This is a genomic window from Heliomarina sp. (genome assembly GCF_052826185.1).
Map to the genome: position 1 here is coordinate 164645 of NZ_JBRBUI010000054.1, position 227078 is coordinate 391722.

A 227078-nucleotide genomic window follows, 5' to 3' on the forward strand; every position below is an offset into this window, starting at 1 on the left:
CCGGGGGGCAGGTCGATGACCTGGTCCTGGTGCCAGGCATTTACGAAACGCTTTTCGCCGCCCATGTCGTATTCGACACGCCCTACCGCCCAGCCGCCGTCATACTTGACGACTTTCCCGCCAAGCGCCTGCGCGACGATCTGGTGGCCAAAGCAGATGCCGACCAGCGGCAGCTTGCGCGCATGGATGTCGCGGATCAGGTCTTCGAGCGGCGGAATCCAGGGGTGATCCTCGTAGGCGCCGTGGCGCGAGCCGGTGATCAGCCAGCCATCGCAGGCATCCGCGCCCGATGGGAAAACGCCGTCCACGACGCTGTAGGTTTCGAATTCAAAGCCGTTCCCGCCAAGGAGGTTCTGGAACATCACGTCATAGTCCTTGAAGCTCTCAAGGAGTTCGTCAGGCGCGTGGCCAGTTTGCAAGATGCCGATTTTCATGAGTCACATGTCATTTATGATCAAAACGAGGGTATCGAAGGCCCGGTGGACGGGCAAGGGGTCACACCGCTTCGAGGTAGCTGATCCAGTGTCGCTCGGGCGGGGTTTCCGCAAAACGCGCCAATTCCTGCCGCTTGGTCATCACGAGGTTCTGGATCATCGCAGTGGGCAGGATACGCGCCATGAGCGGGTCACTCTCGATCCGGTCGATGGCCTCTGCCCATGTCGCGGCAACGCGCGGGACGCCGGTTTTCTCATAGGCGTTGCCGGTGATGGGGGCGGGCGGTTGGATGCCGTCCTCGATCCCGGTCAGCGCCGCGCCCAGCACGGTTGCGAGCATGAGATAGGGGTTGATGTCGCCCCCGGCGACGCGATGTTCGATCCGGCGGGCAGAGGGCGAACCGCCGGGAATGCGGATGGCCGCCGTGCGGTTTTCATAGGCCCATACCGCGCTGACCGGCGCATGGGCGCCGGGCACCAGCCGGTCATAAGAGTTTCCGTTCGGCGCGAAGATCAGCGTGCTCGACGGCATCGCGGCAAGGCAGCCCGCCACCGCGTGACGTAGGGTATCGGTGCCACGCGGTCCGCCATCGTCGAATATGTTCTGACCGTCCTTGTCCACCACCGAGAAATGGACGTGCATTCCGTTGCCCGCATCGTCGGCATAGGGTTTCGCCATGAAGGTCGCGGCAAACCCGTGCTTGCGGGCAAGGCCCTTGACCAAGGCCTTGAAGAGCCACGCATCGTCAGCGGCCCGCATTGCATCCTGATGGACAAGGTTGACTTCGAACTGGCCAAGGCCGGTTTCAGAGATCACCGTATCCGCCGGAATGCCCATCTGGTTGCAGGCCTCGTAGAGCGCGGTGAAATAGTCATCAAAGGCGTCAAGCTGGCGAACCGACAGAATGGCACTGGAATAGACAGGGCGGCCGGTAACGGGGTTTGTCGGTGCTTCGGGAAGGGAGCCCTTGTCGTCGATCAGGGTAAATTCCATCTCGGTCGCGGCAATGGCGTTCCAGCCGCGCGCCGCGTAGCAGTCGACCACCTGTTGCAGCGCGTGGCGGGGATCTCCGAAGAACGGGTCGCCCTTATCGGTGTACATTGCCATCGGAACCAGCGCCGAAGCCGTCGCCAGCCATGGCATCGGAACCGCACCGCGATCGGTTGGCAGCAAGACCCCGTCGGCGTCGCCGCTGTCGAACACCAGCGGGCTGTCTTTGATGTCAGACCCCCAGAGATCCACGTTCAGCACCGAAAGCGGCATGCGGACGACGCCCTCGGCAAGTTTGTCGGCATAAGAGCCGGGTACGCGTTTGCCCCGCATCTGCCCGTTAAGATCGCTGGCGGCTACTCGGAAAGTCGGGAATGTCCTGAGGTCCACGGGAAGACTCTTTTTGTTCGAATTATGCTTTCCCCTTGTTTAGCGGAGGATCTTACGAGTGTCACCGAAATTTGATCAAATTATTTGCGCAGATGATTTCGGCCGCCGGAAAGGCTGAAAAACAATCACAAATGCCGCGCGTCTGACATATTCTTGTCGGCCGTCAGCCCCAGTTTGCGGCGAGGTTCCTCCGCGTAATCCGACCCGGGATGTCCTGCCGCTGTTTAGGTGACGCGGCTGCGTGCGGCCTTTGTGTCGGTGGTAAGCGTTAAACGGGATCTGGCATGGCTTATCAATTCAATGGTTTTGGCAACAAGGGGGAGGCGCCGCCACGACAGCCTGACGCCGCCGCAGCTGCCGCAAGTGAGAAACCAGAACCGGATGTGCAGCGCACCTCCAGCTCCGCTCAAGCGAAACCGCGAGTGAACCGGTCGCACAGGAGCCGGAGCAATCCGCAGCAAGACAAGGTGGAACAGGACGAACCCCGGGTCGAGCGGATGGAACCGGTAAAAGTCACCCGTCGACCTGAAGCTGCCGCTGTCTCTGCCGAGCCAAACCCGCGCATGACATTGATCATCGAGACTGAAGGCGAGGTCAGGCGACCCCGTTATGAAAGCGTCTCTCAATCCGCGCGGAATTGGGTTTTTCCGGTGACCGCCGGCGTGGCCGTTTTTCTGATCGTGCCTTTGTGGGTTTACCCTGCGGTGCTCATGCTGATCGGTACAGTGCTGGGGTGTGCCTATCTTTACTTTGGCACGGACAGGATGAAGGAAATCGCCAGCGATCGTTTCGCCCGGTTGGAACGCAGGCATCCCGCCAAGGCCGAAAGGCTGCGCCAGATTGCGCGACAGGGGCGCGAGCGCTTTTCGGAATTTGCACAGCATCTGCCAAAGTCCTGGGCGGAACGGCTGGCCGATCTTGGGTTTGACGATGAAAAACCGGCATTCGGCGACGATGAATTTATCGATCCGATGCTCGACCGACGGGTGTGAGCTTTTTCGACAGTTCTAGCGCAGCAGGTTTGGCCGGAACTTGAACTTGGCCCGGGCCTCGCCCGGAAGATGTTGGTTCAGGCGCCGGTTGATAAGGCCGAAAACGCTGACGATCACCAGTGTGAACAGGATGAAATAGCCCGCCAGAATGGGGTAGGGGACAAAAGGGTTAAAGGTCTTGTCCGCAAAGTAGCTGGCGTAATAGAGCGCATCTCCTCGTTGCTGCCATGCCGGGAAGCCGGAGAAAAAGACAAGCGTGGTGGCGTGAAAGAGAAAGATCGCCTCGTTCGTATAGGCGGGCCAAGCCAGTCGGAGCATCGTCGGCCAGATGATCCGCTTGAAGCGCGTCCACCCGGTCAGACCATAGGCATCCGCCGCCTCGACATCGCCTTTGGGCACGGAGCGCAGCGCGCCGTAGAAGATCTCTCCGGAATAGGCGGCGGTATTCAGGAACAGGACAATCAGCGCGCCAAGCCAGGCAGCGGTGAAGGGATCAAAAAATTCGATGTTACTCTTCAGATTCAAAAATAAAAAATAGGCGAAGAAGAACTGGATGAAGAGCGGCGAGCCTCGGAACAGAAAGATGAACCATTCCGCAGGTTTGCGCAGCCACGGGTTCTGCGCACCCTTGGCCACGGCAAGCCCGGTGGCAAGGAAGAACCCGATGACCAGGGCAAAAATGCCGAAATAGATGTTCCAGATCATGCCCGAGCCGATAAGGACGACCTGTTCGCACAGGGTAAAATCACTTCTGGGCAAAAGGCGCTCGCCGATGCCGATGCTGCGCAGCGCGTAGTCCTGTATGGTTTGCAGGCAGGCGCTCATGAGGCGGCCCTCCGCTGGGCTTCGCCGCCGGTAGTGGCCTGCCCGTGCGTCAGCCGGAGCATCAGTTTTTCAAGCGCGATTTCAGAGACTTTCGTGAAGGCGAGATAGAACACCAGCAGGGCAAGAAAGTACCACATACGCCAGTCGCCATGCGGATAATCGGTAAAGCGCGAGGTCTTGGTGCCGCCGAGTTCCCGTGCCCAGTAGACGATATCCTCGATCCCCAGCAGGAAGAGCAAGGGCGTGGCCTTGATCAGCACCATCCAAAGGTTTGAAAGACCCGGCAGAGCGTAAACCCACATCTGCGGGACCAGTACGCGCCAAAAGGTCTGGCGCTGTGACATGCCATAGGCTGCCGCGGTCTCGAGCTGGGCATGCGGTACGGCCCGCATGCCGCCGAACAGGACGTTCGCGGCGAAGGCGCCAAAAACGATCGCAAAGGTGATGACGGCCAGTGCAAACCCGTAGGTCTCATGAATCCACTCGGGCGCGCTGCCAGCGGGCAGCTTGGCAGCCTGACAGACGATGAAATCATTGCCTTGTCTGATCGGCATGTCCCAGTCGGGGCACAGTGTCTTGTGGCGCAGCCACTCGAGTGCCTGATCAAGGGCGATGACGAAGAACAGGAAAAACGCGATGTCGGGCACGCCCCGCACGATGGCGATATAGGTCTTGCCGAACCAGCGCAGCGGTCCGAAACCCGACCGTGCCGCCATTGCGCCAAGAAACCCGAAGCCAAGCGCAACCGGCGCTGTCACGGCCAAAAGGCCCAGCACTTTGAGAAACGCCATGTAGAATGACATGTGGACGCCGGTGGTCAGATAACAAGACAGCCATGCCAGCGTTTCAAGCGAGTCGGGATCGACGCAATAGGAAAACATGCGGGTCCGTTCAGTGGCGCGGGCGGCATATTAAAACCTGCGCCCCGCGTTGAGAGAAACGGCCCGCCGAAAGGGCGGGCCGCATTGAGGTCGGGATCAGTAGGTGCCGACGCCTTCGCCGAACCATTTGTCCAGCAATGCGTTCAGGCTGCCATCTTCCTTCATTGACGTGATCGCCGCGTCGAACTTGTCACGCAACTCGGAATCGCTTTCGCGCAGGCCCATGCCGACGCCACCACCAAGCGGTACGCCTTCACCCACGAAGGTCAGCTCGCCGCCCGATTCCTCGACCAGCGGGAGGAGGTAGTCGTAATCGGCAAAAACCGCATCCGCTTCGCCGTTGCGCACGGCTGCGATGGTTTCTTCGGGGGTTGCGAATTCAACCAGCGTTGCGCCGCTTTCCGCGACATAGCCCGCCTGAATCGTTGCGGTCTGGGCCGACACGATGCCACCTTCGACATCAACGTCATCGGACAGCGCGACATAGGCAGATTCGGTGGGCGGATAGTAATCCTGCGTAAAGTCGATCACCTCGTCACGCTCGTCCGTGATGCTCATGCCGGCCATGATGGTGTCGTAGTTGCTCGACACGAGGTTCGGAATGATCGAATCCCAGTCGTTCTTGACCCATTCGCAGGTCAGCTCGGCGCGGGTGCACAGTTCGTCGCCCAGTTCGCGCTCGAACCCGTCGACTTCGCCCGAGTCATTGATGAAGTTGTACGGAGGGTAAGCGCCCTCGGTGCCCATGCGGATCGTTTTGTCTTGGGCAAAGGCCGATCCCGCAACGATGGCGAGTGCCGCCGTGGTTAAAATCAGAGATTTCATGATAGTTACTCCCTTGGTTTTATTTTGATTAGGCCGCTTGCGTCGCCGAGAGGAACCCCTGGAGACGTTCGGATTTCGGAGCGCCGAAGAGTTCGCTTGGTGCGCCTTCCTCTTCGATCAGGCCCTTGTGCAGAAAGACCACGTGATCACTTACATCTGCCGCGAGCTTCATGTCATGTGTCACGATCAGCATGGTGCGCCCTTCGGCGGCGAGTTGCTTGATGACCTTGACGACTTCCTGCTCAAGTTCCGGGTCCAGCGCGCTGGTAGGTTCGTCAAAAAGCAGCGCCTCGGGTTCCATGCAAAGCGCGCGGGCAATCGCGGCACGCTGCTGTTGCCCGCCGGAAAGCTGTGCCGGGTAGGCATCGCATTTGTCGCCGATCCCGACCTTTTCCAGGTAGGCCCGGGCGGATTTTTCCACCTCGCCACGGTTGCGGCCAAGCACGGTCAGTGGCGCTTCCATGACATTCTGAAGAATGCTCATGTGGGACCAGAGATTGAACTGCTGGAATACCATCGACAGGTTGGTGCGGATGCGTAGCACCTGCTTGGCGTCCGAAGGCCGCCGCACCGCGCCTGCACCTTTCCAGAGAACCGGTTCGCCTTTGAACAGGATCTCGCCCTGTTGGCTGTCTTCCAGCAGGTTGGCACAGCGCAGAAGTGTGGATTTGCCCGATCCCGAAGATCCGATTAGCGAAACGACATCACCGCGCTTGGCCGAGATGCTGACGCCTTTCAACACTTCGAGCTGGCCGTAGGCTTTGTGGAGGTTGTTGATCTGGATGACGGGCGGTGTGTCTGTCACGGGGCGTCCGGTTTTGCTGAATTTCGCCGTAGTAGGAGTTAATTCCGCACGTATTGCAATCGTGAATTCAGATAGGCAAGGGGCAAGAGGGGGCAATTGACGGTAGGGAATGCCCGAAAATTAATCTCATTCCCGTATTTTGGTCGGGTCGTTCCGCCGGGCCACGTCCTAGCTGGCGATCACGCCCAGACAGCTTGCGGCGTCGGGACGGAAAGATAGTCGGCGGTTTCTATACGGACCAAACCGCGCAGATGCAGGGCCTTGCGGTCCTGTTCGTTCAGATTGGCGATGGCGGATGCGGCAGCCTCGGCGATCGGGGCAGGGTCTCTGTCTTGGGCGGTGATGTAGGGCAGGCCGGGGGTTGGCTTTGTTTTCGCGATGACCTTGAGCTTTGCCGCCAGCGGATCATGTTCGCAGAGCAAAAGCCATGTGACGGCATCGATCCCGGCAATATCGGCGCGCCCCTCGGCCACCGCATGCAGAGAAAGGCGATGTCCTCCGGTCGGAACCATTTCTGAAAACCGCAGGCCTTTCAGGAAATGGAGTGGCCCGGCCCAGCCGGATTGAGACATGTCCTCGTTATAGGCAAAACGGGCGCCGTCGAAATCCTGCGGCGTGTCGCGACGATCGTCCGCCCGCGCAACGATCACCGATTGGTAATATCCCGGCGGACAATCGGGCAAACCGAAATCAGGCGTCCCGATCAGGTTTACCTTGTCGTACAGTCGTGTCCGGTAAGGCATCCCGCAGGTCTGGCCCAGCAACAGGTCGGGCGATTGCCACATATCCCAGTAGTCCAGATCGCGGGACAGGTTCTCTGGGCCATAGCCAAGCCGGGCGCGGATTTCCTGCCAATAGCGGTCGTTGGCTTGTTGGATTTCCGGCATGTCATACATGCCGAGCATCGCTATCATCTGGTCTCGGCTTTTTGGCGGGCCAGCGCGCTGTCGCGGTCGGTGACACCCAGAAGGTTGGCCGTCAGCCGCATAAGTGCGTTTTCAGCATCGGCCCTGTCGCCATCGGCGAGAACCAACTGCCACATGGCCTCGACCACGCCGCGTCGGCTGTCATAGGGCACCGCATCCTTGATGGCGCGGGTAAAGCGCACCGTGTCCGGTGCGCCGGCTTCCACTTCTTCCGCTTCCTTGCGGAGGTTTTCCGCTTCGGACTTACTCAGCCCGTAACGAGCCTCGGTGATGCGGTCAATCTGGGCGATTTCCGCCGGCGCGTACTCATTGTCCGACCGGGCGATACGAACCAGAAGGGCGGTCAATGCCAGCCGGGCATCGCCATCGTTCATCGGTTCTGGGTCATTCGCCGTAAGGCGATTTATCAAATCTGCAAACATATCCTGCATATAGGCCGCTAAACCGGGCTGGCCAAGGCAAATTGCGCAGCCTTAACGAAGGCGCTTAATCCTCTTCTGGGGAGGATTTCCTGGCGATCACCTTGTCGCGTGCCGCATCGCTGTCGGCGCGCGACAATCCCATCGCCTTGCGCGCATCTTCGACGATTTTCAACTCGCCCGGGTTTTGCGCGCCGTCTGCCATGACGACTTCCCAGAGCGCGTCCAGTGCGGCGAGCCTTTCGGACAGTTCCGTCGTCTCGCGGATCAACTGACCAAAGGTGTCGGTCTCAGGCGCCGCCGCGTGCAGCTTTTCGCAGGTTGCCCTGACCTTGGCGGCCTCGATCGCGTCGTGCTTGTAAAGCCGTTGAAGAATGCGGTCGATCAGCCGGATCTCTTCCATCTTGTAGTCGCGATCCGACTGCGCGACCCGGACCAGTAGCGCGCCAAGGGCAAGCTCGGCATCGGGGTCAGGGAGTTTCGGCGGCGATTTGGGGCGAAAGGCCTGAAACAGGTTGCTAAGCATGTTACATCCGAGCTCCGCAAAGATGGTTCAACGTCGAGTCCTACCCGTCATAGCCGGGCAAAATGCTGAGATCGCCGGTGGAGACCGGATCCCGCAGGGCCTTGGCCGCCTGATAGCCGGGGCTGTTATAACAGGCCAGAGCCGTTTCGTAGCTGTCAAATTCGATGACGACGGTCCTTGCGCGGGATTTGCCCTCTGGCTGTTCGCCTTCGCCGCCCCGAACGAGGAAGCGCGCGCCATATTCGGCGAAGGGTGCCGCATTCGCTTCGATGTATTTCTTGTAGGTTTCCATGTCATCGACGTCGACATGGGCGATCCAGTACCCCTTGGGCATGTGCAGTCTCCTGATTTTGAGGCAGGGTCGCAAAGCGCCTCGCAAAACTCAACGGTTGCCATTGCGGCTGCGGAAAAATCTGTGCAACGTCCCGCCATGGCAACACATATTTTCGATGGTCACAACGATACGCTGACATTGCTGGCCGGGCTCAAGGTATCCGATCCTGTGGCGCAATTCGTCAAGGGAACGCACGGACATATCGATGTTCCCAAGGCGCAGGAGGGCGGGTTCGCAGGTGGGTTTTTTGCCATCTGGGTGCGCTCTCCCGGGCCGGGCGGTTTCTCGCTCAACGATCTCAAGCCGCCTTACGATGTGCCGCTGCCAAAGATGGTCGACCAGGTCGAGGCGTGGGAAATCGTCGAGCGGTCGGCGAATATTCTTCAGGCGCTCGACAAGGCCGGCGCGGTCCGGATCTGCCGCACGGTGGACGAGATCGAAGCGGCAAGGGCAGACGGTGTAATAGCCGCGATCATGCATGTCGAGGGCGCCGAAGCGATTGGCCCGGAATTGAGCGAACTGGACCGTCTTTACGAGATGGGCTTGCGGTCGCTGGGTCCCGTCTGGTCGCGAGAGACCATTTTCGGTCATGGCGTGCCGTTCCGCTACCCGTCCGACGGGGATATTGGCGTCGGCCTGACCGAGGCGGGCAAATCGCTTGTCGCGCGGTGCAACGAGCTGAAGATACTGATCGACCTCAGTCATCTGAACGCGGCCGGTATTGCCGATGTTGCGAAGATTTCCGATGCGCCGCTGGTCGCGACCCATTCCAACGCATGGGCGGTCAGCCCCCATGCCCGCAACCTGACTGATCCTCAACTACAGCTGATTGCAGACAGTGGTGGGGTGGTCGGCTTGAATTTCGAATGCAGCTTTATGCGTCCCGATGGTGTGCCGAATGTGGATACCCCCCGCGCGGATGCCATGGCGCAGCTCGACTATCTGCTGGACAAGCTGGGCGAGGACGGCGTTACGCTCGGATCCGATTACGACGGCTGTAAGCCGCCGCAATGGCTGAACCGGGCGGACAAACTGCCGAACCTTGTCCGGGCGATGGAGCAACATGGCTATACGCCGGAGCGGATAGAAAAGATCTGCTGGGGCAACTGGATGCGCGTGCTGCGCGAGACCTGGGGTTAGGCCAGAGCGGTCAGCAACAACCCGCCCGCCAGAACGGTAATCGTTAGACCAGCCCCGATTTCCAGAACCGGAACCACCCTTGTCATGAGCGTCGAGCCGGACAGCGCCGAGACAAAGCTGCCACGCAGGCCGGTGGCGGCGCAGGCGACGGCGATGGTTACACTGGCCGTTCCTAGCCCCATCGCAAGTGTCGCGGCAATGCCCGCAAGTGCGATGCCCATCTGCCATGTGATCAACAGGACAAAGATCGCGCCCGAGCAGGGGCGAATGGCAATGCTGGCGATCAGGGCAAGGGTTTCCCGCAGGGACCCGCTATTTTCGATTTCTTCAAGCGTCGGCCCGTGCCGGTGCGAACAGGTTTCGTCGTGGTCATGGTGATGATGAAGACGCGCATTGTCATGTGTTACACGGTGCGGCATGATCCGGCGGAAGCCGCGGATTACCAGCCAGGTGCCGACCAGCGCGATGGCGGCATAGCTCAATGGAGCCATGAGACCTTCCGCGACGCCGACTAGATGCTCACGCGTCAGATGAAAGGCCCAGACACCGGCATAGACGATCGCGATTGCAGTGGCCGATTGCCCAAGGCTCGCGACAAGGCTGATCGCGACCAGTCGGAACATCGGCACCTCTCGACCCAGCCCATAGCCGCCGATCAGCACCTTGCCATGGCCCGGCCCGACCGCATGGACGAACCCGTACGCAAAACAGAGCGCCAGCAATGCGGTCAGCGCACCAACTTCGCGGGCGCGCAGGCTGCGCAGCGACTGGGCGATGCCGTTCTGGAAATGGCGTTGCTCTGTCGCGGCCCAGGTGGCCAGATCGGCAAACCCGCCGCTCAGCCAGAACCATGCGAGCGCGACGACGATCAGAACCGGAAGGATCAGGAGCTTGGGCATTGCACCTGCACCTCGGTTGCAAAGGCAGCACCGGGATCCGACAATCCGACGTCCTCCGGGTCTGCATTTGGATCGAGCGTGGAAAGCTGTTGCTGGAGATCCGCCAGATCGTCGCCAATCTGCGGCAGAACGTTCTCAATCATGCAGGCGTTCCAGCCGGTGACGGTCACCGGTAGCGTGACGTCATAAGCAGTGTAATAGGTCGGATCATAGGGTTTCAGCGACAGCTTGCTGCCAACGGCCTGTGGATGCCCTTCGACTTCGCGCAGGTGAGTCGTGATGATCCGCCCGGCCTTGAACTCGGCCGTGGCTTCGCTCGGGCCGGAAAGGGCAAGCGGTTCGCCGTTCAGCCCGGCAACGAGATCGCCGTTGAACCCTTCGATCCAGTTCATATCGAAGCCGGTCACTTGCTCCAGTTCCTCGTCGGTTAGAACGCCGTCGTAGTCCTGATCCAGCCCCATGTCCGAGGTGATCAACAGCGAATAGTAATCGTCATAGGCCCATGTGGTGCGGATATGGGTCAACCTGCCGGTATCATCCAAGATCACCTCGAAGCCGGTATCCACGAAAATATGCGGATGCGCGGCAAGATGCGCAGGGATTGTCAGCAAAAGGACAAGCAGGGAGCGAAACATGTGTGTTTGCTAGGATATACTGCCGCGTCAGGCAATCGCTCAACGTGGCCGGATCGGCGATTTGCAGCCAATCCGGGGGATTATCGGGAAGGCGCCTTCCAGATACGCCTGTATTGGTATTCCCGTCAGCCAAGATCCGGGGAGTTTGGTGCAAGCGTATTTCGTCAGTTAACGATTTGCGTCTTCTGTCTTGCCGGGACTGCAAACCGTTCAGATCAGACCAAACGCGATGTTTCCTTGGCGGCCCGGATGAAGTCATCGAACAGCGGGTGGGGCGCGAAGGGTTTCGATTTCAGTTCGGGGTGGAACTGGACGCCGATGAACCACGGGTGGTCGGTCCATTCCACGATCTCGGGCAGGCGACCGTCGGGGGACATCCCCGAGAACTTGAGCCCGACCTCTTCCAGTTTCTCGCGATACTTCATGTCCACCTCGTAGCGGTGGCGATGGCGCTCTTCGATGTGGCAGGTGCCGTAGACCTGCGCGACTTTCGAGCCTTCGGCCAGCGTTGCGTCGTAGGAGCCAAGACGCATGGTGCCGCCCTTGTCGTCATCGACCTTGCGTGCCACGGTGTGATTGCCCTGAATCCATTCTTTCAGGTGGTAAACCACGGGTTCGAAACGCTTCTTGCCGGCTTCGTGGTCGAATTCCTCGCTGCCGGCGGTCTTGAGGCCCGCCACGTTGCGCGCCGCCTCGATGACCGCCATCTGCATGCCCAGGCAGATGCCAAGATAGGGCACCTTATGCGTCCGGGCGAATTCAGCCGCCTTGATCTTGCCCTCGGTGCCGCGTTCGCCGAACCCGCCGGGAACGAGGATGGCGTGGAATCCTTCGAGATGCGGTGCCGGGTCCTCGGTATCGAAAATCTCGGAATCAACCCATTCGACCTTGACCTTGACCCGGTTCGACATGCCGCCGTGGGTGAGAGCCTCGGCAATCGACTTATAGGCATCCTCAAGCTGGATGTACTTGCCTACGATGGCGACCTTGACTTCACCCTCGGGGTTATAGATCCGGTCTGCCACGTCTTCCCACGTGTCCAGGTTCGGCTTGGGCGCCGGGGTGATCTGGAACGCATCCAGTACCGCCTGATCCAGACCTTCCTTGTGATAGGCGAGCGGCGCTTCGTAGATCGATTTCAGATCCTGCGCGGCGATCACCGAATCGGGACGCACGTTGCAGAACAGAGCCAGTTTTTCGCGTTCCTTGACCGGGATCGGCCCCTCAGAGCGGCAAACGAGGATGTCGGGCGCGAGACCGATGGAGCGCAACTCCTTGACCGAGTGCTGGGTCGGTTTGGTTTTCAGCTCGCCGCTGGCCTTGATATAGGGCAGCAGGGTCAGGTGCATGAAAATGCACTGCCCGCGCGGTTTGTCCTGCGCGAACTGACGGATCGCTTCGAAAAAGGGCAGGCCCTCGATGTCGCCTACCGTGCCGCCGATTTCGCAGAGCATGAAATCGACCTCATCTTCTCCTATGGAAATGAAGTCCTTAATTTCATTTGTGACATGTGGAATCACTTGGATCGTTTTGCCGAGGTAATCGCCGCGCCGTTCCTTTTCGAGCACCGTGGAATAGATGCGCCCGGAACTGACCGAGTCAGTCGAACGCGCCGCGACACCGGTAAAGCGTTCGTAGTGGCCAAGGTCAAGATCGGTTTCGGCGCCATCGTCGGTGACGAAGACTTCGCCATGTTCAAACGGGCTCATCGTGCCGGGATCGACGTTCAGGTAGGGATCGAGCTTGCGCAGCCGGACGGAAAAACCGCGCGCCTGCAAAAGCGCCCCCAGTGCCGCCGATGCGAGCCCTTTGCCAAGGGAAGAGACCACGCCGCCAGTAATAAAAATGAATCGCGCCATAGGTTTCGCAGGCCCCCGTGAGTACCGAATTTTCGAGTGTATGCGGTTCGCAAAAACCACGTCATCACGGGAGTCCACCTATAGAGGATTCGCGCGACAAGGGCAATAGAACCGCAATATGATGTTGCGTTAGTTAAACGTCAGCCAAGGTATTGTGGCAGTTATGCCAGATCAGTCCGCACGCGGCACAAGCGGTGCGTCATCCCCTTCGGCGGGCGGCAAAAGATCTTCTGCATTGGGTATTTGCGCCGGTGCGCTTTCGCCTTCCGCCGGAGCTTCGGTGCCGAGACGGTCGAGAACCGAAACGCCCGATGCCTTTTCAGCGGCAAGGATCGTCAGCGTGAGCGAAGTGCAGATAAATGCCGCTGCCAAAAGCCATGTAAGCTTGCCAAGGGCGGTTGCTGCAGCCCGGCCGCTCATCGCGCCACCACCGCCGCCACCCATGCCGAGGCCACCGCCTTCAGAACGTTGCAGCAGGACGATACCGATCAGCCCGAAGGCGAGGATCAGATGGATGATGAGAACGACGTTTTCCATAAGGGCTGTTTGGTCTCCGGCCTGTGACGGGGGGTATCTATGCAAGATCGCGCGCCGGGGCAAGGGATGAGTTTGCGGCTGGACAAAAGCAATGTCTCCCCGGCAAGATCGACACATGCCACATGATCATTCCGACCACGAACATGCCCACGCCCTGCTGCCCTCGGACCCGGCGCTGAGGGTCAAGGCCCTTGAGACGATTCTGACCCGCAAGGGGCTGGTTGATCCGGCCGCGCTGGATGAAATTATCGATACCTACGAAAGCCGGGTCGGCCCCAAGAACGGGGCCGACGTCGTCGCCCGCGCCTGGAGCGATGAAGGCTTTCGCGCGGCGCTTGCGGTGGATGCAACCGAGGTGATGCGCGAGCTTGGCTATTATGGCCGACAGGGTGAGCACATTGTGTGCACAGAGTGTACACCATCCGTACATCACATGGTCGTCTGTACGCTTTGCAGCTGTTACCCATGGTCTCTGCTTGGAATTCCGCCCGGATGGTACAAATCCGATGCCTACCGGTCCCGTGCAGTGCGCGAGCCGCGCAAGGTGCTGGCCGAGTTCGGCGTGGCGCTGCCGCCGGAAACCGCGGTGCGGGTCTGGGATTCGACCGCCGAGATCCGATATCTCGTCATTCCGCTACGGCCGGCCGGAACAGAGGGCATGTCTGTCGAGGAGCTCGCCAAACTGGTCACGCGCGACAGTATGATCGGCACCGGGCTGGCGCGGGTGCCGGGATGAGCCGCGTTCACGACATGGGCGGGCGGTTCGGTGACGGGCCTGTGATCCCCGAGCCGGAGGACGCTCCCGTCTTTCACAAGGACTGGCACGCCCGGGCACTGGCCGTGACGCTGGCCGCCGGGGCGCTTGGCAAGTGGAATATCGACACATCGCGTCATGCACGGGAATGTGTCGGTAACACGGATTATGCCCGTTTCAGCTATTACGAGAAATGGATCGCGGCCCTGACCGACCTGCTGGTCGCGACGGACCTTGTCAGCCGGGACGACTTGCGCGCGTCCGATCCGGACCAACAGCCCCTGTCCGACAAGGCAATGACTGCCGACAAGGTGGCCGCCGTGCTCGGCAAAGGCGGTCCGGCGGATCGTGACAGCGATATCCCCGCTCGTTTCGTGGCGGGAGATACGGTTTTGACCCGTCGCCCGGCTGATAACCGGCTCGTCGATGGGGGGCACACCCGGCTGCCCGCCTATGCGGCTGGGGCGCGGGGCCGGGTTTTGATGCTCCACGGCAGCCATGTGTTGCCCGACAGCAATGCGCACGGCCTTGGCGAAGCGCCGGAACCGCTTTACGCGGTGGTCTTTCCCGCCGCCGAGCTTTGGGCGGCGCCGGAACATCCCGATGACGAGGTGGTGCTGGACCTCTGGCAGTCCTATCTGGAACCGGCGTGACGATGCCGGACATCCCCGAACCGGCCTTTGCCGAACCGTGGCACGCGCAGCTTTTCGCGCTCACCGTGCATCTCAACGAATCCGGACGGTTCGCTTGGCCCGACTGGGCCGAGAGGTTCGGTGCCACCCTTGCTGCCCATGGGCTGGCGCGGGATCTCGACGGGGGCGACGATTATTTCACGGCCTGGCTGGAAACGCTCGAAAAGCTTCTGGCAGAGCAGGGATCGGCACTGCCGGAGGAGGCGGGGTCGGTCCGCGCGGCCTGGGAGCGGGCCTATCTGTCCACGGCGCATGGTGAACCCGTTCGCCTGCCCGAGTCCGACGAACAGGCGATCTGAAAGCGCTGTTTCCTGCCGGAGAGCGCAATTTCCGGTTTCGCCGGGGCTGTGGCATCGCTATACGGACGCGGGTTTGATCCAATTATCAAAGGACTGGTTATGGCCAATGTTGTCGTTGTCGGCGCCCAGTGGGGTGACGAGGGAAAAGGCAAGATCGTTGACTGGCTGAGCGAGCGTGCCGATGTGATCGCGCGTTTTCAGGGCGGGCATAACGCCGGCCATACGCTGGTCATCGATGGCAAGGTCTACAAGCTGAATGCGCTGCCTTCGGGTGTGGTGCGTGGCGGCAAGCTTTCGGTCATCGGCAATGGTGTGGTGCTTGACCCGTGGCATCTGGTCAAGGAAATCGCATCGATCCGCGAGCAGGGCGTGGAGATCACGCCTGAAACGCTGATGATCGCCGAGAATACGCCGCTGATCCTGCCGATCCACGGAGAACTTGACCGGGCGCGCGAAGAAGCCGCTTCCAAAGGCACCAAGATCGGCACCACCGGACGTGGCATCGGGCCGGCCTATGAGGACAAGGTCGGACGCCGGTCGATCCGGGTTGCGGACCTCGCCGATGAGGCGACGCTGATTGCGCGGGTCGACCGTGCCCTGCAGCATCACGATCCGCTGCGCCGTGGTCTGGGGATCGATCCGATTGATCGCGAGGGGTTGATCGAGCAGTTGAAGGAAATCGCGGGCGAGTTGCTGCCCTATGCCGCGCCGGTCTGGAAAGTGCTGAGCGAAAAGCGCAAGGCAGGCAAGCGCATCCTGTTCGAAGGGGCGCAGGGCGCCTTGCTGGATATCGATTTCGGCACCTATCCTTTCGTGACGTCTTCGAACGTGATCGCCGGGCAGGCGGCAACCGGCACCGGAATCGGTCCGGGCGGCATCGATTACGTGCTGGGGATTGTGAAAGCCTATACGACCCGCGTGGGCGAAGGCCCGTTCCCGAGCGAGCTGCATGACGAGGACGGCCAACGCCTTGGCGAGCGGGGCCGTGAATTCGGCACCGTTACCGGGCGCAAGCGGCGGTGTGGCTGGTTCGATGCGGCCCTGCTGCGCCAGACATGTGCGACCTCTGGCGTCAATGGTATCGCCCTGACCAAGCTGGACGTGCTCGACGGGTTCGAGACGCTGAAGATCTGCGTCGGCTACGATCTGGACGGGCAGCGGCTGGATTACCTTCCGATGGCCGCCGAACAGCAGGCGCGCTGCACGCCGGTTTACGAAGAAATGCCGGGCTGGTCGGAATCGACCGAAGGGGCGCGCAGCTGGGCTGATCTGCCTGCCGAGGCGATCAAATACGTGCGCCGGGTCGAGGAACTGATCGAGTGCCCCGTCGCGCTCCTGTCGACCTCGCCGGAGCGGGAAGATACCATCCTTGTGACCGACCCCTTCGCGGATTGATCTGATCGTGCAGGGAAAACCGCGTTTTCCGGTGGAAAACGCGGTGCCTCCGGCGGGAGTATTTTCCGCAAGAGGAAAACAGATGCATTGCAGAAGGAGGGGCTCATGGCCTTGTCATACAAAGCGCGGCGGCGTTGGGCCCTTGTCATCCTGCTGATCGGCCTGCCGCTTTACATTATTCTGGCCGTGACCATCATGAACCTGATCGACCGGCCTTCGATTTTTGTCGAACTGCTTGTCTATGTCGCGCTGGGCGTGGTCTGGGCGCTGCCGTTCAAGTTCGTGTTCAAGGGCGTCGGGCAGGCCGACCCGGATCAGCGCGACTGATCCAGGGATCAGCCGGCGGCGCGCTTGGCCGGGCGGAAGCCGATATCGACCGAGGCGGTGAAACGTCCACCGCCATTTTTGCAGATCTTGCCTTCGCGCAGCAGCAAACCGAAGGAACGGAGTCCGTCTTCGCGGTTGAACTCGATGGAGGGCAACTGGCGGACCTTGTTCATCAGTTGCGGCCGGGAGAATTCCTCGCGCCCTTCGACAAATGAAAGGTAGGCCGCCGCCGCTTCGAGAAGCTGGGGCAGATCCTTGGCGCCCATCTGCTTGGCATAGCTGGCAAAAGCCTCGGACTGGCTGTCGGCAGACGTGTCGAGCAATTCCGTCGTGATCCGGCGGGGGCGGACCGGGAGGCGCGAATTCTCGGTCTGTTCAATATCGATACGCTGTTCCGCGACCAGCTTGAGCGGGGCGGCGCGGTTTTCCCTCGCGGGCCGTTCCGGGCGCTGGGAGCGGTTGTTGTCCCGGCGACGGGGGCGCACCACGCTGGCAAGATCCTGACGGTAGGCGTCATCGCCCTTGTCGTCGTTGATATCGTGCCCGGCAGACCGTTCTGCCTGTGCCGCTGCTACGGCGGCGCGCAGGCGGCTGTAGGTGTTCCGGCTGGTAGAATATTCCGGCGCGTCCATTTTCTCTTCTGCGGCAGCCATCAGGCGGGAGACGTCGTTATCCAATCCTTGCGTGGCCGTTTCTGTCTCTTCCATTTCGACATGATCGCTTTCGTCCGTCGCGGTGGGCTCTTCGCGTGTCTCCGTCTCTTCGGTCTCAGCGATCAGGTCGTCCTGAAGCGCGGCGAGTTCGCGCATAAGGTCGGCTTCGTCCTCGGCCGAGAGATCGCTTTCGGTGCCGGTCATCTGCGTCGCCGGAGAAGAGAGTTCCATATCCGGTTCGTCGTCGCTGTCGTCGTCCTGCGACATGGCTTCGGTCGCTGCATCGCGACCGGCAAGGGCCGCTGCGATTTCCGCACGCTTGAGCTCTACACGACGGGCATTTTCACGCGAGATGGCGGCGTTTTCTTCTTCGTCAGCGGAGGAGAGCGGCGTTTCGTCAACTGTGGCTTCTCCGGAGGTCTCGGCGGCGTCCGGTTCTGCGTCGTCGGATTCCATCTCTTCGACCAGTGCGACTTCTTCTTCGTCGGGCTCGGCGAAATAAGAGCTCAGATCGAGATCGGGTTCCTCGTTCTCGTCTTCCGATACGATTTCAGGTTCCGCGTCTTCTTCTTTGTCAGCCAGAGTTTCCCGGGATTTCTGTTCGGCAAGGGCGGCGAGAATACGGCCATCGTCTGCGGCACTGTCTTCTTCGTAATCCTCGTCATATTCGGTCAGACGACGCTCGGCATCGCCATCGCCGGTGATGGTTTCCTCAGTCTCGCCCTCGGCGTCGATCCGGTCGAAGATGGCGGCAAGTTCCGTATCGGGCGCGTCGCTTGAGGTCGCGACTTCCTCGTAAATCGCATCCTCGCCGGACGCGGATTCGACTTTGTCGGCAGCTGCCTCGGTTTCTGCCTTTTCGGCCTGCTGCTCCGCCTCGTTACGGGATACGACGGCGCGGATGCGTTTCAGCTTGGCTGCGATACTGTCGGGGCCGGTGCTGGCGCTGGCGACACTGGTCGATTCGGGGAAGGTTGCGAACGCGCCTTGTTGTGCCGAAACGGGCGATTTTTGCGTCGGCTGAACCATGCCTTCGGCGGTCTCGTCTGCCTTGGCAACGGGCGCTTCTGGGGACGACGGAACGGGGGCGTTCTGATGCGAAGTGGCGCGGAGAATGACACCGGTGCCCGCCTCGTCGGCACGGGCTTCGATTTGCCGGCTGCGGTCGCGCTGGGCGATCTGGGTCAGCATTTCTGCGTCAAGCTTGGGAGGTTCGGCACCGAAGTAACGGTCATCCGCTGCAAGCGTACGGAAATATTCTGCGATTTCCTTCATCATGTCGAAGGAATCGTCGAATCCTTCGAGCGTGCAGGAAAAAGTCCCGTAAGAAACAGTCAGAATCTTGTTGTTATTAACCATCAGATGCTCGTCCTCTGCATTTGAATGCAATGTCTTATACAATGTCGACAGCGTCAAAAGCGGCCCGAATCTGTGCAAATGAAAGTATCATTTCGTGGCGAGATTGTGATCAGTTAACGAAAATGCCATTTAATTTTCCATGAACGATAAACTTTTTTGCACCGGTGCGCCGGTAACGCTTGTCGGTGGCGGGGCCATCGACCCCGGCGATTTGGAGCTTGCCCTGTCTCGCGCGCCAGCCCTCGTGGCGGCGGATTCGGGGGCGGCCCCGGTGCTTGCTGCTGGCCATGTGCCAGACGCGGTGTTCGGCGATTTCGACTCCATTTCGACGGACGCGCTGTCGCGCATTCCAGAAGATAGGCTGTTTCGGATCGCAGAACAGGATACCACGGATTTTCACAAGGCGCTGAGCCGGATTTCAGCGCCGATGGTGCTGGCGGTCGGGTTTCTGGGTGACCGTGTGGATCATCAGCTAGCGGTGCTTAACGTGCTGGTTCAGTTGACAGAAAAGGCCTGCGTTTTGATAGGGCGGCACGAGGTGATCTTTCATCTTCCCGCGCATTTCGAGGTGCAGCTTGAACCGGGTGACGTGGTGTCGCTGTTCCCGATGGGGGCGGTGAGCGGGCGTTCGACGGGCCTCGAATGGCCGATTGACGGGCTGGCGTTTACGCCGGCCGGGCAGATCGGGACATCCAATCGCGCGCTGGGGCCGGTAACCCTTGAGATGGACGGGCCGGGCATGTTGGGGATTTTGCCGCTTGCTCGCCTTGATGAGGTGATTGTTTCGCTCAGATCTCGGGCGGATGTGGTTTGACGGCGACCTCGACGGCCGAGACCTTTCCGCGCTTTGCCGCTGCGCCACTGCGCGCCATGCGGCCTTCGCGCAGGATGATATAGAGCCCGGCGGCGATGGTGACGCATATGCCAGCGGCGGCGAGATTGTCGGGAAGGTCCTTGAACATCAGCCAGCCAAACAGCGTCGCGATGGGAATTTCGAGGTACTGCATGGGGGCGAGCGTGGCCGACGGGGCAAAGCGCAGGGACCACGTCATCAGCAGGTGCGCACACGTGCCGATCACCCCAATGCTGAGCAAAAGCGACCATTCATATGAGCTTAGCGGGATCAGCGTGACGACCTCGTGCCAGCCAAGCCGGGTGCCGTAGAGTTCGATAGGCAGCAGGATCGCGCAGGCCATCACGCCGCTGACCGCTTGCAGGCCAATGGGGTCCGTTTCCTTGGCGATCTGTCGTGTCACCAGCATGAAGAGGGCAAAGTTCACCGCGACGAGCAGCGGCCAGAGGGCGGGCCAGCCGACTTCGGCAAAGCTGGGCTGGATCACCATCAGCGTGCCGCAAAATCCGACGACGCAGGCCAGCAGCCGGCGCACGCCAACTTCTTCGCCCAGCACATATTTCCCCAGCAAAAGCATGATGAAGGGCATGACAAAGGCGATGGCGACAGCGTCGGCGAGTTCGAGATATTGCAGCGCGGTGAACATGGCGCCGATTCCGATAATATGCATAACCGTCCGCAAAAGCGTAAGGCGCAGCACCCGCCCGGACATCCGCCATATTCGCCCTGTGGCCAGCACAAGCGGGATCAGGACAACCGCCTGAACGGCAAAGCGGATCAGGATCATCTGCCCCAGCGGGACAGACTGGCCGATCAGCTTGGCCAGCGCATCACCCATCGGGGCGAAGACGCAGAAACCGAGCATGAGAAGAATGCCCAATACGGGACGGTCTTGTGACATTTCTCAACCGTATGAGCGTGCCGTGGTTCTGGCAACACAACTCGTGTGTGTTCCGTTACGGCAACGTCAGCAGTTCGGAACGTTTACAGCAAGGCCGCCCAGCGAGGTTTCCTTGTATTTCTCGCTCATATCCGCGCCGGTCTGGCGCATGGTTTCGATACAGGCGTCGAGCGGGACCAGATGTTTTCCGTCACCGCGCAACGCGAGGCTCGCGGCACTGACTGCCTTGATCGCGCCAAGCCCGTTGCGCTCGATACAAGGGACCTGAACCAGACCGCGCACCGGATCGCATGTCATGCCAAGGTGATGCTCAAGCGCGATTTCGGCTGCGTTTTCAATTTGTTCCGGGGTGCCGCCCATCACGGCGCAAAGACCGGCGGCAGCCATGGCCGAGGCCGAGCCGACCTCGGCCTGACAACCGGCTTCGGCCCCCGAGATCGAGGCGTTATACTTGACCAGCCCGCCAATCGCGGCGGCGGTCAGAAGAAAATCCTCCACGTGAGCCGAAGAGGCGCCGGGGACATGGTCGAGGTAATAGCGCAGGGTGGCGGGCATCACACCTGCGGCGCCGTTGGTGGGCGCGGTCACGACTTGGCCCCCGGCGGCGTTTTCCTCGTTCACCGCCATTGCGTAGGCGCTCATCCAGTCGTTGATCGTGTGCGGCGGCGTGAGGTTAAGTCCGCGTTCTGCCTGGAGCGCGTCGTGGATCGCCTTGGCCCGGCGTTTGACCTGAAGCCCGCCGGGCAGGGTGCCGTCGCTGGTAAGGCCCCGTTCGATGCAGTCGTTCATTACCTGCCAGATGCGCGCGGTCCCGCGTGTCAGGTCGCCAGGCGCGCGGCGCGACAGTTCGTTGGCGCGTTTCATCGCGGCGATGGATTTGCCCGACTCGCGGGCCATATCGAGCATCTCGGCTGCGGATTTGAACGGAAACGGAACCGGCGGTCCGTCATCCTTGGCCTTGCCTTCGGCGAGTTCCGCCTCGGTCAGGACGAAACCGCCGCCGACGGAGTAGTAGATTTCGCTGAGGATCACGTCACCCTGCGCATCCGTGGCCATCAGGCTCATCCCATTGGCATGACCGGGCAAGGCGCGGTCATAGTCAAAAATCAGGTCGGTTTTCGGATTGAACTTGAGCGTGCCAAGCCCTTCGGGGGAAATCATTTTGGTTTCGTTGATATCGGCGAGCGCTTTTTCGGCGGCGTCGGCATCGTAGGTTTCCGGCTGGAACCCGGCGAGACCTAGGATGGTCGCCCGGTCGGTGGCGTGACCGACACCCGTAAAGGCAAGCGAGCCATGCAGCGAGCCGCGCACACCGGCCACATCGAAGGGCGCGTCGCGGAGTTTGTCGAGAAAACGGGCGGCGGCGACCATCGGCCCCATCGTATGCGAGGAAGAAGGGCCGATGCCGACCTTGAACATGTCGAAAACTGAGAGAAACATCTAGGTGGCCGATCCTTCGGGCGGAGAGCAATAGGTGGGGGCGGTGAACGGTGTCGGGCCGAGACCTTCGGCCTGCTGAGCGGCTTTCACGGCCTCTCGGGTTTCGAGCGCGGCGAGCAGGGCCGCCAGATGCGGTGTATCCGACAGTGCGAACCAACTGCGATCGTCGTCCTGAGGGTAGAGCACCATCCAGCGGAGCAGGCATGCGATATAATAGCAAAGCACCGAGGGGTGGCTGCCATCCAACCAGACGGGGGTGGTGGCCGCAAGTTCTTCGAGTATCGCAAGGTGGTTTCGGATCCGGCTGCGCTGGGTCAGTTGCAGGGCGGTCTGCATGTCGGGCGCGTCTCCGACATATTGCATCGGGTAGAAAGTGGTGCGCAGGTCAGTATGGAGGGTGTTCGAGACAAAGAACAACCACGCGAGGAACTGTGCGCGTTCGGGTGTGCCGATGGCCGGGGCGCCGCAACCAGTGTTGTCGGCCAGCCAGAGCAGGATCGCGCCGGTCTCAAATATCACCCCGTCCGGCGTTTCCAGCGCAGGGATCAGGCCATGCGGGTTGAGCATGCGATAGGTGGGCGATGACTGTGCCTTTGCCGCGCGGTCCACAAGGATGGTCCGGTGGTCGATTCCGAGTTCGAGCATCGCCAGCCGCACGATCAGCGAGGCATTGTCCGGGGCGTAGTGAAGGCGAAGTTCTGGATCCATATCCGCGCAATATCCTATCGGCAGACCGGGACAAGCAACAGATGCGACATCCTTTGGATAAAACCGGTCACGAGGTGTGCGGTGACAACCTTGTGTCGCAGGTTGCGCGGAATGAAGGCTGTTTCACAAGGATGTCAGCAGAACCAATGAATTGACGCTGGTGCAGGTGAATTCGGCCCTCGCCCCTTGCGTGTAAACCCCCTATAACGCCGCGAAACCATACGGGAGTCGAAGCCATGAGCGGACAGTTGTCCCCGATAGACAAGGCCAAGTTCGTTGCGGCAAAGCGTGCCGCTGATTTTGTCGAAGACGGGATGCGCGTCGGACTTGGCACCGGCAGCACCGCTGCGTGGCTGGTGCGCTGCCTTGGCGAAATGGTCCGTGACGAAGGGCTCAAGATAAAGGCAGTGCCGACATCCACGCGCACCGCGGCGCTGGCCCGCGAAGTCGGGATCGACGTGATCAGCCTTGATGAGGCGAAGTGGCTTGATCTGACAATCGACGGCGCGGACGAATTCGACGGAGAGCTGAACCTGATCAAGGGCGGCGGCGGCGCGCTCTTGCAGGAAAAGATCGTGGCCACGGCCAGCGACCAGATGATCGTGATCGCCGACATCGGCAAAGAGGTCGAAACACTGGGTGCGTTCCCCCTCCCGATCGAGGTTATCCCCTTTGGCTGGCGCACCACGCAATCACTGGTCGAGGAATTGCTGATCTCGATGGATGTGCTGGGCCAGAACTCGACCCTGCGGATGAATGGCGACACGCCTTTCGTCACCGATGAAGGCAATCACATTGTCGATCTGCACCTCAAACGAATTGGTGATGCGCGCCAGCTTGCATTGGTGCTCAACCAAGTGCCGGGTGTGGTTGAAAACGGGCTTTTCATAGATATCTGTGACATAGCTGTCGTCGGCTTCGGCGACGGCCGGGTTGAGTTGCGCGATATCCACAAGGGGACGATAGAGCACGACCGGATGGATTTTGTCGAAACCGACAATCTGTTCACCGATCTGACGGACTGACTGGACTACTGAGGGACTGACACGCTGATGAGCTTTGACTATGACCTGTTTGTAATTGGCGGCGGTTCGGGGGGCGTGCGCGCAGCCCGCGTTGCAGCCGGAGAAGCGAACGCAAAGGTCGCGCTGGCCGAGGAAGACCGTTACGGCGGCACCTGTGTGATCCGGGGCTGCGTGCCTAAGAAGCTGATGGTCTATGCGTCAAGCTATGCCGATATGCCGGAAACCGCCGCGCATTATGGCTGGGAGATCAACAAAGGCGCGTTCAACTGGGAAAGCTTTCGTGGCCACCTGAACACCGAACTCGACCGGCTCGAAGGCGTCTATCGCAAGCTGCTGAAGAATTCGGGTGTGGATTCGTTCGACCAGCGGGCGCGGATCAAAGATGCGCATACGGTCGAACTCGACAACGGCGATACCTACACGGCCAAGCATATTCTTGTCGCCACAGGCGGACGCCCGGTGCGCCCCGAGTTGAAAAATGCCGAGCTGGGCATTGTTTCGGACGATATCTTTCATCTGGAAACCCTGCCGAAATCCATGCTGATCGTCGGCGGCGGCTATATCGCCTGCGAATTCGCCTGCATCCTGCATGGTCTGGGTGTCGAGGTGACACAGTATTACCGCGGCGAACAGATCCTGCGCGGTTTCGACGACGAGGCCCGCGAGCTGATCGCCAATTCCATGAAGGAACGCGGCATCGACCTGCAAGTCGAAACCGATATTTCCGCGCTGGCGCTTGCGGGCGACGACAGCAATGGCCCGGTCCGTGTGACCCGCAAGGACGGCGAGGAGGTCGAGTTCGACATGGTCTTCTTTGCCACCGGTCGGCGTCCGAACACGGATTCGATGGGTCTGGAAGAGGTTGGCGTCAAGCTGGGCCGTTCGAGCGAGATCGAAGTGGACGAATATAGCCAGACGGCGGTGCCGTCTATCTATGCCATCGGTGACGTCACCGACCGCGTCAACCTGACCCCGGTCGCGATCCGCGAAGGCATGGCCTTTGTCGAAACCGTCTTCAAGGGCAATCCGACACCGGTCGATCACGCGCTCATCCCCTCGGCGGTCTTTACCCAGCCCGAGCTGGGTACGGTCGGGCTGACCGAAAGCGAAGCTGCGAAACTTGGCGCGATCGATGTCTACGCGACGTCGTTCCGGCCGATGCAGACGGCTTTCGCGGACAAGCCTGAAAAGGTACTGATGAAGCTGATCGTTTCGCAGGAATCGCGCAAGATCCTGGGTTGTCATATCGTCGCGCCAGACGCGGGTGAGTTGATTCAGATGGCAGGTATTGCCATCAAGATGGGCGCAACCAAAGAAGATTTCGACCGGACCGTGGCGGTGCACCCGACCATGTCCGAAGAGATCGTAACCATGCGGAGCCCGACGCGCTCGGGTTGAACGGCGCGCAGGCGCTTGGACATTCAAGGACTTATGCCGCAAGATGGCGGCCTGGAGGGAAAAACAACATATGGCGGGCAATAGCGGCGGCCCCTGGGGGGGCGGAGGCTCTTCCGGCGGCGGAGGAAACCGGGGCAATAACGAAGGCGGAGATCGCAACAACGGCGGCGGACGCCGTCCCGAAGGTGGCCAGATCCCCGAGATCGAAGACCTTGTCAAAAAGGGTCAGGAACAGCTGCGCGTACTGATGGGCGGTCGCGGTGGCGGCAACGGCCAGAACGGCGGCGGATCGCGTCGCGGCGGTGGTGGCCCGATGCTGACCCGCGGGACCATCGGTCTGGGTATCCTTGGCGCGGTGGTGCTCTGGGGTATGGCGAGCCTTTACACGGTCCGGCCCGAAGAACAGTCGGTCGAACTGTTCCTTGGCAGCTTTTCCGAAATCGGGCAGCCGGGTCTTAACTTTGCACCATGGCCGCTGACCACCTACGAGGTCATCCCGGTCACGCGCGAACAGACCGAGGATATCGGGACAGGCCAGCGCGGCAGCGAAGCCGGGCTGATGCTGACCGGCGACGAAAACGTGGTGGACATCGATTTCCAGGTGGTCTGGAATATCTCCGATCCGGCCAAGTACCTGTTCAACCTGCGTGATCCGCGCCCGACGATCCGGGCGGTATCGGAATCCGCGATGCGTGAAATCATCGCCCAGTCGCAGCTTGCGCCGATCCTCAACCGTGACCGTGGCATCATCGCCGACCAGCTGCTGGACCTGATCCAGTCGACGCTGGACGCCTATGACAGCGGGGTGAACATCATCCGCGTGAACTTTGACCGCGCCGATCCGCCCGAAAGCGTGATCGATGCCTTCCGCGACGTGCAGGCGGCCGAGCAGGAACGCAGCCGGTCGCGTAACATCGCTGACGCCTACGCCAACCAGGTTCTCGCCGAGGCACGTGGTCAGGCCGCGCAGCTTATCGAAGAGGCCGAAGGCTATCGTGCCCGTGTGGTGAACGAAGCTACCGGTGAGGCGAGCCGTTTCAGCGCGGTTCTCGAAGAATACGAAAAGGCCCCCGAAGTGACGCGTAAACGTCTGTATCTTGAAACCATGGAGCAGGTTCTGGGCGATATCGACAAGATCATCCTCGACGAAAACGGCAACGGATCGTCGCAGGGCATCGTGCCTTATCTGCCCCTGAACGAGCTGAACCGTAACCGCTCTACGTCGGGAGGGTCGAACTGATGCGTAAATCAACCATTCTCCTGCCGGTCATTTTCGTACTGGTTGTTGGGCTGCTGTCCTCGGTGTTTATCGTGGACGAGCGTGAAAAGGCGCTGGTGCTGCAATTTGGTCGGGTTGTCTCGGTCAAGGAAGAGCCGGGTCTGGCTTTCAAGATCCCGCTCATTCAGGAAGTCGTGCGGTACGATGACCGTATCCTGTCGCGCGACATCGACCCGCTTGAGATCACGCCGCTGGATGACCGTCGTCTCGTCGTCGATGCTTTTGCGCGGTACCGGATTTCCGATGTGAACCGGTTCCGTCAGGCGGTGGGCGCGGGCGGTATTACCGCTGCCGAAAGCCGGCTCGATTCGATCCTGCGCGCCGAGACCCGAGAAGTGCTGGGTTCGGTCAGTTCGAGCGATATCCTGAGTTCGGACCGGGCGGCGCTTATGCTGCGCATCCGTAACAACGCGATCACCGCGGCGCGGGCGCTGGGCGTCGACATCATTGACGTGCGTCTGAAGTCGACCGATCTCCCGTCGCAGAACCTCGCGGCAACGTTTGACCGGATGCGGGCAGAACGTGAACGCGAAGCGACTGACGAACGCGCCCGAGGTAACGAAGCCGCCCAACGGATCCGGGCGCAGGCCGACCGGACCGTGGTCGAGTTGGTCTCGGAAGCGCAGCGTGAAGCCGAGATCGTACGCGGTGAAGCTGATGCGCTTCGCAACGGCATTTTCGCCGATGCCTTTGGCAGAGACCCGGAATTCTTTGAATTCTACCGCTCTTTGACGGCGTACAGCCGGGCGCTGAAGGGCGAGAATTCGAGCATGGTTCTGTCGCCGGATTCCGAATTCTTCAACTATCTCGGGTCCGCCGAGGGGGCCGGGCGCGGCGCGTTGTCGTCCCAGGAAAGCCGGGTGAGCCGTCGCGAAAGCGACGCCGAGGCCGCCGCGTCGGAGACAGCGACGGATGACGGAACTGCCGAGGAGACTGCTGCGGAAAGCGAGCCGCAGACAGAGGAAGAGTCCGGGCGGCCCGCTGACGCGGCCGGTGTCTCTCCCCAGGATGAAACGAGTACCGTTTCCGAATAAAAGTAACGCGCCGCTTTTGCGGCGCGTTTGCTTTTGGGAGGGCATTGCAAGCGGGCGGATCGTCACCAACGACGGAATAACGATGAAACAGAACAACGAAGTGTTCGTAATTTTCACATAGCGTTGATCCGGCGGAACACCCTTTGCCAGCCCTTTCAAAGGAACTACAATAAGAGCCAAGTCACCTGAGCCGCCGCGAGGCGTGTGTTACAGGAACAGTCGACAAGGAGAGTCCCATTGCAGTCACAGGCAGTTACCCGCGCCGGGATACAAGATCAGAGGGACGAGACCAGATCGCGCCTTCTGTGGTTGAGCGCGTTGGCCTTCGTTTTCCTCTTTGCGCAGGCCATGATGGCATTTGCCAAACCCGAAAGCCTCGCACCACTTGCTGAGAAAATCAGCCCATCGGTTGTGAACATCACCACGTCGACGGTTGTCGAAGGCCGCACCGGGCCGCAGGGGATTGTCCCCGAGGGGTCGCCTTTTGAGGATTTCTTCCGCGATTTCCGTGAGCGCAACAACGAAGGCGATCGCCCGCGTCCGCGCCGTTCTTCGGCGCTTGGATCCGGTTTTGTTATCTCCGCCGACGGTTTCGTGGTGACGAACAACCACGTGATCGACGGGGCGGACGAAATCCTGATCGAATTCTTCTCGGGCGATGAACTGCCCGCCGAGGTGATCGGGACCGATCCGAACACGGATATCGCGCTGCTCAAGGTCACCTCTGAAACGCCGCTGCCCTTTGTCAGCTTTGGCGACAGCGACAGCGCTCGCGTCGGGGACTGGGTCATGGCCATGGGCAACCCGCTTGGTCAGGGCTTTTCGGTGTCGGCCGGGATCGTTTCGGCCAGAAACCGGGCGCTCAGCGGGACTTATGACGATTACATCCAGACCGACGCTGCCATTAACCGCGGCAACTCTGGCGGTCCGCTGTTCAACATGGACGGTGAAGTGATCGGTGTGAACACCGCCATCCTATCGCCCAACGGCGGCTCCATTGGTATCGGGTTTTCCATGGCATCGAACGTGGTGATGCGGGTGGTCGAGCAACTGCAGGAATACGGCGAAACGCGCCGTGGCTGGCTTGGCGTTCGTATTCAGGATGTGACCGAGGATGTCGCCGAGGCGATGGGTCTTGAGACCGCTGCCGGGGCGCTGATAACCGACGTCCCCGATGGACCTGCCAAGAGTGCCGGGCTGCTGTCGGGGGATGTGATCACCGGTTTCGACGGCGTCGATGTTGCTGATACGCGCGCGCTCGTGCGCCAGGTCGGCAATACCACGGTCGGCAAGACCGTCGATGTGGTCGTGAACCGTGAAGGCGAGACCAAGACTCTGGCGGTAACCCTTGGCCGTCGCGAGGATGCTGAACGTGCCGAAGCGCCGAGTGACGAGGGTGAAGCGGCACCGGACGTCGTTGAGAAGGACATTCTGGGTCTGACGCTTGGCGTGCTCACGCCCGAGAAACGCGAGGAGCTGAACATTCCGGATGATGTCGAAGGTCTGGTTGTTTCCGCCGTGGACGAAACCTCGGAAGCCTTTGAGAAAGGTCTGCGTCTCGGTGATGTGATCACCGAAGCGGGGCAGCAGAAGGTCGCCAGCCTTGCCCAGCTTGAAGAACGAATCGACGAGGCTCGGGATGCAGGGCGCAAGTCGCTGCTCTTGCTGGTGCGCCGCGCCGGTGAGCCACGCTTTGTGGCGCTGTCGCTCGAAGAGGGATGATCTGACCCGATCCCTCGGGAGGAAAAAAGCAGGCCATGTGCGTTAAGCACATGGCCTTTTTCTTTTTAAAATAAGGTACTCACACTAAGAAAATGACTTGTTAACCTGTCCGGAGGCTCCGGCGCGACCTGCGCAATAGCTGGCCTACTGGTTAAAAACTGTTAAATTTTAACTTGTTACGAGTTTGTAAAGTTGGCTCTGACCGTCTTGGCGGAACTTGGGGACGGGACGTCGCCAAGACGGACAGAGGCTGTTGAACCGGAACCATGCTGTGTCGAGCATTGGTTCGGGGAGAGCAGATGCTGCATGGCCGGTTCCTTTCTCCGAGGTCTGATACTGGGGTTGGGACTGTGCGACCTCGTAGCAACAATATGCCCAGAGTTGCGCAACACGTATGTGACGCAGTTCACGTTCGAGAGTTAATTTCGCTGAAATTCTTGCGCGGGGCCTATGCCGCTCTCAGAACTGGTCCGGGTCCGCGAGGGCTTGCAGCGCGTTCCGGTCCACGACCGAGAGCTTTCCGCGGGCGGAGGTCACCACCCCCATCCGTTTCCACGAGGACAGGGTCTTGGAAACGGCCTCTCGGGTGGCCCCGACGAATTCCGCCAGTTCCGCCTGGCTGAGCGCAAGCGTGGCCGATCCGGTGTCGGGCCGGTCGGTGAGGTATAAGATCTTGCGGGCCAGCCGGGAGGGCATCGGCAGAAAGACCTGCTCGTTCAGCTGGCGGTCCATCCAGCGCATGCGTTGACCGGCAAGCTGGATGAGGTCGATGGCCAGCTCGGGCTCTTTCCGTATACGTTCAAGCACATCGTCATAGCGGATGCGGCGCAGGATCGATGGTTCCGAAGCGGTCACCGTTGCCGTCCGTTCACCGGGATCGAACAGCGCAATTTCCCCGAACAGGGCACCGTTGCGCAGCACGTTGAGCGCCAGTTTGCGCCCGTCCATCGACAACACGCTGATTTCAAGCGCGCCGCTGACCAGCGCATATAATTCGCGGGCCTCGTCACCCTGTTCGAAAAGTACGTCGCCGGGGGCAAGCCGGATTTCGGTGGCAAGGTCATCGAGCATGTCGATGAGGGCATCGGAGGCTTCGGAAAGAAACCCTGTCTTGGTCAACGTGTTGATGCTCATGCCTGCGCCTTTTGTTTGCGCTCGCAGATTAGCAAAGCAATGCCAAGTCACAAGGATTTTGCCGGGATGAAAGGACGAAGTTCAGCCGGTGTTGTCATTTTCCTCGGCGATCAGGCCCAGGTGCCGCGCTGTGGCAAGGGAAAGCGTCCCGGAATCAAGTCCCTGCGGCGCCTGATAACGGCGGATCGCGTCTCGGGTGCGCTGGTCCATCTGGCCGTTGACGGGGCCGTGGAAAAGGTTGCGCGCGTTCAGGGCGCGCTGAACCGAAGAGATGAACTCGGTGCTCATCTGATCGGGGCAGGGGGTCTCGAACCAGTCTTCGCGGCGCTGCTTCACGATTTCCTGCAGGGTTTCAGTCCGGTAGGTGGCGGGGCTGAGCACGGTGCCATCGGCGGTGAGCTTGGCAGGCTGGTCCAGGACCTGGTGGGTGACGGTTTCGATAACCGCCGGTGAGACCAGCTTGCCCCAGCAACTGTCCGGCGGGGCGCCCGGCGGCGCGGTCTGGCTTTGCCGTGCGACAAAGCCGGGGTCAGCGCCCTGATTGGCCCCGTCGCAGGCCGCCAGCACCAGCAGAGCCAGCGGGGCAAGAAGAGTTAGGTAAGAGGTCATGCTCTGGCTTCTCTGGGGCCTCTGTCGGGCGTTCGCGACAGGTTAGCGCAAATCGAGGCCTTCGCAAAGCGGTGCTCAGCGTTCGAGCAGCATGTCGAGCATCGAGGATATATCCTCGATTTCCTCGGCGATGACATGCACGACCTCATGGGCGCGCTGAATCCGTCCGGTGACGCGCAGCATCCGGCCCGCGATGACCGCGCGGCGAAATTTCTCGTACATCTTGCGCCAGACGATCACGTTCACCACGCCGGTCTCATCTTCGAGCGTCAGGAAGATCACGCCCTTGGCGGTGCCGGGGCGCTGGCGCAGGATCACCAGCCCGGCCACGGCGATCCGCGCATTCTGGGGCGGTTCGTGCAGGCGGTCTGCCGTAAGGCACGAGGGCGGGCGCGGCCATTGGTATGGCGACGTGACGGGGGTGAGAAAGCCGGGGGCGGGGGAATAGACACGCATGAGAACAAAAATAGAACATGCGTCGGTTTTGTCCAGATACAGCGCGAGTTTCCCATGAAATTTGGGGTGGCGCGGCCCATATCGCTTGGCTAGACAGTCATGAAAGAGCATATCAAGGAGCCAAGCGCATGGCGAAGATTACCTATATCGAGCACAACGGCAAAGAGCATGTGGTTGACGTGGCTAACGGCCTCACCGTCATGGAAGGTGCACGCGACAATAACATCCCCGGTATCGAGGCCGATTGCGGCGGTGCCTGCGCCTGTTCGACCTGCCACGTCTATGTCGATCCGGCCTGGGTGGAAAAGCTGCCGGCCAAGGAAGACATGGAAGAAGACATGCTCGACTTTGCTTATGAACCCGATCCCGCGCGCTCGCGCCTGACCTGCCAGCTTCGCGTCAGCGACGCGCTGGACGGCCTTGTCGTGCAGATGCCCGAAAAACAGATCTGACAGGCCTCAACCTGCGGTCCGCAAAGAAAAAGCCCCGGCGCAGGATCACTGCACCGGGGCTTTCTCTATGTATCGTTTCGCAATTACCGTTTGCGGTCGCGGCGCGAGCTCATCGGCTGGAACGCCACGCCTACATGCGCCTCGCAATAGGGTTTGCCGGATTGCACAGGCAGGCCGCAGAACCAGAAATCGGGAGTCGCCGGGTCGCCGACGGGCCACTTGCAGGTCCGCTCGGTCAGTTCCATCAGGCTGATCTTCTTCGATTTCTTTTCGATCTCGTTCACCTTCGCAAGCGCTTCGGGGCTGATCTCATTGGCCGAGGGCTGCGGTGGCAGCGGCTGGCCCGCCGGGATGATCTGGCGGCGTGCCGGCATCGACGATTTCGTCTCGGGCGCGGCAGTCACGGGGCGCGCGGCTTCGGTCTTGGGGGCCGGCTTTGCGGCCTTTGTTTCGGCAGGCTTGGGCGCTGCGGGTTTTGCGGCCTTGGGCGGCTCGGGCTTGACCGGCGCGGCACCTGCGGTGCGGTTCGACAGGCCAAGCCGATGAACTTTGCCGATTACGGCATTGCGGGTCACGCCGCCCAGTTCCTTGGCGATCTGGCTGGCCGACTGGCCGTCGCTCCACATCTTCTTGAGCATTTCCACGCGTTCGTCAGTCCAGGACATGCGTTGCCTTTCCAGCTAAAAAGCGGCCGCAAAGGCCGCCTTCGAATTCTTGACAGGGCTCTATTTTAATCACTGTAGCGCGAGTTACAAGGCGTCTTACCCCATGTGTCGCACCCGGGGCACAGGCCCGTGAGAGAATTTACTTTCCTTTGCGTCGCCCAATGAGTATGCAGCGCGTCATGAGCATGAACGCGCCTTTTTCGATCCTTCGACGCCGACGTTGATCCCGGCGGCTTTTGGCCGTTTGCTCACCTGCGCCCAATGGGGTGTGACTTCACTCAACACATTGACGTTCCTGCCTGTCATGGGGCAACCATGAAGGCTCAACTCTCAAGAGGATGATCCAGATGATCCCGTCCGTTCTGCCGACCTATTCCCGTGCGCCGCTTTCCTTTGTCAAAGGCGAAGGCTCCTGGCTGATCGAGGCGGATGGCCGACGCTTTCTCGACCTTGGCGCGGGCATCGCGGTGAACGCTCTGGGTCATGCGAACCCGGCGCTGGTCAAGGCGCTGAGCGATCAGGCGCAAAGCCTTTGGCATACCTCGAACCTCTACCAGATTCCGAATCAACAGGCGCTGGCTGACAAGCTGGTCGAACATACCTTTGCCGATACAGTGTTCTTTACCAATTCGGGAACAGAATCCTGCGAACTGGCCGTCAAGATGGCGCGCAAGTACTGGTACGAAAAAGGCGCGCCGGACAAGACTGATATCATAACCTTTGAGGGGTCTTTCCACGGCCGCTCCTCGGCCGGTATCGCGGCGGCCGGGTCCGAAAAGATGACCAAGGGGTTTGGCCCGCTGCTGCCGGGATTCATCCATCTGCCCTGGGGCGATATGGACGCGTCGAAAGCGGCGATCACCGATACGGTCGGCGCGATCCTCGTTGAACCGGTGCAGGGCGAGGGCGGTATCCGCCCGATGGCCGACAGCGACCTAAAGGCGCTGCGCGCGCTTTGCGACGACCACGACCTGCTGCTGATCCTCGACGAAGTGCAATGCGGCATGGGCCGGACCGGACGTCTGTTTGCCCATGAATGGGCGGGCATTACCCCGGATATCATGATGGTGGCCAAGGGCATCGGCGGCGGCTTTCCCCTTGGCGCGGTGCTGGCCACGGAAAAGGCGGCAAGCGGCATGAGCGCAGGCTCGCACGGGTCGACCTACGGCGGTAACCCGCTGGGATGCGCGGTCGGAGCGGCAGTCATGGATGAAATGACGGCCGAAGGCTTTCTGGACGAGGTAAACCGCAAGGCAGGCCTGATGCGCCAGAAGCTCGAGGGGCTGGTCGATGCGCATCCGGAGGTTTTTGAGGAGGTGCGCGGCGCAGGGCTCATGCTCGGGCTGAAATGCAAGGCTGTGAACGCCGACGTGGTCAAGGCCGGGTATGACAACCTGCTGCTGACCGTGCCCGCGGCGGACAATGTCATCCGCCTTCTGCCGCCGCTGACAATCTCGGACGAAGAGATCGGCGAGGCCATCACCCGTCTGGACGCGGCGGCCAAAGCCGTTGAGAACGCCTGAATTTTCCCGATGATCCCCTGGCCTGCCGATGCGGGCCGGGGATCGCGACGCAAGAAAAAGAAGAAGACCGATATGAACCATTTTCTCGATATCCATAAGACCGACCCCGACGCGCTGCGGCTGATCATCGATCAGGGCGTTGCGATGAAACAGGCGCGGGCGGACCGCCCCAAAGGCACGCCGGATGACGAACAGCCGCTGGCGGGCCGTATGGTCGCGCTGATATTCGAAAAACCATCGACCCGAACCCGCGTGTCCTTTGACGTTGGCGTGCGCCAGATGGGCGGCGAAACGATGGTGCTGTCGGGCAGCGACATGCAGCTTGGCCATGGTGAAACCATCGCCGATACCGCGCGCGTGCTGTCGCGCTATGTCGATATGATCATGATCCGGACCTTCGATGAATCCGTCCTGACCGAGATGGCGGAATATGCCGATGTGCCGGTCATCAACGGTCTGACCGATCGCACACATCCCTGCCAGATCATGGCAGATGTCATGACCTTTGAAGAGCACCGCGGCCCCATCAAGGGCAAGAAGGTCGTCTGGACCGGCGATGGCAATAACGTCTGCGCCTCTTTCCTGCATGCGGCAGGTCAGTTCGGATTCAATATGACCTTTGCCGGGCCGCCGCAGCTCGATCCCGAGGCGGAATTCGTAGGCTTCGCCCGTGATCGCGGCAGCAAGATCGCGATCGAACGCGACGCGGCCAAGGCTGTCGATGGTGCCGATCTGATCGTGGCCGACACCTGGGTTTCTATGCACGATGCGCAGTCGGCCCGCGAAAGACGCCACAACCTGCTGCGTCCTTACCAGGTGAACGACGCGCTGATGGCCAAGGCGAAACCGGATGCGCTGTTCATGCACTGCCTGCCCGCGCACCGCGAAGAGGAAGTGACGAGTTCCGTCATGGACGGCCCCCATTCGGTGATCTTTGACGAGGCGGAGAACCGGCTGCACGCGCAGAAGGCGATCATGCGCTGGTGTCTGGGCGTTTGACTGGCGCTGCCAAAAGGTGCGCTACCGCGCATTCTTATTCTGATAGTCGCGGCGCAATGTTTCCTCGCGCCGTCATGTCTGGCGTGAGCCGGGGTTGATCATGAGGCAACCGATCGTCATCGCGGGCGCGGGATCGATCGGTTGCTTTGTCGGTGGTCTGCTCGCGGCAGCGGGGCGGGACGTCCGACTGCTGGCGCGCGCCCGAGTGGCCGGGGAAATCCAGGCGCATGGTCTGAATCTGACGGGCTTTGACGGGATGTCCGTTGCGCTGGAGACCATCGAAATGAGCGCTGATCCGGCCGTGCTTGGCGATGCCGGTGTGATCCTTGTGACGGTCAAGACGGGTGCTACCCGGACGATGGCGGAATTGATCGCGACCCATGCATCGCGCGACGCGGTCATCGTCAGCCTGCAAAACGGTCTGGATGCGATCGAGACCCTTCGCTCGGCCCTGCCGGGATATGATGTCCGGGCCGGTATGGTGCCATTCAACGTCGTACCGATGGGAGAGGGCCGGTTTCATAGGGCCAGCAGCGGGGATATCCTGACGGAAGCGGGACAGCCTGCGCTGGCACTTGGCGTGCCCGGGTTGTCGGTGCGCGAAACCCCGCATGTGACGGGGTATCAATGGGGTAAGTTGCTGATCAACCTTGGGAATGCGCCCAATGCCCTGTCGGGGCTGACATTGGTTAATCAACTGTCGGATCGTTACTGGCGTCACCTGCTCGCCGATCAGATGCGCGAGGCGCTTGCTGTTCTAAAGGCGGCGGGGATTCAGCCGCGTTCGATGACACCGCTGCCTGCCGGTTGGGTGCCAATCGTGCTTGATTTGCCGACCGCGCTCTTCCGGCGGATCGCGTCTAAGATGCTGACTATCGATCCAGAGGCGCGCACCTCGATGTCCTATGACCTAATGGCAGGCCGTCGCAGCGAAATCGATGCTTTTCAGGGGCGGATTGTCACGATGGGGGAGCGGTTGGGGGTTGCGACGCCGCTGAACCGGGCGATGCAGTGGCTTGTCTTGCAGGCGGAAGACAAGGGTGCCGGGTTGCCCGGCCTGAGCGTGGAAGAGATACGCCGCTCAGCCGAGGAACAGGTTGATGACCGTGTAGACGAGGCTCGATAGCAGCGCCGAGGCGGGTACGGTGATGACCCATGCCGCGATGACAGTCAGGAAATGCGACCGCCGGACCAGCTTGCGGCGGCGGCGTTCGACCGAAGCGATGGTCAGATCCTGGGACAGATTTCCTTGCGTTTTTCTGTAACGCCGCGCCATGTACCATTCGCGGAAAAAACCGACACCGAAAATGCCGCCGACGGCAACATGGGTCGAACTGACCGGCAGCCCGAAGGAGCTGGCGAGGATGACCGTCATTGCCGAACTCAGGACGACGCAAAAGGCGCGCATCGGGTTCAGCTTGGTGATCTGATCTCCGACAACGCTGATCAGCCTTGGACCGAAGAGCAGAAGACCAAAGGAAATCCCCAGCGCGCCGATCAGGATGACCCATTGCGGGATCTCGATTGGGCCGGCGATATGCCCGTTCTGAACCGTGTGCGCGATGGCGGCGACCGGGCCCACCGCATTCGCCACGTCATTCGCCCCATGCGCAAAGCTGAGCATCGCGGCCGCGATCATCAGCGGCAGCCGGAACAGAATCTTGAGCGACTTGTTGCGGTTCTCTAACTCTTCGGACTGGTGCCGGATAAAGGGGCGCGACAAGGCCCAGAGCAATCCGCCAAGCGCCACACCGATCAGTAGGCCGTTGCGCAGCGAGATACTGACAACCTTGCTCAGCCCGAAAGAGGCGAGGTAGGTGGCAAAAGCGCCGGTGATCAGCCCGACAAGGATCGGAACCCAGAACCGGGCGGCGGCGATCTTGTCGTCGCGGTAGATGACCCGGGATTTGATCAGGGCAAGAAAGCAGGCCGCGACGATACCGCCAAGGATCGGTGCCACGAGCCATCCGGCGGCGATGCTGAGCACGGTGGCCCAGTTGACCGCAGAAAAACCCAGAGCCGCGATACCTGCGCCAAGGACGGCGCCGATGATCGAATGCGTCGTGGAAACCGGCGCGCCGACCCATGTCGAGATATTGATCCACAAGGCGGCACCGATCAGCGATGCCAGCATTGCCCAGACGACATGCTCGGGGTCAGCCACGTTAGGCGCATGGATGATATCCTGCGAGATCGTCGTGATGACATGCCCGCCCGCCAGCAGCGCGCCGGCGCTTTCACAGATGGCGGCAATGATCAGCGCGCCGCCAAGGGTGATGACACGGGCGCCCACAGCGGGGCCCATGTTGTTGGCGACGTCGTTCGCCCCGATATTGATCGCCAGATAGGCCCCGAAGACCGACGCGATAATCACCGCGAGACTATTGGCCGACTGGTCAAAGAAGATTGCCGCCGCCACACCCGCAAGGATCAGGAAAACAAGCGCGATTCCCGTCCCGACGAGCGGCCGTGCCACATAGGCCGTCGCAAGTTCGAGCTGACCGATCCTCTTGAGATCCTTATCGAGCGTTGTCCAATTGTTACCCAAGGGGCTCTGCGTCAAAACTATCCCCCGCTGGCCGTGTCGTCCGGACAGAGCATGCGTGATCAATGTGCAGGTTTCGTGATAGCTGTCTTACAGGGTTTTTAGAAGAGCACTTAGCTCGGGTTCATCAACCATTTCCGCTGCTTCACGTGGCCGCACCCAGACCCGTTCACGCTCTTCGCACTCGGGGTATTCGTCTTCGAGATGCGAGACCTTGGCGAGGTAGACGTAGGTGGTGACGGGGAGCATCAGACCCTCGTCCGTCTCCTTGCTGTATTCATAGGTGCCGACCGGGCGCTTGTTGATCTGCGCGCTGACCACGCCCGCCTCTTCCCATGCTTCCTGAAGCGCGGCACCGGATCCGGTTAACCCGTTGATCGGCCAGCCTTTCGGGATAATCCAGCGCCCGGTCCCCCGGCTTGTCACCAGCAGAACCTCGATTCCATTGCCGCTCTCGCGGTAACAAAGAGCCGCAACCTGTACCAGCTTCGGCCGAATGAACATCGGTCGAAGCACGTCCTTCCACGCTTTCACAAGGGTACTTGTCATGCCACTGACTGTCGCTACTCGAATTTTATGTTTTTTTTCTGAACTGGTGACCCAAAAAACGTAAATCAAATCTGGTTATCAGTAACATAGGCTTCCGGTGCAAAAGTTCAATACTCCGGCCTTGAACCTCCGGCTCAAGGTCGTAAACCATGCCTCAACCAAGGAGTAAGCGAATGAGCAAGGCGCAGATCGGGGTGTACGGGCTTGGCACGATGGGCAGCGCCCTCGCGCTGAACCTTGCGGAAAACGGGGTGCGGGTGGCCGTCGCCAACCGGGAAACGGAATGGCTCGCGCCTTTCATGGAAGAGGCGGGCCCGCTCGCATCGCAGATTACCCCGGCCGAAACGCTGGCCGAATTCGTGGCTGCCGTGGACGCGCCAAGGACGCTGTTGTTCATGATCCCGTCCGGCGCGCCCGTCGATGGGATGATCGCCGAAATCCGGCCTCTGCTCGAAGAGGGCGACACAATCATCGACGGCGGCAACTCCGATTTCAACGACACCCGGCGGCGCTTTGACGATCTTGAGACAAGTGGGCTGCATTTTGTCGGCATGGGCGTCTCGGGCGGCGAAGAAGGCGCGCGGCATGGGCCATCCATGATGGTTGGCGGTTCCGATCACAGCTGGCAGCAGCTGCGCCCGATGGTCGAAGCCATCGCGGCAAAATTCAACGGCGATCCCTGCGTGGCCCATGTCGGACCGGATGGCGCGGGTCATTTCGTAAAGACCGTGCATAACGGCATCGAATACGCCGATATGCAGATCATCGCCGAAATCTACGGTCTGCTTCGTGACGGCGAGGGCTGGGATGCGGCGCGGATCGGGGACCTGTTCGGCGAATGGAACGACGGACCGCTTGCGTCCTACCTTGTCGAGATAACGTCGAAAATCCTTGCGGTCGGTGATCCTGACACGGGCGTTCCCATGGTGGACATGATCCTCGACAGCGCCGGGCAAAAGGGAACCGGGCGCTGGACGGTGATCGAGGCGCTGAAGCTCGGGCATTCGGCGACGGTGATCGAAGCGGCAGTGGCCGCGCGCAGCTGGTCGGCCGATCCGGAGGCCCGGTTGCGGGCTGGTAAGATACTGGCCGGGCCGACCGAGACAGCCGAATTGCCGTCAACCGAAACACTGCGGGCGGCGTTCCTGGCAGCCCGGGTGCTGGCCCATGCGCAGGGGTTTGCCCTGCTGACAGCGGCCTCGAAGGAATTTCACTGGTCGCTTGACCTCGGCCGCATTGCCGAAATCTGGCGTGCAGGCTGCATTATCAGGTCGGCGCTGCTGGATGAGCTTGCCGCCGCGCTGCGGGCCCACCCGGGCGAAAACCTCGCGCTTGCACCCTCAATGGCCGAACTGCTTGCCAAGTCGATCGGGCCGCTACGCGAAACCGTTGCGGCTGCCGCCTTGTCGGGCCTGCCGGTTCCGTCGCTCGCCTCGGCGCTGAACTGGTACGACTCGCTTCGCCGCGCACCCGGCACGGCCAACCTGATCCAGGCGCAGCGCGATTTCTTTGGCGCGCACGGGTTCGTCCGCACCGACCGTCCGGGTGCGACCCACGGGCCGTGGCATCAAAAGGGCTAAGGCTTATTTGACGATCTTCTCGTCCTTGACGAACATGTTGCCCCATGCGCGGTCTATCAACTCGGGGCTCATCTGGTAGGGGATGCCCTCGAATTCGCAGATGGAGATCATCTGGTCGATCAGAAACACCGGCTGGTAATTCGCATAAATGTTGTCGATGGTCGGGTATTTCTTCTTGAGAAGATGCACCAGCGCCGCCTCGTCGAGCGGCATACCCTTTTTGCGGGCCACCATTGCAAAGATCTTGAGAAAGTCTTCCTGGCTGGGGCCGTCGATCTTGATCTTGAAAAAGATCCGCCGCAACGCAGCCTGGTCGAAGATCTCGTTCGGGTGGAAGTTGGTGGAGAAGATCACCAGCGTGTCGAACGGCACCTCGAACTTTTCACCGGATTGCAGACCGAGGATGTCCTTGCTTTCTTCCAGCGGAACGATCCAGCGGTTGACCAGAGCCTGCGGCGGTTCTTCCTGACGGCCAAGGTCGTCCACGATAAAGATACCGCCAGTCGATTTCAGCTGTAGCGGTGCCTGATAGGTGCGGGCAGTCGGATTATAGACCAGATCCAGCATCTTGAGCGACAGTTCACCGCCCGTGACCACCGTGGGGCGTTCGCAGCAGACGTAACGCTGGTCGAACCGTTTGGCACGGCGAAGGCTCGACATGTCTTCTTCGACCTCGTCCACGGCGGTGTGAACGATCGGGTCATAGACTGTGATCACCTGACCGGCATATTCGATTGCGCGCGGGACATAGACCCGGTCCCCCAGCGCGTCGCGAATACCGTTTGAAATCGAGGATTTACCGTTGCCAGGCGGTCCGTACATCAGGATCGAACGACCGGCGCTGACGGCGGGGCCAAGCTGGTCCAGCAGGGTGGGCGGCAGAACGAGGTGGCCCATCGCGTTAGTTAGCTGGCCCCGCGTAATCTGGATGTTGCGGATCGACTGGCGTTCGACCTGCTCGCTATAGACATCCAGCGGCACCGGCATCGCGCCGAAGTATTCCGACTGACCCAGCGCATCGAGCGCGCGGGCCTTGCCGGCGTCGGTCAGCTGATAGCCCATTTCGTTGCCGCTGTTGGCGTTCAGCGTGCCCATCGCCTCGAGCAGTTTCTGCTCGCGCGCCATGTCGACCAGTTCTTGCGTGATCTGCACCGGCAGACATATGGCAGCGGCGATTTCGCTGGTCGTATTTGTGTTCTTGCGGAAAATTGTCTTGAGCAGGATATCCCGCATCATCACCATTGGCAGCCGCATGCTCCTCAGGTCGCGCGGAGGAGGAGGGGCCAGGCTTTCCGTGTTCTGCATATTCATGGCTTGGGGAGTCCGCTCTCTTGCTTTGTCCCGTGATCCCGTTTCTTGATGGTTTTTTTGTGTCGCGTTCGGGTCATTTCGGCAGAATCCGGACAAGAATATTTGATCGGCGGGGCCCGCTCGACAATAGGCGCGAAACCTTCACTGCCCGTAAATGGCGCCGAGAATAAGGTAGATCGCCATCGTACCGCCCAGCGACAGGCCCATCGGGAATTTCCAGCCGACATTCCAGCTTTTCCAGCCGGGGGCGATACGTTTCAGGGGCGTATATTTGACCAGACGATGCGTTGCAAAAGCGGCCAGCAGGTTGGCGGCAAAGATCGCCAGAAGAAACCGAAGGTCGGCCCCTGCAACGAAAGGCGCGGCGGCAGCAGCAAACTTGGCATCTCCGGCACCGACAGCACCGCCCGCGTTAAGCATCACGCCCAGCACGAGCACCGCAACCAGTTGCACCAGCCGCCAGCCATAGACCGGCAGGGGCAGCGCGATCAGCCCGATCACCAGGAAGATCGCGCCCAGCACCAGCACCGCCTGATTGGTGATCCGCATTTCGCGCAGATCGGTGAAGCAGACGTAAAGGCATACGGGCAGGACAAAGGGCAGGAACCACCGGGCAGAATAGGCGGTAATCGCCATCTGCTCGGGTAGATACCACCCCTGCATCAAATCAGGCGTTCTCGAGGGCCTGCAGCGAGCGGACCGCTTCGTCGAAATGCTGCGGGTGCGTGTTGATCGCCTCGCGCAGCAGCGCCTTGCCGGTCTGGACATCGCCCTGCTTGACCGCCGAAAGCGCCATCGTGTGCAAAAGCTGCGCCCGCTCGGTCTGATCCATCGGAATCACCGGCAGCGTGTATTTGCGTTGCGCGCCCCGCGCGAGAATTAGGTTGTTCTTGGCGGTGAAAAGCGACTGGTCCTGCCGGATCGCTTCGCCAAAAAGACGCTCGGCCTCGGCATAGTCGCCGCGTGTCAGCTTGGAATAGCCCCAGTTGTTGAGAACGCCCGAGGGTGTGGTGGTCAGGCCCATCGCGGTTTCATAGAAACTGTCGGACTTGCTCCATTCCTTGTTCGCATCCGCCACCATCGCTTCGAGGCGATAGCGCTGAAACGTCTCATGGGTTGGCGGCACGCTGTCGAGCGTCGCTTCGGCCTTGGCCCAGTCACCGTTGCGGATCAGCGCATCGGCCAGATTGACTTTGTCCTCGGAGGTCGCACCGGGCATGCTGGCCACCTTGGACCATGCGGCAACGCCTTCGGTGTTGCGCTTCGCGCGGATCAGCGATTTGGCCAGACCGCGCTGCAGGTCGATCCGATCGGGGGCGCTCTTGGTGGAGCGGGTGAAATACTGGACAGCTTCGTTCGGGTCGGCCACGGTCAGCATGACATCGTTGAGGTTGCTCTCATCGACGACGTTCACGTCCTGAAAGGCCCGTTCGACTGTTTCTTCGGCCTTTTCAGCGCAGGCGGATAGGGTCAGCGCGCCTGCAATCGCTGCTGGAATCAGAAAGACATGGCGCATTTTTGCGTCCTTTACTGCTGTGCCTCAGTGCTAGTTCTTACGCAGCAGAAAGTCGCCTTCGCCCCGTTGAACCAGTTTAAAGTCTTCGTTTTGTGTCTCAGTATGACCGGAAACTTCTGTTTTTGCGAGTGCTAAGCGCAAATTATCCCGGATTGAGTCACTTTGGCCATTGTCCAGCGCGTAGGCTTTGCGAAACACCTGTTCGGCCTCGGCGGTCTCGCCCTTTTCCATCAGCACGACACCAAGGTTGTTCCACGCTTCGGGCCAATCGGGGGCCTCCTTTACCGAACGGCGCATCAATTCCTCGGCCTGTCCAAGACGGCCGAGACCAAGATTTGCGGCGCCGAAACCGCTGAGGATTTCCGGTGTCATGCCCTGTTCAAGAGCGGCGCGCGTAAACGCATCGAGCGCAAGCTCATACTGGCCTGCGCTGATCAGCCGGTTGCCGACCTCGACCCCGTCCACAGCCTCGCCTTTCGGGTCGGTGCCGGGGGCATAGGGGGATTCTTCGGGTAATTCGATCCTTTCGGGTCCGCAGGCCGCCACCAGTGCCACAAGGATGGTGCCTGCAAGGATTGCCCGGATCGGTGTGCTGCTCATCACACCTGTGACTTTCATTTTAGTTGCCGCTCATTGCGCCCAAATTTGCAATGCCGTTCGCCGAAGGACCAACAAGGATGATCAACAGTGGCGGCACTGTCAGCCCCATTGTGGCAAGGGTCATTTTGGTTGGCAACTTGTTTGCAGCTTCTTCGGCGCGCATCACGCGCTTGTCACGCATTTCACCGGCAAAGACCCGCAGCGCGTCCGAGATCGAGGTACCAAAGCTGGCCGACTGGATCAGCACCGTGACGAAAGAGGACACATCCTGCACACCGCAACGCTCACCCATGTCGCGCAGCACGCTGGCCTTGTCCTTGCCCGCTTTCATCTCTTGCGAAACGACTTCGAATTCCTGCGCCAGCGCCGGGTAAGAGGCCGTCAGCTCGCGTGAGACGCGCACGATGGCCTGATCGAGCGACTGACCCGCCTCGACGCAGACCAGCAGCATGTCGAGCGCATCGGGAAAGCCGCGCGTGATCGCTTCTTTGCGTTCTTCGACGCGCCGTGTGACCCAGTATTTCGGCAGGTAATATCCGACACCGCCGGGTCCGATGATGTACATCACCATCTGCTGCGAGTTGAACTCCTGATCGGCGTTCAGCACCGTCACGTAGACGACGCCAAGGATCAGCCCGATGACGCCCAGCAGGAATTGGGCAAAGTGAAAGACACGCACCGCGTCGCGTGACTGGTACCCGGCCTGACGCAGCTTGAGCTGCATCGCCGAAAGCTCAGCCACGTCCTGCGGTTCAAGGAAGGTGGCAAATTTCTGAAGCTGCTCGTTGCGCGCGCCCTGACGCAGCCGTTCTTTCTGAGGCTTGGCACTTTCGGTCTCGTTCATGCTCCGCTTGAGTTTCTTGAGCGGATCTTCGGGCTGGTTCAGCATCATCGCGAGAACCAGCAGGATCATGATGACGCCGACGCCACCCATTGCGATGATCGGGCCAAAGGGCCCCAGCGTGCCAGTCAGCATCTCGTTTATGCCAAGCAGGAAATCCATGGGCGGGGCTCCTTACACCTTGATGTTGGTCAGAACGCGCATGACGACGAGGTTCAGGCTAAGCAGGATACCGACGACGAAACAGGCGGGAATGAAATAGGGGTGGTCCATCACGTCGTCGTAATAGCCGGGGTCATTGACCAGTATCAGCGCGAGACAGACAAGCGGGAAACCGGAGAGGAACTTGCCTGACCATTTCGCCTCGGCGGTGATCGCCTTGACGCGCCGGAACAGGCGGAAACGGGCGCGGATCACCTTGGCCAGACCGGCGAGGATCTCGGCGAGGTTGCCGCCCGATTGCTGCTGGATCGTCACCGCGACGGCGAGAAAACGTAAATCCTGCATGTCGAGCCGTTCGGCCATTTCCTTGAGCGCATCGCCCACGTCGCGCCCATAGGCGGTCTCATCCGCGATGATGCCGAACTCGGTGGCCAGCGGGTCCTGAATTTCCTTGGAAACGATTGTAATCGCCGAGGAAAACGGGTGACCCACACGCAGGCTTCGCACCATCAGTTCTACCGCATCGGGAAGCTGTTCCTCGATCATCATCATGCGCTTCTTGGCCTTGTTGTTGACCCAGAAGAACACGCCGCCGACGCCGATACCGATCGAGGCAAGGATCCGCACGGGAACCTCGGTCTGCGTGCCGATCGTCAGGCCCATAAAGGCAAAAAGCGCGACGCCGACCATGATGAGCACAAGCTGTCGCGGCGTGAACGCAATCGCCGCCTTCTGCGCCCGGTCCGCCAGCAGCGAATAAAGCGGGATGGAGCGCGATTTCATGTGCTGCTGCATTTCCTTGCGCAGCTGTTCCAGCACCTTTTCGCGCCCAGTTCCCTTGTCCAGCATTTCAAGGCGTCGGTTCACACGGCTGTTGAGGCTGATCGATTTGCCAAAGGCGACAAGGTAGAGGCCTTCGACAAGCGCGAGGACGCCGACGAAAATCAGCCCGTAAATGATCGGTTCTGCGGTGATCTGCATTATCGGGGATCCATCACGGTGGGTTCATAGATCGAGGCGGGCAGGTCATAGCCCCACATGCGGAAGCGTTCCGAAAAGTTGGAGCGCACGCCGGTCGCGGTGAAATGACCGATGATCTTGTTGTCAGGGGTCAGGCCAACGCGCTGATATTTAAAGATTTCCTGCATGGAGATCACATCGCCCTCCATGCCGGTGATCTCGGTGATCGAGGTCATGCGGCGCGAGCCGTCCTGCAGGCGGCTGGCCTGAACGATCAGGTTCACAGCCGAGGAAATCTGCGAGCGCATCGCCTTCATCGGCATTTCGATCCCGGCCATAGCGATCATGTTTTCCAGGCGCGAAACCCCGTCACGGGCCGAGTTGGCGTGGATCGTGGTCATCGAGCCGTCGTGGCCGGTGTTCATGGCCTGCAGCATGTCGATGACTTCCTCGCCACGGGTTTCGCCGACGATGATACGGTCAGGGCGCATCCGCAGCGCGTTCTTGAGACAGTCGCGGGGGGAAACCTCGCCCTTGCCTTCGACGTTGGGCGGGCGGCTTTCCATCCGGCCCACGTGGATCTGTTGTAGCTGAAGTTCCGCCGTATCCTCGATGGTCAGGATGCGTTCGGAATTGTCGATAAAGCTTGATAGCGCGTTCAGGGTCGTCGTTTTACCTGAGCCGGTACCGCCCGACACGATAATGTTCAGCCGTGTTGCCACGGCGGCCTGTAGATAGGCCGCCATTTCCTCGGTAAAGGCACCGAAGTTCACAAGATCGTCGATCCCCAGCTTGTCTTTCTTGAATTTGCGGATCGAAACCAGCGACCCGTCCACGGCCACGGGCGGAACCATCGCGTTGAAACGCGACCCGTCGGCAAGGCGGGCGTCCACGTAGGGGTTGGATTCATCAACCCGGCGACCCACGGCGGAAACGATCTTGTCGATGATCCGTAGCAGGTGACGTTCATCCTTGAAGGTCACGTCCGATAGTTCGAGCTTGCCGTTTCGCTCCACGAAAACCTGCTGCGGACCGTTCACGAGAATATCGTTGACCGTATCGTCCTGAAGCAGGGTCTCGAGCGGACCAAGACCGGTGACCTCGTCGTATAGTTCCTTGTTCAGGGTCTGCCGGTCTTCGCGGTTAAGAACGATACCCTTTTCATCAAGCAATTCGCCCGCGATGGCGCCGATCTCGGCGCGGAGTTCCTTTTCCGAGGCATGTTCAAGCGCGGCAAGGTTCAGGTTGTCGAGAAGTGACCGATGCATCTCGATCTTGATCTCGCCCATGCGCTCCTTGCGCTTGCGTTCCTTGTCGGCATTGGCGGCAGCGGCGGGTGCCGTGGTGATCTTGCGCCGCATCGCGACGGGCGCGGCCTTTTGGGGCGCCTCAGGTTCAGGGGCGGCGGCGGGGCTTGCTTGGGCAACCTTTGCTGCCGCTGGGATCTGCTTCGGAGCCGGTGCTCCATTGGTCTTCTTGTACTTTGAAAACATGTCCTAGACGCCCTGAAAGGTTACGCGGCCTGTGCTTCGCTTCGGCCCAGATCGTGAATCGACTGGGCCAGCTTCTGTATCTCTTTTCGCAGCGGGTTTTTTCCTGCGGACGCGGCGAGGGGCATCCCGTGATCGGCCCCCTGAAGCACCTGCTTGCCGCCATCGGGCAATTGCAGGTCAATCGAGATCCCAAGGCTTTCCGCCATGCGTTTCACGCGGCTCTTGGCCGACAGATCGGTGAATTTCGGTGCCCGGTTCAGTGCGAACCGCAGCTTGTTGAACGGCAGGTCTTCGGACTGAAGCGCACGCTTGAAGCGCAGAGCGTTCTGGGCCGAGCGCATGTCCAGCTCTATCACCGCGAAATAGACATGGGCCGCCTGAAGCACGGTTTCCGTCCAGTGAACCAGCGTCGAGGGCAGATCGATCACCACGTAATCGAAATGCGAACGCGCCATGTCGATGACGCGCTGGATGTCCTCGGTGCCAAGCACGTCAAGCGGCACCATGTCCGAGGGCGCCGTCAGGACCTGCATCTTGTCCTCAAAGCTCAAAAGCGCCTGTCCGAACATGTCGTGATCAAGGCTTTCGGTATCCGAGAGCATTTCGAACACGACCTCGCGGCGCGGCAGATCCAGATAGGTGGAAACCGCGCCATATTGCAGGTCGAGATCAAGCAGGCAGACGCTGGGCGGCTTCTTCTTGTCGATATTGGCAAGTTCCCAGGCAAGGTTGACCGCAAGCGTCGTCGCGCCGCAACCCCCGGCGAGACCATGCGCCACGAGAACCGCACCTTCCTTGGCGCCGGTCGCGGACAGGTTGGCCGTCGCGTGATCGGTGACCTGCGGAGCGGCCGGTTGCTGGACCCGTTCGATTGCAGCGGCCAGTTCGCTTTCGGGAAGCGGGTAGGGGACGAATTCGTCGGCCCCCTTGCGCAGCAGCTGGTGCAGGGCGGCGGGTGTGACGTCCTCGGCAATGAGGATCACGTTGATCTTGCGGGATTTGGCTTGGGTGATGATTTCGCCCATCAGGATAAGGTCTTCCTCATCGTCCGCATCGATGGCAAGCGCGATGAATTCAAGAGCGGCCGCTTCGGGCTGGCTGAAAAAGGCAAGCGCTTCGGAAAATCCGAGATCGCCCCATCTCTCGCCAAGGACGGCTTCCATGTCTTCAATCAGCAGGTCGAAATTCTGCACGTCGCGACTGACCGTGCAGGCGACGATAGGATTTACGTCCGGTTGCGACGATTCGCTGCTCATTACCCTTCATCCTCTTCCAAAGGGCTATGGCGCACAGGAACGGCGGGCGTGAAACGCGGTTCGCTGCCCAGTCGTTCGATGTTGCCAACGTGCGGATTCGGAAAACACACGTCGCCCAGTGGTCTGAGGGTGCCCGGTAATCTAGGCGAGAATTAGGCCAAAAAAACCCAATTGTTGGAAGGCGGGCGACGATGCCGCCCTGACGGGCGCGATTGTTATTCGTTGATGCCGTTCGTTACGGTCGTGTTGGTAGTTGGCACGGCGCTTTGAACGTATTCACGATAAATGATCTGTGCGTATTTGCCGTCCAGCACGGTGGGGTGCCGCTTTACAAAACCGGAAACCTCGGTGACGGTCCGGCGATTCTGGCGCTCACGCGCGGGCGTGTCGATCACTGGGCGCGTTTCACCAAAGGAAACCAGGGCTTCAAGCCGTCCGCGGCTGATGCCGCGCTGGGCAAAGTAGTTCACCACCGCGTTGGCGCGTCGTTGTCCAAGCTGCCGGTTATACGCCGAGGAGCCGACCTTGTCGGTATGGCCAAAAACCTTGAAGCGCACTTCGGGGAACTGGCGGATCCAGTTGGCCTGCCGGTCCAGCGTGGCGCGGGCCGCGGAGTCGAGAACCGCGCTGTCAAAGGCAAAGGTGATCGTCGTCGGCACTTCGCTGGCAAAGCGATTGCCAAGGCTGATCGCATAATCGAGTTCGCCGCGCATCACCAACTGGTTGTTATTGGTGGCATTTCCGAAACTGTTCAGGTCCAGTTCGTGCCCCGCCTCTTTCTCGCAGGCGGCGAGGGCGAGGGCGATTCCGGCAACCGATATGATCTTGCGCATGTGACGATCCCTCCGATCAGTCAAGAACGTAGCCGTAAGAGCCGCTGAAATCCTGCTTGGCCACTTCGCCCACGGCACCGGTGGTGCGGGTCTTCTGGGCAACCTTGCCACCAAGGAACAGGTCGGTTTCGCTCGGCGGGCGGACACGGTCTGTAGGCAGGGCAAAGGCCTCGCCCCGTGTCGGTGTGACAAGATGGGCGGTGATGATGATGACCAGTTCCGTTTGGTTGCGCTGGTAGGACGAGCTGCGGAACAGGGTGCCAAGGACTGGCACATCGCCAAGCCAGGGCAACTGGCCGACGTTATCGACAAAATCGTCCTGAATCAGACCGGCAATCGCAAAGCTTTCGCCGTCACGCATTTCGACGGTGGTCGAGGTTTCGCGGCGGCTGAACGCATCGACCTGAAAACCGTTGAAGGTCACGCTGTTGCTCGGATCGATTGCCGAAACAGCGGCCATCATTTCAAGATTGATGACATCCTTCGCAACGACGCGGGGGGTAAAGTTCAGCTCGATACCGAAGGGTTTGAATTCGACCGAAATCTGGCCTTGTTCCTGCGCCACCGGCACGGGGTACTCGCCACCGGCAAGGAATTTCGCCTCTTGCCCGGACAGCGCGGTTAGGTTGGGCTCGGCCAGCGTACGTACCACGCCTTTCTGCTCCAGCGCCTCGATCAAAAGGCCGACCTGCACCGAACCGGCGTTAAAGCCGAACAGGACCGCGCCGGTGTTCTCGTTCACGGCCGGGATATTGCCGGTCAGGGCATTCGTCAGGCCCGGCTGGTTGTTCACCGTGCCGGTACCGCCGTTCAACCCGGTGTCGCCGCCAAAGATGCTGCCGTTCAGGCCAAGCGAGCTGCTGAGCGATTTGGATACATTGCGCTGCATTTCCGCGAAACGGACCTTGAGCATGACCTGCTGCACGCCACCGACGCTCATCAGGTTTGAAACGCGCTCGGGCGCGTAACGCTGGGCAAGGTCCAGCGCGCGTTGCAGGCTTTGCGAGCTCGAGACGACGCCCGACAAAACGATGCCGTCATTCGCGGTGCGCACTTCGATCTGTTCGCCGGGCAGGATCTGGCGCAACCTTTCCTTGAATTCGGTCACGTCCGCCGACACCCGCACATCCACGTTGGTGATCAGCCGACCGGCCGCGTCCAACAGGGTAAGCGTGGTCATCCCGGGCGTTTTGCCCAACAGATATATGGTTCGGTCCGAGAGCGAAGAGATGTCAGCAATGCCCGGGTTCGCAATACTGAGCTCGGCGAAGGGAACGTCGCTTTCAACCACGATGGCCCGGTTCATCGGGACTTCGAGGGAACGTGCAGTTCCTGTTTTCACGACGGTCAGCGTCTCGGCCAAGGCTGCCTGTCCGGCAGGCCCAAACGCAAGAGCCAGCCCCAGCAGGGCTGTCGTCAATGTGCTTCTCAATGTCATGTGACCTGCCTCTCCGATCACGCCTCATCATGCGGGTCTTTTTGCCCGATATTTCCGCTAGTCTGCGTCGAATGCGTTTTTATTGCAAGAATCAAAGGTTTCCGGATCGTTCTGTATGTGGAGAAAGAGCAACAATATAAAGAGGGCGGCGCCACCGGCACCGCCCTCATCAAAAAATCTGCCCTTTAATCATCAGTTTGTGCAAGGGATCGGAATGTTAACCACTTCGGCGCCACGACGCTGCCGGATCGTGCAGACCTGTTCCTTCGGCGCTTCGGGGGCGGCTTCGATTTCGCCAAGACCTAGAAGCGAACGCTGGTCTACTTCGATGACAGAGGCGACGGTGTCGTCATCGGCACCGACAAGCGACAGGGACAGACGCCCGGTTGTCTGTGCCTGAGCAAGGGCCGCAACCTGTTCGGGGCTGACGGATACGGTGACGGTTCGCGCGATGGTTGCAGAGTTGATATCTTCGCTTGCGGTCTGGTCCACCGCGATCAATTTGACAGCAGTCTGAATCAGACGGGTAATCTCGCCACGTCCGCCAGCCGAACGCAGGCTGCCCGTCCAGTAGACATCGACACGGTCGCCGGGGCGCAGAAAACCCGAAACACCGGTGGCTACGTCGACCTTGATAGCAAAGGCACGCATGCCGCGTTCAAGCTGCGAGGTCAGACCTGCATCCTGTCCCGGCTCGGTCACCTTGACCTTCATGATGGCTTCGTCTTTTTCCATCGCGCGCAGGACGACACGCACGTCCGATTCCTCGGAGGGGAATAGAGTGTCCATGCTGACGAACGTGCCTTTGGGGACAGCATTCTGTGGCCAGGTCACGGCACGGACGGATTCCCGGGTCAGGGATTCGCCGTAGCGTAGCGGGCGATCTGCAACAATGACCTCAACGGTTGGCACGGCGGGCTGCCGCTGCGACCGCTCGCGGGCCAGCTCGTTCTGATATGCTGTAATGTAATTCTTCGCCATCATGACCGCACCGCCTGCTAGGGCGACACCGACAATCAGGACCAGTCCAAACACCGCACGCATTTCCGTACCTCTCTAGAATTCCCGCCCCACGCGGGGGAGCCGGAGATTTGCCGTTCCAAGTTGCCATTCAGGTTAAAACTTCAATGTGGCCAAATCAGGGAAACGAAATGACCCGCCGGTGAAGTTCCGGCGGGTCATACGTGAAAGACAATTCAAAAAGTTTGGAGAATTACTCTCCGACTTCTGTCCCGGACAGGCTGGCGCCCGTGCTGCTGCCGAGACCTCCTGTCGCGGTTTGGATCGACGTAAAGGCAAGTCCGGCCAGGCCGACGACTGCTGCTGTTAGGACCACCCAATCCACTGTGACAGCGCCGCTCTCGCCCCCGAGAAATTTTACTATGCGATTTTTCATTATGTCCTCGCAGGTTGCGCAAGCGTTGGCGGACAGGGGTCGCTGTCGAGAAGCGTAGCGACGACGACCGCCTGTCCGGGCAAGAGATTATTCGGCTTCGCTTTCGCCGCCGCTGCCGCTCGGGCTTTTGCCGGAGATGAAGGAGCCGGTGCTCTCAGTCAGGCTTGTGGTGCCCGAGCTGATCGAGGTATACGCAGCGCCTGCCAAGGCAACGACGGCTGCGGTCAAAACGACCCAGTCCACCGTAACGGCACCGTCTTCGTCTTTGCGGAATTTGTTTAGAAACTTGTTCATATTTGGTCCCTCCATAGGATCATATACTGGCGATACAGACCGCGCTTGCCGGTTGGGGGCGAAATTGCCTAACCCGGATCCCGTGGCCTAGAATGAGTATAGTCGTTGGATTGGGGCAGCAATTTGGCATCAATTTTCGTTTTTTGCGCCGCTTACGACGGAGTTGTTAGATTTTGAGGGATATTCTGTAAGCCCTTGAATTTATGGATGCTACCACCGCCCGAATTGGGTCGGACTGGGCGAATGTGTTAATACTATGTCTGTGTTTTCTCAAAGACCGGCAGGTATTCGGCTGTCAGAAACCGGGCAGAATGAAAGAGCGACTCTCCTTTTCTGCGCCGGAGGCGCGAAGCGGTTTAGAGCAAAGAAAAACCGCGCCCTCTGAAAGAGGACGCGGTTCAAACGACCGGACAGATCGTTGGGAAAAATTATTCGGCTTCGCTTTCGCCGCCGCTGCCGCTCGGGCTCTTGCCGGAGATGAAGGAGCCGGTGCTCTCGGTCAGGCTGGTGGTGCCCGAGGAGATCGAGGTGTAGGCAGCACCCGCCAGGGCAACGACGGCTGCGGTCAGAACGACCCAGTCGACCGTAACGGCGCCGTCTTCGTCTTTGCGGAATTTGTTTAGAAACTTGTTCATTTTGGTCCCTCCATAGGATCAACAGAAAAGATGGTACATATTCAGTCGAGCAGAAAATTCTCGACCGGGATGAAGAGGTTATCGCGTTCGGCCATGGCAATAGTTGGGCATAATCCGGGAATTTTGGCCGCAAAGCCCGGTTATTGCCCTACGTGAAGATCAAGTTATTGAAAAGAAAGTGGAATTATTGGAATGTACCACGCCCTTGACCCTAGGGAGCGATGCATTTGGGTGTCAAATCAAAGCGAATATTATGAATCGTTTCCGAAAAGCTGGCAATCCGTCCACCGCTTGGCAAGACTTGTGGAAAAAATGAAAATTGTGAGGCAAGTCATGACCTTTCGCGCGCTCGCTTTCGGCCTGATGGGCCTGGCGCTGGCAAGCCCGATTCCCGGTCGGGGTGATACGCCTGCGCCATTTCCTGAGTTTTCTGCCAAGCGCGTGACCGCGCCCGGTGCGCGCACGGCTACCGCGCCGAATGTGGCGCGCAAACGGATCACGGTGCAGATCGACCCGGCAGAACAGGCCGCCTTGCTGGCAGCGCGGCCCGCGTTTCCCGTCGAACCTCTCCCGACTGTCGATTCAAATCCCGACGCGCCGGGCAGGCAGGCCTCCTCCGGTCGCTACGACTGGTTTTGGGATGCGGTCTCGCCGGATATGTCCGGCAGCGGTCCGGGCCGGCTTGCCCCCGCGCTCAGCGTGCTGAGCAGTTCCGGCAAAGTCGCGGCCCCGCGGCTTCAGGCGATGCAGGATATCGCGAAGTCACAGGGCATTCCGATCCTGAAGAGCACCGTCGGCACCAAGGTTTCACCGGCGCTGGTCCTTGCCGTGATCGCTGTTGAATCCTCGGGACGGACGGATGCGCTCAGTACGGCAGGGGCGGCGGGGCTGATGCAGCTGATGCCGGATACTGCCACGCGCTTTGGCGTCAAAGACCGGTTGGCGCCGGATCAGAGCATTTCTGGCGGTGTGAAATATCTCGACTGGCTGATGGGAGAGTTTGGCAGTGACCCGATCCTCGTGCTGGCCGGGTATAATGCGGGCGAGGGGGCGGTGAAATCCCACAAGGGTGTTCCGCCCTATGCCGAAACCCGCGATTACGTGCCCAAGGTGCTTGCAGCGTTTCAGGTCGCAAGCGCGCTCTGCCAGACACCGCCTGAACTGATCTCGGACGGCTGCGTCTTTGTGACAATGAACTGATTGACGTTCAAAGCGCTAAATTTCTGACCAGAAATTTGCAAAGAATTTCTTAAATTCTTGGGCTCTGAGCCGGAAACGAAAAAGGCCGGACGCGACCGCCCGGCCTTTAAATCAACGTAGAAACCGATCAGACGATGGTCGCATCGGTGGCGTTTCGCAGTTCTTCTTCGGTGACGCCCTCCGCGCATTCGACGATCTTCAAACCACCCTCGACCACGTCCAGCACGCCGAGGTTGGTGATGATGCGATCGACCACGCCCTTGCCGGTCAGCGGCAGGGTGCAGGACTTGAGCACCTTGGATTCACCGGCCTTGTTCTGGTGATCCATCACTACGACCACGCGGCCAACGCCCGCGACAAGGTCCATCGCGCCGCCCATGCCCTTGACCAGCTTTCCCGGGATCATCCAGTTGGCGAGGTCGCCGTTCTCGGCCACTTCCATCGCGCCGAGGATCGCCGCCGCGATCTTGCCGCCACGGATCATGCCAAAGGACATCGCGCTGTCAAAATACGAGGTGCGCGAGAGTTCGGTGATCGTCTGCTTGCCCGCGTTGATCAGGTCGGGGTCTTCCTCGCCCTCGAAAGGGAAGGGGCCCATGCCCAGCATGCCGTTTTCGGACTGCAGGGTAATATCCTTGTCGCCCACGTAATTGGCCACCAACGTCGGAATGCCGATGCCAAGGTTCACATACATGCCGTCTTCAAGTTCTTCAGCCGCGCGCGCGGCCATCTGATTGCGATCCCAGGGCATTATGCGTCCTCCTTCGCGCGGGTTGTCACTTTTTCGATCCGCTTCTCATGCTCGCCCTGGATCAGACGGTGCACGTAGATGCCCGGCAAATGGATGTAATCCGGGTCGAGCGAGCCGCGCGGTACGATTTCCTCGACCTCGGCCACGCAGATCTTGCCGCACATGGCCGCAGGCGGGTTGAAGTTGCGCGCGGTCTTGCGGAAGACCAGGTTGCCTGTGTCATCGGCTTTCCACGCTTTCACGATCGAGAGATCGGCAAAGATACCTTCCTCGAGGATGTAATCCTCGCCGTGGAACTGCTTTACCTCTTTGCCCTCGGCAATCTGCGTCCCGACGCCGGTTTTGGTATAAAACCCGGGGATGCCGCTGCCGCCGGCACGCATGCGCTCGGCCAGGGTGCCCTGCGGGTTGAATTCCAGCTCCAGCTCGCCGCTCAGGTATTGGCGCATGAATTCGGCGTTTTCGCCCACGTAGGACGACATCATCTTCTTGACTTGCTTGGTCTGAAGCAGCACGCCAAGGCCGAAATCGTCAACGCCCGCGTTGTTCGAGGCGACGGTCAGATCCTTGGTGCCCGCCTCCTTGATCGCGTCGATCAGCAGCTCCGGAATGCCACAAAGGCCAAAGCCGCCAGCCGCGATCAGCATGCCATCGAACAATATGCCATCCAGCGCTTCGGCGGCGGAATCGTATATCTTTTTCATGAAAATCCCCGAGTTTCTGCGTCTGTCTTTATGTGACCCTGGGGAAGAAGAGAGTCAACGCGATTGGCGTGTAGCCGGTCGCGCGCCGGTTGAGACGGCGCGCGAAGGTACGGCCCCGCAAGGCCGCGCCCGATGAAGCGTCAGTCGTCGCCTGCGGCCTTCTTCGCAGGCGCTTTCTTTTTCGCAGTGGTCTTTTTCGCCGCCGTCTTCTTGGCAGGGGCTTTCTTGGCGGCGGCTTTTTTCTTGGCCGGGGCTTTTTTGCCCGACTTCGCCGCTTTCTCCGCGATCAGTTCGACGGCCATCTCCATCGTGACCGACTCCGGTTCGACCTCTTTGGGCAAAGTAGCGTTGATCTTTTCCCATTTCACGTAAGGGCCGTATTTGCCTTCCATGATGCTGATCTGGCCGCCCGCATCAGGGTGTTCGCCAATTTCGCGCAGGGTCTTGGCGGCGGCCCCGCGTCCGCCCCGGCTTGCGACCTTTTCAGCCAAAAGCTGCACTGCGCGGTTCATGCCCACGGTGAACACTTCCTCAAGGCTTTCGAGATTGGCATTGGTGCCGCCCCGGTCAGAGGTGCTGGGCGCGTGTTTCAGATAGGGCCCGTACCGTCCGATGTTCGACCAGACCATGATCCCGTCCTCGGGATGAGGGCCGATCTCGCGCGGCAGGCTCAGCAGTTTCACGGCGCGTTCAAGGTCAAGCTCTTCGGCAGGCCATTCCTTGGGCACGGACTGGCGCGGCGGTTTCTTGTTTTCCTCGGTGACCGGGCCACGCTGTACATAGGGGCCGAACCGACCCTTGAAGACGCGGATCTCGTCGCCCTGATCGGTGCCCAGCAGCTTACCATCGGGCGGAATCGCCCCGTCATCCTCGGCACCCGGCGGACCAAAGGCGCGGGTATAGCGGCATTCGGGGTAGTTGGAGCACCCGATAAACGCGCCGCCCGAGCGCGCGGTGCGCATCGACAACCGACCTTCACCGCAATTCGGGCAAAGCCGCGGGTCGCTGCCATCCTCGGTGGGCGGGAACAGGTGCGGCTCGAGCACCTCGTTGATTTTTTCCAGCACATCCGTGATGCGCAATTCGCTGGTTTCGGCAATCGCCGCCGAGAAATCGCGCCAGAACCGGGCCAGCACGGCCTTGTAATCGGCGTCACCGGCGCTCACGTGGTCAAGCTCGTCCTCGAGCCCGGCGGTGAAATCATACCCGACGTAACGGCGGAAATAGTTCTGCAGGAAGGCGATCACCAGCCGCCCCTTGTCCTCGGGGATCAGTCGGTTCTTGTCCTTTCGAACATATTCGCGGTCCTGAATCGTGGTGACGATGCTGGCATAGGTCGACGGGCGCCCGATGCCGAGCTCTTCCATCTTCTTGACCAGAGTCGCCTCGGTATAGCGGGGCGGGGGCTGGGTGAAATGCTGCTCGGGCGTGACCGAGCGCTTGTCGGCCTTTTCGTCCTGGCTGATCTGCGGCAGGCGCTTGTCATCGTCATCGACAACCGAATCGTCGCGGCCTTCCTCGTAGACCTTGAGAAAACCGTCAAACAGCAGGACCTGACCGGTCGCGCGCAGCTGGACCTGTTCATCCTTGCTGCCGATATCGACCGTGGTGCGTTCAAGCCGCGCCGATTCCATCTGGCAGGCCAGTGTCCGCTTCCAGATCAGATCATACAGCTTGCGCTGGTCGGGTTCGCGCAGGTTGAGCGATTCCGCATCCGCCGCCATGTCGGTCGGGCGGATACATTCGTGTGCTTCCTGCGCGTTCTTCGCCTTGTTCTTGTAGATGCGCGGGCTGCCGGGCACGTATTCCTTGCCATAGCGGCTTTGGATCGCGTCGCGCGCGGCGCTGACCGCCTCAGGCGCCATGTCGATGCCGTCCGTCCGCATATAAGTAATGTGTCCGGCCTCGTAGAGGCGCTGCGCCGTGCTCATGGTCTGGCGCGCGCCCATGCCGAATTTGCGGCTGGCTTCCTGTTGCAGGGTCGAGGTCATGAAAGGCGCGGAAGGATTGCGCGTGGCAGGTTTCGCCTCGACCGATTGCACGGTGAGCTCTCGGCTGTTGATCGCCTGAACTGCCAGTTCGGCCTGCGTTTCATTCTCGATATCGTAGCGTTCGAGCTTTTTACCGGCGAGCACCGTCAGCCGGGCTTCGTATTCCTGACCGCGCGGCGTGGCGAGCATGGCCTTGACCGACCAGTATTCGCGGGCATTGAACGCCTCGATTTCCATCTCGCGTTCGACAATCAGGCGCAGGCAGACCGATTGCACACGTCCCGCCGATTTCGCGCCGGGCAGCTTGCGCCAGAGCACGGGCGAGAGATTGAAGCCCACAAGGTAGTCGAGCGCGCGGCGGGCGAGATAGGCCTCGACCAGAGGCATGTCGACCTGGCGTGGGTTGGCCATTGCCTGAGCCACCGCGTCTTTGGTGATCGCGTTAAAGGTCACGCGGCTGACCGGTGTGTCCTTTTTGATCGACCGGCGCTTGGTCAGCGCCTCCTGCAGGTGCCAGCTGATCGCTTCGCCCTCGCGGTCGGGGTCGGTCGCGAGAATTAGTTCGCCGTCTTCGGCCAGTGCGTCGGCAATGGCTTTCATGTGTTTCTTACTGTCCGACGCGACTTCCCATTTCATCTCGAAATCGTGTTCGGGGTCGACCGATCCATCCTTTGGCGGCAGGTCCCGCACATGCCCGTAAGAGGCCAGAACCGTGTATCCGGGGCCAAGATACTTATTGATTGTCTTCGCTTTGGCCGGAGATTCTACAACGACTACAGGCATTTAACGCTTTACCTCATATGCGGATGCGGGGCTGCTCTATGACGGCGCAACATGTGGGGTGCAAGGGTGTAATGTCAATGCGTCTGCAAACAGCGCGTCAATCTGACGTTGCTGTGGCCTGCTGGATGCACGTGTTGCAGGCACTGGCGCAGGGTCGCAATGAGGTTGAGCGAGCGAATTCAGCGGGCCCGGGCGAGCAGACCGCCAGAGTGACGTTCGATCTTGCCGTCTATCTCCAGATCTACCAGCGCCGGGGCCACGATATTCGGCCCGAGGGCGAGATCGCGGATAAGCTGGTCCTCGGCCAGCGGCGCGGGGCCGAGTCGGTCGAGGATCTGGCTGTGCAGCGCGGCGGTTTCGCGCAGGCTGCGGCGTTCCGGCGGGGGCGGAGGGATGTCGTCGAGCAGGTCGGCCTGGATCGGGGCGCGGCGCGGTGACAGCGCATTCAGCACATCCTCTGCATTGCGCACCAGAGTGGCCCCGTCCCGGATCAGCATATTGCAGCCTGCGGCACGCGCATCGAAGGGATGGCCCGGCACCGCCAGTACATCGCGGCCCTGATCCAGCGCGTCGCGCGCGGTGATCAGGCTGCCGGATTTCATCGCCGCCTCGATCACGACGACGGCGCGGGACAGGCCCGAGATGATGCGGTTTCGTGGCGGGAAATGGCGCGACATGGGCGTCTGCCCCATCGGCTGTTCCGATATCCGCAGGCCCTTGGCGGCGATGTCATGGGCCAGCGCGGCGTTTTCGGGTGGATAGATCGCATCGACCCCACCGGCCATGACGGCAATCGTACCCGTGGGCAGCGCCGCCAGATGCGCCGCCGCGTCAATGCCGCGCGCCAGCCCGGAGGCGACGACAAAGCCCTCCTCCCCCAGATCGCGGGCAAGGGCACGGGCCATACGCGTGCCAAGCGAGGAGGCATTGCGCGCGCCGACCATGCCGATGGCGGGCTGATGCAGCAGCGATATGTCCCCGATGGCCCAGAGCAGGGGCGGGGCATCTTCTATGGTGGCGAGTTCGGGAGGGTAATCAGGTGACCCAAGGCACAAGAGCTGCGCTTTGACAGCCCTTGCCGCCCTGAGTTCACCATCTATTACGCCGGCTGGGCATATTTCATATCCGTCCACGCCGGCAGCGCGTGCCACTTCAGGCAACGCGGCAAGGGCATTCTGCGCCGTGCCATGCTCTGACAAAAGCCGGTAGAAAGTCGTCACACCGACCCTGCGAGAGCGCAACAGACGAAGCCACGAGTACCGATCTTCTTCCGTGGTGGGTGGGAGTGGGGGGTGAGTGGAAGAAAAACTTTCCTCGGTCATCCGTAACTCCGCCTGATTGCCTCATCAAGCTAGCGTCGAATTGGTTAACAGCACGTAAAGTGCCGCCGATTTTTCGCTCTTCTTCCGAAAATTATTCCGACTGGCAGCGCTATTTTGTAAGGCCTTTCTTAAGCAAGAAATGCCAGCGCGAGGGCCGTCGGCGACTCGCCTCGTCAGGACACGGTCAGCCGGCCGCAGATCCGCCAACCGTCAGACCATCCATGAGTACGGTCGGCTGGCCAACGCCCACCGGCACCCATTGCCCGTCCTTGCCGCAATTGCCCATTCCGGGATCAAGCGCCAAGTCGTTGCCAAGCGCGCGGATGTGTTTCAGCGAGGTCGCACCGTCGCCAATCAGCGTGGCGCCCTTGACCGGTGCGCCCACCTTGCCGTCGATCACGCGATAGGCCTCGGTACAGGAAAACACGAACTTGCCGTTGGTGATGTCGACCTGACCGCCGCCGAATCCAACTGCGTAGATGCCATCCTTCATCTCGGCGACAAGATCGGCTGGGTCGGCATCGCCGCCCATCATGTAAGTATTCGTCATGCGCGGCATGGGTTTATGCGCATAGCTCTCGCGCCGACCGTTACCGGTTGGCTCGACGCCCATAAGCCGGGCGTTCTGCCGGTCTTGCATGAAACCGACAAGGATGCCGTCCTCGATCAACACGTTGCGACGCGACGGCGTGCCTTCGTCATCGACGGTGATCGACCCGCGCCGGTCGGGAATCGTCCCGTCGTCAAGCACGGTCACGCCCTTGGCCGCGACCTGCTGGCCCATAAGCCCGGCAAAAGCACTGGTGCCCTTGCGGTTGAAATCGCCTTCCAGCCCGTGGCCGATCGCCTCGTGCAGCAGGATGCCGGGCCAGCCGGGGCCAAGCACCACTTCCATCACGCCCGCCGGGGCGGGGACCGCTTCGAGATTGACCAACGCGATGCGCAGCGCCTCGCGCGCCTTGGCCTGCCAGTCCTGCGGATCGATCAGCCCGTCCAGCCCGACACGCCCGCCACCGCCCGCCGATCCGGTTTCCCGGCGGCCGTTCGATTCGACAATGACCGAAACGTTGAGCCGGGTCATCGGGCGCACATCGCGCACCTGCACGCCATCGGGGCGCAGAATCTCAACCTCTTGCAGCGACGCGCCAAGCATCGCCGATACCTGCACCACGCGGGGATCAAGATCGCGCGCAAAGGCATCGATCTCGCGCAGGGTTTCGACCTTTACCGGGAAGGACACGCCGGAGATCGGGTCTTCATCCGTATAGAGACGGCGATTCGTCGGCAGCGGCGCATCGGCCAGCGTACCGCCGCCATCGCCGACAGCGAGCCGCGCGGTTTCCGAGGCGCGGCGCAGCGCCGACATCGAAAGCTCGGTGGAGTGGGCATAGCCCGCGACCTCTCCCCGGACCGCGCGCAGACCGAATCCCTCGGCGGCGTCATAGCTGGCATTCACCAGCCGACCGTCGTCGAAAGCCAGCGATTCCGAGCGGCGACGCTCGACAAAAAGCTCTCCGTCATCCGCGCCATCCGTCGCCTCTTGGAGCTGTTTCAGCGCGGCATCCCGCGGAAATGCGCTTTCGAAAGGGCGAAATGGGGCATCGGACATAGGTATTTGCCTTTCAGGAGGGGGCCGTTTGTAAAAAAGCGTCCGTTTGACGCAAGCAGGTCTCTTTATCTGTCTGACAGAATATGGTTTTAACATGCAGCAAATACAACGGGCGGATGCGCGGGACCAGTTCGCGCCCGGCCGCCAGCAATAAGAACGCGATCAAACGATCAGGAACTGACATGAAAAATGTATTCACACTCTCGGGGCTGATGACGGTCCTTTCCGCCCTGCCGGCTCTTGCACAGGACGGGCTCGAGATCGTTGGGCGGCCGCATCAGGGCGGCGTGAACTTCCAGACCCCGGTGACTGATCTGGCGCGCGACCAGCAGGGGCTCGATCACCTGCTGCTCATTATCATCACGCTGATCGTGGTGTTCGTGACCGCGCTGCTGATCTTCGCGATTGTGCGCTTCAACCGTCGCGCCAACCCGAACCCGGCGTCTTTTACCCACAATACGCCGCTGGAAATCGCATGGACGATCATTCCGGTCTTTATCCTCGTGCTGATTGGCGCGTTTTCCCTTCCGGTTCTGTTCGAACAGCAGGAAATCCCAGAGGGTGACATCACCATCAAGGCGACCGGCAACCAGTGGTACTGGAGCTATGAATATGTCGATAACGAATTCGGCTTCGACAGCTTCATGCTGCAGCGCGACGGTCTTGAAGAGGCAGGCTACAGCCAGGACGAATACCTGCTGGCCACCGATACCGCCGTTGTCGTTCCCGTCGGCAAGACCATCGTTGTTCAGGTCACCGCATCCGACGTGATCCATTCCTGGACCATCCCGGCCTTTGGTGTAAAGCAGGACGGCGTTCCGGGCCGCCTTGCCGAACTGTGGTTCGAAGCGGATCGCGAAGGCGTCTATTTCGGCCAGTGCTCTGAGCTTTGCGGCAAGGACCACGCCTATATGCCGATCACCGTCAAGGTCGTGAGCCAGGAAGAATATGACGCGTGGCTCGAAGGCGCGATCGAAATGTACGCAGGCAAGCCCGCCGGTTACGACGTGGCGCTGGCCGACTGATTGCAGGGCGGGGCAGATCGCCCCGTCACCTTGTAGCAAATGTCAGGGCAGGGCGGGTCTCCTGCCCTGAACTTACGAAACCACAGTGACTCAGCAGGGGGGTTAGCCCCCGTTTCAAGGCCAGGCATGACTGACGCAAGCATCAATACACAGGCAGATCTGGGCGAGGCCCAATTCGGCGATTATTTCGCCCTGCTCAAGCCCCGTGTCATGACGCTTGTCGTCTTTACCGCGCTGGTCGGCCTTCTGGCCGCGCCGATGCAGGTGCACCCGATGATCGGGTTCTGTGCTGTGCTGTTCATCGCCGTCGGCGGCGGAGCCGCAGGCGCGCTGAACATGTGGTGGGACGCTGATATCGACGCGATCATGCGCCGGACCCGCAAGCGCCCGATTCCCGGTGGCCGTGTCGAACGCGGTGAGGCGCTGGCGCTCGGGTTGACCCTGTCGGGCTTTTCGGTGGTGATGCTGGCGCTGGCGACGAACATCCTCGCAGGCGCATTGCTGGCCTTTACGATCTTTTTCTACGTGGTCGTCTATTCCATGTGGCTCAAGCGGGCGACGCCGCAGAACATCGTGATCGGCGGTCTTGCCGGTGCCTTCCCTCCGCTGGTGGGCTGGGTCGCGGTGACCGGTTCCATGGCGGTCGAACCCTGGCTGATGGTCGCGCTCATCTTCATGTGGACACCGCCGCATTTCTGGGCGCTGGCCCTGTTCATGCGCTCGGATTACGATGATGCCGGCGTGCCGATGCTGACCGTGACCCACGGTCGCCGCGCGACCCGTGTTCACATCCTTGTCTATACCGTCCTGCTGGCCGTGCTGGCCATTGGCGCCGGGTTCACCAGCATTGGCGGTCCGATCTACCTTGTCGTTGCCGTCGTGCTGAACGCGCTGTTCCTGCTGGGTGCCCTGCGCATCTGTCGTCGCGACGAAAACGACAGCGAGGCCGACAATTTCGCGGTCGAGCGCAAGTTCTTCCGCCTGTCGCTCCTCTATCTTTTCCTGCATTTCGGTGCGATTCTGGCCGAGGCGCTGCTGCGTCCCTGGGGCCTTGGAGGCTGGGCATGAGCATTCGCGTCACGCATGAAATCCACAAGCGCCGCATGGGCCGCAACCTTGGGGTCGCGCTGCTGCTTGTCGCCTTTATCGGCATCGTCTTTGGTCTGACCGTGGTCAAGGTGACCAGTGGCGATTTCCAGGTTCCCAAGGTCGAGGAGATGAACTGATGGCTCTTTCCGGTCCCGGCAAAACGGTTGCAACCACGGTCGGCACGGTCGTCCTGATGGGCGGTTTGGCTTGGGCGTCGGTCCCGTTTTACAGCTGGTTCTGCAAGGTCACCGGCTTTGGCGGCGTGCCCAATGTGACGCAGGCAGGGGCAGATCACGTTCTGGACCAGACCATCAAGATCCGCTTTGACGCCTCGATCGATCCGGATATGGACTGGACCTTCAAGCCGGTCGAACGCACGATGGAAATCAAGATCGGTGAGACGGGGCTGGCCTTTTACGAGGCCCACAACCCGACCGACCGGCCCATTGCGGGCTCTGCCGTCTATAATGTCTTCCCGTATGAGGCTGGCGGCTATTTCACCAAGATCGAATGTTTCTGCTTTACCGAGCAGGTGCTCCAGCCGGGCGAAACCGTGCAGATGCCGGTGACCTTCTATGTCGATCCCGAGATGGTCGACGATATCGATGCCAAGCATGTCAATTCGATCACGCTGAGCTACACGTTCTACGAAACCGACCTGCCCGAGGGCTATGCCGCCCTGGACCAGGCCCAAGAAACTAACCTGAATTAATGCCGCAAGGTGAGGGACAACTCTAATGGCGCATGTAAAAAACCACGACTTTCATATCCTTAGCCCTTCGGTCTACCCGTTCATCGGCTCGGTCGGCGCCTTTGCCATGCTGTTCGGCTCGGTGCTCTGGATGCACGGCAGCACGCCGTTTCTGTTCTGGGGCGGGCTGGTTGCCGTTCTCTACACCATGTTCGGATGGTGGTCCGAGGTTGTAAAGGAAAGCCACGTTGGCGATCACACCCCGGTTGTCCGGATTGGCCTGCGCTATGGCTTTATCCTGTTCATCATGTCCGAGGTCATGTTCTTTGCGGCATGGTTCTGGTCCTTCTTCAAGCACGCCATCTACCCGATGTCGGAATATGTCGGCACGCAGTATGTGCCCCCAGAAATCCACGCGGTTGACCCGTTCCACCTGCCGCTGATCAACACCCTGCTGCTGCTGCTGTCCGGCTGTGCCGTGACCTGGGCGCACCACGCGCTGGTTCACAACAATGACCGAAAGGCGCTGGTCAACGGCCTCGCCATCGGCATCGTCTTTGGCATTCTCTTTACCGCGCTGCAGGCCTTTGAATATTACGAACTTCTCGCCCACGAGGGCTGGGAATTCGGCGGCGACCAGTTCTACTCGAACTTCTTCATGGCCACAGGCTTTCACGGCTTTCACGTGATCATCGGTACGATCTTCCTCTTTGTCTGCCTGTTGCGCGCGATGAAGGGCGATTTCACGCCCGAGCAGCACGTCGGTTTCGAAGCCGCCGCATGGTACTGGCACTTTGTCGACGTTGTCTGGCTCTTCCTGTTCTTCGCGGTTTACATCTGGGGCACCTCCGGCATGTAAGCTGTCGATTGCGGGTTCAAAATCCCGCGCACAGCCCGTATCACGCAAGGCGCGCAACATGGTTTGCGCGCCTTCTTCTTGTCCAGGTGGTTCTGTTCCGATGCCGCGTCTGCTGTTCCTGTTAACCTTCGGCCTGGTCGGCACGGCCATCCTTGTCTGGCTGGGCGTCTGGCAGCTTCAGCGGCTGGAATGGAAACAGGGCATCCTTGCCGAGATCGATGCCCGTATCAATGAGCAACCGGTGGCCCTGCCCGCCGACCCCGATCCGGAAACCGATACCTATCTTGCCGTCACCGCCACTGGCACGATTCTCCCGGGTGAGCTGCATGTGCTGGTGTCGCAAAAGAATATCGGTGCCGGTTATCGCGTGATCGCGCCTTTCGTGACCGACTCCGGCCGCCGGATCATGATCGATCGCGGTTTTGCCCGGCAGACAGCCAAGGACGCGCCCCGCGCGCTTGGGCCGTTCGAGGTGACCGGTAACCTGCACTGGCCGAAGGAGCGCGACCGTTTCACGCCCGAGCCGGAGATCGAAGACAACATCTGGTTTGCCCGCGACGTGCCCGCGATGGCGCGCGCGCTGGACACGGAACCGGTGCTGCTGGTGGCCCGCACGCAGACAGATCCGGGGCTTGATCCGATGCCGATCGGGACGGCCAATATCCCGAATGACCACTTGCAATACGCGATCACCTGGTTTTCGCTGACCCTGATCTGGGTAGCGATGACCGTCTTCTTCATAAGGCGCCCGCGCGCCCGAAAAACCGAATGAGAGACATGCAGTATATCTCGACCCGCGGCACCGCGCCCGCGCTGAGCTTTGAAGACACCATGCTGACCGGGCTTGCCCGTGACGGCGGGCTTTACGTGCCCGAGACCATCCCACAGATGAGCCGCGAGGACATCGCCGCGCTGAACGGGCTTGGCTATGACGAAATCGCCTTTCGCGTCATGCGCCCCTTTATCGGCGACACGTTCACCGATGACGAATTCCGCGCGATCATCGACCGCGCCTATGCCGGGTTCGGTCACGTGGCGCGTGCGCCGCTGGTGCAACTGGACCAGAATCATTTCCTGCTTGAATTGTTCCACGGGCCGACGCTGGCGTTCAAGGATTTCGCGATGCAGCTGATCGGTCAGCTGTTTCAGGCCGCGCTGGCGCGGCGGGGCGACCGGGTAACCATCGTCGGTGCGACCTCGGGCGATACCGGCTCTGCCGCGATCGAGGCGTTCCGGGGGCTTGATAACGTCGATGTCTTCATCCTCTACCCGCATGGGCGCGTGTCCGAAGTGCAGCGCCGCCAGATGACCACGCCTTCGGAAGATAACGTGCACGCGCTGGCGGTAGATGGCGATTTCGACGATTGCCAGGCCGCGCTCAAGGACATGTTCGCCGATGACGATTTCCGCGACGGGGTAAAGCTCGCCGCCGTGAACTCGATCAACTGGGCGCGGGTGCTGGCGCAGGTTGTCTATTACTTCTCCTCCGCCGTCAGCCTGGGCGCGCCGGAGCGTAAGGTGAGCTTTACCGTGCCGACTGGCAATTTCGGCGATATCTTTGCCGGTTACATCGCCAAGCAGATGGGGCTGCCCGTCGACAAGCTGGTCGTCGCGACCAATCAGAACGACATCCTGCACCGCTGCCTGTCGGGGCAGGGCTATCACAAGGGCCCGACCCATCCGTCGATCAGCCCTTCGATGGATATCCAGGTCTCGTCCAATTTCGAACGCGCGCTGTTCGATGCCTACGGGCGCGACGGCAAGGCCGTGGCGCAGCTCATGGACGAGCTGAAACAGGGCGGCTTCGACGTGAGTCAGGGCGCGATGGAATTCCTCGCCGAAACCTTTGTCTCGGGCCGCGCGAGCGAGGAAGAAACCAGCGCCACCATCGCCGAGACGCTGAAAAAAAGCGCCGAGCTGATCTGCCCGCATACCGCCGTTGGCGTGAAGGTCGCTGAAGAGCAACGCGCGGACGATGTGCCGATGATAACGCTGGCCACCGCCCATCCGGCCAAGTTCCCGGACGCGGTCGAGGCAGCGACAGGCATACATCCGCCTCTTCCCCCGGCGATGGCTGATCTGTATGAGAGGTCGGAACGGGTGACCCGGATCGCCAACGATCTCGCGGCGCTCAAGGACCATATCAAGGGAAACATCCGCGCGTGACTGTTCAACAAGACCAACTGGCCAATGGCTTTCGGATCGTCTCTGAATTCATGCCGGGCCTGCAATCCGCTGCCATCGGAATCTGGGTGAATGCCGGCGGGCGGCACGAACGGATCGAACAGAACGGGATTGCGCATTTTCTTGAACACATGGCGTTCAAGGGCACGAAAAAGCGCAGCTCGCTACAGATCGCCGAGGCGATCGAGGATGTGGGTGGCTATATCAACGCCTATACCTCGCGCGAGGTGACAGCCTATTACGCACGCGTGCTCAAGAACGACGTGCCGCTGGCGCTGGACGTGATCTCCGACATTTTGCTGAACCCGGTGTTCGATCCAAACGAGATCGAGGTGGAACGCGGTGTGATCCTGCAGGAGATCGGGCAGGCGGCGGATACGCCGGATGACGTGATTTTCGACTGGTTGCAGGAAGAAAGCTATCGCGATCAGCCGCTGGGCCGCACCATCCTTGGCCCGTCCGAGCGCGTAAGCTCTTTTTCCCGCGATGACCTGTCGCGTTTCGTGGGCGAGCATTACGGCCCCGGCCAGATGATCCTGTCGGCGGCAGGGGCGGTCGATCACGATGCGCTGGTCAAGGCGGCCGAAGAGCTGTTTGGTCACCTCGAACCAAGCCCGATCCTGCCGGTATCGCAAGCGAAGTTCACCGGTGGCGAAGTGCGCCGTGAAAAAACGCTTGAGCAGGCGCATTTCGCGCTGGCGCTGGAAAGCCCCGGCTACCGGGACGATGCGATTTACGTCTCGCAGATCTATTCAAGCGCGCTGGGGGGCGGCATGTCCTCGCGCCTGTTCCAGGAAGTCCGTGAGCGGCGGGGGCTTTGCTATACGATATTCGCGCAGACCGGTGCATATGCGGATACCGGCACGGTGACGATCTATGCCGGGACAAGCGCCGCACAGATCGGTGAGCTGGCAGGTATCACCATCGACGAGATGAAACGCGCGGCCAGCGACATCAGCGCCGAGGAAGTGGCGCGTGCAAGGGCGCAGATGAAGGCGGGGATGCTGATGGGGCTGGAAAGCCCGTCGAACCGCGCCGAACGTCTGGCCCGGCTGGTGCAGATCTGGGACAAGGTGCCGTCGCTTGAAGACACCATCCAGCGGATCGATTCCGTTACAACGGGCGATGTGCGTGCCTTTGCCGAGATGATCGCGGGCCGCGCGCCGGCGGCGCTGGCGCTTTATGGCCCGATCGCGGATGCGCCCTCGCTCGCGCAGCTTCAGGAGCGGCGCGCCGCCTGATGCCGCTGGGATAACCGCTTGATGCTGCTCTCAAAACGTAAATTGAAGATCGAGACAGAGCGGTTGACCCTGCGCCCGCCGGTGCATTCGGATTTTCGCCCATGGTCGGCGCTGCGCCGCGAAAGCGCGGAGTTCCTGACGCCGTGGGAGCCGAGCTGGGCACCCGATCATCTGAGCCGCAAGGCCTTTACCAATCGGGTCTACTGGGCGCAGCGTTCGGTGTCTGGCGGGTCGGCGATTCCGCTGTTCCTGTTCCGGCGCGACAGCGGGGTTCTCGTGGGGGCGATCACACTGGACAATATCCGGCGCGGCCCGGCGCAGGCGGGGACGCTGGGCTATTGGACCGGCCAGAACTTTGCCCGGCAGGGATACATGCGCGAGGCGATTGGCGCGGTGGTGCATTACGCTTTCACCCGGCTCGACCTGTCGCGCATCGAGGCCGCCTGTCTGCCTGAAAATGCGGCATCACGGGGCTTGCTGGAAAATTCCGGTTTCAAGTACGAGGGCGTCGCGCAGTCCTATCTGCAGATCGGCGGGCGCTGGCGGACCCATGTGCTTTATGCCGCGCTGCGCAGTGACAGGCGGGGTCGTACCGAGGCGGGCTGAGCGGCGCAGGGGACACTGTCCCCTCTTGGCCTCTGGCCAATTCACCCCTGGAGTATTTCCCGCAAGAGGAAAAGCTCACAAAAAAGTTTGAAGGTCGAATCGCGTGGCGCGGCTAGGGTTGATGGCATGCGTTTTCTGATTTTTTCCATCGGTCTTGTGGTGATGTCGCTGACGTCGGTTTCGGCGCAGGAGTCGCGTCGGCCGAGCCATTGCATTGCAATCGCCGATGCGGCGCCGGGGATGCAGTTCCTTCACAAGGCCTCCTGGCAGGAACCGGTGCCTGAGGACGAGGTGCGGATCAGTTATGTGTCCCATGCCAGTTTCCTGATCCAGACGCCCGGCGGGCTGAACGCGGTGACAGATTTCACCGGCTTTATCGGCATGGTGGAAATGGTGCCGGATGTGGTGACGATGAACCATGCCCATGGAACTCATTGGACGGCTGAGCCGGATCCGAGGATACCGCATGTGCTGCCGGGCTGGGGGGATTTCGGTGAGGGAATTTCGCATCACCTCGATCTTGGCGAGATGCTGGTGCGCAATGTATCGACGGATATCCGGTCGCAATGGGGGGGCCAGGAACCGCAGGGCAATTCGATCTTTGTCTTCGAGGTGGCGGGGCTTTGTATCGGGCATCTGGGGCATCTGCATCACGTCCCGAATGATGAGCAGTTTGCCGCACTGGGCCGGCTTGACGTGGTGATGGCGCCGGTGGACGGGGGGATGACCCTGCCGCTGGCGGATATGGTGACGGTGCTGAAGCGGTTGAAGTCTTCGGTCGTGATCCCGATGCACTGGTTCAGCGGCGTGGCGCTGGAGCGTTTTCTTATTGATATTGCGGATGAATTCGCGGTCGAACGAGCCGGGATAAATTTCCTTGAGGTGGGCCTGCGGAGCCTGCCGGGGCGGCCGACGGTGATCGTGCTGGAGCCTGCCTATCTCGTCGAATAGGGGCGATTGATGCTCTTGCATCCTCTCGGGGCTTTGGGCAATGAGAGGCATGGAATTGAACTCTGCAGATGCGCAATTCGTGGAGCGGCTTTCGGGCCGGGTGTCCCCGGATGTCTTTCGCCCCGTCGAACCCCGATACCTTGAAGAACCGCGTGACCGGTATCATGGCAAGGCGGGCGTTCTGGCCCTGCCGCGTACCGTCGAAGAGGTATCGGCGCTTGTTGGGGCGGCCTCTGAGGCGCGGGTGCCGGTGGTGCCTTATGGTGGCGGCACGGGCCTTGTCGCTGGGCAGTTGCTGGGCGAGGGGGCGGCGCCGCTGGTGCTGTCGCTGGAGCGGATGAACGCGATCCGCGAGGTACATGTTTCCGAGAACGTATTGGTGGCCGAAGCGGGCGCGATCCTGTCGGATGTGCAGGCGGCGGCGCGCGAGGCGGGGCGGCTCTTTCCCCTGTCGCTGGCGGCGGAGGGGTCCTGCCGGATCGGGGGCAATCTTTCGACCAATGCGGGCGGGGTCAACGTGCTGCGCTACGGCAATACACGGGCGCTTTGCCTTGGGCTGGAGGCGGTGATGCCGGACGGGCGCATCTGGCACGGGTTGACGCGGCTGCGCAAGGATAACACCGGCTATGACCTGCGCGATCTGCTGATCGGGGCCGAGGGGACGCTTGGGGTGATCACGGCAGCCGCGCTGAAACTGTCGCCGCAGCCCGCGGCCAAGGGAACGGCGCTGATGATGGTGCATTCCCCCGAGGCGGCGCTGGAGCTGCTGGCGCTGGCACAGGAGCAGGTAGGCGACGGGGTGAGCGCCTTTGAACTGATGCATCGCAACGGGTTCGACTTCCTGTCAGAACATCTGCCGCAGCTGCGCCAGCCCTGGTCGGAAGCGCCGGAATGGTGCGTGCTGGTCGAGCTTGGGCTGTCAAAGGGGAGCGATCCGGTCGAGGCGCTGAGCGATCTCTTTGGCGAGGCGATGGAACGCGATCTGGCCTATGACGGGCTGATCGCGCAGTCCGAGGCGCAGGCCGTGGATTTCTGGATGATGCGCGAGCATATCCCGGAGGCCAATCGCAAGGTCGGCTCGATCGTCAGCAATGACATTGCCCTGCCGCTTGGATCGGTTGCGACCTTCATTGCCAAAGCGCCGGAGAAGCTGGCCGCGCTTGGCGATTTCAGGTTGAATTGTTTCGGGCATCTTGGGGACGGCAATCTGCATTACAATATCTTCCCGGCTGTCGGGCGCGACCGTTCCGAGTATGAGAATATTGCGGTGCAGGCCAAGGATATCATCCATGGGCTGGTGCATGAGATGAACGGGTCGATCAGCGCAGAGCACGGGATCGGGCGCGCCAAGGTCGAAGATCTTGAGCGCTATGGCGATCCGGTGAAACTGGCGGCGATGCGCGCGATCAAGGCGGCGCTCGACCCGCAGGGGATCATGAACCCCGGGGCCGTGCTGCGGGCGTGAGGGCTGCGGTGGGCCCAAGAAAATTCAATTTTCTTGGGAAAATTCCTTGCGGAATTTTGCGCCGCGATCACTCGCCGTCGAAAGCGCAGAGCGCGTGTACGTCCATGCCCATGTCTTCAAGAAGCTTTCGACCGCCGAGATCGGGGAGGTCGATGATGAAAGCGCAGGACATGATCTTGCCGCCCAGCTTTTCGATCAGCTTGATGCCGGCGGCGGCGGTGCCACCGGTGGCGAGCAGGTCGTCGACCACGAGGATCGTTTCGCCGGCCTCGATGGCGTCATCGTGGATTTCAACTGTCGCCTGACCGTATTCCAGCGTGTAATCTTGGCTGATCGTTTTGCCCGGCAGCTTGCCCTTTTTGCGGATCGGCACGAAGCCGACCGAGAGCTGGTGTGCGATGGCGCCGCCGAGGATGAAACCGCGGGCCTCGAGCCCGACGACCTTATCGATGCGGCGACCGGCATACGGGTGCAGCATCTGGTCGATGGCCATGCGAAATCCGCGCGGGTCGGCGAAAAGCGTTGTCACGTCCCGGAACATGATCCCCTCATGGGGGAAATTCTCGATGGTGCGGATATAGTCCTGAACGGTTTTTGACGGTGGCATCTGGGTCTCGATTTCTCTCGGGTCGCGCTTGGTGTGGTGCATTCCGGCCCGGCTTGCAAGCTTGGGCGGTGGCATTTGCACATTGCCGTGGCTCAGCGTGGTTTCGGGGTGGCGCTTTGCCTCGTTTGGGGCAGGGCGGCGACTTCGCCGCCTTCGGATTTGCATTGCCCGGCAAATTGTTTATGAGTCAGTTATATTTACAACCTCTATACAATGTATATACATCCGGTTGTCACCTGGTCCGGGCGGGAGAAGGCAGTGTCGAAGAAAGACGTCAAGGCATCGAAGAAGAACAGCCAGCTTATCCTGCGGCTTGGCAAGGAAGAACGCGATGCCTTCGTGGAGCTCTGCAAGGAGCTCGACACCAGCGCCGCCCGCGAGATCCGTCGCTTCATTCGCGAATTCATGAAGGAAAACAAGGCAAAGTAGGTTCTGCCTTTCCTAGACCGGGCGCCGCATAAATGCCGTCAGACAGCCCATGGCAACAAGCGTTGCACCACCGAAACGGGTGATGTTCGCGATAATGCGCGGTTGGGTGATCAGGCGGCGCAGGCGGTCGGCCATCAGCGCATAGGCGATGGCGTTGAGCCCGGCGAGGGTCACGAAGGTTGCAATCAACAGCGAGAATTGTGGCAGCAGCGCCTCTCCGGGACGCACGAACTGCGGCACAAAGGCGATGAAGAAGGCGATGGATTTCGGGTTCAGCGCGGTAACCGTCGCTGCGTGGCGAAATACCGAACCCGGCGTGATGTCCCGGCTGGGCCGGTCCAATTGCAGCGCATCCTCGGGCGCTGAGCGGATCAGCTTGATCCCGAGCCAGACGAGATAGACGGCCCCGGCCCATTTCAGGATCGAGAACAGCGTTGCCGAGGTCATCACCAGCGCGCCGAGCCCAAGCAACGAGGCGGTCAGGGCGATAAAATCGCCAAGGCAGACGCCAAGCGCTGTGGCGATGGCCACGCTGCGCCCTTTGGAGAGCGCATAGCTCAGCACCATCAGCACCGTTGGGCCGGGCAGCAGCAGCAAAGCGGTAGAGGCGGCCAGGAAGGCGAACCAGAGATCGAGAGGCATTTCCGAATTCCTTGCGATAGGGCTAATAGGCCACGGGCCATTGCGAATTGACTAACGCGCCGCGCGTCCGGACCGCAAGAGGCTGCTTTACGCGGGTTGGATGCGGGCGCGAGAGGCCGGTCGGGTTATAAAACCCGGCCCGCCACCGCGTCGAGCTTCGCGACAAGTTCGGGGTCGCGTTTTTCCGGGGCGGTCATAATCGCGAATTCAAGCGCGCGGTCGCAGCCATCGGGGCAGGGTTCACGGTCGGGGCCAAGCAGCGCAGGCAGGCGCGAGACGAGGGCGCGGCCCTTGTCGGCATTGCCGGTAAGTGTCGCTATGATATCGGAAATCTCGACCGCACCGTGATCGGGGTGCCAGCTGTCGAAATCGGTGATCATGGCGACAGAGGCATAGCAGAGCTCGGCTTCGCGGGCGAGTTTCGCCTCGGGCATATTGGTCATGCCGATCACATCCGCGCCCCAGCTTTCGCGGTACATCCTGGATTCCGCGATCGAGGAAAACTGCGGCCCTTCCATCGCAAGATAGGTACCGCCGTCATGCACGGTGATCCCGGCGTCGATGGCCGCTGCAAGGCAGGCCGCCGAGAGACGCGGGCAGGTCGGGTGGGCGACGCTTACATGGGCCACGCAGCCGGTGCCGAAAAACGATTTCTCACGCGCGAAAGTGCGGTCAATGAACTGATCTATAATGACGAAATCGCCCGGCTCCATGTTTTCGCGAAACGATCCGCAGGCCGAAACCGAGATCACATCGGTAGCGCCGATCCGTTTGAGCGCGTCGATATTGGCGCGATAGGGCACGGTGGAGGGCGAATGCACATGGCCGCGACCGTGACGGGGCAGAAAGGCCATCTCGACTCCGTTGAGCGTGCCGGTCAGGATCTGGTCCGACGGCGCGCCCCAAGGTGTTTCAACCGTGATCCATTCCGCCCCTTCCAGCCCGTCGATGTCATAGACTCCCGATCCGCCGATCACGGCGATTTTGGTCTTGGTCATAGCTGCCCCATTCCTTTGATTTGGGCGGATCGTGGCTGTCCGCTGCGGGGAAATCAACCGCTGAAACGTGCTCGGTGAACCCGTGCAGCGGCGATGCACAGGCCGTGCACAATCCGTACACCCCCTGTACACCGCCGCAGTGCAGCATCGGCGGCAGATCGGGGTTTTCTACTGGCGGCATGGTAGATTTTTAATTTATCGTTCCGTCAGCCGTGGGGATGCAGGCGATCTCTTTCCCAGCGATAGCGGCGCGTGTTGGATTAATTTATCTGATTCATTTTGCTCGCTTCGATCAACTGGATTGATTGATCCAAGTTGGTCCCGTTCCAAGCCGCGACGCAGGCTCGCCTCTCGAATTGATTCTTTGCAAAGTCATATTAGCGATTGATGAGCAGTCCGTTCGGTTCTTGGCAGCTACTGCGCATGGTTATCGAGCGGTCTTTAACGCGCGGAAAGTTGGTCGTGGGGCCGCAGATAGGCCTTTCGGGCCAACAATCCGCCCGCCAAAGGTGGCTTTCCTGGCCGCTATGGCTTATGCGCCTGCTCAAAACCGGTCAAATCTCAGGACATTTCATGCCCAAGGCACTTCTGGCGTCATTTGCCAAACGTATCTCCATTTCCGATCTGCAACTGCTGCCGGATGAAAAACTCAGCCCGTCGCGGATCCGGATCGAACTGCTGTCGGGGCTGACCGTGGCGCTGGCGCTGGTGCCCGAAGCGGTGGCCTTTGCCTTTGTCGCCGGGGTGCACCCTTTGGTGGGTTTGTATGCAGCCTTTATCGTGGGTCTGATCACGGCCTGTATCGGCGGGCGTCCGGGAATGATTTCCGGCGCGACCGGGGCGCTGGCTGTGGTGATGGTGGCGCTGGTGGCGCAGCACGGGGTGGAATACCTGTTCGCGACCGTGGTCCTGATGGGGCTGTTGCAGATATTCGCGGGCATCATGCAGTGGGGCAAGTTCATCCGGCTGGTGCCACATCCGGTGATGCTGGGCTTTGTCAACGGGCTGGCCATCGTGATTTTCCTTGCGCAGATGAGCCAGTTCAAGGTGCCGGGATCGGTTGAAAACACCGGGCATGGCATGGGCGGCGGCGAGTGGCTGTCGGGCGGGCCGCTGCTGTTGATGCTGGCGCTGGTTGGCGTGACCATGGCGATCATCTGGGTGACGCCGCGCATCACCAAGGTTGTCCCTGCGCCGCTGGCCGGGATCGGGATCGTCGCGGCCGTTGTCATTGCCTTTGGGCTGGATGTGCCACGGGTTGGCGACATGGCCTCGATCCAGGGCGGCTTGCCGAGCTTTCACATCCCGATGGTGCCGCTGAACTGGGAGACCTTCCAGATCATCCTGCCCTATTCGGTGATCCTTGCGGCCATCGGCCTGATCGAGAGCCTGCTGACGCTGAACCTTGTGGGGGAGATCACCGGCAAGCGCGGCGGGGCAAGCCAGGAATGCGTGGCACAGGGCATTTCCAACACGGTCACCGGTTTCTTTGGCGGTATGGGCGGTTGCGCGATGATCGGGCAGTCGATGATCAACGTGAAATCGGGCGGGCGCACGCGGATCGCTGGCATCGCGGCGGCGCTTTTCCTGCTGATCTTTATCCTCTTTGCCGCGCCGCTGATCGAGCTGATCCCGCTGGCCGCGCTGGTTGGCGTGATGTTCATGGTGGTGATCGGGACCTTTGCGTGGAACTCGTTCAAGATCCTGCGCAAGGTGCCGCTGACCGATGCTTTCGTGATCCTGCTGGTGACGGTCGTGACGGTCTGGCAGGATCTCGCGGTGGCCGTGGTCGTGGGCGTGATCGTCTCGGCCTTGGCCTATGCGTGGAACAACGCGCGTCGCATCCATGCCAAGACCCATCTGACGCCCGAAGGTGCGCGGGTTTACGCGGTGCAGGGGCCGTTGTTCTTTGGCTCGTCTGACGGGTTTGTCGAGATGTTCGACGTGGCGGGTGACCCCGGCGTCGTGGTGGTGGATTTTGCCGACAGCCGGGTTGTCGATCAATCCGCCCTGCAGGCGATTGAAACCGTTGCCTCGAAATACGAGGCGGTCGGCAAGGAGATCGTCCTGCGTCACCTGAGCCGCGATTGCCACCGGTTGCTGAACAAGGCCGGGCACTTGGTTGTCGATAGCGATGACGATCCGGATTATGGGCTGGCGGTGAATTATTCAGTCCGCACCGGTATTCTGGGCGGTCACTGAGACCGGTTATGGCGTGGGCCGGGGGGACCTCCGGCCCTTTGCGTCACTCGATTTCGAAAGAAATATCGTAGGTGAGTTCTTCGGCCGTTTCGTTGACCACTTCGACGATATGATCGCCGGATTGCTGGAGTGTGCCTGAGTAGGCGGTGCCCGCCTCCGTGCCCTCCAGCAGGATCGAGTCGTCGGGATTGCGGATGGTGTAGTACATCTCACCAGACTGGGGTGTTATGCTGACATCAAGTTGCTGGCCTTGCCCTGCGCCGAGAATGAACTGGAAGGCCCCGCCGGGTTCCAGTGTGCGGGTCAGGGTGGTGCCTGAACTGCCCGCGTCGAATTTAACGACCTCCTGAAAGTCGGCGAGTTGCGGCGCTGTGCGGGCGGCTTCGGCCTGTTCTTCGGTCGCTTCTTCGAGCACGCCGATGGTGCCGTCGGCATAGGCGATGCAACGCCAAACCGTGCCGCCGCCATCCTCGAGCATGACCTCGGTGCCTGCCTGCGAAAAGCTGGAGTTCAGCACGGTGCCGCCGGGGGCGCTGGCCAGGTCCGAGGCTGCGAGTTTGTCGATACAGGCGTCAATCGCGGACTGGTCAGGGTTGTCCGAAGCTATTGCCGCATTCGCCAGCAGGGCGAGGCAGGCAAGGGAAAACATGTGACGGGAATTCATGTGCGATACTCCTCTGTCGCGGCCATGTAGGCAAAGCGTATCGCGATGTTGTCCTGCAGCAAAGAGAATGTTCGGCGGTGGGGTAGATGAGATTCACGGGACATGTGTTTTGCCGGTGGTGCGCGCTGGCCTTGTAAGTAATTAATAAATTCGCTTTGTGGCTGATTATTGATTTTGGATAGCGAAATTTTCCGCAACGCAGAAATTAGATTATTAAGTCTCTCCGTATTATTACCCAATATGGAAACAGTCGTTTTCTAAACAACTTCGAATTGAAATATTTATTTTTCACTTAGGCTTGATCGGTTCTTTTCGTCCTGAAAGGGTGCCGGGTGTGAATGTTAATAATGGGGCTATACCAGTGAAAAGAACTTCAATTACTTTTGTCGGAGGTGCCGTGCTTGCACTTGCGACGGCGACCTCGGCAATGTCCGCAGAAATTATTACCACCTTTGACGGATCGCAGGGATGGCAAAGCACCGATACCCGTCCGGGCGGCGATTTCGAGATTGTCGATCTTGCGGGAATGGGTGGCAATCTTGAGAATAATCAACCGGCTGGCACCGGCGCGGTCAAGCTGACGACCGACAGCACCAATACCGCCAAGTCTGAGGTCGGCCTAGTCAAGGATTTCGGAAAAGTCTCCGACATTCTGAATGGCAATTTCAGCCTTTCCTATAGCTGGTTCGATACCGGCGGAAAGGTTGCCGCGCCTTCGCTTAAGCTTGCCTTTTACAGCGCGAGTTTCGCCGGTGACGGTTATGGGCAGCTGATTTACGAACCATATGCACAGGGCGTGGATGAAAAGTCTTATATTACGCCTACGCAGGGCGATTGGGTCACTGCTAATATCGATCTGGACGATGGTCGTTTCTGGAATACCGGTATGTTTGGCGTAGCATCTTCTGCTGCAGGGCCGCCGAATTACACGCTGGGTGAATGGCTGAGCGAATTCGATGCTGAATTCAGCGACGCGAGCCTTGTCGGACTTTCGCTTGGTATCGGTTCTTATAACCCGGATGAAACGGGATATGTCGATTGGGTTTCCATTTCGGGAACCGAAGCTGACGGAACCTATGACTTCGAAGCGCCTGCGCCGGTGCCGCTGCCTGCAAGCCTTCCGCTGATCCTCCTTGGAATGGGGGCGTTTGGCCTGGTTCGGGGGCGTCGCCGGGCCTGAACGTAACAAGGGCGGCAGGTTAATGCCGCCGGGATGGTAACTGTGCCTGCCGAAACCCAGGTTTTGGCAGGTTTTTTTATGTGTGGGGCACTAGCTGGCCTGTTCCGGAGCGGGTGTGCCCGGCACCGGGAACACCACATCATAGAGCCAGTTGAAGCTGAAGGCATAGAGCACGTAGAAAACGGCAAGGGTCGCGTCCATCAGCAGCGCGTGCAGAAAGCTGATGTCGAGATACCACGCGATAAAGGGCGCGAGGATCATCAGCAGGCCGCCTTCGAACAGCAGTGCATGGGCGACGCGGACGCGGAAGGATTTTTCAGTGCTGCCGGTCAGGTGGCGCATCAGGTGGTCAAAGCCGAGGTTGAAGACATAGTTCCAGAGCATCGCGAGTGTCGCGCTGACGATGGCGACGACGCCGATATGGTCGAGCGGCATGGCATAGATCCATGCGATCAGCGGCACGACCAGAAATAGAGCGATGACTTCGAAGAGGATGGCGTGGCGGATACGGTCCTTGGTGTTGCGCATGGCGGGGCCCTTTTTGTCTTTCGGGCCGTCCCGATCCGGTTTCCCTTGCTGGGGGAGGTCGTCCTCACGCGGTGACTATGTATTCATCGCGACGGGCGGTTCAAGGCCCCGGGGAGCGAAATCAGCGCCGGTGCAGCAGCGGGTCGGGTTCGCGTAGTTTCAGGGGCGCGCGGCTGTGTTCATTGGCGGCGAGGGTGGCTTTTTCGAGAAGCCGCAGGAAGATCGCGCGTTCTTCTTCGTCCAGACCTTCGAGCATGTCGGGCTGCATTGCCAGCACATGGGGCTGGGCGGTGGCATAGAGCGTGTGCCCGGCCTCGGTCAGGTTCAGTTCCTTGGCGCGGCGGTCGTGGCGGGCGGTGGAGCGGGCGAGCAGCCCGCGGTTTTCCAACTTGTCGATGACCTTGCCGATGGTGGCGCGGTCATAGGCGACAAGGCCCGCAACGGTGGCCTGATCGATGCCGGGATGCAGGCGGAGGGCGGAGAGCACGGCGAATTGCACCGGGGTCAGCGTCAGGCCGAGCGAATTCATCCGTTCAAGGAACAGCCCGGTCGATATCTGGTTGAGCCGCCGGATCAGGTGGCCTGGCATCGCGTAGATTTCCATTTGCTCATCCTGACGGGTTTCAGAATTACTGGCAAGTATGCTTATGATTGCCCGTTTGAACCGGCTTTCCCTTGCCGGAGCAGAAGGGTAGAGCGGGACATGGCTTTGACATCCGACTCTCTGATTGATCTTTTGAACCACGGCTATGACTGCGTGATCGACGTGCGCAGCCCGGCGGAATTTGCCGAGGACCATGTGCCTGGCGCCATCAACCTGCCGGTGCTCGACAATGAGGAACGCGCGCGGGTCGGGACGATCTACAAGCAGCAAAGCCCGTTTCTGGCGCGCAAGCTGGGGGCGGCGCTGGTATTTCGCAACGCCTCGCGTCATCTGGAGGAAAGGCTGTCGCATCATGACGGGGGATGGCGGCCGCTGGTCTATTGCTGGCGCGGCGGGCAGCGGTCGGGATCTTTTGCGTGGATGCTGGGGCAGATCGGCTGGCGGTCAGAGGTGATCGAGGGCGGCTATCGCACCTATCGGCGGCTGGTGAACCGGATGCTGTACGAGGATGTGCTGCCCTATCGGCTGGTGGCGCTTGACGGATTTACCGGTACGGCCAAGACCGACCTGTTGCACCGGGCGCGGGATCTGGGGGCGCAGGTGCTGGACCTTGAAGGCGCGGCGGGGCATCGTGGTTCTCTCTTGGGTGGGATGGCCGGCGGGCAGCCGAGCCAGAAAGCGTTTGAATCCGAACTTGCCGGGGTGTTGTGCCGGTTCGACCCCGCGCGGCCCGTGCTGGTCGAGGCGGAATCGAGCAAGATCGGCGAACGGATCATTCCGCCTACCATCTGGGAAGCGATGAAGATCGCCCCCCGGATCGAGTTGCGCGTGCCGCTTGAGGCGCGGACGCAGTACCTTGTCCGGGCCTATGACGATATCCTCTCGGACGGCGAGACGCTGACCCATAAACTCTCCTTTCTGCGCGCTCATCGCGGCGGCGAGGTCGTGGATGGCTGGAACGCGATGATCGATGCGGGGGACAAGGCCGGGGTGACGCGGGCGCTGATGGCGCAGCATTACGATCCGTCCTATTTGAAATCGCGCAAGGCGATCGGTGTCGAACCGGCAGAGGTGCTGGACCTGCCAGACCTCTCGGAGCCGGTGCTGGCGGATACGGCGGCGCGGATCTGCGAGATGTTGGAGCGGATGGGCTGAGCGATGGCCGGGGATTTCGCGACAGTTGGCGTGGCGCCGGCCTATGGTGAGGCCGCGACAAGGTTGCGGGCGATGGGCGGACGTGCCAGCCTTGGTGGCGGAACAATCAGGCAGGATAGCAGATGACCTCCCGGCAACCCCAGAAGAACCGGTCGGAAATGATCTGTGTGGCGCTGCGCTCGGCAATCCTTGAGCGGGCGCTGCTTCCGGGGATGAAGCTGCCCGAGGATTCGCTGGGCGAGCGGTTCGGCGCGAGCCGCACGATTGTCCGGCAGGCGCTGGAACGGCTGGCAGCGGAAGGGCTGGTCGAGCTGCGCCACAATCGCGGTGCGGCGGTGGCCTCGCCCAGTCTCGAAGAGGCGCAGGACCTGTTCGAGTTGCGCGCGCAGGTCGAGGATCTGGTGATCCGGCGGCTGGCGACAGGGTTCACGGCTGCGCAGGAAAAGGCGCTGATGGCGCATATCGGGCGCGAGGAAGAGGCGCAGTCGGGGCCGGAGCCGATCTCGATCCGGCTGGCGACCGAGTTCCATATCCTGATGGCGGAACTGACCGGCAGCCCGGTGCTGGCGCGCTATGTCAACGAGATCGCCTATCGCTGCGGGCTGACCCTGTCGCAATTCTCGCGGCCGCATTCGACGACCTGCGGCATACAGGAACATCGCGACATCGTGGCTGCGCTGAAGACCGGCGACGTGGCGCGCGCGCAGGGGATCGCGCGCGCGCATCTGGATTCGGTGTCTGCCCGGGCGCAGTTCAAGGGCGCCGAGAACAGCGGGTATTCCTATCTCGACGTGCTGGAACCCTATGCAAGCAAAATGCGCGATAGCGGCTGAGCGGTCAGGCCTCGATCCCGCGCGCCGTCAGGATGCGTTCGGCGCTGTCGTTCCAGACGTCCATCTTGACGATCTTGCCTCCCTCGACCACGAAACGATCGACATAGCGGTTGCCTTCAAAGGCGGTGCCGTCATGCCATTCGCCGTAGAGGTAGCCAGTGGAATAGACCACGGTGCCCTCGGCGCCCTGTGCCACGTCGAACTGGCGCATGTCCTTTTTCACCCATTTGTAGCGCATCGCGTTGAAGCCCGCCGGGCCTGACGGGTGGTGATACACCCGGCCGCCGGTAAAGGTGATGGTCACGTTCTTGGCCATGTAGGTCGCGGCGCGTTCCGGATCGGGCACCATCGAGGCTTCGAGGTAATCGCGGACGATCCGTGCTTCCTCGGGTAGGCTGTCTGCATCGGGAATCATCGTGTCGGTCATGGGGGTCCTTTCCATCTCGGCGTGATTCGACTGTGCCACTCTGGCCGGGCTCCCGCCAGATGCATACGAAAATTACATACAAAAATTGCATGCGATTTGCCTCATCCTTGTGCAGGAGGCGGGGAAAGCGGGAAATTTGTGGGTCGCTGGACCGGTTGCCTTTGACAGATGCAGGTGCAGCAACGGCCATAAGAGACATCTGAAAGCCTTGTTCATCGGAGAGATAGATCATGCCCGTCCGACTAAACCTGACCCGCCGTACCGTGATGGCCGGCGCTGCCGCGCTTGGCCTTTTGAGCGCCGTTCCTGCCGCCGCGCAGGAAGATCCGATCAAGATCGGCCTTGTTGCCGCGCTGAGCGGACAATCCGCCAAGTCCGGCGAGGCGATCACCCGCGGCATCATGCTGGCGCTCGACAAGATCAACGGCGAGGGCGGTGTGCTGGGCCGTCAGCTGGAGCTGGTGAGCCGCGATGACGAAAGCAATCCGGGCAAGGGCCTTGTCGCCGCGCGTGAGCTGGTGCAGCGCGAAGGTGTCGCGGCGCTGATCGGCGGGCTGGATACGCCGGTATCGCTGGCCATCGTGCCGTTCGCCAACGAAGCCAAGGTGCCGTTTATCGGGCCGTGGGCGGCGGGCACGCCGATCACCAAGAACGGGGCCGAAGAAAACTATGTCTTCCGCGTCTCGGCCGTGGACGAGATCGTGGACGAAGCGATCACCGAATACCTCGTGACCAAGTATGGCGCGAAAAAGCCGGGGATGATCCTGATCAACAACCCTTGGGGTGAATCCAACGAAAAGGGTCTGCTCAAGGCGCTTGATGCGCGCGGTATGGAACATGCGGGCATCGAGAAGTTCGAGAGCAACGATGTGGACGTGGTTCCGCAGCTGACCCGGCTGAAGGAAAACGGCGCGGACGGGCTGTTCATGGTGGCGAACGTGGCGCCGTCGGCGCAGGTGGTGAAGTCGCTCGACAAGATGGGCTGGGATGTGCCGATTGCGTCGCATTGGGGCCCGGCGGGCGGCCGTTTCACCGAGCTGGCCGGGGTGAGCGGTGAAAAGGTCCACTTTATCCAGACCTTCCTGTTCACCGACCCGGAACACCCGCTGTTTGTAAAACTGCAGGAGATGTTCCCCGAGATCGAGACGCTGGCCGATGTGACCCCGGCGACCGGTATCGCCAACGCCTATGACTCGGTTCTGCTGCTGGCGGCGGCAATCGAAGCTGCTGGATCGACCGAAGGTCCGGCGATCCGCGAGGCGATGTACGGCATCAGCGGTGTCGAGGGGGTCATCAAGACCTATGACACGCCGTTCACGCCCGACAATCAGGATGCGCTGGGTCCGAACGACTACCTGTTCTCGCAGTTCGTCGACGGCCAGATCATTCCGCTTGCAGACTGAGAGTGAACTTCGGCCCCCGGTCCCTGACCGGGGGTCTTTACCAATTCCCCGCGCGTGACGCGGCCCCGTCCCGGAGCAGGACATGACATTATTCGTAACGGCACTGGTGACCGGACTTGGCCTTGGCGCCATGTACGGTCTGATCGCACTTGGGTTCCAGATCACCTATTCGGTCTGTTCGCGGGTCAATTTCGCGCAAGGTTCCATGGTGATGCTCGGCGCGGTGCTTGGCTATGTTCTGACCGAGCGGGCCGGTCTGCCGGTGATCGTGGCCTATCCGATGGCGCTGGTGGGATGCGCGCTGATGGGGATGCTGGTCGAGCTGTTGCTGGTGCGGCCTTTCGCGGTGCGCGGGTCTGAGGCCTGGCTGATGGCGACCGTTGCGGGGGGGATCCTCCTTGACAATGCGGTGATGTTCACCTTTGGCAACGAGCCCAGGAGCCTGCCGTCGCCGCTGGTGGAGCAGACCTGGCAGATTTTCGGCACCGGGGTTTATCCGCAGCAATTGCTGATCCCGTTGGTGGCGGTCGGACTGGCGGTTGGCCTGCACGTCCTGTTCCGGCGCACGCGGCAGGGGCGCGCCCTGCTGGCGGTGGTTCAGAACCCCGAGGCCGCGCGGCTGATGGGGATCAATACGACGGCGATGATTTCCGGGTCGTTCGCGCTGTCGGCGGTGCTGGCCGGGGTAGCAGGGCTGCTGATCGCGCCGCTGTTCTCGGTGCATTCTGACATGGGCACGCTGTTCGGGATCAAGGCCTTTGCGGTGGCGATCCTTGGCGGCATGACCTCGGCCTCGGGCGTGATGATCGCCGGGTTCATCTATGGGCTGGTCGAGGCGCTGGTGACCACCTACCTTGGGTCGTCCTATACCTATATCGTCGTTTTCGCCCTGCTGATCGCGGTGCTTGCGGTACGGCCGAACGGGTTGTTCGGCACCGCCGCGCTGAGAAAGGTATAGCGCCGTGCGGATGAGTGAATCGCGACTTCTCGACTTGTCGATCCTTGCGCTTGGGGTGCTGGCGCTGGCGCTTTTGGGGGTGGTGAACGGCTATATGCAGTTCGTCTTTGGCCTTGTGGCGATCTGGACGATCCTCTGCACCGGGCTGAACGTGCTGTTCGGTCTGACCGGCTTGGTGTCTTTGGGGCAAGTCGGCTTTTTCGCCGTGGGCGCCTATGCCCATGCGATCCTGTTGCAGGCGGGGGTGAATTTCTGGCTGGCGCTGCCGGCGGGCGCGCTGGTCGCCGCGGCGGTGGGCTGCGTTCTGGCGATACCGGCGGTGCGCATGGCGGGGCCGTTCCTTGCGATGGTGACCATCGCTTTTGCCTTTATCGTCGAACATCTGGCCATCGAGTGGCGGGCGCTGACGGGGGGGCAGAATGGGCTGTTCGGTTTCGATCAGCCCGCCATCTTCGGCTATATCTTTTCCGAGGCGGACCTGATCCGGCTGGCCATCGTGCTGGCGGCGCTGGGGCTGCTGGCCTATCGGCGCCTGTCCGTCAGCGGCTGGGGCATCGCGATGGCGGCGCTGCGCGATCAGGAGGTTTCGGCCGGTTCGCTGGGCTATGATCCGTTCCTCACCAAGCTTGCCGCCTTTGCGATTGCGGCGGGCGCGGCGGGGCTGGCGGGCGGGCTGTTCGCCTCGCTCATGCAGTTCATCGCGCCGAGCAATTTCGTGCTGTCGCAGTCGATCCTGTTCCTGTTCGCGGTGATCCTTGGCGGGGCGGGGACGGTGCTTGGCCCGCTGGTGGGGGCGGCTGTGGCGGTGCTGCTGCCCGAGTTCCTTGCCGGGCTTGCCGAATACCGGCTGCTGTTTTTCGGCGCGCTGCTGGTGGCGGTGCTGCTGGTGGCGCCGCGCGGGATCGTCGGCACCATCGCGGCCTTTCTGCCGCGGCGGGCGCGACCGGCAAATGCCGTCACGCCAGAGGAGGCGCTGGCCTTTGTCAGCCCAGAGACGCCCGAGGGGCTGCGTGTCAGCGGGCTTGGGATTTCCTTCGGCGGGGTCAAGGCGGTGAGCGGCGCGGCCTTTGAGGCGCGACCGGGCGAGGTGACCGCGATCATCGGGCCGAACGGGGCGGGAAAGACCACGCTCCTTAACATGATCTCGGGGTTTTACCGTCCCGGCGAGGGACGAATCGAGACCGGTGGCACCGATATCGCGGGCTGGTCTATGCATGCGACCGCGCGGCAAGGAGTCGCGCGGACCTATCAGGCGACGCGGCTGTTCGGGTCGCTCAGCGCCGAGGAAAACGTGCTGGCGGCCTTTCCGCGGGGCCGGTTCGGCGGGGTCTTTACCGCGCTGGGCACGGCGGAACGGCGGGCAATGGCGCAGGGCTTGCTGCGGCTGGTGGGGTACGAGGGCAAGCCGGAAACGCTGGCCTCGGACCTGCCGCATGTGGACCGGCGGCTGATCGAGATCGCGCGGGCGCTGGCGATGCGGCCCCGGATGCTGCTGCTTGATGAACCGGCGGCGGGCCTGATGCAGGGCGACAAGCGGGCGATGTCGCTGGTGCTGCGTCGGCTCGCGGATGCCGGGATTGCCGTGGTGCTGGTGGAACATGACATGGAACTGGTGATGGGCATTTCCGACCGCATCCTTGCGATGGACGCGGGAGAGCCGATTGCCTTTGACACGCCCGAGGCGGTGCGCGCTGATGCGCGGGTCATTGCGGCCTATCTGGGTGAGGGCACGCTGAGCGTTCCGGCCCGGGCGCTGGCGCATGAACCGGGGGCGATGGATACGCTGATCGCCAAGGATCTTTGTGCCGGATATGGCGCGGCGGACGTGTTGCAATCGGTCAACCTGCGGGTCGGCAAGGGTGAGCTTGTCGCGTTGCTCGGCGCGAACGGGGCGGGGAAATCGACATTCCTGCGGACGGTTTCGGGGCTGATGGCGCCGACCTCGGGCCATGTGATCCTGAACGATGGCTATATCGGCGGGCTGCCTCCGCATAAAATCGTCGAGCGCGGCGTGGTGCTTGTGCCCGAGGGGCGGCAGGTGTTCCCAGAGTTGAGCGTGGCTTATAACATCGAACTGGGGGCCTACCGGCGCAAGACGCGGCCCGATGCGAGCGAATTGGAGGCGATTTTGCAGCGTTTCCCGCGTCTGCGCGACCGGCTGCACGCGCGGGCCGGGTTGTTGTCGGGGGGCGAGCAGCAGATGATGGCGATTGCGCGCGGGTTGATGGCCTCACCCAAGCTGTTGTTGCTGGATGAGCCGTCGCTGGGCCTGTCGCCCGGCATGGTCGAGGAGCTTTACGCGATCTTGGCCGAGCTGCGCGACGATGGGATCACGATCCTGCTGGTCGACCAGATGGCATCGCTCGCGCTGGCGGCGGCGGATCGCGGCTATATCCTTGAACAGGGGCGCATCGTGGCCGAGGGCAGCGCGCAGGAGCTGTTGCAGGACGACGCACTGATCGCGGCCTATCTGGGTGGCGGGCAGGAACGGGCGGAGGCGGCGCAATGACACTTGATCTGGTGATCCGCAACGCGCGGCTGACGGACGGAGGCGAGTTGCTGGATCTGGGCATCCGCGCCGGGCGTATCGCAGATATCGCGAGGGATCTGAGCAGCCCGGCGCGGGTGCTGGATGCCGAGGGCGGTCGGCTGATAAAAGGCTTTGCCGACAGTCACCTGCACCTCGACAAGGCCTGCCTGCTGGACCGGGCGGCGAACCCCTCGGGCACGCTGAAAGGCGCGATAGAAGCGGTGAGCGCGGCCAAGCGCGATTTCACTCGCGAGGATATCTATGCCCGTGGGGCGCGGGTTCTGGAAAAGGCGATCTGTCAGGGCACGACGCTGATCCGCACCCATGTGGAGATCGACCCGGCGGTGGGGCTTGCGGGGTTCGATGCGGTTGCGCAGCTCAAGGCCGATTATGCCTGGGCGCTGGAGTTGCAAATCTGCGTCTTTCCGCAGGAGGGTCTGTTGAATTACCCCGGCACCGAAGAGCTGCTGCGCGCGGCGCTTGACCGGGGCGCGGATCTGCTGGGCGGGTGTCCCTATACCGACAGCGATCCGGAGGGGCAGATCGCGCGGCTGTTCGATATGGCGCGGGAATACGATGTCGATCTGGATTTCCACCTCGATTTCGACCTCGACAATACTTGGCGTCATCTGGACGAGGTGGCGCGGCAGACCGTAGCGCATGCGATGCAGGGGCGGGTGGCGATTGGTCATGTCACCAAGCTCTCGACCCTGCCGCCGCCGCAGCTTGACGAGACCATAGCGCTGATGCGCGATGCGGGGATCGCGCTGACGGTGCTGCCCGCGACGGACCTGTTCATGATGGGCCGCGAATTCACCGACTCCGTGCCGCGCGGGGTGGCCCCGGCGCATCGTTTCCACGCGGCGGGGCTTTGCTGCACCGTGGCGACGAATAACGTGCTGAACCCGTTCACGCCTTATGGCGATTGCTCGCTGCCGAGGATGGCGAACCTGTTCGCCAATATCGCGCAGATCGGCGATCCGGCGGGGCTGGATGCCTGTTTCGACATGATCTCGGCGCAGCCCTTCCGGCTTCTGGGGCGCGAGGCGGCGATCAAGCCGGGCGACGCGGCGGATCTGGTGCTTTTGCCCTGTGCGACTTCGGCGATGGCGGTGGCCGAGATCTGTCGCCCTTTCTGGGGGATGCGGTCGGGCCGGATGAGTTTCGAAGCGCCCAAACCGGTGCTGCTGGCGCCCGAAAGCGCGGAGGTTGGAAAGGTGAGGTCTGCTGAGAGTGGTGCTTGAGGGATAGGGGGGTGTGAGCAGCTTGTGTCGAGCGTACCCTCTCTGGGTCTGATTTGAGCCCATGGTGAAAGGTTGTGCCCGGGGCGCTGTGATTACTTATGCTTAGACTCGGTTCCCCTATCTCCGCGCTGTTCCCGGTGGCTTGGTTTTGATGACCTTCTGGATCAGGGCGATGAACTGGCGCTTTTCATCTTCGGTCAGACCTGCCAGTCGCATTGCGTTCTCTTCCTGGGCCGCCGCGATGGCCGGGTCGCGCAGGTTGCGGGCGCGGTCGGTCAGCCAGATTCGCTGAGCCCGCCCGTCGTTCGCATCCTTCTTGCGGACAATCAGGCCGTCTCGCTCCATCCGCGCCAAGGTATTGGCCATTGTCGCCTGTTCGATGTCGAGCCGCTGGGTAAGCTGCTTCTGGGTCAGACCGTCCGTCTCCCAGAGTTCGAGAAGCGCGGGAAACGTGCCGGTGGTTAGGCCCAGAGGCTTGATCCGCGCGGTCAGGCCTTGCGCGAAGATACGCGCCATGTGGTTTGCGAGATATCCCGCCGACTGATCCTTCGAAAACGTCATGGGGAAGTCTTACCACTTGCATAGCCCGCTATACAACTGATACATAGCTAGCTATACAAATATCACCACGACAAGGAATTTCGTCATGTCGAAAACCATTCATCCCATCGCCGGGGCTATAGCTCTGATGACGATTTTGAGTTTCTGGCTCTCTACCGTCTGGTCCGAGACCTTTGCCGGAGAACAGGCTGTTACGACGGTCAAGGATCTGATTCCTTACGGTTTTTTCATTCTGTTTCCTGCCCTGATGGCCGCAGGCGGGTCGGGGTTCCAGTTGGGCAAGAAAATGCGCGGTCCGCTGATTAACGCCAAGAAAAAGCGGATGCCTTTCATCGCGGCCAATGGCATCCTGATCCTGATCCCCTCGGCGTTGTATCTGTCTTTCAAGGCACAGGCGGGGACGTTCGACATGGCTTTTTACGGGGTGCAAGTGATCGAGTTGGTTGCGGGTGCGGTCAATATCACCTTGCTGGGGCTTAACATGCGCGATGGGCTGCGCCTGTCGCGCAGACGGACGGCCCGTGCCTGAACCTGTGCGGAAAAGGGTTTTTTACGAGGCGGCGGAGCGAAGCAGATTTCGACTGATATCCCGGAGGCGGTATCGTTCGCCTCCCGACCAATCCAGTTTGCATACGCCGCAATAGGGTCGGGCAGCGAAACTGCCCGACCTTGAGTGTATCTCGGCCCGTCCGGGTTTTGCGAACGGGACCGCCTTTGCGGCGGGTCCTTGCGGGGCCTGCCGGATATCCACCGCCCTATAACTCGAGGCGCGAGGCCAGTTTTGACAACCAGATCTGGTCGAGCGGGGACACGCGATGTCGCCTGAGGTGATCGCCCGCCGGGCCGCGCAGGGCATTGACCCTGCGGCGGTCACGGGGAGGCAGTTTGCGGGCGGCGAGATCGCCAAGGGTAATGGTAATCTTCATATGTCTTCTCCAATTCTTCTTGGTTTGAAAGTTTTCGTCATTAAATCTGGGCGGCCCGGCAGAGGCTGCCGGGCCGGTCGGTATGCCCGCGCGCAGAATATCGCGCGGGAATGGGGACCCGGTCAGGCCGGAACGGCCGAAAGGTTCGAGGCCGCGATGCAGGTCACGTGCCGGTGGTCGGTGCCGCAGCATCCGCCAAGGACCTGCGCCCGGGGCAGAAGCCGACGGAGTTCGGCATAGTCGCGGCCCAGCTCCTCGGGGTTGCCGGGATCGAGCTCTTCGGCCTCGTCGAGTTCCGCGTGGCTGAGGCGCGAGGCATTGGCACGGATGCCACCGATGCGCTGTAGCCAGCCCTTGTCGCCGGTGAGGCGGTCACGGAAATGATCCGGGTGGGCGCAGTTGACCATGAAATAGGCCGCGCTTGACCCGGTTTCCGCATCCGCCGACAGGATCGCCTCACGCAGGGGCGTTCCGTCGGGCAGGTTGCCGTCTGTTTCGACCGTGAAGGACGGAACGCAGGGCATGCCGGCCTTTTCGGAGGCGCGGATGATGCCGACGGCCTCGGCCACGGTGCTGAGGGTGAAGGCGGCGATCATGTCGGCCTCGGTCTGGGCGAACCATCCGATCTGTTCCTCGTGATAGGCCTCGGATTCCCGGGCGGTCATCGCGAGATCGGGACGGTAGCCATCGCCGCGCGGGCCGAGATTGCCCGAGATGACGATCGGTTGGCCAAAGCTCGATTCCTTTCGCAGGTCGGCCAGCATCGCGATGGCGCGACGGTTCAGCCGTTCGAGATCTGCCGGGCAGTGACCGATCTGCTCGCCCCAGTCGCGGCTGGCCCGCCATGTGGGCGCCTCGAGGATGAAGCCGGTGTCGTGCTTTTTCGCGATTTCGAGGTGCTGGCGGTAGTAGGCGCGCAGCGAGTCCCGGCCCTTGTCGGTTTCCAGAAGCGTGTAGGACGCGAAAAGCGGCAGGTCGTAGCCTTCGTTGAAGATCAGGTGGGTTTCCAGACCGCTGTCGGTTAGGAAGATATCGTCTTTCAGTTGCGGCAGATCGTGGCGGTACATGGCCATGATGGTTTCTCCTTTTCGGGGGGCGCTGCGTCCGTTTCTGCGAAGAGACGCCCGGGTTTCGATGGGAGAGTGATGCCGTGCTGGCGTGAAAACCGCGCTTTGCGCAGCGTCAGGCTGGCGTGAAAAGAGCCATTATTCTCGTGAAAACCCGTTGCTTTATGCGGTTGGGGCGGTTTTCACGCCGAGAGTCGGCTGGTTTTCTCGGAGCCTTCGATCTTGGCCAGCAGGGCTCGGATGCGGGTTTCGTCCGGGGCAAGGCCGTGGGTTTCGGCGAGCGTCACCGCGACCGTCGCCTGATCGAGCGCCAGTGTGTGGTCCTTGGCGGCAAGCGCGATGCGCGACAGGACGATGCGCAGCCGCAATTCGTGCCGGTAAAGCGATTGCGCCTGGATCGGAGGGAGGAGTTTCAGCGCGCGGGCCTGCGCCTCATCGGTGTGACCCTGAAGCAGGAGCCCTTCGGCCAGCGCGACGGCGACTTGTGAATGCAGCACGTAGTCTTGCCCGAGTTCGGCGGCGCGGGCTTCGACCCGGCGCAGCAGGTCCATGGCGCGGTTGACCTCGCCCGTGGCAAGGAAGATTTCCGCCTTGGTGCCGGTGCGCCAGATGGTCGAGGCCTGAAAGATAGCGTCGGCGCGTTCGGTATCGCGCTGGGCTTCGTCCAGTTCGCCTTGCAGCAGGTGGATTTCGGCGCGGCTGAACCGGGCGTGCTGGCGGTCGGCGGGGCGCGCGCTTTCATCGGCGATGCGGATCGCTTCATTCACGCAATCATGCGCCTGATCGAACCGGCCGCTGAGCGCATAGACGGCGCCGAGGTGCCCGAGGTACCAGACCGCGCGCGTGCCAAGGTGGTCCCCGCGTACCATGCGGTTATCGCGGGTCCAGTAGGTCAGATCGGGTTCCAGCGTGTCGATGGCGGAGAGGGCGGCGCATTGGACGCGGAACGCCTGACCCCGGGCAAGACGGGCTTCGGCGGCAAGATAGGGATCGCCGCAGAGCTCCGCCTGCGCGGCGCATCGGGTGGCGGTGGAGAGCGACTCGCGCACGAGGCCCAGCGTGCTTTCGGCATAGCTGCGGTGCAGGAGTACACGGCCAAAGAGCCCGGGATCGCCGATCTGCTGCGCCATATCCTCGGCCTCGCCCAGAACCCGTTCGAGTTCCTGTCTTTCACCCAGCAGCATCAGCGCCGGGCGCAGGCGAATGCGGGTTTCGATGCCGGTGCGCAGGGTCTCCTCGCTGGCCGGCAGGTGGTTCAGCGCGACGATGGCATCGTTGTAGTGACGCCGGGCGGCCTGAAAGATCGACAGGTCATGGGCGCGGTCACCGGCGATGCGCGCATAATGCGCGGCGGTCTGCCATTGCTCGCCCAGGAGCGCGTGCCGGGCGAGGGTGCCGGCCATTGTGTCGGAGGCGGTATCCTGATCGCCCGAGAGAATGGCGACGGCTTTTTCATGCAGGTCTTTGCGGGTGCCGCGCAGGATGCTTTGATAGACCACGTCGCGGATCAGCGCGTGGCGGATGTACCATTCGCCGGGGCGGCGCCCGCGATAGAGCATCTCGGCCGAGGTCAGCGCCTGAAGCGCGTCGCGGAACTGGGTGGCGGGCATGTTGGCCAGCGCCTCGAGATGGGTCTCGGACACCTCGGCGCCCAGCACGCTGAAGGCCTGAAGCAGGGTGCGCGGGCCATTGTCGAGCCGGTCGATCCGGGCGGCGATGACGCCGCGCACGGTGATCGGTACGTCGAGATCTTCGAGCGGGCGGGTGACGATGTTACCGTCATAGCCGGGGACAAGATCGCCCTTGGCCTGCAATTCGCGCAGGACTTCCTCGATGAACAGGGGGATGCGCCCGGCGTGGCTGGCCAATGCGCTGCGGATGTCGGCATGTTCGGGCGCATCGCCGATATGGGCCGCGATCAGCGCCTCGGCTTGCGATTGTTCAAGTTCGTCGAGCATCAGGACGTGGACATGGCTGCGGGTGGACCAGTCGGGCTGGAATTCGGGCCGGGCGGTGCCAAGCAGGAGCAGCCGGGCCGCCCCGAGCGCGCCGACAAGCTGGGCGAGCACCTCGCGGCTGGCGCTGTCGATCCAGTGGAGATCTTCGAGAACCAGCACCAGCATATCGTCCTGCGCGATGTCTGCGAGGATGTAGCCGATGGTTTCGACGATGCAGTGGATCTGCTGGCTGGGGCCGAGCGCTGTCCAGTCGGGGCCTGTCCCGCCGTCGCCGGAGAGCACCGAAATGCCGGTGCGCACGAGATCTGGCAACGCCTCGGGCAGGTCGGGCAGACCGTTCTGCGCACGACCCGAGCGCCATTCGCGCACCAGCATTTCTGGCAGGCGATAGGTGAAATCCACGTCATGTGCGGTGAGCCCAAGCCGTAGGGTCCGCGTTCCGGGCGGCAATCGGCGCTGGAATTCATGGGCCAGCCGCGATTTGCCAATGCCCGGCAGACCCGAGAGCAGCGCGACCTGCGCATGGGTCGCGGCGCGTTTGAGAAGGTCGCTCAGCACCGCGACCTCGATAGCGCGGCCCTGAAAGGGGGAGAGGTTACGGCTGGCCAGCACGTCCCAGCCGGTGCGGGCGTCGGTTTCGCCCTTGAGCGCACTGACGGGAAGCGCGCCGGAGAGACCGGGGACGGTCACCGGGGCAAGGTCGGCGAATTCAAACCAGCCTTCGGCGCCGAGGCGGGCGGCGGCGCTGAACAGGCATTGGCCAAGAGGTACTGTGGCGGCAAGGGCGCGCGCCGTCATGGCCACGGGGCCAAGGAAGGGATTATCGGGTGCCAGCGCGCCCCGCGCCGGGGTGACGACCAGACCGGAATGGGCGGCGAGCGCGGCATCCTGATTGATTTCAAGCAGCGCGAGGGCGGCTTTGCCCGCGTTCACGGCGTGGTTCTCGGCGGTGCCGCTGAGGCCGAAGAGACAGGTCAGGCCGCTGGCATCGGCGTGGACGACCCGACCGCTGTGGCGGTCGATCAGGGCGGTCATCTCGGCATACCATGAGCTGTCGAGTTCCTGCGCGAGCTCGGGGTCGACATCCAGCGCAGGCGCGGGCAGGGACAGGCTGAGCGCGGTGGCGACGCGCCTCTCGAACTGGGGATCTTCCCTGGGCTGCGGGGCGGGCGGAAGCGGGCTGGTGATTTCCTCCGCTGGCGGCGCGGGGGTATAGGCCGGGGTATCCTGACCGGCGCGGATCGATTGGAACAGGTCCGTGGTTTCCTGTTCCGGCGCGGTGGCGAGCTCGGTGCGCAGCCGGTCCGCGAGATCGCGATAGGTGGCGATGGCGGCGTTGCGCCGACCCTGCCGCGCGCAGGCCAGCATGACGATGCGGCTGCTCAGCTCGTCATAGGGATCGACGGTGAGGCAGCGGCGGGCGACGGTCTCGGCTTCGACAAAACGGTGCCGGTCGATCAGCGCCTGCGCCCGGGCCTGCGCCTTTTCGAGGGCGAGGCTTCGGAGGCGGGCGCGTTCCTCGGTGAGCCATGCTTCGAGCGCCTCTTCGCGCGGGTCGTGACCGGCAAGGAAATCGCCGCGCCAGATGGTCTCGATCTCGGTCTCGCCGGGGGCGATCAGTTGCGCCACGTCGCTGTCGAAACCTTCCGGGTCGAGCCCGACAAAACGGATATCGGTTTGCAGGATGCCCTTGTCGGCCCCGAGGGACCGGCGGATCTGGTAGACCGCCTGCCGCAGCGAGGTCCGCGCCTGTTCTTCGTCCCGGCCCGGCCAGAACAGGGTCGAGAGCCTTTCGCGGCTGTGTACCAGACCGGGTGACAGCACGAGGAGCGCGACGAGCAGTTCCGCACGCCGGGTCGGCAGGCGCAGGCGGGTGTCGCCGCGCCAGAGCTCGAATTCCCCGAGTAGGTTGACCTTGATCCGGCTCATGTCTTGTCTTCAATGCTTGGTCGGGCGGCGTGTCGCGCCCGCCCGACGGTTTGCGAATGTTTTATGTCAGAAAATAGATGGCCCGTTATGGCCGCTTTGGTTCAGCCGATCAAGAATACCGTGATCACGCGCGGAAATCGACGCGTCGGGGGCAGATTTTCAAGGCGTTTCAGGCCGCTTTTGCGTGAATATTGCGCTGCACGGTAAGGGCGAGCAGGTCGCCCGGCCAGCGGTCGAGATGGGCCGCGATCTGCTTTGCGTCAAGCTGCGCTGCAAGGATGGACAGGTGCGAGAGCGTGCGCCTGTCCGCAGTGAGCGGGGCGAAAAGACGGTGCGATATCGTACCGGCGGCCCTGTCACGCGCCGCGAGGAGATAGCTTCGCGCGGCGTGAAACAGGATACAGCCGGGGCTGAGACGCAGCGCCTGACGCAGCAGGTCATCGGCGGTGTCCGGATCGCTGTGCAGGCTTTCGATAGCCCGTTCGAACAGGGCGGTCGAAGCATGTGTTGCCCCGTGGATCTCCCAGCCGTCCCGCCCGCGCACGGGTTGCGCCGGTAAGGAATGTCCCATGATCTAGCCCTCGTTTTGCGAGCTTGGTGCAGGTCGCAACCGGGCCATCACATGGGCGTCGGTATAGGCACCGTCGAGAAAGACGAAATCCTTCATCGTGCCTTCGATCCGGAACCCACGGCTTTCGTAGAAGCGGATGGCAGAGGTATTGCTGGTCCAGACAAAAAGCTGCAAGCGCCGGATCTGAAGCCAGCGGTCGGCCATGTCGATCATCCGGTCGAGCAGTTCTTGCCCGACACCCGCGCCCCGGTGATCGGGGTGGGTGGCGATCATATCGACCTCGGCGCAGTGCCAGTGGCGAGGCAAGCCGGGATAGGTCACCAGCTCGCCATAGCCCGCTACGGCACCGTCGCGCAGGGCGACCATCTTGTAGGTGCCGGGCACCTCTTTGATGCGGTTTTCGACCCAGGCGCGGGGTTCGACCGGCAGCCGCATGGTGCCGCGATTGACGTGATCGGACTGGCAGATCTCGATCACCGCGTCGAGATCGTCGGGGCGGACGGATCGGATTTCCATGCCTGTTGCGGCTCCATCGGGGGACAGGTTTCTCGTTACGAATACCATCTGAATTCTCCAGCGTCATTTACGGATCGGGTCGGGATGATTCCCGGCCGATTTAGGGCCACCTACGCCTGGGTCGTGAAAACGGCAGCGTATGGCGCGTGAAAAATCACGCGTTTCAGGCCGTGAAAGGCCGGAAACTGCTGGAACTTTCGCTGAGTTGGGGAGGCGGGCGTCTAGCGCTCGCCCCGCCGGTAGGGTTGCATCAGCGCCTGCGGCACCCGCGCGCGGCGCGCCATCAGGATCAGGGCGACGATGGAGAGCACGTAGGGCAGCATGAGGAACAGCTGATAGGGAACGCCCTCGACCACGGTTTGCAGGCGCAGCTGGTAGGCGTCGAAAAACGCGAAAAGAAGCGCACCGAGCAGGGCGCGGGCGGGCCGCCAAGAGGCAAAAACCACGAGCGCCACGCAGATCCAGCCGCGGCCCTGGATCATCGTCGGGAAGAATGAGTTGAAGGCGGCAAGCGTCAGGAAGGCGCCGCCCATGCCCATCAGCGCGGAACCGGCCATGATCGTGCCGATACGGAGCCAGATCGGGTCGATGCCCTGCGCGTCGACCGCATGGGGGTTTTCGCCCGCCATGCGGATCGCGAGGCCCAGCGGCGTGCGGTAAAGCACCCATGCGAGCAGCGCCACCATCACCAGCGCCAGATAGGTCGGCGCGGTCTGGTTAAAGAGCACCGGGCCGAGAAATGGGATATCGGCGAAAAGCGGAATTTCCAGCGGGCGGAACGGTTCGACCGTGGGCGGCGAAGAGGCGGTGGGCACGGCGAGGCGGAAGACGTAATAGGAAAAGCTCGACGCGAAGAGGGTGATGCCGAGACCCGTCACATGCTGGCTGAGACCCAGTGGCACGGTCAGCAGTGCGTGGAGAAAGCCGAACATCGCGCCGCCGAGTGCTGCAACCAGCATGCCGGTCCAGAGATCGCCGCCGGAATAGACCGTGAGCCAGCCAATCATCGCGCCAAAGGTCATGATGCCTTCGATGCCGAGGTTGAGCACGCCGACCCGTTCGCAGAGCAATACGCCGAGGGTGCCGAGGATCAGGGGCGTGGCGATGCGCAGGACCGCCTCCCACATGCCGACCGAGGCGAGGATATCGAGAAAGACGCTCATCTGCGGATCCTGTATTGCGCGAGAAAGATCGCCACCAGCATGGTGAGCAGCGACAGGGCGACGGTGACGTCGGCGATGTAGGAGGGGATCGAAAGGGCGCGCGACATGCTGTCGGCCCCGACGAACATGACCGCCGAGAACAGCGCCGCGCCGATCACGCCGATCGGGTTCAGGTTGGCGAGCATGGCGATGACGATGCCGGAATAGCCGTAGCTGGGCGACAGGTCGGTGGTGACGTATCCCTTGACGCCCATGACCTCGATGGCGCCGGCCAGACCGGCCAGACCGCCCGATAGACAGGCGACCGCGATCAGCGTTCGGCCAAGCGGAACGCCCGCAAAGGCGGCGGCGCGCGGGTTCAAACCGGCGGCACGGGCGCGCATGCCGAAGACGGTGCGGGCCTGAAGCCACCAGACGGCGATGGACATGGCCAGCGCGATCAGGAGACCCGCGTGCAGACGGGTGCGCTCCATCAGCTTGGGCAGGATGGCGCTGTCGGGGACCGGCACCGATTGCGGCCAGCCGAAGGCGAGCGGGTCTTTCATCGCGCCTTCAATCATCAGCGAGACAAAGAGCACGGCGACAAAGTTCAGCAGCAGCGTCGTCACCACCTCGTCCACGCCGAACCTGAGCCGCAGGCCCAGCGGGATCAAAAGCAGGATCATGCCCGCGATGGCACCAACAGCAAGGCAGAGGAGGATGGTGATCGGCGCGGGCAGGCTGGCCATGATCGGCAGCATCCCGAGCGCGGGCACGGCGAGCGCGCCGAGGTAGAGCTGGCCCTCGCCGCCGATGTTCCAGAGCCGCGCGCGGAAGGCCACGGCGGCGGCAAGCCCGGTGAGGATCAGCGGCGTGGCTCGGGTAAGGGTTTCCGACAGGCCAAGGCGAGAGCCGAAAGCGCCCTTGAGGATCAGCCCGTAGGCGCGGATCGGGTTTGCCCCGGCGATGGCGATAAGCAGGCCTGCCACGACCAGAGCGGCGAGGATCGCGCCGATGGGGGCCAGCACGGTGAGCAGACGGGAGGGATGGTCGCGGCGTTCAAAGCGCATGCGTGTTCTCCGCTTCGATGGCCTCGGCAGCGGTCCAGTCCCCGGCCATCATCAGCCCGAGAAGCTGGGCATTGGCGCGCTCTGCGGGGATCGCGGGCGATAGTCTTCCGTTCACGATGGCGCGGATGTTGTCGGAGAGGGCGATCACCTCGTCGAGATCCTCGGAGATCAGCAGCACGCCCGCGCCACGGCCCCGCGCTTCGAGCAGGCGTTCGTGGACGCCGGCGATGGCGCCTTCGTCGAGGCCCCGGCTGGGCTGGGCTGCGACGAGGATATCGGGCCCGGCTTCGAGCACCCGGCCAAGGATCAGTTTCTGCATGTTCCCCCCGGATAAGAGCCGGATGCGGCCATCGACGGTGGCACCGCGTACGTCATAGTCCTTGATGATGTCTTCGGTCGCGGTACGGGCGGCGGCGCGGCGTACCACGCCGCGCCGGGAAAAGTCGGGCGACCAGATGCGTTCGAGCACGGCGTTTTCCCATGTGGCCATGTCGCCGATGGTGCCCTCGGCGTTGCGATCCTCGGGGATGCGGCCGATCCCGGCGGCGATGGCATGGGGCACGTCATGGGTGGCCACGGTCTGGCCCTTGACGAGCAGGGCGCCGGAATCCGGGGCCATCAACCCCGAGACCAGCCCGGCGAGCGTGGTCTGCCCGTTTCCGGAAACGCCAATGATGCCAAGGGTTTCGCCCGCCCGTAGATTGAAGCTGATGCCTTGCAGCGATGCGCCGCCCTTGCCGCTGACATGTAGGTCCACTCCTTCGAGCAGCACCGCGCCGGGGGTCGCAGGCGGTCGGGCCGGGCGTTCGACCTTGCGGCCCACCATCAGCTCGGCGAGTTCCTCACGCGTGGTGTCCGAGGTACGCCGTTCGGCAACGACCTTGCCGCGCCGAAGGACCACGACGCGATCCGAGGCGGACATGACCTCGTGCAGCTTGTGGCTGATGAAAATGAGCGACAGCCCTTCGCCGGTCATCTGCCGCAGGGTGGCAAAGAGGCTTTCGGCCTCTTGCGCGGTCAGGACGGCGGTGGGTTCGTCGAGGATGAGAATGCGGGCATCGTTATAGAGCGCCTTGAGGATTTCGACACGCTGGCATTCGCCGACCGAAAGGTCGGAAACGCGGGCGTCTGGATCGACCTTTAGCCCGAAGCGGGCGGAGAGATCGACCAGTTTCCTGCGCCCCGCTGCCCGGTCCGAGCGCAGCTTCCACAGGGGTTCCGTGCCGGTCATGACGTTTTCCAGCACCGTGAGGTTCGGGGCCAGCGCGAAATGCTGATGCACCATGCCAACGCCCGCGCGGATCGCGGCGCGGGACCGGCCGGGGGGCAGTTCCTGACCTTCGACGCGAACGGTACCTTCGTCGGCGGTGTAATGGCCGAAAAGGATCGACATGAGTGTCGTCTTGCCCGCGCCGTTTTCGCCCAGAAGCGAGACGATCTCGCCCTTGTCGAGATGCAGCGAAACATCTTCGTTCGCGGTGACATGGCCGAACCGCTTGGTGATGCCGGAGAGTTCAAGGACAGGAGTCATGCAGGATTTCCAAAGAGCGGGATCGGGTGCTGCCAGCGGTTTTCGGATTCGAGCGTGGCACCAAGGGACAGCAATTGCAGGTCGCCGCCGAGGGGCGCGATGAGCTGGATTGGCAGGGGCAAGCCATTGGCATCGCTACCAAACGGCAGGGTCAGCGCCGGTGCGCCAGTAATATTGGCCAGCGCTGCGTAGGGGGCAAAGGCGTCCATACGGCCCAGATGGGCGGTGGAGTCATCGTGATCCATCGGGAAGGCGCCGAGCGGCAGCGGGGCCGAGGAAAGCATCGGCGTCAGCAGGATATCGACCCGGTCGAAGAGGGACCAGAGCTGGTAGGCGGCGGTCGCGCCTGCCTCGGTCGCGGACCAGAGATCGGTTGCTTTCATCGACAGGCCCTGTTCGATGAAGGCCTGGGTCAGCGGTTCGGTCAAACTGGCATCGAGACCGTTCTGGGAAAGTGTCGCGAGGTTGGCCGCGATGATCCGTCCGAAGGCGCGGGCCGAGATTTCGCGGATCCGGGCAAGGTCGCTCGCCGGAATTTCGACGATTCGGTGACCGGCGGACTCCAACGCGCGGGCGGCCTCGGGGAGAATGGCAGCGCGGTCGGGGGTGATGTTGTCGGTACCGGTCTGAATGCCGATGGTCAGGGGGCCTTCGGTCTTTCGTTGAACCGGTGCGGGAGAGAGGCCGCGTGGATCGCCGGTGAGGCAGGGCCAGAGCGCCTGCGCGTCGCGGATCGTGCGGGTGATGGCGAATTCGCTGGCGATGCCGCCGAGATGATTGCCGAAACCGGGACCGCCGGGCATGGCCCCGCGCGAGGGTTTCAGCCCGACCAATCCGCAGCAGGCAGCGGGGACGCGGATCGACCCGCCCGCGTCCGTGGCATGGGCGAGCGGCACGATACCGGCGGCAACGGCGGCGGCGCTGCCGCCCGAGGAGCCTCCGGCGCTAAGATCGGGGTTCAGCGGGTTGCGGCAGATCGGACCGGTCGCCGGTTCGCTGGAGAGCGCAAGGCCGAATTCCGGCACGGTGGTCGCGCCGAAGGGGCGGAAACCGGCGGCGCGGAACCGGGCGGCAAGATCGCTGTCGGCTGCGCCCTTCATCCGGGCGAGGGCGGCCGATCCAGCGCGCATGGGGATGCCTGCGAACGGTCCGCCCAGATCCTTGGCCAGCAGCGGGACGCCCGCGAAGGGGCCATCGCTGGCGGGATCCGGGTCATCGGGGGCGATCCAGCAGGTGGCTCCGAGGTCTTGGACCGCGTCGGCCCGGCTGCGGGCCGCGCGCATGGCGTCATCGGCGCTCAGGCTGCCATTGGCGATGTCTTTGGCTAGGCCGAGCGCATCTTGCATTTCGTGACCCGTGTCTTTCACGCCGGGCACCGGTAAACATCCTGCCCCCGAAAGGGGCAGGATCCTTGCATATGCCGGAAGGGTCCGGCCATTGCGATCAGGCCGGTTCGTCGAAGTTGCGCGGTACTTCGAATTCGCCTGCCTTGATGGCGGCGCGGACCTCTTCCATCTTGGCAACCGCATCCGCCGGGGCGACTCCCTCGACATAGGTGATGTCGTTGCCGCCGTCTTCCATCAGGCTGAGCGGCGTGTAGTTCTTGCCGACCGGGTTGCCGCCGGTGGCATCGGCCAGCGCGGAATCGAGCAGCGGGCGGAAGGACCAGAGCGCGTTGGCAAAAACCGTGTCCGGGTAGCGCGGCGTATAGTCGATCAGCGAGCCGATCGCCTTGATGCCGCGTTCCTGCGCCGCGTCCGCCGTCCCGATGCGTTCGCCGAACAGGATGTCTGCGCCGCTGTCGATCTGGGCGAGACCGGCTTCGCGTGCTTTCGGCGGATCGAAGAAGGTGCCGATGAAGCTGACCACGTGGTTCACGTCGGGGTTCACCGCTTTGACGCCATCGGCAAAGCCGTTGATCAGCATGTTGACCTCGGGGATCGGGATCGCGCCGACCGAGCCGACGGTGCCGGTTTCGGTCATCGCACCGGCGAGCATGCCGCAGAGATAGGCCGCTTCCCAGTTCCAGGTGCCGAAGACGCCGAAATTGTCGCCCGCCGCTTCGCCGGAGGAGCCCATGAGGAAGGCGGTATCGGGATAATCGCCCGCGACGGTGCGCGCTTCGCGTTCGACCGCGTAGGATTCGCCGACGATCAGAACGTTGCCTGCCTCGGCATATTCACGCATCGCGCGGGGGTAGTCGGTGCCCGAGACGCCTTCGGAGAAGGTATATTCGATCACGCCTTCTTCGTTGGCGGCGACCATGGCCGCGTGCAGGACCGAGTTCCATGCGTTTTCGACGGGGGAGGCGTGGATGCCTGCCACTTTGACCACACCGGACTGCGCGCGCAGGATCGACGGGGCGAAAAGCGTGGAAGCGCCGAGGGCGGCGCCGGTGCCGAGAAGGCGGCGGCGGTTCATGAGAGTGGGTTTCATGTCAGTGTTCCTTGTCCCTGTTCGCCCCCTGCACAGCATCGGGCGTTTATGATTGCCTTTGAAATGGCATGGCAGAAGTCAGCATGCCGAAGCCGGTTCCTGTCAAGGCCGCGGGTCACCGCGGACCGGGGCCAGCCTGTGCAAGTGCCGCTTAAATGGTCATTTTCTGACCATTTGGTCAAGAAGCGTTTACCGGCGCATAATCGGCCGGGTCGACGGTTTCGGGGCGGCCGTCGAGCGAGAGGCGACTGCGTTCCGGGGCGGTTTCGGCGATCACCTTGCCCCGGCGGATGACCTTGAGCCGGTTCGGGCGCAGGCGGATCGCCTCGGTCACGTCACGGGCCTGCAAGAGCACCATGTCGGCATGGCAGCCGGGTTCGAGCCCGTAACCGTCGAGCCCCATGATCCGGGCGGAATTCACCGTGACGGCGTCGAAGAGCGCGCGCTTGTCTTCGATCGAGCCCATCTGCGTGGCATGGACGGCCATATGAGCCACGTCGAGCAGGTCGCCGGTGCCCATCGAATACCAAGGATCCATGACGCAATCCTGCCCGAGGCCGACGGGAATGCCCATTTCCATCATCTGCGGGATGCGGGTGAGGCCGCGCCGTTTCGGGTAGGTGTCATGGCGACCCTGCAGCATCATGTTGATGAGCGGATTGGGGATCGCGGCCATGCCGGATTCGGCCATCAGGGGCAGCAGTTTTGAGACGTAGTAATTGTCCATCGAATGCATCGAGGTCAGGTGCGACCCGGCGACCCGGCCCTGAAGACCAAAGCGTACGGTCTGGGCAGCGAGGGTTTCCACGTGGCGCGACAGCGGATCGTCGGTTTCGTCGCAATGCATGTCGACCATCAGGCCCCGGTCGGCTGCGAGGCGGCAGAGCGCTTCGACCGAGCGGGCGCCATCCGCCATCGTGCGTTCGAAATGGGGGATGCCGCCGACGATTTCCACGCCCATGTCGAGAGCGCAGGTCAGGGCTGCTTCGGCCTCGGGGGCGCGGTAGTAGCCGTCCTGCGGGAAGGCGACGAGCTGAAGATCGAGATAGGGGGCGACAAGCTCTCGCACTTCGAGCAGCGCCTCGGCGGTGACGAGCCGGGGATCGGAGACATCCACGTGGCTGCGCACGGCGAGCAGCCCCTTGGACACGGCAAGGTCGCAGTAGCGGATAGCGCGTTCGATCAGGGCCTCTTTGGTCAGGGTCGGGCGCAGCTCGCCCCAGAGGGCAATGCCTTCGAGCAGGGTGCCGGAGCGATTCATCCGGGGCAGGCCGAGGGAGAGGGTCGCGTCCATGTGGAAATGCGGATCGACGAAGGGCGGGCTGACCAGCTGGCCTGCCGCGTCGATGGTCGCGGCGGACTCGCCGTCGATGCCCGGTTCCACGGCGGCGATGCGCCCGTTGCGGACGGCGATATCGCAAGCCGTACGCCCGTCGGGCAGGGTGGCGTTGCGGATCAGAAGGTCGAACATGGGAAATCCTGTCTTAGCATGTTGGGGCTTCTTTTAGGTCAGCCTGCCGGGGCTGTCATCCGGTGAGGCGGATTTTCCGGGAGAAACAGGGGATTGGGTGCATGTGAGGCCGTTTTGGGGGCGCTGCCCCCGTCCGCTGGCGCGGACTCCCCCGGAGTATTTCGGGCAAGAGGAATAGGGGGTCAGGTGAGGGTGATCCCGGGGGGGCCTTTGGTGATCTGGCCGATGCGGGCGGCCGGGTAGCCGGCGGTCTGGAGCTGCTGGAGCAGCGCGGTGGCTTTTTCGGCGGGGACAGCGGCGAGCAGGCCGCCGGCGGTCTGGGGATCGAAGAGGAGATCCGTGTCGGGTGTTTCGGGGAGATCGGGCAGGAGGGCGCGGTTTTGCGGGTAGAGGGTGGAGCGGATGCCGGTTTCCGCGAGTGTCCGGGCGCCCTCGAGGGTTGGGATGTCCTTGAGGGACAGGCTGGCGGCGCTGCCCGAAGCCTCGCAGATGTTGAGCAGGTGGCCTGCGAGGCCAAAGCCGGTGACGTCTGTCATGGCATGGGCGTCTTGCAGGATTTGCGAGGCTTTTGACTGGTCCTGCATCATCTGGCGGTAGGCATCTGCGACCCAGTCGCCGCGGGCCTTCATCTGCATTTCGGCGGCGAGGATCGTGCCGCTGCCGATGGGTTTGGTGAGGATCAGCGCATCGCCGGGCTTTGCGCCTTGAAGCGTGATCGGCTCAATCCTGCAGAGGCCGGTGAGGGTAAAGCCGATGGTGAGTTCGTCGCCGAGCGAGGTATGGCCGCCGACAATTTCGGCGCCGGCCTTGTGCAGCGTGTCGCGCGCGGTTGTCATGATCTCGGCCAGCAGACGGGATTGCAGCGCTTCGCTCTGGCGCGGAAGGATCAGCGTGGCGGTGGCGGCCTGTGGTTCAGCCCCCATCGCCCAGATGTCGCCGAGCGCATGGATCGCGGCGATGCGGGTCATGATGACCGGGTCATTGGTGAAGGCGCGCAGGTGGTCGGAAGTCATCACCTGTTGCGCGCCGCCGGTGTGGAGCAGGGCGGCATCGTCGCCGGGCAGGGCGGTGATGTCGTCGCGGATGGCATGGGTGGGGGCGGCGAGGGCGCGGCTGAGCGTGCCGCGCCCCACCTTGGCACCGCAGCCACCGCACATGGGCTTGTCGCCGATGGTGTCGCGCAGTGTGGCAGTGTGTTCGCGCGGGAGCGGCGGCGCGGGCATCGCGGGCAGGTCGGTGAACCGGTCCATGAATTTCCGGTCGATGTGATCCTTCCAGCGCCAGATCAGGGGGCCGGCGATGGCGGGCAGGCCGGGACGGTCGGCGAGGGCGGATTTGCCGCCGAGGGAGATCAGCTTGAGATAGCGCTTTTGCGGTCGGTAGGGGCGGAACGGTGTTTCGGTCAGGCGGGCGCGGAGGTTGTGGAACAGGACGGGCGCCTGACGGACCGCGAAAACCCCGGCCTTGGGGCGGGGGGAGGGCGCGAAATGGGCGCAGTCTCCTGTGGCAAAGATCGCGGGATCGCTGGTTTGCAGGGTTTCGGAGGTGGTGGGAAAGCCGTCGGTCAGATCGAGTCCCGAGCGGGCGAGCCATCGGTGCGGGGTGGCACCGGCGGCGCCAATGGTGAAATCGGACGGGATCTGTTTTCCATTCTCGAGTTGGACTGCATCGGCTTCGATATGTGAAATCGCGGTGTTTTCGATGGTGGTGATGTCGAGTTCTTGCAATTTGCTCAGCAGCTTGTCGCGCGCGCCGGGGGCGGTATCGCAGAGGGCGTTCGACCGGTCGATCAGCGTGATCGTGGCAGGGCGACCGGATTGCTTTAGCCGGTGGTGCAGGGACATGGCGAGTTCGGCACCGGCCACGCCTGCGCCGATCACCGTTACGCGCGCAGGGCCGGTGTTTTTTTCAAGGAAGCTTGTCCAGGCGCTGGCGAAGGGGCCGAGCGGTTTGGCGGGGATCGCGTGGTCGCTAAAGCCGGGCAGGTCCGGCAGGTCCGAGGTGATACCGATGTCGATCGAGGCGAGATCGTAGCCGATGGGCGGGCGACCGGGAACATGGATCATGCCATTGGCCGTGTCGAGATGGGTCGCCGCGCCCAGTACCAGCCGCGAATTGGCAAAACGGGCGAGGCGCACGAGATCGATATCGAGCGACCCGCGGTCATAATGACCGGCGATATGGCCCGGGAGCATGCCGGAATAGGCCGCATCGGGGTCGGGATTGATCAGGGTCAGCCTTGCACCGGGAAGAGGGCGCATCCCCCACATGCGCAGAACCAGCGCATGGGTATGGCCGCCGCCGATCAGCACGACATCATGGGTAAGGGGAAAGGTGGGACCGTTCATCCTTTGCTTATTGGCCGGTTTGGCGGGCCTTGCAAGCGGCTTGGAAATCGCGCTGGCCTCATGGGTGACGTTAAGGTTAACGTCGTTGGGGTGGCCGGCCAAAGTGCCGGGAGGAAAGGAGAAAGTCACGATGATTCCGACGCTTTTGATCGCGAACCGGGGTGAGATTGCCATTCGGGTGGCACGGACGGCGGCAGCGATGGGGATCAGGACGGTGGCGGTATACACGCCGGACGATGCGGAGTCGCTGCACCTGCGCCATGCGGATCTGGCGGTTGAACTGCCGGGGCGCGGGGTCGCGGGATATCTCGACATCGAGGCGCTGGTGGCGGTGGCGCGGGATGAAGGCTGCGATGCGGTGCATCCGGGCTATGGGCTGTTGAGCGAGAGCGCCGAATTTGCCGGGGCTTGTCGCAGTGCGGGGTTGATTTTTGTCGGGCCGGAGCCGGAGGTGCTGGCGCGGCTGGGCGACAAGGTGGCGGCGCGGGAGTTGGCAAAGGCGGCAGGGGTCGGTGTCATCGAAGGCTCGGGCGTGCTGGAGAGCGTGGAAGATGCGCGGGACTTCCTGCTGGTACAGGGCGGAGCACCGGTGGTGCTGAAAGCGGTGAGCGGCGGTGGCGGGCGCGGCATGCGGGTGGTGCGCGATGCGTCCGAGATGGAAGGCGCGCTGGCGCAGGCGCGGGCCGAGGCGAAGGCGGCATTCGGGTCCGATAGGATCTATGGCGAGCGCTATCTGCATCCGGTGCGCCATATCGAAGTGCAGATCATTGGCGACGGGCGCGACGTGACCCATCTGTGGGAGCGTGACTGTACCCTGCAGCGGCGGCATCAGAAGCTTGTCGAAATTGCCCCGGCACCGGCTCTGGACGAGGACCTGCGGGCGGCGCTGCTGGATGCGGCCGTCGCCATCGGAGAGGCCGTGCGCTATCGCGGGATCGGCACGGTGGAATTCCTTGTTGAGACGGAACGCGACGAGTTCCATTTCATCGAGGTCAACCCGCGCATTCAGGTCGAACATACGGTGACCGAGGAAATCACCGGGCTCGATCTGGTGGCGCTGCAACTGCAGATCGCAGACGGGTCGAGCCTTGCCGATGTCGGGCTCGCGGACGGGCCACGGCTGCCGCGCGGCATGGCCCTGCAGGCGCGTGTCAATTGCGAGGTGATCGGTCTGGATGGGTCGGTGCGCCCGGGCCATGGGCGGCTTGACGTGTTTTCGCCGCCGAGCGGTCCGGGGGTGCGGGTCGATACCTATGGCTATGCCGGTTACGCGATCAGCCCGATGTTCGATTCTCTGCTGGCCAAGGTGGTGGTGCATGAACGCTCGGGTGAGATTGGGCCGCTGCTGACCCGGGCGGGTCGGGTTCTGTCGGAATTCCGGATCGAAGGGGCGGGAACGACCCTGCCTTACCTCGAGGCCTTGCTGGCACGAGAGGAACTGGCGGATTGGTCGGTGGATGTGGGGTCGGTGGATCGCGGTCTGGTTACGGAACTGGCACAGGACGATGACCCGGTTGCAAAAGAGGCTCAGACAGAGGAGCCGGCCGCGGCACCGGTACTGCCCGAAGGGGTGTCCTCGCTGAAGGCCCCGATGCAGGGGGTGGTGCATTCGGTCCGGGTTGCATCCGGAGAGGATTTCGTGGCGGGGCAGGAGCTTGTCATTCTCGAAGCGATGAAGATGCAGCATGTGGTCAGTGCGCATGGGCCGGGGCGCGTGCTGGACCTGCTCGTGGAACCGGGCGATCTGGTGGCGGACGGTGCTGCGCTTGTCAGCTATGAACCACGGGCCGAGGACGTCGCTGATACGGGCGTGGCCGAGGCGCGGGACCTCGACGCGATCCGGCCTGATCTGGCGGCGCTGAACGACCGCCTTGCGCTGACGCTGGATGAAAACCGCCCCGAGGCGGTCGCGCGGCGGCGCGCGCGGGGCCAGCGGACAGCGCGGGAAAATGTTGAGGACCTTTGCCGGGGCGGGACGTTCCACGAATACGGCCAGCTCGTCGTGGCGGGGCAGTTGCGGCGACGCTCGGCCGAGGAGCTGCGGGAAAAATCCCCGGCGGACGGGATCGTCACCGGGCTGGGCGAGGTCAATGCGGGGACGGTGCCGGTCGGGGCGGCGCAGGTCGCGATCCTTGCCTATGACGGTACGGTGATGGCGGGCACGCAGGGGATGCGTGGCCATATGAAGACCGACCGTCTGTTCGAGATTGCCGAAAGGCGCAAGCTGCCGGTGATCTTTTATACCGAAGGCGGTGGCGGGCGACCGGGAGACGTCGATTTCGCCGACATCATGCGCTGTGCGCTCGACGTGACGACCTTTCATGTCTTTGCGCGGCTCAGGGGGCGGGGACCGAAAATCGCCGTCAATTCAGGCTATTGCTTCGCCGGGAACGCGGCGATCTTTGGCGCGGGGGATATCCGCATCGCCACACGCAACTCGTGGATCGGTCTGGGCGGTCCGGCAATGATCGAGGCGGGCGGTCTGGGTAGCTTCGACCCGAAAGAGATCGGTCCCGCGCCGATGCAGGCCGAGATCGGGCTGGTCGATATCTTGGTTGAGGATGAAGCCGAAGCGACCGAGGCGGCGCGGCGGGCAATGTCCTATTTCCAGGGACCGGTCGCGGATTGGGAGGCGGCGGATGCGCGCGAACTGCGCCACGTCATCCCCGAGAACCGGCTGCGCGCCTATGACGTGCGCGCGGTGATCGACGGGCTGGTCGACCGCGACAGTTTTCTGGAGCTGGGCCGCGCCCATGCGCCGGGCATGATCACGGGTCTGGTGCGTGTCGAGGGGCGTGCGCTGGGGCTGATCGCGAATAATCCGCATCACTTGGGTGGGGCGCTGGATGCGCCGGCATCGGCCAAGGCGGCGCGGTTCCTGCGGCTCTGCGCCCGGTTCGGGCTGCCGGTGGTTTCGCTTTGCGACACGCCGGGGTTCATGGTCGGGCCGGAGAGCGAGGCGCAGGGCGGCGTTCAGGCGGCCTGCGATTTCCTGAGCGCCGGGGCCGAGCTGACCGCGCCGCTCTTCTTTGTCTGTCTGCGCAAGGGCTACGGCATCGGCGCGCAGGCGATGGCGGGCGGCAGTTTCGAGACGCCCGATTTCAATATCTCGTGGCCGACGGGGGAGTTCGGGCCGATGGGGCTTGAAGGGGCGGTCACGCTTGGGTTCAAGCGCGAGCTGGACGCCGAACCGGATGAGACGGCGCGCAAGGCGCTGTTCGACCGGCTGGTCGGGGAATCCTATGAAAAGGGCCGGGCGCTGAACATCGCCGCCCTGCAGGAGATCGACGCGGTGATCGATCCGATCGACACGCGAAGCTGGATCGTCAAGGGGCTGAACGCGGCGCTTTAGGCGGGGCAATGCCGATCACAAACAGGTTCCTTGTGGGATCGGGAGGGGGGCTGGCATGGTGATAGGTATAGCCGCGAGAGTTCATGATATGCGTTTTTTTGCCCTGCCGTTCTTCATGATCCTTGCGCTTGCCGCCGGACCTGCCTCTTCGGAAGTGGCCGAGCGAGAAGGCTGGGCCGTGTTTGCCACGCAAAAGCCTTTTGATGAGTTGGTTCTGGCGGTGAAGGACGCGACCAAGGCCAATGGCATGGGCGTGGTGACAGAAGCGGGGCCGACCGATATGGCGGCCAGCCGGGGCATCACGATCCCCGGCAACCGGGTGATCGGCGTGTTCAACAACGATTTCGCCGTGACGATCCTGCGCCTGTCCGAGGCGGCGATGATCGAGGCGCCGATCCGGTTCTACGTGACCGAACAGGCGGACGGGACGGCGATGCTGTCCTACAAGAAGCCGAGCTTTGTCTTTGGGCCATATCTCGACGAGGGCGGCGAGGAACTGGTCAAGCTGTCCGAAGGTCTGGATGAGAAATTCGCCGCAATCGCTGACGAGGCGGTGAACTAGGTTTCATGAATGCAATTGAGGGCTTGCGCGGCGCGCGTGACCGGGCTTTGCAGGGGGCAGAGCTTTTGGAGGTCCCCATGTCCGACGCCCCGATCCGCGCAGCCGATGTCCTTGCCCGTCGTCTTTACGAGGCCGGGTGCCGTCACGCCTTTGGGATGCCGGGGGGCGAAGTGCTGACCCTTGTGGATGCGCTGGAGAAAGCCGGGATACGCTTTGTGCTGGCCAAGCATGAAAACGCGGCCGGGTTCATGGCCGAGGGCGTCTATCATCGGCACGGAGCGCCGGGCATTCTGGTTGCCACGCTGGGGCCGGGGGCGATGAACGGGGTGAATGTCGTGGCAAATGCCCATCAGGATCGGGTGCCGCTGATCGTGCTGACGGGCTGTGTCGATGAGTCCGAAGCCCAGCAATACACCCATCAGGTGCTGGATCACGGCGCGGTCTTCGCGCCGATCACCAAGGCGAGTTTCCGGTTGAACGCCGCGGCGGCGGGGATTGTTGCGGATCGCGCTGTTTGCGTTGCGACCGATCCGCGTCCCGGCCCGGTGCATGTGGATGTGCCTATCGGAGTCGCCGATCTGATGGTGCCCGACGTGGCCCAGCCGAGGCGCGCGCCGGCCAGTGCTGTGGCGCCCGTGGGTTCGGACCTGGCGCAGGCGAGGGAATGGCTTTTGAGTGCCGAGCGACCCATTGCGGTAGTCGGTCTCGACATGCTGGATCATGGCGCGGCGCTGGGCGCGTTTTTCGAGGCCTATGGCATCCCCTTTGTCACCAGCTACAAGGCCAAGGGTGTGGTGCCCGAAGACCATCCGCTCTGCCTTGGCGGGGCGGGGTTGTCGCCCCTCGCGGATGGCCACCTGCTGCCACTGGTACAACAAGCGGATCTGGTGCTGGCTATCGGCTACGACCCGATTGAGATGCGGCCCGGCTGGCGGCACGCTTGGGATCCGTCGCGGCAGAAGGTTATCGATATCGCGCCGGTCCAGAACGACCATTACATGCACCACGCGGGTCTGAGTTTTGTGGCCGATCCGGTGGCGACGTTGACCGCACTGATGCCTGAGGGACCGGGGCGGGATGTATGGCCCGATGGCGAACTGGCGAAGGTGCGCGCGGCGCTGGATCAGGCTTTCCCGGTGGATGAGACATGGGGGCCAGGGGCGGTAATCGCGGAATGTCGCGAGGTTCTGCCCGACAACACGCTTGCGACGGCAGATAGCGGAGCGCACCGGATCCTGCTGTCGCAGATGTGGCGCTGTTCCGAGGCGCGCGGGCTGGTGCAGTCCTCGGGGCTTTGCACGATGGGCTGCGCCGTGCCGCTCGCGATGGGGCTGAAGCTGGCCGCGCCGGAGCGGCCGGTGGTGTCCTTTTCCGGCGATGCGGGTTTTCTGATGGTGGCGGGTGAACTGGCCACGGCGGCAGAGCTTGACCTGCCGGTGATCTTTGTCGTTTTCGTCGATGCCTCGCTGGCGCTGATCGAAAAGAAGCAGCGCGAACGGCAAATGACCAACCGGGGGGTCGATTTCGCCCGATCCGATTTTGCCGCCATCGGGCGGGCCTTTGGCGGCGACGGCGTTACGGTGACATCGCGGGGCGAATTACGCACGGCGTTAAAGGATGCGCTCTCCGCCCCCAGGTTCACGGTGATCGCTGCCGAGATCCCGCGCGGAGCCTACGACGGGCGCATCTGACGCATCTTCCGCGTCATGCGCCGGTGGCGCTATCATTCTGGAATCCACGCGGAATTATGCCTGAGAAACCGGCTCATAGGCGAAATTATTGCAACAATTAACACGTGGCTTAACACGGTGCTTCACCAATGCGAGAGCAGCGTGGATAATCTTATTTCAAATTCCCTACCTTTGTTACGCCCTTGGAGAAGCCACAAAAGTGACAGGGAAGCGTTCGATGAAAGATGATGTTTTTGGCCTGCCGGTCAGCCTTGAGACCGCCGAGGGCCTTTCGGCATGGAACGCGACCCAGCTTGGGTTTCTCGCACATGCGGCCTCGACACCGGGCGATCTTGCGAAGCTACTGGAGGCCGAGCCGCATTTCGCGCTGGGCCACGCGGTGAAGGGCATGTTCTTTCTGCTGCTGGCACGGGCGGAACTGACGGCAACGGCGCGCGAGGCGTTTGCAGAGGCGCGAAAGAGGGCGGCGGCGGTTTCCGTTTCAGAGCGGGAAAGGCTGTATATCACGGCGCTCGAACGCTGGATCGATGGTAGCCCGAGCGGGGCGGTCGACGCGATGGAAGCCGTTCTGGCGGCGACGCCTGAGGATGCGCTGGCCATGAAGTTGAGCCATGCGATCCGTTTCACGCTGGGCGATGCGGCGGGGATGCGTGCCTCGGTCGAGCGAGTGCTACCCGCCTATGGCGCAGATCATGCGGCGCGGGGGTATCTGCTGGGGTGCCATGCGTTCACCCTTGAGGAAACCGGCGCTTATGAGCAGGCGGAAATTACCGGTCGGCAGGCTCTCTGGACCGCGCCGAACGACGCCTGGGGTTTGCACGCGGTGGCCCATGTCTATGACATGACCGGGCGCGCGCAATCCGGGCTGAAATGGCTGGAAGGGCGCGAAGCCGCATGGGCGCATTGCAACAATTTCCGCTATCACGTCTGGTGGCACAAGGCGCTGATGCATCTGGATCAGGGCGATATCGACCGGGTTCTGGCGCTTTACGACGAGCAGATCCGCGCCGATAAAACCGACGATTACCGCGATATATCCAACGGCGCCTCGCTGCTGATGCGGCTGGAGCTTGAGGGCGTCGACGTTGGCGATCGTTGGGAAGAGATGGCCGAAATCAGCGCGAAGCGCACGCAGGACGGCTGTTTGATTTTTGCCGATCTGCACTATCTCATGGCACTGATGCGGGGTGGCGACACTGATAACGGCGCGGCGATGCTGGTCCGGATCGCCCGAGATGCCAAGCTTGGAGAAGGAGAGATTGCGGCCCGGATGTCGGCTCCGGGATTTGATGCGGCAGCGGGACTGACCGCTTTTTCCGAGGCCCGTTTCGAAGTTGCCTTTACGCATCTTGAGCGCGCCCGAGACACGTTGCAGCTTGCCGGCGGGAGTCACGCGCAACGTGATGTTTTTGAACGAATTACTATCGACGCAGGATTGCGCGCGGGATATATCGACGCGGCCGAGCGTCTGCTGTGTCAGCGGCAGATTCGGCGTGCCGGTTCCGAAGACGCCTATACAGCCAGCCGACGTGACCTGATCGCGGCGGCACGCGGTGGTTCAGGTGCCCGAACGATGCCTGCACAATGATTTTCGAGGATGAATAACCATATGGCGACAGTTTCGCCCAGTACCGATTTCTCTGCGCTCCGTAGCGCCACTAAGACACCGGCGGCGGTTTCGACGACTCGCGATATTCGGCTCGATTTCTACCGGGGCATCGCGATGTTCATTATCCTTGTCGCCCATATTCCCGGTAATGCCTGGGCCAACTGGATTCCTGCCCGTTTCGGATTTTCCGATGCCACCGAGATATTCGTCTTCTGTTCCGGCATGGCCTCGGCCATCGCCTTTGGCGGGGCCTTCGTGCGCCGGGGATGGCTGATGGGGACGGCGCGTGTGCTGTTTCGGTGCTGGCAGGTCTATTGGGCGCATATCTGCCTGTTTTTCTTTACCGCCACGGCGATGGCCGCGCTCGATCTCTACTCGGGCAGCGATTTTTCATACATCGATGATCTCAACCTGCGGTTCTTCTTTGACGATCCGGCACCGCAGATTGTCGGGATTTTCACGCTGACCTACGTGCCCAACTATTTCGACGTTCTGCCGATGTATCTGGGCGTTCTGGCGATGATGCCGCTGATCATGGCGCTTGCGAGGGTGTCGCTCTGGGCGGTGGCGGCCTGTGTCATCGCGATCTGGCTGGCGGCCAACGTGGGCAGCATCCACTTTCCCGCCGAGCCGTGGTCGTCGCGCGAATGGTTCTTTAACCCGTTCGGCTGGCAATTGCTGTTCTTTACCGGCTTCGCGTTCATGCGCGGTTGGCTGCCGCCACCGCCCGTTAAGAAGGGGCTGATCTGGGCTGCGGCTGCTTTTCTGGTGCTGAGCGCGCCGATTGGATCGTGGAAGGTCTATAGCTGGGTGAATGCCCTTGCGCCCGGACTGGGCGCCGATCTGCTTACAATCTGGGACGGGATCAAGGCCCTGAACGAGAACACCGGGTTCGACCTGCGCGACAAGACCGATTTTGCCATCCTGCGCTATGTCCATTTCCTGTCGCTGGCCTATCTGGCTTGGGTCGTGGCAGGCGATGGCGGTGACCGTTTGCGTGCGGTTGGCGAAGGCGCGGCGGCGCGGGTCTGGTCGGTGCTGCTGACCGTGACACTCAAGGTCGGGCAGCAATCCCTTGCCGTTTTTGTAACCTCGATGGCGGTTGCCCGCCTGTTTGGCTTTGTTCTTGACCAGATCGGGCGCAATTTCGGCACCTTCGCGCTGATTAACTTGGGCGGCTTTTGCTTATTGATTGCAGTGGCCTATATCGCGGCTTGGTTTAAATCCCAGCCTTGGAGATCGAAACGGACATGAGTTTGACTAGACGCGCTTTTCTGGCCTCATCAACCGCAATTTTGGCCCTGGGCGCGTCAAGCGCCAAAGCGCAGAGCGAACCGTTTTCGCATGATCAGGTCATCGCGCTGGCACGCGAGATGGCAGGGCAGGAATATATGCCCCGCCCGACAGTTCCGCAGGACTGGATCGACCTGACTTACGAGCAGTACCGCTCGATCTGGTTCCGGTCCAAGGATGGTCTGTGGTCGCATACGGACCGCCCCTACGAGGTCGACTTCTTCCCGCCCGGGTTGTATTTCAAGCGCACCGTCGGGATCGATATCGTCGAGGACGGGGTCGCGCGCGATTTCCCGTTCGACTTCAGCCGTTTCGATCACAGCGACAAATTCCCTGAGGTGACCCTTGAGGGTAACCTCGGCTATTCCGGGCTGCGCCTGCGTACGGAACTGACGGAACCGGGCAAAAAGAACGAGTTCTGCGTCTTTCAGGGGGCGAGTTATTTCCGCGCGATCGGTTACGCCATGAACTATGGTATGTCCGCGCGTGGGCTTGCTCTCAAGACCGGCGATCCCGAGGGCGAGGAGTTTCCTGATTTCACCCGTTTCTGGCTTGAAGCGCCGGTGCCGGGACAGAAAAACATGATCGTTCATGCGCTTCTGGACAGCCCGAGCGTGACCGGTGCCTATCGTTTCGACATCACGCCGGGGCCGTCCTGCATCATGGATGTGAAGGCCACACTTTTTGCGCGAGAAGAACTGAACCATATCGGCATTGGCGCGTTGACCAGCATGTTTTTACATGACGCCACAGACCGGACCCGGTTCGATGACTTCAGACCCGCCGTACACGATACGGACGGGCTGATGGTGTGGAACGGCGCGGGTGAAGTTCTGTGGCGGCCACTGGCCAATCCGACGCGTCTTCAGATCTCTTCGTTCGTGGATCAGATGCCCAAAGGTTTTGGCCTGATGCAGCGGTCTCGCCGCTTCGCCGATTTCGCCGATCTCGAGGCGCTTTATCACAAACGTCCCGGTGTCTGGGTCGAACCCAAAGGCGACTGGGGACCGGGATCGGTCACGCTGGTCGAAATTCCGGCGGACCTCGAGATTTACGACAATATCGTTGCCTACTGGCGGCCCAAGGATCCGGTTCCGGCGGGTGAAAGCCTTGAGGTGGCCTATCGCCTGACATGGTGTGCCGAGGCCCCCGTCGACACCGGCATGGCCCGTGTCATCGAGACGCGCATGGGCGAAAGCCACGCATGGTCGGAACACGAAAACGGGCGCATCGTCACCATCGATTTCGAGCCCGATGTCATTTTCGAAGACGAACTGGATACGTTCGAACTTCGTATCACTTCGGCACAGGCCGAGACCACCGAAGGGGTGCTTCAGAGAAACCCCGATACAGGTGGCCTGCGCCTGGCCTTTTCATTTGATCCCGGCGACCGGGATGTGGTCGAGCTTCGCGCCCAGATCCGCAAGGATGGCGCGCCCGCCAGTGAAGTCTGGCTGTATCGGTGGACAAGAAATGTCTGAGTATCGTTTCATGCCGGAGCGCAACCCTCGCGCAATGCCGGTGCAGAACTTCTTTCAGGAATATCATGACGAGACCGCGCCGGGCGCGGGCTATGCCAAGGGTGCTGCGCTGAGCCGTATTTGCGCTTTTGGTCCCGCTATCGCGGCGACGATCGGGCTGCTTTACGCGATGATCAGCTGGTTTTCGGATGCCGGTATCACCCTAATCGAAGGGACGCTGATCGCCCTCATCTGCTTTAACTTTTTCTGGATCGCCTTTTCGGTCACGACCGTTCTTTTGGGTGTCTGGTCGCTGACACGGCAGGGCGCACGTCCGCAGGAACGCTCAGCCGGCGCGATGCCCAAGCCAATGAACGTCGCGCTTTTGATGCCGATCTATAACGAGGTGCCTTGGTACGTACTGGGGAACGCCCGGTCCATGCTGGAAGAGTTGCGGGCACGGGGCGGCGCGCATCGCTACGCGATGTTCATCCTGTCGGACACACGCGACGATGAAATCGCCCGCGAGGAGCAGGAAGCCGTTCGCGCCGTGCAGGCGGTTCTGTCGCCGGGGTTGGAACTTTACTATCGCCGCCGCGAGGAAAATACCGACCGCAAGGTGGGCAATATCGCAGATTGGGTCTGCAACTGGGGTGGCGGTTATGAGGCCATGCTGGTGTTGGATGCCGATAGCCTGATGACCGGTCGCGCCATTGTGCGTCTGACCGACGCGCTGGCCCGTGACCCGGGCGCTGGCCTGATCCAGAGTTTTCCGCAGCTTATTGGGGCGCAATCGGTTTTTGGCCGGATGCAGCAGTTTGCCTCGGGGGTCTATGGCGCGGCTCTGGCCGAAGGCGTCGCCCGTCTCGCCGGGCATGAAGGCAACTACTGGGGTCACAACGCGATCATTCGCACAGCGGCCTTTGCTGCCTGTGCCGGTCTTCCCTATCTCAAGCGACGCGGCGGACGGTCCCAGCTCATCATGAGTCACGACTTCGTCGAAGCCGGCCTGCTGCGTCGGGCTGGCTGGGGCGTGCGCTTCCTGCCGCGTATCCGGGGCAGTTACGAAGAGACACCGCAGACGCTTATCGACCATATTCAGCGCGACCGTCGCTGGTGTCAGGGCAACCTTCAGCACCTGAGCCTGCTGAATGCGCGTGGCTTCCGGTCCATGTCGCGGTTTCACATGTTCCACGGTGCCATCGGGTATCTGCTGTCGCCGATGTGGTTTGCGCTCTTGGTGATGTGGGCTTTGATCGGGACCAGCGAAGAAGCAAGCGTTCTGCGTTATTTCAGCCCGTCGAACCCGCTGATGCCAACATGGCCCGAGCTGAGCGAAGGGCGGCATGTACTGATCATCGTGATCATGTATGCCATGCTGCTTGCGCCAAAATTGCTGGGGATCGCGGCCCTACCGCTGACGGGCGCGCGTTTCTCTGAGTTCGGCGGGTCTGCCCGGTTTGCCCTGTCTTTCCTGTCCGAAGTCGTCCTGTCCGTTCTTTATGCGCCTATCCTGATGGTGCAGCAGGTGGTTGCCGTGTTTCGTACTGCAACCGGCATGCAGCAGGGCTGGTCGCCGCAGGCACGTGAAGGCGGCCACTATTCCTTCCTGACGGTTCTCAAGGTGCACATGCTCGAAACGGTAAGTGGAGCGGCCTTGCTGACCGGCATGGCGCTTGGCGTGGTGTCGCCGTGGCTGCTGCCGATCGCCATTAGCCTTGCGCTGGCTGTGCCCCTGTCGATGCTGAGCGGTGTGTCGTTCAGCCGTACAGGGCGCTGGATGGGAACCCGCGAGGATTTTCGCGCGCCGCCGATCACCTTTGCAGCCCGTCACTACCGGGCCGAATTGAAGACGATGCTCGAAGGGCGCGGCGCACATAAGATCGCGGCCGAGTAATCTGCTTACTCCGGCAGGCTTTCAAACCAGTCCGCAATCATGTCAGACCATCCCGGCGGCACCATGTGTCCGCCGGGAAAAAGCGCGAACTCAAGCGCGCTCCCCGGGGCGCAGTCTTCCCAGCGTCGGCGCTGGAATTCGCCGGTATCGCTGTAGCCTGTGGGATCATGCCCGTCGCAGGCATTGGTGAGACGCCAGAGTTCCAGACCGGCGAAGATATCCCCCTGAATGAACTGGCCGGCGCGGAGCGAGCGTCCCTCCAGAGGAACGACGGTATCTCGCCAGCCGTGGGTCTGGAACAACCGCACGGGACCGACGCAGTTTTGCGGTTGGGGACGCCAGAAGCCGCCGGAAACCGGGGCATAGGCGGTGAATGTTCCGGGGGCCTCGCAGGCCGTGTAGGTCACCTGGAACCCGCCCGCAGAGAATCCGGCAAGCAGAATTCTTTCAGGGTCGATACCAAAGCGGATCTCCGCGTCGCGGGCGACTTCCTTCAGAAACTCGGTCTCGTCCCTTCCTTCCCAGCTTGGGAAAAAATTCCAGCTCGATCCGGATTCCCCGAAGGAACGTGAACCGGTCGGCGCTATGACCGCATATCCGCGTGCGTTGAGCGCATCCACGAGACCGGTGTTTCGCATGGTGTTGGCGCCGTTGCTGCCCGCGCCGTGCAGGAAGATCACTGCCGGGGCATTGTCGGTGTCAACCGGGGCGGCGTGATATTCGCCGTTTTCGGTCGAACAGGCGCCGGGTGTTGGCCCGCAATCGGCCAGCGCCTGCGTGGCGAAGCACGACAGCGCGGCGAGGAGGGGTCGGATCATGTTGGCTCCTTGTAGGGCAGGGTAGGCAAGTCTGAGGCAAGCCAGCCCGGACCGGCGGCGGAGCCCAGCATGCCCTCGGGCACGTCGATGATATTGTTGAACCCTTCTCGGCTCATCCGGTTGGCCATGCGTGCGGAGCGAACGCCACGGGCGCAGATCAGCGCGATGGGGGCGGCCCGATCTGGGACGAGCGCTACCAGCGCCTCGGCAAAGTCATCGCGGCGCATGTCGATGGGATGCGCGCCTTCGCCGATTCCGGTCAGCGCCCATTCGTCTGGGCGGCGAATGTCGATCAGGGTGATGTCGCCCGCGACGGCCTGCCGGTGCGCTTCCCGGACATTCAGCGAGAGACCCGCGTAATCGGGGGCAAGCGACGACATGAAAAAGGCGGCGCCCCCGCCAAGGACCGCCAGCGCCGTACCCGCCATAAGGCGACGGCGGGAAAAGAGCGGGGCCGGGTCGTTCGCTTGCTTCATCGCCAAAGCTTGCGTTGCTGCCTGGCGACCGGCAAGGGCGCATCCCGTCGGCCACCGACCCGTGCGATCAAATTCATGTCAACTCGCCCTTTGTGCAACACCTGCTTGCGGACTGCATGACAAGGGCTGCAGGCCGTCCGAACGGGCGCAAAATGCCGCGTTTTCAAAGTTCGGCTCCGCGAAGGGTTTGACAGTCAGGAAAATTTGCTTAGGCACGTGTAAACCTTTTCGCGTCCGAAGAATGGAGTGCCGCCAGTGTCGCTATTTCTGATTGCTGCTCTTCCCTTTCTGGGCGCTGTTTTTCCGGCGCTTCTGATCCGGGCGGGGCGCAATGCCTGCGCCTCGGCGGCCGGGGCGGTGACCTTGCTGGCGCTGATCGGTGTTCTGGTGAATGCGCCCCGTGTGATGGCAGGCGGCGTCGTCACAGCGCAGATCGACTGGCTGCCGCAGCTTGGCATGAACCTGCATTTTTTCATGGACGGGCTTGGCATGTTCTTTGCCACGCTGATCCTTGGGATCGGGCTGCTGATCATCATTTACGCCCGCTATTACCTGTCGCGCGAAGACCCGATGGGCCAGTTCTATGCCTATCTGCTGCTGTTTCAGGGCGCGATGGTCGGCATCGTGCTGTCGGACAACATCCTGCTTCTGGTGGTGTTCTGGGAGCTGACCTCGCTATCGTCTTTCCTGCTGATCGGCTATTGGAAACACCTGCCCGCAGGCCGGCAGGGCGCGCGCATGGCGCTGGCGGTGACCGGCGCGGGCGGTCTGGCGCTGATCGGGGGCATGCTGGTGCTGGGCAATATCGCAGGCACCTATTCGCTGAGCGAAATCCTTGATCAGAAAGAACTTATCCAGTCCTCGCCGCTTTACCTTACGGCGCTGATCCTGATCCTGCTTGGCTGTTTCACCAAGTCCGCGCAATTTCCGTTCCACTTCTGGTTGCCCCACGCGATGGCCGCGCCGACACCGGTTTCGGCCTATTTGCACTCGGCGACGATGGTCAAAGCCGGTCTGTTCCTGATGGCGCGGCTCTGGCCGGTGCTGGCCGGCACCGATGCCTGGTTTTATATCGTGTCGACCACAGGTCTGGTGACGATGGTGCTGGGCGCGGTGATCGCACTCTTCAAGGACGACCTCAAGGCGCTGCTGGCGTTTTCGACGGTCAGTCACCTTGGCCTGATCACGTTGCTGCTAGGGCTCGGGACACAGGCCGGGGCGCTGGCCGCTGTTTTTCATATCCTGAACCACGCGACCTTCAAGGCGGCGCTCTTCATGAGCGCGGGGATCATCGACCATGAAACCCACACACGCGACATCAAGCGACTTGGCGGTCTGCGCACGCTGATGCCGGTGACATTCGTCATCGCGACCATCGCGTCGCTGTCGATGGCGGGCATTCCGCCGCTGAACGGGTTCCTCTCCAAGGAGATGATGCTCGAAGAGATTTCGCACACCACGTGGTTCGACTCGCACTGGTTCTTCCCGGTTCTGGCCACCATCGGTGCGCTGTTTTCGGCAGCTTATTCCTTCCGCTACATCGGCCACGTGTTCCTTGGCCCGGTGCGCGACGACTACCCGTCCAAGCCGCATGATCCGGGTGTTGGCATGTGGATTTCGCCCGCCTTCCTCGTTCTGCTGGTGATTGCGATCGGTCTGTTCCCCGAGGCGGTTGCGGGCAATCTGGTGCGCACGGTCACCGACGCGGTGATGGGGGAATACGGCGATTACTATCCGCTCAAGATCTGGCACGGCGTGACGCCTGCGCTTTACATGTCGGGCATCGCTGTGGTGGGTGGCCTGATCCTGCTGGCGCTGCACCGCCCGCTCGACAAGGGCTGGATCGCCACGCCCCGGCCCGAGGCCAAGACGATTTTCGACGGGCTTGTCGGCGCGCTCACGCGGGCCTGCCGTGGGATCACGGATACACTGCATGACGGGGCCATCGGGCGCTATGCAGCGATCTTCATCGTCTTTGTTCTGGTCCTTGGCGGTTATGCCTTCACCTCGGGTGCAATGGGACCGCAGACGCGACCGATGCTCGAGATCGAGGTGCTGCCCGCGATTGGCTGGTTCGGCCTTGTGGCGGCGACGCTGTGTATCGTCGCCTTCCACCGCAACCGTTTGCTGTCGTTGGTGCTGATTGGTGTTGTCGGGTTGGTCGTGACGATGCTGTTCAACTACTTCTCGGCGCCCGACCTTGCACTGACCCAGCTTTCGGTTGAGGTGGTCACCATCGTGCTAATGCTGCTGGCGCTGAATTTCATGCCCAAGACTACCCCGCGTGAAAGCTCTGTCGGACGCCGGACGCGCGATGTTCTGATCTCGGTCGCCGCAGGGCTTGGTGTCGGCGGGCTGATCTTTGCGATCATGACGCGCGGCTTTGCCTTTGACACGATCTCGGAATTCCACCTTGCCAATTCCTACAAGGGCGGCGGCGGTGACAACGTCGTCAACGTGATCCTCGTGGATTTCCGGGGCTTTGATACCTTTGGCGAGATCATCGTGCTGGGGATCGCGGCCATCGTGATCTATGCGATCACCGAGGCGATCATGCAGACCAGCGTGCGTGCGCGTCTGCTGAATCGCGTGCCGGACCAACCGGTTGCCGGGGACGCGCATCCGCTGATGATGGTTGTCGTGACGCGTCTGATGATGCCGGTGGCACTTATGGTGGCGGCCTATATCTTCTTCCGCGGTCACAACCTGCCGGGTGGCGGTTTCATCGCCGGTCTGATCGCGGCCATTGCCATCATCATGCAATACATGGCGTCGGGTTTCGGCTGGGCTGCGGCACGGCAGCATTTTCCCTATCACGGGATCATCGGGTCCGGTGTTCTTGTCGCCGCTGTGACCGGGCTTGGCGCGTGGTTCAACGGTATGCCCTTCCTGACCTCGGCATTCGGCTATATCCATCCGCCGGGGCTTGAGGAATTTGAATGGGCGACGGCGGCGCTGTTCGACCTTGGCGTGTTCTTGGCCGTGGTCGGCGCGGTGCTGCTCGCCCTTGAAAGCCTGTCGCGCTACGCGTGGAACCCCAATATCGACAGCCGTCACCCGATGGACATCAACCCGTCGCGCGATGACACCGGCCGCGTCATCAGAAAGGACTGAGCATGGAGCTGTTATTCGCCTCGGCCATCGGTGTTCTGACCGCATGCGGCATCTACCTTATCCTGCGCCAGCGGACGTTCCCGGTCATTCTTGGCCTGTCGCTGCTGTCCTATGCGGTGAACCTGTTCCTGTTTGCTACCGGCAGGTTGTCGGTGGGCGCACCGCCGATTCTGCAATACGGGGTCGAGACTTATACCGATCCGTTGCCGCAGGCGCTGGTGCTGACCGCCATCGTGATTTCGTTTGGTATGACGGCGGTGATCGTGATGATCGCGCTCAGCGCCTATCTTTCCGAGAATGACGACAGGATCGACATGGACAACCCCTCTGAACCGGTGAAAGACGACGCATGAGCCACTGGATCGTTCTGCCAATCGTCCTGCCGGCGCTTTTGGCTCCATTCTTTCTGATGGTGATCCGTCACCATCTTGATCTGCAACGGATCTTCTCGGTCGCCGGGGTACTGGTGCTGAACGGGATAACGTTTGCCCTGCTGAATCACGCGATGAGCGGTGAAGTCTCGGTTTACGAACTGGGGGACTGGCCCGCGCCCTTTGGCATCGTGCTGGTGCTTGACCGGCTGTCGGCTCTGATGATCGTGCTGACCTCACTGCTGGCGCTGGCGGTGGTTCTTTACGCGATCTGGTCCGGCTGGGACAATCGCGGGCGGCATTTCCACCCGCTGTTGCAGTTCCAGATCATGGGGGTGTCCGGCGCGTTCATGACCGGAGACGCCTTCAACCTCTTCGTTTTCTTCGAAGTTCTGCTGATCGCTTCCTACGGTCTGATGATCCACGGCGGTGGCGGCACGCGCCTGCGTGCGGGCGTGCAATACGTCGCCTACAACCTGATCGGTTCGACGCTGTTCCTCTTTGCGCTCGGCACGATTTACGGTGTCACCGGGACGCTGAACATGGCCGATCTGGCCGTGAAAGCTGCAGAGATCCCGACCGAGGATACCGCGCTGCTGCGCATTGGTGCGGTTCTTTTGCTGCTGGTATTTTCCGTCAAAGCGGCTGTTCTGCCGCTGCATTTCTGGCTGCCTGCATCTTATTCGAATGCGCCCGCGCCGGTGGCGGCCTTTTTTGCGATCATGACCAAGGTCGGGGCCTATTCTATCCTGCGGATGTTCACGCTGATCTTTGGCCCCGAGACACCGGTGGCGCAGGGGCTGGCCGGAGACTGGCTGGTCTATGCGGCGCTTCTGACGGTGGCTGTCGGTATGATCGGCACGCTTGGCGCGGCGCATGTGGCGCGGATGACGGCGTTCATCACCATCGGTTCGACCGGGACCCTTATGGTTGCCATCTCGCTCTTTACGCCCGAGGCGAGCGCGGCGGCGATCTACTATCTGATCCATTCGACCTTTGCGACGGCGATGATGTTCTTGGTCGCCGATATGATCATCGAACGCCGTGGCGACAGCATCAGCCAGCGTCGACCGATGCAGCATGGCGGCGTCATCGCGGCGCTGTTCTTTGGCGCGGCCGTAGCGATGGCGGGCATGCCGCCCCTATCGGGTTTCATTGGCAAACTGCTTGTGCTGGACGCGGCATGGGATGCGCCCGACGTGGTGCTGATCTGGTCTGTCGTGCTGATCACCTCGCTGATCGCAATCATCGGGCTGGCCCGCGCCGGGAGCCTTGTGTTCTGGAAGGCTTTTGACACAGGCAGCGGCCAGGGTGATGTCGACGAGGATACCGCCAGGCGCGAAGGCGTGGTCTTTCCGACGGATGCACCGCGCTTGCCCTTTGTGCCGGTGTTCGGCCTTTTCGCCGTCCTGATCGCGTTGACGGTGTTCGCCGGCCCGGTGATGCGCTTTGCCGAAGACACGGCCGATCAACTTTACACGCCGCAGCTCTATATCGACGCCGTTCTGAAAGGGCCCGGATCATGAGCCTCTTCCGCCGCTTTTTCCCGCACCCGCTGCTGACCGTATTGCTGACCCTTGTCTGGCTGATGCTGGTCAACAGGTTCTCCTGGAACTCGGTGATTTTCGGTTTTCTGCTGGGCGTGTTCATTCCCTTTGTGATCCGCCCGTACTGGCCGAACAACCCGCGCATCAGCAGCCCGCTGAAAGTCGCGCGCTACATCGGTGTCGTGATCTATGATATCTTCGTGGCCAATGTCACCGTGGCCTACCAGATCCTGTTCATGCGGGTCGACGCGCTGCAACCGGCGTGGATTTCCGTCCCGCTGCGGCTGCGCACGCCCGAGGCGATCACCACGCTGGCGGCCACGATCACCCTGACGCCCGGCACCGTTTCCTGTGATCTGTCGAGCGAGGGGCACAACCTGCTGGTGCACTGCCTGCATGCGCCCGATCCGGATGCCGTGATCCAGGAGATCATCGACCGTTACGAAAGCCGCCTGATGGAGATTTTCGAATGATCCTTTCCTACGCGCTTTATTTTGCCTTTGCCTGTTTCGGTCTGGCCGTCCTGATGAATCTCTGGAAGATCATCACTTCCGAAGGCGTGGGCGACCGGGTTCTGGCTCTGGATACGATGGTGGTGAACTCTATCGCCATTCTAGTCCTGGCGGGCATCCAGGAAGGCACCGAGGTGTTTTTCGAAGCGACCATGATCATCGCCATGCTGGGGTTCGTTTCCACCGTGGCCTATGCGCGCTTTATGCTGCGCGGCAACATCATCGAGTGAGGACCAGATGGGCGAGATAGGCGATATCCTGACAGCGATCTTTCTGGTGGTCGGCGGCTGCTTTGGTCTGGTGGGCTCTTTCGGACTGATTAAGCTGCGTGATCCGATGTCGAGACTACATGCCCCGACCAAGGCCACGACCCTTGGGGTAGGGGGCGTGCTGATCGCCTCGCTGATCCACTCCTTTGTGCTTGAGGGGTATGTGTCGGTGCATGAACTGCTGATCACCCTGTTCCTTTTCCTGACCGCCCCGGTGACGGCGCTGTTCCTTGCCAAGGCGCATATCCATCGCCACAGCGAGCAAGAAGTTCTGCCGCGTCCCGGCAAGGATACCTGCTGGGCGGTTCTGGACGAACGGACGTCGCGCCAGATCATTGACGAAGCCGAATACGGACAGGACGAATAGGCGCTCAGACGAACTTGCGGAAGATCCGCGTTTCGTCGAACATTTCCTCGAGCGCGCCCATCCGGTCGCGGGTTCGTTCCCATGCCGCTTCCTGCACGGCGGCGATGAGCGTTTCCGACAGCAGCATCATCGCCACGGTGGAATCCCATGCCGAAGGCGCTTCGATCCGGCAGGAGAAAGAATAGGACGCGAAGCGGCTGATCGGAGATTGCCACTGGTCGGTGACCAGAACCGTGCGAGCGCCACGTGCAGCGGCCATCTCGGCCAGTTTCAGCGTCGAATTCTCGTAACGTCGGATATCGTAGATCACCACCACATCGCCCGGTTCAATGTCGAGCAGCGCATGCGGCCATGCGTTAGAGGTGGTCGGGATATGCTGGACGCGGCCCCGGATCACCTGAAGGTGCAGGTGCAGATATTCCGACAGGGCATGGGTGATGCGGCCCCCGGCGATAAAGACCGACTGCGCCTCATCCGCCAGCAGGGCGGCGACCGCGTCGAAATCCGCCGGGTCGATATGGGCAAGGGTCTGGCGGATGTTGCCGATCACCGCGTCGGTAAAGCGGTTCAGCAGATGTTCCTGCGGCGCGGTGTTCGACCAGCTGTCGCGCTTGTCGATCGGGTTCGAGATCTGCGCTTCGAGCTCTTCGCGCAATGCGGCCTGAAATTCGGGAAAGCCGCTGTAGCCCAGCTTTTGCACCATCCGCACCACGGTGGGGGTTGAAACCTCGGCCTTTTCGGCAAGCCGCGTGATCGAACCAAGCCCCGACATGGGATAGTTTTCAAGGATGGCTCCGGCAAGCTGCCGCTCGGCACGGGTCAGCGTGTCATGCACTTTCTTCAGCCGTTGCTGGGCGGTGTCGTCCAAACCTGCGGTCCTTGCCATCCTGTCGATTTTGTAATCATAGTTTCATTGCCTGAGAGAAAGAAGAAAAAGTTTCAGAAATATCATTGACTCGGCTGCCATGGCTGGCGAAACCTTACCCACGTAAGGGGGACAGATGCCACAAGATCAGACTGCCATTGCCGCCGCGACCTTTGAGGGAGCCGCCGCGCCAGCGCCGGTTCTGCTTGTCTGTGAACATGCTTCCTGTGATTTCCCCGAAGAATTCGGCTACCTTGGTCTGAGCCAAGAGGTTCGTCGAAGCCACGTCGCCTGGGATCCGGGCGCGCTTGCGTTGTCCCGCCAGCTTGCGGCGGCGCTTCAGGCGCCATTGGTTTTCGGTCAGGTCTCACGCCTGCTTTACGATTGCAACCGCCCGCCCGAGGCGCCGGATGCGATCCCGGCCAAGAGCGAGATATATGAGATCCCCGGTAATATGGGGCTTACTGACGAGGCAAAAGCCGAGCGGGTGTCGCGCATCTATGATCCTTTCTGCGCCGCGATGGACAAGGCGCTTCAGGATGTGCAGCCCGCGCTGGTCGTGACGGTGCACAGCTTTACTCCGGTCTATTTCGGAGCACAGCGCGACGTGGAAATCGGTATCCTGCATGATGAGGATACGCGCCTTGCCGATGCGCTGCTTGAAGAGCTGGAAGGCGCGCCGCACAAGGTGGAACGCAACCAGCCCTATGGCCCGCAGGATGGTGTCACCCATTCGCTCAAGCGTCACGCGATGTCGCGCGGTATTGCCAATGTCATGCTAGAAATCCGCAACGACCTGCTGAACCGGCCCGAGCTTGTCGTGCGCATGGGCGGTTTGCTCTCCGGCGCTTTGGGCCGGGTCATGTCGCGCCCCGACGTGCGCGACTGGGGGCAGAGCTGATGCCCAAAATCCTGCTTGGCTATATCCGCTTCGTGGACGGGTTCAATCGAGGTATCGGCCGTATGGTGATGTACGGCATCTTCGTGATCATGGGCATCCTGCTCTGGTCGTCGGTGTCCAAGACGTTTTTCAACCCCTCGCTCTGGACGCTGGAAATGGCGCAGTTCGCGATGGTGGCCTATTACGTGCTGGGCGGACCCTATTCGATCCAGCTTGGTGCGAACGTGCGGATGGACCTGTTTTATGGCGAATGGACGGCCCGGCAAAAGGCGTGGGTCGATGCCTTTACCGTCTTCTTCCTGCTGTTCTTCCTCGTGATCCTTATCATGGGCGCGGTCAGTTCGACCGCCTATAGCCTTGGCTATTTCGGACAGGAACCGTTCAAGTTCTTCTGGGAGCTGCTGGTCGCCTTTGTTACCGGCGGTACGGACGGCGCGGCAGAAAAGATGGGCTATCTCGAACGCAGCCCGACCGCATGGCGACCCTATCTCTGGCCCATCAAGGTGATCATGATCTTTGGCTTTCTCTGCATGTTGCTGCAAGCGGTCTCCGAGTTTCTCAAGGACGTTGCCACCATTCGCGGGGTGACGGTCTGATGTCCTATGAAATGATCGCCATCCTCATGTTCTCGACCATGATGCTGATGCTCTTTACCGGGCAGCGCGTGTTCGGGGCCATCGGCTTTGTCGGCGTCGCGGCGGCGGTGCTGATGTGGGGGCCGGGCGGGTCGGACATTGGGTTTTCCTCGGCAATGAAGCTGATGAAGTGGTATCCGCTGCTGACCCTGCCCATGTTCATCTTCATGGGATACGTGCTGTCGGAATCCAAGATCGCCGACGACCTTTACCGCATGTTCCACGTCTGGATGGGGCCGCTACGGGGCGGGCTGGCGATCGGGACGATCCTGCTGATGGTGCTGGTGTCGGCGATGAACGGTCTGTCGGTGGCCGGCATGGCTATCGGGGCCACCATCGCGCTGCCCGAGCTGCTCAAGCGCGGCTATGACAAACGCATGGTGACTGGCGTCATTCAGGCGGGGTCGAGCCTTGGTATCCTTGTGCCGCCCTCGGTCGTTCTGGTCCTTTACGCAATGATCGCGCGGGCGCCGGTGGGGCAGCTCTGGCTGGCAGGCGCGGTGCCCGGCCTGATGATGGCCGCGATGTTCATCCTCTACGTGGTGATCCGCTGCCGTATTCAGCCCGAGCTTGGCCCGGCCATGCCCGCCGATGATCGCGATGTCAGCCGCAGCGAAAAGCTGCGCCTTCTGCGCGCGGGGCTGCTGCCGATTTGGATCTTTGCCGTCATGATGATCCCCTTCGTGAACGGCTGGACGTCTCTCGTCGAAAGCTCGGCGGTTGGGGCGCTGGCCGCTTTTCTGGCGGCGGTGTTCAAGGGGCGGATGACGCGCGAGGTGTTTGAGAATTCGGTGCGCAACACGCTGGGTATCTCCTGCATGTTCATGTGGATCATCCTTGCCGCGCTGGGCTTTGGGGCGGTGTTCGACGGGTTGGGCGCGGTGCGGGCCATCGAATCCCTGTTCACTGAACAGCTTGGCCTGTCGCCCTGGATGATCCTGATCCTGATGCAGCTCAGCTTTATCCTGATGGGCACCTTTCTGGACGACACGGCCATGCTGGTGATCGTGGCGCCGCTATATGTGCCGCTTGTTCAGGCGCTTGGCTTTGATCTGGTCTGGTATGGCGTGCTTTATACGATCACGACGCAGATCGCCTATATGACCCCGCCTTTCGGCTATAACCTGTTCCTGATGCGCGCGATGGCCCCGGCCGAGATCGGGCTGAAGGACATCTATCGGTCTATCGTGCCCTTTGTGCTGGTCATGGTGCTGGCGCTGGTGCTGGTCATGGCCTTTCCGCAGATCGCGCTGTGGCTGCCCAACTACGTATACGGAAATTAACCTCAAGAACCCCGCCAACGGGGCAATCATATCCACAAGGAGAGAGTGAAGATGACAACAAGACGTAAGTTCCTGACCACCGCCGCTGCCGCTCCGGCCGCTGCGCTGGCTGCGCCCGCGATTGCGCAAAGCAAGATCACCTGGCGTCTGCAGACCTATGCCGGTGCCGCGCTGGCCGAGCACGTGCTGGACCCGGCGATCAAGAAGTTCAACCAGATCGCCGGCGACCGGATGGAAATCGAAGTCTATTACGCCGACCAGCTTGTCCCTACGGGCGAACTGTTCCAGGCCCTGCAGCGTGGCACGATCGACGCGGTTCAGTCCGACGATGACTCCATGGCGTCGCCGACCGAAGTCACCGTTTTCGGCGGCTACTTCCCCTTCGGTTCGCGCTATTCGCTGGACGTGCCGGTGCTGTTCGAACGCTACGGTCTCGATGAGATCTGGAAGGCGGAGTACGAGAAAGTCGGCGTCAAGCATGTCAGCGCCGGGTCCTGGGACCCCTGCCACTTCGCAACCAAGGATCCGATCAACTCGCTGGCCGACCTCAAGGGCAAGCGCATCTTTACCTTCCCGACCGCTGGCCGCTTCCTCAGCCAGTTCGGCGTCGTGCCTGTCACGCTGCCGTGGGAAGACATCGAGGTTGCGGTTCAGACTGGCGAACTCGACGGTGTGGCATGGTCCGGCATCACCGAGGATTACACCGTCGGCTGGGCGGATGTGACCAACTACTTCCTGACCAACAACATCTCGGGCGCCTGGATCGGCCACTTCTTTGCCAATATGGAGCGCTGGAACGAACTGCCCGACGATCTCAAGACCCTGTTCGAAGTCTGCTGTGCGGACAGCCATTACTATCGCCAGTACTGGTACTGGGGCGGTGAGGCCGACCTGCGTGTCAACGGCACCAAGATGGAACTGACCACCATCCCCGACGAGGAATGGGAACAGGTTGAAAATGCCGCTTCGGCCTTCTGGGACGAAATCGCCGCGGAATCCGAAACCAAGGCGAAGGTTGTCGAAATCTTCAAGAAGTACAACGCCGAAATGCGCGCGGCTGGCCGTCCTTATCGCTACGGCTAAGCGCCAGGGTAATACCCCGTCTTAACGAACAGAAGTCCCGGCTAATGGCCGGGGCTTTATTGACAAGAGGATTTTGGAAATGCCCGGACAGCTGACACTTGATGAATTGCGCGCCCTGAGCCAGACGGGCGAGATCGATACCGTTCTGGTCTGCGTCATCGACATGCAGGGCCGCCTGATGGGCAAACGATTCCACGCCGCGCATTTCTGCGACAGCGCATGGGAAGAGACCCATTGCTGCAACTACCTGCTCGCCACCGATCTTGAGATGTGGACGGTGGATGGCTATGAATCGACAAGCTGGGAACGCGGTTATGGCGATTACACGATGAAGCCCGACCTCAGCACCCTGCGCCGGGTCGCGTGGCTGGAAGGCACTGCGATGGTGCTTTCGGACATCATGGATCACCACGGCCACGCGCCGATTGCCCATTCACCGCGTGCGCTGCTCAAGGCGCAGATCGCGCGGCTGGCTGACATGGGGTATTCGCCGATCACCGCGACCGAACTGGAATTTTTCATCTTCGAGCAAAGCTTTGATGCGCTGCGCAAGAACCAGTATCGCAACCTCGAACCGATCTCGGGCTATAACGAGGATTACTCGATCCTTCAGACCACCAAGGAAGAGAACGTGATGCGCACCCTGCGCAACGGGCTCTACAATTCCGCCATCCCGGTCGAAGGCTCCAAGGGCGAGGCCGAGGCCGGTCAGGAAGAACTTAACATCCGCTATGGCGGCGCGATGGAAACCGCCGATCACCACACGATTGCCAAGCACGCAGCCAAGGAAATCGGCTGGCACCAGGGGCACGCGGTCAGCTTCCTGCCTAAATGGCGACCCGACCGGGTCGGTTCGGCGGCGCATATCCACATGTCTTTGCGGGACAAGGATGGCAATTCGGTCTTTTACGACAAGGATGCTGATCTGGGTATGTCGGAACTGGCGCGGCACTTCCTTGGCGGTCTGCTGGCCTATGCGGGCGATGTGACGTGGTTCCTTGCGCCCTATGTCAACAGCTACAAACGCTTTCAAAAAGGCAGTTTTGCCCCGACGCGGCGGGTCTGGTCCGTCGACAACCGCACCGCTGCCTTCCGCCTTTGCGGCGACAGTTCACCCGCCGTGCGGATCGAATGCCGGGTGCCGGGATCGGACATGAACCCCTATCTGGCAATGGCCGCGTTGTTTGCGGCAGGCATTCGCGGAATCGAGGAAAAGCTCGATCCGGGTGAGCCGCTGACCGGCGACGCCTATGAAGGCAAGGCCGAGGAAATCCCGACTTCGCTGATCGCGGCGACGATGGCGATGGCCGGTTCGTCCATGCTCAAGGAAGCGTTTGGCGAAGAGGTGATCCGACACTATACGCGGGCTGCGGAATGGGAGCAGGAAAGCTTTGATTCTGCGGTGACCGATTGGGAAATCGCGCGCGGGTTCGAAAGGGCCTGATCCGATGATAACGCAGATTGACCATCTCGTGCTGACGGTGCGGGATATCGAAACGTCGGTTGCATTTTATGAAACGGTGCTTGGTATGAGGGTCCAAACCTTTGCACAGGGGCGTAAAGCCCTGCATTTCGGCAATCAGAAAATCAACCTTCAAACACTTGGTCAGGAAACACGAAACCATGCCTGCATCGGTTCGGGGGATGTCTGCCTGATTACGGATTGGGCTGCGGAGAAGCTGCTTGAACATCTCGCCCGGCATGACGTAGCGGTCCTGGAAGGACCGGTTACCAAGACCGGGGCGCGCGGTCCGATCACCTCGGTCTATTTCAACGATCCTGACGGCAACCTTATAGAGGTCAGTAGCTATGACTAGTACCATCAAATGTATCTCGCCCATCGACGGGTCGGTCTATGCCGAACGCGCGGTCCTTTCCGGCGCTGACGCGCAAAACGGCGTTGCCCGAGCGCGGCGCGCCCAAAAGGACTGGGCGGCGCGCCCGATCCAGGAGCGCATCGACCTCGTGATGAAAGGTGTCGCCCGCATTGGCGAGATGAATGACGAGATTGTGCCGGAACTGGCTCATATGATGGGACGCCCCGTGCGCTACGGCGGCGAATTCGGTGGTTTCAACGAACGTGCCTCCTACATGGCCGAGATCGCCGAGAAGGGCCTCGCTCCGATCGAGATCGAGGACAGCGCCGCTTTCCGCCGCCTGATCAAACGCGAACCGCATGGTGTAGTGCTGATCATCGCGCCGTGGAACTATCCCTATATGACAGCGATCAACGGCGTCGCCCCCGCGCTGATCGCGGGCAACACCGTGTTGTTGAAACACGCGACCCAGACGCTGCTGGTTGGCGAACGCATGGCGCGGGCGTTCCACGAGGCGGGCGTGCCCGAGGACGTGTTCCAGAACGTATTCCTTGACCATTCAACTACCTCAGACCTGATCGCGGCGAAATCCTTTGGCTTCGTCAACTTCACCGGCTCGGTCGGGGCAGGGCAGACAATCGAACGCGCGGCGGCTGGCACCTTTACCGGCGTCGGGCTTGAGCTTGGCGGCAAGGATCCCGGCTATGTCATGGAAGACGCCGATGTGCAGGCGGCGGTCGATACGCTGATCGACGGGGCCATGTTCAACTCGGGCCAGTGCTGCTGTGGCATCGAACGGATCTATGTGCATGAAAACCTGTTCGATGATTTCCTCGGCCGCGCGCTTGAAATTGTGAATGGCTATACGCTTGGCAACCCGCTTGAAAAGACAACTGACATCGGTCCGATGGCGCACGTGCGCTTTGCCGAACTGGTGCGCGCCCAGACCGAGGAGGCGATCAAGGCCGGGGCCAAGGCGCATATCGAAACCATGGCCGGTGACGATGGCGGCGCCTACCTGACCCCGCAGATCCTCACCAATGTGGATCATTCCATGCGGGTGATGCGCGAAGAAAGCTTTGGCCCGGTCGTCGGCATCATGCCGGTCAAATCCGATGCCGAGGCGCTTGAATTGATGAACGATAGCGAGTTTGGCCTCACCGCCTCGCTCTGGACGCAGGACGTGGAACGCGCCGAGGCGCTGGGCGCAGAGCTCGAAACCGGCACCGTTTTCATGAACCGCGCCGATTACCTTGACCCGGCGCTTTGCTGGACCGGTTGCAAGAGCACCGGCAAGGGCGGATCGCTCTCCGAAATTGGCTATCACAACCTGACCCGACCCAAATCCTACCATCTGAAAAAGGTGACGAAATGAACCTGACCGGTAACTGGTCCTATCCGACCGCAATCAAGTTTGGCGCGGGGCGCATCGCGGAACTGGCCGAAGCCTGTGTCGCCTGCGGGATGAACAAGCCGCTGTTGGTGACAGACAAGGGGCTTGCCTCCCTGCCGATCACCCTTCAGGCGCTCGACATCCTTGAAGGGGCGGGGCTGGGCCGCGCGATCTTCTCCGAGGTCGATCCCAATCCGAATGAAATCAACCTCGCCGCCGGGCTCAAGGTCTATCGTGACGGCGATCACGACGGGGTCATCGCTTTTGGCGGCGGCTCGGGTCTCGATCTGGGCAAGATGGTGGCTTTCATGTCCGGCCAGTCGCGCCCGGTCTGGGATTTCGAGGATATCGGCGACTGGTGGACCCGCGCCGATCCGGCTGGGATCGCACCGATCATCGCCGTGCCGACCACGGCGGGCACCGGTTCCGAAGTGGGCCGCGCCAGCGTCATCACTAACTCCGAAACCCATGTGAAAAAGATCATCTTCCACCCCAAGGTGCTGCCGCAGGTCGTGATCTGCGACCCGGAATTGACCGTGGGCATGCCCAAGATGATCACGGCAGGCACCGGTATGGACGCTTTCGCCCATTGTCTCGAAGCTTTCTGCTCGCCCCATTACCACCCGATGAGCCAGGGCATCGCGCTGGAAGGTCTGCGTCTGGTGAATGAATACCTGCCACGCGCCTTTGCGGATGGTTCTGACCTTGAGGCACGCGCGCATATGATGAGCGCGGCAGCCATGGGCGCGACGGCCTTTCAAAAGGGCCTTGGCGCGATCCATGCGCTGAGCCACCCGATTGGCGCGGTCTATAACACGCACCACGGCACGACCAACGCGGTGGTGATGCCTGCGGTGCTTGATTTTAACCGCCCCGAGGTCGAATCGCGCTTGGCACAAGCAGCGGCTTATATGGGCATCTCTGGCGGCTACACCGGTTTTTACGACCGCGTCATGGCGCTGCGCGAAGAACTGGGCATTCCGAACAGCTTGCGCGATCTCGGCGTCGGCGACGACCGTCTTGAGGAACTCACCGCGATGGCGCTTGAAGATCCGAGTGTCGGCGGAAATCCGGTCAAGATGACCTCCGAGAACACGCTGGCGCTTTTCCAGGCCGCTCTCTGAGGCGACATCAGGTGATCAATCGAAGGGCGTCCGTCACAGGGCGCCCTTTTTGATTTCCGGACGGGACGTCCGCACAGGACGCTGCTTTCAGGTAACATTCCGGTCCCGTCTTCCCTTGCCATTCCGGCTGCGGGCGACCACTCTCTGCCCCGACTAGGGGAGAAGTACATGTTCATCGTTCACCACCTGAACAATTCCAGATCCCAGCGAATCCTGTGGCTGCTGGAAGAGCTGGAAATCGAGTATCAACTGCGCCGCTACGAACGCGACCCGGTGACGAATCTCGCGCCGTCCGAGCTGGCCTCGGTTCATCCGCTGGGGAAATCGCCGGTGCTGGAAGAGAACGGGCGCAAAATCGCCGAAAGCGGAGCCATCGTCGAATATGTCTGCAACCAGTTTGGCCGGCACCTGTTGCCGCGCAAGGGCAGCGACGAAGCGATCACCCATATGGAGCTGATGCATTTTGCCGAAGGCTCTGCGATGACGCCGATCCTGCTGCAACTGTATACCGGCAGGTTGGGTTCGGCAGGCGAACCGCTCAAACCGCGCATCGAGCAGCAGCTCGACAGCCATTTCCAGTACATGGAACACATGCTGCGCCCCTCGGGCCATTTCGTGCTCGATGACCTTTCAGCCGCCGATATTATGCTGAGCTTCCCTGCGGAGATTGCCGTGAAACAGGATGGCGGCAAACGCTACCCGAAACTCGCCGCCTTTGTTCAGGCCGTGCACGAACGCCCCGCATGGCAGCGCGCGCTTGAGCGGGGCGGCACCTATCGGTTTGCTTGACGGTCGGATTGTCCGACCAGGTGACTTGTGTTTCCAAAGGCTTGCCCTAAGGTCACGCGAAAGTGGAATTCAAAACCGAATAGCGAAAAATGATCGACATAACTCCTCCGATGCCAGAAACGCCGCCGAAACTGACGGTGGTGGACATGGTACGTGCCAGCGCCCGAAAGAACCCTGACCAAGAGGCGCTGATCTGCGGCGACGAACGGCTGAACTGGGGCGATTTCGAGACGCGCATCAACCGGGTCGCGAATGCGCTGATCGCGCGTGGCGTCGGGAAGGGCGACAATGTTGCCGTGCTCTCCCCGAATTCCATCGCCTATGCCGAGCTGTTCATGGGGATCATCCGGGCGGGCGCCTGTATCACGCCGCTTTCGACGATGGCATCGCCTGACGCTCTGGAAAAGATGCTGGCCGATTGCGGGGCGCGGATGCTCTTTCTCGCCAACCAGTACCGCGATCTTGCCGCGCCCTTCCTTGACCGGCTGAGTGCCGAGAAGGTCGCAATCGATTTCGATGCCTCGGGCTTTGCCGATTACGAGGATATGCTGGAAAAGGCCCCGGTCACCGATCCGATGATACCGATCGAGATGACCGATGCGGTGAACCTGATCTATTCCTCGGGGACGACAGGCACGCCCAAGGGCATCCTCCATAACCACTGGATGCGGGCGGCGCAGATGGACCGCGTCAGCGCCAATGGCTACGACCAGAACGCGCGCACGCTGCTGTCGACGCCGCTCTATTCCAACACGACCATCGTGGCGTTCCTGCCGACGCTGGTGGGCGGCTCGACCGTGGTCCTGATGCCGAAATTCGACGCGCGTGGCTACCTTGAGCTGGTCGCAAGGGAAAAGATCACGCATACGATGCTGGTCCCCGTCCAGTACAAACGCATCATGGATGTTCCTGATTTCGATGATTTCGACCTTTCCACAATGAGGGTGAAATTCTCGACCTCGGCCCCGCTGCGGGCAGATGTAAAAGCCGACGTGCTGAAACGCTTTCCAGGCAAGCTCTGCGAATATTACGGGCTGACCGAGGGTGGTGGCGTGACGGTTCTCATCGCCGATGAGACGCCGGACAAGCTGCATACAGTGGGCAAGCCCGCGCCGAACTGCGTGATCAAGCTGATCGATACCGAAGGACGCGAAGTCGCGCCCGGGCAGGTGGGTGAAATCTGCGGCCGGTCGCCGACCATGATGGCCGGGTATTACGGGCGCGAGGACCTGACCGAAGATTACATCTGGCGCGACGCGGCGGGCGATATTTATTTCCGCTCCGGCGACATGGGCAGCTTTGATGAGGACGGCTTTCTGGTCCTGTCCGACCGCAAGAAGGACATGATCATTTCCGGCGGGCTGAATATTTATGCCAATGATCTGGAACTTGTCCTGTTGAACGATCCGGATGTGATCGACGCGGCGGTGATCGGAATCCCGTCCGAGGCATGGGGCGAAACGCCTCTTGGGCTGGTGGTCCTGCGAAACGGCGCGAAGCGCAGCGCAGAAGAGATCTGCAAAGCCGCGAATGACAATCTCGGCAAGAGCCAGCGGCTGTCAGCCGTCGAGATCCGCGAGGAACTGCCGCGCAGCTCGATCGGGAAAATCCTCAAGAAAGACCTGCGCGTTCCCTACTGGGAATCAGCATGACCGATCTGCCCGTTTTCGGTGTTCTCGGCGGCGGTCTGATCGGGATGAGCTGGGCAAGCCTGTTCCTTGCCCATGGCGCCAAGGTGATCGTTGTCGATCCGCGCAACGAAGCGGCGGCTGAACTCTCTACCTTTCTGGCCGAGGCATGGCCCAATCTGCGGGCGCTTGGGCTGACCGAGACGGATACATGGGGGCCGGTGATCGTTTCTCCAGACATCAGCGCCTTGGGTGAAGCAGAATTCATTCAGGAAAACGCGCCGGACCGGATCGCGGTTAAAAAGGATCTCGTCGCCGAACTGGAAAAACACATCGGGCCCGAGGTGATCATCGCGTCGAGCACCTCTTCGCTGAAGGCCAGCGATATTCAGGCAGGCGCGCAGCATCCCGGACGTATCCTTGTTGCCCACCCGATGAACCCGCCACACATGGTGCCCATGGTCGAACTTGTCGCCGGTCAGGCGACCTCTCCCGCCGTGGTTGACCGCGCCGAAGCGATCTATCGCGCGCTGAACCGCGTGCCGATCCGCGTCAAGAAAGAGGTGGCGGGCCATCTTGCCAATCGTCTGACCTCGGCGCTTTACCGCGAAGCGGTGCATATGGTTGCCGAAGGCATCGCGGATGTCGAAGATATCGACAAGGCAATCGCTTATGGGCCGGGAATGCGCTGGGCGCTGATGGGGCCGCATCTTCTCTATCATCTCGGTGGCGGGGCGGGGGGCTATCGCCATTACCTTGAACATCTCGGACCCACGCAAGAGGTCCGCTGGGGCGAGCTTGGCCAAAGCGCGCTGACGCCTGAATTGCAGGAAAAACTGATCGCCGGGGTCGAAAGGGAACTGGCCGGGCAGGACCGCGACACGCTGGTCCACCGGCGCGATGCAGCGCTGGTCGCGCTGGCAGGGATAAAGCGGGATCACGGATTGTGATCTGCGCAGCATATTGAACTTGAAAGGAAAAGAAATGAACGGAGCCGAAAGCCTTGTGCGAAGTCTGGTGGATAGCGGAGTAGATACCTGCTTTACCAACCCCGGCACCTCCGAGATGCACTTTGTGGCCGCGCTTGACCATGTGGCGGGGATGCGCTCGGTGCTGGCGCTCTTTGAAGGCGTTGCGACAGGGGCCGCCGATGGCTATTACCGGATGGCGCGGAAACCGGCCTGTACGCTGCTGCACCTCGGGCCGGGTCTGGCCAATGGCATCGCCAACCTGCACAACACGAAAAAGGCGAACTCCTCCGTTGTGAACATCGTCGGCGAACATGCCGAAACGCACCGCAAGCTCGATGCGCCGCTGATGTCTGATATTCAGGGGCTGGCGCGTCCGGTGTCGCATTGGGTTCATACCTCCGAGCGCGCCGAGGACGTGGGCAAGGCCGGGGCCGATGCGGTTCAGGCGGCGCGGACCGGGGCCGGGCAGATCGCGACTCTGATCCTGCCGAGCGATACCGCGTGGAACGAGGGTGGCGAGGTGCATGTTGCCGGTGAACCGCCGGCGCGAGACCCGATGGACCCGGCCATGCTCGAAAAGGCCGCAAAGGCGCTGGATGGCGAGGATACGCTGCTCTTGCTGGGTGGCGAGGCGCTGAGCGCGGAGAACCTCGAACTGGCGGGCAAGATCGCGGTGAAAACCGGCTGCAAGCTTTTGTCGGAATGGTCGAACCAGCGGCTTGAACGCGGCGCGGGGAGGGTTGTTATCAACCGCGTGCCTTATCCCATCGACATCGCGCTCAAAGAACTCGAGCCGTATAAAAAGGTTGTTCTCGTTGGCGCACGGGCGCCCATCGGCTTCTTCGCCTATCCCGGCAAGCCTGCCGTCTTGACCCGTGAAGGCTGTGAGATTGTCGAACTGGCCGGGGCCAGCGGTGATCTCGACGCGGTGCTCGACGCGCTGGTGAGCGCGACCGGCGCAGACGGTTGCGAACCGGTTCTTGCCGAGCGCAAGGAAGTCGACATGCCGACCGGCAAGAACAACCCGGACACCATCGCGCAGGCGCTGGCCGCCACGATCCCGCAAGACGCTATCGTCGTCGATGAATCCCTGACCACGGGCCGCGCGTTTTTCCCGGATACCGCAGGGACACCGCCGCACACATGGATCAACAATTGCGGCGGTTCCATTGGCTATAGCCTGCCGGTATCCATCGGCTGCGCGGTGGCTTGCCCGGATCGTAAGGTTATGGCTTTGGTCGGGGACGGCAGCGCCATGTACACGGTGCAGTCGCTCTGGACAATGGCGCGCGAAGAGCTCGATATCACCGTGCTGATCATGTCGAACGGCAGCTACCAGATCCTGCGCGGCGAACTGACAAATGTCGGCGTCCAGAACCCCGGTCCGCGGGCGGTGGACATGCTCTCTCTCGACCGTCCTGCACTTGACTGGGTGTCGATGGCCAAGGGCATGGGGGTCGACGGCGTGCGGGTCGAACAGGCCGATGACCTGACCCGCGCCATCGAACACGGGCTGGAAACCAAGGGTCCGTACCTGATCGAAGTCGTGATCTAATCGGCGCTGGGTACCGAAACCACGGACATGCGCCCTCTGCGGCGCGCGTCCTGACCGGATGAATGACGCGGCCGGTGAACAACCACGTGCGGGTTGCCGGCCGCTATCTCTGTCCGGGTTCTGCGCGAAAACGGCGGATCCATTCCCGGCTAGTCTCATCTGATAACCTGCCGACACCGGGATCAGCCGGGACAAAGACATCCTCGTCAAATCCCAGTTCCTGTATGATCCGGTTGATTATTTGCGACGGATTTGCCGACAAGGTCTCATACTCGATCATCAGCGGCGCGATATTTTCCGCTTTGAACCAGTCAAGCCAAGCGGTGTCGAAAGCGGTCAACGTGTCCAGTTTGGCGGCAATCCGGTCGAAATCGTATCTGGGCGGCTGCGGCGGCGCGAGCCTCTCCAGCTCTTTTCCATCCGACGCGATGTGCCACAGGCCGGTCTGTTCTGCCTTTACCATGGACACGGCCTGGGCAAGTTTATCGCCGCGCAGCAGATGAATGCAGAGCGTTCTGCCGAATGCCGCCTGTAGGCGTGATTTGTCATCGGGAAGGCCCGGGTAGGCCGCGTCGATCATCGCCCTCAGATCGCCGAGATTTTCACGCATGAGACGCAGGCCGAATATCCTGGTCTGCGCTTTGCCAGAGGCTATCGCTGCTTTCAGGAAGGCGGCGCAATACGCCTGATGCGTCATCCCCTCACGCCTGGGAAGGCCCCATTCGCTGGCCCAGACCGCGTCGACATCGCGCATAAAAAACGAATCCGGATCACCCGCGATGCCGGTTGCGGCAAGCAGGTTACAGAGCATCGTGCTGCCGGTCCGTGGCGTGCCGCAGATGATATAGCTGTCGTATTGCAATGGTTTAGTCATGTTTCGATCCCGGAAGGAGGTGCGGCGACGCTAGAAACATGGCCCGATCCTGTCCACTTGAAACATGTCGCAGCAGGGATCGATGGACCTCGTGTTCTCAAAAGAAAATGGCCGCGCCCGTGGGTGCGGCGCGGCCATCGTCATGTTTGAGAACTTGGCGCTTAGAACCGCCAGTAGCCACCGTCGATCTGCAATAGCTGACCGGTGTGATAGGCCGAGGCATCCGACAGAAGATAGCAGGCGATGCCGCCGAAATCTTCGGGCGCGCCCCAGCGGCGGGCAGGGATACGCTTGCCCGCGTTCTCGGCGAATTTCTGGTTCGCCATCGCGTCCTGCGTCATGTCGGTTGCGATCCAGCCCGGCAGGATCGCGTTCGCGGTGATCCCGTAGCGTGCGAATTCCACCGCCAGCGCATAGGTCATCGCGTTCAGCGCCCCCTTGGAGGCCGCGTAATGCTCGCTGCGCGCCGCGCCGGAAACCGAGGCAAGGCTCGACATGGCGACCAGACGCCCGCCGGTATCACCCTCTTCGGACCGTTCGACCATGTGGCGCAGCACGGCCTGATAGGTGTGATAGACGCCGTCGAGATTGACCGAAAGCACCCGCTTCCATTCCTCGGGCGTGATTTCCAGGAAGGACCGCGCCCCGCGCCCCGAGACGCCCGCATTGGCGAAACATCCATCGATCCGGCCAAAACGGCCAAGCGTCGCGGCCATCTGCGCATCGACCTCGTCCCGGTCGGCCACGTTGCAGACAAAGGCTTCGGCCTCGACACCATGCCCGCGAAGCTGCTCTATCGCCGCGGCGTTCTTGTCCGCATTGGTGCCCCAGATCGCAATGCTGGCCCCGGCGGCGGCCATCGCATCGGCCATGCCAAGGCCGATTCCGCCATTGCCGCCCGTGACAAGAGCCACCTTGCCGGTCAGGTCAAACGCAGGTTTCGTCATGTAATTCCTCCCTATTCCGCCGCTTGCTGGCGGGCATTCAATGATTGCATCGCTTTGGCGGCAATTTCAAATGAACGCAACCGGGCCTGCTGGTCGTGAATTTGGCCATTGAACATGATCTCATCGGGGGCGTAGCGGTTGATCAGGTCACTAATGCCTTTTTCAACAGTTTCCGGCGCGCCGGTGACCGAGACACTCAGCGCCTGATCGACCATCCGCACCATCGCCGGATCGACATGTTCGTTGATGTCGCGCACCGGGCGCGGCAGGGGGCCGGGTTGGCCGGTGCGCAACCGAACAAAGGCCAGCTGCATCGAGGTCTTTAGATAGGCGCCTGTTTCGTCATCCTCGGCCCCAAAGACATTGGCGGCAAGGATGAAATAGGGCTTGTCGAGCATGGCCGACGGCTTGAAGTGATCGCGATAGATCGCCACCGCCTGATCCAGCGCGGCGGGAGCGAAATGCGAGGCGAAGGCATAGGGCAGGCCAAGCTGCGCTGCCAGTTCAGCGCCGTAAAGGCTTGAGCCGAGGATATAGACCGGCACCTTGGTGCCCACGCCCGGTACGGCCATGATTGGCTGCCCCGGCGCCTTGTCGCCGAGATATCCCATCAGCTCGACCACATCGCGCGGGAACTCGTCGCTTTGGTTCATGTTGCGGCGGAGCGCCCATGCGGTCTTGCCATCGGTGCCGGGCGCGCGACCGAGCCCCAGATCGACGCGGTCGGGGTAGAGCGTCGCAAGGGTGCCGAACTGCTCGGCAATGACCAGCGGTGCGTGATTTGGCAGCATCACCCCGCCCGAGCCGACGCGGATCGTATTGGTGCCGCCCAGCACATGGCCGATCACCACAGAGGTCGCCGCCGAGGCGATGCCGGGCATGTTGTGATGCTCGGCCAGCCAGAACCGCGTGAAACCAAGCGCTTCGGCATGCTGCGCCAGCTTTAGCGTGCTGGCGAGAGAGTCGGCGGCGGTGCTGCCTTCGACGATGGGCGACAGATCGAGTACGGAAAATCGGGTCATGGGAGGCTCTCCTTGTTGGCATTAACCTAATGTCCCGGAAAGCGTGGTAAAAGGGGCCGCGTTCAAAGCAACTCGAGCAGCGCCTCGGGCGGGCGACCGATGACGGCGCGGCCTTCCTTGATCGCCAAGGGACGCTCGATCAGGATCGGATGCGCGGCCATCGCTGCCAGCAGCTTGCCGTTGTCGTCCCCTTTGGACAGGCCCTCTTCGCGAAACACTTTTTCGCCCGTGCGCATCATGTCGGCGACCGGTGGTTTGCCAAGCGCTTCCCACGCGGCGGTGATCTCGGCCAAGTCGGGCGCGTCCTCAAGGTATTTTCGCACGGTGAATTCCGCGCCTTTCTCCTCAAGCAGCGCCAGCCCTTGACGGGATTTGGAGCAGCGCGGGTTGTGCCAGTAGGTGATCATAGCCAATCATTCCTTTTGCTGCCGACCGAATCGGCCACGTTTGCGAAGCCATCCCGCGCCAGCAGGCGGTCGAGACCTGTTGCGATTTCGCCCACCAGTGCCAGACCGTGATAGACCAGCGCCGTATAGACCTGTACTGCCGACGCCCCGGCACAGATCTTGGCATACGCCTGCTCGGCCGAGCCGATGCCGCCGACGCCGATCAGCGGAATGGTCCCGTCCGTCATCTGGGATAGCTGCGCCAGAACGCGGGTCGATTTCTCGAACAGGGGCGCGCCGGAAAGTCCCCCGGTCTCGCCCGCATGGGCGCTTTTCAGACCTTCCCGCGACAGGGTCGTGTTGGTTGCGATGATCGCGTCGATCCCGGTGTCGCGGGCGACCTCGGCAATGTCCTGCAATTCGTTCGTTTCAAGATCCGGGGCGATCTTGAGGAACACTGGTATGGGCCGTGACAGCTCGGCACGCGCCTCCATTACACCGTTCAGCAGGGCGGTCAGCGCCGCCTTTCCCTGAAGATCGCGCAGCTTTTCAGTGTTGGGGGAGGAGACATTGACCGTGGCGAAATCAAGATGCGCCCCGCAATGGCGCAGCACGGTGGCGAAATCGCCCGCGCGATCCGCGCTGTCCTTGTTCGCGCCAAGGTTCAGACCGATCACAGCATCCTTCGGTCGGCCCGCAAGGCGCGCGCCGATGGCTTCCATCCCGTCATTGTTGAACCCGAAGCGATTGATCGCGGCGCGGTCCTCGCTCAGCCGGAAGAGGCGTGGCTTGGGGTTGCCGGGCTGCGGACGCGGCGTGGCGGCGCCGACCTCGATAAAGCCGAAACCTGACTGTGACAGCGGCGCGATAACGGTGGCGTTCTTGTCGAACCCAGCCGCGAGGCCGACCGGATTGGGCAGGTCGATCCCGGCAAGAGTGCAGCGCAAGCGCTCGGACGTGACCGGTCCCGGCTTGCGCGTCAGCCCGCTTTGCAGTGCGCGAACGGCCAGCCCATGTGCTGTTTCCGGATCGATCCGGTGCATGAAGGCAAGGCCAAGACGCTCGATCAGGCTCACGCCATGTCCTCCGGGAACAGGTGTACACCATCAACCAGCGGTAGCGGCTTGTGCCAGCTCACATCGTCGATCCGCAACGGGCGGTAGAGATGCGGAAACAGGGCGCCACCGCGCGAAGGTTCCCATTTCAGCGCATCGCCAAGCGAGTCTGCCTCGACTGCCAGCAGAACCAGCCCGTCGACCCCGGCGAAATGTTTCGCGGCGGTCTCGGCAGCCTGTTCGGCGGTCGAGAAATGAACAAACCCGTCGTCGATGTCGATCGGCGCGCCCAGCGTGGACCCATCGGCAACCAGCGCCTCCCATTCGGGGGAGCGGAATATCTTGTAGATCAGCATGGTTTGCAGATGCCGGTCTTTGACGATCCGGTCAAGAGTGCGCGCTTCTGCCCATGTAAAAGGCGTCTCGGGAGAGGGATTGGCGCGCGGTGCGAATTGCCCCTGCGACAAGCCGCATGAGAGCTTTGACAGGGCCAGCGGAAATGGCGCACCATTCGTGCATAACCAACCGGGAGAGTAATAATGATGAACCGATTCCTGATGTCTGCTGCGGCGCTTGGCCTAAGTGCCGGTGCGGCTGCCGCCGACTATTCCCTGACGATCCTGCATACCAACGATTTCCATGCCCGGTTCGAACCCATCAACAAGTACGACAGCGGCTGCTCTGCCGAGGACAACACAGAAGGCAAGTGTTTCGGCGGTTCTGCCCGCCTGATGAGCGCAATCCGCGATGCCCGTGCGCGGCTCGACAATTCTCTGCTAGTTGACGGCGGCGACCAGTTCCAAGGCACGCTGTTTTATACCTATTACAAGGGCAAACTGGCCGCCGAAATGATGAACAAGATGGGCTATGACGCGATGACCGTGGGCAACCACGAATTCGACGATGGGCCCGAAGTACTGCGCGGATTCATGGACGCGCTCGAATTTCCCATCCTCATGAGCAACGCCGATGTCAGTGGTGAGCCGCTGCTGGCCGATGTGCTCAAGAAATCCACCGTGATCGAAAAGAACGGCGAAAAGATCGGCCTGATCGGCCTGACTCCGCAGGATACGGATGAACTTGCAAGCCCCGGCCCGAACGTCATCTTTACCGTCCCCGCCGACGCGGTGCAGGGCGAGGTCGACAAGCTGACCGAGATGGGCGTGAACAAGATCATTGTGCTGTCGCATTCCGGTTATGGGGTTGATCTGGAACTGGCCGAGCAAACCACCGGTGTCGATGTGATCGTGGGCGGGCATACCAATACGCTCTTGGGCGATATGGAAAGCGCGGAAGGGCCTTATCCGACAATGGTGGGCGATACGGCGATCGTTTCGGCCTATGCCTACGGCAAGTTTCTCGGCGAGCTGAACGTTACCTTTGACGACGATGGCAAGGTGATCGAAGCAAGCGGCGCGCCGCTTCTGATGGATGCCGCCGTGGTCGAGGACGAGGCGACCGTTTCCCGGATCGTCGAGGCGGCCAAACCGCTGGACGAGATCCGCAACAAGGTGGTCGCCCAGACGGACGAGGCCATCGGCGGTGATCGTGAAACCTGCCGCAGCCAAGAATGCACAATGGGTAACCTGATCGCGGATGCGATGCTCGACCGGGTCAAGGATCAGGGCATCGACGTCGCGATCCAGAACGGCGGCGGTATCCGGGCCAGCATCGACGCGGGCGAGGTCACGATGGGCGAAGTGCTGACCGTGCTGCCCTTCCAGAACACGCTGTCGACCTTTCAGGTCACCGGCGCGACGCTTGTCGAGGCGCTGGAAAACGGCGTGAGCCAGATCGAGGAGGGCGCGGGACGTTTCGCGCAGGTCGCCGGCATGACCTATGCCTTTGACGCGTCCAAGCCTGCGGGCGAGCGTGTCAGCGACGTCATGATCGGCGGCGCGCCGGTCGAGATGGACAAGCTCTATGGAGTCGTGTCGAACAACTACGTGCGCGGCGGTGGCGACGGTTACAAGATGTTCACGGACGCTCAGAACGCCTATGACTTCGGGCCGGATCTTGCGGATGTGACGGCGGAGTATCTGGCCGAGAAAGCGCCCTACAAGCCCTATACGGACGGGCGCATCGCGGTGAAATAACTGCTGACGTTCTGCTGGAGAAGACAACGGGAACGGGGGCTTCGGCCTCCGTTTTCGTTTTGAACGCGCCGGATGCTTGCTGTCTGATCCTGCCGCTCGTCTACGATCCGTGAAAACGCAGGGGCTTGTCCTCTCCACGGAAATCGAGCGCTTTTTGTGCTATACTGTCCTCGCGTCAGCAGTGAGGGAGGAACTGTCATGGCTGAGCAAATGGAAAAGGCCGCCGCAGGTCAGATCACTGCCGAGGCCGCCGCTGTTTATGAAAGCTTCTTTGTTCCTGCGCTGTTTGGCCAGTTCGCGCCATGGCTGGTGGAGCTGTCCGGTGCCGGTCCGGGCGACAAGGTGCTGGATGTTGCGACAGGTACGGGCGTGGTCGCGCGTGTCGCGGCGGCCACGGGTGCCCGCGTGACGGCTGTCGACATCAACGAGGGCATGCTGACGGTCGCGCGCCGATATGCCCGCGAAGTCGATTTCATACCCGCAGCGGCCGAAAACCTGCCCTTTGACGACGGGCAGTTCGACGCGGTGCTGTGCCAGTTTGGGCTGATGTTCTTTGCCGACCGGCCCCGGGCGCTGACCGAAATGGCGCGGGTCTGCAAGCCGGGCGGAAAGGTTGCCGTCACCGTATTCGAGGCGTGGGAGAAATCCCCGGGCTATTGCGACCTGATCCCGTTGGTAGGTGAAGTGGTCGGCAATGACGGGGCCGAGGCGCTCAAGGCGCCGTTTTGTCTTGGCGAGGGCGAGGCGTTCGAAGAAGTGCTCGACAAGGGCGGGCTGCCGCATGTGCAGATTTCCCGAAAGGTCGGGATGGTCCGGCATGCCTCGTTAAATGATTGGCTTGACACGGAAATCGGCGGCTGGACTCTGGCAGGCATGGTGGACGCGCCGATGATGGTGACGCTTAAGGAAAAAGCACGAGAGCGGCTGGCAGGCTATGTTGGGGCCGACGGGAGCGTATCCTTTGAGGCACCCGCGTTGTTCGCGGTCAGCACCATTGAGGCGTAACCCTTCAGTCGTCTTCAATCTCCGGCCAAAGCGCCGGATCAAGTTCGTCGATGAACTCACGCAGCATGGGCTCATGCGCCTTCCACCCTCCGACCGAGCGTCGATGCACGGGTTGGCGGATCTGCGCCGCGCTCATGGTGAGAACCTGACCGGCGGATTCGTTCGGGCGGGCCATCGCGGCATCCCATTCCAACCCGCACCAGTCGGCGAGGGTGCGGCTGGCGCTGTCGATGTCGCTGACCATCTCTTCGTAGGAGAGGTCAAGGATCTGGCCGGGCAGCACCCTGTGCCAGTGGGCCATCATCCGCGCATAGGTGTTGAAGCGGCGGGCCATCGCCTGCTGGTCATAGGTGTAATCGAGCGCCCGTCCGGTGAACCGGCCACGCCACATGGAAAGCGCGATATCGCGCGGATCGCGGCGCATATTGATGATCCGGCATTCGGGGTGCGCGGTCTTGAGAAAACCGATAAGCCTATAGTTTTCCGGCATTTTATCGACGAAGGCCCGCGTGCCGTCGGAAAGCGGCGGCAGGGCCGCGGCTTCTATCCTGCGAAAGGCGTCGGCGTCGAATTCGGCATCTGAATCGATCAGAGGATAGATCGCGATACCGGCGGTGGCACGTTCGCCCAAGGCGATGACACGCGGATGCGCGCCAAGCACCGCTTCGGCAAGGGTCGTGCCGGAGCGCGGCAGGCCGAGAACGTAGATCGGGCGCGGACCGTTTTCGTTCCCGCCCTGCGTCGAAAGTGTCAGCGGGGCGGGGAACCGCGCGAGGATCTTGTCGTTGAACGAGTCGTCCGCCTCGCTGTCAAAGGGGCGCAGGGCGGCCATGTTCCGGTTCGCGTCCCGCAGCCATTCTGCGGCCTGTTCGCTGTCGCCCTGCTGCTGCGCCACGCGGGCCTGCGCAAAGGCCAGCGCCGCGCGGGTCTCGCTGTTCTTGGGCGCTTTCTTGTAGGCACGTCGTACCGCGGGGCCAAGCGTCTCGTTCGCGTCGGCATCGTTCAGCGCCACAAGCTGTTCGTAGGCTTCGCCGTTCAGCGGATCGATCTCAATCGCTGCGGCAAAAGCGGCCTTTGCCTCGTCGGTCTGGCCCGCCTCAACCATGGTCATCCCCAGCCGCAGGCGCGCGGCGAGATGGCCGGGGGCAAGAGCCACGGCGCGGCGGACGGCCTCGGTCGCCTCATCCACGCGAAGCTGGCGCGCGAGCGGCAGGCTGATATTTACCAGCGTTTCCACGTCATTCGGGTTCAGCGCCAGCGCTTTCTCGAAAGCCTCCAATGCCTCTGCGGGCTGGCCGAGCCTGTCATGCAGAAGCCCGCGCAGGTTATGATTACGCGCCTGTTTCGCGTCGATCGAAATGGCCTGTTCGATGTCTTCAAGCGCCTGCTCCAATTGCCCGGTCTGCAACCGCGCCTGCGCCAGCAGATACCAGACCGCCCCGTCGCGCGGGGTTTCTCGCACCAGCCGGGCAAGCTGGGTTTCGGCCGGGGCGAACTGGCCAAGCAGGATCATCGTCTGGGCGAGGTTCTTGCGCGCATCGCTGAAATCCGCGCTGAGGTTCAGAGCCTTTTTGAAATACTGGATGCCTTCGGCGTATTTCCCGTTACCGCAGAGTGCGATGCCCGCGATATTGGGAAACTCGGGCTGGGTCTTGTGACGGCCCATGGCTTTTCGGGCGGCGTCATAGGCAGCTTTCTGTCGGCCACCCTGAAGCAGCGTCATACATGTCGTCAGGTCAGACTGAACTGTCATGGAACTGTCATTTGCCTTAATTGGCGGAAGACACAATCGCGTTTTCGATGTTCTGCCGTTTCCCGCCGAATTTTATCAAGTGATTGCTTTGTTAAGATGCTTTATTGATCCCATCTATCGGCTTTACTAAGCGGCATGTAAATCTAGACTGTAGGATATGTGCGGTAGATTTGCAGTCACCCTGCCTCCGGATGCGATGGCCCAGCTTTTCGCGGCCAAGCCTGCTAATGCCTTGCCCCCAGTGCCGAATTTCAATGTCTGCCCGACAAATCAGGTACATGTGATTCTGGGCGAAGACAGCGGTCGGCGGCTGGTCTCGATGCGCTGGGGGTTCCTGCCGCACTGGTACAAGGCCGAGAATGACGGCCCGCTGCTGATCAATGCGCGCGCCGAGACGGTGGCGGACAAACCTGCCTTTAAATCCGCCTGTCGTGAGCGGCGTTGCCTGATCCTTGCGACCGGTTTTTTTGAATGGACCAAGGATGAGAAGGGCAACCGTTTGCCGTGGTATTTCCAGCGTCAGGATGGTGAACCGATTGCCTTTGGCGGCATCTGGCAAAGCTGGGGAAAGGACGACCCGCAGGACACCTGCGCCATTGTCACGACGGCGGCGAACAAGCGCGTTTCAGAGCTGCATCACCGCATGCCGCTGATCGTGGAGCCGGAGAACTGGCCGCTCTGGCTGGGGGAGGCGGGCCGCGGGGCGGCCCGGCTTATGGTGCCGGGGGACGAGGACGTGCTGAGCTGGTATCGGGTCGATCCCAAGGTCAATTCCAACCGGGCCAGCGGGCCGGAGCTGATCGAGCCGATCTGAGCAAAAAAAGGGGGTGATATCGATGCACAACCTGTACACCCCCTGTACATCGGCGGTGCACTGCTCCAGCCGTTCGGCACCGATCAGTCGTCGGGGCGCGTGAGTTCGAACAGGTCGGTCACGCGGGTGTAGTCACGATACCCAAGACGCGACAGTGGATGGAACGTGGTTATGTCGAAACGGCCATCGACCAGGCAGTTGTCGCGAATATGGACACCGGTGACTTCGCCCAGCACAAGACGGTTGGCTTCGCCCGGCAGGTCGATGATCCGGGTCAGCTTGCATTCCAGCGCGGCGGGCGTGCCGGCGACGCGGGGGCAGTTGATGGTTTCGCATTCCTCGAAATCGAGCCCGGCGACTTTGAATTCATCCTCCTCCTTGGGGAGGTTCATGGAGGTCTCGTTCATCGCGTTGCGCATTTCGTATTCGACGATGTTGACACAGAACACGCCGGTCTCGCGGATATTGGCGACGCTGTCCTTGGTGCCGTCCTGATCGTCCTTGGCGCTGGTCGAGGAAAACATCACCTGCGGCGGGAAATAGGCGATGGCGTTGAAAAAGGAATAGGGCGCAAGGTTGTTCTGCCCTGCGGCGTTGCGGGTCGAAATCCAGCCGATCGGGCGTGGCGTGATGATCGCGTTGAACGGGTTATGGGGCAGGCCGTGGCCATCTTCGGGACGATAGAACATTAGATAACTCCTGACGTTTGCCCTAGGGATAGCGGCGTGATACGCGGATTGCCACCAAATAGACTTAAAGAAAGCCAGCCTCTCCCGTGTCTGCCCCTTTGATCGACATGCATCCGGAACTTGCGAGCGACTGGTGGGAGGTCGAAGCGCTTTTTGATCTGTGTTTCGCGCCGGGCCGGACCGCCCTTTCTTCGTACCGGCTGCGCGAGGATGTGCCGCCGGTTGCGGGCCTCTCGACGGTTGCGCGCGATGCGCAGGGCATTCTCGCCGGGGCGATCCGGTACTGGCCGGTCCGAATCGGTGCGGCGCGGTCGCTGTTGCTCGGGCCGGTCGCTGTGCACCCGACGCATCAGGGCGAAGGGCTGGGGGCGCTGCTGATCCAGGGAACCTTGCAAAAAGCCGCCGAAACCGGGTGGGAGCGTGTCATGCTGGTGGGTGATGCGCCCTATTATTCGCGCTTCGGGTTCGAGCGGCTGGATGACGTGCATATGCCGCCGCCAACCAACCCCGACCGGGTGCTTGGGCGGGCTTTGATCGACGATGCATGGCTGGGCATCAGCGGAGATGTGACCCGCTGGGACGCATAACTTGATTGAAATGCCGCGCATTCGTGCCAATCTTATCGGGAAGCCGGGAGGGTTTGGCATGAATGACATCGTGATGGCACGGCCAGTGGACGCCGAGGCAGAGCTTGACAGGCTGGCAAAGCGTTACCGCGCCGCAAGCGGGATTGGTATGCGGCTGCTGAACGTGCTCGGCAGCCGTGCCGAGAACCTGCTGGACCGTCTGCCCACCCCGATCCGCAACAGCATGGAAGGCGCGACCCAGGCAGCGCTGAAAGTCGCGATGGAGGGCGCGCGCCAGTCGCGCCGGCAGGTGCCGGACCAGAAGGCGTGGATCAACACCGCGATGACCACCGCCATGGGCGCCGCCGGGGGCATGGGCGGATTGCCGACCGCGATGATCGAGCTTCCGGCGACGACCACCGTTCTGATGCGCGCGATACAGGGCGTTGCAGCCGAGAACGGGTTCAACCCCGACGAGGAAAGCGTACAGTTCGACTGTCTTCGGGTCTTTGCCGCCGCGGGGCCGCTGGAGCAGGACGACGGGGCCGACCTTTCCTTTGTCACCCTGCGGCTGACCCTGACCGGCCCGACGATGCACCGGATGATCGCGGCGGTTGCGCCGAAACTGGCAACCGTGCTTGGCCAGAAACTGGCGGCCCAGACCGTGCCACTTTTGGGGGCCGTGGCCGGGGCGACGACGAATTACCTCTTTACCAGCTACTATCAGGAAATCGCGCAGGTGCATTTCGGCCTGCGCCGGCTGGCAATCGATGCGGACATCCCCGAGGCGGAACTCGTGACCCGTCTCAACCAGCGGATGCGCAAGCATCTGCGCTAGGGCGGGGCACCTTTGTGCCCTGGCAACCACCGTCGGATTTTTCACGCCTGATCCGAGAAATTGCGTGAAATGGAAGACGTGGCATTGTAGCTTTTTCTGACAGGGAAAAACCCGCAGGAAGTGGGAAGACCAGATGATAAGACAATTGCCGATGCGCATCCGCGCGACGCACAAAAGCGACGTACGCACCCAGTTCGGTGCGCTCTGCTACCGCGTGGAAAACGGCAAGGTCAAAATCCTTCTTATTACGTCGCGCCGGAGCAAACGCTGGATCATTCCCAAGGGCTGGCCCATCGACAAGCTGACTCCGGCGCGATCCGCCGCCCGCGAAGCATGGGAAGAGGCGGGCGTGATTGGTGCTGCCGTCAACCAGTGTGTCGGGCTTTATGCCTATAACAAGACCAGCGCCCAGAATGGAACGCTGCCGTGTGTCGTCATGGTTTACCCGGTACGTGTCAAATCCCTCGACCCGGAATTTCCAGAGCAAAATCAACGGCGTGTAAAGTGGTTTTCGCCCAAGAAAGCCGCGGCGCGTGTGGTCGAGCCAGAACTGGCGCGGATTTTGCGGGACTTTCGTCCGCAGCAGTTGCGCTGACAGGTCTTGATCTTAACAATTCAACAAATAATTAAAGTAGAACGGTTTAACTTGGCACGACCATGATTCAATACGCCTTGAAATGCTCGAACGGGCACACATTCGACAGCTGGTTCCAGTCCGCCAGCGCCTTTGACCGGCTTGCCGGAGCGGGGATGGTGGAATGCAGCGTTTGCGGCGGATCTGACGTCGAAAAGGCGATGATGACGCCGCGTGTCGGTGCCGCGCGCGAAGGGCAAAAGGCGGCGCCGTCGCTGGCCAAGGAACGCAGCCCGGCGGAACAGGCGCTGGCCGAATTGCGCAAGAATATCGAGAAAAACGCAAGCTACGTCGGTGACAAGTTCGTGAGCGAAGCCCGCGCGATGCATGCAGGCGAGGCCCCTGAACGCGCCATTTATGGCGAGGCACGGCTGGACGAGGCCAAGAAGCTGGTCGATGAAGGCGTGCCGGTCGCGCCTCTCCCTTTCCTCCCAACCAGAAAAGCGAACTGATGAAAGTTTTGATCACCGGAGGTAATCGCGGCATCGGGCAGGCGATTGCAAATGTGTATCGCGACGCCGGAGAGACGGTGATCGCCACGGCGCGCGACACGTCGGGCGATGCCAAGCTGGACGTCACCGATCCGGAATCGCATCGCCATCTGGCGCAAGCGCTGACCGGAGAGCCGCTCGATCTGCTCGTATGCAACGCGGGTGTTTATCTCGACAAGGGGCAAAAGCTTGACGACGGGTTCGCGCCCGAGCTCTGGGCCGACATGTTCGCAGTCAACGTGACCGGTGTCTTCCTGACGATCCAGTCGCTGCTGCCAAGTCTGCGCATGGCGCTGGCCCCGAAAATCGCGATCATTTCCTCGCAGATGGCCTCGCAGGAGCGTGCGCCGGGCGGCAGTTATATCTATCGCGCGTCAAAGGCGGCGGCGCTGAACCTTGGCCGTAACCTTGCCACCGACCTGCGGGGTGAAGGCATCGCCGTCGGCATCTATCACCCCGGTTGGGTACGCACCGATATGGGCGGCGGCACGGCCGATATCGAGGTGGATGAGGCGGCCCGGGGGCTGAAATCGCGTTTCGAGGTGCTGTCGGTCGAGACCACCGGTTGTTTCGAGACATGGGACGGGCGCGCGCATCCGTTCTGATTGCGACTTTCGCGCATGTAAAACCTGTTGCCCTTGGTGTTTACCGCAAGTAAAGCGGGCGCGTTCTTAGGCACGAAGGAAGTAACATGCCCGTTCTCGTGATGAAATTCGGGGGCACCTCGGTGGCAACGCTTGATCGCATCAAGCGGGCGGCAAAACGCGTCGGTGTCGAAGTCGCCAAGGGCTATGACGTCATCGTCATCGTTTCCGCCATGTCGGGCAAGACCAACGAGCTGGTCGGCTGGGTGAATGAGACCTCTCCGATGTACGATGCGCGTGAATACGACGCGGTCGTGTCGAGCGGAGAAAACGTGACCGCCGGGCTGATGGCGCTGACGCTTCAGGAAATGGACGTGCCCGCACGCAGCTGGCAGGGCTGGCAGGTGCCGGTCAAGACCACGTCGAGCCATTCCGCCGCGCGGATCGAGGAAATCCCGACCGAGAATATCATGGGCCGGTTCGAGCAGGGCATGCGCGTGGCCGTTGTCGCAGGCTTTCAGGGCGTGAGTCCCGAGGGACGGATCACCACGCTGGGACGGGGCGGGTCGGATACGACCGCCGTGGCCTTTGCGGCGGCCTTTGGTGCGGAACGCTGCGATATCTACACGGATGTGGATGGCGTTTATACGACTGATCCGCGCATCTGCGAAAAAGCCCGCAAGCTTGACAGGATCGCCTTTGAAGAGATGCTCGAACTGGCATCGCTTGGGGCCAAGGTGCTTCAGACCCGCTCGGTCGAGCTCGCCATGCGCTACAAGGTGCGCCTGCGGGTGTTGTCGAGCTTTGAGGAACAGTCGGACGAAGCGGGAACGCTTGTCTGTGATGAGGATGAGATTATGGAATCCAATGTAGTCGCCGGTGTTGCCCATTCCCGTGACGAGGCGAAGATGACGCTCTTGTCGGTTGCCGACCGTCCGGGCATCGCCGCCACGATCTTTACCGCTCTGTCCGAAGCGAATGTGAACGTCGACATGATCGTGCAGAACATCTCGGAAGAGGGTCGCACGGACATGACCTTTTCCTGCCCGACCGATCAGGTCGCCCGAGCCGACAAGGCGCTGGCTGCGGCCAAGGCGGATGGCGTGCTGAACTTCTCGGAACTGGTGGCCGACACGAACGTGTGCAAGGTTTCGGTTGTCGGGATCGGCATGCGCTCGCACACGGGCGTGGCGGCCAAGATGTTCCGTGTCCTGTCCAATGAGGCGATCAACATCAAGGTGATCACGACCTCCGAGATCAAGATTTCGGTTCTGATCGATCGCAAGTACATGGAGCTGGCCGTTCAGGCGCTGCATGACGCTTTCGAACTGGACAAGGCAGGCTGACCCGCCGCATCGGCGCGCTGGAAATTTCTTGAAGAAAATTCGGAAAAAATTGCGATCAATTTTTTTGCGTATTGGCGCCGGTGTTGGGTTTTCTCTGGCAATCTTCGGGCCTTCCGCCACGGAAATCCATTTCGCTTTTCCGCGTCATGTGTTCTATAGGCTTCGGTCGGGCTGAACGCCCGGAGGTTGCATAGGACACCTGTCGCCAGAATGGCTGAACGCATGGAAACCGAAAGCCGCAAGCTTTTGCGGCGGTTGCGAGACACGATGGCCAGCGATGTGGCCGGGCAGGCGCGACTGGATCAGATCACCCATCTGATTGCCGACAGCATGGGGTCCGAGGTCTGCTCCGTCTACCTTTTCAGGGACGAGGAAACGCTGGAGCTCTGCGCGACCGAAGGTCTGAAGCCCGAGGCCGTTCACCAGACCCGTATGCGGCTGGGCGAGGGTCTTGTCGGGCGGGTGGCGCGTACTGGGCAAGTGGTGAATACACCCGATGCCCCGGCGGCCAAGGGGTTCCGCTATATGCCGGAAACCGGGGAAGAGCGGTATTCCTCATTCCTTGGCGTGCCGATTCAGCGGCTTGGCGAAAAGCTGGGCGTGCTGGTGGTGCAGTCCCGCGATGCGCGGGAGTTTTCCGAAGACGAGCAATACGCGCTGGAAGTGGTGGCGATGGTGCTGGCCGAGATGACCGAGCTTGGCGCCTTTATCGGTGAGGGTGCGGCGTTGTCGGCGCGCCATCAGCAGGCCGTCCTTTTGCGCGGAACGACCGGTCAGGAAGGCGCGGCCGAGGGTCATGTCTGGCTGCATGAACCTCGTGTGGTGGTCGCCAACCCGATCTCGGACGACCCTCAGAGCGAGCTGGTGCGTCTTACCGAGGCCGTCGACCAGTTGAGGGTCGGCGTCGACCGGATGCTTGAGATGTCCCTGACCGGGGACAAGGACCAGCTTCAGGTGCTCGAAGCCTATCGCATGTTCGCCAATTCCAAGGGCTGGATGCGGCGAATGGAGGAAGATATCAGCCGGGGTCTTTCCGCCGAAGCTGCCGTGGAAAAGGAACAGTCGCAGGCGCGGGCCCGGATGCAGCAGGTGCAGGACGCCTATCTGCGAGAGCGGCTTTCGGATCTGGACGACCTCTCGAACCGGTTGTTGCGCATCCTGACCGGGCAGGGGAGCGAGACCGGGGCAGAGATGCCACCCGATCCGATCCTGATCGCGCGCAACATTGGGCCCGGGGATCTGCTTGAGTATGGGCGCAAATTGCGTGGCATCGTGCTCGAGGAAGGGTCGGTCGGCTCGCACGCGGCCATTGTTGCGCGGGCCTTGGCTATTCCGCTGGTGGTTCATGCGAGCCGGATCACCACCGAGGCGCTGAACGGCGATCACATCATGGTCGATGGCGATCAGGGCGTGGTGCATCTGCGCCCGGACGATACGGTGGTCAGCGCTTTCCGCGACAAGATCGCGATGCTGGCACAGGCGCAAGAACGGTTCAGTTCGATCCGCGGGTTGCCGGCCGAAACCAAGTGCGGCCGCACGATCGGGATGCATATGAATGCCGGGCTGATGGCGGATCTACCGTCGTTGGAAAGTTCGGGCGCCGAGGGGGTCGGGCTTTTCCGCACGGAATTGCAGTTTTTGGTGCGCAACCAGATGCCAAAACGGTCGGAACTGAGCGCGCTTTATGCGCGGGTTCTGGATTCGGCCAAGGGCAAGCGGGTGGTCTTCCGGACGCTGGATATCGGGTCGGACAAGGTGCTGCCCTATATGAAACCCAATGACGAGCCGAACCCGGCGCTGGGCTGGCGGGCGATCCGGGTGGGGCTCGACAAGCCGGGCGTGATGCGGATGCAGTTGCAGGCGCTGATCCGGGCGGCGGCGGGACGTCCGCTGACGCTGATGTTCCCGTTTATCGCGCAGTTCGAGGAATATACCGCGGCGCGGGCCGAACTCGACAAGACCATCGCCCGAGAGGAACGTCTGGGCCATGTGCTGCCGGAATCCATCGAAATCGGCGCAATGCTCGAGACGCCTTCGTTGGCCTTTGCGCCCAAGAAGTTCTTTGACGAAGTCGGGTTCCTGTCGATTGGCGGCAACGATCTGAAGCAGTTCTTTTTTGCCGCCGACCGGGAAAATGAACGCGTGAGGAGGCGCTATGACACGCTGAACGTCAGCTTCCTGAGCCTGATCGACAAGGTGGTGCAGCGCTGTCGGGAATCGAACACGCCGCTGTCTTTCTGCGGAGAAGACGCGGGCCGACCGATTGAAGCCCTGTGCCTTGCGGCCATCGGGGTTGAAACCCTGTCGATGCGTCCGGCGTCGATTGGTCCGGTCAAGAGCCTGCTGCGGCGGGTGAACCTTGACGAAGCGCGCGAGGTCATTTGGGACGCGCGCGAAAGAGGTGAGCAATCGGTGCGCCCGGCCATCGTGGAATGGCTGCGCAGCCAGAACGGTAATTAAATTTCCAGCCTGACCCGGTGGTTCGGCGCGAAATGCGTTGTGACCAGCGTTGCGGCATGGTCGCCGGGGCCAAAGGTGCTGCGCTGCATGCAGAGCAGGGCAGTGCCGAGGGAGCAGCCGAGTTGTTCCGCCTCGAAATCACCCGCGGGCGCGGCGCTATAGTCCAGCGTGCCATGTGAAAACGGCGCGTGCTGGACAAGCCATTCGTTCGGGCTGGTTTTTTCCAGATCGGCGGTCTCGAATCCCGGCGCGGCGGGCAGATGCACCCAGCGGTCTTCCAGCGCGAAGGGGTGACCGTCGGCCAGGTAGAGCGTCTGGACCCGTTCCACCGGGGCATCATCCGACAGACCCAGCGCCGCGCGAAGGGGGCTGGGCATTTTCGACCGGCTGCGCGACAGGATGCGATGGGCGAAACGCTGGCCGCGCGCCTCGATTTCCTCGCGCAAAAGCGGGATGGCCAACTGGGCGCGGCGTTGCGGGGCGCGGGCCACGCGGGTACCGGCCTTGCGGCGGCGTTCGAGCCAGCCTGCCTCGGCCAGCGCGCGCAGGGCCCGGTTGACCGTGGCGCGCGAACAGCCGAATTCCTCGGCCAGATCCGCTTCGTTCGGGATCAGCGTGTCGGGTGCCCACTCGCGGCTGTGAATGCGGCGCAGCGCTTCCTTGTGGATGTCCTGCCAGCTTTGCGCCATCACATGACCTCGGCCAAGCGCGAGAGGCAGGCGCGGTAGTCTGCGGTGATGGTCTCGCGGGCGATGTGGCGGCGATTTTGCACGACGTGTCGCCCCGCGGACCATACATCGCGCACCAGCCGGTCGTCGCGGGCAAAAATCCATGTGTCGAGGATCTGATCGCCGCTGCGCCCGATGAGGTCGGCATCATCCGCATCCAGCGCGATGAGATCGGCAAGATATCCCGGCGCGATACGGCCGGAGTTGCGCCCAATGGCTTGTGCGCCGCCTGCCGTGGCCGCGTCGAACAGGCGTCGGCCCGTGCTGCCGCCGGGCGCGGCGAGAACGGCGCGGCCCTTGTCACGCAGCCGCTGGGAATATTCGAGCTGACGGAGTTCTTCGGCAAGGGAGATGCGGATGTTGCTGTCCGAGCCGATCCCGATGGCCCCGTTGCTCTCCAGCCAGCGCACCCCGTCGAAAATCCCGTCGCCCAGCGAGGATTCGGTCAGCGGGCAGAGACCGGCCACTGCGCCGCTCTGCGCCAGCGCGGCGGTTTCATGCGGCTCCATCTGGGTGCAATGGATCAGGCACCAGTTGTCATCCGGCGGGCAATGCTCGAGCATCCATTCTACCGGGCGCGCTCCATAGGCGGCCTTGATCTCATCCACTTCGGCGACCTGTTCAGCAAGATGCATGTGGATCGGGCTGCTGGATTTGGCCAACTCTGCCAGTGCGTTACGGGTGACGGCCCGGAGAGAATGAGGTGCGACACCGATCCTTGCGTCATCAGGAAGCGCGCTTAGCGCCTTGGCTGCCTGCGCGTGCAGATCCTGGAAGCGGTCAAGATCATTGCCAAAGCGGATCTGGCCGGGGCCAAGCGGGCGTCCGTCGACGCCGCCCTGTTCGTAGAGCACCGTAAGAAGGGTCAGACCGATGCCTGTTTTGCTGGCGGCGGCGCAGATCGCGGCGCTCGTCTCGGCGAGGTTGGCATAAGGCGCGCCGCCCGGCTGGTGGTGCAGGTAGTGGAATTCGCCGCTGGCAGCACAGCCGGATTCCAGCATCTCCATCTGCACCTGCGCGGTGATGGCGCGGATGTCTTCGGGGGTGAGCCGGTCGAGAAAGCGGAACATGAGCTGCCGCCATGTCCAGAAACTGTCGCGCCCCGACGGCCCGCGCGTTTCCGTCAGCCCCGCCATCGCGCGCTGGAACGCATGGGAATGCACGTTCGCCGGGGCGGGGAGGAGAATACCAACGTGATGATCGGGGCTTTCGCCGCCGAACTGCGCAATCGTGCCATCCGGCGCAAGGGTGAGCGTGACATCTGTCTGCCACCCGTCGGCAAGCAAGGCGGCGCCGGCATGGATAACTGTCATTTGGACTCTCTTGACGACTCAATTATGTCTATACATAAAGTTATTAAAGTAGACATAAAAGGTCAATCAGGGATGGTGCATCGAGTTCTGAGCGGGGTGCGGATCGCGACGATGACCGGCGGCGGTTACGGGCTGATCGAACATGGGGTGATTGCCCTGCGGGACGGAGTGATCGCCCATGTGGGTCAGGGAATCCCCGAGGATTTCGCAGGCGTGACGCCCGAGGATATGGGCGGGCGGCTGGTCACGCCGGCGCTGATCGATTGCCACACGCATCTGGTGTTTGGCGGCAACCGTGCGCTGGAATTCGAAATGCGGCTGAACGGTGCGAGCTATGAGGAGGTGGCGCGCGCCGGGGGCGGTATCGTTTCGACAGTGCGCGACACGCGGGCGGCGGGTGAGACGGCGCTTGTCGAGGGGGCGCTGGCGCGGCTTGACGCGCTGATCGCCGAAGGGGTCTGCGTGGTCGAGGTGAAGTCCGGCTATGGTCTCGACCTCGATACCGAATTGCGGATGCTGCGGGCGGCGCGGACATTGGGCGTGCGGCGCAACGTGGCGGTGCGGACCTCATTCCTGGGCGCACACGCGGTTCCGGCGGAATACAAGGATCGCCCTGATGCCTATCTCGACGAGGTCTGTATCCCCACGCTCAAGGCCGCCCACGCCGAGGGGCTGGTCGATGCGGTGGACGGGTTCTGCGAGGGAATTGCTTTTGACTGCAAGCAGATCGCGCGCGTCTTTGATGTCGCCAAGGAACTGGGCCTGCCGGTAAAGCTCCACGCGGAGCAACTGTCCCATCTTGGCGGTACGGCCTTGGCGGCGGAATACGGGGCGCTGTCGGCCGATCACGTGGAATACGCGAATGAGGAGGACGCGCGGGCGCTGGCGGCCGCGGGAACCGTCGCCGTGCTGCTGCCCGGGGCGTTTTACACGCTGCGCGAGACGCAGGTGCCGCCAGTACAGGCGTTTCGGGATCACGGGGTGGCGATGGCGCTGGCGACTGATTGCAATCCGGGCTCCTCGCCGCTGGCCTCGCTGTTGTTGACACTCAACATGGGCTGCACGCTGTTCCGCCTGACGCCCGAAGAGGCGCTGGCCGGGGTGACCTGCCACGCCGCCCGCGCGCTGGGCCTGACGGATCGCGGAGAGATCGCGCCGGGATACCGCGCGGATCTGGCAGTCTGGGATGTCGAAACACCGGGCGAGCTTGCCTATCGGATCGGGTTCAACCCGCTTTATGCCCGCATCATTGGAGGTGAAGGATGATCGTGACACCGGGGCAGGTTTCCCTGTCGGATCTTGAGCGCATCTATCGCGATGAAACGCCCGTGCGCCTTGCGGATGAGGCACGCCCAAAGGTCGAGGCGGCGGCGGAACTGGTAGCCAAGGCGGCAGCGGCAAGCGCGCCGGTCTATGGGGTGAACACCGGTTTCGGCAAGCTCGCGAGCCGCAAGATCGCCCCGCAAGATACCGCAAAGCTTCAGGAAAACCTGATCCTGTCCCATTGCTGCGGCGTCGGCGCGCCGCTGTCTGAACGGCTGACGCGGCTGATGATGGTGCTTAAGCTGATGTCGCTGGGGCGTGGGGCTTCGGGCGTGCGCTGGGACATCTGTGCGCTGATCGAAGGGATGCTGGAGGCGGGGGTTACGCCGGTCGTGCCGCATCAGGGATCGGTCGGGGCGTCCGGCGATCTGGCGCCGCTGGCCCATATGACGGCGGTTCTGATCGGGGCGGGCGAGGCGTTTTACAAAGGGGAACGTCTGGCCGGTGGAGTCGCGCTTGAAAAGGCAGGGCTGACGCCGGTTGTTTTGGGGGCGAAAGAGGGGCTCGCGCTTATCAACGGCACGCAGTTTTCCACGGCCTGTGCGCTGGCCGGGTATTTCGAGGCCGAACGGGCGGTGCAGAATTCGATCATCATCGCCGCGCTGTCGACCGATGCGATCATGGGCTCTACCGCGCCGCTGACGCCGGAAATTCATGCCCTGCGCGGCCATAAGGGCCAGATCGACGTGGCGGCGCGGATGCGGGCGCTGATGGCGGGCTCGGAAATTCGCGAAAGCCATCGTGACAATGACACCAGGGTGCAGGATCCGTATTGCATCCGGTGCCAACCGCAGGTGGTCGGCGCGGCGTGGGACGTGATCCGACGCGCGGGGCAAACTCTTGAAATCGAAGCGAATGCGGTGACGGATAACCCGCTTGTGCTTGTCGAAACCGGGCAGATCGTATCGGGCGGGAATTTCCACGCGGAACCGGTGGGCTTTGCCGCCGACGATATCGCGCTGGCGCTTGCCGAGATCGGGGCCATCGGGCAACGCCGTGTCGCGCTGATGGTCGATCCGACGCTGAGCTATGACCTTCCACCGTTTCTGACGCCCGATCCGGGGCTGAATTCCGGCTTTATGATCGCCGAAGTGACCACGGCGGCGCTGATGAGCGAGAACAAGCATCTGGCCAACCCATGTGTGACCGACAGCACGCCGACCTCGGCCAACCAGGAAGATCACGTGAGCATGGCGGCACATGGGGCGTTCCGGCTGTTGCGGATGATCGAGAACCTGAACGTCATACTGGGGATCGAGGCGCTTTGCGCGGCGCAGGGGGTCGAGGCGCGGGCACCGTTGCAAACTTCGGTGTCGCTCGGCAAGGTTATCAAAAGGTTAAGGCAAGATATTCAACCTTTAGTTGATGATCGATTCCTCGCGCCGGACATCGAAACCGCTTCCGCTCTGGTCCGCGATGGTGCCTTCCCGGAGGTCGTGGCATGATCGAAGTTCAACGCGGAGAGGGGCCGATCGTTCTGGGCCTGCCGCATACTGGCACCAATCTGCCCGAGGAGATCGCCGCGCGGCTGAACGAGCGCGGGCTGGCGATGGCGGACACGGACTGGCATATCCATCGGCTATATGACGGGCTGCTTGGCGGGGTGACGACGGTGCGCACGCCGATCCACCGCTATGCCATTGATGTTAATAGGGGACCTGACGATTCAAGCCTGTATCCGGGGCAGAATACAACGGGTCTTTGCCCGGTGACGGATTTCGACGGTAATCCAATATATCGGAAAGGCGAAGAGCCGGATCCGGATGAGATCGAACGCCGGAGAGGGCGCTATCACGCTCCGTATCATGATGCCCTGTCCGCTGAATTACAGCGCGTGAAGGGTATCCACGGCGTTGCGGTCTTGTACGATTGCCACTCAATCAGGTCATGGATTCCCTATTTGTTCGACGGCAAATTGCCGGATCTCAACATTGGGACCAATACCGGCCAAAGCTGCGATCCGCTTGTGGAAAACTGTGTGGATAAGATTTGCAGCTCAACTCAGGGTTACACGTCGATCCTTAACGGAAGGTTTAAGGGAGGCTGGACAACGCGCCATTATGGAAGACCTTTCGAGGGTTTTCATGCGATCCAGATGGAGCTGGCGCAATCGACCTATATGACGGAATCCGCGCCCTGGACCTATCTGCCTGAGAAAGCCGGTCCAACCCGTGACGTGCTTTCGGAAATCCTTCACTCCTTGCAAACTCTCGCCCTATCCGGAGACCTGACATGACCAATCCGCGCCATAATATCCGCGATATTTTTCCGCCCACCGGGCCCGAGATCACCGCCAAAAGCTGGTTGACCGAAGCGCCGATGCGGATGCTGATGAACAATCTGCATCCCGATGTCGCTGAAAATCCGCATGAGCTGGTGGTTTACGGCGGCATCGGTCGGGCCGCGCGTACGTGGGAAGATTTCGATCGTATCGTCGACGCGCTGAAAGAGCTTGAAGCGGATGAGACGCTGCTTGTGCAGTCGGGCAAGCCCGTTGGCGTGTTCAAGACCCATGAGAACGCCCCGCGCGTATTGATCGCGAATTCGAACCTCGTGCCGCATTGGGCGAACTGGGATCACTTTAACGAGCTCGATAAAAAGGGGCTGGCCATGTACGGCCAGATGACGGCCGGGTCGTGGATTTACATTGGCACGCAAGGGATTGTGCAGGGAACCTATGAGACATTCGCCGAGGCCGGTCGTCAGCATTACGGCGGGGACCTGACGGGGAAATGGATCCTGACGGGCGGTCTTGGCGGCATGGGCGGGGCGCAGCCGCTGGCCGCTGTTTTTGCCGGGGCCTGCTGTCTGGCGGTAGAGTGCAATCCTGACAGCATCGATTTCCGGCTGCGCACGAAATACCTCGACGAAAAGGCGGAAACGCTGGACGAGGCGCTGGAGATGATCGAGCGCTGGACCAAGGCGGGCGAGGCGAAGTCGGTCGGTCTGCTTGGCAATGCGGCGGATGTTTTTCCGGAACTGGTTCGGCGCATGAACGAAGGCGGCATCCGCCCGGATATGGTGACCGATCAAACCAGCGCGCATGACCCGCTGAACGGGTACTTGCCGCAGGGCTGGGGCATGGCCGAATGGCGCGAAAAGCGCGAAAGCGATCCGAAAGCGGTGGAAAAGGCCGCGCGGGCCAGCATGAAAACCCATGTGGCTGCGATGGTCGATTTCTGGAACGCAGGCGTGCCGACGCTCGATTATGGCAATAATATCAGGCAGGTGGCCTTGGACGAGGGGCTGGACAATGCCTTTGCCTTTCCGGGTTTCGTGCCCGCTTATATCCGGCCGTTGTTCTGCCGGGGCGTCGGGCCGTTCCGCTGGTGTGCGCTCTCGGGCGATCCGGAGGACATTTACAAGACGGACCAGAAGGTCAAAGAGCTGATCCCCGATGACGAGCATCTGCACCAGTGGCTCGACATGGCGCGTGAACGGATCGCGTTCCAGGGGCTGCCCGCACGGATTTGCTGGGTCGGGCTTGGGCAGCGGCACCGGTTGGGGCTGGCGTTCAACGAAATGGTCCGCAATGGCGAGTTGAAAGCGCCGGTGGTGATCGGGCGCGATCACCTTGACAGTGGGTCGGTCGCGTCGCCCAACCGGGAAACAGAAGCGATGAAAGACGGATCCGATGCGGTGTCGGACTGGCCGCTGCTGAATGCGCTGCTGAACACGGCGAGCGGGGCGACATGGGTGTCGCTGCATCACGGCGGCGGTGTCGGTATGGGATTTAGCCAGCATTCCGGCATGGTGATCTGCTGCGACGGGTCCGAAGAGGCCGATAAACGGCTTGAACGCGTGCTTTGGAACGACCCGGCGACGGGTGTGATGCGCCATGCGGATGCGGGATATGACATCGCGCTTGATTGCGCGCGCGAGCAGGGGCTGAACCTGCCGGGTATCCTCGGCTGATCGGTTTGTGAAATCGCAGGGACTGGCGCTGGTTGGCGTCACATCCTGCGGCGGCGGACCCATTTCTGTCATGCTGGGCGATATTGCATCGCTGACGTCAATTAGCGTCACTTTTGCGGCGTGAAGAGCTGAAAAGGCTGGATATGATCGAATGGCGCGAGAATCACTCGCGCCATTTTTCGTGTCGTTGTGTGAAAAACCGTAAGAAACGGTCCTTGGCGGGTCAAAGTTCCGATTAAATTTTGTCCAATTGGAAAAATTTTCGCGATCTAACGGCAAACCGGGCTGTGTTTGCTTTGACGCGATGCCCCGGCAGGGGACAGCGTGACTTTTGTACCGGCTATTTTCCGGGTGCAAGCCAATATTCCGATCCGCGTTCGAAACTCGGTGAAACACGTCGTGCGTGAACGAAGCCGCGCACCATAAGCAAATGCAGGGAACCGATATGACTACCTTTCGCACCTTTTTCCGGCTGATGGCGGCAAGCGCCATTCTGGCTGCTCAAGGCGTTACCGCTCAGGCGGAATTTGCCGCCGTGGGGAACCCCAGCCCGGCCGTCATCCTTTTTGGCCAGTCCGATGATGGCGGCTGGTCGCAATCCATCGACGAGGCGCGTGGCACGCTTGAAGAAGAGCTGGATCTGCGCATCCCGATGGCCGAGGAGGTCCCCGAATCCGCCACCGCGATCCGTCCGGCGGCCGAGCTGTTCATCGAACGCGGCGCCAATATCATCCTTGGCTCGGCCTTTGGTTATTCCGATACGTTCAAGGAATTGTCCGAGCAATATCCGGATGTTGTCTTTATCAACCCGGCGGGGACGACGAACGGCGACAACCTCAAGAGCGTCTATGGCCGCACCTATGAGAGCCAGTATCTTTGCGGGATGGTCGCCGGCGGTCTGACCGAATCCAACAAGCTGGGCTTTGTCGCGGCGAACCCCTTTGGGCTCGTGAACTGGACGGTGAATGCCTATCTGATGGGCGCACGGCAGGTGAACCCGGATGCGGAGCTGACGGTTGTCTTTACCGGCGCATGGGCCGACCCGGTCAAGGAGCGCGCGGCAGCGGAGGCGCTGATCGAGCAGGGGGTCGATGTGATCGGCCAGCACGTCGATACGCCGACCGTGCAGATCGTTGCGGCTGAAAAGGGTATCTACGGCACCGGCCACCACCGCGACCTGTCAGAATTCTCCGAAGCAACGCAGTGTTCGTCAATCTGGACATGGGACAAGTTCCTCAAGCCTGAGATCGAAAAAATCGCGGCAGGTGAGTTCGAACCGGCCCCCTATGGCGCCTTCCTGTCGATTGCCGAGGGCGGCACCGATATCGCCTGCTGTGGTCCGGCAGTTTCCGAAGAGCTGAAAGCGCAGGTCATGGCCGAGCGTGATGCGATCATCAACGGCAAGCATGTCTTTGCGGGGCCGCTGAGCGACCGCGATGGCACCGAGCGCGTGGCCGAAGGCGAAGTTCTGGGCGACGGCGATCTCTGGGGCATGGATTGGTTCGTTGACGGCGTTTCGGGACAGTAACCGGGAATGGCGATGACTGACACTCTGGCTCTTTCGTCAGTGTCCAAGAGTTTCGGGGGCTTTCGGGCCCTCGATACCGTCGACTTCGTGGCGCGGGCCGGTGAGGTGCATGCGCTGCTGGGCGAAAACGGCGCCGGAAAATCGACGCTTATGAATATTGCCTGCGGATTGTACGCGCCGGACGAAGGCCATGTGGCCATTGACGGGAAAACTGTGCGTATTTCCGGGGCGCGGGACGCGGCGGCACGGGGCCTCGGCATGGTGCACCAGCATTTCAAGCTGGTGCCTGCCTTTTCCGTGCTTGAGAATATCATGCTGTTCAACCCGGGCCGCAGCCCCTCCGAGGCAGCGAGCAAGGCGCAGGATCTGGCGCGGCAGATGGGGTTCGAGATTTCGCTCTCGGACAAGGCCGGGACGCTGGGCGTGGCAGAGCAGCAGCGGATCGAGATATTGAAAGTGCTCGTGGCGGGCGCGCGGATCGTCATTCTGGATGAACCCACCGCCGTGCTCAGCCCCGAAGAGGGGCGGATGCTGATGGGGCTGGTGCGAAAACTGGCCGAGGCGGGCAGTGCGGTGATCCTTGTCACTCACAAGTTGCACGAAGCGCTGCACCATTCCGACCGGATCACGGTGATGCGGGGCGGGCGCAAGATTTCCGAGACCACGCCCGAGGGCATGGACCCGGCAAGCCTGACGACCTTGATCGTGGGCGAGCAGATTATTGAAAAACCACAGCTTTCCAAGGCGGTCGGGCCGATCGAGGTCGAGCTTGAGAACGTGACGCTAGGCGGTGAAGCGGGGCGCAAGGGGCTGGTCGACGTGAGCTTTCGCGTGCGCCGAGGTGAGATTTACGGCGTCGCGGGCGTTTCGGGCAACGGGCAGAACGAACTCTCGGCTGCGATCATGGGCCTGTCCTTTCCGTCCTCGGGGCGGATCGGGATGAACGGATTGGGCGATGTCTCCAAACGCGGGCCCGGTTATCGGCGGCGTCAAGGGCTGGGTTGTATTCCGGTGGATCGCTACAGCCACGGGCTGGCCGGACGGATCAGCGTGACCGACAATTACGCGGTCAATGGCGCAATGGCCGGAACTTATGGCGGCTGGGGGTATTTCAAGCGCGGGCTTGCGCAGGCCGCCGCGCGTGCGGCGGTTGCCGCTTATGACGTGCAGGGCGTGCGCAGCCTTGGCCAGCGGGCGGGGCTGCTGTCGGGCGGCAATGCGCAAAAGCTTGTTATCGCGCGTGAATTCGAAGGTTCGCCGCGCGTGGTGCTGGCCCATAGCCCGTCACGAGGCCTTGATGTACGGGCCGGAGCGGCGGTGCATGACCGGTTGCGCGCCGCCCGGGACCGGGGCGCGGCGGTCATCCTGATCAGTGACGATCTGGACGAGATCATGCTGCTGTCCGACCGGATCGGCGTGCTGAACAGCGGCCGTCTGACACGCGAATTCAAGGCACCGGCCGAACGCGGCGACATCGGTGCGGCGATGGTTTCACATGAGTAGTACAGAGTTGACAGATACAAGCCATGAAACGGTAGCGGTGACGCCCCCCGCGACGCGGCTGCGCATGGTACCGCTGCTTGAAGTGCGCCAGAGCGTTTCCGAGCGGCTGCGGATCGGCGTTTATGTCGTCAGCCTCCTGGTGGCGGCGGTGCTGTCGGTCGCATTGCTGGCATGGTCGGGCGTCGCCCCGTCCGATCTGGGGCGCGAGATTGCGACGACTGCTTTTTCGAGCCCGCGCGCGCTCGGCTCGGTTCTGGTGCGCACGGCGCCGCTGGTCATTGCAGGGCTGGCGACGGCGATCGCCTTTCGCGCCAATTTCTGGAACATCGGGCTGGAAGGGCAGATGATCCTTGGTGCGATCTTTGCCTCGGCTGTGGCGATCTATGACATCGGGCCGGAGAACGGGCGCGTGGTGACCATGGCGCTGGCGGCCTGTCTGGGCGGCATGCTCTGGATTGCGGGCCCGGGTCTGCTGAAGCAACGTCTTGGCATCAACGAGGTCATCACCACGCTTTTGCTCAACTACGTGGCGTTCAACCTTTTGCTGCATATGGTGTACGGGCCGTGGAAAGACCCGGTCAGCGCCTTTCCCCATACCGAGCAATACGAGACATTTGAACGGCTGCCCATGCTGGGCTGGCTCAACCTGAACTGGGCGCTGCCGCTGGCGGTGGGGTTGGCGCTGATCTTGTGGTGGATCATGTCGTTCAGCCGGGTCGGATACCTGCTGGACCTGATGAGTTCGAACGCGCGGATGGCTGGGGCCGTGGGTGTGCCGGTGGCCGGTCTGACGGTGGCTGCGATCCTTGGATCAGGGGCCGTGGGCGGTCTGACCGGGTTCGCGATTTCCGCCGGGGTCGAATTCCGTATGACGCAGGATTTCTTTAGCGGCTACCTGTTCTCCGGCGTGCTGATCGCTTTTCTGGGGCGCAATCATCCGCTGGGCGTGGTGATTGTCGCCTTCTTTATGGCGGTGCTTTTGCTGGTGGGGCAGAGCCTTCAGGTGTTCTTTGGTGTGCCTTTCGCGCTTGTGCAGCTGATCCAGGCGATCTTTATCACCTGCGTCGCGGCCTCGGAATTTTTCCTGACCTACCGAATGCACTGGAGGCAGGCGGCATGAGCGATTTTCTTCTGAACTGGCTGATCAACATCCCCGGGTTCGCCGCGCCCTTCGCGCTGGCGGCGCTGGGGCTGATCATCACCGAGCGGGCCGGGGTGCTGAACCTTGGCGCCGAAGGGTTCATGCTGGTCGGTGCGCTGGCCGGTGTGGGCGCGATGCTGAACGGATCGGCACCGCTCTTGGCGCTGGGCGGATCGGTGGTGGCAGGAATGCTGCTGGGGCTGCTTTTCGCGGTGATGGTCGCTTCGCTGCGGATCAATCACGTGATCTCTGGTCTGGCGCTGGTGTTCTTCGCACAGGCGCTGGTGAGTTTCATCGCAAGCGCGGAACGCTGGAATAACAAGGCGATAGCGGGGCTTGAGCCAATCTTTCTGGGGCAGGACGTGGTGATCTTCGCGGTGCCGGTGCTGACGCTTGCGGTGCTCTGGCTGCTGAACAAAACGCGGTTCGGGCTTTCCCTGCGAGCGGTTGGTGAAAACCCGGGCGCGGCGGATGCGGCGGGGATCGATGTGACCGCGATGCGTTTTGCCGCCATCGTCATCGGCGCGGGGCTGATCGGTCTGGCGGGCGGATATCTGACCGTCGCCGTGTCGCGCATCTGGGTCGATACTGTTGTCGGCGGGCGCGGCTGGATCGCGATTGCGCTGGTGATCTTTGCGCGCTGGCATCCGTGGCGCGCGGTACTTGGTGCGGTGCTCTTTGGCTGTATCGAGGCGCTGATCCCGAGGATCGCGGCGACCGGCGCGGATGTGCCCCGTTATTTCCTGCAGATGACCCCCTACCTGGCCACGCTGGGCGTCATGATCTGGGCCGCGCTGCGCGGGTCGGACCGCTGGGCGCAACCGGCTGCCCTTGGCCAGCATCACATAAGAGAAGAGCGTGACTGAGCGCCTGAACCCTGAAACGAACCCAAGAGGACTTTACGCATGATTATCTACGAACCCCCTCACGCGGCGACGGAAATTCCGCTGATCGACCTGACCGACAGCTTTTCCGACGATATCGAAAAGCGCAAGAAAGTGGCCTGGGAAATCCACAAGGCCTGTGTCGATACCGGTTTCTTTTACATCAAGAACCACGGCATCGCGCAGGAGGTGATGGACAATCAGCTGAAACTGGCGGCTGAATTCTTTGACCTGCCGCTGGAAGAGAAGATGAAGCTCGATTCCGTCAACCAGCACTCGACCCGTGGCTATGAGCCGATGGCGGCGCAGACTTTGGACGAGGGCTCTCCGCCGGATCTGAAAGAAGGCTACATGTCGAGCGTCGAGGCCGGGCCGGAGCATCGCTATACCAAGGCGAACGTACCGGGCACCGGGGCGAACCAGTGGCCCGAAACCTTTCCCGAATTCCGCCCGCAATACGAGGCCTATGTGGACAAAGTTCTGGATCTGGGGCGTCACCTTGCACAGCTGGTCGCGTTGTCGCTGGAACTGCCCGAGGATTATTTCGACCAGGCGCTGGAAGAACCGCTGCATTACTGCCGCATCCTGAAGTACCCGCCGATGCCAAAAGACGCCGCCGCCAACCAGCTGGGCGCGGGCGCGCATTCGGATTGGGGGCTGCTGACGCTGCTGCTGCAGGACGATATCGGCGGTCTGGAAGTGCGCAACGCCGATGGCGAATGGATCGCCGCGCCGCCGATCCCGGGCACCTATATCATCAACCTCGGAGAGATGCTGCCGGTCATCACCAATGACCGTTACAAGGCGACCTATCACCGGGTTCTGAACAACCACAGCGACAAGACCCGCTATTCCTGCCCGACTTTCTGCGACCCGGAATATTTCTACAAGGTCGAGTGCGCGCCGACGATCCTCGAGCATGACGGCTATGCCAAGTACCCGGCGATGACGGCGGGCGAGCATTTGCGCGCGCAGTTCGAAAAGACCTTTGGTATCGCTGCGGCATAAGGAAAGACCATGAATCTGTTGATGCAGGTGAGCCTCTTTTCCGAGGATTTCATCACCCTGTCCGAGTTCTATCGCGACCTGTTCGACCTGACCGAGAACGAAAGCCTGCGCTCGGACGTGTTCCGGGGTTATATGTCGGGCGACGTCATGGTCGGCTTCAGCGCGCTGGCCGCTTACGAAATGCTGGGGCTTGAGCCGCGCAAGGCGGGCGAGGGCGACCAGACCGCCTTTACCTTCCAATGCGAAAGCAAGGAGGCGCTGGACGCCATCGTCGATAAGGCCAAGGGCATGGGCGGCACCATGGTGCAGGAACAGTTCATGACCTATTACCACTGGTACATGGCGGTGATGCGCGATCCGGATGGAAACGCGATCCGGCTGGCCTGCACGACACCGTAACGGTTCGGCCCGCGGGCCGGTTTCAGGGCGGGCGCCGCGTGCGGCCGCCTTTTTCATATAGAGACAAGGGGTAATAACGTGAAAGCGTTGGTTTACGGGGCAGAAAAGGACCTGCCCGACGAGACGTTCGGTGAATGGGTGTCGTGCGCCGATACGGCGATCATTTCCATCGACATGCACGAAGGGCATCTGTCCGAGGACCCGATGTGCCCCTGTCCGGCACCGCGCGGGCGTGAGATTATCGCGCCGGTGAACGCCTTTCACCGTGAGGCGCGGGCGCTGGGTGTGCCGATCGTTCATGTCCGCTCGATCCTGCGCAAGGGCGGTCAGGACGATCTGGCCGGGGCGCATCCGGCGGCGTGGCGGACGCTGTTCCCGCTGACGGTCGGAGCGATACCGGGCGAGGCGGAACATGCGCTTGAGGGTACGAAATGGACCGAGTTCTCGACCGAGGTGCTGGACCAGGACCTGATAGTTGAAACCAAGCGGCGCCTGTCGCCCTTTTATCCGACCGATCTGGATTTCCTGTTGCGCAGTATGGGGATAAAGCGCGTGGTTCTGAATGGCGGGATGACCGATTGCTGCGTGCTGAACGCGACATTCGATGCCTCGAACATCGGTTATCGGGTCTGCGTCGCCGCCGATCTGGTGCGGGGCACGAACGAGGAAATGGAGGATGCCGCGCTCAAGATGGTGTCGCTGCACACCGGTCTGGTGATGCAATCCAAGGAAATCCTGCGCGTCTGGGGCGGGGAAACCGGCTGAGCCGACTATTCGGTTGCAAAGACCACGGTCCCTAAGCCTATATTGGCGCAAGAGAAAACAATAAACGGGGATATTCTGAAATGAAAACCACGATCTCTACTTCTGTTCTGGCGCTGGCGGTCAGCGCCGGCGCGGCCATGGCTGACTGCGAATCCGTCACTTTTTCGGACGTGGGCTGGACCGACATCACCGCAACGACCGCGGCGACGACGGTCGTGCTCGACGCGCTGGGCTATGAGACCGACATCAAGATTCTGTCGGTGCCGGTGACCTATACCTCTCTCGCCAAGGGCGATATCGACGTATTCCTCGGCAACTGGATGCCGACGATGGAGGCGGATATCGCGCCCTATCGCGAAGACGGCACGGTGGATACGGTGCGCGCGAACCTTGAAGGCGCGAAATACACGCTGGCGGTCAACGCAGCGGCGGCCGATCTGGGGATCACCAGCTTTGGCGATATCGCGGCACAGGCCGAAGCGCTTGACGGCAAGATCTACGGCATCGAGCCGGGCAACGACGGCAACCGCCTGATCCAGTCGATGATCGATGAAGATGCCTTTGGCCTGTCCGGGTTCGAGGTTGTCGAAAGTTCCGAGCAGGGGATGCTGGCGCAGGTCGCGCGGGCGGATCGCCGCAGCGAGCCGGTTGTCTTCCTTGGCTGGGAGCCGCATCCGATGAACGCGAATTTCGACCTGACCTATCTTGAGGGCGGCGACGATTATTTTGGCCCGAACCTCGGCGGTGCGACGGTTTATACCAACACCAGCGCGGGCTTTGTCGAGGAATGCCCCAACGTGGGCAAGCTGCTGAACAATCTCGAATTTACGCTGGCCATGGAAAACGAGATCATGGGCGCGATCCTTGACGACGGTAAGGACCCGTCCGAGGCGGCGGCGGTCTGGATCAAGGAAAACCCCGAGGTTCTGGATACATGGCTTGCGGGTGTGACCACCATCGACGGTGGCGACGCGATGGCAGCGGCCGAAGAAAAGCTGAAGTAATCAGCATGGCGACCCTGCCCGCGCCGAAAGCGGGCAGGGTCATTCCGGCGGCTGGATGAGACGGTTTTTCCAAGCAGAGCTTCTGGTTTGGAAACGATAATCTGCGAAAAACACCCCCGTGCATCTCGTGCGTAGGACGGCGTTTTTCCCTCTTCCGGTCGTATCGGCAACACACGGATAGTCGCATTCATGAATTGGCTCACGGATAACAAGATACCGGTCGGGGACACTGCCGAGGTGGTGTTCGACTGGTTGCAGATTAACGGGGCCTGGTTCTTTGACGGGCTGGCTGACGGGATGGAATGGCTGATCGAGGCCGTTTTGTGGGTGTTGCAGAGCCCGCACCCGCTGATCGTGATCGCCGTTTTCGCGGGCCTGACATGGGTGATCCAGCGCGGCTGGAAGATGCCGCTTTTTGTCGTGATCGGGTTCCTGTTCATCCTGAACCAGGGCTATTGGGAGGAAACGACCGAAAGCCTGACGCTGGTGTTGTCGGCCTGCGTGGTCTGTATGGGCGTGGGCGTGCCAATTGGCATCGCGGCGGCGCATCGGCCCAAGCTTTATGCCTGGATGGCGCCGGTGCTCGACCTGATGCAGACACTGCCGACATTTGTCTATCTTATTCCCGCCATTGTATTTTTTGGCATCGGCATGGTGCCGGGGCTGATCGCGACGGTGATTTTCGTGCTGCCCGCGCCGATCCGGCTGACGCAGCTTGGGATCAGCTCGACACCCACCGCGCTGCTTGAGGCAGCTGAGGCATTCGGGGCGAAACCGAGCCAGACGCTCTGGAAGATCGAGCTGCCCTATGCGCTGCCGCAGATCATGACCGGGCTGAACCAGACCATCATGCTGTCGCTGTCGATGGTGGTGATCGCTGCGCTTGTCGGGGCGGACGGGCTGGGCGTGCCGGTGGTGCGCGCGCTCAATCAGGTGAACACGGGGCTTGGGTTTGAATCGGGCTTTATCATCGTCGTGGTCGCAATCATGCTCGACCGGATGCTTCGGGTGGGCAAGAAATGACGACAGCGGTAGAATTCGACAACGTTTCCATTGTCTTCGGAGACAAGCCTCAGGTGGCGCTGCCCTTGATGGACAAGGGAAAGAGCCGCGCGGACATCCAGCAGGAAACCGGGCAGGTGCTGGGCGTGCATGATTGTTCGCTGAGTGTTGAAGAGGGCGAGATCCTTGTGCTGATGGGGCTGTCCGGTTCGGGCAAATCCACGCTCTTGCGCGCGGTGAACAGGCTGAACCCGACGGCGCGCGGCACGGTCAGGATTTTCGATGGCGACTGGTCCTGCGATGTGGCCAATGCCAATCCTGCCGATCTGCGTCGGGTGCGGCGCGAATGCGTGTCGATGGTGTTTCAGCAATTCGGTCTGCTGCCGTGGCGAACCGTGCGTGACAACGTGGCGCTGGGGCTGGAACTGGCGGGTGTGCCCAAGGCCGAACGGCTGAAACGCACGGATCGCCAGCTTGAACTGGTCGGGCTGATCGACTGGGCCGACCGCAAGGTGGGCGAGCTGTCGGGCGGGATGCAGCAGCGCGTCGGCCTTGCGCGCGCCTTTGCCACGGATGCGCCGATCCTGCTGATGGACGAGCCGTTTTCGGCGCTTGATCCGCTGATCCGCTCGCGGCTTCAGGATGAATTGCTTGAGTTGCAGCGCGATCTGAAACGCACGATCATCTTCGTGAGTCACGATCTCGACGAGGCCTTCAAGCTGGGCGGACGTATCGCGATCATGGAGGGCGGGCGCATCGTTCAATGCGGCACCCCGCGCGAGATTTTCTCGGCGCCAGCAACCGATTACGTCACCGAATTCGTCGCCAACATGAATCCGCTCGGCGCGCTGTGCGCCCGCGATGTGATGGTCCCGGCCGAGGGTGGCACAGAGACAAGCGCGGTTACGGCGGATCATCCGCTGCTGGATGTGATCGACCGGCTGAACGATGCGCCCGGCGGGCTGGGCGTGACCGAAGGCGGCAAAGTAATCGGGGTGGTCAGCTCGGACAGTATCGTCGCGCGGCTGGCCCAGACGGTCGAGACCAACAAGACGTGATTGGAAAAGGCGGCGCGAGTCCCTTGACCTGAAAGCGCCAAGTTTCCTATAGACCGGCTTCCTGTTTGGCCTAGCTCATGACCCAGAAAGGGGCATTCGCGTTGCAGACACCGTACTATCTGGTCGATAAATCCCGGCTTTTGCCGAACATGGAAAAAATCGCATGGCTGCGAGAAAACTCCGGGGCCAAGGCGCTTTTGGCGCTGAAATGTTTCGCCACCTGGTCCGTGTTCGACATGATGAGCGAATACATGGACGGCACCACCTCTAGTTCGCTGTTCGAGGTCAAGCTGGGGCGCGAGAAATTCCCGGGCGAAACCCATGCCTATTCGGTGGCCTGGGCCGATCATGAGATCGACGAGGTTCTTGCGAACTCGGACAAGGTGATTTTCAACACCACCGGGCAGTTGTCGCGATTTGAATGCGAGTCCGAGGGCCATGTGCGCGGCATCCGGGTCAATCCCGGGGTGTCGACGTCAGAATTCGACTTGGCCGATCCGGCGCGGCCCTTTAGCCGTCTGGGTGAGCATGATCCGGCAGTGATCGAGCCTTTTGCGGACCGGATCACCGGGTTCATGTTCCACAACAATTGCGAGAATGCCGATTTTGACCGGTTCGACGCGATGCTGGGAAGTATCGAGCAGCGGTTCGGCCATCTGATCCGCGCGATGGACTGGATCAGTCTTGGCGGCGGTATTCATTTCACCGGCGAGGGCTATCCGCTTGACCGTCTGGCCGAGCGGCTGAAACGCTTTGCCGGGGAAAACGAGGTTCAGGTCTATCTGGAGCCGGGCGAGGCGGCGATCACGAAGTCCACGACGCTGGAAGTTTCGGTGCTTGATACACTTTACAACGGCAAGAACCTCGCCATTGTCGACAGCTCGATCGAGGCTCATATGCTCGATCTGCTGATCTATCGCGAATCCGCCAAGATGGAACCGGACGCTGGTCCCGAAGAATGGATGATCTGCGGCAAATCCTGCCTTGCGGGCGATATCTTTGGCGAGTTCCGCTTTCCCGAGGCGCTGAAGCCCGGCGACCGGCTGAGCGTACAGGACGCGGCCGGTTACACGATGGTAAAGAAGAATTGGTTCAACGGCGTCAAGATGCCCGCCATCGCGGTCCGTGAATTGGACGGCAGCGAACGGATGGTGCGCGACTTTACCTATGAGGATTTTGCCGCAGCGCTTTCCTGAGCGCGGCTTGTCCCTTCGCACGAAAAAACAACACACGAGGATATCACGTTGAAAAAGAACGTTCTTATCATCGGCGCTGGTGGCGTCGCACAGGTGGTGGCGCATAAATGTGCTCAGAACAATGACGTGCTGGGCGATATTCATATCGCCAGCCGTACGCTTTCGAAATGCGAGGCGATCATCGACAGTGTACGCGAAAAAGGCGCGATGAAGGTGGACGGTGTTCTGAAGGCGCATCAGGTCGATGCGCTCGAAAGCGAAGCCGTTGCCAACGTCATCACCGACACCGGTGCGCAGATCGTGATCAACGTGGGGTCTGCCTTTGTGAACATGTCGGTGATGGATGCCTGCATCGAAACCGGTGCGGCCTATATCGACACAGCGATTCATGAAGAACCCGACAAGATCTGCGAAACTCCGCCTTGGTATGCGAATTACGAATGGAAAAAGCGCGACCTTTGCGCGGAAAAAGGTGTGACCGCGATCCTTGGCGCCGGCTTCGATCCGGGCGTCGTGAATGCTTTTGCGCGCTTTGCTATCGACACGATGGACGAGGTCAAGAGCGTCGATATTGTCGACATCAACGCGGGCAGCCACGGCAAGTATTTCGCGACCAATTTCGACCCCGAGATCAATTTCCGCGAATTCACCGGCACGGTATATTCATGGCAGGGCGGAGAGTGGAAAGAGAATTCCATGTTCGAGGTAGGCCATGAATGGGACCTGCCCGTGGTTGGCAAGCAGATGGCTTATATGTCGGGCCATGACGAGGTTCATTCGCTGGCGACCAATTACCCGCAGGCCGACATCCGGTTCTGGATGGGCTTTGGTGAGCATTACATCAACGTCTTCAGCGTGTTGAAGAACATCGGCTTGCTATCCGAACAACCCGTCACGCTGGCCGAGGGACAAGAGGTCGTGCCGCTCAAGGTGGTCAAGGCGTGTCTGCCCGATCCATCCTCGCTCGCGCCCGACTACACCGGCAAGACCTGCATCGGCGATCTGGTGAAGGGTACGCGCGACGGCAAGGACGTGGAGATGTTCGTCTATAACGTTGCCGATCACAAGGAAGCCTATCTCGAGGTCGGTTCGCAGGGCATTTCTTATACGGCGGGCGTGCCGCCGGTGGCAGCCGCGATGCTGGTGGCAGACGGGACCTGGGATGCCCAGACCATGAAAAACGTCGAGGAGATGGACCCGAAACCATTCTTTACCATCCTCGACCGGATCGGCCTGCCGACCCGCGTCAAGGATGAGAACGGCGACCGCGCCTGGAACGAATAACATTCCTCCGCTGCCCTGAGCATACGGAACTTGCCTGATTGAAAACCGGCTCCTGTCAAAAGGGGCCGGTTTTTTCGTGGTTCGGCCTGGCCAGCGTGTAAACGCAATCGGGCGGCGCGGATTGCGTGGTTGTCTTGCTCTCGCATCCGGTTAGGTTGACGCGGGGCGGCCTTGGGAGGGGCCGCGAGGAGGAGAGAATCATGAAGGATTTGCCCGCAATACGGCACGAGGTGCTGTATGGCCGTCGCGTCGTGCGCTGTTTCGCGGACCGGCCCGCCAGTCTGGATGCAGGCTTTCGCGCCACCGTGGCGCAGCATGGCAACCGGGTTGCGGTGGTCGATGAGGACCGGCGCCTGACCTATACCGAACTTGATACCGAAGTGCAGGAACTGGCTGCCGGATTGCTCGCGCTTGGCTATCGCAAGGGTGAACGCATCGCGCTGCTGATCGGTAACCGACTGGAATTCATCACGCTTTTCCTTGCTGCGGCGCGGATCGGATTGATTTCAGTGCCGCTGAATACGCGTCAGCGTCGGCCCGAGATCGAATTCGTGCTGAACCAGAACGGCTCGTCAGCGGTGATCGCCGAGGCGGAATTTGCCGAGAACCTGCCGGAACAGGCAAGGGTGCCAAGCCTGCGCGGCATCTATGTCCTTGATGGCGACAAGGGGCTTGGCCCGATCCGCGATGCCGGCCACGCCGACGTCGACTGGCCCGAAGTCGACGAAGAGGACACGCTTTGCCTGCTCTATACCTCGGGCACGACGGGCAAGCCCAAGGGTGCGATGCTGACCCATGTGTCGGTGATCCATTCGATGATCCATTTCGAATGGGGGATGGACCTGCGCCCGGGCGATGTGGGCTTCCTCGCGGTCCCGGCAAGCCATGTGACCGGGCTGGTCGCGATCATCCTTGCGATGATGCATGTGGGCGGCACGACCGTGATGATGCGGGCGTTCAAGGCGCGGAAGTTCCTCGAACTGGCCGAGGCAGAGCGGATCACCACAACAGTCATGGTGCCGGCTATGTATAACCTCTGCCTGCTGGAGCCCGCGTTTGCCGATTTCGATCTCTCCTCTTGGCGGGTGGCCGGGTTCGGCGGCGCGCCGATGCCGCCCGCAACAATTGAGAAACTGGCACGCCACGTGCCCTCGCTTGTGTTGCAGAACGCCTATGGCTCGACCGAAACCAGCTCTCCGGCGACCCTGCTGCCCGCCGGTACCATATCTGAGCATCCGGAGTCAGTGGGACAGCCGCTGCCGCTGGCAGATATTGTGATCGTCGATGAAGACGGGCGCGAGGTGCCCCCCGGAGAAAGCGGTGAATTGCTGATCGGCGGGCCGATGGTGGTGCCGGGCTATTGGGACAATCCCGAGGGTGATGCCAAGGGGTTTACCGGCGGCTACTGGGTCTCTGGCGACGTGGGAATAATGGATGAGGATGGCTTTTTGCGCATCATCGACCGCAAGAAGGACATGATCAATCGGGCGGGGTTCAAGATCTATTCAATCGAGGTCGAGAACGTGCTGGCGCATCATCCGCATGTGGTCGAGGCGGCTGTCGTAGGATCGCCTGACGAGGTGCTGGGCGAGCGGGTGCATGCCTTTGTCTATGGCAACGGCCATGAGCTGAACGCGGATGAGATCAAGAGCTTCTGCGCCGAGCGTCTGTCGGATTACAAGGTGCCGGATCTCGTGACCTTCCTGACCGAGCCGCTGGCGCGGAACGCCAATGGAAAGGTGCTGAAAACCAAGCTGCGTAGCCCTGCCTAGGGCCGTCGCGAGGGGCTGGGAAGAGGGTTTCCCTGCCATCGGACATTCATGTTGACTTTGCGTGAGTCGAGCGACAGTGTATGAATGTCCGACACTAGTTCGGTATTGATCGTGTCGGCCAAAAGCGTCCGGGCCTACCGGGCGCGGCACGGTTTTCGCGTTGGGAGGCGCGGAACAGGGGGGAGAATGGGCCTTGAACGGCGTCAGATTCACGTGGCCTATGCTTATCAGCGCATCGCTGAAGAGATCGAATCCCAGATTCTCGAAGGCACCCTGAAGCCGGGCGAGCAACTGCCCGGTGAGACGGAGATGGCAGAGATGTTCGGCGTCACCCGGTCTACCGTTCGCGAGGGATTGAGGCGGCTGGAAAGCGAAGGTCTTGTCTGCCGTCCGACTCCGCGGCGGCTGGTCGTGGCGATCCCGCGCATTGACCGGCTTTCGACCCGGTCCGGGCGCACCATGGCTCTGATGAAAGTGACCTATCGCGAGCTGTGGCAGGTGACGCTGAAAACCGAGATGCTGGCCGCCCGGCTTGCGGCGGAAATGGCAAAGGATGACGAAATCGCGGTATTGAAATCTCTCCACGAAGATCTCTCCGGCGCCGAAGGCAATGCAAGCCGGACCATCGAACTGGACGGGCGGTTTCATTCGCAGGTGGCGCGGATCGGCAAGAATCGCGTTCTGGGCCTCGCGCGCGAGCCGGTGGCCCATCTGCTGTTTCGCGGCTTTGCACAGGTCGCCCCCTTTGTCCCGCAATTCTACAAACGCCAGATCGAGGCGCATTCTAATATCCTGTGCGCAATCGAGGCCCGCGATCCCATCCGGGCGGAAACCTGGGCACGCAAACACATCGAGGATTTCTGGCGCGCCGTGCAGATCGCCGGGCTGGAGGACGAAGCGGCTGTTAACAACGTAAAGGCATTGTCATGAGCGCGACGACACTGACCACGGATATTCAGGATCGGGTGATGGTGATCACGCTGAACCGACCTGACCGGCTGAATGCCTTTACGCTGGGCATGATGCACGAGATGATCGCGGCGATAGACGAAGCGGATGCCGATGATGATGTTCGCGCGGTGATCGTCACGGGAGCAGGGCGCGGGTTTTGCGCGGGTGTCGATCTTGACGATGACGACGCGTTCACCGCGGCCAAGCCCGACTCTATGTCGAAAGACCCGGAGGTCTGGGCGGACCCGACCAACCGTGACATGGGCGGCGTGCTGACGCTGAGATTGTTCAATTCGCTCAAGCCTCTGATCGCCGCTGTCAATGGTCCCTCGGTGGGGATAGGGGCAACGATGCAATTGCCGATGGATATCCGCATCGCCTCGGAAAAGGCCCGGTTCGGGTTTGTCTTTGCCCGGCGCGGGATCGTGCCCGAGGCGGCTTCGTCATGGTTCCTGCCGCGTCTCGTGGGGATGTCTCAGGCACTGGAATGGGCAATTTCCGGTCGCGTCTTTGACGCAGACGAAGCCCTGCGCGGCGGACTGGTCCGGTCGGTTCATGCGCCCGGGGATCTGCTGGACGAGGCGCATCGCATCGCCAGTGAAATCGCGGCCAATACCGCGCCGGTGTCGGTCGCGCTGACCCGCCAGATGATGTGGCGCATGGCGGGGGCCGAACATCCGATGATGGCCCATCGCATCGACAGCCGGGCAATCGCGGCGCGCGGTTCTTCCGGCGATGCGGCGGAGGGCGTCGCCAGTTTCCTCGAAAAACGACCGGCGCAGTTTCCCGACAGGGTCAGCGCCGATATGCCGGGTTTCTTTCCGTGGTGGCAAGAGCCGCCATGGGCATGAATAACGATAGGAGAATGTGATGAGCGATCACATACTGGTTGAAAAGCAAGGGGCGGTGACGGTTTTGCGCCTGAATGACCCCGGTTCGATGAACGCGATGACCGGAGAGATGGCGACGGATCTGCGCAAGCTGCTGCAGTCCGAAAGTGAAACCGCGCGGGCGATCATTCTGGCCGGGAACGAACGTGCCTTTTCGTCCGGCGCGAACCTTAAGTCGGCGATGCCAACCGGCCGTAAGTCCCTGGATGCCGGCAAAACGCTGGAAGAGCATTACAACCCGCTGATGGAAACGATCCGCGATTTGCCGGTGCCTCTGGTCTCGGCTGTGCGGGGCGCGGCGGCCGGTGTCGGGGCTTCGATTTCGCTGGCCTGCGATATCATCGTTGCCGGGAAGAGCGCCTATTTCCTCGAGGCATTCGCGCGTATCGGCCTGATCCCCGACGGGGGCGCGACGTGGCTCTTGACCCGCGCGGTGGGCCGGGTGCGCGCGATGGAGATGATGCTGCTGGCAGAAAAGATCCCGGCGGCGCAGGCGATGGACTGGGGCCTGATCACTCGGCTGGCCGAAGACGACGCGGTTGAAAGCACGGCGATGGCGATTGCCGAACGGCTCGCCGCGGGTCCGTCGCAAAGCTATGCGCTGATCCGCAAGGCCGCGTGGAGCGCCGCCGACAGTGATTTCAGCACGACGCTGGCAACGGAGCGGGAATTACAGCGGCAGGCCGGACTGACAGACAACTTCGCGGAAGGCGTTGCGGCGTTTCTGGAAAAGCGCCCGGCAAAGTTCGGCTAGGCGAAAGAATGCAACCGTGGGCGGGCGCCGGCTGAGGAGAGCCGGTTACCGCAAGCGGGAGTGATGGATCGCGTGTGAACCTACGCGATTCAGGGGTTTCGAATTTCAGGAGGAGGAAATCGAATGACGAAACTATTCAAGGGATTACTGACGGGCGCATCGCTGCTGGCACTGGCGCCAGCGGTTCAGGCGGCGGATCAGCTGAGCTATGCGGGCGGCTGGCCGCCGGGATCGGGCCCGACCGGGGCGCTTGAGAATTATGCCGAAGCCGTGGGTGAGGCGAGCGGCGGCGAGCTGACGATGCGGGTGTTCCCGCTGTCGCTGCTCAGCTTTGCCGAAAGCAATGCGGGTCTGCGCGACGGTCTGGCCGACCTTTCGACGATCCTGACGCCATACTTCTCGGCCGAGTTTCCCAATCTCAACATGATCTCCGAATTCTCGGAAATGGTTGAACTGGCGGACTTTTCCGGCGAACTCAGCTCGCTTGCCTTTGCGGGCGCAGTGTCGGAATACGTGATGCTGAACTGCGACAGCTGCCAGAAAGAGGTTGCGGCGCAGAACCAGGTTTACATGGGCGCGGGGATGACGACCTCATATGCGCTGCAATGCACGGTGCCGGTGACCTCGCCCGAGGAACTGACAGGCAAACGTGTCCGGGCGGGCGGCGCTTACTGGGCGCGCTGGGCCGAGGCGATGGGCGCGGTGCCGGTTTCGATCTCGATCAACGAGACTTTCGAGGCGCTAAGCCAGGGGGTGCTGGACTGTACCGCCAGTAACCCCGCCGAGCTGGTGAACTTCAGCTTTATCGATGTCGTAAAGCATGTCTACATCGGGCTTCCCGGCGGGCAGTTCACCGTGCCGACGATGATGAACAGGGACCGCTGGCAGGGGCTGAGCGAGGAATCGCGTCAGGCGCTGATGAAGGCGAATGCCGATCTCGCGGCGGAAATGACCTGGGTCTATCTTGAAGAGGCACGCTCGGGCCTGTCGCAATCCAAAGAGCGCGGCATCGAGGTGACCGATGCCAACGACAGTCTGATCTCGATGAACCAGGAGTTCATCGAAAAAGACCTGTCTTCGGTCGTCGACATTTACGCGGAACGCTTTGATCTGGCGAATGGCGCGGATGCAAGCGCCAAGGTGCGCGAACTGCTGACGCGCTGGACCGAGCTGACTTCGGGTGTCGAGAGCGCAGAGGAGCTTGCGACGATCTACTGGGATGAAATCTATTCCAAGATCGACGTGTCCAGCTACGGCATGTGAATAGGTTACGGGCCCCTCATGACAGGGGCCCGGCGATGCTTTGGGGAGGAAGCAGATGTACAAAACCGGCAGGATCTTGTCCGGCCTGACAAGGGTAGCGTCCTTTCTGGGGACGCTTTGTATCGTCCTCATGATGCTGCACGTGACCGCCGATGTGGCGGGGCGCTATCTGTTCAACCGGCCGCTACCGGGGACAATCGCGATTGTCGGGCATTTCTACATGATCGCCGTGGTCTTTATCGCGCTGGGCGTTGCCGAAGAGCAGCGGGCGCATATTTCCGTGGAATTCCTGACCGACATGCTGCCGAACAGCTTTCAGGGCTGGATCGCGGTCTTCTCAAGCGTACTGTCTGCGGCGGTTTTTGGACTGCTGGCGGTGCGCGCCTATGAAGAGGCAATGAAAAAGACAAAGGTCGGCGCTGCGATGGAGCAGGGCTCGGCCATGATCCCGGTCTGGCAGAGCTATTGGTTCATCCCTTTGGGGGCCGGACTGATCGCACTGATCTGCGTCTACAAGGCGCTGGTCACGGCCTCGGGCAGCCGCAGCGGGCTACGGGAAACGGATCTGGACGTAGAGATTATTCATGACTGATGTTGCAATTGGGCTGACCGGGCTGGGTTCGCTGCTGGTGCTGATCGGGCTGCGCGTGCCAATCGGCGTGTCGCTGATCGGCGTTTCCTTTGTGGGGCTCTGGTCGCTGATGGGCTGGCGTGTGGCATGGGGGGCGCTTGGCACGATCCCTTACCAGTTCACCGCTAACTGGGTGCTGAGTTCGATCCCGATGTTCCTGTTCCTCGGGTTCATCAGCTATCACACGCAACTGACACGAGGGCTGTTTCAGGCGGCGCGGGCGTGGATGTCGGGCCTGCCGGGGGGGCTTGCCATAGCTTCGATCTTTGGCTCGGCCGGGTTCGCTGCCGTGTCCGGTTCGTCACTTGCCTGTTCTGCCGCGATGGGGCGCATCGCGATCCCAGAGATGATCAAACACAAGTACCACCCGGAGCTGGCCACCGGCACGGTCGCCGTCGCCGGTACGATCGGCGCGCTGATCCCGCCTTCGATCATCCTGATCCTGTACGGTGTGATCGCGCAGGTTTCGATTGCCAAGCTTTTTCTGGGCGGTGTTAGCGCCGGTATCCTGACCGCGATCGGCTATATCATCGTGGTTCTGGTACGGGTGAAACTGAACCCGGATCTGGCCCCGTCGCGGGATGACCGGGCCAGCCTCTCTGAAAAGATCGTCGCGCTCAAGGATACATGGCCGATCCTGCTGGTGATGATCGGCATTTTCGGGGGGCTGTTCAGCGGGATCTTCACGCCTACCGAAGCAGGGGCCGTGGGCGCGTTCCTTGCTTGTCTCGTGGCCCTGATCAGTGGTGAGCTGACGCTTGAGCGGTTTTTGAAAGCCGCCCGCGAGACCACAACAACCACCGCATCGCTTTTGATTATCGCCGTAGGGGCCAGCCTGCTGACCCGCTTTCTCGCGCTGTCTGGTGCGGGCGATTACCTGTCGGCTGGCATCATGTCGGTGGCGGCAAACCCGGCACTGCTTTTGCTGGGGATCGTTTTGGTCTACCTGCTGCTCGGGATGTTCCTTGAGCCGATCGGGGCGATGCTTCTGACCCTCCCGATCATCCTGCCTGTCGTCGATGCGTCGGGCTGGAGCCTTCTGTGGTTCGGCGTCGTCCTGACAAAGCTGCTTGAAATCGGGATGATCACGCCGCCCATCGGCATGAATGTATTTGTGATCAAGGGTGTGGTCGGCGATCTGGTAAAGACTTCGGCCATCTTCCGCGGCGTGCTTTGGTTCATGGTGATGGACCTCGTGATCGTCGTGGTCCTGTCTGTCTGGCCGTCGCTGGTTCTGATCCTACCCGACCTGATTAGCTAGGAGAGGGGTGGGCAGTATCCGCCCACCCGATTTTATTGTAAAACGCTCGGGTCGGTGATCGGTGTCGCGTCTTCCAGCCCGGCAAGCTGGATGCCGCGCCAGAAATCCTCGATATGACGGCGCGACCATTCGCGGGCGCGTTCCGGATCGCGATCGCGTATCGCCGCAAGCAGTTGAGAATGCGCCTCGATCTGGCGCGAGATCGCCTGCGGCACTTTCGGCGCGACCTGTGTAAAGCCTTGATAAAGCAGCAGGGCAATCGGCTCGCGCGCAAGGCTCAGCACGCGGTTCTTGCCCGCCTCGGCGATGAGCGAATGAAACCGCGTATCCAGCTGGATGGTTTCGTCTTCGTTTCCCTTGGCCGCGATCAGCGCGTCGTGCAGTTCTTCCAGCGCGGTTACTTCCGCGTCGGTCGCGAATTCGGCCGCGAGTGCGGCTGCGAGAGGTTCGGTTTCCAGCGCGACCTGCCAGAGTTCGCGAAACGTCACGTTCATCAGGACCATGGCACGGCTGGACCGGCTGGATAGCTTGTCGCTTTGCGGGCGGGCAACCTCGAGCCGGCGTGGAGTCGGGCGGCAAACAAGACCCTCGCTTTCGAGTTGCCGCAGCCCTTCGCGTACGGTCGAGCGGGTGACGCCGAACATCTCGGCCAGCGCAATTTCGCCGGGCAGGCGCTCGCCCGGTTTCAGTGTTCCCTGCATGATCTGGTCTTCGATCTCATCGGCGAACTGACGATAAGCATAGTTCACGGTCAATTGCTGTCCCCGCAGACCCATATTCCCCAACTCCCATCCTTATGGCTCCAGACTACCCTGACTGGCTGCTGCCACGACATGATTTTTTCTTGAGCCTTGTGTAAAACCCGTGCCGTCGCAGCGCCGCGCTTAGCAGCGGGCAAAAGGGGAGGACAGCCGCCCCGCCCGAAATTCAGCAGGCAAAGGCCAAAGAACAACGCCTGGGTCAATTATTGGGCATGAGACCGTAACACGCGGCGGGGGCTGAGAGCGGCAGATTTGGCTTTTCGCGACAAAGCTTTACAATCGATGACTAACGCTGCTGTGCAGCGGCTGCGTCCGTTATGTGCGATCACGCATGTTTTCGATCCGTTCGGGCCGCTATCTAAGAAGCACCCATATCAAGGTTTCCGGAAAACTCCATGCTCGCGTTCTTTAAAGATCCACGGGCCGTTGCATTGTTGCTGGCGGCATCGCTTACCATCCTGTCCAACACGATCATCAGCCCGGCTCTGCCCGGGTTGCAGGCAAGCTTTCCGGACAATCCCAACGCGGAACTGATGACCCGGTTGCTGGTCACGGCGCCTTCGCTGCTCGTGGCGTTCTTTGCGCCCTTTGCCGGTATGGTGGCAGATCGTTTTGGCCGTCGGCGCCAGATATTGGTGGGCGCCTTGCTGTTTTCGGTGGCGGGATGTGCCGGGACGCTTTTGCCAAGCCTTGAAACCATCCTTGTCAGCCGCCTGTTCCTTGGGCTTTCGGTTGCAATGGTCATGACGGGGCAGGCCGCTCTCATCGGTGACTATTTCGACGGCGAAGCGCGCGGCAAGTTCATGGGGCTGCAGATCGCAGTCGTCAATTTCAGCGGATTTGCCTTTATCGCCCTCTCGGGCTGGCTTGCGGGTATGTCACCGCGCCTGCCGTTCCTGATCTACGCGCTTGGAGCTGTCATCTTTCCCTATCTCTGGTTCACGGTAAAGGATCCGGTTGCCAAAGCATCCACCGGCCCAGAGGTCACCGGCGAAAATGCCGGGTCAGCGGGATGGGTTCTGACGCTGGTGGTTATCGTAACGCTTTCGGCGCTTAGCTTTGTCTTGTTCTACCTCGTGCCGACGCAGATCCCGTTTTACCTCGCAACCATCGGTTTCGACAGCGCCTCTGCGCCAGCGCAGGTTCTTGCGATGGTGACGCTTGCAGGGGGCGCGACGGCGCTTGCTTTCGGGCGAATTCACGCCCGTCTTGGGCATGGGCTGACGCCGGCGTGCGGTTTCCTCTTCATGGCCTGCGGCTTTGGCTTGCTTGACTGGGTGCACAGTATGGCCCTGATCGACCTTGCAGCGCTGTGTATCGGCGCCGGGTTTGGCCTGACGATGCCGACCTTCTTTGCCGTAGCGCTTAACGCGGCGCCGGCGCAGCACCGGGGTCTTGTTTCGGGCGCTATCACGACGAGCATCTTCCTTGGTCAGTTCATCTCGCCGATCTTCAGCATGCCGATGGTCGGCGCGATCGGGTACGAGGGCACCTTCGGCGTAGCGGCTATCATCCTCGTGGTCACCGCGGTCTTGGTCTACCTGTTCTTCCAGCGTCGCGGACGTTCTGCCGTTCCCGCGTAACTGTTTTGCGGGAGCGGGCGCGTCGCCGTTTGCGCCCTGTGCTCAGTTAGGTGATGTTTTGCAGGGTGACGAGATCATTCAGACCAGTTCACGTCTTGCGCAGTGGTCCAGTCTGAAAGCAAAAGTCATCGTCCTTGGTGAATTCCATGAGATAACCCTTCAGATGCGCGTGCTTTTCCTGTTTTTTCTCGCGTGCGATCAACTGCGCCGCTTCGGACATTGCCGCCATGATGGTGGGGCGCAGCGATTGGCGGAAGCTTTCGGCGCGCAAGGCTGAAATAAGCGCTTGTTCAGCTTCGCGCTTCAGCATTGCAGAATCGAACTGCTGAACACGATTCTCCAGCGCTTGGAGGATCGCAGAGCGCAGACTTTCGGGCGAGATATCCTGTTTCGGCAAAAAGTCTGAACACCCGGCTTTCAGTGCCGCGACTGCCAGTTCGATCTGCCCGTTTCCGGAGATCATGATGGTCGCGGCATTCCGGTTCTTGCTACTCGCCTGGACAATGTCCAAAGCCGAAAAACCGTCACCATCGGCCAGCCGGTAATCTACGAGCACAAGGTCATAGGCGTGCTCCTGCATGGATTGTTCCATCGTTTCCAGCGTCGGAACAGAATGCATCGTAATGGGAAGGCCCAACCCATCGCTCATCCGGCAGATACGCCGCCGGTCAAATTCGTCATCGTCAAGCAGGAGCGCATTCACCGCTTTTGGCTCTGCCGAAGGATAGATCGTTGAAGGCTCATTCATTTGCGACCCCCGAATTGCCACCTGAACCGACTGTATCCGGTAGCGATCCGGATTTCGTTAATTTCGCCAGGGTGAGAAGGGCGCGCGTGTCGAAGGTTTTACTAAACTTCCTGTCGGGTCGTTTTTGCGAAGCCGTGAGTATCGCTAGCCAATGGTCCGACAGGAATTTGGAAATCTGATCGCTATGCGGGTGCCTCGCATGCCTTCGGTGGGGAGCCATTCAATCTGCGCCTTGTACAGGGTCGCGATCTTGCGGACGTTGGCCAGACCCATACCGCTACCCTCGATCTCATCCCGGGGTTTCAGGGTCGTCATGACCTCGAAAACTTTTTCTCGCGATTTTTTGGGAATGCCGGGGCCATCGTCCCAGACAGACAAAACCGGCCCCTGCGGCGTGTCATGGGTGGATATCTTTATAAATCCGGTTTCACTGTCATGATGCTTTATTGAATTTGAGAGAAGCGAAGACACAAGGGTAAGCGCATCATGTTCGCCGAGAAAGATAGTTGGCGAATGTATTTCCCTGTTAAGTTCGAAACCCTGCGGAACGGGAACCTGATCAAGGGTCGTATCAATGACCGTGTTCCAGTCCAATTGAACGGATTCCTGCATTCGCCCAATCCGCGAGTAAACCAAAAGGTCGATCAGCATCCGGTCCAATCGTCGCGTATGGGTGTTCATCAGTTCGATGTTACCGGCCAGGGATTTGGAAATTGGCAGCCCGGCATCCATGATATCTTCTTCGATCCATTGGGGAAGTTCGAGAAGCGCGCGTACGGAGTTCCGTACGTCATGACTCACTAAATATATGAAATCCTCGAATTCCTGTGCGGCATTTTCAATTGAAACAACGGCCGACGTATTCGTATCCACTTTTCTTTCTGGCAGAGACATCGTGTATCCTTGATCATGCTAAGCCTGAGCTTCGTAACGCTTTTGACCTAACGGATTCTTAAGTCGGCATTCCGGCGATTATACAACGGGTTCGAATCACCGCTGCTTTCAAAAATCCTAAAAGTTTTCACAATATCCGTAATCGTATTTCACCAACGGGTAACCGGTTCGAAGCTAGGTTCCCATGTTAAGGGGCGCGTTTTCGTCGGCCATACCTTATCGAAGGGAGTAGATATGAAGCAGAATATTCAAGAGATTGAAACTGTTACCGTCAAAGCCCCGTGCTCAGAGCCGGGAATCAAAGCTCTTATTCTGGATGACAGCGTCTTTGACCGACGGCGCATCCGTCGCCTGAGTGACGATACCGCGTTGGGAATAACGCTTGATGAGACAGCATCGATTGAGGGCTTGCAGGAAGCATTGGATCAGGAACGGTTCGACGTGATTCTCATTGATTACAATCTTCCTCAAGGCAATGGGATTGAGGCGCTACAGGTGATTCGAAACCATCAGGTGAACGGATCCTGCCCAACGATCATGGTTACTGGAGACGATAAATCGGATGTTGCCGTCAAATCCTTAAAGATGGGGTGCGAAGATTACCTTACCAAAGATGAAATGACACCCGAGACTTTAAAGTCCAGTATTGTGGGAGCAATTAAAAGTGCCGCAAAGAACGCCGGAATAGACGCGCTGGTTCAATCTGAAATTGAACAGGTCACGTCCGTTATCATGGCCAAATACACGAATGCGCTGCAGCCCAAATTGGCACGGGTCATTCGTGAAATGAGAAGCCTGAGGTCCGCTCTTCCGGATAAAGACGTGAATGTTCCGGGTGAATTGGAAAATATCGAGCGTCAATGTATCAAACTGTGGTCACTGCTGCTTGATCCTCACACGGTATCGCGCCGGCAGGAATTTCGGCATTAAAGTCCAAAACGGGTGTCTAAGACGACTCTTGCATGAAAGATGGAAGAGCAACCGGTGGGCTTGTTTTCAATAGCTCACATCGCTTGAAGAATGAAGAATTCTTCTTCGGGCCGAGGTCTCGATATGTCGACGACATTATTGTCTATCGATCACTTTCCGGCTCCTGCCTTACTCGTTTCAGAATCGGGCGTAATAACTGAATGTAATTTAATGGCGGCCGAACTGCTGAAGACACCTCGGGGTGAAGTTGAAGGCAAACCGCTCGATAGCTTTCTTGTGGATGTATGGTTTGGCCGACAAAATTCGACAGCCGGTCATGCTTTGCTCGGTGGAACCCCACCGGAAACGTTGCTCAAGCAGACCAGCAAAACGAGGGACGGCCGGGATGTCATCGTGTCCATCTTTCCCGGACCTTCCGAGGGGCGCACATCGGCTGCTTTTTGCATTGCGCTCAGCCAAGGGGAGGCGCCGGGATCATCCTCGCAGAATTTCCGCGATATTGTGGATGCCTCGGCCAGCGCCATCATCATGTGTGATGCAAAGGGGACGATCAGGTTTGCCAGCCGCGCGGTAGGTGGGCTGTTTGGGTACGATTTGGACAGCCTGATTGGGATGTGCGTGGACCAGCTGGTGCCTGGTAAGCTCAAGAGGCACCACAAGGATTACCGGATCGAATTTAGCAAGGCGATGAAACCCCGCGCCATGGGCCGCAAGAGCAAGGTTACTGCGGTTCACAAGGAAGGGCATGAAATCCCGATTGAAATCGTGCTGACGCCTGTCAACGAGGCGGATGCCGAGATCATGTGCACCATCGTCGATTTGACCGAGCACGTGGCGACAAGATCGGAAATTTCTCAGAAAGCAAAAGAGCTTGAGCAGCTTAACGCCGAACTTTCGGCCTTTGCCAACAGTGCCAGTCATGATCTCAAGGCGCCGCTTTGTTCAATCGAGGGCTTGCTGAGCCTTTGTCTGGAGGATTTCGAAGCTGGCGACGCCGAAGAGTTGAAGAAGAACCTAGAAGAGGCGCTGCTGATCAGCCGTTCAAATGCCAGCAAGGTGGAGAAAATCATCGAACTTGCGCAGGCAGGACAGGCCAAGTTGCACAAGGAAAGGTTTTCACTTCGCGCAGATATCGTCGAAATCTGGCGCAGTTTGCGGTGCGTTGGATCTGCGGGCGCGGTACTGGAATTTGACCTGCGCCACGGCGATATCGTCCATCTCGAGCGCGCCGCGCTGAACATGATACTCGCCAACCTTTTGTCGAATGCCCTGCGCTATGGCGACCCGGAGAAACCATCTCACGTGATCAGGATTTCAAGTCGGCGGGAAAACAACCAGTTGCAGATGGTTGTGGGCGACAACGGGCGCGGTATTTCCGGGGGCAATCTGCAGCGCGTCTTTACCTATTTCTCAAGGTTCGATGAGCTAAGCAATGAGGGTGTCGGCCTTGCGCTGGTGCGCAAACAGATCGAACGGCTGGGCGGCGCGATTTCGGTTCACAGCGTCGAAGGGCAGGGCACTGAATTCAGCTTTCTAATTCCACTGGAAGAAAGAGAGGAATGATGAAGATACCGGTGATGGTCATCGATGATGAAACCGTCGACAGGTACACAGCAAAGCGCCGGCTCGACAAGCACGGCGGTTTCGAAGAGGTTGTCGAAGTGTGCTCCGGTGACCAGTTTCTCGAAAGCTATTGCACTGAAAAAAATGGTTTACAGCCTCACCGGCCGCTATTGATTCTGATCGACATCAACATGCCCGGCCGCAACGGGTTTGAAACCATCGCCGAACTCGAAAATCGACAAAAGCTTGGTATAGCCCCGCAGGCCGTGGTCGTGATGATGTTCACGTCATCTGGCAATCCCAAGGACAAGGCGGCTGCCGCCTCTTTTTCACTGGTGAGAGGGTACATCGAAAAGCCGCTGGATGCGGCGGGCGCAGAAGAACTCTACCAGATATACCGGGCTGCTTTTCCGAATATCGTTGATGAAACCGCCTGACTAAAGACCGCCAATATCTCGGATTGATTGGACAATCGCATCGAGCCCTTCATGTTTCCGCAGAGAGGCGAAAAAGAACGGCCGCTCTTTGCGCATCTTGATGCTGTCCCGTTCCATTACTTCGAGCGACGCGCCAACATGGGGGGCCAGATCGGTTTTGTTGATGACCAGAATGTCGGACTTGGTGATTGCGGGGCCCCCTTTGCGCGGGATCTCTTCACCTGCGGCTACGTCGATCACATAGATGGTCAAATCGGCCAGCTCCGGCGAAAAGGTCGCCGACAGGTTGTCGCCACCGGATTCGATCAGTATGACATCTAGATCCGGATGTCTTTCACGCATCCGGGCAATCGCGGCGAGGTTGATGGACGCGTCTTCGCGGATAGCCGTATGCGGACAGCCGCCGGTTTCCACTCCCATGATTCGGTCCAAAGGCAGTACCTGAAGCCGCATCAAGGCTTCGGCATCTTCCTGTGTGTAGATATCGTTCGTGATGACCGCGACGGAAAAAACATCGCGCATCGCGGCGCAAAGGGCGGCGGTCAGTGTGGTCTTTCCGGCACCGACCGGGCCGCCGATACCGATGCGCAGGGGGCCGTGATTTGAACTCATGAGCGGAACATCCTCGAATATTGGTCTTCGTGCGTCATCGACGCGATATCGCCAATGAAACTGCTTGAGCCGATAGCTTCAAGCGATTCATCAATGTAGGTCGAGCCCAGCTGATCGCAGAGCGGGGCGAGAGAGCGAACGATGCTTTGCCCCTCGGTCTGGCCTAGCGGCACGATCCGGATTGCCGCGGAAACGAGCGAGCTGGTCAGCGCGTGAAGATACATGCAGGCTGTTTCACGCAGCGGCATGCCGCAGGTTCGGGCTGACGCACCGATGGCCACCGGATAGCATAGGGGTGGCAGATCGCTGCCCCAGACTTCGTTGATCGTACGAATAAAGGCTTCGCCCTGCACCTCGGTTTCGAGGAGACGTTCCTTGGACGGCGACAGGGCCCGGGCGAGCGCATCGACTTCCTTGATCTCCTCCGTTGAGGACGCACGGAAAGACGCGGCCATCAGGATCACATCATTGCGTCCCGCGCCGTAATTCAGCACCGAGTTCAGCCAGGCCTCGACATCCTCTGCGGAACGGATTTCATCCGTTTCAACAAGGGATTCCAGCCCGTGGCTAAAGCTGAAAGCACCGATGGGGAAAGCTGGCGAAAACCATTGCGCCAGCGTCAGCATCACGTCCGGTGTGTCAGTGCTCATGCGAGTGTGTGCGACCGTGGCCATAAGCGCCGCCTTCGGGCGTAAACGGCTCGACCACCTCGCGGAGCGTGGCACCCAGAAGGGTCAGCATATCCTGCATCACATGGTCGCGCTGGATCAGCAGGCGGTCTGTTTCGATCTGGCAGGGAGTGTGGCGGTTGCCAACGTGCCAAGCGAGCCGGACGAGATCGTCGCCCGACACTTCGAGCAGTTCTTCGGCGGCGGCCTGCACTTCGATAAGCGACCCGTCATTCAGTTCGAGCGCGTCGCCGTGATCGAGCGACTCCGTGTGTTCGAGGTCGACCAGAAAGCGTTTTCCGGCGCTGGTTTCCAGCACTTTGCGCCGCAGGAAACGGTCATCATAGCTAAGGGTGCAGGTGTCGCCGGCCGTGTTCCACGCGCCGTGGCGGTGCAGGATTTGGGCGGTAGGCAGATCGCTCATGATGTTATGTCCCCGATTGGCGCAGATCCGGGCAATCCCCGTTCTTCCACGCGGCACTGCACGCTTTGTCACGGGTGCATGTAGCGGACGAAAGTTCGGGAAACGCTTGAGGAATCATGCCATTAGAGAATGGCGAGCGCAAGTATCAGGGGGTTGGCAAACCACGGTAATCCGCCGGTTTGCACGCGGAAAACGTCAGAGGTGGCGTGTGCCTGTGGTTTTGCTGCACGGCCCAAGGGGCCGCGCGGCAATTGCAACAATGCGCGCGATCAGAGGTGCATCAGGTCTCGGAAAACATACATTGGGATGTCTTCGCGACGCAGGCCCAGCTTGGCCAGCTCGGCATCGGATTTCATGTTCAGGCGCTTGACCTGATCGGACCGCGAGGCGCGCTCGATATAAAGGTTGAATGCATCGCGCAGGCTGCCGGTGAAAGTGCCAAGGGCGGAACGGAGACCAGCGCCGCGGATTTCGGATTTCGTTTCAAAAGCTGTGACTGCCATCGGGAACCTCATTCAAATTTGTGTCAGCATATCGTCCTTGATAGGTAAGATATGCTGACCCAGGCCTGATGACCAATGCAATTGCAGCATTTTTGTTATGCACCTGCAGCAATGCTGCATAGGGCGCTGTTTTAGAACATAAAATACCGCTGCGCCATGGGCAGAACCTCGGCCGGCTCGCAGGTCAGAAGCTCTCCGTCGGCGCGAACTTCGTAGGTTTCGGGGTTCACTTCGATTTTGGGCGTGGCGTTGTTCAGCAGCAGATCGGCCTTGCCGATATCGCGCGTATTCTGCACCGCAATCGTCTGTTTCGCGAGCCCGAGCTTGTCGCGCAGACCATCGGCTTGCGCCGCCTCGGAGACGAATGTCACCGCCGAATGTTCCAGCGACCGGCCAAAGGCGCCGAACATCGGGCGCGTGTAGACCGGCTGCGGAGTCGGGATCGAGGCGTTGGGGTCGCCCATCTGGGCGCAGACAATGGTGCCGCTCATCAAGACCATTTCCGGTTTCACGCCGAAAAAGGCCGGGTTCCACAACACGAGATCGGCGCGCTTGCCTTCCTCGATCGACCCGATCTCTTTCGAGATGCCATGGGCGATGGCCGGGTTGATCGTATACTTGGCGATATAACGGCGAACGCGGAAGTTGTCGTTGTCGCCCTTTTCCTCGGGCAGGCGGCCACGCTGTTTCTTCATTTTGTCGGCGGTCTGCCACGTACGGATCAGCACTTCGCCAACGCGGCCCATCGCCTGACTATCCGAGGCGATGATCGAAAAGGCACCCATGTCATGCAGGATGTCTTCGGCGGCAATGGTTTCGCGCCGGATGCGGGATTCGGCGAATGCTACGTCTTCGGGGATCGACTTGTCGAGATGGTGGCAGACCATCAACATGTCGAGATGTTCTTCCAGCGTGTTAACCGTAAAGGGACGCGTCGGGTTCGTCGACGACGGCAGAACATGCGCCTCGCCACAGATCTTGATGATGTCCGGCGCGTGACCGCCGCCCGCGCCCTCGGTGTGAAAGGCGTGGATCGTGCGGCCTTTCATGGCTTTGACGGTGTGTTCGACAAAACCGGATTCGTTCAGCGTATCGGTGTGGATCATCACCTGCACGTCCATCGCATCGGCAACGCCAAGGCAGCAATCGATGGCTGCAGGGGTGGTGCCCCAGTCTTCGTGCAGTTTCAGCGCGCAGGCCCCGCCCTTGATCTGTTCTTCCAGCGCGGCGGGCAGCGAGGCATTGCCCTTTCCCGCAAAGGCGAGGTTCATCGGGAACGCATCTGCGGCCTGCAACATGCGCGCCATGTGCCAGGGGCCGGGCGTGACGGTCGTGGCCAGCGTACCATGCGCCGGGCCGGTGCCGCCGCCAAGCATCGTGGTCAGGCCGGAATGCAGCGCGTCCTCAATCTGCTGTGGGCAGATAAAGTGGATATGGCTGTCGAAACCGCCCGCGGTCAGGATGCGGCCTTCGCCTGCGATGATCTCGGTACCGGGGCCGATGATGATGTCGACACCGGGCTGGGTGTCCGGGTTGCCCGCCTTGCCGATCTTGTGGATGCGCCCGTCTTTCAAGCCCACGTCGGCCTTGTAGATACCGGTATGATCCACGATCAGGGCGTTGGTGATGACCGTATCGACGGCGCCCTCGGCTCGGGTCATCTGGCTTTGGCCCATACCGTCGCGGATCACCTTGCCGCCGCCGAACTTGACCTCTTCGCCGTAGATCGGCGCGTTGCGGCTGCCAAGGCCCTGGGCCGCGCGTTCGGCGGTCAGGTCGTTTTCGACCTCGATTATTAGGTCGGTATCGGCAAGGCGCAGGCGGTCCCCGGTTGTGGGGCCGAACATGGCGGCATAATCAGCGCGGTCGATCTTTGCGGGCATCGGGCGGTCCTTTCAGCGGCGCGGGGCGGGTCGGCGGGTCATGCCCCGCTTGGCCAGTCGGCGGGAATTTGAACGGGTCTTGCGGCGCAGCCGGGTTACGGCGACGTCGACGATCTGGTCGGGACGTTTCCCGGCAAGGGCCGCGCGTTGGGCGGCTGCAATGGAGCCCATGAAGGCAAGCGGTTTCTCGGCCACCATGCGCTTGTTCTCGGACGGGGTGACCGACCACATGCCGGCCATGCCGAGCATCCGCATCGACATCACGGACATGGTTTCGATCCAGAGCATATTCATGTTCATCCACTGCCCGATCATATCTGCAGGCGTTGCGAACTGGTTACCCTTGCGTGCCATGTCAGAGGTCTCCCATCACGGCCTGGTTGAAACCGAAAACCCGTCGGTTGCCGGTTAGTGGGATCAGCGTGACATCGCGGCGCTGACCGGGTTCGAAACGCACGGCCGTTCCGGCGGCAATATCGAGCCGCATGCCGCGCGCCTTGTCCCGGTCAAAGTCGAGCGCGGGGTTGGTTTCGGCGAAATGGTAATGCGAACCGACCTGAACCGGGCGGTCACCGGTATTGGCCACCTGAAGCGTGATCGGCTCGCGCCCTTCGTTCAGGGTGATTTCGCCGGGCGCGGGGAACAACTCGCCCGGGATCATTTTCTGGGACCGCCGGTGTAGAAATAGGCGCCGACGGCAGCGGCGACGACGAAGAGCGCCGCGACGATGGCGAGCCAGCTTTCGCCGCCATGCGGGTGCAGGTGCGCGTGATCGCCCTGATGCGCAAGGGCAGGGTGGGCGGCAAGGCTTGTCAGGGCGATTGCGAGGTAGGTGGGAGCCTGCTTGATCATGTGAAAGACCTTTTCTGCGGAATTCTAGCGGATGGGATTATGGACGGTGACCAGCTTGGTACCGTCGGGAAAGGTGGCTTCGACCTGTACGTCATGGATCATCTCGGGGATGCCCTCCATACATTGATCGCGGGTGATGACGCGGGCCCCGGCTTCCATCATCTCGGCGACCGAGCGCCCGTCGCGGGCACCTTCGACAACCGCATCGGTAATCAGGGCAATTGCCTCGGGATGGTTCAGCTTGACGCCGCGCGCCAGTCGCTTGCGGGCAACTTCGGCGGCAAGGGCGACCAGCAGCTTGTCTTTTTCTCTGGGGGTCAATTGCATGTCAAATCGTCCATGTTCTTGGAATCGGGGCATCTTGCAGGCGTTCAATAACCGGCACAAGACTTTGGCGCAGCAGGTAGCCGTCGGGGGCCAGCAGGCGCGCAAATAGAACGCCGGGGCGGATCAGGCTGACACCGCCGCGCTCGGGCATGAGCTGTTTCAGCGGTGCGAGAAAGCTCTCGGCGTCGTCCGCGACGTAGACAACGCTGGCGAATGCGCGGGCGCCGCCGGCGATAAAGCGTTCGTCGAGATGTCCTGCGACATCCCCGTTCAGCCGCGTGGCATCGGCGAAGACAAGTTCACCGTCGCGCCGGATTTCATAGCGGTCGCTGAAATGCGCGGTCCGAACTTCTTCGCGGCTGGCGCGCCGTCCCGCTAATACGGGTTCGACGAGCAAAAGCCGCCCGTTGCCAGTGATCTCGGCGCTGAGGCGACGCTCGAACGCGCAGTGGTCGAACAGGATCGTTTCCTGCGGCAGCCAGTCGATCCGGGCGCCGTCTGCAACCGAAAGGCGCGTCGACATGCGGCCGACCTCGCCGGGCTGGGCACGGTAGATTCGTTCCGCTGCCTGCGTCGTCATGGTCAGGCGGCTGTTCTCGCCCGCACTGATGGTGGCGTCAAAGCGATCGCCACCGGTGATTCCGCCGGCCGTATTCAGGGAAACCGCTGTCAGGGCAGGGCCGCTGACCCGCGGCAAGAGCGCCTTGGACGCGCCGGATTGATACAGATCGTCGAGCACGGAACGCCCGCCGCGCGCCTTTGAGGATATCCTTAGCCTGCCAAGCGCACGGGGCTGGCGCGGCATGGTTTCCTGCGGAAAAAGAGCGCTGGGAATATTGATGGCGACCTCCGAAACCAGCCCTGATCGGCCATCAAATGGATGCCGTTCTATAGCAGTGAATACACGTCAGAATCGCGGCTTGGGTCAAGATTGCGACGGTGCGCGCTTAATCGTTGTGCGTTTACCAAGGCGGCGCCTAAAAAGTAATCGACACAGCCCGGTCTCGTGCGGGCCGGGCCGCAAATCTGTTGATGGCAGAGCCGTTCACATTCTTGCTGTACCGGCCCGACATCGCGAAAACGCAGAATAAAAAGAACGGGTGTGTGACGATCCGCTGAATGGGACTTCGACAGGATCGCCACACGGATGCAACGATAGTGTTGCGGGGGATTAGCTAGCATTGCGCGCCGACAAGGCAAGCGCAGGGCTGCCGGTTGTCCGCACGGAGGACTTCTATGAAATTTGTAAAAACCGCACTGGCGAGCTCTGTCGCCTTCGGACTGTGCGCGCTGCCTGCATTTGCACAGGACTGCCCGATCAAGATCGGCGTTCTGCACTCGCTGTCCGGGACCATGGCGATCTCGGAGACCACGCTGAAAGACACCATGCTGATGCTGGTCGAAAAGCAGAACGAAAAAGGCGGTCTGCTCGGCTGCGAACTCGAAGCTGTTGTCGTGGACCCGGCCTCTGACTGGCCGCTCTTTGCCGAAAAAGCGCGCGAACTGCTGAGCGTCGAAAAAGTCGACGTGATCTTTGGCGCATGGACCTCGGTCAGCCGCAAATCGGTTCTGCCGGTCATCGAGGAACTGAACGGTCTGATGTTCTACCCCGTCCAGTACGAGGGCGAGGAATCCTCCAAGAACGTCTTTTATACCGGCGCCGCGCCCAACCAGCAGGCCATTCCGGCCACCGATTACTTTCTCGAAGAGCTTGGCGTCGAGAAATTCGCCCTGCTCGGCACCGACTATGTCTATCCGCGTACCACGAACAACATCCTTGAAAGCTACCTCAAGGAAAAGGGCATCGCCGAGGAAGATATCTTCGTGAACTACACGCCCTTCGGTCATTCCGACTGGTCCAAGATCGTCTCTGACGTTGTCGCGCTGGGCGCCGACGGCAAGAAAGTCGGCGTAATCTCGACCATCAACGGCGACGCCAACATCGGTTTCTACAAGGAACTGGCGGCGGCAGGTGTTTCGGCGGATGACATCCCGGTCGTGGCCTTCTCGGTCGGCGAAGAAGAGCTGTCGGGCCTCGACACCACCAACCTCGTCGGTCACCTCGCGGCATGGAACTACTTCCAGTCCGCCGATACCGATGTCAACGCCGAGTTCATCGAGGAATGGAAAGCCTTCGCCGGTGAAGAGCGCGTGACGAACGACCCGATGGAAGCGCATGTGATCGGCTTCAACATGTACGTGAAAGCCGTCGAAGCGGCAGGCACGACCGACGTCGACGCAGTCCGTGAGGCAATGTATGGCATCGAAGTGCCCAACCTGACCGGCGGCACCGCCACCATGCTGCCGAACCACCACCTGACCAAACCGGTATTGATCGGCGAAATTCAGGAAGACGGTCAGTTCGACATCATCAGCCAGACCGAAGAGGTCCCCGGCGATGCATGGACGGATTATCTGCCTGAATCTGCGGTTCTGATCTCGGATTGGAAGGAACTTGGCTGCGGTATGTACAACACCGAAACCAAGAGCTGCGTTCAGATCCAGTCCAACTACTGAACCTGATCTCCCTGCACATACCGGCGAGAGGGGGCTTTCCCCTCTCGTCCACCCAAGGGGTACAGAATACCGATGTGGCGCATTCTCGCGGCTCTGACCGCATTCCTCCTGCTTGCGACCTCGCCCGAGGCGCAGGAAACGCCCGTACAGGACCTGCTGGCGCAAAACCGTGACCTGATTTCGGAAAGCTCGCGCCGGACAATCGGCCCCGCTATCGACGCGATTGCTGAAAGCGGATTGCCCGAAGCGCAGGTGGTGCTTCAGAAATGGCAGAACCGGGAGATGTGGCTGCGCGAAAGCGACGGCAAGTTCTTCTGGGCCGAAGAGATCGACCGCGATACATTGCGGATCTTCGACTTCGACACGGGCGATGACCTTGGCGAAGTGCCCGATGACGATTTCGACCAGATCAAACCCAATAGCGGTATCCGCGCATTGATCGGTGTCGCGCTGGTCCGCTTTCAACTGACCGATCCCAATCCCGCGCGGCGCTGGGATGCGCTTCAGGCCATCGAACGCGATGCCGAGGCCGCGCTTCTCGAGCCGCTGCGCGCCTCCATCCCCGATGAACCCGATCCGGCGATCCGCGCCAAGAAGGAACGGCTCGAACGGCTGCTGACGATCAGCTACGACGCAAATGAGTCCGCCCGGCTCGAAGCGATCGGTGACGTGTCCGGCGATATCTCTCTCGACGTGCGCGGTACGCTGAACCCGCTGCTGCAGACCCGCCGCAAGGTGGTCGAAGGCGAAATTCCCGATACTGATAACGTTGCCCGCCAACTGACACCCGGAACTGACGCCCTGCCGCGCGCCGAAGCCTATGCCATGCTGGTCGATGCAGGCATGGCCCCGGCGCGCGTCTCCGACGCGGATCTCATGAACGCCCTGACGGCGAATATTGACGGGGCACTCGTGGGCGGCGTGCCGGTCGCACAGCTGAACACGATCGAGGCCCGCGAGCGTGCCTATCGTGCCCTGATGGCCGAAGACCTCGTGCCGCCCTTCGTCAGCCAAGGGGAAATCGACACGGCCCTTTCCGCGCATACATTCTACGACGCCTATATCGAGCCGTCGACGGCGGTCACCGATGCCGCCGAAGATGCGATGTCCGCGATCACCCGCAATGTCGGCGCGTCCCAGGCCATCGACCTGACACTCGACGCGCTGTCACTGGCATCGATCTTCTTCCTCGCGGCCATCGGTCTGGCGATCACCTTCGGCGTCATGGGGGTGATCAACATGGCCCATGGCGAATTCATCATGATGGGCGCCTATACCGGCTACGTGGTCCAACAGGTGATCCCCAATTACACGGTCTCCATCCTCGTGGCCCTGCCACTGGCCTTCGCGGTGACCTTCGCCGCCGGGGTTGCAATGGAGCGCCTCGTGATCCGCTGGCTCTATGACCGTCCGCTGGAGACGCTGCTCGCCACCTTCGGCATCTCCATCGCGCTGCAACAGATCGCCAAGAACATCTTTGGCACGCAGGCCCGGCCTCTGACCTCGCCGGAATGGCTCGATGGCGCGCTGGTGATCAACGACGTGATCGGCATCAGCTACATCCGTATCGCGATCTTCGTGCTGGCGCTGATCTTCCTCTGCATCTTCCTGTTCATCATGAAGAAAACCCGCCTTGGCCTCGAAACCCGGGCCGTCACGCAGAACCCGCGCATGGCCGCTTCCATGGGCATCAATCCCGACAAGGTCAATATGCTCACCTTCGGGCTTGGCTCGGGTATCGCCGGGATCGCCGGGGTCGCCATCGGCCTCTTCGCCAAGGTCACCTCCGAACTTGGACAGGACTACATCGTCCAGTCCTTCATGACCGTGGTGGTCGGCGGCGTCGGCAATATCTGGGGCACGCTCGCCGGGGCCACGATGATCGGCTTTTTCCAGAAAGGCGTCGAATGGCTGAACCCGTCGAACACGCTGGCGGCCCAGACCTACATGATCGTCTTCATCATCATCTTCATCCAGTTCCGCCCCCGGGGCATCATCGCCCTCAAGGGCCGCGCGGCAGGAGACTGACAGCCATGGCATCGCTCATCCCCTGCTTTCCTCTTGCCTCAAATACTCCGGGGGGAGGCCATAGGCCGGGGGGCAGCGCCCCCCTTGCTCGCCCCGAACAGGAGCCCATCGCATGAGACAAAGCTTCTTCGCCCGCAACCCGTCGGTGGTGATCTTCCTCTGCTGCCTTGCGGCCTTCACCCTGGTGGTCAGCCTGCTCTCCGAAGGCGCGGGCACCGGTTTCATCTCGACAAGTTTCATTAAGACGCTGGGCAAGACACTCTGTCTCTGCCTGATCGCCGTGGCGATGGATCTGGTCTGGGGTTACACCGGCATCCTCAGCCTCGGCCATTTCGCCTTTTTCGGGCTGGGCGGCTACATGATCGGCATGTGGCTCATGTACGAGCGTACCCGGGATATCGTCGTCTCCTCAATGGCCAATGCCCAGATTCCGCCGACGGAACAAGAGGTCATGGATGCAATTGGCAGCCAGATTTTCGGTGTCGTTGGCTCGTCCGAGTTTCCGCTGGTCTGGGCCTTTGCCGACAGTCTCGTGCTGCAGCTGGCCATGGTGGTGCTGATCCCGGGCCTGCTCGCGCTGGTCTTCGGCTGGCTCGCTTTCCGGTCGCGCGTCACCGGCGTCTACCTCTCGATCCTGACGCAGGCGATGACGCTGGCCCTCTCGCTCTACCTGTTCCAGAACGACTCTGGCCTGCGTGGCAATAACGGTCTTTCCGGGCTTCAGAACCTGCCGGGAGTCGAAGCCAGCCAGGCGGTGGTCTCCATCTGGTTCCTCTGGGCCTCGGCAGTGGCACTGGGGCTTGGCTACATGCTGGCTGCATGGGTGGTCTCGGGCAAGTTCGGCTCGGTGATCCGCGGCATCCGCGATGACGAGGCGCGGGTCCGTTTCCTTGGCTATTCGGTCGAGGGCTACAAGCTCTTTATCTTCGTGCTCAGCGCCATCATCGCCGGGATCGCAGGGGCGCTCTATTACCCGCAGGCGGGCATTATCAACCCGGCCGAAGTTGCCCCGATCGCCTCGATCTACCTTGCGGTCTGGGTCGCCATCGGCGGGCGCGGGCGGCTCTACGGGGCCGTGATCGGGGCGGCCTTCGTCAGCCTTGTTTCCACGTGGTTCACGGGCGGGCAGGTCCCATCACTCGATATCGGGTTTTACCGGATCGACTGGGTAGAGTGGTGGCAGGTGATCCTTGGCCTTTCCTTCGTGATCGTGACCCTGTTCGCCCCGAAAGGGATCGGCGGCTTGTTCGATTTGATCACCGACCGGGTAAGACCCGACCGGCACGGTGCGGATTACGGCCCTGACAAGGGATCGTTTCAGGAAGCGGAGGGCCGGGAATGAGAACGCTTCTCGAAGTCTCGGGCGTCTCCGTCACCTTTGACGGGTTTCGCGCGATCAATAACCTGTCCTTCCAGATCGGCCCGGCCGAGATGCGCGCGATCATCGGGCCGAACGGCGCGGGGAAGACGACCTTCATGGATATCGTCACCGGCAAGACCCGCCCCGACGAGGGCCGTGTTATCTGGGGTGATAAATCCGTTTCGCTTATCCGCATGTCCGAGGCCCAGATCGCCCGGGCCGGGATTGGTCGCAAGTTCCAGCGCCCCACGGTGTTCGAGGATCAGAACGTATTCGACAATCTCTTGCTCGCGCTCAAGAAAAACCGGAATCCTTTCTCCGTGCTGACCTATCGGCGCAGCGAGGAAGACGCCAGTAAGGTCCGCGCACTGGCCGAGGAAATCGGCCTTGCAGATCAGCTTTCGCGCAAATCCGGAGAGCTGAGCCACGGTCAGAAGCAATGGCTCGAAATCGGGATGTTGCTGGCGCAGGACCCGCAGCTTTTGCTGGTCGACGAACCCGCCGCCGGTATGACCGTCGAAGAGCGCGAACATACCACGGCGATCCTTGTCGAGGCGGCCAAGACCCGTGCGGTCGTGGTGGTCGAACATGACATGGAGTTCGTTCGGCGGCTGAACTGCAAGGTCACGGTGCTGCACGAGGGCTCGGTTCTGGCCGAAGGAAGCCTTGATCACGTGACCGCCAACAAGGACGTCATCGACGTCTATCTGGGGCGCTGAGCGATGGGCGGCTTGAGACAGACGATACCGGCGCTGCCCTTGCCCGTGCGAGATGAACCGGCAGGGCGGAACGACAGAAACACAGCAGGGAATGGCTGACATGCTGAACGTGGAAAACCTCTGTCTGCATTATGGCGGCTCGCAGATCCTTTACGATGTCTCGATGCAGGCACAGGCGGGGCAGGTGACCTGCGTAATGGGCACGAACGGTGTGGGCAAGACCTCTCTGCTCAAGGCGCTTTCGGGTACGCATCAGCGATCCTCGGGTGAGATCACCTTTGCCGGAGAACAGATCGGCAAGTTGCCCGCGCATGTGCTGGCCCACAAGGGCGTCGGGTATGTGCCGCAGGGGCGAATGATCTTTCCGCTGCTGACGGTGAAAGAGAACTTGGAAACCGCCTATGCCTGCCTGCCGAGGTCCGAGCATTTCATCCCCGACGAGATCTACGAATTATTCCCCATCCTCAAAGAATTCCTTAACCGGCGGGGCGGTGACCTGTCCGGCGGCCAGCAACAGCAGCTTGCCATCGCACGGGCGATGCTGACAAAGCCCAAGCTGCTCTTGCTGGATGAACCCACCGAAGGGATTCAACCCAATATCATCCAGCAGATCGGTGAGGTGATCCGCTACCTGCGCGACAAGGGCGATATGGCGATTATCCTTGTCGAACAGTACTTTGATTTTGCCCACCGCATCGCCGACAATTTCGTCGTCCTGCGCCGGGGCGCAGTACTCAAATCCGGCGATCACGACAGTCTGAGCCGCGAGGAACTGATGCAGGCAATCTCGGTGTGATATCCGTACACCTGCTGTACACCCCCTGTACATCGGAATGGCCGTTTTGGCTCTATTCTGAGGGTATTGGGGGAATGGATCGGTGTCCTGACTGGTAAAGATGAACAGTGCGTAAAAGCTTCGATCTTGTTTGTGGCGTGCATCGAGAGGTCCCGTGATCGGGATCGTTTCGACCTTGGCAGGGCCCATTCGTCACGGCCGAATGATGAGCAAATTTCCGGCAGATGCGCCTGAATTAACATCTGCTTAGGCACAGCCGCGATCCCGTTCACCATTCCTGTGCCGCAGCGGTTGCACTCGACTTAGAACCTTTCTATCTAGTCGGCGAGGGAGGAGATGACATGAATTGTAAGGATAATGCGCCATGAGAGCCGGAGTCGCCCTTCCCAACGTTACTTTCCGTACCCGAGTCCGCGATGAATCCATCGAAGGCCCGAACCCTTATCGCTGGCAGGACATGACCACTGCCGACTATTTCAAGGGCAAGCGGGCCATCCTGTTTTCGCTGCCGGGCGCCTTTACCCCGACCTGTTCCACCTACCAGCTGCCCGGTTTCGAAAAGAATGCCGAAACCTTCGCTGAATACGGTATCGACGAGATCTATTGCATGTCGGTCAACGACAGCTTTGTCATGAACAAGTGGGCCCAGTCGCAGGACCTGAAAACCGTCAAGGTGATCCCCGATGGTTCGGGTGAGTTCACCCGCAAGGTCGGTATGCTGGTTTCCAAGGACAACCTTGGCTTTGGTATGCGTTCCTGGCGTTATGCGGCTGTCGTGAACGACGGTATCGTCGAAGCATGGTTCCCCGAGGAAGGTTTCAGCGATAACTGCGCCGACGACCCCTATGGCGTGTCGAGCCCCGAGGCGCTGCTGGAATATCTTGCGGAGCAGGCTAAGACCGAAGCGGCCTGAGTTTTAAAGATAGGGGACTGATCAGTCCGGTCTTGATGGAAACGCGCTGCCGGTTGGTGGCGCGTTTTGTTTGGTCGGCTGCTCGGAAACGGTGACCTAGCGTGAGCCGCCGCGTCCGCCGCTGAGATCATAGGGGCGCTGGCTTGTGGTTGTCGTCGGTTCACAGGCGGCGAGGGCGAGCAGGAGGAGAGGCAAGGCAAGGCGCAACATGGGGGATCTCCGTGGTTATCCGCCCGAGGTTCGTGACGGGTGGCACGCAAGTCAAGGCGGTGCTTGCTTTGCGTCACTCTCTTTTGAGGGGGGCGTGAGGCGGCGTGACCTGACCTTGTTCGCGGATTGGCAAGATTTCTTCGCTAGATTTTCCCTAGCCGTGCCGATTCGAACGCGTTGGAACAAGCGAGGTATCCGGGGCGAGGGACAGACAGTTATGAAATCAGTTAGAGGAGGGGCGAAGCAGACAGATCAAGACCGCAGAATTCAAGATTTGAGCTTGCCGCAAGATGGTCGCGGGAAAACTTTGCACGTCGATAGGCTGGACGCCTCATTGCGGCGCTAACCGCAAGCACGTTTGGGACCTGATGGCAGGTGGAAAGCCGGGGAAACCTGGTTCTGGTACCCCCGGCAAAGGTATCAGTTGCCTTCGCTCATCTTTTTGATGAACTGAACGCCGCTCACGCCAAGCGGGACAGTGGCGAAGGGGCCGCCGTGGCACATATGGGCCTTGTCCTGCGGATCGATCTGCGGGGTCTTTGCAAGGATCTCTTCGGCGAAATCCTCGGCATTGTCCTTGGGGCGGTAGCCAAGGAAGGCGGCCTTGGAGTTGTCCACCGGAGAGCGGTCGTTGTTCGAGACACCATAAACGACGGAAAAGCCGGTGACGGGCGAGGTCACGGATTTTTCGACCAGCTGGATCAGATCGTCATAGGAGAGCCAGGATCCCAGCGCGCGGGCGTTCTGAACCGGGCCTGAGGCGGAATAGATACGCAGACAGACGGCTTCGAGACCGTATTTGTCCCAGTACATGGAGGCCATATCCTCGGCAAAGCACTTGGAGAGGCCATAGAAGGTATCCGGGCGGTGCGGCATGTCCGTGGTGATGCGCGTGGTCTTGGGATACATGCCCATCGCGTGGATCGAGCTGGCATAGATGATCCGGCGCACGCCGTGTTTGTGCGAAGCGTTCCACACCGTGTAGGCGCCAAGGAAGTTGGAATGCAGGATCTCTTCAAAGGAGGCTTCGTCCGGGATGGCGCCGAAATGCACGACCATGTCGGCGCCTTCGATCAGATCCATCATCGCGGTCTGATCGCCCACATCGGCTTTGACATAGGTTTCATTGCTGCCGAGGTTTTCCAGCCCGTCGACGAGGTCGCTTGAAACAAGCTCATCCGCGAGCTTTGCAAGCGGCGCGCGCAACTGGCTGCCAAGGGCGCCGGCGGCGCCGGTCAGAACGATCTTTTTCATGTCGGGTCTCTCCTTTGTTCGGGGGCGTGCCTGCCCTCAGATCACCGCTTTTTCAAGCAGTGAAGCGTTATTGGCGATGCGCTCGAAAGCGAAGGGGGTAAGGTCCATGCTGCGATATTCGCCATAGGCCAGATATTCGGCCATGCCGCGCCCGATGGCGGGGGCCTGCTGCAACCCGTGGCCCGAAAAGCCGTTCACGAAATGGAAATTGGTGATCTCGGGGTGCGGGCCGACAATCGCGTTCTGATCAAAGGTGTTATAGGCATAGTGACCGGCCCATGAATTGATGAGTTTGATCGCTTCGAACTGCGGGATGCGGTGGGCGATGGCGGGCCAGACCTTATCCTCCCAGATGGAGTGATCCATCGTGAAATCGTCGAACGGCGCGGCAGGGTCTTGATACGGGGGGCATCCGGCCATGTAATAGCGCCCGTCGGTGCGCATGTGCACGCCCGAAGGGTCGATGGTCAGCGGCAGGTCCTGCGACAGCGGTTTCTCGGCGGCGAAGATAAAGGTGAAACGCTTGCGCGGCTCGACGGGGAGGCGGATCCCGGCCATTTGCGCGGTCAGTGCGGCGCGCGGACCGGAGGCGTTCACGACCTTACCGCAAGCGATTTTCTCGCCCGATTCCAGATGGATGCTTTGCACCTTGGCGTCGTCGACGGTCATGCCGGTGACTTCGTTGGCGATGTATTCGATCCCGTTTGCGCGGCCTGCACGGCGGAACCAGTCGAACATGGTGCCGCCGTCGAAATAGCCTTCGTCCACGAGATTGTGGTTGCCGACGAGGATGTCTTCGAGGTTGTAGAACGGGTAGGCGGCGGCGATCTGCTTGCGGCTCATGTGTTCTGTCGCCGCGCCCATGGCCGATTGCACCGCATGGGCCGCGCGCAGGGCGTCGGCAAAGGCCGGGGTGCTGGCGAGGTACATGTAGCCAAAGCTTTGCAGGGCAAGCGCGGGGGCTTCGGGGTCGCCGATTTCTTCACGGAAACTCTTGATGAACTCGGCCCCGTATTGGGAGATCTTGACGTTGATTTCCTGGCTGTATTGCTGGCGGATGCAGCTGTTGGTGTGCGAGGTCGAGGCGAATTCATAATTCGGATCGCGCTCGACAACCAGCACGCGGCCATCGAAACCGATCTTGGTCAACCACCACGAAACGGCGGCACCATACATGGCACCGCCGACGATGATCACATCGTAACTGTTATGTTTCGGGGCCGAGGGCAGTTTTGCACTCATACAGGCTCTCCTGCTTTGACGGCGGCGGTGACCGCGTCGATGTCTGACTGGCTGAGGCCATAGGTCTCTCGGGCGGCCTCGGCCGAGATATAGCCGCGCGCAAGGTCGCGTTTGACCATGGCGGGGTCCCGTTCGGCCGGGTTGCCGTAGCCTGCGCCGCCGGGGAAAGAGAGCATGACGCGGCGACCTTCGGGGACATATTGCTTGCCCTTGCCCTTCATCGCGGTGCCGTCGTCTTGCGCGATGGTGGTGGGGGCGCCGTCCGCGCCGCCTGCGCGGCCCCGGGCGGGGTGGTTCACCCGGTCGAACATTGCCTGAAAGTCAAACTCGTGCCCGGTGGTTGCGCCGACCTCCATGTGCTGGCCAAGACCGCCGCGATACTTGCCTGCACCGCCGGAATCGGGGCGCAGTTCCTTGCGCCAGATGATGACGGGGCCGACCTGCTCGGTCGCTTCGACCGGCATGGTCATCACGCCCGAGGGGAAGGCGGTGGCGTTCATGCCGTCGAGCGTCGGCCGGGCGCCGGAGCCGCCGGAGTTGAAGGTCAGAACCTCGGCGCGCCGGGCACCGGCGGCGCGGGCGGCAGCGCTGGCGGGGCGCAGCGAGACCTGAAAGTTGCAGAGACACCCGGCGCCTTCGGAGGGCACAGTTTCCGGCAGGATCTTGTCGAGCGCGTCATAGACCGTATCGGGGATCATATGGCCGATGACATGGCGCAGCGCGACCGGAGCGGGATGCACGGCATTGACGATGGTGTCTTCGGGGGCGGTGATCTCGAACGGGGCCAGCGAAGCGGCGTTGTTCGGGATTTCCGGCGCGATGGCGCATTTCAGCGCGTAGCAGGCGTAGGCTTTGGTATAGACCAGCGGGACGTTGATGCCCTTGCGATCAATGCCCGAGGTGCCGTCGAAATCGCAGATAATGCGGTCTTCCTTGACCTTGATGCGGACCTTGAGCGTGATCGGCTGGTCGTAGCCGTCGATGATCATTTCGCCGCTGGCTTCCTGCCGGGGCAGGGCCTTGATCCGTTCGAGCGTGGCGCGGCGGGAGTTTTCAAGGATGAAGTCGGAGATGCCGGTAAGATCGGCAAGGCCGAATTCACCCATCATGTCGACCAGCCTCCGGTGGCCGGTTTCGTTGCAGGAGGCGAGCGCGTAGATATCGCCGATCAACTGGTCAGGTTCGCGGACGTTTGAGCGGATGATCCTGACAAGTGTCTGATCGACAGTGCCTTTGTGCGCGAATTTCATGATCGGGATATGGATGCCTTCCTCGTAGACGGAATTGGCGTCGGCGCCGAAGCCGCGCCCGCCTACGTCGACCACATGGGCCGTGCAGGCAAAGAAGCCGACGAGTTGGCCGTTCAGAAACGAGGGGGTGACCACGGTGAAGTCATGCAGGTGGCCGGTGCCCTCCCACGGATCGTTGGTGATATAGACATCGCCTTCGAACATGTTGTCGCGGCCGATGCGGCGGATGAAATGGCCGACGGCATCGGCCATCGCGTTCACATGGCCCGGCGTGCCGGTGACGGCCTGGGCGAGGATGCGGCCCTCGCGGTCATAGACCCCGGCGGAGAGGTCGCCCGCTTCGCGCACCGAGGTGGAAAAGGCGGTGCGCACAAGCGCCTGCGCCTGTTCCTCGACGACTGAGATCAGACGGTTCCACATGACCTGATTGGAGACGGTAGAGTTGCGGCTTGCCATATCCGTTATCCTTTCACGGTCAGGTCGATACATCCATCCGAACGGCGCGTAGCGGTGCGGCTGGAGGGGACGATGATGGTGGTTTCGTCTTCGGTGATCGCGGCGGGGCCCGCGACCCTGTTGCCTGCCGTCATGTCCTTGCGCTGGACAATAGCGGCGCTGGCGGGCGCGCCAAGAGCGGGATCGAAGATCTCGCGTTTTTGCGTGGCTTCGACGGGGGTTATGCCGGATTCTTCCGCGACTTCCGTCACCGGCTGCGGGGGCGTTGTGGCATTGACCGACCAGACGGTGATTTCGATGTCGAGCCCTTCGACGGTGCGGCTGAAGAGCTGCGTATAGTCACTCTCGAACAGTTCTTGAAAACGCTCGGCGCGCGGGTTGGCGGCGTCTTCTTCGGACAGGATGACCGGGATTTCCCAACCCTGACCGGCGTAGCGCATGTAGACCTTGTATTCGCAGGCGATGTCGGCGGTGGCGTCGCAGGAGCGGACGAATTTTGTCGATTCCGCGCGCAGTTCGTCAATCAGCGTGCTGACGGTTTCCGGGTTCATGTCGGAGAGCCGCATATAGACCGAGCGGTTGGCTTCGAAGCTGAAGGGCGCGCGCAGGAAGCCGATGGCAGAGCCGACGCCCGCGCCCGGCGGTACGAGGCAGCGGGAGACGCCGAGTTTTTCGCAGAGGCGGCCCGCGTGGAGCGGGGCTGCGCCGCCGAAAGCGATCATAGTGTAATCGGCAAGGTCCTCGCCGTTTTCCACCGCGTGAACGCGGGCAGCATTGGCCATGTTTTCATCCACGACTTCGGCGAGGCCGAAAGCGGCCTCTTGCGCTTGCATGTCGAGGGTTTCGCCGATGACGCTGTTCAGGGCTGTCGCCGATTTCTCGGGGTAGAGGGGGATCGAGCCGCCAGCAAAGTTCTCGGGATCGAGCTTGCCCAGCGTCAGGTCGGCATCTGTCACGGCAGGACGGTCGCCGCCGCGACCGTAACAGGCGGGGCCGGGTTCGGAGCCTGCGGATTCCGGGCCGACGCGGATCTGGCGCATTGCGTCCACATGGGCGAGCGAGCCGCCGCCGGCGCCGATTTCCACCATATCGATCACCGGGATCGAGATCGGCATGCCCGAGCCTTTCTTGAAGCGGTAGGTTCGCGCAACCTCGAACACGCGGGCGGTTTTCGGGGTCTGGTCGCGGATCAGGCAGATCTTGGCTGTGGTGCCGCCCATGTCGAAGGAGAGCACCCGGTCGAGCCCGTAACGCGCGGCGATGTTCGCGGCAAAGACCGCGCCGCCTGCGGGGCCGGATTCGACCAGACGCACGGGAAATTCAGCGGCGCTGTCGATGGAGATGATGCCGCCGCCGGAATGCATGAGGAAGACCGGGCAGGTGACGCCTTCGTCGCGCAGGCGGGCTTCGAGCCGGCCGAGATAGCTCTTGATCAGCGGCTTGATATAGGCGTTCGCGACGACGGTATTGAAACGTTCGTATTCGCGCATCTGGGGGCTGACCTCGCAGGAGAGCGACACCATCGCTTCGGGCATCTTTTCGGTCAGGACCTCGCGCACCAGTTTTTCATGCGCGTCGTTCTGGTAGGAGTGCAGCAGGCCGACGGCGATGGAGGTGAAGCCGGCCTCTTTCAGCTGGGCGACCAGCGCCTCGATCTCGGCGCGCTCGAGCGGGATAAGCACGTTGCCTTGGGCATCCATACGCTCGGTCAGGGTGAAGCGGTCCTGCCGGGCGAGCAGCGGTTCAGGCAGGGTGAGGTTGAGATCGTATTGCTCGAACCGGCTTTCAGTGCGCATTTCGATCACGTCGCGGAAGCCCTTGGTGGTGATCAGCGCGGTTTTGGCACCACGCCGTTCGATCAGCGCGTTGGTGGCGAGCGTCGTGCCGTGAATGATCTGGGTGATGTCGCCCGGCATGATCCCGGCGGATTTGCAGACACGATGGATGCCTTCGATAATGGCGTCCTCGGGCGCGGCATAGGTGGTGAGAACCTTGGTGGAATAGGGGGTTCCGTCGACCTCTACCACCACGTCGGTGAAGGTGCCGCCGATGTCGATGCCCATGCGGATTGAAGACGCTGCCATGTTACCTGTCACCTTGCGCGTTGCGAGTCATTGGGGTCACGCTAGGGGCGGTCATCGATCAGCGCAAATTATTTGATTTTTTCTATTGGATAGAAAAAATTTATCGTGAGCCGGTTCAGTAGAGGGGGGCGTTGCGCTGGTAGGTGAGTGCGACCTGACTGGCGAGATTGGCGGCGCGCTGGACGTAGAGCCCGGCGGTGTGGGCATCGTATCGCGCGACGAAATCGAGATCATCGGGCTGCCAGCTGTAGTTGAGCTGGCGCAGGGCATTGCTGGCGAGTTCCTCGGACACCATCGCGGCGGGAAGGGCGGCGACGCCCATGCTGTCGATCGCCATCTGCTTGCCTGCCGCGAGGTTCGAAGAGGGGACCAGATGGGCGTTACTGCGTTCGGCCCGGAAGTGGGCGAGCACCTCTTCGTGCTGGCGGGTGCCGCGCGCATGGGTGAGGATCGGGTGCCGGGCCATGTCGTCGACCGTGAGCGGGCGGTCTGTCGCGAGATCGAGATTGGGGGAGGCGACCCAGATCAGCGGGTAACGCCCGAGCGCGGCGGTGCCGGTGGCGCTGCGGGAAAAGGGCCCGTTTTGCAGCGCGAGGTCGATGCGGTGCGAGAAGAGGTCCTCTTCGAGCCGCGCGGACATGTCGACTGTGAGTTCGACGCTGATCTTGGGGAATTCCTCGCGAAAGGCGCGCATGAAATCGCGCAGCCAGGTGTGCATGATCATCTCGGTCACACCGAGGCGCAGGGCCCCGTCGTAGAGGCCAAGCTCGCCCGAGGCGGCGATGAGCGCGTCGGTCTGGCGCAGGATCGCACGGGCGTGTTCGAGAAGGTCGCGGCCCTTGGCGGTGAGCCGGACCGAGCCCGCGTCGCGGGTCATCAGCGAGACGTTCAGTGCCGATTCCAGCGCCGCGATCCGGGCGGAAATATTGGGCTGGGTCGTGTTCAGCCGTTCGGCCGCACCGCGAAAACTGCCGATGTCCGCAATCCAGACAAAGGCTTCGAGTTGTTTGATCGTGAAGGACATCAGTTTGTCTGCAGCTCGGCCCGGGCGGTGGCGAGACCGGCGCGGATCATGGTTGGTTCGTCGGTGCGGGTGACCGGTACACCCTGCGCCTCAAGCGCTTTGGTCTGGAGGTCGGCGAGCGGGGGCTGGCCGATCACAGCGACTTGCTGGCCAAGCCAGTAAGGGCGGGCGGCGGCCAGTTCCGTGCCGATCAGAAGACCGGCAAGCTGGTTGGTGGACGTGGCCGTTGCCAGCCGCGCGGCGAGGCGTTCGGGGCGGGACATGCTGTCGCTAACGGCGTCGAGAAAAGCGGCGTTGTCCTGTTGAGTGTCGTCGAGATGCGAGAGCGCCGGGTTGGCGCGCAGGGCGGTGAGGAGATCGCCGGTGAGGAAGGATTGCACAGAGACGATTTCCTCGGCGCTGATATGGGCCCAGTGGCTGCGCGGCCCGGTGACGCAGAGCACGCCGTCCCATCCCGGGTTCAGCGACAGGAAACCACGGGCGGGCGCGAGGAGCGACGTGATCGGGGGCTGGTCGCTAGCGGCGAGCGCGGGGAGCGTGAAGCGGTTGCCGCCAAGGGCCTGTGCCGGCAGGTCGAGCGGCTTGCAGGGCAGCTTGATCTGCGGAGCCTCCGGATCGCTGCATTGAAGCAGGGGCGCGCCGGGGAATTTCTGGCGGAGGTCGTCGGGCGTGCTTTCGCCGGGTCCGAGAGCGCGCGTGGACTTCATCGCCCAGGCGCGAGGGGGCGTGTGGGAGGTATCGGCGGCGATCCAGTCGGGAATAGTCTGGCTGTCGGTCATGGAGATCTGTGCTGTCGCAAAGCTTTGCGGGGAAGTCACCTATCCTGTCACAGGGCGGGCGGGGGCAGCAAGGGGTGAAGGGGCTCTGCCCCGCCGCGCCGGGGCGCGGCCCCCCGGGATATTTGAAGACCCAAAGAAGCAAGGGCTGACCGGGCGCGGGATTTCCGCTTATGCTGGTGTGAGGGGGCGGGGAAAAGGATTGACAGGGAGGTGATATATTAACATGTTAAATATATGCTGTGGCCGGGGAGGCAGGGATGCCGCATTTGCGAATCGAATATTCCGCCGGGCTTGAGCGGCGGGTATCCATCGCGGCGCTGTGCGAGGCGCTGCGGGTGGCGATGATCGAGACCGGGATCTTTCCGCTGGCGGGAATCCGGGTGCGCGCCTTTCGGGCCGATCACGCGATTGTCGCGGACGGGCTGGCGGAGAACGATTTTGCCGCGCTGGTCATGAGCGTCGGCGCGGGCCGGTCCGGGGAGGTTCTGCAGGCCGCGGGGCAACATGTGTTCAACGCGGCGCAGTCGGTTCTGGCCGAGGCGCTTGCGACACCGCATTTCGCGCTTTCGCTGGAGATCCGCGTGTCGGACCCGGCGCTGAGCTGGAAGGATACACCGATACACGCGCGGCTTTCTGCGCAGGGCCGGGAGGAGAAAACATGAGTGCTCTGGACGAGAATATCGAAAAGGCGATGAGCTATGCGGCGCCGTTACGCGCAAGCGGCGTGTTGAACCATATCGATGGTGAGACGGTTGGCGCGGCATCCGGCCGGGTTTTCGAGACCCTGTCCCCCATGGATCTTGCGCCGCTTGCCGAGGTCGCGCGAAGCGGGCCGGAGGACGTGGATCGCGCGGTGCAGGCGGCCAAGGCCGCCTTTCCGGCCTGGGCGGGGACACCGGGGGCGGAGCGTCGACGCATCCTGATCCGGGTGGCTGAGGCCATCGAGGCGCGGGCGGAGGAGATCGCCCTTGTCGAGAGCCTCGATACCGGACAGGCGCTGCGGTTCATGTCCAAGGCGGCGGTGCGGGGCGCGGCGAATTTCCGCTATTTCGCGGACCAGGCGCCGGGGGCCGAGGATGGGCAGGCACTGCGCACTCCGACGCAGATGAACGTGACCTCGCGCCGTCCAATCGGTCCGGTGGGGGTGATCACGCCGTGGAACACGCCTTTCATGCTCTCGACATGGAAGATCGCGCCGGCGCTGGCCTCGGGTTGCACGGTGGTGCACAAGCCCGCGGAGTTTTCGCCGATGACCGCGAAGCTGCTGGTCGAAATCGCCGAAAGCGCGGGCCTGCCCAAGGGCGTACTGAATGTGGTCAACGGGCTGGGCGAGGAAGCGGGCAAGGCGCTGACCGAACATCCGGGCATCAAGGCGATTGCCTTTGTCGGGGAGAGCCGCACGGGTTCGATGATCATGGCGCAGGGGGCGGCGACGCTGAAGCGGGTGCATTTCGAGCTGGGCGGCAAGAACCCGGTCATCATCTTCGAGGATGCCGATCTGGAGCGCGCAGTAGATGCGGCGGCTTTCATGATCTATTCGCTGAATGGGGAACGCTGCACGTCGTCATCGCGGCTCTTGGTGCAGGAGAGCATTTACGAAGAGGTTACTGGCCGGGTGGCCGAGGTGGCGGAACGGATCAAGGTGGGGCATCCGCTGGACCCGGACACGGTGGTCGGGCCGCTGATCCATCCGGAGCACGAAAAGAAGGTGCTATCCTATTTCGAGACCGCCAGAAAAGAGGGCGCGACCATTGCGGCCGGGGGCGAGAAGGTCGGGAGTGAAGGATGTTACGTGCGCCCGACCCTGTTCACCGGGGCGACGATCGATATGGCGATTTCGCAGGAGGAGATTTTCGGGCCGGTGCTGACGGCGATCCCGTTCAGCGACGAGGAGGACGCGCTGCGTATTGCCAATGATGTGCCATATGGGCTGGCCGCCTATCTCTGGACCAGGGATCTGGACCGGGCGATGCGCATGACTGACGCGCTGGAAGCGGGCATGATGTGGGTCAATTCGGAGAATATCCGGCATCTGCCGACGCCTTTCGGCGGGGTCAAATCAAGCGGCATCGGGCGCGATGGGGGCGACTGGTCCTTCGATTTCTACATGGAAACGGTCAATGTCAGCTTTCCGCGACAGGGCCACAGGATACCGAAACTGGGCGGCTGAGCCGTAACGGGACGGCGCAGGGAAGGGACCGGCGCCGCGCCCAAGATCGAGGGGGAGTAAACCATGCCAATACCGTCACCGACGCTTTATCCGCCGTTCAACGTCATCCGCTTGAGCCATGTCGAGTTCGGCGTGACCAACCTCGCCGCGAGCCGCGCTTTTTACGTCGATACGCTGGGGCTTCAGGTTACGGATGAGAATGACGAAGCGATCTATCTGCGGGCACTCGAAGAGCGGGGACATCATTGCCTGATTCTGCGCAAGGCTTCGAGCAGCCTGATCAAGGCGCTGTCCTTCAAGGTGTTCGACGATGCGCAGCTTGATCTGGCAGAGACATGGTTTCGCGACCGCGGGCACGCGGTCGACTGGGTCGAGCGCCCTTATCAGGGCCGGACGCTGGCGACAGTGGATTGTTTCGGCACGCCCATCGAGTTCTATTTCAAGATGGACCGGCTGGCCCCGATCCATCAGAAATACGCGCTGTATCACGGGGTGAAGCCGCTGAGGATCGACCATTTCAATTGTTTCTCGCCGGATGTGGACAAGGCGGTGGCCTTTTATGGCGAGCTTGGGTTCCGGGTGACGGAATATACCGAGGATGAGGAAAGCGGACGGCTTTGGGCGGCATGGACCCACCGCAAGGGCGGGGTGCATGACATGGCCTTTACCAACGGCACGGGGCCGCGCCTGCATCACACGGCGTTCTGGGTGCCGACCCCGCTGAACATCATTGACCTGCTCGATCTGATGGCGACGACCGGTTATGTAGCCAATATCGAGCGCGGGCCGGGGCGGCACGGTATTTCCAACGCGTTTTTCCTTTATATCCTCGACCCCGACGGGCACCGGATCGAGATTTATTGTTCGGATTATCAAACGGTCGATCCGGATCTTGAGCCCATCCGCTGGGACCTGAAGGACCCCCAGCGCCAGACGCTTTGGGGCGCGCCGGCGCCGAGGTCATGGTTTGAAAACGGGTCGGTCTTTGAAGGGGTCGAACCCTATGCCAGCGGGCTCAAGGCCAGCCCGATTATTGCCCCCTGAGGAGAGAACCTGTGAGTAAACCCATCCCCGCCCGTATCATCGCCTTTCATGCCGAGGGGGCGGACCGTTATGGCGTCTTGACCGAGGATGGCATTGTCGATCTGACGGGTGAATTCGGCGCGCGCTATCCGGGGCTGAAAGAGGTGATCGAAGCGGGGGTGCTTGAGGAGTTGCTGAGCACGGCGGAGGGGCGTTCGGTGGATTTCAGGCTTTCGGATATTCGATACCTTATCCCGATTGCGAACCCGGAGAAGATCATCTGCATCGGGGTGAATTTCCCCGACCGGAATGCCGAGTATAAGGACGGGCAGGCGGCGCCGACGAAACCGTCGATGTTCATACGGTTTCCGCGCTCTTTCGTCGGGCATGGTGAGGACCTGATCCGCCCGCCGGAATCGGAGCAGCTTGATTACGAGGGCGAGGTGACAATCGTCATCGGCAAGGGCGGGCGGCGGATTTCGCGCGAGGATGCCTATGACCACATCGCGGCGCTGACGCTCTGCAATGAAGGCACGATCCGCGATTGGGTGCGTCATGCCAAGTTCAACGTCACGCAGGGCAAGAACTGGGATCGGTCGGGGGCGATGGGTCCGTGGCTGGTGCCGTTCCGCTCCGCCGATCAGCTTGACGACATTGCGCTTGTCACACGGGTGAATGGCGAGGTCCGGCAGGAGGATCGCACGGGGCGGATGATCTATGATTTTCGCTATATTATCAATTACATATCGACCTTCACGACTTTGGTGCCCGGGGATGTCATCGTCTGCGGCACGCCAACCGGGGCGGGGGCGCGGTTCGACCCGCCGATCTGGTTGAAGCCCGGCGATATCATCGAGGTCGAGGCAGAGGGAATCGGTGTTCTGCGCAACGGCGTTGCCGACGAAACGGGTTGAGCATCGGCGCAGGCGGCGCCTGATTGGATGAAATCTTTTGATAGAAATCAAGGTATTACAAAAATACAACGTTAGATTTGCCAGATCCGGCCGTCATTACAACGCTGGTGACAACGGCGGGATATAACCGTGTATTGATTAATCGTCCCGGGGGTATCCCTCGAAGGGCGGTATTGGCCGTTTTTCTGGCGGTCATGTCGGGTTGCGCAGCGAGGTGTCAGTATGGCCGGCGATTTGAGTGACAGAGGGCGGTACTTTATTGATCGCTATATTCTTCACACCACGCAAAAGGCCGAAACCCGGGCGCGAAAGGGGAGGGAGGCAGAGGCCGAACTCGCCAAGGTGACGCGTATCCTTGACGAGTATGAGGGAACCAATTCCCCGACCGGACCCGTCGCTGCCAAGGTGACGGCGGCGCAGGCTTTCATTGCCGCCAACGATCCCGAGCAAGCGATGCGCGTTGCGAAAGATGCGTTGCAAGATGCCCTTGCCCTTGAGCAGGAGGCTTTGACACGCAAGGAGAACCGGGAGCAGCTGGTCGAGCTTCTAGATGCTCTGGCGCCCAACCCACAGTATGCCATACAGGCGGAACTGGATTTGTTGAACGCGGACCGGACCGACCTTGCCAACTTGCTGCGGCCAGTTTTCCCTTCGGCTGCCGATCTGGATCGCGCCCGTGTCCTGCTGCTAAATTTTCCCGGCAAGATCCAGCGAGTTCAGCAAGATTCCGACGCGCGCGGGGTGATCATACGCGAGCTTCAGGCGGCGCATGCGGCGCTCGCAGCCGATCTGGCTCTGGTCAGCCGTCGGTTGGAAAATCTGGAAGCCAAGCAGGCCCCCGAATGGCTGGAGTTGTCCGTGGATTTTACTCTTGTTGAAACCGACATCCCAAAGATGAAGGCTGCGCTTGATAACGTTGACATGGCCGAAATTACACGTCTGAACGGCCAGGTTCCCGCGATCAGAACCCAATTGGACCAGCTGAAGAGGGACATCGAGGCCGTCGAGGGCCCGCTTCATCTGCAGGACGTTCAGCACCTGAATATTTCCGATGCGCAGAAAGAGGCTTTCGCGAGCCTCGGGTCTAAGAATTTCGATGCGTTTTCCGATGCGATAGATGCGATCGCGGCTCTGGACCAAAGATATGCGGGGGATTGCTCTGCGGCTGAGCTTTTACAGACTATCGACGATCTGAGAGATGCGCGCGCGGATCGTGATGCCAAGGTACAGGACGCGGCCGGTCATCCAGACGATGCCACAAAACAGACCGATGCGACGAAGGCGCAGCAACTGGTTGTTTCGACGAAGGAAAAACTTGAGGTCATCGACCGCAAGCGGCCGATCTTGCAGGCTGTTCTGTCAAATACGTTCTCGGCGGACAAGAAGCCGCCATTTCCGCCGGAATTGCTGGCGGACGCTTTCGCGGTTATCAAACGAAACCCAAGTGTCGGGCAGGCGATGCTGGGCGCCTTGGCCAGCGGGACCAGATATAAGGACATTGTCGATACGGCCAGACTGGCCTGTGATGGCGTCGACTCGGGATTTGCGGATCGGAACGGAAACCCACAACTCAATGCCGATGCGGCTGCGAGGTATGCGCGCAAGCTGGTTCAGACGGCCGGGCAATACCCGGTGCCGCAGGACATTATCGAACGGTACACCACGCACCCCTACATGTTGCAGGATATTCCCAACCTGAACGGCATCAACAACCGCGATGAACTGACGACGAAAAGGGCGCGATACGTCGGGAAGGTGTTGCTTGGGCCGGACGGCAAGCTGAACATCGATGCGGCACGGGTGGCCGTCTACGATACGTTGTTCAACTATCATCAGGTTGACAAACAGACGCCGGTTCTTGCCGAGCATATGCTCAAGACGCTGGATTTTCTGGAGAATAACCCCGAAGCGCAGCAGTTGCTTGACGATGTCGAGGCACCGGGTATCGGCGGTGGCCGCGGTCTGGTGGCCAAGGATACCGGCAAGCAACGCGGGGAACTGACGACCGCAGACTTCCGCGAGGCCATCGTGGCTGCAATGCTGACGCCGATCTATCAGGGACCGGTCGGATCCTGTTTCGCGACCGCACCCGCGATCAGGATGCGCGACAAGGACCCGCTGGGGACGATGAAACATTTCCGCGATCTTGCAGTAGACGGTGTTCTTCGACCCAAGACGGGCGATCCGGTGCCTGCGGTCAAGAATGTGCCGGACAACCAGAACGCACTGACACGCAGTTTCGAATACACGGTTGCGACTGCAGCGGCCCGGATTGATCGCAAAGGCAAGCACCGGGAGCTGGAGAATTCGGCTGACGAGATCGCCAAGCTGCTGGGCGAAAAGGTGAAATCGGGCAAGAAACGCGGTGCCGCGACGGCGCGGCTCAAGACCGCGATTACTGACGCCTTTGAGTTCCGCTATGATCCCGAGGTCTTGGTCGGGGATGCAACCGATGGATCGTCGAGTCGGGGCAGATATGTTCTGTTCAACAAGGCCACTGGACAGCCGGTGGAGAACATCGACGACTACAAGGGTGTGGTGAAAGATATCGTTCACAAGACGATCAAGAGCGGCGATACCTCCTTTTTCACCAGTCGCGGGGACGTGGCAAAACTGGTCGACGATCCGCGCTTTGCCGACGCGATCAAGATCAATGGTTCGGATCCGTGGGACCTGCCATCTGGCGGTGATTCAACCTCATCGACGGAAGTGCTCGATGAGCCAGTTGAGGCGACATATGTGCTTAGCTGGACTGAAATAAATGCGGTTCCGCCTTTCGACCGGCCTGCCAAGCTCATGGAGAATTTCATCGGAAGTTTCGTGCCCTCGACCGATCCGGCCGATCCGGCTGAAAAGATTGCGATAGCGACGCGGGGGCGCCATTTGTTCAACGCCTTGCCTGGGCACCCATCGACCGCGCCTTTACGCGAAGGCGGGCCGGCAAATCTGGCGGCAAATCTGCAGCGTGAGCTATTGGATCCTGCGCAGGCGCTGGCGGCGGCACCGATGAGTGCCGAAGCCCTTGCCGCCCCGTTCGAAGAAATCGTCACCGGCTTAATACGGCATGCAAAGTCGGATGCAGAGCGGCTGGCGTTGAGGAACATTCTTGAAAACGAAATGCCTGCGGCTGACATGACGCCGCGCCAATTTGAGCAGTACGTTCAGACAAAGGTTAACGCCGCTTTGGCGATGCGGGTTCAAGAAGAGGTTAACCAATGGAAGGCGCCGCTTAATCCTCAGCCGACCCCCGCAGAAGAGCAAGAGAAGCGGGACAAAATTCAGGCCTCGGTCGACAAGGAAAAACGCAGGAGACTGGACGGTGCGATCTTGAATGCCGTGGAAACACCGCAGTTCGTCATTGCGGATACCAACTGGAATGGTGGCGACGTGGTGCGATATCTTGTCATCATCGGTGATCCTGTAAACGGTACGGCGAAGCTTTGTGAAAAGTGGATGCCGAGCGGCCGACTGGAGAACTTTAGCGAAGCGGATGACTGGATGACCGACGAGTGGTACAAGGTAGACAAGAGGAACCCGTAAATGACTGACATTACAGAGATTGTTCCCAGTCGGAATGAGGATGGCGAGCGTACTGCCTATCTTGGCGAGGCGTCTTTCGGATCAATTGATGCGCTTGTCGCCGAGGTGCCGGAATTGCTGGAGCCGGACGCGGCAACGGAACTTGCGCGGCATGTCAATAACTTTGCCCGGGGCGGTGACTATGTGCTGATCGAGGATCCGGCCGAATTTGCCGAACGGTATCGTGCGCAGCTTGAAAGCGAGGATCCCTCGCAGCCGTGGCGCGAAGGGGTGATGCGTCTGAGCGATTTCGGGGTCCCGGATTTCGACGCGATTACCGCGCCCCGGCATGACGGGGATAAATTGGTCTATTTTGCCGAGGACCGGGCGACCGGGCTGGCCTATCGCGCTACGGCGTCCCTCTCCGGGCTGGCCGAGCCGTCCTATGAGCCGGTGCCGCTGGACGATTACGAACCGGCCGAATAGGTCCGGTTCAGATATTGGTGGCGATCAGCACTTCGATGCGGATTTTCTCTTGCGAGGTCGAGGTGGTGAGGTTGTCCGATAGTGCGCGGAGCCGCCGGATCGCGCTGCGGACCAGATGGCCCGGGTCCTGCGTGATCAGCGCGTCGATGCTACCGTTGCGCAGGGCATTTTCCGTGAAAGGCGTGCGCTCATGAGCGATGGAGACGATCTGCTGCGGCAGGTCGGCCTTTTCGAGCACTTCGAGCGGGATCCGCGCCTCGGACGACATCACATAGACGCCGACAATATCGGGATTGCGTTGCGTCGCGGCGGTGATGACCCGCTCTGCCCGGTCCGCCGAGCCGTAGGTTTCCAGCGAGGGCAGGGTGGTCAGGTGCGAAAAACTGTCGTTGATGACCTGATCGAAGCCTAACCGCCGTTCGAGACTGTCGCGCGACTGCATGCTTTCAGCAATGACGAGGATCTGCCCGCGCGGTGCGTGAATGAAACGGCCCATGAGCGTTGCGGCGGTTTTGCCTGCGGCGCGGTTGTCGATGCCGACGAGATTGTCGCCTGACAGCGCCTGGTTAGATATGAAAGGAAGCGCGCAGACACCGCGTTCGCCCAGCCGCGTCATCGCATCGCGGAGCTGCGGCGTTTCCGGGGCCATGATGGCGACCCCGTCCACATCGCCTGGCGACAGGGTGGCGAGAAAACCGGCAATCTGGTGCGGGTCGTTTTCATCGATGGGCTGCACCTCGGCCCAGATCATGTCCGAGGCAAAGACCTCGCCCGCCTCGTGGATGTGGCGTAGGATTTCGTCGAGAAACTGATCGCCCGAGCGGGGCAGCACGAAGATGAAGCGATAGCTTTTGCCCTTGGCGAGATTGGCCGCAGAGAGGTTGCGCACAAAGCCGAGTTCGCGGATCGCGGCGGTGACTTTTTCCACGGTTTCGGACTTTACGCCCTCGCGCCCGTTCAGAACCCTATCGACCGTCGCGCGGCTGACACCGGCGACGCGGGCCAGATCCTTTGTCGTTGGCCGAGCCATGTTCGGTGTCGAGGGGCGCAAGGATTTTTGCATGAATTACAAACTCTTGAGGGCCGGTTTGGTTCAGTTTCACAGTGTGCGTGAGATTTTTTATACACGAATTTGAGGCACGTGCATCAAAATTTTGTTGCTTTGAGGCACGTGCCTTACTAACAAATATTACATCGGTGAGTCGCAAGGGAGGCGGCGGCAGCGATGTTTCAGGGAGGAATCATTCAATGAATAAGAAATTCATGACCACCGTCGCGTCGGGTGCCTTGGTGACGGCAGGCCTGTCGGGGGCGGCGAACGCAGAAGACCTTACCCTTTGCTGGGCGGCGTGGGATCCGGCGAACGCGTTGGTCGAGCTGAGCAAGGATTTCGAAGAGAAATCCGGCCATAACATGAGCTTTGAATTCGTGCCCTGGCCGAACTTTGCGGACCGGATGCTGAACGAGCTGAATTCAGGTGGGCAGCTTTGCGATCTGATGATCGGGGACAGCCAGTGGATCGGCGGGGGCGCCGAGAGCGGCCATTACGTCAAGCTGAACGACTTTTTCGAAGCCGAAGGCATCACCATGGATGACTTCATTCCGGCGACGGTGACCGGCTATTCGGAATGGCCGAAGGGGTCGCCGAATTACTGGGCGCTGCCCGCGTTCGGCGACGTGGTGGGCTGGACCTATCGCAAGGACTGGTTCGAGAAACCCGAGCTTCAGGCCGAGTTCAAGGAGAAATACGGCCGCGATCTGGGTGTTCCGGCCACGCTGGAAGAGCTGAAGGATATCGCGGAATTCTTTCAGGGCCGTGAGATCGACGGCAATACGGTTTACGGCGCGGCGATCTATACCGAGCGCGGCTCGGAAGGGATCACGATGGGCGTGACCAACGTGCTGTATAACTATGGTTTCCAGTACGAGAATCCCGACAAGCCCTATGAGCTCGAAGGCTACGTGAACTCGGAAGGTGCGGTCGAAGGGCTGGAGTTCTACAAGGCGCTTTATGACGTAGGCACCCCTCCGGGATCGTCGAACTGGTACATGGGCGAGAATATCGACGCCTATAAATCCGGTCAGGTCGCGCTTCAGATGAACTTTGCCTTTATCTGGCCGGGCGTGGAGGCCGATCCGAACGTGGGTGGCGGCAAGTCCGGCTATTTCGCGAACCCGGCAGGTCCGGCGGGGCAGTATGCCCAGCTTGGCGGGCAAGGGATTTCGGTAGTGTCATATTCCTCGAAACAGGACGCGGCGCTGGAATATATCAAATGGTTCGCCCAGCCTGAGATTCAGGCCCGCTGGTGGGAGCTTGGCGGTTATTCGGCTCTGAAGGCCGTGGTCGAAGACCCGGGTTTTGCCTCAAGCCAGCCCTATGCGCAGACCTTCCTTGATAGCATGGCCATCGTAAAGGATTTCTGGGCGGAACCGGCTTATGCCGATCTGCTGCTGGCGATGCAGGAAAAGATCCACGACTATGTGATCGCCGGGAACGGCACGGCGCAAGAGGCGCTGGACGGTCTTGTCGAGGAATGGACCATCATCTTTGAAGATGAAGGCAAGATCTGAATGACTCCCCGTCGGACGGCATATCGTCCGACTTTACTGCCCCCCGCTGTCGCGGATGCGCTTTCGGGGGGCACCTTTCCGAACATGCAGGAACAGATGGAAACGCGGGTTATGCCTAGCGCCCGTCGCCAAGGATTTGTCTTATGACCCATGCCCCGATGGAGAAAATCGCGCGCGCCACCCCGGCACCCGTGGCCAGACGCATCAAGGGGCTGTCGGACCGGGCCATCGCCTGGATCTTTGTGGCGCCGTCGATTTTTCTGCTGCTGGCGGTCAATATCTTTCCGCTGATCTGGACGATCCGGCTGAGCTTTAGCGATTACCGGGTGAACCGGCCCAACCGGGACGTGGAATGGGTGGGGCTGCGCAATTACGAACGGATCCTGACGGATGACGGGATCTGGGCGACGATGCAGGCGACGGCGCATTTCCTGATCTGGACCATCGTGCTTCAGGTCATCATCGGGTTCGCGCTGGCCTATCTGATCAACAAGAAATTCAAGGGCAATGATCTTTGGACCACGGTGATCGTGTTGCCGATGATGCTGAGCCCGGCGGTGGTCGGCAACTTCTGGACTTTCCTTTATCAACCGCAGATCGGGCTGTTCAATTACGTGATCGCCTTTTTTACCGGGGCCGATCCCGCGTCATTTTCGATGATCGGCGATGTGAACCTTGCGCCCTGGGCCATTGTCATCGCGGATACATGGATGTGGACGCCTTTCGTGATGCTGATCTGTCTGGCGGGGCTGCGGTCAATTCCCGACAGCATCTACGAGGCGGCGGAATGTGACCGGGCGAGCAAGTGGCGGCAGTTCTGGACAATCACTATTCCGATGGCGCTGCCATTTCTGATGCTGGCGGTGCTGTTTCGGGGGATCGAGAATTTCAAGATGTTCGATCTGGTGGTGCAGCTGACCGGCGGGGGGCCGGGCAATACCACGACGCTGACTTCTATCGATCTTAAGCGCGAGGCGTTCGAGCGCTGGCGAACGGGTTACTCCTCGGCCTATGCGGTGATCCTGTTCGTGACCGTGTTCGGCCTTGCCTCGATCTATGTGAAAGCCCTGAACAAGGTGAAAGAGAGATGAGTTTTTCCGTCACCGACCCGTCGCGCGGCACCAAGTGGTTTGCAGGTGTCATGGTGGTTGCCTATGCGATCATCACCATCCTGCCGCTGGCCTGGATCATCGCCACCGGTTTCAAGTCGCCCGCCGATGCCATTGCCTATCCGCCCAAGGTGGTTTTCGAGCCGAGCCTTGAGGGTTACGTCAACCTGTTCACGACCCGAACACGTGTGACCGAAGACGATTTCGCGGCGCTGCCGCCACCGGCGACATGGTACGAAAAAGTGGTGCGGGATCAGGGCATGGTGATCGCCGGGCCGTCGCGCTATGGCGAACGGTTTCTCAATTCGGTGATCATCGGCTTTGGCTCGACGGTGCTTTGTATGATCCTTGGGACGGCGGCGGCCTATGCGTTCAGCCGGTTCCGGGTGCCACTGAAGGACGACCTTTTGTTCTTTATCCTGTCGACGCGGATGATGCCGCCGATCGCAGTGGCAATCCCGATCTTTCTGATGTTCCGCCAGATCGGGCTGAACGACACGCATCTCGGAATGATCCTGCTTTACACGGCGGTGAACCTGTCGCTGTCGGTGTGGCTGCTGAAAGGGTTCATCGACGAGATCCCGGTCGAATATGAAGAGGCCGCGTTGATCGACGGCTATACCCGGTTTCAGGCCTTCTACAAGGTGGTGCTGCCGCAGGCGGCTACGGGCATCGCATCGACCGCGATCTTCTGCCTGATCTTCGCATGGAACGAATATGCCTTTGCGGTGCTGCTGACATCCGGCACCGCGCAGACCGCGCCGCCGTTCATCCCGACGATCATCGGGGTCGGTGGAAAGGACTGGCCCGCCGTGGCGGCCGGGGCGACGATCTTTCTTGTGCCGGTCATGGTCTTCACCATCCTGTTGCGCAAGCATCTGCTGCGCGGGATCACATTTGGAGCGGTGCGTAAATGACCAGCTTTTTCAACGAATTGGTTCGCTTTCGCCGGGGCGCGTGGGAGATGTTGGCAAGCGTATTGATCGCGCTGGGCGTGGTGATGCTGATGCAGCCCTTTTTTCTGGTCGCCTTCACCTATTCCTTTATCGTCACGCTGGTGGGCACGGTGATGTTCATCATCGTCAGCCATTTCCCGGAGTGAGCAAGATGGTTGTGCCTGCCGCCCCCAAGGACGTCGATGCGGTGTTTGCCGCGATGACCCCGCCGGTCGAAGCCCGCGCGCGGGAGTTGCGCGCGCTGGTGTTCGACGTGGCGGAAGCCGAGGGGCTGGCCGCACCCGAGGAGACCCTGCGCTGGGGCGAGCCCGCTTACCTGCCTGGGAAATCCGGTACGGCCGTGCGCATCACGGCGGATAGATCGCGTGAGGGCTGCAAGGTGCTGGTGCATTGCCAGACCTCGCTGGTCGAAACATGGCGCGATCGTTTCGGCGACCGGCTGGGGTTTGAAGGCAACCGTGCCGTGCTGGTTCCGGCCAGCGAAGATATCGACCGGGACGCGCTGGCGATCTGCATCGCCGATGCGCTGACTTATCGCAAAAAGAAGGAGCCCGCCCGTGGCTGAGATCGTGATCCGCAACCTGCGCAAGGATTTCGGCGCGTTCAACGCGGTCAAATCCTCGAGCTTCACCATCGCGGATGGCGAATTCTTCATGCTGCTTGGGCCCTCGGGCTGCGGCAAGACGACGACGCTGCGGATGATGGCGGGGCTGGAACTGCCAACCTCGGGAGAGATCTATATCGATGGCGAGGAGGTCGGGATGAAACCGGCCAGCCAGCGTGATATTGCCTTTGTTTTCCAGATGTTCGCGCTTTACCCGCATATGAACGTGGGCAAGAATATCAGCTATCCGCTGATCAGCCAGGGGATGCCGCGCGCCGAGGTCAAACAGAAGGTGGCCGAGGTGGCGCGGATACTTGGGATCGAAAACATCCTGAACCGGCCGGTAGGCGGGTTGTCGGGCGGGGATCGGCAGCGCGTGGCGCTGGGCCGGGCCATTGTGCGCAACCCCAGGGCGTTCTTCATGGATGAACCGCTTGGCGCGCTCGATGCCGAGTTCCGCGAGCATATGGCCGAGGAATTGCGCGCCCTGCATGACCGGATGGGCGCGACGACGGTTTATGTGACTCATGACCAGCTTGAAGCGATGCAGATGGGCGACAAAATCGTGGTGATGAACCACGGGGTTGTGGAACAGTTTGGTGTGCCTCAGCAGATTTACGACTGGCCCGCGACGCGGTTCGTGGCCGAGTTCATCGGTTCTCCGCCGATGAATTTCCTCGATTTTCAGGGCCGGGTCGATGCCGGTGCCGAAAAGGTCATGCTGGGCGACAGCGGCTTTGACGTGCCGCGCCAGCAGGACGGCGCGAGTGGCGATCTGACGCTGGGGGTGCGCCCTGAACATGTCCGGTTGAGCGATGCGGCGCCTTATCGTGGTGAGATCGTCGCGGCGGAATACCTTGGCACGACGCAGATCATCACGCTGGACACCGCCTTTGGCCGGGTCAAGGCGCGCACGCCATCGCATGAGGTGGTGCGGGTCGGCGACCGGACCGGGCTGGAGTTCGACGCGCGCACGCTGAGTATCTTTGATGCGGGCACCGGCCGGGCGCTGGTGTCGGATGCGAACAGGGAGGCGCTTGCCCATGGCTGAGGTCGTTTTATCCGGGATCTCGAAACGGTTCGGCGAGGATGTTGCGCTGGACGATGTGTCGATGACCGTGCCAGACGGCTCTTTTGTCGTCCTGCTAGGCCCGACCGGGGCGGGCAAGACGACGACCTTGCGGATGGTGTCGGGTCTGGACGTGCCGGACCGGGGCACGATCTCGATTGACGGGCGCGACATGACCGGGCTGACTCCTGCGCAGCGGGATGTGGCGATGGTGTTCCAGCAGTATTCGCTTTACCCGCATCTGACCGTGCGGGAAAACCTCGAATTTCCGCTGAAATCTCCGGTGCTGCGAACGCCGCAGGACCAGATCGACCGAAAGGTGGGCGAGGTGGCCGAGATCTTGCAGATCTCGCACAAGCTGGGGAACAAGGCGACAGAGCTTTCGGGCGGTGAGATGCAGCGTGTGTCCATTGGCCGGGC

The 227078-nt window shown here is 61.4% G+C and carries 216 protein-coding genes (2 of these 216 running past the window's edge); 121 read left to right on the top strand and 95 right to left on the bottom strand.

Annotated features, from left to right (window positions below; all coding sequences use genetic code 11):
• Together ACU0FH_RS19000 and ACU0FH_RS19005 are read right to left on the bottom strand one after the other, a co-directional pair.
• On the bottom strand, positions 1-434 hold the 5' portion of the coding sequence (locus ACU0FH_RS19000; protein ID WP_446196320.1) for a type 1 glutamine amidotransferase. It extends 250 nt beyond the left edge of the window; the window shows 434 of its 684 coding nt (coding positions 1-434); its start codon is at positions 432-434; its stop codon lies beyond the left edge, outside the window.
• A 61-nt stretch (positions 435-495) separates the two neighbouring features.
• Complete coding sequence (locus ACU0FH_RS19005; protein ID WP_446196321.1) at positions 496-1815, bottom strand: glutamine synthetase family protein; 1320 nt, start codon at positions 1813-1815, stop codon at positions 496-498.
• A 284-nt stretch (positions 1816-2099) separates the two neighbouring features.
• On the opposite strand from ACU0FH_RS19005, the gene ACU0FH_RS19010 reads away from it, so the two are divergent.
• Positions 2100-2807, top strand: coding sequence for a hypothetical protein (locus ACU0FH_RS19010; RefSeq protein WP_446196322.1), 708 nt, complete (start codon positions 2100-2102; stop codon positions 2805-2807).
• Positions 2808-2822: 15 nt separating this feature from the next.
• Here the strand turns inward: ACU0FH_RS19010 and ACU0FH_RS19015 are convergent, their stop codons facing one another.
• The 8 genes from ACU0FH_RS19015 to ACU0FH_RS19050 form a co-directional block, all read right to left on the bottom strand.
• Positions 2823-3632: an ABC transporter permease gene (locus ACU0FH_RS19015; RefSeq protein ID WP_446196323.1), complete on the bottom strand. Its 810-nt coding sequence runs from the start codon at positions 3630-3632 to the stop codon at positions 2823-2825.
• Positions 3629-4513: an ABC transporter permease gene (locus tag ACU0FH_RS19020; RefSeq protein WP_238369758.1), complete on the bottom strand. Its 885-nt coding sequence runs from the start codon at positions 4511-4513 to the stop codon at positions 3629-3631. The genes ACU0FH_RS19015 and ACU0FH_RS19020 overlap by 4 nt, the downstream gene beginning before the upstream one ends.
• A gap of 96 nt (positions 4514-4609) precedes the next feature.
• On the bottom strand, positions 4610-5338 hold the full coding sequence (locus tag ACU0FH_RS19025) for a transporter substrate-binding domain-containing protein (RefSeq protein WP_446196324.1): 729 nt from the start codon (positions 5336-5338) through the stop codon (positions 4610-4612).
• Positions 5339-5366: 28 nt separating this feature from the next.
• Positions 5367-6143 carry an ABC transporter ATP-binding protein gene (locus ACU0FH_RS19030; protein WP_446196325.1) on the bottom strand — a complete coding sequence of 259 codons (777 nt, stop codon included), beginning with the start codon at positions 6141-6143 and terminating at the stop codon, positions 5367-5369.
• 179 nt (positions 6144-6322) lie between these two features.
• Entirely contained in the window at positions 6323-7057 is a 735-nt protein-coding gene (locus tag ACU0FH_RS19035) for a phosphate/phosphite/phosphonate ABC transporter substrate-binding protein (protein ID WP_446196326.1), read from the bottom strand.
• Positions 7054-7491 carry a tellurite resistance TerB family protein gene (locus ACU0FH_RS19040; protein WP_446196327.1) on the bottom strand — a complete coding sequence of 146 codons (438 nt, stop codon included), beginning with the start codon at positions 7489-7491 and terminating at the stop codon, positions 7054-7056. Before ACU0FH_RS19040 ends, ACU0FH_RS19035 begins: the two co-directional genes overlap by 4 nt.
• 64 nt (positions 7492-7555) lie before the next feature.
• The gene (locus ACU0FH_RS19045) at positions 7556-8014 is read right to left on the bottom strand and encodes a tellurite resistance TerB family protein (RefSeq protein WP_238369762.1); all 459 of its coding nucleotides are present in this window, start codon (positions 8012-8014) and stop codon (positions 7556-7558) included.
• 40 nt (positions 8015-8054) lie between these two features.
• On the bottom strand, positions 8055-8348 hold the full coding sequence (locus ACU0FH_RS19050; RefSeq protein ID WP_088633802.1) for a DUF1330 domain-containing protein: 294 nt from the start codon (positions 8346-8348) through the stop codon (positions 8055-8057).
• Positions 8349-8444: 96 nt separating this feature from the next.
• On the opposite strand from ACU0FH_RS19050, the gene ACU0FH_RS19055 reads away from it, so the two are divergent.
• Complete coding sequence (locus ACU0FH_RS19055; protein WP_446196328.1) at positions 8445-9488, top strand: dipeptidase; 1044 nt, start codon at positions 8445-8447, stop codon at positions 9486-9488.
• Here ACU0FH_RS19055 and ACU0FH_RS19060 read toward each other — a convergent pair.
• From ACU0FH_RS19060 to secG, 4 genes are all read right to left on the bottom strand, one after another.
• Positions 9485-10387: a nickel/cobalt transporter gene (locus ACU0FH_RS19060; RefSeq protein WP_446196329.1), complete on the bottom strand. Its 903-nt coding sequence runs from the start codon at positions 10385-10387 to the stop codon at positions 9485-9487. The two genes, ACU0FH_RS19055 and ACU0FH_RS19060, sit on opposite strands and share 4 nt — an antisense overlap.
• Entirely contained in the window at positions 10372-11022 is a 651-nt protein-coding gene (locus ACU0FH_RS19065) for a DUF1007 family protein (RefSeq protein ID WP_446196330.1), read from the bottom strand. Before ACU0FH_RS19065 ends, ACU0FH_RS19060 begins: the two co-directional genes overlap by 16 nt.
• Before the next feature lie 215 nt (positions 11023-11237).
• Positions 11238-12881 (bottom strand): CTP synthase, encoded by a 1644-nt coding sequence (locus tag ACU0FH_RS19070; protein WP_446196331.1) that lies wholly within the window; start codon positions 12879-12881, stop codon positions 11238-11240.
• 171 nt (positions 12882-13052) lie between these two features.
• Positions 13053-13418, bottom strand: coding sequence for a preprotein translocase subunit SecG (secG, locus tag ACU0FH_RS19075; RefSeq protein WP_238369767.1), 366 nt, complete (start codon positions 13416-13418; stop codon positions 13053-13055).
• 115 nt (positions 13419-13533) lie between these two features.
• Here secG and nthA point away from each other — a divergent pair, with 115 nt between their 5' ends.
• The 5 genes from nthA to ACU0FH_RS19100 all read left to right on the top strand — a co-directional run bounded on the left by nthA (position 13534) and on the right by ACU0FH_RS19100 (position 16885).
• The gene (gene nthA / locus ACU0FH_RS19080; protein ID WP_446196332.1) at positions 13534-14154 is read left to right on the top strand and encodes a nitrile hydratase subunit alpha; all 621 of its coding nucleotides are present in this window, start codon (positions 13534-13536) and stop codon (positions 14152-14154) included.
• Entirely contained in the window at positions 14151-14825 is a 675-nt protein-coding gene (nthB, locus tag ACU0FH_RS19085) for a nitrile hydratase subunit beta (RefSeq protein WP_446196333.1), read from the top strand. Before nthA ends, nthB begins: the two co-directional genes overlap by 4 nt.
• Before the next feature lie 2 nt (positions 14826-14827).
• A complete protein-coding gene (locus ACU0FH_RS19090) occupies positions 14828-15163 on the top strand; it encodes a nitrile hydratase accessory protein (RefSeq protein WP_446196985.1) in 336 nt (111 codons plus the stop codon).
• Positions 15164-15262: 99 nt separating this feature from the next.
• Entirely contained in the window at positions 15263-16558 is a 1296-nt protein-coding gene (locus ACU0FH_RS19095; protein WP_446196334.1) for an adenylosuccinate synthase, read from the top strand.
• A gap of 105 nt (positions 16559-16663) precedes the next feature.
• Entirely contained in the window at positions 16664-16885 is a 222-nt protein-coding gene (locus ACU0FH_RS19100) for a DUF2842 domain-containing protein (RefSeq protein WP_088633792.1), read from the top strand.
• A gap of 8 nt (positions 16886-16893) precedes the next feature.
• Here the strand turns inward: ACU0FH_RS19100 and ACU0FH_RS19105 are convergent, their stop codons facing one another.
• A complete protein-coding gene (locus tag ACU0FH_RS19105; protein ID WP_446196335.1) occupies positions 16894-18897 on the bottom strand; it encodes a hypothetical protein in 2004 nt (667 codons plus the stop codon).
• Between the two features lie 139 nt (positions 18898-19036).
• On the opposite strand from ACU0FH_RS19105, the gene ACU0FH_RS19110 reads away from it, so the two are divergent.
• Positions 19037-19711, top strand: a complete 675-nt coding sequence (locus tag ACU0FH_RS19110) for a thiamine diphosphokinase (protein ID WP_446196336.1) — start codon at positions 19037-19039, stop codon at positions 19709-19711.
• On the opposite strand, the gene ACU0FH_RS19115 is transcribed toward ACU0FH_RS19110, so the two are convergent.
• The 3 genes from ACU0FH_RS19115 to ACU0FH_RS19125 all read right to left on the bottom strand — a co-directional run bounded on the left by ACU0FH_RS19115 (position 19686) and on the right by ACU0FH_RS19125 (position 22799).
• Positions 19686-20651 (bottom strand): DMT family transporter, encoded by a 966-nt coding sequence (locus ACU0FH_RS19115; protein WP_446196337.1) that lies wholly within the window; start codon positions 20649-20651, stop codon positions 19686-19688. The two genes, ACU0FH_RS19110 and ACU0FH_RS19115, sit on opposite strands and share 26 nt — an antisense overlap.
• A 66-nt stretch (positions 20652-20717) precedes the next feature.
• Complete coding sequence (locus tag ACU0FH_RS19120; protein WP_446196338.1) at positions 20718-22091, bottom strand: L-serine ammonia-lyase; 1374 nt, start codon at positions 22089-22091, stop codon at positions 20718-20720.
• Positions 22092-22799, bottom strand: a complete 708-nt coding sequence (locus ACU0FH_RS19125) for a glutathione S-transferase family protein (RefSeq protein ID WP_446196339.1) — start codon at positions 22797-22799, stop codon at positions 22092-22094. It abuts the gene before it with no gap.
• Positions 22800-23035: 236 nt separating this feature from the next.
• Between ACU0FH_RS19125 and rpiA the strand changes: the two genes are divergently transcribed.
• From rpiA to ACU0FH_RS19150, 5 genes are all read left to right on the top strand, one after another.
• On the top strand, positions 23036-23824 hold the full coding sequence (gene rpiA, locus ACU0FH_RS19130) for a ribose-5-phosphate isomerase RpiA (RefSeq protein WP_088633786.1): 789 nt from the start codon (positions 23036-23038) through the stop codon (positions 23822-23824).
• Positions 23825-23848: 24 nt separating this feature from the next.
• Positions 23849-25222, top strand: a complete 1374-nt coding sequence (gene gor, locus ACU0FH_RS19135) for a glutathione-disulfide reductase (protein ID WP_446196986.1) — start codon at positions 23849-23851, stop codon at positions 25220-25222.
• 70 nt (positions 25223-25292) lie between these two features.
• Positions 25293-26462, top strand: coding sequence for an FtsH protease activity modulator HflK (gene hflK, locus ACU0FH_RS19140; RefSeq protein ID WP_446196340.1), 1170 nt, complete (start codon positions 25293-25295; stop codon positions 26460-26462).
• Entirely contained in the window at positions 26462-27535 is a 1074-nt protein-coding gene (gene hflC / locus ACU0FH_RS19145; RefSeq protein ID WP_446196341.1) for a protease modulator HflC, read from the top strand. Before hflK ends, hflC begins: the two co-directional genes overlap by 1 nt.
• A 237-nt stretch (positions 27536-27772) precedes the next feature.
• Positions 27773-29257, top strand: coding sequence for a DegQ family serine endoprotease (locus tag ACU0FH_RS19150; protein WP_446196342.1), 1485 nt, complete (start codon positions 27773-27775; stop codon positions 29255-29257).
• A 459-nt stretch (positions 29258-29716) separates the two neighbouring features.
• On the opposite strand, the gene ACU0FH_RS19155 is transcribed toward ACU0FH_RS19150, so the two are convergent.
• The 3 genes from ACU0FH_RS19155 to ACU0FH_RS19165 form a co-directional block, all read right to left on the bottom strand.
• Entirely contained in the window at positions 29717-30391 is a 675-nt protein-coding gene (locus ACU0FH_RS19155) for a Crp/Fnr family transcriptional regulator (RefSeq protein ID WP_446196343.1), read from the bottom strand.
• 81 nt (positions 30392-30472) lie between these two features.
• Entirely contained in the window at positions 30473-31000 is a 528-nt protein-coding gene (locus ACU0FH_RS19160) for a peptidoglycan-binding domain-containing protein (RefSeq protein WP_446196344.1), read from the bottom strand.
• 75 nt (positions 31001-31075) lie between these two features.
• On the bottom strand, positions 31076-31456 hold the full coding sequence (locus tag ACU0FH_RS19165) for an OB-fold nucleic acid binding domain-containing protein (protein ID WP_088633780.1): 381 nt from the start codon (positions 31454-31456) through the stop codon (positions 31076-31078).
• Positions 31457-31584: 128 nt separating this feature from the next.
• Between ACU0FH_RS19165 and ACU0FH_RS19170 the strand changes: the two genes are divergently transcribed.
• Positions 31585-31908 carry a 2Fe-2S iron-sulfur cluster-binding protein gene (locus ACU0FH_RS19170; protein WP_238369782.1) on the top strand — a complete coding sequence of 108 codons (324 nt, stop codon included), beginning with the start codon at positions 31585-31587 and terminating at the stop codon, positions 31906-31908.
• Positions 31909-31991: 83 nt separating this feature from the next.
• Here the strand turns inward: ACU0FH_RS19170 and ACU0FH_RS19175 are convergent, their stop codons facing one another.
• Positions 31992-32573 carry a GcrA family cell cycle regulator gene (locus ACU0FH_RS19175; protein WP_088633778.1) on the bottom strand — a complete coding sequence of 194 codons (582 nt, stop codon included), beginning with the start codon at positions 32571-32573 and terminating at the stop codon, positions 31992-31994.
• A gap of 347 nt (positions 32574-32920) precedes the next feature.
• Here ACU0FH_RS19175 and ACU0FH_RS19180 point away from each other — a divergent pair, with 347 nt between their 5' ends.
• The 3 genes from ACU0FH_RS19180 to ACU0FH_RS19190 all read left to right on the top strand — a co-directional run bounded on the left by ACU0FH_RS19180 (position 32921) and on the right by ACU0FH_RS19190 (position 36221).
• The gene (locus tag ACU0FH_RS19180) at positions 32921-34096 is read left to right on the top strand and encodes an acetylornithine transaminase (RefSeq protein ID WP_446196345.1); all 1176 of its coding nucleotides are present in this window, start codon (positions 32921-32923) and stop codon (positions 34094-34096) included.
• A 72-nt stretch (positions 34097-34168) separates the two neighbouring features.
• Positions 34169-35095 carry an ornithine carbamoyltransferase gene (argF, locus tag ACU0FH_RS19185; protein WP_446196346.1) on the top strand — a complete coding sequence of 309 codons (927 nt, stop codon included), beginning with the start codon at positions 34169-34171 and terminating at the stop codon, positions 35093-35095.
• 100 nt (positions 35096-35195) lie between these two features.
• On the top strand, positions 35196-36221 hold the full coding sequence (locus tag ACU0FH_RS19190) for a 2-dehydropantoate 2-reductase (protein WP_446196347.1): 1026 nt from the start codon (positions 35196-35198) through the stop codon (positions 36219-36221).
• Here the strand turns inward: ACU0FH_RS19190 and ACU0FH_RS19195 are convergent.
• Both ACU0FH_RS19195 and ACU0FH_RS19200 read right to left on the bottom strand, forming a co-directional pair.
• A complete protein-coding gene (locus ACU0FH_RS19195) occupies positions 36177-37658 on the bottom strand; it encodes an inorganic phosphate transporter (protein WP_446196348.1) in 1482 nt (493 codons plus the stop codon). The two genes, ACU0FH_RS19190 and ACU0FH_RS19195, sit on opposite strands and share 45 nt — an antisense overlap.
• 72 nt (positions 37659-37730) lie before the next feature.
• A complete protein-coding gene (locus tag ACU0FH_RS19200) occupies positions 37731-38189 on the bottom strand; it encodes an NUDIX hydrolase (RefSeq protein ID WP_446196349.1) in 459 nt (152 codons plus the stop codon).
• A gap of 173 nt (positions 38190-38362) precedes the next feature.
• Between ACU0FH_RS19200 and gndA the strand changes: the two genes are divergently transcribed.
• Positions 38363-39769 carry an NADP-dependent phosphogluconate dehydrogenase gene (gndA, locus tag ACU0FH_RS19205; protein ID WP_446196350.1) on the top strand — a complete coding sequence of 469 codons (1407 nt, stop codon included), beginning with the start codon at positions 38363-38365 and terminating at the stop codon, positions 39767-39769.
• A gap of 3 nt (positions 39770-39772) precedes the next feature.
• Here gndA and ACU0FH_RS19210 read toward each other — a convergent pair whose 3' ends face one another.
• The 13 genes from ACU0FH_RS19210 to ACU0FH_RS19270 form a co-directional block, all read right to left on the bottom strand.
• Positions 39773-41080: an ATPase gene (locus tag ACU0FH_RS19210; RefSeq protein WP_238369789.1), complete on the bottom strand. Its 1308-nt coding sequence runs from the start codon at positions 41078-41080 to the stop codon at positions 39773-39775.
• A gap of 141 nt (positions 41081-41221) precedes the next feature.
• Positions 41222-41743 carry a prepilin peptidase gene (locus ACU0FH_RS19215; protein ID WP_446196351.1) on the bottom strand — a complete coding sequence of 174 codons (522 nt, stop codon included), beginning with the start codon at positions 41741-41743 and terminating at the stop codon, positions 41222-41224.
• A 4-nt stretch (positions 41744-41747) separates the two neighbouring features.
• Positions 41748-42596: a tetratricopeptide repeat protein gene (locus tag ACU0FH_RS19220; protein ID WP_446196352.1), complete on the bottom strand. Its 849-nt coding sequence runs from the start codon at positions 42594-42596 to the stop codon at positions 41748-41750.
• 30 nt (positions 42597-42626) lie between these two features.
• A complete protein-coding gene (locus ACU0FH_RS19225; RefSeq protein ID WP_446196353.1) occupies positions 42627-43214 on the bottom strand; it encodes a tetratricopeptide repeat protein in 588 nt (195 codons plus the stop codon).
• 1 nt (position 43215) lies between these two features.
• Positions 43216-44199 (bottom strand): type II secretion system F family protein, encoded by a 984-nt coding sequence (locus ACU0FH_RS19230; protein WP_446196354.1) that lies wholly within the window; start codon positions 44197-44199, stop codon positions 43216-43218.
• A gap of 12 nt (positions 44200-44211) precedes the next feature.
• Positions 44212-45180: a type II secretion system F family protein gene (locus ACU0FH_RS19235; protein WP_446196355.1), complete on the bottom strand. Its 969-nt coding sequence runs from the start codon at positions 45178-45180 to the stop codon at positions 44212-44214.
• Entirely contained in the window at positions 45180-46652 is a 1473-nt protein-coding gene (locus ACU0FH_RS19240; protein WP_446196356.1) for a CpaF family protein, read from the bottom strand. Before ACU0FH_RS19240 ends, ACU0FH_RS19235 begins: the two co-directional genes overlap by 1 nt.
• Before the next feature lie 20 nt (positions 46653-46672).
• Positions 46673-47908, bottom strand: a complete 1236-nt coding sequence (locus ACU0FH_RS19245; RefSeq protein WP_446196357.1) for an AAA family ATPase — start codon at positions 47906-47908, stop codon at positions 46673-46675.
• Positions 47909-48123: 215 nt separating this feature from the next.
• Positions 48124-48741: an OmpA family protein gene (locus tag ACU0FH_RS19250; RefSeq protein WP_446196358.1), complete on the bottom strand. Its 618-nt coding sequence runs from the start codon at positions 48739-48741 to the stop codon at positions 48124-48126.
• A gap of 16 nt (positions 48742-48757) precedes the next feature.
• Entirely contained in the window at positions 48758-50179 is a 1422-nt protein-coding gene (locus tag ACU0FH_RS19255) for a type II and III secretion system protein family protein (protein ID WP_238369798.1), read from the bottom strand.
• A gap of 192 nt (positions 50180-50371) precedes the next feature.
• Positions 50372-51223, bottom strand: coding sequence for a Flp pilus assembly protein CpaB (gene cpaB / locus ACU0FH_RS19260; RefSeq protein ID WP_446196359.1), 852 nt, complete (start codon positions 51221-51223; stop codon positions 50372-50374).
• A gap of 439 nt (positions 51224-51662) precedes the next feature.
• Positions 51663-51869 (bottom strand): hypothetical protein, encoded by a 207-nt coding sequence (locus ACU0FH_RS19265; protein WP_238369801.1) that lies wholly within the window; start codon positions 51867-51869, stop codon positions 51663-51665.
• Between the two features lie 428 nt (positions 51870-52297).
• The gene (locus ACU0FH_RS19270; protein WP_238369801.1) at positions 52298-52504 is read right to left on the bottom strand and encodes a hypothetical protein; all 207 of its coding nucleotides are present in this window, start codon (positions 52502-52504) and stop codon (positions 52298-52300) included.
• Positions 52505-52837: 333 nt separating this feature from the next.
• On the opposite strand from ACU0FH_RS19270, the gene ACU0FH_RS19275 reads away from it, so the two are divergent.
• Positions 52838-53704 (top strand): lytic transglycosylase domain-containing protein, encoded by an 867-nt coding sequence (locus ACU0FH_RS19275; protein ID WP_446196360.1) that lies wholly within the window; start codon positions 52838-52840, stop codon positions 53702-53704.
• 127 nt (positions 53705-53831) lie between these two features.
• Here the strand turns inward: ACU0FH_RS19275 and ACU0FH_RS19280 are convergent, their stop codons facing one another.
• The 5 genes from ACU0FH_RS19280 to tldD all read right to left on the bottom strand — a co-directional run bounded on the left by ACU0FH_RS19280 (position 53832) and on the right by tldD (position 60864).
• A complete protein-coding gene (locus ACU0FH_RS19280) occupies positions 53832-54455 on the bottom strand; it encodes a 3-oxoacid CoA-transferase subunit B (RefSeq protein WP_446196361.1) in 624 nt (207 codons plus the stop codon).
• Positions 54455-55159 carry a CoA transferase subunit A gene (locus ACU0FH_RS19285; RefSeq protein ID WP_446196362.1) on the bottom strand — a complete coding sequence of 235 codons (705 nt, stop codon included), beginning with the start codon at positions 55157-55159 and terminating at the stop codon, positions 54455-54457. Before ACU0FH_RS19285 ends, ACU0FH_RS19280 begins: the two co-directional genes overlap by 1 nt.
• Positions 55160-55299: 140 nt before the next feature.
• Positions 55300-57933 carry a type I DNA topoisomerase gene (gene topA, locus ACU0FH_RS19290; protein WP_446196363.1) on the bottom strand — a complete coding sequence of 878 codons (2634 nt, stop codon included), beginning with the start codon at positions 57931-57933 and terminating at the stop codon, positions 55300-55302.
• Positions 57934-58112: 179 nt separating this feature from the next.
• Complete coding sequence (gene dprA, locus ACU0FH_RS19295) at positions 58113-59255, bottom strand: DNA-processing protein DprA (RefSeq protein ID WP_446196364.1); 1143 nt, start codon at positions 59253-59255, stop codon at positions 58113-58115.
• 184 nt (positions 59256-59439) lie between these two features.
• A complete protein-coding gene (tldD, locus tag ACU0FH_RS19300) occupies positions 59440-60864 on the bottom strand; it encodes a metalloprotease TldD (protein ID WP_446196365.1) in 1425 nt (474 codons plus the stop codon).
• 182 nt (positions 60865-61046) lie between these two features.
• On the opposite strand from tldD, the gene coxB reads away from it, so the two are divergent.
• The 11 genes from coxB (at position 61047) to ACU0FH_RS19355 (ending at position 70975) form a co-directional block, all read left to right on the top strand.
• On the top strand, positions 61047-61889 hold the full coding sequence (gene coxB, locus ACU0FH_RS19305) for a cytochrome c oxidase subunit II (protein WP_446196366.1): 843 nt from the start codon (positions 61047-61049) through the stop codon (positions 61887-61889).
• 126 nt (positions 61890-62015) lie between these two features.
• Complete coding sequence (cyoE, locus tag ACU0FH_RS19310) at positions 62016-62957, top strand: heme o synthase (protein WP_446196367.1); 942 nt, start codon at positions 62016-62018, stop codon at positions 62955-62957.
• Entirely contained in the window at positions 62954-63115 is a 162-nt protein-coding gene (locus ACU0FH_RS19315) for a hypothetical protein (protein ID WP_198952262.1), read from the top strand. Before cyoE ends, ACU0FH_RS19315 begins: the two co-directional genes overlap by 4 nt.
• The gene (locus tag ACU0FH_RS19320; protein WP_088633752.1) at positions 63115-63690 is read left to right on the top strand and encodes a cytochrome c oxidase assembly protein; all 576 of its coding nucleotides are present in this window, start codon (positions 63115-63117) and stop codon (positions 63688-63690) included. Before ACU0FH_RS19315 ends, ACU0FH_RS19320 begins: the two co-directional genes overlap by 1 nt.
• Positions 63691-63715: 25 nt before the next feature.
• The gene (locus ACU0FH_RS19325; protein ID WP_446196368.1) at positions 63716-64528 is read left to right on the top strand and encodes a cytochrome c oxidase subunit 3; all 813 of its coding nucleotides are present in this window, start codon (positions 63716-63718) and stop codon (positions 64526-64528) included.
• 100 nt (positions 64529-64628) lie between these two features.
• The gene (locus tag ACU0FH_RS19330) at positions 64629-65300 is read left to right on the top strand and encodes an SURF1 family protein (protein WP_446196369.1); all 672 of its coding nucleotides are present in this window, start codon (positions 64629-64631) and stop codon (positions 65298-65300) included.
• A 5-nt stretch (positions 65301-65305) separates the two neighbouring features.
• A complete protein-coding gene (gene thrC / locus ACU0FH_RS19335; RefSeq protein ID WP_446196987.1) occupies positions 65306-66694 on the top strand; it encodes a threonine synthase in 1389 nt (462 codons plus the stop codon).
• On the top strand, positions 66691-67953 hold the full coding sequence (locus tag ACU0FH_RS19340) for a M16 family metallopeptidase (RefSeq protein WP_446196370.1): 1263 nt from the start codon (positions 66691-66693) through the stop codon (positions 67951-67953). Before thrC ends, ACU0FH_RS19340 begins: the two co-directional genes overlap by 4 nt.
• A 21-nt stretch (positions 67954-67974) precedes the next feature.
• Positions 67975-68559 carry a GNAT family N-acetyltransferase gene (locus ACU0FH_RS19345; RefSeq protein ID WP_446196988.1) on the top strand — a complete coding sequence of 195 codons (585 nt, stop codon included), beginning with the start codon at positions 67975-67977 and terminating at the stop codon, positions 68557-68559.
• A gap of 126 nt (positions 68560-68685) precedes the next feature.
• Positions 68686-69510 (top strand): MBL fold metallo-hydrolase, encoded by an 825-nt coding sequence (locus ACU0FH_RS19350; RefSeq protein WP_446196371.1) that lies wholly within the window; start codon positions 68686-68688, stop codon positions 69508-69510.
• A 49-nt stretch (positions 69511-69559) separates the two neighbouring features.
• Entirely contained in the window at positions 69560-70975 is a 1416-nt protein-coding gene (locus tag ACU0FH_RS19355; RefSeq protein ID WP_446196372.1) for an FAD-binding oxidoreductase, read from the top strand.
• A 67-nt stretch (positions 70976-71042) separates the two neighbouring features.
• Here the strand turns inward: ACU0FH_RS19355 and ACU0FH_RS19360 are convergent, their stop codons facing one another.
• Positions 71043-71582 carry an adenine phosphoribosyltransferase gene (locus tag ACU0FH_RS19360; protein WP_446196989.1) on the bottom strand — a complete coding sequence of 180 codons (540 nt, stop codon included), beginning with the start codon at positions 71580-71582 and terminating at the stop codon, positions 71043-71045.
• Between the two features lie 258 nt (positions 71583-71840).
• Here ACU0FH_RS19360 and ACU0FH_RS19365 point away from each other — a divergent pair, with 258 nt between their 5' ends.
• Positions 71841-72011 carry a hypothetical protein gene (locus ACU0FH_RS19365; RefSeq protein WP_198952261.1) on the top strand — a complete coding sequence of 57 codons (171 nt, stop codon included), beginning with the start codon at positions 71841-71843 and terminating at the stop codon, positions 72009-72011.
• Positions 72012-72023: 12 nt separating this feature from the next.
• Here the strand turns inward: ACU0FH_RS19365 and ACU0FH_RS19370 are convergent, their stop codons facing one another.
• Entirely contained in the window at positions 72024-72653 is a 630-nt protein-coding gene (locus ACU0FH_RS19370; protein WP_446196373.1) for a LysE family translocator, read from the bottom strand.
• Between the two features lie 125 nt (positions 72654-72778).
• Entirely contained in the window at positions 72779-73651 is an 873-nt protein-coding gene (locus ACU0FH_RS19375) for an S-methyl-5'-thioadenosine phosphorylase (protein ID WP_446196374.1), read from the bottom strand.
• Between the two features lie 573 nt (positions 73652-74224).
• On the opposite strand from ACU0FH_RS19375, the gene ACU0FH_RS19380 reads away from it, so the two are divergent.
• On the top strand, positions 74225-75853 hold the full coding sequence (locus tag ACU0FH_RS19380) for a SulP family inorganic anion transporter (RefSeq protein ID WP_446196375.1): 1629 nt from the start codon (positions 74225-74227) through the stop codon (positions 75851-75853).
• A 43-nt stretch (positions 75854-75896) separates the two neighbouring features.
• Here the strand turns inward: ACU0FH_RS19380 and ACU0FH_RS19385 are convergent, their stop codons facing one another.
• A complete protein-coding gene (locus ACU0FH_RS19385; RefSeq protein WP_446196376.1) occupies positions 75897-76517 on the bottom strand; it encodes a hypothetical protein in 621 nt (206 codons plus the stop codon).
• Between the two features lie 361 nt (positions 76518-76878).
• On the opposite strand from ACU0FH_RS19385, the gene ACU0FH_RS19390 reads away from it, so the two are divergent.
• Positions 76879-77697 carry a VPLPA-CTERM sorting domain-containing protein gene (locus ACU0FH_RS19390; protein ID WP_446196377.1) on the top strand — a complete coding sequence of 273 codons (819 nt, stop codon included), beginning with the start codon at positions 76879-76881 and terminating at the stop codon, positions 77695-77697.
• Between the two features lie 90 nt (positions 77698-77787).
• Here ACU0FH_RS19390 and ACU0FH_RS19395 read toward each other — a convergent pair whose 3' ends face one another.
• Together ACU0FH_RS19395 and ACU0FH_RS19400 are read right to left on the bottom strand one after the other, a co-directional pair.
• On the bottom strand, positions 77788-78225 hold the full coding sequence (locus tag ACU0FH_RS19395; protein ID WP_446196378.1) for a PACE efflux transporter: 438 nt from the start codon (positions 78223-78225) through the stop codon (positions 77788-77790).
• A gap of 121 nt (positions 78226-78346) precedes the next feature.
• Positions 78347-78829 carry a MarR family winged helix-turn-helix transcriptional regulator gene (locus ACU0FH_RS19400; RefSeq protein WP_446196379.1) on the bottom strand — a complete coding sequence of 161 codons (483 nt, stop codon included), beginning with the start codon at positions 78827-78829 and terminating at the stop codon, positions 78347-78349.
• Positions 78830-78928: 99 nt separating this feature from the next.
• Between ACU0FH_RS19400 and mnmH the strand changes: the two genes are divergently transcribed.
• Both mnmH and ACU0FH_RS19410 read left to right on the top strand, forming a co-directional pair.
• The gene (mnmH, locus tag ACU0FH_RS19405) at positions 78929-79984 is read left to right on the top strand and encodes a tRNA 2-selenouridine(34) synthase MnmH (RefSeq protein ID WP_446196380.1); all 1056 of its coding nucleotides are present in this window, start codon (positions 78929-78931) and stop codon (positions 79982-79984) included.
• Positions 79985-80106: 122 nt separating this feature from the next.
• Positions 80107-80817: a GntR family transcriptional regulator gene (locus ACU0FH_RS19410; RefSeq protein WP_446196381.1), complete on the top strand. Its 711-nt coding sequence runs from the start codon at positions 80107-80109 to the stop codon at positions 80815-80817.
• A 4-nt stretch (positions 80818-80821) separates the two neighbouring features.
• On the opposite strand, the gene ACU0FH_RS19415 is transcribed toward ACU0FH_RS19410, so the two are convergent.
• Positions 80822-81244, bottom strand: a complete 423-nt coding sequence (locus tag ACU0FH_RS19415) for a nuclear transport factor 2 family protein (protein WP_446196382.1) — start codon at positions 81242-81244, stop codon at positions 80822-80824.
• Positions 81245-81474: 230 nt separating this feature from the next.
• Here ACU0FH_RS19415 and ACU0FH_RS19420 point away from each other — a divergent pair, with 230 nt between their 5' ends.
• The 4 genes from ACU0FH_RS19420 to ACU0FH_RS19435 all read left to right on the top strand — a co-directional run bounded on the left by ACU0FH_RS19420 (position 81475) and on the right by ACU0FH_RS19435 (position 87379).
• Positions 81475-82647, top strand: a complete 1173-nt coding sequence (locus tag ACU0FH_RS19420) for an ABC transporter substrate-binding protein (protein ID WP_446196383.1) — start codon at positions 81475-81477, stop codon at positions 82645-82647.
• Positions 82648-82729: 82 nt separating this feature from the next.
• Positions 82730-83605, top strand: a complete 876-nt coding sequence (locus ACU0FH_RS19425) for a branched-chain amino acid ABC transporter permease (RefSeq protein ID WP_446196384.1) — start codon at positions 82730-82732, stop codon at positions 83603-83605.
• Between the two features lie 10 nt (positions 83606-83615).
• Positions 83616-86114, top strand: coding sequence for a branched-chain amino acid ABC transporter ATP-binding protein/permease (locus ACU0FH_RS19430; RefSeq protein ID WP_446196385.1), 2499 nt, complete (start codon positions 83616-83618; stop codon positions 86112-86114).
• Positions 86111-87379, top strand: coding sequence for an amidohydrolase family protein (locus tag ACU0FH_RS19435; protein ID WP_446196386.1), 1269 nt, complete (start codon positions 86111-86113; stop codon positions 87377-87379). The genes ACU0FH_RS19430 and ACU0FH_RS19435 overlap by 4 nt, the downstream gene beginning before the upstream one ends.
• 117 nt (positions 87380-87496) lie before the next feature.
• On the opposite strand, the gene ACU0FH_RS19440 is transcribed toward ACU0FH_RS19435, so the two are convergent.
• Positions 87497-87940 (bottom strand): MarR family winged helix-turn-helix transcriptional regulator, encoded by a 444-nt coding sequence (locus ACU0FH_RS19440; protein ID WP_446196387.1) that lies wholly within the window; start codon positions 87938-87940, stop codon positions 87497-87499.
• 85 nt (positions 87941-88025) lie between these two features.
• Between ACU0FH_RS19440 and ACU0FH_RS19445 the strand changes: the two genes are divergently transcribed.
• Positions 88026-88469, top strand: a complete 444-nt coding sequence (locus ACU0FH_RS19445) for a hypothetical protein (protein WP_446196388.1) — start codon at positions 88026-88028, stop codon at positions 88467-88469.
• A 226-nt stretch (positions 88470-88695) separates the two neighbouring features.
• Here the strand turns inward: ACU0FH_RS19445 and ACU0FH_RS19450 are convergent, their stop codons facing one another.
• The 12 genes from ACU0FH_RS19450 to selD form a co-directional block, all read right to left on the bottom strand.
• Complete coding sequence (locus ACU0FH_RS19450) at positions 88696-88866, bottom strand: hypothetical protein (protein WP_446196389.1); 171 nt, start codon at positions 88864-88866, stop codon at positions 88696-88698.
• 122 nt (positions 88867-88988) lie between these two features.
• Entirely contained in the window at positions 88989-89939 is a 951-nt protein-coding gene (locus ACU0FH_RS19455; RefSeq protein WP_446196390.1) for a homocysteine S-methyltransferase family protein, read from the bottom strand.
• A 176-nt stretch (positions 89940-90115) separates the two neighbouring features.
• Positions 90116-93820 carry an AAA family ATPase gene (locus ACU0FH_RS19460; protein WP_446196391.1) on the bottom strand — a complete coding sequence of 1235 codons (3705 nt, stop codon included), beginning with the start codon at positions 93818-93820 and terminating at the stop codon, positions 90116-90118.
• A 169-nt stretch (positions 93821-93989) separates the two neighbouring features.
• The gene (locus ACU0FH_RS19465) at positions 93990-94391 is read right to left on the bottom strand and encodes a hypothetical protein (protein ID WP_446196392.1); all 402 of its coding nucleotides are present in this window, start codon (positions 94389-94391) and stop codon (positions 93990-93992) included.
• Between the two features lie 3 nt (positions 94392-94394).
• Complete coding sequence (locus tag ACU0FH_RS19470) at positions 94395-94955, bottom strand: N-acetyltransferase family protein (protein ID WP_446196393.1); 561 nt, start codon at positions 94953-94955, stop codon at positions 94395-94397.
• Positions 94956-95128: 173 nt separating this feature from the next.
• Positions 95129-96070 (bottom strand): ABC transporter permease, encoded by a 942-nt coding sequence (locus tag ACU0FH_RS19475; RefSeq protein WP_088633726.1) that lies wholly within the window; start codon positions 96068-96070, stop codon positions 95129-95131.
• Positions 96067-97119: an ABC transporter permease gene (locus ACU0FH_RS19480; RefSeq protein WP_446196394.1), complete on the bottom strand. Its 1053-nt coding sequence runs from the start codon at positions 97117-97119 to the stop codon at positions 96067-96069. The genes ACU0FH_RS19475 and ACU0FH_RS19480 overlap by 4 nt, the downstream gene beginning before the upstream one ends.
• Complete coding sequence (locus ACU0FH_RS19485; protein ID WP_446196395.1) at positions 97109-98650, bottom strand: ABC transporter ATP-binding protein; 1542 nt, start codon at positions 98648-98650, stop codon at positions 97109-97111. Before ACU0FH_RS19485 ends, ACU0FH_RS19480 begins: the two co-directional genes overlap by 11 nt.
• Positions 98647-99996: an amidase gene (locus ACU0FH_RS19490; protein ID WP_446196396.1), complete on the bottom strand. Its 1350-nt coding sequence runs from the start codon at positions 99994-99996 to the stop codon at positions 98647-98649. The genes ACU0FH_RS19485 and ACU0FH_RS19490 overlap by 4 nt, the downstream gene beginning before the upstream one ends.
• A gap of 97 nt (positions 99997-100093) precedes the next feature.
• Entirely contained in the window at positions 100094-101086 is a 993-nt protein-coding gene (locus ACU0FH_RS19495) for a BMP family protein (RefSeq protein WP_446196397.1), read from the bottom strand.
• A 178-nt stretch (positions 101087-101264) separates the two neighbouring features.
• Positions 101265-102557, bottom strand: coding sequence for an amidohydrolase family protein (locus ACU0FH_RS19500; RefSeq protein ID WP_446196398.1), 1293 nt, complete (start codon positions 102555-102557; stop codon positions 101265-101267).
• A 182-nt stretch (positions 102558-102739) separates the two neighbouring features.
• On the bottom strand, positions 102740-104905 hold the full coding sequence (selD, locus tag ACU0FH_RS19505) for a selenide, water dikinase SelD (protein WP_446196990.1): 2166 nt from the start codon (positions 104903-104905) through the stop codon (positions 102740-102742).
• A 130-nt stretch (positions 104906-105035) separates the two neighbouring features.
• Between selD and ACU0FH_RS19510 the strand changes: the two genes are divergently transcribed.
• From ACU0FH_RS19510 to mdoH, 7 genes are all read left to right on the top strand, one after another.
• Positions 105036-108257: a carboxyl transferase domain-containing protein gene (locus tag ACU0FH_RS19510; RefSeq protein ID WP_446196399.1), complete on the top strand. Its 3222-nt coding sequence runs from the start codon at positions 105036-105038 to the stop codon at positions 108255-108257.
• An 88-nt stretch (positions 108258-108345) separates the two neighbouring features.
• Complete coding sequence (locus tag ACU0FH_RS19515) at positions 108346-108819, top strand: DUF302 domain-containing protein (protein ID WP_446196400.1); 474 nt, start codon at positions 108346-108348, stop codon at positions 108817-108819.
• A 77-nt stretch (positions 108820-108896) separates the two neighbouring features.
• Positions 108897-110510, top strand: a complete 1614-nt coding sequence (locus ACU0FH_RS19520) for a thiamine pyrophosphate-binding protein (RefSeq protein ID WP_446196401.1) — start codon at positions 108897-108899, stop codon at positions 110508-110510.
• Between the two features lie 217 nt (positions 110511-110727).
• Positions 110728-112098 carry a tetratricopeptide repeat protein gene (locus ACU0FH_RS19525; RefSeq protein ID WP_446196402.1) on the top strand — a complete coding sequence of 457 codons (1371 nt, stop codon included), beginning with the start codon at positions 110728-110730 and terminating at the stop codon, positions 112096-112098.
• Between the two features lie 21 nt (positions 112099-112119).
• Positions 112120-113373 (top strand): OpgC family protein, encoded by a 1254-nt coding sequence (locus ACU0FH_RS19530; protein WP_446196991.1) that lies wholly within the window; start codon positions 112120-112122, stop codon positions 113371-113373.
• Entirely contained in the window at positions 113370-114893 is a 1524-nt protein-coding gene (locus ACU0FH_RS19535; RefSeq protein WP_446196403.1) for a glucan biosynthesis protein, read from the top strand. The genes ACU0FH_RS19530 and ACU0FH_RS19535 overlap by 4 nt, the downstream gene beginning before the upstream one ends.
• Positions 114886-116769: a glucans biosynthesis glucosyltransferase MdoH gene (mdoH, locus tag ACU0FH_RS19540; protein ID WP_446196404.1), complete on the top strand. Its 1884-nt coding sequence runs from the start codon at positions 114886-114888 to the stop codon at positions 116767-116769. The genes ACU0FH_RS19535 and mdoH overlap by 8 nt, the downstream gene beginning before the upstream one ends.
• Before the next feature lie 5 nt (positions 116770-116774).
• Here mdoH and ACU0FH_RS19545 read toward each other — a convergent pair whose 3' ends face one another.
• Complete coding sequence (locus tag ACU0FH_RS19545; protein WP_446196405.1) at positions 116775-117587, bottom strand: alpha/beta hydrolase family esterase; 813 nt, start codon at positions 117585-117587, stop codon at positions 116775-116777.
• Positions 117584-118063, bottom strand: a complete 480-nt coding sequence (locus ACU0FH_RS19550; RefSeq protein ID WP_446196406.1) for a rhodanese-like domain-containing protein — start codon at positions 118061-118063, stop codon at positions 117584-117586. Before ACU0FH_RS19550 ends, ACU0FH_RS19545 begins: the two co-directional genes overlap by 4 nt.
• A gap of 255 nt (positions 118064-118318) precedes the next feature.
• On the opposite strand from ACU0FH_RS19550, the gene ACU0FH_RS19555 reads away from it, so the two are divergent.
• The 6 genes from ACU0FH_RS19555 to ACU0FH_RS19580 are packed head-to-tail and all read left to right on the top strand — an operon-like array spanning position 118319 to position 124243.
• Positions 118319-121177, top strand: a complete 2859-nt coding sequence (locus tag ACU0FH_RS19555) for a monovalent cation/H+ antiporter subunit A (RefSeq protein WP_446196407.1) — start codon at positions 118319-118321, stop codon at positions 121175-121177.
• A gap of 2 nt (positions 121178-121179) precedes the next feature.
• Entirely contained in the window at positions 121180-121530 is a 351-nt protein-coding gene (locus ACU0FH_RS19560) for a Na+/H+ antiporter subunit C (RefSeq protein ID WP_446196408.1), read from the top strand.
• Positions 121527-123074, top strand: a complete 1548-nt coding sequence (locus tag ACU0FH_RS19565; protein ID WP_446196409.1) for a monovalent cation/H+ antiporter subunit D — start codon at positions 121527-121529, stop codon at positions 123072-123074. Before ACU0FH_RS19560 ends, ACU0FH_RS19565 begins: the two co-directional genes overlap by 4 nt.
• Positions 123071-123568, top strand: coding sequence for a Na+/H+ antiporter subunit E (locus tag ACU0FH_RS19570; RefSeq protein ID WP_238369854.1), 498 nt, complete (start codon positions 123071-123073; stop codon positions 123566-123568). Before ACU0FH_RS19565 ends, ACU0FH_RS19570 begins: the two co-directional genes overlap by 4 nt.
• A complete protein-coding gene (locus ACU0FH_RS19575; RefSeq protein WP_273544901.1) occupies positions 123565-123837 on the top strand; it encodes a K+/H+ antiporter subunit F in 273 nt (90 codons plus the stop codon). Before ACU0FH_RS19570 ends, ACU0FH_RS19575 begins: the two co-directional genes overlap by 4 nt.
• A 7-nt stretch (positions 123838-123844) precedes the next feature.
• Positions 123845-124243, top strand: a complete 399-nt coding sequence (locus tag ACU0FH_RS19580) for a Na+/H+ antiporter subunit G (protein WP_446196410.1) — start codon at positions 123845-123847, stop codon at positions 124241-124243.
• A gap of 4 nt (positions 124244-124247) precedes the next feature.
• Here the strand turns inward: ACU0FH_RS19580 and ACU0FH_RS19585 are convergent, their stop codons facing one another.
• A complete protein-coding gene (locus tag ACU0FH_RS19585; protein ID WP_446196411.1) occupies positions 124248-125111 on the bottom strand; it encodes a MurR/RpiR family transcriptional regulator in 864 nt (287 codons plus the stop codon).
• Between the two features lie 133 nt (positions 125112-125244).
• On the opposite strand from ACU0FH_RS19585, the gene ACU0FH_RS19590 reads away from it, so the two are divergent.
• The 12 genes from ACU0FH_RS19590 to ACU0FH_RS19645 all read left to right on the top strand — a co-directional run bounded on the left by ACU0FH_RS19590 (position 125245) and on the right by ACU0FH_RS19645 (position 138287).
• Positions 125245-126009, top strand: a complete 765-nt coding sequence (locus ACU0FH_RS19590) for an N-formylglutamate amidohydrolase (RefSeq protein ID WP_446196412.1) — start codon at positions 125245-125247, stop codon at positions 126007-126009.
• Positions 126009-126605, top strand: a complete 597-nt coding sequence (locus ACU0FH_RS19595) for a TRAP transporter small permease subunit (RefSeq protein WP_446196413.1) — start codon at positions 126009-126011, stop codon at positions 126603-126605. Before ACU0FH_RS19590 ends, ACU0FH_RS19595 begins: the two co-directional genes overlap by 1 nt.
• Positions 126605-127927 (top strand): TRAP transporter large permease, encoded by a 1323-nt coding sequence (locus ACU0FH_RS19600; protein ID WP_446196414.1) that lies wholly within the window; start codon positions 126605-126607, stop codon positions 127925-127927. Before ACU0FH_RS19595 ends, ACU0FH_RS19600 begins: the two co-directional genes overlap by 1 nt.
• Positions 127928-127978: 51 nt before the next feature.
• Positions 127979-129010, top strand: a complete 1032-nt coding sequence (locus ACU0FH_RS19605; RefSeq protein ID WP_446196415.1) for a TRAP transporter substrate-binding protein — start codon at positions 127979-127981, stop codon at positions 129008-129010.
• A gap of 79 nt (positions 129011-129089) precedes the next feature.
• Positions 129090-130454, top strand: coding sequence for a glutamine synthetase family protein (locus ACU0FH_RS19610; RefSeq protein WP_446196416.1), 1365 nt, complete (start codon positions 129090-129092; stop codon positions 130452-130454).
• A gap of 4 nt (positions 130455-130458) precedes the next feature.
• Entirely contained in the window at positions 130459-130827 is a 369-nt protein-coding gene (locus tag ACU0FH_RS19615; RefSeq protein ID WP_446196417.1) for a VOC family protein, read from the top strand.
• Entirely contained in the window at positions 130820-132202 is a 1383-nt protein-coding gene (locus tag ACU0FH_RS19620) for an aldehyde dehydrogenase family protein (protein ID WP_446196418.1), read from the top strand. Before ACU0FH_RS19615 ends, ACU0FH_RS19620 begins: the two co-directional genes overlap by 8 nt.
• Positions 132199-133344 carry an iron-containing alcohol dehydrogenase gene (locus ACU0FH_RS19625; protein WP_446196419.1) on the top strand — a complete coding sequence of 382 codons (1146 nt, stop codon included), beginning with the start codon at positions 132199-132201 and terminating at the stop codon, positions 133342-133344. Before ACU0FH_RS19620 ends, ACU0FH_RS19625 begins: the two co-directional genes overlap by 4 nt.
• 168 nt (positions 133345-133512) lie before the next feature.
• Positions 133513-134133, top strand: coding sequence for a glutathione S-transferase family protein (locus ACU0FH_RS19630; protein WP_446196420.1), 621 nt, complete (start codon positions 133513-133515; stop codon positions 134131-134133).
• Between the two features lie 89 nt (positions 134134-134222).
• Entirely contained in the window at positions 134223-135785 is a 1563-nt protein-coding gene (locus ACU0FH_RS19635) for a class I adenylate-forming enzyme family protein (protein ID WP_446196421.1), read from the top strand.
• Complete coding sequence (locus ACU0FH_RS19640) at positions 135782-136711, top strand: 3-hydroxyacyl-CoA dehydrogenase NAD-binding domain-containing protein (protein WP_446196422.1); 930 nt, start codon at positions 135782-135784, stop codon at positions 136709-136711. The genes ACU0FH_RS19635 and ACU0FH_RS19640 overlap by 4 nt, the downstream gene beginning before the upstream one ends.
• Positions 136712-136745: 34 nt before the next feature.
• Positions 136746-138287 (top strand): acetolactate synthase large subunit, encoded by a 1542-nt coding sequence (locus tag ACU0FH_RS19645; protein ID WP_446196423.1) that lies wholly within the window; start codon positions 136746-136748, stop codon positions 138285-138287.
• A 103-nt stretch (positions 138288-138390) separates the two neighbouring features.
• On the opposite strand, the gene ACU0FH_RS19650 is transcribed toward ACU0FH_RS19645, so the two are convergent.
• The 6 genes from ACU0FH_RS19650 to ACU0FH_RS19675 form a co-directional block, all read right to left on the bottom strand.
• Positions 138391-139161, bottom strand: coding sequence for a Stf0 family sulfotransferase (locus ACU0FH_RS19650; RefSeq protein WP_446196424.1), 771 nt, complete (start codon positions 139159-139161; stop codon positions 138391-138393).
• A 161-nt stretch (positions 139162-139322) separates the two neighbouring features.
• Positions 139323-140108, bottom strand: a complete 786-nt coding sequence (locus tag ACU0FH_RS19655) for an SDR family NAD(P)-dependent oxidoreductase (protein WP_446196425.1) — start codon at positions 140106-140108, stop codon at positions 139323-139325.
• Positions 140109-140119: 11 nt separating this feature from the next.
• The gene (locus tag ACU0FH_RS19660) at positions 140120-141130 is read right to left on the bottom strand and encodes an LLM class flavin-dependent oxidoreductase (RefSeq protein ID WP_446196426.1); all 1011 of its coding nucleotides are present in this window, start codon (positions 141128-141130) and stop codon (positions 140120-140122) included.
• Between the two features lie 62 nt (positions 141131-141192).
• Complete coding sequence (gene arsC / locus ACU0FH_RS19665) at positions 141193-141537, bottom strand: arsenate reductase (glutaredoxin) (protein WP_446196427.1); 345 nt, start codon at positions 141535-141537, stop codon at positions 141193-141195.
• A complete protein-coding gene (locus ACU0FH_RS19670) occupies positions 141534-142592 on the bottom strand; it encodes a quinone-dependent dihydroorotate dehydrogenase (RefSeq protein WP_446196428.1) in 1059 nt (352 codons plus the stop codon). The genes arsC and ACU0FH_RS19670 overlap by 4 nt, the downstream gene beginning before the upstream one ends.
• Entirely contained in the window at positions 142589-142927 is a 339-nt protein-coding gene (locus ACU0FH_RS19675) for a DUF952 domain-containing protein (RefSeq protein WP_446196992.1), read from the bottom strand. The genes ACU0FH_RS19670 and ACU0FH_RS19675 overlap by 4 nt, the downstream gene beginning before the upstream one ends.
• A gap of 186 nt (positions 142928-143113) precedes the next feature.
• On the opposite strand from ACU0FH_RS19675, the gene ACU0FH_RS19680 reads away from it, so the two are divergent.
• Together ACU0FH_RS19680 and ACU0FH_RS19685 are read left to right on the top strand one after the other, a co-directional pair.
• A complete protein-coding gene (locus ACU0FH_RS19680; RefSeq protein ID WP_446196993.1) occupies positions 143114-144667 on the top strand; it encodes a bifunctional metallophosphatase/5'-nucleotidase in 1554 nt (517 codons plus the stop codon).
• Between the two features lie 198 nt (positions 144668-144865).
• On the top strand, positions 144866-145672 hold the full coding sequence (locus ACU0FH_RS19685; RefSeq protein ID WP_446196429.1) for a class I SAM-dependent methyltransferase: 807 nt from the start codon (positions 144866-144868) through the stop codon (positions 145670-145672).
• 4 nt (positions 145673-145676) lie between these two features.
• Here the strand turns inward: ACU0FH_RS19685 and ACU0FH_RS19690 are convergent, their stop codons facing one another.
• Positions 145677-147425 carry a tetratricopeptide repeat-containing sulfotransferase family protein gene (locus tag ACU0FH_RS19690; protein ID WP_446196430.1) on the bottom strand — a complete coding sequence of 583 codons (1749 nt, stop codon included), beginning with the start codon at positions 147423-147425 and terminating at the stop codon, positions 145677-145679.
• 157 nt (positions 147426-147582) lie between these two features.
• Here ACU0FH_RS19690 and ACU0FH_RS19695 point away from each other — a divergent pair, with 157 nt between their 5' ends.
• Positions 147583-148239 carry an SOS response-associated peptidase gene (locus tag ACU0FH_RS19695; protein ID WP_446196431.1) on the top strand — a complete coding sequence of 219 codons (657 nt, stop codon included), beginning with the start codon at positions 147583-147585 and terminating at the stop codon, positions 148237-148239.
• An 83-nt stretch (positions 148240-148322) separates the two neighbouring features.
• Here ACU0FH_RS19695 and ACU0FH_RS19700 read toward each other — a convergent pair whose 3' ends face one another.
• A complete protein-coding gene (locus ACU0FH_RS19700) occupies positions 148323-148928 on the bottom strand; it encodes a flavin reductase family protein (protein ID WP_446196432.1) in 606 nt (201 codons plus the stop codon).
• A 107-nt stretch (positions 148929-149035) separates the two neighbouring features.
• Between ACU0FH_RS19700 and ACU0FH_RS19705 the strand changes: the two genes are divergently transcribed.
• The 7 genes from ACU0FH_RS19705 (at position 149036) to ptsP (ending at position 155847) form a co-directional block, all read left to right on the top strand.
• Positions 149036-149515 (top strand): GNAT family N-acetyltransferase, encoded by a 480-nt coding sequence (locus ACU0FH_RS19705; RefSeq protein WP_446196994.1) that lies wholly within the window; start codon positions 149036-149038, stop codon positions 149513-149515.
• Between the two features lie 58 nt (positions 149516-149573).
• The gene (locus ACU0FH_RS19710; protein ID WP_088633930.1) at positions 149574-150332 is read left to right on the top strand and encodes an EcsC family protein; all 759 of its coding nucleotides are present in this window, start codon (positions 149574-149576) and stop codon (positions 150330-150332) included.
• 133 nt (positions 150333-150465) lie between these two features.
• On the top strand, positions 150466-150927 hold the full coding sequence (locus ACU0FH_RS19715) for an NUDIX hydrolase (RefSeq protein WP_446196433.1): 462 nt from the start codon (positions 150466-150468) through the stop codon (positions 150925-150927).
• A 62-nt stretch (positions 150928-150989) separates the two neighbouring features.
• The gene (locus tag ACU0FH_RS19720; protein ID WP_446196434.1) at positions 150990-151418 is read left to right on the top strand and encodes a DUF1178 family protein; all 429 of its coding nucleotides are present in this window, start codon (positions 150990-150992) and stop codon (positions 151416-151418) included.
• Positions 151418-152062 carry an SDR family NAD(P)-dependent oxidoreductase gene (locus ACU0FH_RS19725; protein WP_446196435.1) on the top strand — a complete coding sequence of 215 codons (645 nt, stop codon included), beginning with the start codon at positions 151418-151420 and terminating at the stop codon, positions 152060-152062. The genes ACU0FH_RS19720 and ACU0FH_RS19725 overlap by 1 nt, the downstream gene beginning before the upstream one ends.
• An 86-nt stretch (positions 152063-152148) precedes the next feature.
• Positions 152149-153387 carry an aspartate kinase gene (locus ACU0FH_RS19730; RefSeq protein ID WP_088633684.1) on the top strand — a complete coding sequence of 413 codons (1239 nt, stop codon included), beginning with the start codon at positions 152149-152151 and terminating at the stop codon, positions 153385-153387.
• A gap of 210 nt (positions 153388-153597) precedes the next feature.
• Complete coding sequence (gene ptsP, locus ACU0FH_RS19735; RefSeq protein ID WP_446196436.1) at positions 153598-155847, top strand: phosphoenolpyruvate--protein phosphotransferase; 2250 nt, start codon at positions 153598-153600, stop codon at positions 155845-155847.
• On the opposite strand, the gene ACU0FH_RS19740 is transcribed toward ptsP, so the two are convergent.
• Together ACU0FH_RS19740 and ACU0FH_RS19745 are read right to left on the bottom strand one after the other, a co-directional pair.
• Positions 155844-156536: a GntR family transcriptional regulator gene (locus tag ACU0FH_RS19740; protein WP_446196437.1), complete on the bottom strand. Its 693-nt coding sequence runs from the start codon at positions 156534-156536 to the stop codon at positions 155844-155846. The two genes, ptsP and ACU0FH_RS19740, sit on opposite strands and share 4 nt — an antisense overlap.
• Entirely contained in the window at positions 156536-157888 is a 1353-nt protein-coding gene (locus ACU0FH_RS19745; RefSeq protein WP_446196438.1) for a formimidoylglutamate deiminase, read from the bottom strand. The genes ACU0FH_RS19740 and ACU0FH_RS19745 overlap by 1 nt, the downstream gene beginning before the upstream one ends.
• Positions 157889-157960: 72 nt before the next feature.
• Here ACU0FH_RS19745 and hutI point away from each other — a divergent pair, with 72 nt between their 5' ends.
• From hutI to ACU0FH_RS19860, 23 genes are all read left to right on the top strand, one after another.
• On the top strand, positions 157961-159154 hold the full coding sequence (gene hutI, locus ACU0FH_RS19750) for an imidazolonepropionase (RefSeq protein WP_446196439.1): 1194 nt from the start codon (positions 157961-157963) through the stop codon (positions 159152-159154).
• Entirely contained in the window at positions 159151-160656 is a 1506-nt protein-coding gene (gene hutH / locus ACU0FH_RS19755; RefSeq protein WP_446196440.1) for a histidine ammonia-lyase, read from the top strand. The genes hutI and hutH overlap by 4 nt, the downstream gene beginning before the upstream one ends.
• The gene (gene hutG / locus ACU0FH_RS19760) at positions 160653-161447 is read left to right on the top strand and encodes an N-formylglutamate deformylase (protein ID WP_446196441.1); all 795 of its coding nucleotides are present in this window, start codon (positions 160653-160655) and stop codon (positions 161445-161447) included. The genes hutH and hutG overlap by 4 nt, the downstream gene beginning before the upstream one ends.
• The gene (hutU, locus tag ACU0FH_RS19765) at positions 161444-163126 is read left to right on the top strand and encodes a urocanate hydratase (protein ID WP_446196442.1); all 1683 of its coding nucleotides are present in this window, start codon (positions 161444-161446) and stop codon (positions 163124-163126) included. Before hutG ends, hutU begins: the two co-directional genes overlap by 4 nt.
• A 445-nt stretch (positions 163127-163571) precedes the next feature.
• The gene (locus ACU0FH_RS19770) at positions 163572-164654 is read left to right on the top strand and encodes a BMP family ABC transporter substrate-binding protein (protein ID WP_446196443.1); all 1083 of its coding nucleotides are present in this window, start codon (positions 163572-163574) and stop codon (positions 164652-164654) included.
• 12 nt (positions 164655-164666) lie between these two features.
• Positions 164667-166157: an ABC transporter ATP-binding protein gene (locus ACU0FH_RS19775; protein ID WP_446196444.1), complete on the top strand. Its 1491-nt coding sequence runs from the start codon at positions 164667-164669 to the stop codon at positions 166155-166157.
• Positions 166150-167277 (top strand): ABC transporter permease, encoded by a 1128-nt coding sequence (locus ACU0FH_RS19780; protein ID WP_446196445.1) that lies wholly within the window; start codon positions 166150-166152, stop codon positions 167275-167277. The genes ACU0FH_RS19775 and ACU0FH_RS19780 overlap by 8 nt, the downstream gene beginning before the upstream one ends.
• Complete coding sequence (locus ACU0FH_RS19785) at positions 167274-168164, top strand: ABC transporter permease (protein ID WP_446196446.1); 891 nt, start codon at positions 167274-167276, stop codon at positions 168162-168164. Before ACU0FH_RS19780 ends, ACU0FH_RS19785 begins: the two co-directional genes overlap by 4 nt.
• Before the next feature lie 39 nt (positions 168165-168203).
• Positions 168204-169190, top strand: a complete 987-nt coding sequence (locus tag ACU0FH_RS19790; protein WP_446196447.1) for an isopenicillin N synthase family dioxygenase — start codon at positions 168204-168206, stop codon at positions 169188-169190.
• Positions 169191-169199: 9 nt separating this feature from the next.
• Entirely contained in the window at positions 169200-169589 is a 390-nt protein-coding gene (locus ACU0FH_RS19795; RefSeq protein ID WP_446196448.1) for a VOC family protein, read from the top strand.
• 78 nt (positions 169590-169667) lie between these two features.
• On the top strand, positions 169668-170354 hold the full coding sequence (locus ACU0FH_RS19800; RefSeq protein WP_446196449.1) for a cysteine hydrolase family protein: 687 nt from the start codon (positions 169668-169670) through the stop codon (positions 170352-170354).
• An 80-nt stretch (positions 170355-170434) separates the two neighbouring features.
• Positions 170435-171358, top strand: coding sequence for a choline ABC transporter substrate-binding protein (locus ACU0FH_RS19805; RefSeq protein WP_446196450.1), 924 nt, complete (start codon positions 170435-170437; stop codon positions 171356-171358).
• A 189-nt stretch (positions 171359-171547) separates the two neighbouring features.
• Positions 171548-172381 (top strand): choline ABC transporter permease subunit, encoded by an 834-nt coding sequence (gene choW, locus ACU0FH_RS19810; RefSeq protein WP_446196451.1) that lies wholly within the window; start codon positions 171548-171550, stop codon positions 172379-172381.
• Entirely contained in the window at positions 172378-173418 is a 1041-nt protein-coding gene (gene choV / locus ACU0FH_RS19815) for a choline ABC transporter ATP-binding protein (protein WP_446196452.1), read from the top strand. Before choW ends, choV begins: the two co-directional genes overlap by 4 nt.
• Before the next feature lie 101 nt (positions 173419-173519).
• Positions 173520-174614: a carboxynorspermidine decarboxylase gene (locus ACU0FH_RS19820; protein WP_446196453.1), complete on the top strand. Its 1095-nt coding sequence runs from the start codon at positions 173520-173522 to the stop codon at positions 174612-174614.
• A 48-nt stretch (positions 174615-174662) separates the two neighbouring features.
• Positions 174663-175898 (top strand): saccharopine dehydrogenase family protein, encoded by a 1236-nt coding sequence (locus ACU0FH_RS19825; RefSeq protein WP_446196454.1) that lies wholly within the window; start codon positions 174663-174665, stop codon positions 175896-175898.
• A 200-nt stretch (positions 175899-176098) separates the two neighbouring features.
• Entirely contained in the window at positions 176099-177670 is a 1572-nt protein-coding gene (locus ACU0FH_RS19830) for a class I adenylate-forming enzyme family protein (protein ID WP_446196455.1), read from the top strand.
• 186 nt (positions 177671-177856) lie between these two features.
• Positions 177857-178600 carry a FadR/GntR family transcriptional regulator gene (locus ACU0FH_RS19835; RefSeq protein ID WP_446196456.1) on the top strand — a complete coding sequence of 248 codons (744 nt, stop codon included), beginning with the start codon at positions 177857-177859 and terminating at the stop codon, positions 178598-178600.
• On the top strand, positions 178597-179472 hold the full coding sequence (locus ACU0FH_RS19840; RefSeq protein WP_446196457.1) for a crotonase/enoyl-CoA hydratase family protein: 876 nt from the start codon (positions 178597-178599) through the stop codon (positions 179470-179472). Before ACU0FH_RS19835 ends, ACU0FH_RS19840 begins: the two co-directional genes overlap by 4 nt.
• Before the next feature lie 19 nt (positions 179473-179491).
• Positions 179492-180265: an enoyl-CoA hydratase-related protein gene (locus ACU0FH_RS19845; protein ID WP_446196458.1), complete on the top strand. Its 774-nt coding sequence runs from the start codon at positions 179492-179494 to the stop codon at positions 180263-180265.
• Positions 180266-180388: 123 nt separating this feature from the next.
• The gene (locus tag ACU0FH_RS19850; protein ID WP_446196459.1) at positions 180389-181528 is read left to right on the top strand and encodes a C4-dicarboxylate TRAP transporter substrate-binding protein; all 1140 of its coding nucleotides are present in this window, start codon (positions 180389-180391) and stop codon (positions 181526-181528) included.
• A 55-nt stretch (positions 181529-181583) separates the two neighbouring features.
• The gene (locus tag ACU0FH_RS19855; RefSeq protein WP_446196460.1) at positions 181584-182120 is read left to right on the top strand and encodes a TRAP transporter small permease; all 537 of its coding nucleotides are present in this window, start codon (positions 181584-181586) and stop codon (positions 182118-182120) included.
• The gene (locus tag ACU0FH_RS19860; RefSeq protein ID WP_446196461.1) at positions 182113-183420 is read left to right on the top strand and encodes a TRAP transporter large permease; all 1308 of its coding nucleotides are present in this window, start codon (positions 182113-182115) and stop codon (positions 183418-183420) included. The genes ACU0FH_RS19855 and ACU0FH_RS19860 overlap by 8 nt, the downstream gene beginning before the upstream one ends.
• A 32-nt stretch (positions 183421-183452) precedes the next feature.
• Here the strand turns inward: ACU0FH_RS19860 and ACU0FH_RS19865 are convergent, their stop codons facing one another.
• The gene (locus tag ACU0FH_RS19865; RefSeq protein ID WP_446196462.1) at positions 183453-184169 is read right to left on the bottom strand and encodes a FadR/GntR family transcriptional regulator; all 717 of its coding nucleotides are present in this window, start codon (positions 184167-184169) and stop codon (positions 183453-183455) included.
• A 407-nt stretch (positions 184170-184576) separates the two neighbouring features.
• On the opposite strand from ACU0FH_RS19865, the gene ACU0FH_RS19870 reads away from it, so the two are divergent.
• Entirely contained in the window at positions 184577-185764 is a 1188-nt protein-coding gene (locus ACU0FH_RS19870; protein WP_446196463.1) for an MFS transporter, read from the top strand.
• An 88-nt stretch (positions 185765-185852) separates the two neighbouring features.
• Here ACU0FH_RS19870 and ACU0FH_RS19875 read toward each other — a convergent pair whose 3' ends face one another.
• Together ACU0FH_RS19875 and ACU0FH_RS19880 are read right to left on the bottom strand one after the other, a co-directional pair.
• Entirely contained in the window at positions 185853-186512 is a 660-nt protein-coding gene (locus ACU0FH_RS19875) for a response regulator (protein WP_446196464.1), read from the bottom strand.
• 144 nt (positions 186513-186656) lie between these two features.
• Positions 186657-187406, bottom strand: a complete 750-nt coding sequence (locus tag ACU0FH_RS19880; RefSeq protein WP_446196465.1) for a sensor histidine kinase — start codon at positions 187404-187406, stop codon at positions 186657-186659.
• Positions 187407-187640: 234 nt separating this feature from the next.
• On the opposite strand from ACU0FH_RS19880, the gene ACU0FH_RS19885 reads away from it, so the two are divergent.
• The 3 genes from ACU0FH_RS19885 (at position 187641) to ACU0FH_RS19895 (ending at position 190336) form a co-directional block, all read left to right on the top strand.
• Positions 187641-188336, top strand: a complete 696-nt coding sequence (locus ACU0FH_RS19885; RefSeq protein WP_446196466.1) for a response regulator — start codon at positions 187641-187643, stop codon at positions 188334-188336.
• A 123-nt stretch (positions 188337-188459) separates the two neighbouring features.
• The gene (locus ACU0FH_RS19890) at positions 188460-189899 is read left to right on the top strand and encodes a PAS domain-containing sensor histidine kinase (RefSeq protein WP_446196467.1); all 1440 of its coding nucleotides are present in this window, start codon (positions 188460-188462) and stop codon (positions 189897-189899) included.
• The gene (locus ACU0FH_RS19895; RefSeq protein ID WP_446196468.1) at positions 189896-190336 is read left to right on the top strand and encodes a response regulator; all 441 of its coding nucleotides are present in this window, start codon (positions 189896-189898) and stop codon (positions 190334-190336) included. The genes ACU0FH_RS19890 and ACU0FH_RS19895 overlap by 4 nt, the downstream gene beginning before the upstream one ends.
• Here the strand turns inward: ACU0FH_RS19895 and ureG are convergent, their stop codons facing one another.
• The 10 genes from ureG to ACU0FH_RS19945 form a co-directional block, all read right to left on the bottom strand.
• Entirely contained in the window at positions 190337-190948 is a 612-nt protein-coding gene (gene ureG / locus ACU0FH_RS19900) for an urease accessory protein UreG (protein WP_446196469.1), read from the bottom strand.
• Complete coding sequence (locus ACU0FH_RS19905) at positions 190945-191598, bottom strand: urease accessory protein UreF (RefSeq protein WP_446196470.1); 654 nt, start codon at positions 191596-191598, stop codon at positions 190945-190947. Before ACU0FH_RS19905 ends, ureG begins: the two co-directional genes overlap by 4 nt.
• The gene (ureE, locus tag ACU0FH_RS19910) at positions 191588-192040 is read right to left on the bottom strand and encodes an urease accessory protein UreE (RefSeq protein WP_446196471.1); all 453 of its coding nucleotides are present in this window, start codon (positions 192038-192040) and stop codon (positions 191588-191590) included. Before ureE ends, ACU0FH_RS19905 begins: the two co-directional genes overlap by 11 nt.
• A 269-nt stretch (positions 192041-192309) precedes the next feature.
• Entirely contained in the window at positions 192310-192543 is a 234-nt protein-coding gene (locus ACU0FH_RS19915) for a hypothetical protein (protein WP_446196472.1), read from the bottom strand.
• Positions 192544-192674: 131 nt separating this feature from the next.
• On the bottom strand, positions 192675-194426 hold the full coding sequence (ureC, locus tag ACU0FH_RS19920; protein ID WP_446196473.1) for an urease subunit alpha: 1752 nt from the start codon (positions 194424-194426) through the stop codon (positions 192675-192677).
• 12 nt (positions 194427-194438) lie between these two features.
• Positions 194439-194780 carry an antifreeze protein gene (locus ACU0FH_RS19925; RefSeq protein ID WP_446196474.1) on the bottom strand — a complete coding sequence of 114 codons (342 nt, stop codon included), beginning with the start codon at positions 194778-194780 and terminating at the stop codon, positions 194439-194441.
• Position 194781: 1 nt separating this feature from the next.
• Complete coding sequence (locus ACU0FH_RS19930; protein ID WP_238369918.1) at positions 194782-195087, bottom strand: urease subunit beta; 306 nt, start codon at positions 195085-195087, stop codon at positions 194782-194784.
• Entirely contained in the window at positions 195084-195278 is a 195-nt protein-coding gene (locus ACU0FH_RS19935) for a hypothetical protein (RefSeq protein ID WP_446196475.1), read from the bottom strand. The genes ACU0FH_RS19930 and ACU0FH_RS19935 overlap by 4 nt, the downstream gene beginning before the upstream one ends.
• 24 nt (positions 195279-195302) lie before the next feature.
• Positions 195303-195605, bottom strand: a complete 303-nt coding sequence (locus tag ACU0FH_RS19940; protein ID WP_088633650.1) for an urease subunit gamma — start codon at positions 195603-195605, stop codon at positions 195303-195305.
• Position 195606: 1 nt separating this feature from the next.
• The gene (locus ACU0FH_RS19945; RefSeq protein ID WP_446196476.1) at positions 195607-196410 is read right to left on the bottom strand and encodes an urease accessory protein UreD; all 804 of its coding nucleotides are present in this window, start codon (positions 196408-196410) and stop codon (positions 195607-195609) included.
• Between the two features lie 431 nt (positions 196411-196841).
• On the opposite strand from ACU0FH_RS19945, the gene urtA reads away from it, so the two are divergent.
• From urtA to ACU0FH_RS19975, 6 genes are all read left to right on the top strand, one after another.
• Positions 196842-198122 carry an urea ABC transporter substrate-binding protein gene (gene urtA / locus ACU0FH_RS19950; protein ID WP_446196477.1) on the top strand — a complete coding sequence of 427 codons (1281 nt, stop codon included), beginning with the start codon at positions 196842-196844 and terminating at the stop codon, positions 198120-198122.
• Positions 198123-198194: 72 nt separating this feature from the next.
• On the top strand, positions 198195-200150 hold the full coding sequence (urtB, locus tag ACU0FH_RS19955; RefSeq protein ID WP_446196478.1) for an urea ABC transporter permease subunit UrtB: 1956 nt from the start codon (positions 198195-198197) through the stop codon (positions 200148-200150).
• A gap of 112 nt (positions 200151-200262) precedes the next feature.
• Positions 200263-201492 carry an urea ABC transporter permease subunit UrtC gene (gene urtC / locus ACU0FH_RS19960; protein ID WP_446196479.1) on the top strand — a complete coding sequence of 410 codons (1230 nt, stop codon included), beginning with the start codon at positions 200263-200265 and terminating at the stop codon, positions 201490-201492.
• Positions 201489-202229: an urea ABC transporter ATP-binding protein UrtD gene (gene urtD, locus ACU0FH_RS19965; protein WP_446196480.1), complete on the top strand. Its 741-nt coding sequence runs from the start codon at positions 201489-201491 to the stop codon at positions 202227-202229. The genes urtC and urtD overlap by 4 nt, the downstream gene beginning before the upstream one ends.
• 100 nt (positions 202230-202329) lie before the next feature.
• Complete coding sequence (urtE, locus tag ACU0FH_RS19970; RefSeq protein ID WP_446196481.1) at positions 202330-203025, top strand: urea ABC transporter ATP-binding subunit UrtE; 696 nt, start codon at positions 202330-202332, stop codon at positions 203023-203025.
• Positions 203026-203389: 364 nt separating this feature from the next.
• Complete coding sequence (locus ACU0FH_RS19975; RefSeq protein WP_238369926.1) at positions 203390-203938, top strand: peroxiredoxin; 549 nt, start codon at positions 203390-203392, stop codon at positions 203936-203938.
• A gap of 630 nt (positions 203939-204568) precedes the next feature.
• On the opposite strand, the gene ACU0FH_RS19980 is transcribed toward ACU0FH_RS19975, so the two are convergent.
• The 6 genes from ACU0FH_RS19980 to ACU0FH_RS20005 form a co-directional block, all read right to left on the bottom strand.
• On the bottom strand, positions 204569-205402 hold the full coding sequence (locus ACU0FH_RS19980) for an NAD-dependent epimerase/dehydratase family protein (protein ID WP_446196482.1): 834 nt from the start codon (positions 205400-205402) through the stop codon (positions 204569-204571).
• Between the two features lie 36 nt (positions 205403-205438).
• Positions 205439-206644 carry an NAD(P)/FAD-dependent oxidoreductase gene (locus tag ACU0FH_RS19985; RefSeq protein ID WP_446196483.1) on the bottom strand — a complete coding sequence of 402 codons (1206 nt, stop codon included), beginning with the start codon at positions 206642-206644 and terminating at the stop codon, positions 205439-205441.
• Positions 206641-208350 carry a hydantoinase B/oxoprolinase family protein gene (locus tag ACU0FH_RS19990; protein WP_446196484.1) on the bottom strand — a complete coding sequence of 570 codons (1710 nt, stop codon included), beginning with the start codon at positions 208348-208350 and terminating at the stop codon, positions 206641-206643. Before ACU0FH_RS19990 ends, ACU0FH_RS19985 begins: the two co-directional genes overlap by 4 nt.
• A 5-nt stretch (positions 208351-208355) precedes the next feature.
• Positions 208356-210434, bottom strand: coding sequence for a hydantoinase/oxoprolinase family protein (locus tag ACU0FH_RS19995; protein WP_446196485.1), 2079 nt, complete (start codon positions 210432-210434; stop codon positions 208356-208358).
• Between the two features lie 115 nt (positions 210435-210549).
• Entirely contained in the window at positions 210550-211458 is a 909-nt protein-coding gene (locus ACU0FH_RS20000) for a LysR family transcriptional regulator (protein ID WP_446196486.1), read from the bottom strand.
• Entirely contained in the window at positions 211458-212237 is a 780-nt protein-coding gene (locus ACU0FH_RS20005) for a 2-dehydro-3-deoxygalactonokinase (protein WP_446196487.1), read from the bottom strand. Before ACU0FH_RS20005 ends, ACU0FH_RS20000 begins: the two co-directional genes overlap by 1 nt.
• Positions 212238-212494: 257 nt before the next feature.
• On the opposite strand from ACU0FH_RS20005, the gene ACU0FH_RS20010 reads away from it, so the two are divergent.
• From ACU0FH_RS20010 to ACU0FH_RS20035, 6 genes are all read left to right on the top strand, one after another.
• The gene (locus ACU0FH_RS20010; protein WP_446196488.1) at positions 212495-212899 is read left to right on the top strand and encodes a 5-carboxymethyl-2-hydroxymuconate isomerase; all 405 of its coding nucleotides are present in this window, start codon (positions 212495-212497) and stop codon (positions 212897-212899) included.
• On the top strand, positions 212896-214407 hold the full coding sequence (hpaE, locus tag ACU0FH_RS20015) for a 5-carboxymethyl-2-hydroxymuconate semialdehyde dehydrogenase (protein ID WP_446196489.1): 1512 nt from the start codon (positions 212896-212898) through the stop codon (positions 214405-214407). The genes ACU0FH_RS20010 and hpaE overlap by 4 nt, the downstream gene beginning before the upstream one ends.
• Before the next feature lie 63 nt (positions 214408-214470).
• Positions 214471-215451: a 3,4-dihydroxyphenylacetate 2,3-dioxygenase gene (gene hpaD / locus ACU0FH_RS20020; RefSeq protein ID WP_446196490.1), complete on the top strand. Its 981-nt coding sequence runs from the start codon at positions 214471-214473 to the stop codon at positions 215449-215451.
• A gap of 11 nt (positions 215452-215462) precedes the next feature.
• Positions 215463-216344 (top strand): fumarylacetoacetate hydrolase family protein, encoded by an 882-nt coding sequence (locus ACU0FH_RS20025; RefSeq protein WP_446196491.1) that lies wholly within the window; start codon positions 215463-215465, stop codon positions 216342-216344.
• Positions 216345-216566: 222 nt separating this feature from the next.
• Positions 216567-219884 (top strand): hypothetical protein, encoded by a 3318-nt coding sequence (locus tag ACU0FH_RS20030; RefSeq protein WP_446196492.1) that lies wholly within the window; start codon positions 216567-216569, stop codon positions 219882-219884.
• On the top strand, positions 219885-220349 hold the full coding sequence (locus ACU0FH_RS20035; RefSeq protein WP_446196493.1) for a hypothetical protein: 465 nt from the start codon (positions 219885-219887) through the stop codon (positions 220347-220349).
• A gap of 7 nt (positions 220350-220356) precedes the next feature.
• Here ACU0FH_RS20035 and ACU0FH_RS20040 read toward each other — a convergent pair whose 3' ends face one another.
• On the bottom strand, positions 220357-221412 hold the full coding sequence (locus ACU0FH_RS20040; protein ID WP_446196494.1) for a LacI family DNA-binding transcriptional regulator: 1056 nt from the start codon (positions 221410-221412) through the stop codon (positions 220357-220359).
• Between the two features lie 185 nt (positions 221413-221597).
• Between ACU0FH_RS20040 and ACU0FH_RS20045 the strand changes: the two genes are divergently transcribed.
• The 7 genes from ACU0FH_RS20045 to ACU0FH_RS20075 all read left to right on the top strand — a co-directional run.
• Positions 221598-222920: an ABC transporter substrate-binding protein gene (locus ACU0FH_RS20045; protein WP_446196495.1), complete on the top strand. Its 1323-nt coding sequence runs from the start codon at positions 221598-221600 to the stop codon at positions 222918-222920.
• A gap of 143 nt (positions 222921-223063) precedes the next feature.
• Complete coding sequence (locus ACU0FH_RS20050; protein WP_446196496.1) at positions 223064-224011, top strand: carbohydrate ABC transporter permease; 948 nt, start codon at positions 223064-223066, stop codon at positions 224009-224011.
• A complete protein-coding gene (locus tag ACU0FH_RS20055; RefSeq protein WP_238369942.1) occupies positions 224008-224946 on the top strand; it encodes a carbohydrate ABC transporter permease in 939 nt (312 codons plus the stop codon). The genes ACU0FH_RS20050 and ACU0FH_RS20055 overlap by 4 nt, the downstream gene beginning before the upstream one ends.
• Complete coding sequence (locus tag ACU0FH_RS20060) at positions 224943-225131, top strand: hypothetical protein (protein ID WP_446196497.1); 189 nt, start codon at positions 224943-224945, stop codon at positions 225129-225131. Before ACU0FH_RS20055 ends, ACU0FH_RS20060 begins: the two co-directional genes overlap by 4 nt.
• A 5-nt stretch (positions 225132-225136) precedes the next feature.
• The gene (locus ACU0FH_RS20065) at positions 225137-225550 is read left to right on the top strand and encodes a DUF1801 domain-containing protein (protein ID WP_446196498.1); all 414 of its coding nucleotides are present in this window, start codon (positions 225137-225139) and stop codon (positions 225548-225550) included.
• Positions 225543-226640 carry an ABC transporter ATP-binding protein gene (locus ACU0FH_RS20070; protein ID WP_446196499.1) on the top strand — a complete coding sequence of 366 codons (1098 nt, stop codon included), beginning with the start codon at positions 225543-225545 and terminating at the stop codon, positions 226638-226640. Before ACU0FH_RS20065 ends, ACU0FH_RS20070 begins: the two co-directional genes overlap by 8 nt.
• Positions 226633-227078 carry the 5' portion of an ABC transporter ATP-binding protein gene (locus ACU0FH_RS20075; protein WP_446196500.1) on the top strand. Its footprint extends 550 nt past the window's final position, so the window shows 446 of its 996 coding nt (coding positions 1-446); its start codon is at positions 226633-226635; its stop codon lies off the right edge, out of view. The genes ACU0FH_RS20070 and ACU0FH_RS20075 overlap by 8 nt, the downstream gene beginning before the upstream one ends.

Coding starts and splice junctions, on each gene's coding strand:
- ACU0FH_RS19720 (WP_446196434.1), top strand. CDS start 150,990: ATGATTCAATACGCCTTGAAATGCTCGAACGGGCACACATTCGACAGC.
- ACU0FH_RS19610 (WP_446196416.1), top strand. CDS start 129,090: ATGCCCGGACAGCTGACACTTGATGAATTGCGCGCCCTGAGCCAGACG.
- ACU0FH_RS19515 (WP_446196400.1), top strand. CDS start 108,346: ATGCGTTTTTTTGCCCTGCCGTTCTTCATGATCCTTGCGCTTGCCGCC.
- hutG (WP_446196441.1), top strand. CDS start 160,653: ATGATCGAAGTTCAACGCGGAGAGGGGCCGATCGTTCTGGGCCTGCCG.
- hutU (WP_446196442.1), top strand. CDS start 161,444: ATGACCAATCCGCGCCATAATATCCGCGATATTTTTCCGCCCACCGGG.
- ACU0FH_RS19625 (WP_446196419.1), top strand. CDS start 132,199: ATGAACCTGACCGGTAACTGGTCCTATCCGACCGCAATCAAGTTTGGC.
- ACU0FH_RS19010 (WP_446196322.1), top strand. CDS start 2,100: ATGGCTTATCAATTCAATGGTTTTGGCAACAAGGGGGAGGCGCCGCCA.
- gndA (WP_446196350.1), top strand. CDS start 38,363: ATGAGCAAGGCGCAGATCGGGGTGTACGGGCTTGGCACGATGGGCAGC.
- ACU0FH_RS19525 (WP_446196402.1), top strand. CDS start 110,728: ATGAAAGATGATGTTTTTGGCCTGCCGGTCAGCCTTGAGACCGCCGAG.
- ACU0FH_RS19265 (WP_238369801.1), bottom strand. CDS start 51,869: ATGAACAAGTTTCTAAACAAATTCCGCAAAGACGAAGACGGTGCCGTT.
- hflC (WP_446196341.1), top strand. CDS start 26,462: ATGCGTAAATCAACCATTCTCCTGCCGGTCATTTTCGTACTGGTTGTT.
- ACU0FH_RS19545 (WP_446196405.1), bottom strand. CDS start 117,587: ATGATCCGACCCCTCCTCGCCGCGCTGTCGTGCTTCGCCACGCAGGCG.
- ACU0FH_RS19285 (WP_446196362.1), bottom strand. CDS start 55,159: ATGAAAAAGATATACGATTCCGCCGCCGAAGCGCTGGATGGCATATTG.
- ACU0FH_RS19435 (WP_446196386.1), top strand. CDS start 86,111: ATGACACTTGATCTGGTGATCCGCAACGCGCGGCTGACGGACGGAGGC.
- ACU0FH_RS19225 (WP_446196353.1), bottom strand. CDS start 43,214: ATGAAAGTCACAGGTGTGATGAGCAGCACACCGATCCGGGCAATCCTT.
- dprA (WP_446196364.1), bottom strand. CDS start 59,255: ATGACCGAGGAAAGTTTTTCTTCCACTCACCCCCCACTCCCACCCACC.
- urtC (WP_446196479.1), top strand. CDS start 200,263: ATGAGACAAAGCTTCTTCGCCCGCAACCCGTCGGTGGTGATCTTCCTC.
- ureE (WP_446196471.1), bottom strand. CDS start 192,040: ATGAGCGATCTGCCTACCGCCCAAATCCTGCACCGCCACGGCGCGTGG.
- ACU0FH_RS19995 (WP_446196485.1), bottom strand. CDS start 210,434: ATGGCAGCGTCTTCAATCCGCATGGGCATCGACATCGGCGGCACCTTC.
- ACU0FH_RS19055 (WP_446196328.1), top strand. CDS start 8,445: ATGGCAACACATATTTTCGATGGTCACAACGATACGCTGACATTGCTG.
- ACU0FH_RS19115 (WP_446196337.1), bottom strand. CDS start 20,651: ATGTCACAAGACCGTCCCGTATTGGGCATTCTTCTCATGCTCGGTTTC.
- ACU0FH_RS19860 (WP_446196461.1), top strand. CDS start 182,113: ATGACTGATGTTGCAATTGGGCTGACCGGGCTGGGTTCGCTGCTGGTG.
- ACU0FH_RS19840 (WP_446196457.1), top strand. CDS start 178,597: ATGAGCGCGACGACACTGACCACGGATATTCAGGATCGGGTGATGGTG.
- ACU0FH_RS19370 (WP_446196373.1), bottom strand. CDS start 72,653: ATGCCTCTCGATCTCTGGTTCGCCTTCCTGGCCGCCTCTACCGCTTTG.
- ACU0FH_RS19180 (WP_446196345.1), top strand. CDS start 32,921: ATGATCCCGTCCGTTCTGCCGACCTATTCCCGTGCGCCGCTTTCCTTT.
- ACU0FH_RS19440 (WP_446196387.1), bottom strand. CDS start 87,940: ATGACGTTTTCGAAGGATCAGTCGGCGGGATATCTCGCAAACCACATG.
- ACU0FH_RS19355 (WP_446196372.1), top strand. CDS start 69,560: ATGGAATTGAACTCTGCAGATGCGCAATTCGTGGAGCGGCTTTCGGGC.
- selD (WP_446196990.1), bottom strand. CDS start 104,905: ATGAACGGTCCCACCTTTCCCCTTACCCATGATGTCGTGCTGATCGGC.
- ACU0FH_RS19480 (WP_446196394.1), bottom strand. CDS start 97,119: ATGCGCTTTGAACGCCGCGACCATCCCTCCCGTCTGCTCACCGTGCTG.
- ACU0FH_RS19770 (WP_446196443.1), top strand. CDS start 163,572: ATGACTACCTTTCGCACCTTTTTCCGGCTGATGGCGGCAAGCGCCATT.
- ACU0FH_RS19925 (WP_446196474.1), bottom strand. CDS start 194,780: ATGGCACGCAAGGGTAACCAGTTCGCAACGCCTGCAGATATGATCGGG.
- ACU0FH_RS19705 (WP_446196994.1), top strand. CDS start 149,036: ATGCATCCGGAACTTGCGAGCGACTGGTGGGAGGTCGAAGCGCTTTTT.
- ACU0FH_RS19845 (WP_446196458.1), top strand. CDS start 179,492: ATGAGCGATCACATACTGGTTGAAAAGCAAGGGGCGGTGACGGTTTTG.
- ACU0FH_RS19895 (WP_446196468.1), top strand. CDS start 189,896: ATGATGAAGATACCGGTGATGGTCATCGATGATGAAACCGTCGACAGG.
- ACU0FH_RS19210 (WP_238369789.1), bottom strand. CDS start 41,080: ATGAATATGCAGAACACGGAAAGCCTGGCCCCTCCTCCTCCGCGCGAC.
- ACU0FH_RS19020 (WP_238369758.1), bottom strand. CDS start 4,513: ATGTTTTCCTATTGCGTCGATCCCGACTCGCTTGAAACGCTGGCATGG.
- ACU0FH_RS19360 (WP_446196989.1), bottom strand. CDS start 71,582: ATGCCACCGTCAAAAACCGTTCAGGACTATATCCGCACCATCGAGAAT.
- ACU0FH_RS20005 (WP_446196487.1), bottom strand. CDS start 212,237: ATGACCGACAGCCAGACTATTCCCGACTGGATCGCCGCCGATACCTCC.
- ACU0FH_RS19785 (WP_446196446.1), top strand. CDS start 167,274: ATGAGCGATTTTCTTCTGAACTGGCTGATCAACATCCCCGGGTTCGCC.
- ACU0FH_RS19730 (WP_088633684.1), top strand. CDS start 152,149: ATGCCCGTTCTCGTGATGAAATTCGGGGGCACCTCGGTGGCAACGCTT.
- ACU0FH_RS19455 (WP_446196390.1), bottom strand. CDS start 89,939: ATGGCCATGTACCGCCACGATCTGCCGCAACTGAAAGACGATATCTTC.
- ACU0FH_RS19590 (WP_446196412.1), top strand. CDS start 125,245: ATGCCACAAGATCAGACTGCCATTGCCGCCGCGACCTTTGAGGGAGCC.
- ACU0FH_RS19105 (WP_446196335.1), bottom strand. CDS start 18,897: ATGGTTAATAACAACAAGATTCTGACTGTTTCTTACGGGACTTTTTCC.
- ACU0FH_RS19430 (WP_446196385.1), top strand. CDS start 83,616: ATGAGTGAATCGCGACTTCTCGACTTGTCGATCCTTGCGCTTGGGGTG.
- hflK (WP_446196340.1), top strand. CDS start 25,293: ATGGCGGGCAATAGCGGCGGCCCCTGGGGGGGCGGAGGCTCTTCCGGC.
- ACU0FH_RS19090 (WP_446196985.1), top strand. CDS start 14,828: ATGCCGGACATCCCCGAACCGGCCTTTGCCGAACCGTGGCACGCGCAG.
- ACU0FH_RS19905 (WP_446196470.1), bottom strand. CDS start 191,598: ATGAGCACTGACACACCGGACGTGATGCTGACGCTGGCGCAATGGTTT.
- ureG (WP_446196469.1), bottom strand. CDS start 190,948: ATGAGTTCAAATCACGGCCCCCTGCGCATCGGTATCGGCGGCCCGGTC.
- ACU0FH_RS20030 (WP_446196492.1), top strand. CDS start 216,567: ATGGCCGGCGATTTGAGTGACAGAGGGCGGTACTTTATTGATCGCTAT.
- ACU0FH_RS19330 (WP_446196369.1), top strand. CDS start 64,629: ATGCCGCGTCTGCTGTTCCTGTTAACCTTCGGCCTGGTCGGCACGGCC.
- ACU0FH_RS19990 (WP_446196484.1), bottom strand. CDS start 208,350: ATGGCAAGCCGCAACTCTACCGTCTCCAATCAGGTCATGTGGAACCGT.
- hutH (WP_446196440.1), top strand. CDS start 159,151: ATGATCGTGACACCGGGGCAGGTTTCCCTGTCGGATCTTGAGCGCATC.
- ACU0FH_RS19450 (WP_446196389.1), bottom strand. CDS start 88,866: ATGAAGATTACCATTACCCTTGGCGATCTCGCCGCCCGCAAACTGCCT.
- ACU0FH_RS19410 (WP_446196381.1), top strand. CDS start 80,107: ATGACCTCCCGGCAACCCCAGAAGAACCGGTCGGAAATGATCTGTGTG.
- ACU0FH_RS19740 (WP_446196437.1), bottom strand. CDS start 156,536: ATGGCGCAAAGCTGGCAGGACATCCACAAGGAAGCGCTGCGCCGCATT.
- ACU0FH_RS19830 (WP_446196455.1), top strand. CDS start 176,099: ATGAAGGATTTGCCCGCAATACGGCACGAGGTGCTGTATGGCCGTCGC.
- ACU0FH_RS19550 (WP_446196406.1), bottom strand. CDS start 118,063: ATGAAGCAAGCGAACGACCCGGCCCCGCTCTTTTCCCGCCGTCGCCTT.
- ACU0FH_RS19025 (WP_446196324.1), bottom strand. CDS start 5,338: ATGAAATCTCTGATTTTAACCACGGCGGCACTCGCCATCGTTGCGGGA.
- ACU0FH_RS19680 (WP_446196993.1), top strand. CDS start 143,114: ATGAACCGATTCCTGATGTCTGCTGCGGCGCTTGGCCTAAGTGCCGGT.
- ACU0FH_RS19485 (WP_446196395.1), bottom strand. CDS start 98,650: ATGACTCCTGTCCTTGAACTCTCCGGCATCACCAAGCGGTTCGGCCAT.
- ACU0FH_RS19120 (WP_446196338.1), bottom strand. CDS start 22,091: ATGTTTCTCTCAGTTTTCGACATGTTCAAGGTCGGCATCGGCCCTTCT.
- ACU0FH_RS19070 (WP_446196331.1), bottom strand. CDS start 12,881: ATGGCGCGATTCATTTTTATTACTGGCGGCGTGGTCTCTTCCCTTGGC.
- ACU0FH_RS19710 (WP_088633930.1), top strand. CDS start 149,574: ATGAATGACATCGTGATGGCACGGCCAGTGGACGCCGAGGCAGAGCTT.
- ACU0FH_RS19470 (WP_446196393.1), bottom strand. CDS start 94,955: ATGGTATTCGTAACGAGAAACCTGTCCCCCGATGGAGCCGCAACAGGC.
- ACU0FH_RS20060 (WP_446196497.1), top strand. CDS start 224,943: ATGACCAGCTTTTTCAACGAATTGGTTCGCTTTCGCCGGGGCGCGTGG.
- ACU0FH_RS19660 (WP_446196426.1), bottom strand. CDS start 141,130: ATGACCCGATTTTCCGTACTCGATCTGTCGCCCATCGTCGAAGGCAGC.
- ACU0FH_RS19240 (WP_446196356.1), bottom strand. CDS start 46,652: ATGTTTTCAAAGTACAAGAAGACCAATGGAGCACCGGCTCCGAAGCAG.
- ACU0FH_RS19375 (WP_446196374.1), bottom strand. CDS start 73,651: ATGACCAAGACCAAAATCGCCGTGATCGGCGGATCGGGAGTCTATGAC.
- ACU0FH_RS19395 (WP_446196378.1), bottom strand. CDS start 78,225: ATGCGCAACACCAAGGACCGTATCCGCCACGCCATCCTCTTCGAAGTC.
- ACU0FH_RS19780 (WP_446196445.1), top strand. CDS start 166,150: ATGAGTAGTACAGAGTTGACAGATACAAGCCATGAAACGGTAGCGGTG.
- hpaD (WP_446196490.1), top strand. CDS start 214,471: ATGCCAATACCGTCACCGACGCTTTATCCGCCGTTCAACGTCATCCGC.
- ACU0FH_RS19690 (WP_446196430.1), bottom strand. CDS start 147,425: ATGACAGTTCAGTCTGACCTGACGACATGTATGACGCTGCTTCAGGGT.
- ACU0FH_RS19605 (WP_446196415.1), top strand. CDS start 127,979: ATGACAACAAGACGTAAGTTCCTGACCACCGCCGCTGCCGCTCCGGCC.
- nthA (WP_446196332.1), top strand. CDS start 13,534: ATGCCACATGATCATTCCGACCACGAACATGCCCACGCCCTGCTGCCC.
- ACU0FH_RS19165 (WP_088633780.1), bottom strand. CDS start 31,456: ATGCGTGTCTATTCCCCCGCCCCCGGCTTTCTCACCCCCGTCACGTCG.
- ACU0FH_RS19570 (WP_238369854.1), top strand. CDS start 123,071: ATGAGCCTCTTCCGCCGCTTTTTCCCGCACCCGCTGCTGACCGTATTG.
- argF (WP_446196346.1), top strand. CDS start 34,169: ATGAACCATTTTCTCGATATCCATAAGACCGACCCCGACGCGCTGCGG.
- topA (WP_446196363.1), bottom strand. CDS start 57,933: ATGCCTGTAGTCGTTGTAGAATCTCCGGCCAAAGCGAAGACAATCAAT.
- ACU0FH_RS19500 (WP_446196398.1), bottom strand. CDS start 102,557: ATGTTCGACCTTCTGATCCGCAACGCCACCCTGCCCGACGGGCGTACG.
- ACU0FH_RS19560 (WP_446196408.1), top strand. CDS start 121,180: ATGGAGCTGTTATTCGCCTCGGCCATCGGTGTTCTGACCGCATGCGGC.
- ACU0FH_RS19835 (WP_446196456.1), top strand. CDS start 177,857: ATGGGCCTTGAACGGCGTCAGATTCACGTGGCCTATGCTTATCAGCGC.
- ACU0FH_RS19325 (WP_446196368.1), top strand. CDS start 63,716: ATGGCGCATGTAAAAAACCACGACTTTCATATCCTTAGCCCTTCGGTC.
- ACU0FH_RS19645 (WP_446196423.1), top strand. CDS start 136,746: ATGAACGGAGCCGAAAGCCTTGTGCGAAGTCTGGTGGATAGCGGAGTA.
- ACU0FH_RS19380 (WP_446196375.1), top strand. CDS start 74,225: ATGCCCAAGGCACTTCTGGCGTCATTTGCCAAACGTATCTCCATTTCC.
- choW (WP_446196451.1), top strand. CDS start 171,548: ATGAATTGGCTCACGGATAACAAGATACCGGTCGGGGACACTGCCGAG.
- ACU0FH_RS19060 (WP_446196329.1), bottom strand. CDS start 10,387: ATGCCCAAGCTCCTGATCCTTCCGGTTCTGATCGTCGTCGCGCTCGCA.
- ACU0FH_RS19125 (WP_446196339.1), bottom strand. CDS start 22,799: ATGGATCCAGAACTTCGCCTTCACTACGCCCCGGACAATGCCTCGCTG.
- urtD (WP_446196480.1), top strand. CDS start 201,489: ATGAGAACGCTTCTCGAAGTCTCGGGCGTCTCCGTCACCTTTGACGGG.
- ACU0FH_RS19985 (WP_446196483.1), bottom strand. CDS start 206,644: ATGAGTGCAAAACTGCCCTCGGCCCCGAAACATAACAGTTACGATGTG.
- mdoH (WP_446196404.1), top strand. CDS start 114,886: ATGTCTGAGTATCGTTTCATGCCGGAGCGCAACCCTCGCGCAATGCCG.
- rpiA (WP_088633786.1), top strand. CDS start 23,036: ATGAGCGGACAGTTGTCCCCGATAGACAAGGCCAAGTTCGTTGCGGCA.
- ACU0FH_RS19490 (WP_446196396.1), bottom strand. CDS start 99,996: ATGCAAGATGCGCTCGGCCTAGCCAAAGACATCGCCAATGGCAGCCTG.
- ACU0FH_RS19220 (WP_446196352.1), bottom strand. CDS start 42,596: ATGCGCCATGTCTTTCTGATTCCAGCAGCGATTGCAGGCGCGCTGACC.
- ACU0FH_RS19460 (WP_446196391.1), bottom strand. CDS start 93,820: ATGAGCCGGATCAAGGTCAACCTACTCGGGGAATTCGAGCTCTGGCGC.
- ACU0FH_RS19945 (WP_446196476.1), bottom strand. CDS start 196,410: ATGCCGCGCCAGCCCCGTGCGCTTGGCAGGCTAAGGATATCCTCAAAG.
- ACU0FH_RS19190 (WP_446196347.1), top strand. CDS start 35,196: ATGAGGCAACCGATCGTCATCGCGGGCGCGGGATCGATCGGTTGCTTT.
- ACU0FH_RS19170 (WP_238369782.1), top strand. CDS start 31,585: ATGGCGAAGATTACCTATATCGAGCACAACGGCAAAGAGCATGTGGTT.
- urtE (WP_446196481.1), top strand. CDS start 202,330: ATGCTGAACGTGGAAAACCTCTGTCTGCATTATGGCGGCTCGCAGATC.
- ureC (WP_446196473.1), bottom strand. CDS start 194,426: ATGCCCGCAAAGATCGACCGCGCTGATTATGCCGCCATGTTCGGCCCC.
- ACU0FH_RS19940 (WP_088633650.1), bottom strand. CDS start 195,605: ATGCAATTGACCCCCAGAGAAAAAGACAAGCTGCTGGTCGCCCTTGCC.
- ACU0FH_RS19805 (WP_446196450.1), top strand. CDS start 170,435: ATGAAAACCACGATCTCTACTTCTGTTCTGGCGCTGGCGGTCAGCGCC.
- ACU0FH_RS19850 (WP_446196459.1), top strand. CDS start 180,389: ATGACGAAACTATTCAAGGGATTACTGACGGGCGCATCGCTGCTGGCA.
- ACU0FH_RS19465 (WP_446196392.1), bottom strand. CDS start 94,391: ATGGGACATTCCTTACCGGCGCAACCCGTGCGCGGGCGGGACGGCTGG.
- ACU0FH_RS19200 (WP_446196349.1), bottom strand. CDS start 38,189: ATGACAAGTACCCTTGTGAAAGCGTGGAAGGACGTGCTTCGACCGATG.
- ACU0FH_RS19095 (WP_446196334.1), top strand. CDS start 15,263: ATGGCCAATGTTGTCGTTGTCGGCGCCCAGTGGGGTGACGAGGGAAAA.
- ACU0FH_RS19415 (WP_446196382.1), bottom strand. CDS start 81,244: ATGACCGACACGATGATTCCCGATGCAGACAGCCTACCCGAGGAAGCA.
- ACU0FH_RS19565 (WP_446196409.1), top strand. CDS start 121,527: ATGAGCCACTGGATCGTTCTGCCAATCGTCCTGCCGGCGCTTTTGGCT.
- ACU0FH_RS19695 (WP_446196431.1), top strand. CDS start 147,583: ATGTGCGGTAGATTTGCAGTCACCCTGCCTCCGGATGCGATGGCCCAG.
- ACU0FH_RS19790 (WP_446196447.1), top strand. CDS start 168,204: ATGATTATCTACGAACCCCCTCACGCGGCGACGGAAATTCCGCTGATC.
- ACU0FH_RS20010 (WP_446196488.1), top strand. CDS start 212,495: ATGCCGCATTTGCGAATCGAATATTCCGCCGGGCTTGAGCGGCGGGTA.
- mnmH (WP_446196380.1), top strand. CDS start 78,929: ATGGCTTTGACATCCGACTCTCTGATTGATCTTTTGAACCACGGCTAT.
- ACU0FH_RS19475 (WP_088633726.1), bottom strand. CDS start 96,070: ATGAGCGTCTTTCTCGATATCCTCGCCTCGGTCGGCATGTGGGAGGCG.
- ACU0FH_RS19575 (WP_273544901.1), top strand. CDS start 123,565: ATGATCCTTTCCTACGCGCTTTATTTTGCCTTTGCCTGTTTCGGTCTG.
- ACU0FH_RS19495 (WP_446196397.1), bottom strand. CDS start 101,086: ATGAAACCCACTCTCATGAACCGCCGCCGCCTTCTCGGCACCGGCGCC.
- arsC (WP_446196427.1), bottom strand. CDS start 141,537: ATGATCACCTACTGGCACAACCCGCGCTGCTCCAAATCCCGTCAAGGG.
- ACU0FH_RS19270 (WP_238369801.1), bottom strand. CDS start 52,504: ATGAACAAGTTTCTAAACAAATTCCGCAAAGACGAAGACGGCGCCGTT.
- choV (WP_446196452.1), top strand. CDS start 172,378: ATGACGACAGCGGTAGAATTCGACAACGTTTCCATTGTCTTCGGAGAC.
- ACU0FH_RS19425 (WP_446196384.1), top strand. CDS start 82,730: ATGACATTATTCGTAACGGCACTGGTGACCGGACTTGGCCTTGGCGCC.
- nthB (WP_446196333.1), top strand. CDS start 14,151: ATGAGCCGCGTTCACGACATGGGCGGGCGGTTCGGTGACGGGCCTGTG.
- ACU0FH_RS19110 (WP_446196336.1), top strand. CDS start 19,037: ATGAACGATAAACTTTTTTGCACCGGTGCGCCGGTAACGCTTGTCGGT.
- ACU0FH_RS19915 (WP_446196472.1), bottom strand. CDS start 192,543: ATGGCAGTCACAGCTTTTGAAACGAAATCCGAAATCCGCGGCGCTGGT.
- ACU0FH_RS19345 (WP_446196988.1), top strand. CDS start 67,975: ATGCTGCTCTCAAAACGTAAATTGAAGATCGAGACAGAGCGGTTGACC.
- ACU0FH_RS19530 (WP_446196991.1), top strand. CDS start 112,120: ATGGCGACAGTTTCGCCCAGTACCGATTTCTCTGCGCTCCGTAGCGCC.
- ACU0FH_RS19445 (WP_446196388.1), top strand. CDS start 88,026: ATGTCGAAAACCATTCATCCCATCGCCGGGGCTATAGCTCTGATGACG.
- ACU0FH_RS19880 (WP_446196465.1), bottom strand. CDS start 187,406: ATGTCTCTGCCAGAAAGAAAAGTGGATACGAATACGTCGGCCGTTGTT.
- ACU0FH_RS20055 (WP_238369942.1), top strand. CDS start 224,008: ATGAGTTTTTCCGTCACCGACCCGTCGCGCGGCACCAAGTGGTTTGCA.
- ACU0FH_RS19980 (WP_446196482.1), bottom strand. CDS start 205,402: ATGAAAAAGATCGTTCTGACCGGCGCCGCCGGCGCCCTTGGCAGCCAG.
- ACU0FH_RS19015 (WP_446196323.1), bottom strand. CDS start 3,632: ATGAGCGCCTGCCTGCAAACCATACAGGACTACGCGCTGCGCAGCATC.
- ACU0FH_RS19215 (WP_446196351.1), bottom strand. CDS start 41,743: ATGCAGGGGTGGTATCTACCCGAGCAGATGGCGATTACCGCCTATTCT.
- coxB (WP_446196366.1), top strand. CDS start 61,047: ATGAAAAATGTATTCACACTCTCGGGGCTGATGACGGTCCTTTCCGCC.
- cyoE (WP_446196367.1), top strand. CDS start 62,016: ATGACTGACGCAAGCATCAATACACAGGCAGATCTGGGCGAGGCCCAA.
- ACU0FH_RS19400 (WP_446196379.1), bottom strand. CDS start 78,829: ATGGAAATCTACGCGATGCCAGGCCACCTGATCCGGCGGCTCAACCAG.
- ACU0FH_RS19885 (WP_446196466.1), top strand. CDS start 187,641: ATGAAGCAGAATATTCAAGAGATTGAAACTGTTACCGTCAAAGCCCCG.
- ACU0FH_RS20000 (WP_446196486.1), bottom strand. CDS start 211,458: ATGTCCTTCACGATCAAACAACTCGAAGCCTTTGTCTGGATTGCGGAC.
- ACU0FH_RS19510 (WP_446196399.1), top strand. CDS start 105,036: ATGATTCCGACGCTTTTGATCGCGAACCGGGGTGAGATTGCCATTCGG.
- ACU0FH_RS19065 (WP_446196330.1), bottom strand. CDS start 11,022: ATGTTTCGCTCCCTGCTTGTCCTTTTGCTGACAATCCCTGCGCATCTT.
- ACU0FH_RS19620 (WP_446196418.1), top strand. CDS start 130,820: ATGACTAGTACCATCAAATGTATCTCGCCCATCGACGGGTCGGTCTAT.
- ACU0FH_RS19040 (WP_446196327.1), bottom strand. CDS start 7,491: ATGTTTGCAGATTTGATAAATCGCCTTACGGCGAATGACCCAGAACCG.
- ACU0FH_RS19385 (WP_446196376.1), bottom strand. CDS start 76,517: ATGAATTCCCGTCACATGTTTTCCCTTGCCTGCCTCGCCCTGCTGGCG.
- ACU0FH_RS20050 (WP_446196496.1), top strand. CDS start 223,064: ATGACCCATGCCCCGATGGAGAAAATCGCGCGCGCCACCCCGGCACCC.
- urtA (WP_446196477.1), top strand. CDS start 196,842: ATGAAATTTGTAAAAACCGCACTGGCGAGCTCTGTCGCCTTCGGACTG.
- ACU0FH_RS19600 (WP_446196414.1), top strand. CDS start 126,605: ATGTCCTATGAAATGATCGCCATCCTCATGTTCTCGACCATGATGCTG.
- ACU0FH_RS19255 (WP_238369798.1), bottom strand. CDS start 50,179: ATGACATTGAGAAGCACATTGACGACAGCCCTGCTGGGGCTGGCTCTT.
- hutI (WP_446196439.1), top strand. CDS start 157,961: ATGGTGCATCGAGTTCTGAGCGGGGTGCGGATCGCGACGATGACCGGC.
- ACU0FH_RS20035 (WP_446196493.1), top strand. CDS start 219,885: ATGACTGACATTACAGAGATTGTTCCCAGTCGGAATGAGGATGGCGAG.
- ACU0FH_RS19630 (WP_446196420.1), top strand. CDS start 133,513: ATGTTCATCGTTCACCACCTGAACAATTCCAGATCCCAGCGAATCCTG.
- ACU0FH_RS20065 (WP_446196498.1), top strand. CDS start 225,137: ATGGTTGTGCCTGCCGCCCCCAAGGACGTCGATGCGGTGTTTGCCGCG.
- ACU0FH_RS19635 (WP_446196421.1), top strand. CDS start 134,223: ATGATCGACATAACTCCTCCGATGCCAGAAACGCCGCCGAAACTGACG.
- ACU0FH_RS19615 (WP_446196417.1), top strand. CDS start 130,459: ATGATAACGCAGATTGACCATCTCGTGCTGACGGTGCGGGATATCGAA.
- ACU0FH_RS19230 (WP_446196354.1), bottom strand. CDS start 44,199: ATGGATTTCCTGCTTGGCATAAACGAGATGCTGACTGGCACGCTGGGG.
- ACU0FH_RS19050 (WP_088633802.1), bottom strand. CDS start 8,348: ATGCCCAAGGGGTACTGGATCGCCCATGTCGACGTCGATGACATGGAA.
- ACU0FH_RS19745 (WP_446196438.1), bottom strand. CDS start 157,888: ATGACAGTTATCCATGCCGGCGCCGCCTTGCTTGCCGACGGGTGGCAG.
- ACU0FH_RS19160 (WP_446196344.1), bottom strand. CDS start 31,000: ATGACCTCTTACCTAACTCTTCTTGCCCCGCTGGCTCTGCTGGTGCTG.
- ACU0FH_RS19045 (WP_238369762.1), bottom strand. CDS start 8,014: ATGCTTAGCAACCTGTTTCAGGCCTTTCGCCCCAAATCGCCGCCGAAA.
- ACU0FH_RS19890 (WP_446196467.1), top strand. CDS start 188,460: ATGTCGACGACATTATTGTCTATCGATCACTTTCCGGCTCCTGCCTTA.
- ACU0FH_RS19155 (WP_446196343.1), bottom strand. CDS start 30,391: ATGAGCATCAACACGTTGACCAAGACAGGGTTTCTTTCCGAAGCCTCC.
- ACU0FH_RS19595 (WP_446196413.1), top strand. CDS start 126,009: ATGCCCAAAATCCTGCTTGGCTATATCCGCTTCGTGGACGGGTTCAAT.
- ACU0FH_RS19775 (WP_446196444.1), top strand. CDS start 164,667: ATGACTGACACTCTGGCTCTTTCGTCAGTGTCCAAGAGTTTCGGGGGC.
- ptsP (WP_446196436.1), top strand. CDS start 153,598: ATGGCTGAACGCATGGAAACCGAAAGCCGCAAGCTTTTGCGGCGGTTG.
- secG (WP_238369767.1), bottom strand. CDS start 13,418: ATGGAAAACGTCGTTCTCATCATCCATCTGATCCTCGCCTTCGGGCTG.
- ACU0FH_RS19685 (WP_446196429.1), top strand. CDS start 144,866: ATGGCTGAGCAAATGGAAAAGGCCGCCGCAGGTCAGATCACTGCCGAG.
- ACU0FH_RS19035 (WP_446196326.1), bottom strand. CDS start 7,057: ATGATAGCGATGCTCGGCATGTATGACATGCCGGAAATCCAACAAGCC.
- ACU0FH_RS19280 (WP_446196361.1), bottom strand. CDS start 54,455: ATGCCCTGGGATCGCAATCAGATGGCCGCGCGCGCGGCTGAAGAACTT.
- ACU0FH_RS19580 (WP_446196410.1), top strand. CDS start 123,845: ATGGGCGAGATAGGCGATATCCTGACAGCGATCTTTCTGGTGGTCGGC.
- ACU0FH_RS19535 (WP_446196403.1), top strand. CDS start 113,370: ATGAGTTTGACTAGACGCGCTTTTCTGGCCTCATCAACCGCAATTTTG.
- cpaB (WP_446196359.1), bottom strand. CDS start 51,223: ATGCGTGCGGTGTTTGGACTGGTCCTGATTGTCGGTGTCGCCCTAGCA.
- ACU0FH_RS19520 (WP_446196401.1), top strand. CDS start 108,897: ATGTCCGACGCCCCGATCCGCGCAGCCGATGTCCTTGCCCGTCGTCTT.
- ACU0FH_RS19655 (WP_446196425.1), bottom strand. CDS start 140,108: ATGACGAAACCTGCGTTTGACCTGACCGGCAAGGTGGCTCTTGTCACG.
- ACU0FH_RS19315 (WP_198952262.1), top strand. CDS start 62,954: ATGAGCATTCGCGTCACGCATGAAATCCACAAGCGCCGCATGGGCCGC.
- ACU0FH_RS19175 (WP_088633778.1), bottom strand. CDS start 32,573: ATGTCCTGGACTGACGAACGCGTGGAAATGCTCAAGAAGATGTGGAGC.
- ACU0FH_RS19975 (WP_238369926.1), top strand. CDS start 203,390: ATGAGAGCCGGAGTCGCCCTTCCCAACGTTACTTTCCGTACCCGAGTC.
- ACU0FH_RS19725 (WP_446196435.1), top strand. CDS start 151,418: ATGAAAGTTTTGATCACCGGAGGTAATCGCGGCATCGGGCAGGCGATT.
- ACU0FH_RS19935 (WP_446196475.1), bottom strand. CDS start 195,278: ATGATCAAGCAGGCTCCCACCTACCTCGCAATCGCCCTGACAAGCCTT.
- ACU0FH_RS19715 (WP_446196433.1), top strand. CDS start 150,466: ATGATAAGACAATTGCCGATGCGCATCCGCGCGACGCACAAAAGCGAC.
- tldD (WP_446196365.1), bottom strand. CDS start 60,864: ATGTCCGATGCCCCATTTCGCCCTTTCGAAAGCGCATTTCCGCGGGAT.
- urtB (WP_446196478.1), top strand. CDS start 198,195: ATGTGGCGCATTCTCGCGGCTCTGACCGCATTCCTCCTGCTTGCGACC.
- ACU0FH_RS19875 (WP_446196464.1), bottom strand. CDS start 186,512: ATGAATGAGCCTTCAACGATCTATCCTTCGGCAGAGCCAAAAGCGGTG.
- ACU0FH_RS19795 (WP_446196448.1), top strand. CDS start 169,200: ATGAATCTGTTGATGCAGGTGAGCCTCTTTTCCGAGGATTTCATCACC.
- ACU0FH_RS19100 (WP_088633792.1), top strand. CDS start 16,664: ATGGCCTTGTCATACAAAGCGCGGCGGCGTTGGGCCCTTGTCATCCTG.
- ACU0FH_RS19245 (WP_446196357.1), bottom strand. CDS start 47,908: ATGAGCAGCGAATCGTCGCAACCGGACGTAAATCCTATCGTCGCCTGC.
- hpaE (WP_446196489.1), top strand. CDS start 212,896: ATGAGTGCTCTGGACGAGAATATCGAAAAGGCGATGAGCTATGCGGCG.
- ACU0FH_RS20040 (WP_446196494.1), bottom strand. CDS start 221,412: ATGCAAAAATCCTTGCGCCCCTCGACACCGAACATGGCTCGGCCAACG.
- ACU0FH_RS19675 (WP_446196992.1), bottom strand. CDS start 142,927: ATGCTGATCTACAAGATATTCCGCTCCCCCGAATGGGAGGCGCTGGTT.
- ACU0FH_RS19250 (WP_446196358.1), bottom strand. CDS start 48,741: ATGCGCAAGATCATATCGGTTGCCGGAATCGCCCTCGCCCTCGCCGCC.
- ACU0FH_RS19930 (WP_238369918.1), bottom strand. CDS start 195,087: ATGATCCCGGGCGAGTTGTTCCCCGCGCCCGGCGAAATCACCCTGAAC.
- ACU0FH_RS19350 (WP_446196371.1), top strand. CDS start 68,686: ATGCGTTTTCTGATTTTTTCCATCGGTCTTGTGGTGATGTCGCTGACG.
- ACU0FH_RS20045 (WP_446196495.1), top strand. CDS start 221,598: ATGAATAAGAAATTCATGACCACCGTCGCGTCGGGTGCCTTGGTGACG.
- ACU0FH_RS19855 (WP_446196460.1), top strand. CDS start 181,584: ATGTACAAAACCGGCAGGATCTTGTCCGGCCTGACAAGGGTAGCGTCC.
- ACU0FH_RS19640 (WP_446196422.1), top strand. CDS start 135,782: ATGACCGATCTGCCCGTTTTCGGTGTTCTCGGCGGCGGTCTGATCGGG.
- ACU0FH_RS19650 (WP_446196424.1), bottom strand. CDS start 139,161: ATGACTAAACCATTGCAATACGACAGCTATATCATCTGCGGCACGCCA.
- ACU0FH_RS19870 (WP_446196463.1), top strand. CDS start 184,577: ATGCTCGCGTTCTTTAAAGATCCACGGGCCGTTGCATTGTTGCTGGCG.
- thrC (WP_446196987.1), top strand. CDS start 65,306: ATGCAGTATATCTCGACCCGCGGCACCGCGCCCGCGCTGAGCTTTGAA.
- ACU0FH_RS19700 (WP_446196432.1), bottom strand. CDS start 148,928: ATGTTCTATCGTCCCGAAGATGGCCACGGCCTGCCCCATAACCCGTTC.
- ACU0FH_RS19420 (WP_446196383.1), top strand. CDS start 81,475: ATGCCCGTCCGACTAAACCTGACCCGCCGTACCGTGATGGCCGGCGCT.
- ACU0FH_RS19275 (WP_446196360.1), top strand. CDS start 52,838: ATGACCTTTCGCGCGCTCGCTTTCGGCCTGATGGGCCTGGCGCTGGCA.
- ACU0FH_RS19320 (WP_088633752.1), top strand. CDS start 63,115: ATGGCTCTTTCCGGTCCCGGCAAAACGGTTGCAACCACGGTCGGCACG.
- ACU0FH_RS19235 (WP_446196355.1), bottom strand. CDS start 45,180: ATGCAGATCACCGCAGAACCGATCATTTACGGGCTGATTTTCGTCGGC.